The 230686-nt window shown below is 62.5% G+C and carries 202 protein-coding genes, 1 tRNA gene, 1 rRNA gene, 3 pseudogenes, 1 riboswitch and 1 other annotated feature (1 of these 209 cut by a window edge); of the genes and pseudogenes, 122 read left to right on the top strand and 85 right to left on the bottom strand.

Annotation, left to right across the window (positions count from 1 at the left end; all coding sequences use genetic code 11):
* Nucleotides 1-994 (top strand) — a sequence feature (23S ribosomal RNA rRNA prediction is too short).
* Between the two features lie 78 nt (nt 995-1072).
* Both rrf and WDB91_RS17090 read left to right on the top strand, forming a co-directional pair.
* A 5S ribosomal RNA gene (gene rrf, locus WDB91_RS17085) occupies nt 1073-1187 on the top strand.
* Between the two features lie 58 nt (nt 1188-1245).
* Nucleotides 1246-1322: transfer RNA gene (locus tag WDB91_RS17090), tRNA-Met, on the top strand.
* Nucleotides 1323-1393: 71 nt separating this feature from the next.
* On the opposite strand, the pseudogene lpxK reads toward WDB91_RS17090, so the two are convergent.
* Nucleotides 1394-2116, bottom strand: a pseudogene (gene lpxK, locus WDB91_RS17095) (tetraacyldisaccharide 4'-kinase); the annotation flags it as partial.
* Nucleotides 2117-2135: 19 nt separating this feature from the next.
* Here lpxK and WDB91_RS17100 point away from each other — a divergent pair.
* The 9 genes and pseudogenes from WDB91_RS17100 to WDB91_RS17140 all read left to right on the top strand — a co-directional run bounded on the left by WDB91_RS17100 (nt 2136) and on the right by WDB91_RS17140 (nt 14317).
* Nucleotides 2136-2799, top strand: a pseudogene (locus WDB91_RS17100) (ATP-binding protein).
* Between the two features lie 325 nt (nt 2800-3124).
* The gene (locus tag WDB91_RS17105; RefSeq protein WP_339115356.1) at nt 3125-5560 is read left to right on the top strand and encodes a heavy metal translocating P-type ATPase; all 2436 of its coding nucleotides are present in this window, start codon (nt 3125-3127) and stop codon (nt 5558-5560) included.
* A gap of 50 nt (nt 5561-5610) precedes the next feature.
* The gene (locus WDB91_RS17110) at nt 5611-5934 is read left to right on the top strand and encodes a hypothetical protein (protein WP_339115357.1); all 324 of its coding nucleotides are present in this window, start codon (nt 5611-5613) and stop codon (nt 5932-5934) included.
* A 44-nt stretch (nt 5935-5978) separates the two neighbouring features.
* Nucleotides 5979-7475 carry a multicopper oxidase domain-containing protein gene (locus WDB91_RS17115; protein ID WP_339115358.1) on the top strand — a complete coding sequence of 499 codons (1497 nt, stop codon included), beginning with the start codon at nt 5979-5981 and terminating at the stop codon, nt 7473-7475.
* Between the two features lie 358 nt (nt 7476-7833).
* Complete coding sequence (locus WDB91_RS17120) at nt 7834-9165, top strand: LLM class flavin-dependent oxidoreductase (protein WP_339115359.1); 1332 nt, start codon at nt 7834-7836, stop codon at nt 9163-9165.
* A 70-nt stretch (nt 9166-9235) separates the two neighbouring features.
* The gene (locus WDB91_RS17125; protein WP_339115360.1) at nt 9236-10792 is read left to right on the top strand and encodes an ABC transporter substrate-binding protein; all 1557 of its coding nucleotides are present in this window, start codon (nt 9236-9238) and stop codon (nt 10790-10792) included.
* A gap of 4 nt (nt 10793-10796) precedes the next feature.
* Complete coding sequence (locus WDB91_RS17130) at nt 10797-11810, top strand: ABC transporter permease (RefSeq protein WP_339115361.1); 1014 nt, start codon at nt 10797-10799, stop codon at nt 11808-11810.
* 20 nt (nt 11811-11830) lie between these two features.
* Entirely contained in the window at nt 11831-12664 is an 834-nt protein-coding gene (locus WDB91_RS17135) for an ABC transporter permease (RefSeq protein ID WP_339115362.1), read from the top strand.
* A gap of 3 nt (nt 12665-12667) precedes the next feature.
* Nucleotides 12668-14317 (top strand): ABC transporter ATP-binding protein, encoded by a 1650-nt coding sequence (locus tag WDB91_RS17140; protein ID WP_339115363.1) that lies wholly within the window; start codon nt 12668-12670, stop codon nt 14315-14317.
* A gap of 9 nt (nt 14318-14326) precedes the next feature.
* Here the strand turns inward: WDB91_RS17140 and WDB91_RS17145 are convergent, their stop codons facing one another.
* The gene (locus WDB91_RS17145) at nt 14327-15649 is read right to left on the bottom strand and encodes a lyase family protein (protein WP_339115364.1); all 1323 of its coding nucleotides are present in this window, start codon (nt 15647-15649) and stop codon (nt 14327-14329) included.
* 186 nt (nt 15650-15835) lie between these two features.
* Between WDB91_RS17145 and WDB91_RS17150 the strand changes: the two genes are divergently transcribed.
* Nucleotides 15836-16495, top strand: coding sequence for a GntR family transcriptional regulator (locus WDB91_RS17150; protein ID WP_339115365.1), 660 nt, complete (start codon nt 15836-15838; stop codon nt 16493-16495).
* Here WDB91_RS17150 and WDB91_RS17155 read toward each other — a convergent pair.
* The 3 genes from WDB91_RS17155 to WDB91_RS17165 are packed head-to-tail and all read right to left on the bottom strand — an operon-like array spanning nt 16477 to nt 19789.
* Nucleotides 16477-17667: an MFS transporter gene (locus WDB91_RS17155; RefSeq protein ID WP_339115366.1), complete on the bottom strand. Its 1191-nt coding sequence runs from the start codon at nt 17665-17667 to the stop codon at nt 16477-16479. The genes WDB91_RS17150 and WDB91_RS17155 overlap by 19 nt on opposite strands.
* 53 nt (nt 17668-17720) lie before the next feature.
* Nucleotides 17721-18911, bottom strand: coding sequence for an FAD-dependent oxidoreductase (locus tag WDB91_RS17160; protein WP_339115367.1), 1191 nt, complete (start codon nt 18909-18911; stop codon nt 17721-17723).
* On the bottom strand, nt 18908-19789 hold the full coding sequence (locus WDB91_RS17165) for a fumarylacetoacetate hydrolase family protein (RefSeq protein ID WP_339115368.1): 882 nt from the start codon (nt 19787-19789) through the stop codon (nt 18908-18910). Before WDB91_RS17165 ends, WDB91_RS17160 begins: the two co-directional genes overlap by 4 nt.
* A 207-nt stretch (nt 19790-19996) precedes the next feature.
* On the opposite strand from WDB91_RS17165, the gene WDB91_RS17170 reads away from it, so the two are divergent.
* The 10 genes from WDB91_RS17170 to WDB91_RS17215 all read left to right on the top strand — a co-directional run bounded on the left by WDB91_RS17170 (nt 19997) and on the right by WDB91_RS17215 (nt 27503).
* On the top strand, nt 19997-21268 hold the full coding sequence (locus tag WDB91_RS17170; protein WP_339115369.1) for a Rieske 2Fe-2S domain-containing protein: 1272 nt from the start codon (nt 19997-19999) through the stop codon (nt 21266-21268).
* Nucleotides 21265-21780 (top strand): hypothetical protein, encoded by a 516-nt coding sequence (locus WDB91_RS17175; RefSeq protein WP_339115370.1) that lies wholly within the window; start codon nt 21265-21267, stop codon nt 21778-21780. The genes WDB91_RS17170 and WDB91_RS17175 overlap by 4 nt, the downstream gene beginning before the upstream one ends.
* A gap of 15 nt (nt 21781-21795) precedes the next feature.
* Nucleotides 21796-22458: an RraA family protein gene (locus WDB91_RS17180; protein WP_339115371.1), complete on the top strand. Its 663-nt coding sequence runs from the start codon at nt 21796-21798 to the stop codon at nt 22456-22458.
* Nucleotides 22459-22473: 15 nt separating this feature from the next.
* The gene (locus tag WDB91_RS17185) at nt 22474-22878 is read left to right on the top strand and encodes a RidA family protein (protein WP_339115372.1); all 405 of its coding nucleotides are present in this window, start codon (nt 22474-22476) and stop codon (nt 22876-22878) included.
* A gap of 26 nt (nt 22879-22904) precedes the next feature.
* The gene (locus WDB91_RS17190; protein WP_339115373.1) at nt 22905-23552 is read left to right on the top strand and encodes a GntR family transcriptional regulator; all 648 of its coding nucleotides are present in this window, start codon (nt 22905-22907) and stop codon (nt 23550-23552) included.
* Between the two features lie 24 nt (nt 23553-23576).
* Entirely contained in the window at nt 23577-23897 is a 321-nt protein-coding gene (locus WDB91_RS17195; protein ID WP_339115374.1) for a non-heme iron oxygenase ferredoxin subunit, read from the top strand.
* A gap of 98 nt (nt 23898-23995) precedes the next feature.
* On the top strand, nt 23996-25060 hold the full coding sequence (locus WDB91_RS17200; RefSeq protein WP_339115375.1) for an ABC transporter substrate-binding protein: 1065 nt from the start codon (nt 23996-23998) through the stop codon (nt 25058-25060).
* A complete protein-coding gene (locus tag WDB91_RS17205) occupies nt 25057-25869 on the top strand; it encodes an ABC transporter ATP-binding protein (protein WP_339115376.1) in 813 nt (270 codons plus the stop codon). Before WDB91_RS17200 ends, WDB91_RS17205 begins: the two co-directional genes overlap by 4 nt.
* Nucleotides 25869-26684, top strand: a complete 816-nt coding sequence (locus WDB91_RS17210; RefSeq protein WP_339115377.1) for an ABC transporter permease — start codon at nt 25869-25871, stop codon at nt 26682-26684. Before WDB91_RS17205 ends, WDB91_RS17210 begins: the two co-directional genes overlap by 1 nt.
* 24 nt (nt 26685-26708) lie before the next feature.
* Complete coding sequence (locus WDB91_RS17215) at nt 26709-27503, top strand: aldolase/citrate lyase family protein (protein WP_339115378.1); 795 nt, start codon at nt 26709-26711, stop codon at nt 27501-27503.
* A gap of 50 nt (nt 27504-27553) precedes the next feature.
* Here the strand turns inward: WDB91_RS17215 and WDB91_RS17220 are convergent, their stop codons facing one another.
* From WDB91_RS17220 to WDB91_RS17245, 6 genes are read right to left on the bottom strand one after another with little or no spacing between them, the layout of a single operon-like run.
* Complete coding sequence (locus WDB91_RS17220) at nt 27554-28474, bottom strand: FAD-binding protein (RefSeq protein ID WP_339115379.1); 921 nt, start codon at nt 28472-28474, stop codon at nt 27554-27556.
* Nucleotides 28474-29232, bottom strand: coding sequence for an electron transfer flavoprotein subunit beta/FixA family protein (locus tag WDB91_RS17225; RefSeq protein WP_339115380.1), 759 nt, complete (start codon nt 29230-29232; stop codon nt 28474-28476). The genes WDB91_RS17220 and WDB91_RS17225 overlap by 1 nt, the downstream gene beginning before the upstream one ends.
* 10 nt (nt 29233-29242) lie before the next feature.
* Nucleotides 29243-29587, bottom strand: coding sequence for a tRNA-binding protein (locus tag WDB91_RS17230; protein ID WP_339115381.1), 345 nt, complete (start codon nt 29585-29587; stop codon nt 29243-29245).
* Entirely contained in the window at nt 29584-30786 is a 1203-nt protein-coding gene (locus tag WDB91_RS17235; protein ID WP_339115382.1) for an MFS transporter, read from the bottom strand. The genes WDB91_RS17230 and WDB91_RS17235 overlap by 4 nt, the downstream gene beginning before the upstream one ends.
* Complete coding sequence (locus WDB91_RS17240) at nt 30783-32297, bottom strand: lyase family protein (RefSeq protein WP_339115383.1); 1515 nt, start codon at nt 32295-32297, stop codon at nt 30783-30785. Before WDB91_RS17240 ends, WDB91_RS17235 begins: the two co-directional genes overlap by 4 nt.
* Nucleotides 32284-33708 (bottom strand): aldehyde dehydrogenase family protein, encoded by a 1425-nt coding sequence (locus tag WDB91_RS17245; protein WP_339115384.1) that lies wholly within the window; start codon nt 33706-33708, stop codon nt 32284-32286. The genes WDB91_RS17240 and WDB91_RS17245 overlap by 14 nt, the downstream gene beginning before the upstream one ends.
* A 255-nt stretch (nt 33709-33963) precedes the next feature.
* Here WDB91_RS17245 and WDB91_RS17250 point away from each other — a divergent pair, with 255 nt between their 5' ends.
* The 15 genes from WDB91_RS17250 to WDB91_RS17320 all read left to right on the top strand — a co-directional run bounded on the left by WDB91_RS17250 (nt 33964) and on the right by WDB91_RS17320 (nt 49442).
* On the top strand, nt 33964-35577 hold the full coding sequence (locus WDB91_RS17250; protein WP_339115385.1) for an ABC transporter substrate-binding protein: 1614 nt from the start codon (nt 33964-33966) through the stop codon (nt 35575-35577).
* On the top strand, nt 35574-36518 hold the full coding sequence (locus tag WDB91_RS17255) for an ABC transporter permease (protein WP_339115386.1): 945 nt from the start codon (nt 35574-35576) through the stop codon (nt 36516-36518). Before WDB91_RS17250 ends, WDB91_RS17255 begins: the two co-directional genes overlap by 4 nt.
* Nucleotides 36515-37375: an ABC transporter permease gene (locus WDB91_RS17260; protein WP_339115387.1), complete on the top strand. Its 861-nt coding sequence runs from the start codon at nt 36515-36517 to the stop codon at nt 37373-37375. Before WDB91_RS17255 ends, WDB91_RS17260 begins: the two co-directional genes overlap by 4 nt.
* Before the next feature lies 1 nt (nt 37376).
* A complete protein-coding gene (locus tag WDB91_RS17265) occupies nt 37377-38999 on the top strand; it encodes an ABC transporter ATP-binding protein (RefSeq protein ID WP_339115388.1) in 1623 nt (540 codons plus the stop codon).
* Between the two features lie 67 nt (nt 39000-39066).
* The gene (locus tag WDB91_RS17270; RefSeq protein ID WP_339115389.1) at nt 39067-41121 is read left to right on the top strand and encodes an NADH:flavin oxidoreductase; all 2055 of its coding nucleotides are present in this window, start codon (nt 39067-39069) and stop codon (nt 41119-41121) included.
* 239 nt (nt 41122-41360) lie between these two features.
* Nucleotides 41361-42089, top strand: a complete 729-nt coding sequence (locus WDB91_RS17275) for a haloacid dehalogenase type II (RefSeq protein WP_339115390.1) — start codon at nt 41361-41363, stop codon at nt 42087-42089.
* A 26-nt stretch (nt 42090-42115) separates the two neighbouring features.
* Complete coding sequence (locus WDB91_RS17280; protein ID WP_339115391.1) at nt 42116-42592, top strand: Lrp/AsnC family transcriptional regulator; 477 nt, start codon at nt 42116-42118, stop codon at nt 42590-42592.
* A gap of 262 nt (nt 42593-42854) precedes the next feature.
* Nucleotides 42855-43826: a LysR family transcriptional regulator gene (locus WDB91_RS17285; RefSeq protein ID WP_339115392.1), complete on the top strand. Its 972-nt coding sequence runs from the start codon at nt 42855-42857 to the stop codon at nt 43824-43826.
* Nucleotides 43826-45292, top strand: coding sequence for an NAD(P)/FAD-dependent oxidoreductase (locus WDB91_RS17290; RefSeq protein WP_339115604.1), 1467 nt, complete (start codon nt 43826-43828; stop codon nt 45290-45292). Before WDB91_RS17285 ends, WDB91_RS17290 begins: the two co-directional genes overlap by 1 nt.
* Complete coding sequence (locus WDB91_RS17295; RefSeq protein WP_339115393.1) at nt 45289-45768, top strand: esterase; 480 nt, start codon at nt 45289-45291, stop codon at nt 45766-45768. Before WDB91_RS17290 ends, WDB91_RS17295 begins: the two co-directional genes overlap by 4 nt.
* Nucleotides 45768-46334 (top strand): peroxidase-related enzyme, encoded by a 567-nt coding sequence (locus WDB91_RS17300; RefSeq protein ID WP_339115394.1) that lies wholly within the window; start codon nt 45768-45770, stop codon nt 46332-46334. Before WDB91_RS17295 ends, WDB91_RS17300 begins: the two co-directional genes overlap by 1 nt.
* Before the next feature lie 16 nt (nt 46335-46350).
* Nucleotides 46351-47091, top strand: coding sequence for an amino acid ABC transporter ATP-binding protein (locus WDB91_RS17305; protein ID WP_339115395.1), 741 nt, complete (start codon nt 46351-46353; stop codon nt 47089-47091).
* A gap of 26 nt (nt 47092-47117) precedes the next feature.
* Nucleotides 47118-47954 carry a transporter substrate-binding domain-containing protein gene (locus tag WDB91_RS17310; protein WP_339115396.1) on the top strand — a complete coding sequence of 279 codons (837 nt, stop codon included), beginning with the start codon at nt 47118-47120 and terminating at the stop codon, nt 47952-47954.
* A 69-nt stretch (nt 47955-48023) separates the two neighbouring features.
* Entirely contained in the window at nt 48024-48728 is a 705-nt protein-coding gene (locus tag WDB91_RS17315) for an amino acid ABC transporter permease (protein ID WP_339115397.1), read from the top strand.
* A 21-nt stretch (nt 48729-48749) separates the two neighbouring features.
* Nucleotides 48750-49442, top strand: coding sequence for an amino acid ABC transporter permease (locus WDB91_RS17320; RefSeq protein ID WP_339115398.1), 693 nt, complete (start codon nt 48750-48752; stop codon nt 49440-49442).
* A 66-nt stretch (nt 49443-49508) separates the two neighbouring features.
* On the opposite strand, the gene yghU is transcribed toward WDB91_RS17320, so the two are convergent.
* Complete coding sequence (yghU, locus tag WDB91_RS17325) at nt 49509-50342, bottom strand: glutathione-dependent disulfide-bond oxidoreductase (protein WP_339115605.1); 834 nt, start codon at nt 50340-50342, stop codon at nt 49509-49511.
* Nucleotides 50343-50573: 231 nt separating this feature from the next.
* On the opposite strand from yghU, the gene WDB91_RS17330 reads away from it, so the two are divergent.
* The 3 genes from WDB91_RS17330 (at nt 50574) to rimK (ending at nt 55158) form a co-directional block, all read left to right on the top strand.
* The gene (locus tag WDB91_RS17330) at nt 50574-51056 is read left to right on the top strand and encodes a molybdopterin-dependent oxidoreductase (protein WP_339115399.1); all 483 of its coding nucleotides are present in this window, start codon (nt 50574-50576) and stop codon (nt 51054-51056) included.
* Between the two features lie 13 nt (nt 51057-51069).
* Nucleotides 51070-53616, top strand: coding sequence for an ATP-binding protein (locus tag WDB91_RS17335; RefSeq protein WP_339115400.1), 2547 nt, complete (start codon nt 51070-51072; stop codon nt 53614-53616).
* Between the two features lie 171 nt (nt 53617-53787).
* Entirely contained in the window at nt 53788-55158 is a 1371-nt protein-coding gene (gene rimK / locus WDB91_RS17340) for a 30S ribosomal protein S6--L-glutamate ligase (protein ID WP_339115401.1), read from the top strand.
* Here the strand turns inward: rimK and WDB91_RS17345 are convergent, their stop codons facing one another.
* The 5 genes from WDB91_RS17345 to WDB91_RS17365 form a co-directional block, all read right to left on the bottom strand.
* Nucleotides 55159-55623, bottom strand: coding sequence for a cell wall hydrolase (locus WDB91_RS17345; protein WP_339115606.1), 465 nt, complete (start codon nt 55621-55623; stop codon nt 55159-55161).
* 74 nt (nt 55624-55697) lie between these two features.
* Nucleotides 55698-57686 carry an FUSC family protein gene (locus tag WDB91_RS17350; protein WP_339115402.1) on the bottom strand — a complete coding sequence of 663 codons (1989 nt, stop codon included), beginning with the start codon at nt 57684-57686 and terminating at the stop codon, nt 55698-55700.
* 170 nt (nt 57687-57856) lie between these two features.
* Nucleotides 57857-59260, bottom strand: a complete 1404-nt coding sequence (locus WDB91_RS17355) for a c-type cytochrome (RefSeq protein ID WP_339115403.1) — start codon at nt 59258-59260, stop codon at nt 57857-57859.
* A 3-nt stretch (nt 59261-59263) separates the two neighbouring features.
* The gene (locus WDB91_RS17360) at nt 59264-60853 is read right to left on the bottom strand and encodes a GMC family oxidoreductase (RefSeq protein ID WP_339115404.1); all 1590 of its coding nucleotides are present in this window, start codon (nt 60851-60853) and stop codon (nt 59264-59266) included.
* A gap of 38 nt (nt 60854-60891) precedes the next feature.
* Nucleotides 60892-61473, bottom strand: a complete 582-nt coding sequence (locus tag WDB91_RS17365; protein ID WP_339115405.1) for a sugar dehydrogenase complex small subunit — start codon at nt 61471-61473, stop codon at nt 60892-60894.
* 350 nt (nt 61474-61823) lie between these two features.
* A riboswitch (cobalamin riboswitch) is annotated at nt 61824-62013 on the top strand.
* 86 nt (nt 62014-62099) lie between these two features.
* Between WDB91_RS17365 and WDB91_RS17370 the strand changes: the two genes are divergently transcribed.
* From WDB91_RS17370 to WDB91_RS17400, 7 genes are all read left to right on the top strand, one after another.
* Entirely contained in the window at nt 62100-63104 is a 1005-nt protein-coding gene (locus WDB91_RS17370) for an ABC transporter substrate-binding protein (protein ID WP_339115406.1), read from the top strand.
* On the top strand, nt 63101-64123 hold the full coding sequence (locus WDB91_RS17375) for an iron chelate uptake ABC transporter family permease subunit (protein ID WP_339115407.1): 1023 nt from the start codon (nt 63101-63103) through the stop codon (nt 64121-64123). The genes WDB91_RS17370 and WDB91_RS17375 overlap by 4 nt, the downstream gene beginning before the upstream one ends.
* Entirely contained in the window at nt 64123-64896 is a 774-nt protein-coding gene (locus tag WDB91_RS17380; RefSeq protein ID WP_339115408.1) for an ABC transporter ATP-binding protein, read from the top strand. The genes WDB91_RS17375 and WDB91_RS17380 overlap by 1 nt, the downstream gene beginning before the upstream one ends.
* A gap of 78 nt (nt 64897-64974) precedes the next feature.
* Nucleotides 64975-66057, top strand: coding sequence for a GTP-binding protein (locus WDB91_RS17385; protein WP_339115409.1), 1083 nt, complete (start codon nt 64975-64977; stop codon nt 66055-66057).
* 165 nt (nt 66058-66222) lie between these two features.
* Complete coding sequence (gene efeU / locus WDB91_RS17390; RefSeq protein WP_339115410.1) at nt 66223-67812, top strand: iron uptake transporter permease EfeU; 1590 nt, start codon at nt 66223-66225, stop codon at nt 67810-67812.
* Nucleotides 67812-69011 (top strand): iron uptake system protein EfeO, encoded by a 1200-nt coding sequence (gene efeO / locus WDB91_RS17395; RefSeq protein ID WP_339115411.1) that lies wholly within the window; start codon nt 67812-67814, stop codon nt 69009-69011. Before efeU ends, efeO begins: the two co-directional genes overlap by 1 nt.
* 69 nt (nt 69012-69080) lie before the next feature.
* A complete protein-coding gene (locus WDB91_RS17400) occupies nt 69081-70304 on the top strand; it encodes a Dyp-type peroxidase (RefSeq protein WP_339115412.1) in 1224 nt (407 codons plus the stop codon).
* Between the two features lie 29 nt (nt 70305-70333).
* On the opposite strand, the gene WDB91_RS17405 is transcribed toward WDB91_RS17400, so the two are convergent.
* Entirely contained in the window at nt 70334-71362 is a 1029-nt protein-coding gene (locus WDB91_RS17405; protein ID WP_339115413.1) for a sodium:calcium antiporter, read from the bottom strand.
* A gap of 185 nt (nt 71363-71547) precedes the next feature.
* Between WDB91_RS17405 and WDB91_RS17410 the strand changes: the two genes are divergently transcribed.
* Entirely contained in the window at nt 71548-72384 is an 837-nt protein-coding gene (locus WDB91_RS17410) for a DUF1206 domain-containing protein (protein ID WP_339115414.1), read from the top strand.
* Nucleotides 72385-72544: 160 nt separating this feature from the next.
* Here the strand turns inward: WDB91_RS17410 and WDB91_RS17415 are convergent, their stop codons facing one another.
* Both WDB91_RS17415 and WDB91_RS17420 read right to left on the bottom strand, forming a co-directional pair.
* Nucleotides 72545-75319: a calcium-binding protein gene (locus tag WDB91_RS17415; RefSeq protein ID WP_339115415.1), complete on the bottom strand. Its 2775-nt coding sequence runs from the start codon at nt 75317-75319 to the stop codon at nt 72545-72547.
* A gap of 179 nt (nt 75320-75498) precedes the next feature.
* Nucleotides 75499-77583, bottom strand: coding sequence for a PAS domain-containing methyl-accepting chemotaxis protein (locus tag WDB91_RS17420; protein WP_339115416.1), 2085 nt, complete (start codon nt 77581-77583; stop codon nt 75499-75501).
* A gap of 400 nt (nt 77584-77983) precedes the next feature.
* Between WDB91_RS17420 and WDB91_RS17425 the strand changes: the two genes are divergently transcribed.
* The 3 genes from WDB91_RS17425 to WDB91_RS17435 are packed head-to-tail and all read left to right on the top strand — an operon-like array spanning nt 77984 to nt 80131.
* Nucleotides 77984-78733, top strand: a complete 750-nt coding sequence (locus WDB91_RS17425) for an ABC transporter substrate-binding protein (RefSeq protein WP_339115417.1) — start codon at nt 77984-77986, stop codon at nt 78731-78733.
* 19 nt (nt 78734-78752) lie between these two features.
* The gene (locus WDB91_RS17430; protein ID WP_339115418.1) at nt 78753-79406 is read left to right on the top strand and encodes an amino acid ABC transporter permease; all 654 of its coding nucleotides are present in this window, start codon (nt 78753-78755) and stop codon (nt 79404-79406) included.
* Nucleotides 79403-80131 (top strand): amino acid ABC transporter ATP-binding protein, encoded by a 729-nt coding sequence (locus WDB91_RS17435; protein ID WP_339115419.1) that lies wholly within the window; start codon nt 79403-79405, stop codon nt 80129-80131. Before WDB91_RS17430 ends, WDB91_RS17435 begins: the two co-directional genes overlap by 4 nt.
* Before the next feature lie 60 nt (nt 80132-80191).
* On the opposite strand, the gene WDB91_RS17440 is transcribed toward WDB91_RS17435, so the two are convergent.
* Both WDB91_RS17440 and WDB91_RS17445 read right to left on the bottom strand, forming a co-directional pair.
* Entirely contained in the window at nt 80192-81286 is a 1095-nt protein-coding gene (locus WDB91_RS17440) for a quercetin 2,3-dioxygenase (RefSeq protein WP_339115420.1), read from the bottom strand.
* 39 nt (nt 81287-81325) lie between these two features.
* Nucleotides 81326-82816: a carboxylesterase family protein gene (locus tag WDB91_RS17445; RefSeq protein WP_339115421.1), complete on the bottom strand. Its 1491-nt coding sequence runs from the start codon at nt 82814-82816 to the stop codon at nt 81326-81328.
* Nucleotides 82817-82918: 102 nt separating this feature from the next.
* Here WDB91_RS17445 and WDB91_RS17450 point away from each other — a divergent pair, with 102 nt between their 5' ends.
* From WDB91_RS17450 to WDB91_RS17495, 10 genes are all read left to right on the top strand, one after another.
* Nucleotides 82919-83827: a LysR substrate-binding domain-containing protein gene (locus tag WDB91_RS17450; protein WP_339115422.1), complete on the top strand. Its 909-nt coding sequence runs from the start codon at nt 82919-82921 to the stop codon at nt 83825-83827.
* Nucleotides 83828-83999: 172 nt separating this feature from the next.
* A complete protein-coding gene (locus WDB91_RS17455) occupies nt 84000-85625 on the top strand; it encodes an ABC transporter ATP-binding protein (RefSeq protein ID WP_339115423.1) in 1626 nt (541 codons plus the stop codon).
* Nucleotides 85626-85832: 207 nt separating this feature from the next.
* Nucleotides 85833-86339, top strand: a complete 507-nt coding sequence (locus WDB91_RS17460; protein WP_339115424.1) for a MarR family transcriptional regulator — start codon at nt 85833-85835, stop codon at nt 86337-86339.
* On the top strand, nt 86332-87030 hold the full coding sequence (locus WDB91_RS17465) for an SDR family NAD(P)-dependent oxidoreductase (protein WP_339115425.1): 699 nt from the start codon (nt 86332-86334) through the stop codon (nt 87028-87030). Before WDB91_RS17460 ends, WDB91_RS17465 begins: the two co-directional genes overlap by 8 nt.
* A complete protein-coding gene (locus WDB91_RS17470; RefSeq protein WP_339115426.1) occupies nt 87030-88361 on the top strand; it encodes an FAD-binding oxidoreductase in 1332 nt (443 codons plus the stop codon). The genes WDB91_RS17465 and WDB91_RS17470 overlap by 1 nt, the downstream gene beginning before the upstream one ends.
* 144 nt (nt 88362-88505) lie before the next feature.
* Nucleotides 88506-90164: a peptide ABC transporter substrate-binding protein gene (locus tag WDB91_RS17475; protein WP_339115427.1), complete on the top strand. Its 1659-nt coding sequence runs from the start codon at nt 88506-88508 to the stop codon at nt 90162-90164.
* Between the two features lie 102 nt (nt 90165-90266).
* Nucleotides 90267-91217 (top strand): ABC transporter permease, encoded by a 951-nt coding sequence (locus WDB91_RS17480; RefSeq protein ID WP_339115428.1) that lies wholly within the window; start codon nt 90267-90269, stop codon nt 91215-91217.
* Nucleotides 91218-91229: 12 nt separating this feature from the next.
* Nucleotides 91230-92108 (top strand): ABC transporter permease, encoded by an 879-nt coding sequence (locus tag WDB91_RS17485; protein WP_339115429.1) that lies wholly within the window; start codon nt 91230-91232, stop codon nt 92106-92108.
* Nucleotides 92109-92118: 10 nt separating this feature from the next.
* Nucleotides 92119-93444, top strand: a complete 1326-nt coding sequence (locus tag WDB91_RS17490) for an FAD-binding oxidoreductase (RefSeq protein ID WP_339115430.1) — start codon at nt 92119-92121, stop codon at nt 93442-93444.
* 34 nt (nt 93445-93478) lie between these two features.
* Entirely contained in the window at nt 93479-94831 is a 1353-nt protein-coding gene (locus tag WDB91_RS17495; protein WP_339115431.1) for an FAD-binding oxidoreductase, read from the top strand.
* Between the two features lie 43 nt (nt 94832-94874).
* On the opposite strand, the gene WDB91_RS17500 is transcribed toward WDB91_RS17495, so the two are convergent.
* Nucleotides 94875-96347, bottom strand: a complete 1473-nt coding sequence (locus tag WDB91_RS17500; RefSeq protein ID WP_339115432.1) for a sodium:alanine symporter family protein — start codon at nt 96345-96347, stop codon at nt 94875-94877.
* 509 nt (nt 96348-96856) lie between these two features.
* Here WDB91_RS17500 and WDB91_RS17505 point away from each other — a divergent pair.
* Together WDB91_RS17505 and WDB91_RS17510 are read left to right on the top strand one after the other, a co-directional pair.
* Nucleotides 96857-97660: a hypothetical protein gene (locus WDB91_RS17505; protein WP_339115433.1), complete on the top strand. Its 804-nt coding sequence runs from the start codon at nt 96857-96859 to the stop codon at nt 97658-97660.
* A gap of 53 nt (nt 97661-97713) precedes the next feature.
* Complete coding sequence (locus tag WDB91_RS17510; protein ID WP_339115434.1) at nt 97714-98625, top strand: endonuclease/exonuclease/phosphatase family protein; 912 nt, start codon at nt 97714-97716, stop codon at nt 98623-98625.
* Here the strand turns inward: WDB91_RS17510 and WDB91_RS17515 are convergent.
* On the bottom strand, nt 98568-99512 hold the full coding sequence (locus tag WDB91_RS17515; RefSeq protein WP_339115435.1) for a hypothetical protein: 945 nt from the start codon (nt 99510-99512) through the stop codon (nt 98568-98570). The two genes, WDB91_RS17510 and WDB91_RS17515, sit on opposite strands and share 58 nt — an antisense overlap.
* A gap of 271 nt (nt 99513-99783) precedes the next feature.
* Here WDB91_RS17515 and leuB point away from each other — a divergent pair, with 271 nt between their 5' ends.
* The gene (leuB, locus tag WDB91_RS17520) at nt 99784-100890 is read left to right on the top strand and encodes a 3-isopropylmalate dehydrogenase (RefSeq protein WP_339115436.1); all 1107 of its coding nucleotides are present in this window, start codon (nt 99784-99786) and stop codon (nt 100888-100890) included.
* 151 nt (nt 100891-101041) lie between these two features.
* On the opposite strand, the gene WDB91_RS17525 is transcribed toward leuB, so the two are convergent.
* The gene (locus WDB91_RS17525; protein ID WP_339115437.1) at nt 101042-103174 is read right to left on the bottom strand and encodes a TonB-dependent siderophore receptor; all 2133 of its coding nucleotides are present in this window, start codon (nt 103172-103174) and stop codon (nt 101042-101044) included.
* Nucleotides 103175-103300: 126 nt separating this feature from the next.
* On the opposite strand from WDB91_RS17525, the gene WDB91_RS17530 reads away from it, so the two are divergent.
* On the top strand, nt 103301-104221 hold the full coding sequence (locus tag WDB91_RS17530; protein WP_339115438.1) for a helix-turn-helix transcriptional regulator: 921 nt from the start codon (nt 103301-103303) through the stop codon (nt 104219-104221).
* Between the two features lie 5 nt (nt 104222-104226).
* On the opposite strand, the gene WDB91_RS17535 is transcribed toward WDB91_RS17530, so the two are convergent.
* Both WDB91_RS17535 and WDB91_RS17540 read right to left on the bottom strand, forming a co-directional pair.
* A complete protein-coding gene (locus tag WDB91_RS17535; RefSeq protein ID WP_339115439.1) occupies nt 104227-105810 on the bottom strand; it encodes a sodium/solute symporter in 1584 nt (527 codons plus the stop codon).
* Between the two features lie 405 nt (nt 105811-106215).
* On the bottom strand, nt 106216-106656 hold the full coding sequence (locus tag WDB91_RS17540) for an Lrp/AsnC family transcriptional regulator (RefSeq protein ID WP_339115440.1): 441 nt from the start codon (nt 106654-106656) through the stop codon (nt 106216-106218).
* 133 nt (nt 106657-106789) lie between these two features.
* Between WDB91_RS17540 and WDB91_RS17545 the strand changes: the two genes are divergently transcribed.
* The 4 genes from WDB91_RS17545 to pdxY all read left to right on the top strand — a co-directional run bounded on the left by WDB91_RS17545 (nt 106790) and on the right by pdxY (nt 110233).
* Entirely contained in the window at nt 106790-107530 is a 741-nt protein-coding gene (locus WDB91_RS17545) for a YqcI/YcgG family protein (protein WP_339115441.1), read from the top strand.
* A 4-nt stretch (nt 107531-107534) separates the two neighbouring features.
* Entirely contained in the window at nt 107535-107894 is a 360-nt protein-coding gene (locus WDB91_RS17550; RefSeq protein WP_339115442.1) for a cupin domain-containing protein, read from the top strand.
* Nucleotides 107887-109149: an amino acid permease gene (locus tag WDB91_RS17555; RefSeq protein WP_339115443.1), complete on the top strand. Its 1263-nt coding sequence runs from the start codon at nt 107887-107889 to the stop codon at nt 109147-109149. The genes WDB91_RS17550 and WDB91_RS17555 overlap by 8 nt, the downstream gene beginning before the upstream one ends.
* A gap of 238 nt (nt 109150-109387) precedes the next feature.
* Entirely contained in the window at nt 109388-110233 is an 846-nt protein-coding gene (gene pdxY / locus WDB91_RS17560; RefSeq protein ID WP_339115444.1) for a pyridoxal kinase, read from the top strand.
* Nucleotides 110234-110238: 5 nt separating this feature from the next.
* On the opposite strand, the gene WDB91_RS17565 is transcribed toward pdxY, so the two are convergent.
* From WDB91_RS17565 to WDB91_RS17590, 6 genes are all read right to left on the bottom strand, one after another.
* Entirely contained in the window at nt 110239-112524 is a 2286-nt protein-coding gene (locus WDB91_RS17565; RefSeq protein ID WP_339115445.1) for a molybdopterin-dependent oxidoreductase, read from the bottom strand.
* Nucleotides 112525-112655: 131 nt separating this feature from the next.
* Entirely contained in the window at nt 112656-114122 is a 1467-nt protein-coding gene (locus WDB91_RS17570; protein ID WP_339115446.1) for an aldehyde dehydrogenase, read from the bottom strand.
* Nucleotides 114097-115170 carry an LLM class flavin-dependent oxidoreductase gene (locus tag WDB91_RS17575; RefSeq protein ID WP_339115447.1) on the bottom strand — a complete coding sequence of 358 codons (1074 nt, stop codon included), beginning with the start codon at nt 115168-115170 and terminating at the stop codon, nt 114097-114099. The genes WDB91_RS17570 and WDB91_RS17575 overlap by 26 nt, the downstream gene beginning before the upstream one ends.
* Nucleotides 115171-115174: 4 nt before the next feature.
* Entirely contained in the window at nt 115175-116101 is a 927-nt protein-coding gene (locus tag WDB91_RS17580; RefSeq protein WP_339115448.1) for a flavin reductase, read from the bottom strand.
* Nucleotides 116098-116919 (bottom strand): alpha/beta hydrolase, encoded by an 822-nt coding sequence (locus WDB91_RS17585; RefSeq protein WP_339115449.1) that lies wholly within the window; start codon nt 116917-116919, stop codon nt 116098-116100. Before WDB91_RS17585 ends, WDB91_RS17580 begins: the two co-directional genes overlap by 4 nt.
* On the bottom strand, nt 116894-117496 hold the full coding sequence (locus WDB91_RS17590; protein WP_339115450.1) for an amino acid synthesis family protein: 603 nt from the start codon (nt 117494-117496) through the stop codon (nt 116894-116896). Before WDB91_RS17590 ends, WDB91_RS17585 begins: the two co-directional genes overlap by 26 nt.
* Nucleotides 117497-117606: 110 nt before the next feature.
* Between WDB91_RS17590 and WDB91_RS17595 the strand changes: the two genes are divergently transcribed.
* Together WDB91_RS17595 and WDB91_RS17600 are read left to right on the top strand one after the other, a co-directional pair.
* Complete coding sequence (locus WDB91_RS17595) at nt 117607-118287, top strand: GntR family transcriptional regulator (RefSeq protein WP_339115451.1); 681 nt, start codon at nt 117607-117609, stop codon at nt 118285-118287.
* Nucleotide 118288: 1 nt separating this feature from the next.
* Nucleotides 118289-118576 carry a DUF1330 domain-containing protein gene (locus tag WDB91_RS17600; RefSeq protein WP_339115452.1) on the top strand — a complete coding sequence of 96 codons (288 nt, stop codon included), beginning with the start codon at nt 118289-118291 and terminating at the stop codon, nt 118574-118576.
* A gap of 22 nt (nt 118577-118598) precedes the next feature.
* On the opposite strand, the gene WDB91_RS17605 is transcribed toward WDB91_RS17600, so the two are convergent.
* On the bottom strand, nt 118599-120341 hold the full coding sequence (locus WDB91_RS17605; protein ID WP_339115607.1) for an NAD(P)/FAD-dependent oxidoreductase: 1743 nt from the start codon (nt 120339-120341) through the stop codon (nt 118599-118601).
* Between the two features lie 140 nt (nt 120342-120481).
* On the bottom strand, nt 120482-121555 hold the full coding sequence (locus tag WDB91_RS17610) for a 2,3-butanediol dehydrogenase (RefSeq protein ID WP_339115453.1): 1074 nt from the start codon (nt 121553-121555) through the stop codon (nt 120482-120484).
* Between the two features lie 261 nt (nt 121556-121816).
* Between WDB91_RS17610 and WDB91_RS17615 the strand changes: the two genes are divergently transcribed.
* From WDB91_RS17615 to WDB91_RS17640, 6 genes are all read left to right on the top strand, one after another.
* Nucleotides 121817-123682 carry a sigma-54-dependent Fis family transcriptional regulator gene (locus tag WDB91_RS17615; protein WP_339115454.1) on the top strand — a complete coding sequence of 622 codons (1866 nt, stop codon included), beginning with the start codon at nt 121817-121819 and terminating at the stop codon, nt 123680-123682.
* Between the two features lie 64 nt (nt 123683-123746).
* Entirely contained in the window at nt 123747-124604 is an 858-nt protein-coding gene (locus tag WDB91_RS17620) for an asparaginase domain-containing protein (RefSeq protein ID WP_339115455.1), read from the top strand.
* 340 nt (nt 124605-124944) lie between these two features.
* Nucleotides 124945-125490 carry a sugar dehydrogenase complex small subunit gene (locus WDB91_RS17625; protein ID WP_339115456.1) on the top strand — a complete coding sequence of 182 codons (546 nt, stop codon included), beginning with the start codon at nt 124945-124947 and terminating at the stop codon, nt 125488-125490.
* A gap of 45 nt (nt 125491-125535) precedes the next feature.
* Nucleotides 125536-127125 carry a GMC family oxidoreductase gene (locus WDB91_RS17630; protein WP_339115457.1) on the top strand — a complete coding sequence of 530 codons (1590 nt, stop codon included), beginning with the start codon at nt 125536-125538 and terminating at the stop codon, nt 127123-127125.
* Nucleotide 127126: 1 nt separating this feature from the next.
* Nucleotides 127127-128560 (top strand): c-type cytochrome, encoded by a 1434-nt coding sequence (locus WDB91_RS17635; RefSeq protein ID WP_339115458.1) that lies wholly within the window; start codon nt 127127-127129, stop codon nt 128558-128560.
* 143 nt (nt 128561-128703) lie between these two features.
* Nucleotides 128704-129186, top strand: a complete 483-nt coding sequence (locus tag WDB91_RS17640; protein WP_339115459.1) for a heme-binding protein — start codon at nt 128704-128706, stop codon at nt 129184-129186.
* Between the two features lie 53 nt (nt 129187-129239).
* Here the strand turns inward: WDB91_RS17640 and WDB91_RS17645 are convergent, their stop codons facing one another.
* From WDB91_RS17645 to WDB91_RS17655, 3 genes are all read right to left on the bottom strand, one after another.
* Nucleotides 129240-130532: an HlyD family type I secretion periplasmic adaptor subunit gene (locus tag WDB91_RS17645; protein WP_339115460.1), complete on the bottom strand. Its 1293-nt coding sequence runs from the start codon at nt 130530-130532 to the stop codon at nt 129240-129242.
* A 1-nt stretch (nt 130533) separates the two neighbouring features.
* Nucleotides 130534-132267, bottom strand: a complete 1734-nt coding sequence (locus tag WDB91_RS17650) for a type I secretion system permease/ATPase (RefSeq protein WP_339115461.1) — start codon at nt 132265-132267, stop codon at nt 130534-130536.
* A 130-nt stretch (nt 132268-132397) separates the two neighbouring features.
* The gene (locus WDB91_RS17655; RefSeq protein ID WP_339115462.1) at nt 132398-133264 is read right to left on the bottom strand and encodes a MurR/RpiR family transcriptional regulator; all 867 of its coding nucleotides are present in this window, start codon (nt 133262-133264) and stop codon (nt 132398-132400) included.
* Between the two features lie 110 nt (nt 133265-133374).
* On the opposite strand from WDB91_RS17655, the gene WDB91_RS17660 reads away from it, so the two are divergent.
* The 5 genes from WDB91_RS17660 (at nt 133375) to WDB91_RS17680 (ending at nt 138383) form a co-directional block, all read left to right on the top strand.
* Nucleotides 133375-134394 (top strand): spermidine/putrescine ABC transporter substrate-binding protein, encoded by a 1020-nt coding sequence (locus tag WDB91_RS17660; protein ID WP_339115608.1) that lies wholly within the window; start codon nt 133375-133377, stop codon nt 134392-134394.
* 91 nt (nt 134395-134485) lie between these two features.
* A complete protein-coding gene (locus WDB91_RS17665) occupies nt 134486-135547 on the top strand; it encodes an ABC transporter ATP-binding protein (protein WP_339115463.1) in 1062 nt (353 codons plus the stop codon).
* Complete coding sequence (locus WDB91_RS17670; RefSeq protein WP_339115464.1) at nt 135544-136428, top strand: ABC transporter permease; 885 nt, start codon at nt 135544-135546, stop codon at nt 136426-136428. The genes WDB91_RS17665 and WDB91_RS17670 overlap by 4 nt, the downstream gene beginning before the upstream one ends.
* Nucleotides 136425-137237 carry an ABC transporter permease gene (locus WDB91_RS17675; protein WP_339115465.1) on the top strand — a complete coding sequence of 271 codons (813 nt, stop codon included), beginning with the start codon at nt 136425-136427 and terminating at the stop codon, nt 137235-137237. Before WDB91_RS17670 ends, WDB91_RS17675 begins: the two co-directional genes overlap by 4 nt.
* Before the next feature lie 3 nt (nt 137238-137240).
* On the top strand, nt 137241-138383 hold the full coding sequence (locus WDB91_RS17680; protein WP_339115466.1) for a P1 family peptidase: 1143 nt from the start codon (nt 137241-137243) through the stop codon (nt 138381-138383).
* Between the two features lie 325 nt (nt 138384-138708).
* Here WDB91_RS17680 and WDB91_RS17685 read toward each other — a convergent pair whose 3' ends face one another.
* A complete protein-coding gene (locus tag WDB91_RS17685) occupies nt 138709-139443 on the bottom strand; it encodes a gamma-glutamylcyclotransferase (RefSeq protein ID WP_339115467.1) in 735 nt (244 codons plus the stop codon).
* A gap of 49 nt (nt 139444-139492) precedes the next feature.
* Between WDB91_RS17685 and WDB91_RS17690 the strand changes: the two genes are divergently transcribed.
* Complete coding sequence (locus WDB91_RS17690; protein ID WP_339115468.1) at nt 139493-140737, top strand: NAD(P)-binding domain-containing protein; 1245 nt, start codon at nt 139493-139495, stop codon at nt 140735-140737.
* Nucleotides 140738-140768: 31 nt separating this feature from the next.
* Here the strand turns inward: WDB91_RS17690 and WDB91_RS17695 are convergent, their stop codons facing one another.
* Entirely contained in the window at nt 140769-141689 is a 921-nt protein-coding gene (locus tag WDB91_RS17695; RefSeq protein WP_339115469.1) for a LysR substrate-binding domain-containing protein, read from the bottom strand.
* Between the two features lie 175 nt (nt 141690-141864).
* Between WDB91_RS17695 and WDB91_RS17700 the strand changes: the two genes are divergently transcribed.
* Entirely contained in the window at nt 141865-143385 is a 1521-nt protein-coding gene (locus tag WDB91_RS17700) for an aldehyde dehydrogenase family protein (RefSeq protein ID WP_339115470.1), read from the top strand.
* Between the two features lie 23 nt (nt 143386-143408).
* Here WDB91_RS17700 and WDB91_RS17705 read toward each other — a convergent pair whose 3' ends face one another.
* Entirely contained in the window at nt 143409-143870 is a 462-nt protein-coding gene (locus WDB91_RS17705; protein ID WP_339115471.1) for an Lrp/AsnC family transcriptional regulator, read from the bottom strand.
* Nucleotides 143871-143975: 105 nt separating this feature from the next.
* Here WDB91_RS17705 and WDB91_RS17710 point away from each other — a divergent pair, with 105 nt between their 5' ends.
* The gene (locus tag WDB91_RS17710; RefSeq protein WP_339115472.1) at nt 143976-145421 is read left to right on the top strand and encodes an aminotransferase class V-fold PLP-dependent enzyme; all 1446 of its coding nucleotides are present in this window, start codon (nt 143976-143978) and stop codon (nt 145419-145421) included.
* A 57-nt stretch (nt 145422-145478) separates the two neighbouring features.
* Here the strand turns inward: WDB91_RS17710 and WDB91_RS17715 are convergent, their stop codons facing one another.
* From WDB91_RS17715 to WDB91_RS17725, 3 genes are read right to left on the bottom strand one after another with little or no spacing between them, the layout of a single operon-like run.
* The gene (locus WDB91_RS17715; protein WP_339115473.1) at nt 145479-146468 is read right to left on the bottom strand and encodes a membrane dipeptidase; all 990 of its coding nucleotides are present in this window, start codon (nt 146466-146468) and stop codon (nt 145479-145481) included.
* A gap of 12 nt (nt 146469-146480) precedes the next feature.
* Entirely contained in the window at nt 146481-147896 is a 1416-nt protein-coding gene (locus WDB91_RS17720; RefSeq protein WP_339115474.1) for an NAD(P)/FAD-dependent oxidoreductase, read from the bottom strand.
* Nucleotides 147893-148849 (bottom strand): LysR family transcriptional regulator, encoded by a 957-nt coding sequence (locus WDB91_RS17725; RefSeq protein ID WP_339115475.1) that lies wholly within the window; start codon nt 148847-148849, stop codon nt 147893-147895. Before WDB91_RS17725 ends, WDB91_RS17720 begins: the two co-directional genes overlap by 4 nt.
* Before the next feature lie 132 nt (nt 148850-148981).
* Between WDB91_RS17725 and WDB91_RS17730 the strand changes: the two genes are divergently transcribed.
* The 3 genes from WDB91_RS17730 to WDB91_RS17740 are packed head-to-tail and all read left to right on the top strand — an operon-like array spanning nt 148982 to nt 151829.
* On the top strand, nt 148982-149977 hold the full coding sequence (locus tag WDB91_RS17730; protein ID WP_339115476.1) for a TRAP transporter substrate-binding protein: 996 nt from the start codon (nt 148982-148984) through the stop codon (nt 149975-149977).
* Between the two features lie 2 nt (nt 149978-149979).
* Complete coding sequence (locus WDB91_RS17735; protein WP_339115477.1) at nt 149980-150543, top strand: TRAP transporter small permease subunit; 564 nt, start codon at nt 149980-149982, stop codon at nt 150541-150543.
* A complete protein-coding gene (locus WDB91_RS17740) occupies nt 150540-151829 on the top strand; it encodes a TRAP transporter large permease (protein WP_339115478.1) in 1290 nt (429 codons plus the stop codon). The genes WDB91_RS17735 and WDB91_RS17740 overlap by 4 nt, the downstream gene beginning before the upstream one ends.
* Nucleotides 151830-152010: 181 nt before the next feature.
* On the opposite strand, the gene WDB91_RS17745 is transcribed toward WDB91_RS17740, so the two are convergent.
* The 9 genes from WDB91_RS17745 to WDB91_RS17785 form a co-directional block, all read right to left on the bottom strand.
* Nucleotides 152011-152727 carry an amino acid ABC transporter ATP-binding protein gene (locus WDB91_RS17745; protein WP_339115609.1) on the bottom strand — a complete coding sequence of 239 codons (717 nt, stop codon included), beginning with the start codon at nt 152725-152727 and terminating at the stop codon, nt 152011-152013.
* Between the two features lie 69 nt (nt 152728-152796).
* On the bottom strand, nt 152797-153501 hold the full coding sequence (locus WDB91_RS17750; RefSeq protein WP_339115479.1) for an amino acid ABC transporter permease: 705 nt from the start codon (nt 153499-153501) through the stop codon (nt 152797-152799).
* 44 nt (nt 153502-153545) lie between these two features.
* Entirely contained in the window at nt 153546-154382 is an 837-nt protein-coding gene (locus WDB91_RS17755) for an ABC transporter substrate-binding protein (RefSeq protein WP_339115480.1), read from the bottom strand.
* Between the two features lie 86 nt (nt 154383-154468).
* Nucleotides 154469-154771: a hypothetical protein gene (locus tag WDB91_RS17760; RefSeq protein ID WP_339115481.1), complete on the bottom strand. Its 303-nt coding sequence runs from the start codon at nt 154769-154771 to the stop codon at nt 154469-154471.
* A 7-nt stretch (nt 154772-154778) separates the two neighbouring features.
* The gene (locus WDB91_RS17765) at nt 154779-155723 is read right to left on the bottom strand and encodes a dihydrodipicolinate synthase family protein (RefSeq protein WP_339115482.1); all 945 of its coding nucleotides are present in this window, start codon (nt 155721-155723) and stop codon (nt 154779-154781) included.
* 10 nt (nt 155724-155733) lie between these two features.
* The gene (locus tag WDB91_RS17770) at nt 155734-156168 is read right to left on the bottom strand and encodes a MaoC/PaaZ C-terminal domain-containing protein (protein ID WP_339115483.1); all 435 of its coding nucleotides are present in this window, start codon (nt 156166-156168) and stop codon (nt 155734-155736) included.
* 12 nt (nt 156169-156180) lie between these two features.
* Entirely contained in the window at nt 156181-156579 is a 399-nt protein-coding gene (locus WDB91_RS17775; RefSeq protein WP_339115484.1) for a hypothetical protein, read from the bottom strand.
* A 2-nt stretch (nt 156580-156581) separates the two neighbouring features.
* Complete coding sequence (locus WDB91_RS17780; protein ID WP_339115485.1) at nt 156582-157754, bottom strand: acyl-CoA dehydrogenase family protein; 1173 nt, start codon at nt 157752-157754, stop codon at nt 156582-156584.
* 40 nt (nt 157755-157794) lie between these two features.
* Nucleotides 157795-158982, bottom strand: coding sequence for a CaiB/BaiF CoA-transferase family protein (locus WDB91_RS17785; RefSeq protein ID WP_339115486.1), 1188 nt, complete (start codon nt 158980-158982; stop codon nt 157795-157797).
* 224 nt (nt 158983-159206) lie between these two features.
* Here WDB91_RS17785 and WDB91_RS17790 point away from each other — a divergent pair, with 224 nt between their 5' ends.
* A complete protein-coding gene (locus WDB91_RS17790; protein WP_339115487.1) occupies nt 159207-160106 on the top strand; it encodes a LysR substrate-binding domain-containing protein in 900 nt (299 codons plus the stop codon).
* Here WDB91_RS17790 and WDB91_RS17795 read toward each other — a convergent pair.
* The 3 genes from WDB91_RS17795 to WDB91_RS17805 form a co-directional block, all read right to left on the bottom strand.
* On the bottom strand, nt 160093-161595 hold the full coding sequence (locus WDB91_RS17795; protein ID WP_339115488.1) for an AMP-binding protein: 1503 nt from the start codon (nt 161593-161595) through the stop codon (nt 160093-160095). The genes WDB91_RS17790 and WDB91_RS17795 overlap by 14 nt on opposite strands.
* 111 nt (nt 161596-161706) lie before the next feature.
* Nucleotides 161707-163032 carry an FAD-binding oxidoreductase gene (locus WDB91_RS17800; protein WP_339115489.1) on the bottom strand — a complete coding sequence of 442 codons (1326 nt, stop codon included), beginning with the start codon at nt 163030-163032 and terminating at the stop codon, nt 161707-161709.
* A gap of 18 nt (nt 163033-163050) precedes the next feature.
* The gene (locus tag WDB91_RS17805; RefSeq protein WP_339115490.1) at nt 163051-163722 is read right to left on the bottom strand and encodes a GntR family transcriptional regulator; all 672 of its coding nucleotides are present in this window, start codon (nt 163720-163722) and stop codon (nt 163051-163053) included.
* 525 nt (nt 163723-164247) lie between these two features.
* Here WDB91_RS17805 and WDB91_RS17810 point away from each other — a divergent pair.
* Entirely contained in the window at nt 164248-165141 is an 894-nt protein-coding gene (locus WDB91_RS17810; RefSeq protein WP_339115491.1) for a nucleoside hydrolase, read from the top strand.
* A gap of 51 nt (nt 165142-165192) precedes the next feature.
* On the opposite strand, the gene WDB91_RS17815 is transcribed toward WDB91_RS17810, so the two are convergent.
* Nucleotides 165193-165753, bottom strand: a complete 561-nt coding sequence (locus tag WDB91_RS17815; protein ID WP_339115492.1) for a CGNR zinc finger domain-containing protein — start codon at nt 165751-165753, stop codon at nt 165193-165195.
* 355 nt (nt 165754-166108) lie between these two features.
* Between WDB91_RS17815 and WDB91_RS17820 the strand changes: the two genes are divergently transcribed.
* The 9 genes from WDB91_RS17820 (at nt 166109) to WDB91_RS17860 (ending at nt 174581) form a co-directional block, all read left to right on the top strand.
* Nucleotides 166109-167302, top strand: a complete 1194-nt coding sequence (locus tag WDB91_RS17820; RefSeq protein WP_339115493.1) for an ABC transporter substrate-binding protein — start codon at nt 166109-166111, stop codon at nt 167300-167302.
* Between the two features lie 117 nt (nt 167303-167419).
* A complete protein-coding gene (locus tag WDB91_RS17825; protein ID WP_339115494.1) occupies nt 167420-168292 on the top strand; it encodes a branched-chain amino acid ABC transporter permease in 873 nt (290 codons plus the stop codon).
* Nucleotides 168293-168302: 10 nt separating this feature from the next.
* Nucleotides 168303-169307 (top strand): branched-chain amino acid ABC transporter permease, encoded by a 1005-nt coding sequence (locus WDB91_RS17830; RefSeq protein ID WP_339115495.1) that lies wholly within the window; start codon nt 168303-168305, stop codon nt 169305-169307.
* Nucleotides 169308-169314: 7 nt separating this feature from the next.
* Complete coding sequence (locus WDB91_RS17835; RefSeq protein ID WP_339115496.1) at nt 169315-170103, top strand: ABC transporter ATP-binding protein; 789 nt, start codon at nt 169315-169317, stop codon at nt 170101-170103.
* On the top strand, nt 170096-170848 hold the full coding sequence (locus WDB91_RS17840; RefSeq protein WP_339115497.1) for an ABC transporter ATP-binding protein: 753 nt from the start codon (nt 170096-170098) through the stop codon (nt 170846-170848). The genes WDB91_RS17835 and WDB91_RS17840 overlap by 8 nt, the downstream gene beginning before the upstream one ends.
* A 4-nt stretch (nt 170849-170852) precedes the next feature.
* Complete coding sequence (locus tag WDB91_RS17845) at nt 170853-171572, top strand: SDR family oxidoreductase (protein WP_339115498.1); 720 nt, start codon at nt 170853-170855, stop codon at nt 171570-171572.
* Nucleotides 171573-171604: 32 nt separating this feature from the next.
* Nucleotides 171605-172897, top strand: a complete 1293-nt coding sequence (locus tag WDB91_RS17850; RefSeq protein WP_339115499.1) for an NAD(P)/FAD-dependent oxidoreductase — start codon at nt 171605-171607, stop codon at nt 172895-172897.
* A gap of 125 nt (nt 172898-173022) precedes the next feature.
* Entirely contained in the window at nt 173023-173280 is a 258-nt protein-coding gene (locus WDB91_RS17855) for a helix-turn-helix transcriptional regulator (protein ID WP_339115500.1), read from the top strand.
* Nucleotides 173280-174581, top strand: coding sequence for a type II toxin-antitoxin system HipA family toxin (locus WDB91_RS17860; RefSeq protein ID WP_339115501.1), 1302 nt, complete (start codon nt 173280-173282; stop codon nt 174579-174581). Before WDB91_RS17855 ends, WDB91_RS17860 begins: the two co-directional genes overlap by 1 nt.
* A 34-nt stretch (nt 174582-174615) precedes the next feature.
* Here WDB91_RS17860 and WDB91_RS17865 read toward each other — a convergent pair whose 3' ends face one another.
* Nucleotides 174616-175287, bottom strand: a complete 672-nt coding sequence (locus tag WDB91_RS17865) for a metalloregulator ArsR/SmtB family transcription factor (protein WP_339115502.1) — start codon at nt 175285-175287, stop codon at nt 174616-174618.
* 199 nt (nt 175288-175486) lie between these two features.
* On the opposite strand from WDB91_RS17865, the gene mmsB reads away from it, so the two are divergent.
* The 5 genes from mmsB to WDB91_RS17890 all read left to right on the top strand — a co-directional run bounded on the left by mmsB (nt 175487) and on the right by WDB91_RS17890 (nt 179948).
* The gene (gene mmsB / locus WDB91_RS17870; protein WP_339115503.1) at nt 175487-176365 is read left to right on the top strand and encodes a 3-hydroxyisobutyrate dehydrogenase; all 879 of its coding nucleotides are present in this window, start codon (nt 175487-175489) and stop codon (nt 176363-176365) included.
* A 25-nt stretch (nt 176366-176390) separates the two neighbouring features.
* On the top strand, nt 176391-177248 hold the full coding sequence (locus tag WDB91_RS17875) for a rhodanese-like domain-containing protein (protein WP_339115504.1): 858 nt from the start codon (nt 176391-176393) through the stop codon (nt 177246-177248).
* On the top strand, nt 177245-178078 hold the full coding sequence (locus tag WDB91_RS17880) for a sulfurtransferase (protein WP_339115505.1): 834 nt from the start codon (nt 177245-177247) through the stop codon (nt 178076-178078). The genes WDB91_RS17875 and WDB91_RS17880 overlap by 4 nt, the downstream gene beginning before the upstream one ends.
* A 22-nt stretch (nt 178079-178100) precedes the next feature.
* Nucleotides 178101-178433: a carboxymuconolactone decarboxylase family protein gene (locus WDB91_RS17885; RefSeq protein WP_339115506.1), complete on the top strand. Its 333-nt coding sequence runs from the start codon at nt 178101-178103 to the stop codon at nt 178431-178433.
* 123 nt (nt 178434-178556) lie between these two features.
* Nucleotides 178557-179948, top strand: a complete 1392-nt coding sequence (locus WDB91_RS17890; protein ID WP_339115507.1) for a GntP family permease — start codon at nt 178557-178559, stop codon at nt 179946-179948.
* 44 nt (nt 179949-179992) lie between these two features.
* Here the strand turns inward: WDB91_RS17890 and WDB91_RS17895 are convergent, their stop codons facing one another.
* The 5 genes from WDB91_RS17895 to WDB91_RS17915 all read right to left on the bottom strand — a co-directional run bounded on the left by WDB91_RS17895 (nt 179993) and on the right by WDB91_RS17915 (nt 186425).
* Entirely contained in the window at nt 179993-181840 is a 1848-nt protein-coding gene (locus tag WDB91_RS17895; protein WP_339115508.1) for an ABC transporter ATP-binding protein, read from the bottom strand.
* Complete coding sequence (locus tag WDB91_RS17900; protein ID WP_339115509.1) at nt 181840-182754, bottom strand: ABC transporter permease; 915 nt, start codon at nt 182752-182754, stop codon at nt 181840-181842. Before WDB91_RS17900 ends, WDB91_RS17895 begins: the two co-directional genes overlap by 1 nt.
* Nucleotides 182754-183731, bottom strand: a complete 978-nt coding sequence (locus WDB91_RS17905; RefSeq protein ID WP_339115510.1) for an ABC transporter permease — start codon at nt 183729-183731, stop codon at nt 182754-182756. Before WDB91_RS17905 ends, WDB91_RS17900 begins: the two co-directional genes overlap by 1 nt.
* Before the next feature lie 67 nt (nt 183732-183798).
* Nucleotides 183799-185334, bottom strand: a complete 1536-nt coding sequence (locus tag WDB91_RS17910) for an ABC transporter substrate-binding protein (protein ID WP_339115511.1) — start codon at nt 185332-185334, stop codon at nt 183799-183801.
* A gap of 335 nt (nt 185335-185669) precedes the next feature.
* Nucleotides 185670-186425 carry a DeoR/GlpR family DNA-binding transcription regulator gene (locus WDB91_RS17915; protein WP_339115512.1) on the bottom strand — a complete coding sequence of 252 codons (756 nt, stop codon included), beginning with the start codon at nt 186423-186425 and terminating at the stop codon, nt 185670-185672.
* A gap of 255 nt (nt 186426-186680) precedes the next feature.
* On the opposite strand from WDB91_RS17915, the gene WDB91_RS17920 reads away from it, so the two are divergent.
* The 5 genes from WDB91_RS17920 (at nt 186681) to WDB91_RS17940 (ending at nt 191359) form a co-directional block, all read left to right on the top strand.
* Nucleotides 186681-187466: an inositol monophosphatase family protein gene (locus WDB91_RS17920; RefSeq protein WP_339115513.1), complete on the top strand. Its 786-nt coding sequence runs from the start codon at nt 186681-186683 to the stop codon at nt 187464-187466.
* Nucleotides 187467-187588: 122 nt separating this feature from the next.
* Entirely contained in the window at nt 187589-188962 is a 1374-nt protein-coding gene (locus tag WDB91_RS17925) for an amidase family protein (RefSeq protein ID WP_339115514.1), read from the top strand.
* Between the two features lie 6 nt (nt 188963-188968).
* On the top strand, nt 188969-189949 hold the full coding sequence (locus WDB91_RS17930) for a phosphotransferase (protein WP_339115515.1): 981 nt from the start codon (nt 188969-188971) through the stop codon (nt 189947-189949).
* Entirely contained in the window at nt 189946-190863 is a 918-nt protein-coding gene (locus tag WDB91_RS17935) for a choline/ethanolamine kinase family protein (protein ID WP_339115516.1), read from the top strand. Before WDB91_RS17930 ends, WDB91_RS17935 begins: the two co-directional genes overlap by 4 nt.
* Before the next feature lie 22 nt (nt 190864-190885).
* Nucleotides 190886-191359, top strand: coding sequence for a DUF2938 family protein (locus WDB91_RS17940; RefSeq protein WP_339115517.1), 474 nt, complete (start codon nt 190886-190888; stop codon nt 191357-191359).
* Between the two features lie 12 nt (nt 191360-191371).
* On the opposite strand, the gene WDB91_RS17945 is transcribed toward WDB91_RS17940, so the two are convergent.
* The 3 genes from WDB91_RS17945 to WDB91_RS17955 all read right to left on the bottom strand — a co-directional run bounded on the left by WDB91_RS17945 (nt 191372) and on the right by WDB91_RS17955 (nt 194822).
* On the bottom strand, nt 191372-192349 hold the full coding sequence (locus WDB91_RS17945; protein WP_339115518.1) for an MBL fold metallo-hydrolase: 978 nt from the start codon (nt 192347-192349) through the stop codon (nt 191372-191374).
* A gap of 97 nt (nt 192350-192446) precedes the next feature.
* On the bottom strand, nt 192447-193703 hold the full coding sequence (locus tag WDB91_RS17950; protein WP_339115519.1) for a YbfB/YjiJ family MFS transporter: 1257 nt from the start codon (nt 193701-193703) through the stop codon (nt 192447-192449).
* Nucleotides 193704-193916: 213 nt separating this feature from the next.
* Entirely contained in the window at nt 193917-194822 is a 906-nt protein-coding gene (locus WDB91_RS17955) for a LysR substrate-binding domain-containing protein (protein ID WP_339115610.1), read from the bottom strand.
* Between the two features lie 223 nt (nt 194823-195045).
* Here WDB91_RS17955 and WDB91_RS17960 point away from each other — a divergent pair, with 223 nt between their 5' ends.
* The 4 genes from WDB91_RS17960 to WDB91_RS17975 all read left to right on the top strand — a co-directional run bounded on the left by WDB91_RS17960 (nt 195046) and on the right by WDB91_RS17975 (nt 199222).
* Nucleotides 195046-196011 (top strand): tripartite tricarboxylate transporter substrate binding protein, encoded by a 966-nt coding sequence (locus tag WDB91_RS17960; protein ID WP_339115520.1) that lies wholly within the window; start codon nt 195046-195048, stop codon nt 196009-196011.
* A 99-nt stretch (nt 196012-196110) separates the two neighbouring features.
* The gene (locus tag WDB91_RS17965; protein ID WP_339115521.1) at nt 196111-196614 is read left to right on the top strand and encodes a tripartite tricarboxylate transporter TctB family protein; all 504 of its coding nucleotides are present in this window, start codon (nt 196111-196113) and stop codon (nt 196612-196614) included.
* Nucleotides 196615-196632: 18 nt separating this feature from the next.
* Nucleotides 196633-198159, top strand: coding sequence for a tripartite tricarboxylate transporter permease (locus WDB91_RS17970; RefSeq protein WP_339115522.1), 1527 nt, complete (start codon nt 196633-196635; stop codon nt 198157-198159).
* A gap of 85 nt (nt 198160-198244) precedes the next feature.
* A complete protein-coding gene (locus WDB91_RS17975) occupies nt 198245-199222 on the top strand; it encodes a 2-hydroxyacid dehydrogenase (RefSeq protein ID WP_339115523.1) in 978 nt (325 codons plus the stop codon).
* A gap of 405 nt (nt 199223-199627) precedes the next feature.
* On the opposite strand, the gene WDB91_RS17980 is transcribed toward WDB91_RS17975, so the two are convergent.
* The 9 genes from WDB91_RS17980 to WDB91_RS18020 all read right to left on the bottom strand — a co-directional run bounded on the left by WDB91_RS17980 (nt 199628) and on the right by WDB91_RS18020 (nt 210066).
* The gene (locus WDB91_RS17980) at nt 199628-200842 is read right to left on the bottom strand and encodes a cytochrome c (protein ID WP_339115524.1); all 1215 of its coding nucleotides are present in this window, start codon (nt 200840-200842) and stop codon (nt 199628-199630) included.
* Nucleotides 200843-200853: 11 nt separating this feature from the next.
* The gene (locus WDB91_RS17985) at nt 200854-202629 is read right to left on the bottom strand and encodes a GMC family oxidoreductase (protein ID WP_339115525.1); all 1776 of its coding nucleotides are present in this window, start codon (nt 202627-202629) and stop codon (nt 200854-200856) included.
* Complete coding sequence (locus WDB91_RS17990; RefSeq protein ID WP_339115526.1) at nt 202626-203375, bottom strand: gluconate 2-dehydrogenase subunit 3 family protein; 750 nt, start codon at nt 203373-203375, stop codon at nt 202626-202628. The genes WDB91_RS17985 and WDB91_RS17990 overlap by 4 nt, the downstream gene beginning before the upstream one ends.
* 291 nt (nt 203376-203666) lie before the next feature.
* Nucleotides 203667-204863 carry an L-dopachrome tautomerase-related protein gene (locus WDB91_RS17995; RefSeq protein WP_339115527.1) on the bottom strand — a complete coding sequence of 399 codons (1197 nt, stop codon included), beginning with the start codon at nt 204861-204863 and terminating at the stop codon, nt 203667-203669.
* A 300-nt stretch (nt 204864-205163) separates the two neighbouring features.
* Nucleotides 205164-206639, bottom strand: coding sequence for an aldo/keto reductase (locus WDB91_RS18000; protein WP_339115528.1), 1476 nt, complete (start codon nt 206637-206639; stop codon nt 205164-205166).
* Nucleotides 206632-207636, bottom strand: a complete 1005-nt coding sequence (locus WDB91_RS18005) for a branched-chain amino acid ABC transporter permease (RefSeq protein WP_339115529.1) — start codon at nt 207634-207636, stop codon at nt 206632-206634. Before WDB91_RS18005 ends, WDB91_RS18000 begins: the two co-directional genes overlap by 8 nt.
* Nucleotides 207636-208550: a branched-chain amino acid ABC transporter permease gene (locus WDB91_RS18010; RefSeq protein WP_339115530.1), complete on the bottom strand. Its 915-nt coding sequence runs from the start codon at nt 208548-208550 to the stop codon at nt 207636-207638. The genes WDB91_RS18005 and WDB91_RS18010 overlap by 1 nt, the downstream gene beginning before the upstream one ends.
* The gene (locus WDB91_RS18015) at nt 208547-209293 is read right to left on the bottom strand and encodes an ABC transporter ATP-binding protein (RefSeq protein WP_339115531.1); all 747 of its coding nucleotides are present in this window, start codon (nt 209291-209293) and stop codon (nt 208547-208549) included. Before WDB91_RS18015 ends, WDB91_RS18010 begins: the two co-directional genes overlap by 4 nt.
* Nucleotides 209290-210066, bottom strand: coding sequence for an ABC transporter ATP-binding protein (locus WDB91_RS18020; RefSeq protein ID WP_339115532.1), 777 nt, complete (start codon nt 210064-210066; stop codon nt 209290-209292). The genes WDB91_RS18015 and WDB91_RS18020 overlap by 4 nt, the downstream gene beginning before the upstream one ends.
* A 146-nt stretch (nt 210067-210212) precedes the next feature.
* Here WDB91_RS18020 and WDB91_RS18025 point away from each other — a divergent pair, with 146 nt between their 5' ends.
* The 7 genes from WDB91_RS18025 (at nt 210213) to WDB91_RS18055 (ending at nt 215288) form a co-directional block, all read left to right on the top strand.
* On the top strand, nt 210213-210944 hold the full coding sequence (locus WDB91_RS18025) for a GntR family transcriptional regulator (RefSeq protein ID WP_339115533.1): 732 nt from the start codon (nt 210213-210215) through the stop codon (nt 210942-210944).
* Nucleotides 210937-211278 (top strand): TIGR04076 family protein, encoded by a 342-nt coding sequence (locus WDB91_RS18030; protein WP_339115534.1) that lies wholly within the window; start codon nt 210937-210939, stop codon nt 211276-211278. Before WDB91_RS18025 ends, WDB91_RS18030 begins: the two co-directional genes overlap by 8 nt.
* Nucleotide 211279: 1 nt before the next feature.
* A complete protein-coding gene (locus WDB91_RS18035) occupies nt 211280-212335 on the top strand; it encodes an aldo/keto reductase (RefSeq protein ID WP_339115535.1) in 1056 nt (351 codons plus the stop codon).
* Between the two features lie 50 nt (nt 212336-212385).
* Nucleotides 212386-213642 carry an ABC transporter substrate-binding protein gene (locus WDB91_RS18040; RefSeq protein ID WP_339115536.1) on the top strand — a complete coding sequence of 419 codons (1257 nt, stop codon included), beginning with the start codon at nt 212386-212388 and terminating at the stop codon, nt 213640-213642.
* Between the two features lie 314 nt (nt 213643-213956).
* Entirely contained in the window at nt 213957-214310 is a 354-nt protein-coding gene (locus WDB91_RS18045) for a Rid family hydrolase (protein WP_339115537.1), read from the top strand.
* On the top strand, nt 214310-214588 hold the full coding sequence (locus WDB91_RS18050; RefSeq protein WP_339115538.1) for a hypothetical protein: 279 nt from the start codon (nt 214310-214312) through the stop codon (nt 214586-214588). Before WDB91_RS18045 ends, WDB91_RS18050 begins: the two co-directional genes overlap by 1 nt.
* Nucleotides 214589-214697: 109 nt before the next feature.
* The gene (locus WDB91_RS18055) at nt 214698-215288 is read left to right on the top strand and encodes an NAD(P)-dependent oxidoreductase (protein WP_339115539.1); all 591 of its coding nucleotides are present in this window, start codon (nt 214698-214700) and stop codon (nt 215286-215288) included.
* Nucleotides 215289-215550: 262 nt separating this feature from the next.
* Here WDB91_RS18055 and WDB91_RS18060 read toward each other — a convergent pair.
* From WDB91_RS18060 to WDB91_RS18105, 10 genes and pseudogenes are all read right to left on the bottom strand, one after another.
* Nucleotides 215551-216294: pseudogene (locus WDB91_RS18060) on the bottom strand (IS5 family transposase); the annotation flags it as partial.
* Between the two features lie 834 nt (nt 216295-217128).
* Nucleotides 217129-218055 carry a glutaminase gene (locus WDB91_RS18065; RefSeq protein WP_339115540.1) on the bottom strand — a complete coding sequence of 309 codons (927 nt, stop codon included), beginning with the start codon at nt 218053-218055 and terminating at the stop codon, nt 217129-217131.
* Nucleotides 218045-218953, bottom strand: a complete 909-nt coding sequence (locus WDB91_RS18070; protein WP_339115541.1) for a LysR family transcriptional regulator — start codon at nt 218951-218953, stop codon at nt 218045-218047. Before WDB91_RS18070 ends, WDB91_RS18065 begins: the two co-directional genes overlap by 11 nt.
* Before the next feature lie 25 nt (nt 218954-218978).
* Complete coding sequence (locus tag WDB91_RS18075; RefSeq protein ID WP_339115542.1) at nt 218979-220379, bottom strand: Glu/Leu/Phe/Val dehydrogenase; 1401 nt, start codon at nt 220377-220379, stop codon at nt 218979-218981.
* A 153-nt stretch (nt 220380-220532) separates the two neighbouring features.
* Nucleotides 220533-220946: a RidA family protein gene (locus WDB91_RS18080; RefSeq protein WP_339115543.1), complete on the bottom strand. Its 414-nt coding sequence runs from the start codon at nt 220944-220946 to the stop codon at nt 220533-220535.
* A 56-nt stretch (nt 220947-221002) separates the two neighbouring features.
* A complete protein-coding gene (locus WDB91_RS18085; protein WP_339115544.1) occupies nt 221003-221389 on the bottom strand; it encodes an ester cyclase in 387 nt (128 codons plus the stop codon).
* 222 nt (nt 221390-221611) lie between these two features.
* The gene (locus tag WDB91_RS18090; RefSeq protein WP_339115545.1) at nt 221612-223756 is read right to left on the bottom strand and encodes a methyl-accepting chemotaxis protein; all 2145 of its coding nucleotides are present in this window, start codon (nt 223754-223756) and stop codon (nt 221612-221614) included.
* Between the two features lie 306 nt (nt 223757-224062).
* Nucleotides 224063-225241: a CaiB/BaiF CoA-transferase family protein gene (locus WDB91_RS18095; protein ID WP_339115546.1), complete on the bottom strand. Its 1179-nt coding sequence runs from the start codon at nt 225239-225241 to the stop codon at nt 224063-224065.
* A gap of 9 nt (nt 225242-225250) precedes the next feature.
* The gene (locus WDB91_RS18100; RefSeq protein ID WP_339115547.1) at nt 225251-226447 is read right to left on the bottom strand and encodes an acyl-CoA dehydrogenase; all 1197 of its coding nucleotides are present in this window, start codon (nt 226445-226447) and stop codon (nt 225251-225253) included.
* A 96-nt stretch (nt 226448-226543) separates the two neighbouring features.
* Nucleotides 226544-227443 carry a LysR family transcriptional regulator gene (locus WDB91_RS18105; RefSeq protein ID WP_339115548.1) on the bottom strand — a complete coding sequence of 300 codons (900 nt, stop codon included), beginning with the start codon at nt 227441-227443 and terminating at the stop codon, nt 226544-226546.
* 252 nt (nt 227444-227695) lie between these two features.
* Here WDB91_RS18105 and WDB91_RS18110 point away from each other — a divergent pair, with 252 nt between their 5' ends.
* Both WDB91_RS18110 and WDB91_RS18115 read left to right on the top strand, forming a co-directional pair.
* Nucleotides 227696-228643 (top strand): TAXI family TRAP transporter solute-binding subunit, encoded by a 948-nt coding sequence (locus WDB91_RS18110; protein WP_339115549.1) that lies wholly within the window; start codon nt 227696-227698, stop codon nt 228641-228643.
* A gap of 99 nt (nt 228644-228742) precedes the next feature.
* Nucleotides 228743-230686, top strand: partial view of a TRAP transporter permease gene (locus tag WDB91_RS18115; RefSeq protein ID WP_339115611.1) — the 5' portion only. It continues 111 nt past the right edge of the window; only the first 1944 of its 2055 coding nucleotides appear in the window; the start codon lies at nt 228743-228745; the stop codon falls past the right edge of the window.

Genomic DNA, 230686 nt, shown 5'->3' on the forward strand with positions numbered 1-230686 from the left:
CCGGTAAACGGCGGCCGTAACTATAACGGTCCTAAGGTAGCGAAATTCCTTGTCGGGTAAGTTCCGACCTGCACGAATGGCGTAACGATCTCCCCGCTGTCTCAAACGTGGACTCAGCGAAATTGAACTGTGTGTCAAGATGCACACTACCCGCGGTTAGACGGAAAGACCCCATGAACCTTTACTACAGCTTCACACTGGCATCAGGATTGTGATGTGCAGGATAGGTGGTAGCCTTTGAAGCCGGAACGCTAGTTCCGGTGGAGGCATCCTTGAGATACCACCCTTCGCACTCTTGATGTCTAACCGCGGTCCGTTATCCGGATCCGGGACCCTGTGTGGCGGGTAGTTTGACTGGGGCGGTCGCCTCCCAAAGAGTAACGGAGGCGCGCGAAGGTGGGCTCAGACCGGTCGGAAATCGGTCGTTGAGTGCAATGGCAAAAGCCTGCCTGACTGCGAGACTGACAAGTCGAGCAGAGACGAAAGTCGGCCATAGTGATCCGGTGGTCCCAAGTGGGAGGGCCATCGCTCAACGGATAAAAGGTACTCTGGGGATAACAGGCTGATGGTGCCCAAGAGTCCATATCGACGGCACCGTTTGGCACCTCGATGTCGGCTCATCTCATCCTGGGGCTGGAGCAGGTCCCAAGGGTACGGCTGTTCGCCGTTTAAAGAGGTACGTGAGCTGGGTTTAGAACGTCGTGAGACAGTTCGGTCCCTATCTGCCGTGGGTGTAGGATACTTGAGAAGAGTTGCCCCTAGTACGAGAGGACCGGGGTGAACGGACCACTGGTGGACCAGTTATCGTGCCAACGGTAGTGCTGGGTAGCTATGTCCGGACAGGATAACCGCTGAAAGCATCTAAGCGGGAAGCCCCCTTCAAAACTAGGTATCCCTTGAGGGCCGTGGAAGACCACCACGTCGATAGGCTGGAGATGTAAGTGCAGTAATGCATTCAGTTGACCAGTACTAATTGCCCGATTGGCTTGATTTGATCCAGTAGTAGACAGACACTCCTACAGATCAAAATCATGCATACGAACACAACTTGACTTGGACGCTCTTTATTCGGTTTGGTGGTCATAGCGCTGGCTATACACCCGGTCCCATTCCGAACCCGGCCGTTAAGGGCCAACACGCCAATGGTACTGCGTCTCAAGACGTGGGAGAGTAGGTCACCGCCAAACCTAATAAAGAGCGTCAATCATCTCTATAACGATACCCCCCCAATCAGACACATCCTTACGCGGGATGGAGCAGCCCGGTAGCTCGTCAGGCTCATAACCTGAAGGTCGTAGGTTCAAATCCTACTCCCGCAACCAAATAAAAAGCCGTCTCATCAGAGGCGGCTTCGCGCATTCTTGACACAGCAAAAATAGACCGGAAAATCCGCTCAGAAGAGCGAATGAAGACGGGCATCAAGAGCCTCCGCCTGCAAAATCTCCAGACGCACAGGCAATGTCAGCACCTCACCACGCAAGGATGAAGGCAAACGCGCAGCGTCCTTCTCCGTCGTCACAAGCTGTAAACCATCCGCCTGCGCATCATGCAAAAGACGCGACAACAGCGCAGCCGTGAAAGGCTGGTGGTCACCAAGTGACTCCGTCCGAACAACCGACGCACCCAAGCCTCGTAGCGTATCGAAAAACTTCTCTGGATAACCAATCCCCGCAAACGCCAAACACCGCAATCCACGCCAGTCCATACCCGTCGGCAACGGGGCCAGGTGGCCAGTAAAATGAGGGCAGGGAAGATAAGCGCCCCAGCGCGACGCAAAACGCTCTTGCGCCGCAGCCTCCCCGATCGAAACAACAAGATCAGCCCGCGAAAGACCCGCAGATACAGGCTCCCGCAACGGACCCGCTGGAAGGCAAAGCCCGTTCCCAAAACCTCGACCCGCATCCACAACCACAATGCTCAGATCCTTCACAAGCGCAGGGTTCTGGTGACCGTCATCAAGCACAATCACATCCGCCCCCGCAGCACAGGCCGCAACACCGCCCGCCGCACGGTCCTTCGACACCCAGACAGGCGCGAAGGACGACAACAAAAGGGGCTCATCCCCGACAGCCGAGGCATCATGCACACGCGCATCAACCCGCACAGGACCAATCAACCGGCTGAAGCTGTACGGAATGAAGGCAGCATATGATGAACTGATCACCACGGCAGCGAAGCGATAGCACGTGCTTCAGAAGATCGTGATGAGTTTCTGAATGCGGAGATGATCGAAAAGCTGGCGCGATCAAACAAGTACCAGATAACCATCGCGGAGCTCTCCTTGGCCAAAGAGGTCGATGAGCTCACCTTCGAGGGAAAGCCAGTAAATGCGTTTCTGGTACGGGCCCTCGCCCCCGGTGACGCCTCGATCAGCGGCACCGGAATTGGCGAGCCACACGGTGCCTTCGGCATCATGCGATCCTGTATCAGGCGCTCTAAACGCGGCCGGTTTTTCAATGTGGTCGCACTCGTTAAAAATTGGTTGCCGAGGCCCTGCTGACCGCCAATGCCACACCGCTGATCTGCTCTGCCGCTTTGTCTTTCTGATCCTGCATGAACTGGGTTATCTGCCGCTCGCGTAAGCCGTTATACAGCGCTCGTCCGACCTTACCAGCCGCCTTTACGAGCGGCCTTCGAGGATCTTAATGACCGATCTCGACTTCGAAGAGTGGTTCGGTCTTCTGCGATCTCAAGAGGATGACAGCTTTCCCCGATCGCCTCAGGCATCATTGTGACATGGGCGAAATCAGCAACGAGAGTTGCCTCTTCAAGGCTCGCGCAGAACTAGAGGCACGCTGACCCGACGCAGCTGCGCTGTGTGATGGTTACGCCGCGTTGCGCTACTTGCCGCAGAGCCGGAAGCGTCAAGGTAAGACGTCGATTGAGGGTCAATATTCGGTGCCGTTTGACGGCCTTACAAGCAATCCGGTGGCTTTGGACACCTCGCCGATGGTCATTCTGTCCCTCCATCTGCAGCGGATCACGATAGCGCAGCAAGGTGTTTGGAACAGGGCGGGGACCGGCACGTTGGGTCTGAAGCCGATCTTTTCGTCCTTCATGCTTGACCCTCCAGTGAGTGGAGGCCCTATCTGGAGAGGCGGACCAGCCAAAAGGACCCGCGATCATGAAAGACCACGCCCATTCCTCTACTGTTACCCGCGATCCGGTCTGCGGCATGACGGTCGATCCGCATGCCGGAAAGCCCCGTGCCACGCATGATGGCCATAGCTACCATTTCTGCTCTCAGGGCTGTCACGACAAATTCGTGGCCGCGCCCGAAGACTATATCGAGGCCAAGGATCCGGTCTGTGGTATGACGGTCAATCGCGGGACGGCGGCGCATTTCCACAAGCTGGAGGGCGAGAAATTCTATTTTTGCTCCGAAAACTGCGAGAGAAAATTCAAGGCGGATCCCGAGGCCTATCTGGGCGATCGACCCGCGCCGAAGGCAATGCCCGAGGGCACGCAATATACCTGTCCTATGCATCCCGAGATTGTCGAGGACCAGCCGGGAGATTGCCCGAAATGCGGGATGGCGCTGGAACCCATGACACCTTCTGCCGATCAGGGACCGAACCCCGAGCTTGTCGATTTCCGCAAGCGGCTGTGGATCGCGGGGCCGCTGGCGGCGGCGGTGTTCATCCTCGAGATGGGAGCACATATCGGGGTGCCGTTCGAGGACTGGATCGGGGCGCGGCCCTTCCTGTGGCTGCAATTCGCCTTGGCGACGCAGGTTCTGTGGCTGTGTCGTCCGTTCTTTGTGCGGGGCTGGAAATCTGTCACCAACCGCTCGCCCAATATGTGGACGCTGATCGCGCTGGGGACGGCGGCGGCCTACGGGTTCTCGCTGGTCTCGCTGCTGGCCCCCGACATTTTTCCCGAGGCGCTGCGGGATATGCACGGCCAGCCGCCGGTCTATTTCGAGGCGGCGGCCGTCATTCTGGTGCTGGTGCTTCTGGGCCAGATCATGGAGCTGACCGCCCGCGAGAAGACGGGCGATGCGATCCGCGCGCTGATGGATCTCGCGCCCAAAACCGCGCGGCGGGTGAATGACGCGGGCGAGGAGGACGTGCCGCTTGATCGGGTGCAGGCCGGGGACCGGCTACGGGTGCGCCCGGGCGAGACGGTGCCGGTGGATGGGGCCATCATCGAAGGCGGTTCGACCATCGACGAGAGCATGCTGACGGGCGAGCCCGTTCCGGTGGAAAAGGCTGAAGGCGATACGGTGACCGGCGGCACACTCAATAAAACCGGCAGCTTTGTGATGGAGGCGCAATCGGTAGGGGCCGAAACGACACTTTCGCGCATCGTGTCGATGGTGGGGCAGGCACAGCGGTCGCGCGCGCCCATTCAGGGGCTGGCCGACCGTGTGGCGCTCATTTTCGTGCCGGCGGTGGTGGCCTGTGCGCTGCTGGCCTTCATTGCGTGGATGGTCTTCGGCCCGTCTCCGGCGCTTGGCTATGCGGTGGTGGCCGCCGTTTCTGTGCTGATCATCGCCTGTCCCTGTGCGCTGGGGCTGGCCACACCGATGTCGGTGATGGTGGGCACGGGTCGCGGGGCGTCCGAAGGGGTGCTGGTGCGCGATGCAGAGGCGCTCGAACGCTTTGCCAAGGTAGATGTGCTGGTGGTCGACAAGACCGGCACCCTGACCGAAGGCCGCCCGACCCTGACCGATGTGGTCGTGCTGGAAGGCGAGGAGGAGCACATCCTGTCGCTGGTGGCAGCTCTTGAGCGGGGATCGGAACATCCGTTGGCAGAAGCCATTCTGGCAGAGGCGAAAGACGCGCCGAGGCTCGAGGCAGAAGGGTTCGAGGCGATCACCGGTAAGGGCGTGAAAGCGCGGATTGACGGCCATCAGGTAGCCTTTGGCAATGCTGCCCTCATGCGCGATTGTGGCGCCGATCCGGAGAAGGTGACAGACCGGATCGAGGCGCTCCAGGACGAAGGCAAGACGGCAATGATGCTGGCCCAAGCAGACCGGATCATCGGCGTGATTGCGGTGGCCGACCGCATCAAGGACACAACCCCCGAGGCGATCCGCGCGCTACATGAGGCGGGGCTGCGCATCGTGATGGCGACCGGCGATAGCGCGCGCACCGCGGCGGCGGTGGCCCGCAAGCTGGGGATTGACGAGATCCGCGCCGGTGTCTCGCCCGAGGGTAAGGCCAAGCTGGTGGAGGAGCTGCGCAAGGGAGGTGCTTCTGTTGCCATGGCGGGCGACGGGGTCAATGACGCACCCGCGCTGGCGGCTGCCGATGTCGGCATCGCGATGGGCACGGGGGCCGATGTCGCCGTGGAAAGTGCGGGGCTGACGCTGGTGAAGGGCGATCTACGCGGCATCGTCAAGGCGCGCAGGCTGGCGCAGGCGGTGATGCGCAACATCCGCCAGAACCTCTTCTTTGCTTTTGCCTATAACACGGCTGGCGTGCCGATTGCGGCGGGGATCCTTTATCCGGTCTTCGGGGTGCTTCTGTCGCCGGTCATCGCGGCACTGGCCATGAGCCTGTCCTCGGTCTCGGTGATCGGCAATGCGCTGCGGTTGCGGGGGCAGAAACTCTGATCTCGGGAATGTGACCTGACGCCGGATGGGGCAGAGGATATGTTGCGGGCATGGGAACGATGCTCCGCTTTCTGCGTCCCGTTCTGGTGATGACGCTCGTGCTCTGGTCCGTCTTCGGGCCGGGGGCCAGCTTTGCATCCATGATTCAGCCTGCCGATCGCTGCTGCACCGTAACGGCGCAGCATGGCCACCACCACGACAGCCACACCCATAGCGCGTCCTGTATGATGGATTGCCTTCTGTCGCAGGCCGCACAGGACGAGAGCGCACCGCTCGCGTTCCGCCCGCTTGCCCGCGAGATGAACATGTCGGGCTTCCGGCTTGATCTGGCCTCCCGGAACGTGGCGCCGCCCCTTCGTCCCCCACGTTCCTGATCTTCGCCAAAACCTCTTCCCCAACGGTTTTACGGAGATTTCCAATGACCACACTGACCCGTCGCGGCTTTCTGGCCGCAAGTGTTGCCACATCTGCTGGCCTGTTTCTTCCTGCCCGTGTGAAGGCGCAAAGCACAGCGCAGGGCCTCAAGGCGACCACCCGCGTCCTAGAGGTGAACGGACGCGCGGCCAGTGTCATGGGCCTTGTGAATGCACAGGGCAGCCAAGGGCTGAGCCTCGCGCCCGGCGAGCGCTTCCACGTCGATCTGACCAACGATCTCGATGTCGAGACGATCATCCACTGGCACGGGCAAATCCCGCCCAATGCGCAGGATGGCGCGCCCAATACCAACCCGATGCTGAAGGTGGGCGAGACCCTCGCCTATGATTTCACGCCCCGCGCGGGCACGTTCTGGATGCATTCGCATTTGCCCCAGCACGAGTTGGGCCTGCTGGCGGCCCCGCTTATCGTCCATAGTTCGGATGAGCTGGCCGAGGACCGGCAGGAGGTCGTGATGTTCCTGCATGATTTCAGCTTCCTCGCGCCGGAGGAGGTGCTCGACACGCTGGCCGGTGGTCACATGGAGGGTCATCAGATGGCGGGACACCAGATGGGCTCCGCGCCCATGTCGCATGGGAATATGGCGGGCATGGATATGTCCGGCATGACAATGGACCACTCCAGCGGAGCGAAGATGAACCATATGTCCGGTATGGCGATGGATCTGAACGATTTCGAGTTCGACGCCTATCTCGCCAATGACCGCACACTCGACGATCCGGAGGTTGTGACGGTGGAGAGGGGCGGGCGCGTCCGTCTCCGTGTCATCAACGGTTCCTCGATGACCGCCTACTGGCTCGATCTTGGCGCGCTCGAGGGGGCGTTGGTCGCGGTGGATGGCGAGCAGCTCCAGCCCGTGACAGGCAGCCGTTTCCCGATCTCTCCGGCGCAGCGGATGGATATCGTGCTCGATCTACCTGCGCAAAGCGGGGCTTATCCGGCTCTTGCCAAGCGTGAGGGCAGCATGAAACAGACGGGGCTCGTTCTGGCCAGCGCAGGGGCTACGGTCGCAAAACTGTCCGGCGATGCGCAAGTCGAGACACCGGCCGCGACGCAGGATCTTGATCTGGAATACCGGCTGCGGGCAGTGCAGAGCCTTCCCGTGCGCGAGGTCAGTCGTCATCACGATGTCATGCTGAGCGGCAGCATGGACCCCTATCGCTGGACGATCAACGGTCAGGTCTGGGCCGATCACGAGCCGATCCCGGTGATCCATGGCGAGCGGGTCGAGATGACCTTCCACAACATGTCGATGATGGCGCATCCGATGCATCTGCATGGCCATGTGTTCCAGGTCGTGGCGATCAATGGCCGCCGTTTTGCGGGCGCCAGACGCGATACGGTCGTGGTGCCGCCGATGAATATGGTCACCATCGCCTTCGATGCGGGCGAGGCCGCGCGCTGGATGCTGCATTGCCACCATATGGGCCATCTCGCGACAGGGATGATGACCGAGTTGCAGGTCGCGGCAAGCGCCTGACGGGGTCGGTCTAGGCTTCCTCACGATAAGGTCCTTACGACGCTTCCCCATGGGCAATTCCGGTTGCCCCACTGGCGCAGGAGACCTCTCCTGCGCCAGTTTCGTCTGACGCATGAACGCCAGAGCACGTATTTTCAGTATACCAGTAAGAAAGGTTTAGGATCTCGTTAGGCCGGAATGTTTTGGTAGGTATGGAGTCTCTGCGTGTCAATTAGGACATAATGGTAGAAAATAGTATAAATAATCGGCATATATAAAAGCATGAGCTAAAAACATTCGGAAGTCCGGATTTGTGCGTGATCCGTAGCTAAAGGCGAGTCTTAATTTCAGTATACAAAAACTGGATGGGTGTCTCGCGATGAAACAGATGAGCCTCGGGCTTTCGATGCGGTATCACGGTTATCATGTGGCAGCCTGGCGCCATCCGGAGTACCGGCCGGGATGTAATCTCGATTTCTCCAGTTACCGTGCGATTGCGCAGGCCGCCGAGGCCGAGAAGCTGGATATGATCTTTTTCGCCGATGGTCTGGCGGTGCGTGGGGTCGACCGGCCCGAAGGCGCGATGTCGCATGACATGCGCAATGCCGAGCTGGAACCGCTCACGCTGCTGGCCGCGATCGCCGGGGCGACGCGCCATATCGGCCTCGTGGCGACCGCCTCCACCACCTATAACGAACCCTATCATATCGCGCGTAAATTCGCCTCGATCGACCATATCTCGGGCGGTCGTGCGGGCTGGAATGTGGTGACTTCATGGTCCGATCAGGAGGCACAGAATTTCAACAAGACCGCCAATCTCCCGCGTGAGGAACGCTACGCGCGCGCTGCGGAATTCGTCGATGTGACCAAGGGGCTCTGGGCCTCCTGGGAGGAGGACGCGTTTGTCCGCAACAAGGAAACAGGCGAGTTTTACGACCCCGAGAAGGTGCATGTCCTCGATCACGAAGGCGCTTTTTTCAAGGTGCGCGGGCCGTTGAATTCGGCACCCACCCCGCAAGGGCATCCGGTGATCGTGCAGGCGGGGGCCTCGGCGCAGGGGCGGGACATTGCCGCGCGCCATGCCGATATCGTCTATACCGTCGCGCAGACGGTCGAGGAGGCGCGGGACTTCTATGCCGATCTGAAATCGCGTGCGGCAGAGCTGGGCCGCGAGGAGCCGCCGCTCATCATGCCGGGGATCACGCTCTATGTGGGGGCGACGCAGGCCGAGGCGCAGGCGAAATTCGACGAACTGCAGGCGCTCATCGACCCGCTGGCGGGGCTCAATATCCTCTATAATTTCGTAGGCGATCTGTCGGGTTATCCGTTGGATGGTCCGGTGCCGCAGGATTTGCCGCATAGCAATATCTCGATTGCCAAGGGCCTCTTGCAAAAGGCCAAGGACGAGGATCTGACCATCCGCCAGCTCTACGAGACTGTCGCGGCGGGCTTTACGGGGCGCTACATGATCGGCACGCCCGAGAGCATCGTCGATGACATGCAGCTGTGGTTCGAGACGGGGGCCTGTGACGGGTTCAATATCTGTCCGCCGCTCCTGCCGCAGGGGATGGAGGATCTCTCGCGCTTCATCCTGCCCGAGCTGCGCAGCCGCGGGTTGTTCCGCACCGACTATCCGGGCACGACGCTGCGCGAGACGCTGGGCCGCAAGCGCCCCGTTTTCGGCGCAGCCAGGACGCTGGCCGAGGCGTAAGCGCCTCTCTCTAATTCCGTCTTCGTCAAACGATCCGCATCAACGCGGGCAGCAACAGGGAAAGACTGCAATGACCTCCTCGATTTCCAGACGTCTTGTTTTGCAAAGCATGGGCGCGGCCAGCCTGCTGGGCGGGCTTGGCCTGTCAACCCGTGCCGCGATGGCGCAATCCACCAGCCTGCGCGCCGCGATCACCGGCTATAGCGTGATCAATACGCTCGATCCGGCGCAGGCGACCTTGATCCCCGAATATTATGTGATGTGGAGCACCTTCAACGGGTTGATGAAATTCGACGCCGATATGAAGCTCGTGCCCGATCTGGCCGAGAGCTATAGCCCGATCGAGACCGGTGGGTTCGAGTTCAAGCTGCGCCCCGGCGTCAAATTCCACAATGGCGAGGTGCTCAGCTCGGAAGATGTGAAATTCTCCTTCGAGCGGGTGATGTCGCCCGATCTGGCCTCGCCCAATGCCTCCAAGCTCTCCGAGGTCAGCAAGATCGAGACGCCCGATCCCCTCACTGTGCGTATCCATACCAAAGCGCCCTATGCGCCGCTGCTGACCTTCCTGTCCAATAGCCGGACTGGTACGCAGATCATCAACAAGAAAGCCTTCGAGGAGATGGGCGCCGATGCCTTCTCGCGCGCGCCCGTTGGGACCGGTGCTTATAAGGTCAAGGAATGGAATGCGGGCGAGGGGCTGACGCTCGAGGCCCATCCCGAGTATTTCGAGGGCGCGCCGTCCTTTGCCAAGATCGAGGTGCCGCTGATTGCCGAGGAAGCCTCGGGTGTGACCGCACTCAAGGGCGGGCAGATCGATATGACCTCGACCGTTCCCGCCGCCGATGTGGCGCAACTCATGAAGGATGACAGCGTCACGCTCCTGCGCCAGCCGGGGCTCAACACGCGCTTCATCTCGATCAACCTCACCAAGGCGCCCTTCGACGATATCCATTTCCGCCGCGCCATCTCGATGGCCTTCCAGCGCGAGGCGATCGTGCAGGCTGTGCTCTTTGGCGAGGGCGTGGCCGCGGACGGGATCATCCCGCCGCAGCTGGCCGAGTATCAATCCGGCACCACCCGCAAATACATGACCTATAATCCCGAGGCCGCCAAAGCCGAGCTTGCCAAGTCCAAATACAAGCCCGACGAGATGGAGGTGCCGGTGATCACATGGGGTGGCGGCTGGTGGAAGCGTTTTGCCGAGATCTTCGTGGCGCAGGTCAATCAGGTGCTGGGCACCAAGCTGACCGTCGAGGTCACCGATGCCAATGCCGCCTATGCGCGCCAGAAATCGGGAGATTTCGTGGCCGGTGTCTGGGGCTGGCTCGGAATGGTCGACCCCGATGAATATGTGGGCGGTTTGCTGACCAGCACCGGCTGGCGCAATTTCCAGGGCTATTCCAATGCGCAGGTCGATGAACTGGCGGCCAAGGGCGCAGCCGAGACCGACCCCGCCAAACGTCCCGAATTCTACAAGCAGGCCGAGGATATCGCGATGGACGAGGTGGCGCTGATCCCGTGTTTCTTCTCCAATATCTCGAACTTGCTGCGTCCCGGCATCGAGGGCTTCGACCAGAAAGCCTATTCGAATTACGGCGACCAGTTCTACAAGATGAAGGAGGCCTGATCCCATGTCGGATCTGATCGGGGCCGAGGCGCCGCCCGGACTGTCCTTCGCCGAAAGATGGGGGCCGCTTGCCGCCTATCTGGCAAAGCGGATACTGGGTGGGCTCGTGGTGCTGCTGGCGGGCACTCTGGTGGTGTTCCTGACCATGCAGGCGGCGCCGGGCGATCCTGCTCTGGCCGCATTGGGCGAGAATGCGACGCCGGATGCCATCGCGGCCTTCCGTGCCGAATACGGCCTCGATCAACCGGTCTGGATGCAGTATCTCGGCTGGCTCGGCGGGTTCGTCACCGGCGATTTCGGCCAGTCTCTGGCGGTCGCACGGGGGCTGCCGGTGGCGGGGCTTATCGCGCAGAAGCTGCCTGCCACGATCTTCGTGGGGACGCTTGCGCTGGTGCTGGCGGTAGTGATCTCGCTCGTGCTGGGCACAGCGGCGGCGCTGCGCCGTGGCAGGGCCACCGACACCATCGCCACCTCGATCGCGGTTTTCGGCATCTCGATGCCCGATTTCTGGATGAGCTATGTGCTGATCTTCGGGCTGTCGCTGGGGCTCGGGTTGTTTCCGGCCTTCGGCTATGTCGCGCCCTCCGAGAGCCTCACGGGCGCGTTCCATGCCGCCTTTCTGCCGGCGCTGGCCATTGCAGCCCCGATGGCTGCGGTCTTTGCCCGCACCTTGCGGGCCGTGTTGATCGAGACGATCTCGCGGGCACATGTGACGGCGGCCACGTCCTTCGGCTTGCGAAGGAGCTTCATCTTCCTTCACTATGTGCTGCGCAACTCGCTCGTGCCCTATCTCACGGTGGTCGGGCTGCAGATCCGCTACATCCTTGGCGGGGTCGTCGTGGTCGAGCGGATCTTCGGCATTCCGGGCATCGGCTCGCTGATGGTCGATGGCGCTTTCGCGCGTGATTATGCCGTGCTGCAGGCCTGCACGGTGGTGTTTCTGGTCATCGTGCTGGCGGTCAATCTGGCGGTCGATTGCCTCTGTGCGGCGCTCGATCCGCGCCAGACGGTCAAATAAGGCCGGATAAGGGGTATCCTATGTCATCGTTCAAACGTCTTCTACACCATCCGACGGGGCTTGTGGGCTTTCTCATCGTGGTCGTGATGGTCGCTGTGGTGGTGATCGGGCCGCATGTTATCGGCTATGGTCCCGAAGATATGGATTTCATGGCGATGCTGGCCCCGCCGAGCCTCGCGCATCCGTTCGGCACCGACAGTTTCGGGCGCGATGTCCTGTCACGCGTGCTGCAGGGGGCGCAGGTCTCGCTGGTAATCTCTGCGGGCTCGATCCTGCTGGCAGCGGCTCTGGGCTCGGCCATCGGGATCATGTCGGGCTATTGGGGAGGGTGGGTCGATAGCGTGCTGATGCGTCTCATGGATCTGCTCTTTGCCTTCCCCAGCTTTATTCTGGCGATGCTCCTGATGGTGCTTTTCGGCTTTTCCACCGCCAATCTCGTGGCCGCGATCGCGCTCGTCTATCTGCCGATCTTTGCCCGTATCACCCGCAACAATACCGGCCTGATCCGCGAGGAACCCTTCGTGCAGGCCGCCCGCCTGATGGGGCGGCATCCGCTGGCGATCATGGTCTCCGATATCCTGCCCAATATCCTCGCGCCGATCCTCGTGCAGGCGTCGGTGGGGGTGGCCTTTGCCATCATCCTCGAGGCGGGGCTGAGCTTCATTGGTCTCGGCGTGCAGCCGCCTACGCCGAGCCTTGGTGGCATCATGGCCGATGGGCGCGAATATTTTTCCCGTGCGCCTTGGGTGCTGACGATGAGCGGCGTGGCCATCTCGATCGCGCTTCTGGGGATTAATCTTCTGGGCGATGGGCTGCGTGATCTGACCGACCCCAAACTGCGCGAAAGGGCCTGAGCCATGAAGCAACCTCTGGTAACGATCCGCAATCTGAAGGTCGCATTCGGCAAGGGGGCCTCGCGCAAAGAGGTGCTGCACGGGGTCGATCTCGATCTTTACCGTGGCGAGATCTTGGGGATAATTGGCGAGTCCGGCTCTGGCAAGACCATGACCGGCATGGCTTTGCTGCGGCTTCTGCCCGGAAATGCGCATGTGACCCAGGACGAGCTACGCTTTGATGGCGCGGCGCTTCCCGCGCTGAGCGAGGCCGAGTTTGACGGGCTGCGCGGTGTGCGCATGGCGATGATCTTTCAGGATCCCGTGGGCTCGTTCAACCCCGTCAAGCGTATCGGCTGGCATTTCGAGCAGATCTTTGCCCGTGTCGAACGTCGCGGGATGAAGGCCCGCAGCGAGACGGCGCCACGCGCGCGGGCGATCGCGCTGATGCAGGAGGTGGGTATCCGCCGCGCCGAGGAAAGTATCGACCTCTATCCCCACCAGTTGTCGGGCGGCATGTTGCAGCGGGCGTTGATCGCGCTGGTGCTGGCGCTCGAGCCCGATCTGATCGTGGCGGACGAGCCTACGACCAATCTCGACAAGGTGGTCGAGCACCAGATCCTCACGCTTTTCCGCGCGCTGCAGCAACGTCTTGATGCGGCGATGATCTTTGTCACCCATGATATGGCGGTCGCGGCCTCGCTATGTGACCGGATTGCGGTGATGCGCGCGGGCGAGGTGCTCGAGGTGGCCCCTGCCACACAGCTCTTCGAGGCGCCGCAACATGAATACACGAAACTCCTGATCGATACGGCCCGCGCGCTCTCGCGCCCTGCAACGGCTGCGCCGAGCATTGTCAAGGAGCCGCTTTTCGAGGTCGAGAACCTTTCGCTCACCTTCCCGCCGGTGGGCCCCCGCGCGGCCTTCAAGGCGTTGAAGGATATCTCGCTCGAAATCCGCAAGGGCGAGGTGATCGGCCTTGTGGGAGAATCCGGTTCGGGCAAGACCACGCTCGGGCGCTGTCTGCTGCGGCTTTATGATCCCACCGGCAAGATCACCTATAAGGGCCGCGACATCACCCGCATGGGCGAGACGGGCCTGCGCAAGATCCGGCGCGAATTGCAGATGGTATTCCAGGATCCGGGTGGCTCGTTCAATCCGCGCAAGACGATGGGCCAGTCGCTCGGCGAGGCGCTGCGGCTCACCGGCCTGCGCGACAAGGCGCAGCTTGCAGCACAGGTGCGCGCACTTCTGGAGCGCGTGCGGCTTACGCCCGAGCATGCCGGGCGCTATCCGCACGAACTGTCGGGCGGGCAGCTGCAGCGTGTGGCAATCGCGCGTGCGGTCTGCCTGCAGCCCTCGCTGATCGTCGCCGACGAGGCCGTGTCGAAGCTCGATGTCTCGGTGCGGGCGGGGGTTCTGGACCTCTTCCGCGAGATCCAGCGCGAGCAGGGTCTCTCGATGGTCTTCATCACCCATGATCTGGAGGTGGCGCGCTATATGTGCGACCGCATCGCGGTGCTCTATCATGGCGAGCTGCTGGAGATCGGGCCGACCGAGGAGATTTTCGCCAACCCTCGCCACGCCTATACGCAGACGCTGCTGAAGACGCTCGATCATAGCCTTGGCGGGCGCGATTTCGGGCGTGCGGGCTACGGCCCGAAGGTCGCCTGAGGCGCCCGTTCAGATCGCCTTCATCGCGGCGCGCAGGCGGGCCCCTGCGGCATCGACCTGGCGCCTCCGTTCGTCCAGCCGGTTGAGGCCGAGCCGGATGCGTGCCTGTGCCGAGATGATGCCGCTTGCCATCGAATCCGCCCCCGGGCCACCGATCGTATTACGGTGGGCGATAAAATGTTCTGGCGCCAGCAGGCTCCGCAGCTCGTCTGTCGAAAGGTCGAAAGCGGGGAAGCCCTCGGCCTGTGCAGCCCGCGCGATATCCTCGGGCGCCAGCGCCGAAAGCGGGCGGGCCGTGGCGTCCAGATCCCGCAGGGCGGCGTCGATGAGGAGCGTGGCATCCGTCCATGAGAGGCCCGAGCGGTCCTGCAGGAGGCGGGTCAGTTCTGGCGGCGGCGAGCGGTAGCCGGTTGCGCCCCCCATGCCCTGATCGGGGACCAGTTCCAGATCCTCGAACAGCCGCGCCATCATCTCCAGCCGCGCGGCAAGTTCACTGGCAAGCTCGCCCAGCTGGCGCTGGTTGGCCAGGCGCTCGACCGGTCCAGCCGCAGTGCTCTCGCTGGTGAAGAGGCCGCTCATGAACCCGATTGCGCGCGTCGAGAAATGGCGCAATTCGAGCAATTGCTCAGGCGCGCGCTCCGATTTCAGAAGGCTCGGGCGCAGGGCCCAGAGTGGCAGCACCATCCGCCGTTCGCAGGGGGACGCATGGCTGAGGATCTCGGTTACGATACCCGCCAGCGTCTGCGCCCAGATCGCCAGAACGCCGGCGCATTCGAGCACCAGATCGCGGCTCTGTGCGGCATCGAGCGTGTTCTCGACCAACCCGTCAAAGCCTAGCAGATCGGCCAGCATCAAGCGGTTGAGCCCGAATTCGGCCCCATTGCCGCTTGCGGCCCCGGCGGGCGAGCGGTTGATCCGGTTATAAAGTGCCACCATCCTCTCGGAATCGCGCGCAAGCGCGCTGTCGGCCATCAGCGCCCAATGTCCGAAATTACGCGGCTCGGCGGGTTCGCCATAGGCGCAATGCAGATAGATCGCCTGTCGATGGGTTTCCGCAAAACCGATGACCGCCTCGCGTAAACGGTAATTGGCCTGCATCAGGCCCAGCAGGGTCTCGCGGCTGCCAATACGGAAATGCAGCGCCAGTCGCTCGGCCTGTGGCAACGGGCCGCCCAGTGGATCATGGAGCGCGCCCTGCCGGTTTCCCTCGATCCCTGCGGCGAGATGTGCGAGGCAGGTGCGCGCCGATCTCGCGTCCAGCCGTCCGGCCTCGACTGCGGCGATCACACGGGCGCGGTCGATCATATCCTCGATTTCGCGGCCCTCGGACAATGAGGGAGCTGCTGGGGATGGGATTGGCGGCATATGGACCTCGTCTCGTCGGGTTTGGGATATAGAAGCGATGTCTTCACGTCAAATGCTCTCCCGCTGGCGGTGCCCGGGACGGGGGGCTGTTTTTGTATTCACTTCCGTCGCGGGGCGGACTATCTGGGGGCAAGTAGCGTGAAGGGGCGCGAGATGGGACTGGCAGATGGCGAGCTGATTGCGCACCGGATCTATGCGGCTGTGCGCGAGCGGATCCTGTCGGGCGCATACCCGCCCGGTTCTGTCTTGCGGCAGGAAGATATCGCGCGCCAGCTGGAGGTCAGCCGCGTGCCGCTGCGTGAGGTGTTTTCGAAGCTCGAGGCCGAAGGGTTCTTGCTGTCGCGCCCGCGGCGGGGCTATGCGGTGGTCTCGCTCGAGGCAGAGGAGATGGCCGAGATTTTCGATCTGCGCAGCGTGCTCGAGCGTCAGGCAGGGCAGATCGCGGCCCGCAAACGCAGTGATGGGGACCTTGCGGCGCTGACGGAGCTGCATCAAGAGATGGTGGCGGCCGATGCCTCGACCCCCGAGGGTCGGCAGATCTGGGCGCAGGCCAATCGGTCTTTCCACGAGCGGATCCTTGCGATTGGCGGACGCGCGCGCCTGCAGCGGATCGCATTGCTGCTGCGCGATCAGGTCGAGCCCTATGTCCGTATGGAGGTCGCCCTCAGCGTGGATGTGGCCGAAGCGATGCAGGACCATCTGGAGATTATCGGGGCATTGCAGGCCGGTGATGCCGAGTTGGCCGGAGATCTGTGTTCGGCCCATTGCCGTCGGACCGAGCGCCGTCTGCTGGATCATCTGGGCAGGGAATGACCGGCGGTTTCGGAGCTGGGCGCGGCTTCACGGCCCAGAAGGCAGGCCAGTGAGAGCGCCGCCAGCAGCGGAAAAAGCGCGACCCCGAGCCCCTGATCGACAAGTGGTCCCGCGACCAGCGGGGCGATCACCTGACCGACGCCCAGACCGGCTGTCACAAAGCCGAAGATCGCCGCCTGATCCGGGCCCTCCGCCAGACCGGCGAGAAGCGTGTCGCGCGAGGGAAGCGCCAGGCCGTTGGCAAGACCTGCCACGCAGATGAGCGCGAAGAGTAGCGGTTGTGGCAGGAGGGTGAGGCTTGCCAATGCCCAGCACAGCGCCGAGCCTCCCATTCCGAACATCAGGCTGCGGGCGGGGAGTAGCCGTCGGGCAGTCATGCCGCCCAGAGCCACACCGAGCGTAATGGCGAGGAGATAGGCACTCAGAAATGTCGTAGCGGCGCCGACTTTCATGCCGCTATAGGCCAGAAGCGCGGGGATCATGAACCCCTGCGAGGCAGCCGAGATCGCTCCGAAGGCCGCAAACAGCCCGAACTGGCGCCGGAAGACGGGGATTTTCCATGCGGGAACGCGTCGGGAGAATCCGGTGTCGTTGGGGATATGCTTTCCGAGCGGTAGCGTATTCAACACAAGCAGGGCGATCAGACCAAGGCAGGACAATGTGGCGGTCAACATCAAGCCCGCGCGCCAGCCTGCAATGAGCCCCCATGCACCGATCAACAGGGGGGCTGCGGCAAAGCCCGCGATACCTGCCAGCGAATGGGTGGCAAAGGCTTCGGCACGGCGCGTGTGGCTGACATGACGGCTCAGCAGTGCCATATCGGCAGGGTGGTAGACCGCATTGGCGATGCCGGCCAGTGCCACACAGATCGCCAGTCCGGTCAGGGACTGGGCCATGGAGGCGGCCAGAAAGGCCAGCGCCGCGCCGATTTGAGCCAGCACCAGAAGAGCCCGCCCGCCGAAGCGGTCGGTGATCCGCCCCATTGGTGTCTGCAAGAGCGCCGTGACGAGGTTGTAGCCGATCATGATCAGACCGAGCGCCGTATATCCGCAGCCGAACTCCTTCTGGAGCAAGGGAAAGAGCGGCGCCAGGGCGAGGATATGGATATGGCTGACAAAATGCACGGTCGAGACAGAAGCGATCACCGTCCAGTCATGGCGGGTCTGGGTCATGGGACGTCCGGAACTAGGGGAGCCGCGCGCCGGAAGTGGCGCGCGCAAGGCGGTCAGGCGGCAGAGCGCGCGGGGATCAGATTGCGCAGCGGGGTGGCAGGGTCTGCCAGCGCGACCGGATCGGGGCTGGCCCCGCTCTCTATGAGCGCAGTCAGCGGGCGCGTGTCGCGGCCCTGGTCGATCATCACCGCTCCGGCGATCTGACCATCCCGCAGATAGATGCGGGTCGAAGGGCCCTCGGGCGCGCCGCGCAGGACGCAGTGATCGGCCCGGAGCGGGCTGCCAAGAACCTGCAGGTTGATCCCCTGCTGGTCGGTCCAGAACCATGGCAGGGGCATGTAGTCGCTGCTCTGTCCCGCCATCGCCCTGGCAACATGGGAACCATGACGCTGCGCATGCTGCCATGTCTGCCAGCGGCTGGGGCTCTGCTGACTATCGGGGAACACGCTCACGTCACCCGCAGCAAAGATATCGGGGGCCGAGGTCCGGCCCGCGCCATCCACGACAATCCCGTGATCACAGGCAATCCCCGCGGCTTCGGCCAGTCCGGTATCGGGAGTGAATCCCACACCAGCCAAGGTCTGATCGACCTCCAGATCGCTGCCATCGCCCAGATGCAGGATCTGCCGCCCGTCGCGGGTGCGCAGGTGATCGAGCCCCGTGCCCATATGGAACTGCACGCCTGAGGCGCGATGGCGCGCCATCAGCAGATCGGAGATCTCGGGCGGCAGCGACCGCGCCATTACCCGATCTCCCAGTTCGATCACATGCACACCAAGCCCCAGCTTGCGCGCGGTCGATGCAACTTCGAGCCCGATCACGCCCGCCCCGATGATCGCGATGTCGAGCGCCTCGCGCAACAGCCCGTGTAGCTTGCGCGCATCCCCGAGATCCCGCAGGCCAAGGATCATTTCCGCCCCCGCAACCGGCAGGGCACGCGCGGTGCCGCCCGTGGTCAGCAGGAGCCGGTCGTAGCCCAGAACCCTTCCGTCCTCGAGCCGGATCTCGTGCGCGTCAGGCCGGATCTCGGCCACGCGCGTTCCGCCCACAAAGGTGATCGCGCCCCAGTCATGCGACTGGGGATCGGGAAAGCTGTCGGCCAGCAGGAACTCTTTCGAGAGCGCAGGGCGTTCATAGGGCAGATACGGGTCGGCATCGATGACCGTCACCTGCCCGTGCTTGGCCAGCTCGCGGGCGGCCGCCATGCCAGCATGGCCCGCGCCGATGATGATGTGATGGGTCATGCCACAGTGTTCTCCAGTAGGCCGATACCCGAGATTTCGACGCTGACCACATCGCCCTTGGCCAGATAGACGGGAGGGGTCATGCCGATGCCCACACCCTCGGGTGTGCCGGTCAGGATGATATCGCCCGGCTCGAGTGTCAGGCGTTTCGACAGTGTCTCTATCAGGGTGGGGATGTCGAAGATCAGATCGGCGATCACCGCATCCTGTCGTTTCTCTCCGTTCACATGGGTGGTCAGCCGCATTGTATTCAGGTCGGCGATTTCGGAGACGGTGCTGATGCAGGGGCCCATCGGGCAGAAGGCATCGATGGATTTTCCGATGAACCACTGGCGGTGGTCCTTTTGCAGGGTCCGCGCGGTGACGTCATTGGCGACTGTATAGCCCCAGACATGGTCCATCGCGTTCTCCTTGCTGATGCCGCGCCCGCCTTTGCCGATGATCACGGCCAGCTCGCCCTCGTAATCGGTGCTCTGGCTGTCATCGAGCCAGGATGGGATCTCGCAGCCCGGACCGGTGACGGTATTGGAGGCTTTGGTGAAGATGATGGGGAAATCGGGCGTGGCCGATTGGCCGGCCGAGGCATCAAAGCCCGAGCGGTGGAATTCGGCGGCGTGGGCGTGATAGTTTTTTCCGACACAGAAGATATTGCGGGCGGGGCGCGGGATCGGTGCCAGCAGCGTGGCATCGGCGGCGGCAATCGGGGTGACGGTGGCGGCCAGCGCCTCGGCCTCGGCCTCGCGCCCGATCAGATCGAGCAGATCGCCTGACCGGCACAGCGCATCCAAGGGTAGAATCTGGCTGCTGTCTTTGGACAGGGCTCCAATGCGGGCCTGATCGATGTTGCCGGATTTCAGAGCGAAGCGAACGAATCTCATGAATTCTCTCCTTTTTCGATTCTGAATACATAATGCGGGTAATTTCCGCCTTTTGAATGCATAAAATGTAAGCACACCCAAGAAATTTGGGGTTACGCTTAAATAAACACCATTGACTCAGATTTACTTTATCCTTTTGAATACAAAAGAGGCCCGAATACGAAAGCCAACTGGCATAGCTGCCGTAACCCCAAAGGATTCAGACCGATGAAGGATTTTGCCGGAGTGCAAGTGAACTGGCCGCGCAACGACTACTCGCGCGTGCCTTACTCGATTTATCACGACCCCGAGATCTATGCGCTCGAGCAGGAAAAGATCTTCCGTGGCCGCTGCTGGAATGTGCTCTGCCTCGAAGCCGAAATTCCCAATCCGGGTGATTTCCGCGTCTGCCATGTGGGAGATACGCCGGTCGTTGTGAACCGTGACGATGACGGGGAGCTTTATGCCTTCGTGAACCGCTGTGCCCACCGTGGCGCCGAGATTGTGCGCGAGCCCTGGGGCACCGCGAAAGAGCATACCTGCATCTATCACGCATGGCTCTATAACCGTAAGGGCGACCTCAAGGGTGTGCCTTTCCGCCGTGGTGCCAATGGCAAGGGCGGCATGCCCGAATGTTTTGATATGAAGAACCACAATCTGGTGAAAGTGCGGGTGACGTCGTTCAACGGGGTGATCTTCGGCACGTTCCACCATGATATGGAGCCGATCGAGGACTATCTCGGCCCGCTCTTCACCAAGCATGTGGGCGAGATGTTCAACCGTCCGATCAAGATCCTCGGCTATCAGCGCCAGCGGATCGCGGCGAACTGGAAGCTCTATCCCGAGAATATCAAGGACGCCTATCACGGCTCGCTCCTGCACGAGTTCAACCGCACCTTCGGCCTGTCGCGCCTGACGCAGGTCGCGGGCGGCTATATGGACGAGAAGCACCGCCATTCGATCCTGTTCCAATACAAGGGCTCGGATAGCGATGAAGAGGCGCTCAAAGCCTATATCGAGAACGGCGTGAAGAAGGGCGAGATCGCGGGTCTCAACGATTATTCGATGGTCAATATCATCGACGAAAACCCCTTCGGCATGTCGACCCGCGTGATGAATGTCTTCCCGAACTGCTTCTTCCACCAGATCGGCAACACGCTGGCCATGCGAAAGATCCGCACGCTGGGTGTGGACGGGTTCGAACTGACATGGGTGCTCTATACCTATGCCGATGACAGCGAGGAGATGGTCCAGCACCGGTTGAACCAGGCCAATATGGTGGGTCCGGCGGGGCTGATCTCCATGGAAGACGGCGAGGCGCTCGAGATGGTGCACCGCACCACCAAATCGGCGGCTGAGGACGAGATGGCGGTGATCGAGATGGGCGGTATCGGCTCCATCGGCGACCGCGACACCCGTGTGAACGAAGTCACCATCCGTGGCTTCTGGGCCTATTACGCGCAGCTCATGGGCTTTGCGCCGGAAGGAGCAGAACAATGAAAGACATGAAAGACGTGGTGGTTGCGCGTTCCAACCCCACCATTCCCGCAGAGATCCGCCAGCAGGCCTCCGAGCTGATCCTCGACAGTGTGCTGCATCTGGACCGGATGGAACTGGAGGCATGGATCGACTGTTTCGACCAGACCTCGTGCTATCATGTGATCCCGCGCGAGAATATCGACTGCGGCTACCCGTCGGCGATCATCCGTTGCGATAGCCTCGATATCATCAAGGACCGGCTGATGGTTCTGGATGTGTCCTCCAAATACAACCCGCATTGGGACCGCCATTTCCTGAACGGCACACAGTTCCAGAGCTACGAGAACGGTATCCTGATTGCGCATACCAATTTCATGATCGTGCAATCCACGCTCGAGGGCTTCTCCAAGCTCTTCGTGGCCGGCCATTACGAAGACAAGATCGTCTTCACCGCCGATGGCGCGAAGTTGCGCGAACGGATCGTGGTGCTCGATACCTTCTCGGTGCCGAACCTGATCGCCGTGCCGCTTTAAGCGAAAGGAAAGACAATGGCTTACAACATATATAAATCCCAGTTCCGCCAGCTTAGCCCCGAACGGCTTGAAGCATGGAGCAAGGTCAACACCGCCTCGGCCTCCGATATGATGAACCGTGGTCAGGCGATGGGCCATGACATCAAGCCTCTCGACCGTTCCATGCGGATCTGCGGGCAGGCACGCACCGTGCGCGCGATCCATGCCGATAACTCGATCATCCATTACGCCAATTCCTATGCCCGCCCGGGCGAGGTGGTGGTGGCCGAAGCCGGCGGCAATTGCGAGGTCGCGATGTTTGGCGGCGTTACCGCGCTCGAAGGGATCAAGCGGGGCCTGGGTGGTCTGGTGATCGACGGCGCCGTGCGTGACATCAAGGAAGCCATCGACCTTGGCTATCCGATCTTCTGCAAAGGCGTCACGCCCAAGGGCCCGCACAAGGCCTTTGGCGGCGAGATGGACATCCCGATCGCCTGTGGTGGTCTGGCCGTCAAACCGGGCGATCTGATCCTGGGCGATATGGACGGGATCACCGTCGTGCCGCTCGAATGGGAGGAAGAGATCTTCGCCAAGGTGCAGGAGTTCCGCAAGACCGAGGATTACTGGCTGACCATCTTCGAGGGACCGAAGTCGCTTTACGAAGTGCTGAATATCCCCGAGCCGACCTTTATCGACTAACTCAAGGACATAGTTATGAAAATCGATTATATCGATCCGCCGGGCTCGGTTCCGGCGCAGGGCCTTTATACCTCGGTGGGCCATGTCGCGGGCGACCAGTACCGCTTTGTTGCGGGCCAGCTTTCGGTGAATGCCGCAGGCGATATCGTGGGCGCTGGCGATTTCAACGCCCAGTTCGATCAGGTCTTCGGCAATCTCAAAGGGGTAATCGAGGGTCTGGGTGGCACCATGGCGTCGGTTGTGAAGTTCACCACCTTCACCACCTCGCGCGACTATATCCAGCCTTTCATGGACAAGCGCGCGGCCCACTTCCCCGAATGGTATCCGTCGGGGATCTTCCCGCCGAACACCCTGCTGATCGTGCAGGGCCTCGTGAAGCCCGAGTTCATCCTCGAAGTCGAAGCGGTCGTCGCCATCTGACGCGGGTAAGGGGGCAGGAGGAAGCCATGAGTGTCACACCTGTCGCCGTAACGCTTTACACCGATATCCGGCAGAAGATCCTGTCGGGTATCTGGGCGCCCGGGGTGGTGCTGCGCCAGGAGGATCTGGCGCGCCGATATGCCACCAGCCGTGTGCCGCTGCGCGAGGCGTTCTCGCGGCTCGAGGCCGAAGGGTTCCTTGTGCTGCGCCCGCGGCGCGGATTTGCCGTAGTGTCCCTGCGCGAGGACGAGATCCGCGAGATCTTCGATCTTCGTATGGTGCTCGAAAGCCATGCGGGCCAGATCGCCACCAAGGCGCAGAAACCCGGCGATATGCTGGTGCTCGAGGACCTTCTGGACCGGATGGAGGCAACCGATACGGCCCATGCGACCGGTCTGGCCGAATGGTGCCTGCTTAACCGCCGCTTCCATGACTACATCCTCGATTGCTGCAACCGCCCGAGGCTGCGGCGTCTTCTGTTGCAACTGCGCGATCAGGTGGAACCCTATATGCGCATCGAACTGTCGGTCACCGGTGACGTGACCGAGGCCAGCCGCGACCACCGCGAGATCCTGTCGGCCATGCGCTCCGGCGATAGCGAGCTTGTGGGCGAGCTATGCGCCATCCATTGCAGCCGCACCGCGCGGCGCCTTGTTGCCAACCTGAAACCCTAGCCCCCACCTAGCCAAGGAAATCCCATGACCCAGAATGTGCAAGACATGGTCCGCGTGCTCGATAGTGACGCGCTCGGCGAAGGCCAGATGACCTCTGTCAATGTAGGCGAGGAAGAGATCGCCCTCTACCGCGTCGAGGGCGTGATCTATGCCACCTCCAATATCTGCAGCCATGCCTATGCGATCATGACAGAGGGCTATCTCGACGGGGATTGCATCGAATGCCCGCTGCATCAGGCGCTGTTCTCCATCAAGACCGGCGAGCCGATCGACGCGCCAACCGACAAGGCGCTGCCGATCTTTGCGACCGCCGAATATGACGGCGGCATCTATGTCCGCGTCTGAGGCTCCCGCAGCCTGACCCGTCTTCTCGCGCATCAGCCGCCGGCAAGAGCAGCGATGCGGTTCTCCAGCCATAGCAACCACAACAGGGAAGCAAGATTATGAACCATAGTTTCACGAGAACCCTTCAGGCCGGTGCCCTTCTGGTAGCCAGCCTCGCCGCCAGCATGGGTCAGGCCGCAGAGCTTGATGATGTCTCCATCGCTCTGCCCAGCTCGACCGTTCTGCCCTATCACGGCTTCGTTTTTCTAGGCGTTCCCGCGGGGTTTTATGAAAAACTTGGTCTCGATGCCGATGTGATGACCATCCAGGGCTCGGCCGCAGCCCTCCAGCTGGTCGCGTCGGGCGATGCCGATATGGGCTATATGGGTCTTTCGGCGCTCATCAATGCCAAGCTCAAGCAGCCCGACCTTCCGGTCGAGGCCGTGTTCTTGCAAGATATCGCGCCGGTCTATTCCGTGGCCATCCCCAAAGGCACCGGCATTTCGGGTCCCGAGGGGCTGAAAGGCAAGCGTATCGGCGTGCTCAGCATGTCGTCGGGCGCGGTCACCTGGGTGAAGGCCTATATGTCCAAGCTGGGCGTCGCGCCGGATCAATACGAGATCGTGGCCATCGGCTCGGGGGCACAGGCCTATTCGCTGCTGAAATCGGGCGATGTGGATGCGATCAGCTTCTCGCGCGGGCTGTCGGCGGCGCTGGAGATCCTTGGCGCGTCCTTCGATTATTACGCTCCGCCCGAGCCGTCGGGGGTGATTGTGGCCAATACCAAATTCCTCAAGGAGCATCCCGATGTTGCGGCCCGCACGCTTGAAGGGGTGGTGCTGAACCAGACCTTCATGGAGATCAACCCCGAGAAAGCCACCCGCTATTTCTGGGATTTCACCAGCAAGCCTGCCGGTATCTCCGAAGAGGAAGCGCTCAAACAGGGCGAGATCTATATCAATCGCACCGCCGAGATCTGGAAGGACTACAAGGATAGCTCCACCAAATGGGGCGAGATGTCCGACAGCACATGGACTGGCCTGATGGAATTTGCCTCTGTCGCCGAGCAGTTCTCCGATAAGGCCAAACTGGATGCTTTCGTCAAATCGCTCTATACCGACGAGCTGATCGATCAGGTCAACACGGTCGATCTGTCCATTGCGACCAAGGCGGCTGCGCAATGACCCCGCTGGATAGCGCCATGGCCTCCGAAACGCGCGCGGATACGACAATCCGCCTTGACGATATCACCCTTGCCTACGGGCAGGGGGACGCCAAGGTGGTCGCCATCGAGGAGTTTTCCTGCGAGATCAAACAGGGCGAATTTGTCACCATCGTCGGCCCTTCCGGCTGCGGCAAATCCAGCCTTTTGCGGGTATTGATGGGGCTGCAACGCCCCACCAAGGGCCGTGTCAGTCATGGGGCGACCCAGATCACCCATCCCACGCGCGAGTTCGGCATGGTGTTTCAGGCGCCCGTTCTGCTGCCATGGCGCAATATCCGCGAGAATGTCGCCATGCCCGCCCGTGTCGCGCGCGAGAATATGGTGCAGGCCCGCAAGCGTGCCGACGAATTGCTGGCGATGGTCGGGCTTGAAGGCTTTGGCGACCGCCATCCGTGGGAACTTTCGGGCGGGATGCAGCAGCGTGCGGGCATTGCGCGGTCGCTTTTGCATGACCCCGATGTGTTGCTTATGGACGAGCCCTTTGCGGCGCTTGATGCGCTGACCCGCGAGAAGATGATGTTCGAGCTGCAGAAGATCTGGATGAAGCAGCAGAAAACCGTGGTCTTCGTGACGCATGGCATCTCGGAGGCGGTTTTCCTCTCGTCCAAGATTATCGTGATGACGGGCCGTCCGGGCCGGGTGCTGAAAGTTATTGAGAACCCGCTGCCGCGCCCGCGCCAGCTGTCCCATATGGCCAGCGACACCTTTGCCGAGATCTCGGTCGAATTGCGCCGCCTGCTTGGCGCCTCCGATATGGGAGATAACTGATGCCTGCCGAAACAACTGCTGCCCCCGCGCAATTCCGCACGGTCCGCCCTGTTCTTCTGCGCGGGGTCTACGAGCGCGCGCAATACCTGATCCCGGCGGCGCTTATCATCGTGGTCTGGTGGCTTTGTGTGGATATTTTCGATGTGCCGGGCTATGTGCTCCCCCATCCCATGGCTGTCGTCCACTCGCTGATCAATGGCCTCGCCAGCGGTGCCTATGTAGAGGCGGCGGCGGCCACCACCAGCTCGATCGTGGCAGGCTTTGTTGCGGGCACTCTGATCGGCATGTCGATTGCCGTGGTCATGGTGCTTTGGCCCGCGCTCGACCGGCTGGTCTTCCCCTATATCGTGGCGCTGCAATCCATGCCCAAGATCGCCATTGCACCGCTGATGATCGTGTGGTTTGGCTTCGGATTTGGCGCCAAGATCGCCATCGTCGCGATGGTCGCGGCCTTCCCTGTGCTGGTGAATATGCTCGCGGGTCTGCATGCGACCGAACATGACCGTATAGAGCTGATGCGGGCACTTGCGGCCTCGCGTCTGCAGATCCTCACACAGGTGCTGATCCCCTCGGCATTGCCTTACCTCTTTGCGGGGCTGTCGGCGGCGCTGGTGCTGTCGGTCACGGGCGCCATCGTGGGCGAGTTTGTGGGCGCGCGCAAAGGCATCGGTGTGTTGATCCTGCAGGCCAACTTCTCGCTGGATCTCGCCTCGGTCTTCGCTCTCCTGCTGCTCTTGGGCGCAATCTCGGCGGTGTTGAACCTCTGCCTGCGCCTGATCGGAAAACGCGTCGTCTTCTGGACCAAACGCAAATAATGTCTCGCTGAAAGATTGATTGAAATGCCCTTACCAGACTTTAGTAATCCGCTCCGCCCCAAACTGAAGGGCGATGCGCCCTGCAAGGGGCTCTGGGTCACCATGGAATCCGCAACCGTCACCGAACTGGCCGCTGAACTCGGCCTTGATTGGGTGACGCTCGATATGGAGCATGGCTGCCTCGACTATAAGGACGTGGCCCAGCATCTGCGGGCGGCGCGCGGCAGTGATCTGGCGGTGCTGGTGCGCGTGCCGGCGATTACCGTGGATACGATCAAACGCGCGCTCGACCTGGGCGCGGACGGCGTGCTTTTGCCATTGGTGCGCACGGCGGAGGATCTGGAGCTGGGCATGCAGTTCGGGCGTTATCCGCCTCGCGGACAACGCGGCATCGGTGGCGAACGTTCGCTGCGTTGGGGTCTGAAGCTGCAGGAATATCTGGCGATGGCAAATGAGGAATGCATGGTCATTCCCTTGATCGAATTGGGCGATGCGGTTGATAATATTGACAGCATCCTCGAGGTCGAGGGACTGGAGACGATCTTTCTAGGCCCTGCCGATCTGTCCTCCTCGCGCGGCTTTCTGGGCGAATGGGAAGGGCCGGGTGTTGCCGAAGAGATCCTGACGGTGCTCGAGAAGGCGGGCCGGAAAGGGATCGCATCGGGGATCATGGCGATGGATAATGCGGATCTCGTGACGCGGCTGGAGCAGGGCTTCCGGATGGTGGGGCTCGGCTCCGATGTCGGTATGATGTCGCGCCAGCTGCGGCCCATGCTCTCCGAACTGGGCGGGCGCAGTTTCGAAAAGCGCTGGTTCTGAAGCACTGACCAGCGCAGTCAAAAGGGGGCCTTTCGGCCCCCTTTCTTGTCTCAGACCTTGGAGGTCAATTCTGGCACGGCGGCGAAGAGATCTGCCACGAGGCCGTAATCGGCGATCTGGAAGATCGGGGCTTCCTCATCCTTGTTGATCGCGACGATCACCTTGGAATCCTTCATGCCGGCAAGGTGCTGGATCGCGCCCGAGATGCCGCAGGCGATGTAGAGATCGGGGGCCACGACCTTGCCGGTCTGGCCCACCTGCCAGTCGTTGGGGGCAAAGCCCGAGTCGACGGCCGCGCGCGAGGCGCCAACAGCCGCCCCCAGCTTGTCCGCCAGCGTCGAGATGATGGCGAAGTCCTCTTCCGAGCCCACACCACGGCCGCCCGAGACGACGATCTTGGCGCTTGTCAGTTCGGGGCGGTCCGAGGCCGCCACACGGTCCTCGACCCAAGACGACAGGCCCTTGTCGCCCGCCGCAGCCCCGGCCTCGACCGGCGCCGCGCCACCGGCTGCGACTGCGTCAAACGAGGCCGTGCGCACGGTCAGCACCTTGGTCGCGTCTTTCGATTTCACCGTCTGGATGGCATTGCCCGCATAGACGGGGCGTTCGAAGGTGTCGGCATCAACCACAGCCGTCACATCCGAGATCACCATCACATCCAGAAGGGCGGCCACACGCGGCAGCACGTTCTTGGCCGAGGCGGTCGAGGGCGCCACGATATGGCTGAACCCGCCCGCCATTGCCACGACCAGATCGGCCAGCGGCTCGGCCAGACCATGGGCATAGGCCGCATCATCGACATTGAGCACTTTCGCCACGCCCGACAGGCCCGCCACAGGGGCCGCGTCCACGCCGGAACCCGCCACGAGAACAGTCACTTCGCCCAGAGCCGCAGAGGCCGTCAGCGCTTTGGCGGTCGCGTCGAGCGCAACCTCTTTACCCGCGATTTCCGCGATCAGAAGAACAGCCATCACAGAGCTCCCGCTTCTTTGAGTTTCGCCACCAGCTCGTCAACCGACCCGACCTTGACGCCCGCCGCACGGCCCGCAGGCTCGGCGGTCTTCACGATCTCCAGACGCGGGGCAACATCGACGCCGTAATCGGCGGCAGTCTTTGCCTCGAGCGGTTTTTTCTTGGCTTTCATGATGTTGGGCAGCGAGGCATAGCGCGGCTCGTTCAGGCGCAGATCGGCAGTGATGATCGCCGGCAGCTTGACCTTGATGGTCTGCAACCCGCCATCGACCTCGCGCGTGACCTGTGCTTCGTCACCGGTGATCTCCACCGACGACGCAAAGGTCGCCTGAGACCAGCCCAGCAGGGCCGAGAGCATCTGGCCCGTCGCGTTCATGTCGTTATCGATGGCCTGCTTGCCGGCGATCACCAGACCCGGGGCCTCTTCGGCCACCACCTTGGCAAGGATCTTGGCTACGGCCAGCGGCTCGATATCGGTATGCACGTCATCGGCGGCTTCCACGAGGATCGCGCGATCCGCCCCCATCGCCAGCGCCGTGCGCAGCGTGTCCTGCGCCTGCTTCACGCCCACGGAGACCACCACGATCTCCGAGACCGCGCCCTTCTCCTTCAGACGGATCGCCTCTTCCACGGCAATCTCGTCGAACGGGTTCATCGACATTTTCACATTCGCAAGATCGACACCGCTCCCATCCGCCTTCACGCGGACTTTCACGTTATAATCAATCACGCGCTTGACGGGTACGAGGACCTTCATTCGCTTCTCCTCAGTAGATCGCGCCGCCGATCGTGGCGTCGCTTTCGGGGGTCAGGATAACGGTTTCACCGGCGGCATTGGCAGCGCCCATGATCAGCACCTCGGACTGGAAACCGGCGATGTTGCGGGGCGCGAAATTCACGATGCAGACGACCGATTTTCCCAGAAGCTCCTCTTCGGAATAGCGGGTGATCTGGGCCGAGGACCATTTGACGCCGATTTCCTCGCCAAAATCCACCGCGACCTTATAAGAAGGGTTACGCGCACGCGGGAAAGGTTTGACTTCGGTGATGCGACCGATGCGCAGGTCGAGAGCCTCGAAATTGCTGTAATCGGCAACGGGTTTGGCAGTCATGAGAGGATCCTTTTGTTCGAGGGGGCAGAATTACGGCTTAGAAGGCCGATGACAAGAGCCAGAGTCAGGACTTCGAGAAGCAGCAGGTAGAAGAAATTTGTCATTCCGTGCTGGATGAGTGGGGCGATGATCGCCGGGGCCAGAAACTGGCCGATATTGATGCCGGTGGTGACGAAGCCGTAGGTCCGCCCCTGCAGGTGCACGGGGGTGGCACGCGCCACCAGCAGATCGCGCGCAGGCAGGATCACCCCCATGGCAAAGCCCAGAAGCAGCATGCCCGCGCCATAGCCGATCACGCCACCCGTGCCAGACCAAGCGATACACCAGCCTACCATCCCCAGAAAGATACCCATGGCGAAGGTAAGGATCTCGCTACCGCCGCGTTGGAGCCATTGGCCCCCCGCCAGAATGCCAGCGGTGCCGATCAGCAGATAGAGGGACAGGATCGTGTTCAGCTCGTGCATTCCATAGCCAAAATGCTGTATTCCCGCGAGGACCGAGTAGCCCTGCACCCCGCCGGACACGATAGAGAAGAGCGCAAAGACCAGCAGTTGCATCACGGTGCGGCTGTTCATGACGTCATGCAGCCTGTGTCTGGAACGGTAACTTCCGCGCGCCTCCGCTGCATCGGGGTCCAGCATGGCCAGGGCGATCAATCCTGGGATCGCGACAAGCGCGGCAAAAAGGAAGGCTGCACGCCATCCGAAGGCAAAGCCCAAGGGGGCAAGGAGCGCAGGGGCCAGTGCAAAGCCCAGATTGCCGCTGAAACTATGGATCGAAAAGCCGAAGGCGCGCCTCTCCTTGGCGACGCAGCGGTTCAACAGACGGAAATCCGCAGGGTGGTAGATGGCATTGGCCAGCCCCGCCAGCCAATAGGCCAGCCCGAAGGTCCAGATATCGGGTGCAAGTGCGGCACCGAGCATGCCGAGAGCCGAAAGCGCCAGCCCCAGCCTCAGGCAGCGCAGCCCGCCAAAACGATCGACCAGAATGCCGGCCAGATATTGCGTGGCCGCGGTAATCAGGTTGAACCCTGCCAGCACGATGGCCAACTGGCCCAGTGTGACATCCAGCCCTTTGCCCAGAAGCGGGAAAAGCGGCGGTAAGGCCAGCATATAGAGATGGCTGAGCCCGTGGACATAGCCCACGGACCAGATGGCTTTCTTCGAGCCCTTGACGGGCGCGGCCGTAGAAGAGGTCATACGAAGCGCTGTCCCTTCACGGCAGTGTCGACCGTTGCCAGAAGGTTTTCCTGTGCTTTGGCCAAGGTCGTCTCGAGCGCCTGCAGAGCCTGTCGTTCATGGGCGAGCGCGCTGGTGGCCTGCGAGATCGCGTGATCCATTGCCTCGGGGCCGGGCCCGCCGAATGTATCGCGGCGGCTGACAAAGGCGCGCGCATCGAGCGCGCGGGTGAAGACGGCCTCGTCGAGAGTGATCTTCAGCGCGCCGGAACGGCTTGCATAGGCGTTGAAATCATCGGCGGACATCTCGTAGGGCGGTTGGCCCTTGGCGATGCAGTCCCGCACAAATCCCGCAACCAGACCATGCGCCCTGCGCCAGTCGATACGGTTCTGCCGCACGAGTGCACCGGCCAGATCGGTGACGCTGGCCCAGTAGAGATTGGCATGGCTTTCAGCGCGCGCTGATTTGACCTCCATATCGTGCAACAGGTCCGGCAGGATCGCGAGCCTTTCGCCCAAGGCACGGGCCAGCTGACGCAGGGAGCGGTCGGAATTGCGTCGCTCGATGATCGGGAAGCCGGTCGGGCCGCGTTCGGTGCCCATGACCATGGTCAGCGTGGCCTGCGCCTGTGTCGAGAGATGGCGCAGATCCTGCAACCCGTCGGGGTTGCGCTTTTGCGGCATCATCGAGGAGATCCCGATGAACCAGTCGGGCAGGGTGATCAGGTCATATTCGGTGGTGTTCCACAGGAACAGATCCTCGGCCATGCGCGAGAGCGTGTAGCACAGCATGTTCAGCGTGGAGGCAAACTCCATCTCCAGATCATGGCTGAGGGCGGCATCAAGCGTGTTGGTCAGCACCGAGTCAAAACCCAGAAGCTGTGCGATGCGGCTACGGTCTATGGGAAATTCTGTCCCCGACATGATCCCGGCTCCGGCGGGGCTGTGATTGGCGCGGGCGATGGTCTCGCCCAAGCGGGCACAATCGCGGGCCAGTGCGTCATTATACATCATCGCCCAAAGCGCGAATGTGATGGGCTGGGCATGCTGGCCATGGGTGTTGCCCGGCAGGACGTGATCCACATGGCGGCTGGCAAATTCCACCAGCGCGGCGCGCAGCTCCACGAGCCCCTTGCGCAGTTCCAGCAGGGTGTGGCGGGCATACATACGGAAGGAAATCGCCGACAGATCCCCCGAGGAGCGCGCGAGCCCGATGGCCCCGCCAATGGCCGCGCCCTTATGTTCGGTCAGCCATGCCTCGCCTGCATGGTTGCCGCCGCCCGCCTTGCGACGGCAGTCGGCCATGCCGAGGCGGTCCATCTCGCGCAGGCCCGCCAGCACGCCAAGCGCTGTCTCGGCAGGCAGGATACCCCGCTCGCCCAGCATCAGCACATGCGCCATATCGTAGGAGTGGATATAGCCTGCGGTATCCTCGACAAAGCCTTCCTTGTAGCTCTCCATATATGCGGGGCGCAATGTGCGCGCGGGCGGGTCCGGCCGTAGATTGTCGCGCATCATCTTACTCCGTTCCATGGCCGATCAGGGCGCTATATTCCAGAAATTCTTCGAGCCCGTAGCGGCCCTGCTCGCGCCCGTTGCCCGATTGCTTGAAGCCCCCAAAGGGCGCGGTGCGATCGAGTGCGGGATAGTTCAGCAGCACCCGACCCGCCCGCAAACGGCGACCGATGGCCCGCACGCGGGCCAGATCCTTGCCCTGCACATAGGCGGCCAGACCATAGGCGGTGTCATTGGCGATGCGGATCGCCTCGTCATCGTCTCCGTAGCCGATCAGCACCAGAACCGGACCGAAGATTTCCTGCTGCGCCAGCGTCATTTCGGGGGTGATATGGGAAAACACGGTGGGGCGGACATAGGCCCCGCAATTGAGCCCCTCGGGCAGGCCCGGACCGCCCGCGACAAGACGGCCGCCCTCGGAGAGGCCCGTCTCGATGAAGGACTGGATGCGTGCCCATTGCGCGGCACTTGCCACGGGACCCAGATCGGTTCCCTCGGCGCGCGGCGGGCCCACGGTCAGCGAATTGGCGGTGCGAGCGGCGATCCCGGCGGCTTGATCCATCAGCGCATGCGGCACCAGCAGCCGTGTCGGCGCCGAACAGGCCTGCCCCGAATTCATGAAGCACGCGCGCACACCTTTGGTTACGGCGTCTTCCAGATCCACATCATCAAGAAGGATATTGGCCGATTTACCGCCAAGCTCGAGGCCCACGCGTTTGACGGTAGGCGCGGCGCTCTGGCTGACGGCCACGCCCGCGCGGGTCGAACCGGTAAAGGAGATCATGTCTATCTCGGGATGCGAGGACAGGGCCGTCCCCACCTCCGGCCCATCCCCATGGATCAGGTTGAAGAGCCCCGCCGGCACGCCCGCGGCCTCCATGATCTCGGCGATGATCGTGGCATTTCCCGGCGCGATCTCCGAAGGTTTGAGGATCGTGGCACAGCCTGCAGCCAGCGCGGGGGCGACCTTGATGATGATCTGGTTGATCGGCACATTCCACGGCGTGATCAGTGCCGCAATCCCGATCGGCACGCGGGTGACGAGCGTATCGCCCTGCATCCATTCGAACGCAAATGTCTCGAGCTCTTTGCACAGGATGCGGATATGGGCGGGGCCTGCCGCGGCATGGCCCTTGCGCGCATACCAGAGCGGCACGCCGATCTCGTCGGTGATTACCTGCGCGAGATCCTCCTCGCGTTTCTCCATCTCCTCCGCGATGCGGTAGAGGAGCGCAATACGCTCTGACAGGGACAGAGGCGGGCGGGCGAGGGCAGCTTTGGCCGCATCCACCGCACGATCCACATCGGCCGCCGATCCTGCGGCGACCTTGCCGCACACCGTTTCATCCGCGGGATTCAGAATGTCGATATAGCGCGGGAACTCCGGGCTAACCCATTGTCCGTTAATATAGAATTTTGTCTGATCCATGGCGTGTCCTGTCGTGTCGATTGGCCAGGAGAGTATGGCCCTGGACCCAAACCTAACCCGCCTGCCAGCCATAATTCCGCAGAAAATGCCCCGATAAAAAACAGATCCCACGGTTGAAGCCGCCATTTCATACAGATTCTGCGCCAAGGTCTGCCGCAGTCTTGATGACATCGAACGGGCATAGGGGATCTGCAACGGACCCGAGCACGGGCAGATGGCCCGAACCAGAATAGCCCGCCAACAAGGAGACCCAGAATGCGTGATTTCGAGACTCCCTACCTGTCCGCCCGCGCGCGACACGAGTTGCACCATCGCATGCGTCGTGGCGCATCGCGCCGAGATGTCATGAAGATGCTGGTGGCATCGGGGATGACCATCGCCTCTGCCGGACTGGTTGCAGGCTCTGCCACATCCGCCTTTGCCGCGACGCCCAAGCGCGGGGGAGATCTGAAGGTGGCTGGCTCGTCCTCCTCGACCGCCGAGACCCTCGATCCGGCATGGTTCCGCTCCGGCACCGATTATGCGCGCGGCTTCATGATCTATAACGGTCTGACGCGGCTTGACGGGCAATTGACCCCGCAACCGGAACTGGCGACCGAATGGGCGAGCGATGATGGCAAGACCTGGGTCTTCAAACTGCGTCAGGGCGTGACCTTCCATGACGGCCGCTCCTTCACCGCCGATGACGTGGTGTTTTCTCTCCTGCGCCATAATGACCCCGCAACCGCCTCGCGCGCGACGAGCTATACCAAGGATATCACCGGCGTGACGGCGAACAGCCCGTCGGAAGTGACCATTACCCTTGCCAGCGCCAATTTCGATCTGCCGGTGGCTCTGGGCACCTTCAACCTGATGATCGTGCCCGCAGGCACGACGGATTTCGCCAAGGGCATCGGCACCGGCCCCTACAAGCTCGACAGTTTCGAGCCGGGCGTGCGCTCGCTGGTCAGCCGCTATGACGGGTATTTCAAGGACGGTCTGCAATTCGTCGATACGATCGAGTATTTCGGTCTTCCCGAGGAAAGTTCGCGGCTCAACGCGCTGCGTGCGGGCGAGGTGAATCTGACCACCGGTATCAATCCGCGTTCCTCGCGTCTGATCCAGACGACGAAGGGGGTCGAGCTGTTCGTGACCAAGTCCGGCACCTATTCGGATCTGATCATGCAAAAGACCGATGCGACCGTCGGCAGCGATGATTTCGCGCTGGGAATGAAATACCTGCTGGACCGTCAGACGATCCAGAACTCGATCTACCGCGATTTCGCCACTGTTGCCAATGACCAGCCCATCGCGCCGACGATGAAATATTTCAACGAAAGCCTCGCACGGCGCGAATTCGACCCCGAAAAGGCCAAATTCCATCTGCAAAAGGCGGGTGTCATGGGCCAGAGCATTCCTCTGGTGGCTTCGGCAGGCGTCGGCAATACGCTGGATATGGCGCTGATCCTGCAGCAATCGGCCAAGGAGATCGGGCTTACCATCGACGTGCAGCGTGTGCCGGTTGACGGCTATTGGTCGAATGTCTGGATGAAAGTGCCCTTCGGTTTCGGGACCATTACCCAGCGCCCGACTGCCGATATGATCTTCTCGCTCTGCTATGCGTCGGACGGGGCTTATAATTCCTCGAAATGGAAGAGCGACAAATTCGATCAGGCGCTCCTGGCCGCGCGTGTCGAGACCAACGAGGACAAACGCGCCTCGCTCTATGCCGATATGCAGGAGATGGTCTCCAACGAAGCGGGCTCGGGCATTCCGGTCTTCTTCAGCAATATCGATGCGCATAGCTCCTCGCTCAAAGGGCTCGAGCCGATCCCGACCGGCAATATGATGGGCTATGCCTTCGCCGAAAACGTTTGGCTTGACGCATGATTGCGCTGATCCTCAAACGTATCGTTCTGGGGCTGCTGACGCTCTGGCTGGTTGCGACGCTGGTGTTTCTGGTGTCGGGCAGCCTGCCGGGCGATGCGGCGGCGAGCCTTCTGGGACAGGATGCGACGCCCGAGACGCTGGCCGCACTGCGCGCCAAGATGGGGCTCGATCAGTCGGAACTCATGCGTTACCTTCACTGGCTTGGCGGGATCGCCCATGGGGATTTCGGCGTTTCGCTGGTGGACGGGCGTCCGGTGACCGAGGTGATCTCAACCCGTCTGGGCAATTCGCTTCTGTTGGCGGGTCTGTCGACGCTGGTGGCCATTCCGGTGTCGCTGGTGCTGGGTATTGCTTCGGCCATGCGGCCCAATTCGGTCTTCGACCGGCTCACCACCTTCCTGTCGATTATCGCGCTTTCGACACCGTCCTTCCTGATTGCCACCGTCATCGTTCTGGTGCTGTCGGTCTGGACGGGCTGGTTTCCGGCGCTCTCCTCTATCGACCGTGTGACCTCTTTCGGCGGGCTGCTCCATACGATGGCCCTGCCGGTGATCGCGCTGTCTTTGTCGGTGATCGGACAGATGGCGCGGATGACGCGGGCGATCTTGCTGCAGCAGATGAACGAACCCTATGTGGAGACAGCCGTTCTCAAGGGCTCGACCAGCCTGCGTGCCACCGTCTTCCATGCGCTGCCCAATGTGGCGGGGCCGATCGTCAATGCCTCGGCGCTGTCGCTGAACGCGTTGATTTCAGGTGTGGTCTTCGTCGAGGTGATCTTCGCCTATCCGGGACTGACCAAGCTGATGGTCGATAGCGTCTCGAACCGCGATCTGCCGCTCATGCAGGCCTGCGCGCTGATCTTTTGTGCCGGTTTCCTTGTGCTGGTGCTGATCGCCGATGTGATCGCCATTCTTGCCAACCCCAAACTGAGGAGCGCATGATGATGGACAGTTCCGTATCGCGCCCCGCGCGCGGCCTGCGCCGCCCCGTCCTGCCAAACTGGCCGATCCTGTCGGTGATGGGTGCTATTGTCTTCCTGTTCTGGGCCTTCATCGCCATTTTCGGCGACTGGCTGACGCCCCATGATCCGGGCGAATTCATCGACAGCTGGAATGTGCTGGGCCCGCCTACCGCGCAGACATGGCTTGGCACCGACTATCTGGGCCGCGATGTGCTGTCGCGGATCATGACGGGGGCCAAATATACCGTGGGCCTGCCGTTCCTGACTGCGGGGCTTGCACTGTTTTTCGGGCTGATCCTCGGGGTGGGGGTTACACTGGTGCGTGGACCTCTGGATACGGCGCTCTCGTGGCTGATGGATACCGTCAACTCGCTGCCTTCCACCATTTTCGCACTGGTGGCCGTGGCGGGGTTCGGCACCTCGATCCCCGTTCTGGTGATTGTGATCACCGCGCTCTATATCCCCTCGGCCTACCGCAATGTGCGGGCGGCGGCGATGAATGTGTCGCGGCTTGAATTCATCGATGCGGCGCATGTGCGCGGCGAGGGGCCGCTCTATATCATCTTCCGCGAGATCCTGCCCAATATCCTGCCCAATCTCGTTACCCATTTCGGGATCATGTTCATCTATATCGCGCTTCTTTTGTCGGGCCTGTCCTTCCTCGGGCTGGGTGTGCAGCCGCCCGAAGCCGATTGGGGTGCGCTGATTGCCGAGAATATGATGGGGCTGAGCTATGGGGCGCTTGCGATCTTCGCACCTGCCCTGGCGCTCTTGTCGCTGACCATGTCGATGACGCTGATGGTCGATGCCATCTCCGCACAGAAGAAGGAGCGCTGAGATGACCGATCAGAGTTTCATCGAGGTTCAGGGCCTGACCATCGAGGCCGCGGGGCGCGAGATTGTCCGCGATGTCTCCTTCTCGGCCAAAAAGGGTGAGGTGGTGGCACTGATCGGCGAGTCCGGCTCGGGCAAATCTACCATCGCGCTTTCGCTCATGGGCTATGCGCGTCCGGGCTGCACGATCTCCAAGGGGCAGATCCGTGTGGGCCAGCGCGATGTGCGCGCCCTGTCCAAGGCGCAGCTGCGGGACTATCGGGGGCGCGACATTTCCTATGTCGCACAATCGGCGGCAGCCGCGTTCAACCCCGTCAAACGTATCCGCTCGCAGGTGGTCGAGGCCGCGAAGCTGCATAACACCATGTCCAAGGACGCAGCACTGGCCCGCCAGAAAGAGCTGATGGCCACGATGGCGCTGCCCGATCCCGAGACGATCGGCGAGTGTTACGTCCATCAGGTCTCGGGCGGCCAGTTGCAACGGATGATGGCGGCGATGGCGATGATGAATACCCCCGAGGTGATGATCTTCGACGAGCCGACCACCGCGCTGGATGTGACCACGCAGGTCGAGGTGCTGAAGGCCTTCAAGGATATGATCCGCCAGCAGGGCGTGACCGCCATCTATGTCAGCCATGATCTGGGTGTGGTCGCGCAGATTGCCGACCGGATCATCGTGTTGAAAGACGGGCAGGTGATGGAGAATAACGAGGCCGGTGCCGTGCTGGAACGCCCGCAATCGGGCTTTACCTCGGCGCTCCTGAAAGCCTCGGAGCCGCGCCGGCTGGAGCTGGACACCACCACTGATCCCGATACGGTGCTGGAGGTCGCGATGCTGACCGCAGGTTACGGCCCGATCCGCAACAATATGCCCCGACATCCGGTGCTACGCGATATCTCCTTCAAGATCGGCAAGGGCCAGACACTGGGGCTGATCGGGGAATCCGGCTCGGGGAAATCGACCATGGGGCGGGTGCTGGCGGGGCTATTGCCTGCCGCGCATGGTTATGGGCTCCTGAACGGGCGCGAACTGAATATCACCAATGCACGCAAGCGGTCGAAACAGGACCGGCGCGAGTTGCAGATCGCCTTCCAGATGGCCGATACCGCGCTCAATCCGCGCTTGAGCAATGCCGATATCCTTGGCCGCCCGTTGAAATTCTACCATGGGCTGGGGCGCGAGGCGCGGCGCAAGCGGGTGCTGGAGCTGCTGGATATGGTGCGGCTTCCAGCGCATCTGGCGGATCTGTCGCCGCGCGAGCTGTCGGGCGGGCAGAAGCAGCGGATCAATCTGGCGCGTGCGCTGGCCGCCGAGCCGTCACTGGTGATCTGCGACGAGGTGACGTCGGCGCTTGATACGGTGGTGGCCAATGCGGTGATCGAGTTGCTCGTCGAGCTCCAGCGCGAGCTGGGCCTGTCCTATCTCTTCATCAGTCACGATCTCGGGAAGGTCGAGGCGATGTGTAACGAGGTGATGGTCCTCTACAAAGGCCGCGAGGTCGAACGTGCCCCTCGTGACCGCCTGAGCGCCGACCCCCAGCATTCCTATACCCGCGATCTCGTCCGCGCCGTGCCGCAACTGCGCCGCGGCTGGCTGGAAGAGGTGACGGGGCAAGGTCATTATTGAGGCCCCAGATCATTGGAACGGGCCGCATAACGAGGGCCCGCTGCGCAAAAATCCAACGGAGAGCAAGATGAATACCCACGCAAAACCGGCACAGCTGCGCACCCGCGATCCGCTGTTGACCGAGTTCAAGCTGAAACATCTGACGATGCGCAACCGCATCATTTCGACCTCGCATGCGGCGACCGCAGGCGGTGGCGGCTATCCGCGTGAACAGTATCAGGCCTATCACGAGGAAAAGGCCAAGGGCGGTCTGGCGATGACCATGATCGGCGGCTCCTCGCAGGTCAGCCCTGACAGCAACTGGGGCGGCAACCAGATGGATGTCAGCCATGATGACGCTATCCCCTATCTGCAACAGATGTCCGCGCGTGTGCACAAACATGGTGCCCATATCATGTGCCAGATCTCGCATCTGGGGCGCCGTGCCGATGCGACGGTGCGCGACTGGTTGCCCGCGCTGGGGCCGTCGCGCCTGCGCGAGATGCGTCACCGTGCGATTGCCCACGAGATGGACGAGCACGACATCCGCCGCGTGATCCGCGATTACACCGCGGCTGCGCGCCGATTGAAAGAGGGCGGTTTTGACGGGCTGGAGACGTTGGCAGGCGGCCACCTGATCGGCCAGTTCTTCTCGCCGCTGACCAACTTCCGGACCGATAAATGGGGCGGCTCGGTGCAGAACCGTGTGCGTTTCGCACTGGAGTTGCATGACTCCATCCGCCGCGAAGTGGGCGACGATTTCGTCGTCGGCATGCGCTATGTGGTTGATGAAGGCGAGAATATCGGTCTGAATTTCGATGAATGTCTCGAGATTGCGGGTATCCTGCAGCAGGAGACCTCGATTGATTTCTTCAACTGCATCTTTGGCAAGATGGATACGGGGCTGGCGCTGGTCGAGCACAACATCCCCAATATGGCCCGCCCCTCGGCGCCTTTCCTGAAAACCGTGGGCGAGTTCAAGAAACAGGTGAAGCTGCCGGTCTTTCATGCCGCGCGCATTCCCGATCTGGAAACCGCACGTTACGCGATTTCCGAAGGGCTGCTCGATCTGGTAGGCATGACCCGCGCCCACATCGCCGACCCCTATATCGTGCGCAAGCTCGAACAGGGCGAGGCCGACCGCATCCGCCCCTGTATCGGCACCTCGCATTGCCTCTACCGGTTAGGCAACTGCATCCATAATGCGTCATCGAACCGCGAATATAAACTTCCCCATATCGTGCCGAAGGCGGAGGTGCAGAAGAAGGCCGTGGTAGTGGGCGGCGGTCCTGCGGGGCTTGAGGCCGCGCGTGTTCTGGCCGAGCGTGGCCATCAGGTGACGCTGTTCGAGGCGGGCCCGAAGCTGGGCGGTCAGGTGCTGATCGCGGCACTTGCGGGCTGGCGTCGGGATCTGATCGCGATCGTCGACTGGCGTGTGGTCGAGTTTGAGCATCTGGGCGTGAAGGTCGTGACCGATTGCTTTGCCGGCGAGGAAGAGATTGCGGCAGAGGCCCCCGATGTGGTGATTATGGCAACCGGCGGTCTGCCGGATACCACCGTCCCGGAGGGCGGCGAGGAGCTGGTGAAATCCACATGGGATGCGCTCAACGAGCCGCAGACTATCGGCCAGAAAGTGTTGGTCGTGGATGGCACCGGCCGCCATCAGGCACCGTCCACCGCGCTGACGCTGGCCGAGATGGGCCGCGATGTCAGCCTGACGACAATGGATGAATTCATGGCGCAGGAGATGGAATACCAATCGCGCATCACCTATCGCAAGAAGCTTGCGGCGCTCCATACGAAGGTCGATATCGACCTCGAGATCCGCAAGGTCGAGCGCTCGGGCAACGGGCTGAAGGTGACCATGGTCCATATGCTGACGGGCGAGCGGATTGCCTATGAGGTGGATGATGTGGTCGTCGATCACGGCTCGCTGCCCTATGACGAGCTGTATCAGGAGATGCGGAGCGCTTCGGCCAATAATGGCGAGACACAACTCGACGAGTTGCTGGCGCTCAAGCCGCAACCCGGCACGCCTGCCAAAGGCGAGGGCTATGCGCTCTTTGCCATCGGCGATGCGGTTGCCTCGCGCTCGATCCATGCCGCGATCTATGACGCCTTCCGCCTCTGCCTCGTGATCTGAGGGGAGGCAGAAGCTGTCCGTACTTATCCATATGGGCAGCATAAAAATTCGGCGCAGCCACGTTGCTGCGCCTAAAATCCGCTCATATGGCCGGATCTGGCGCAGAGCCTGCGAGGATATGACGGCCTTGCGGGAAATCCTCTTGCCTTGATCCGGCGCACAACTAGCAATGGGACGACATCAGTGAACATCCCGTTGAGATCTGCCTCTATGGCGTGAAACCCTGAAGGAAAACCTCAATGAACCTGAATGATTACAAGATCCTGACCTTCGATGTCTATGGCACGCTCATCGATTGGGAAAGCGGCATGGTCGAGGGGCTGAAGCCGCTGACGGCGCGGCTGGCATCGCCCCTGTCGCGCGATCAGATCCTCGAGGCGCATGCCTATCATGAAAGCACCCAGCAGCGCTGGACCCCCGCGATGCCCTATTCCCGCCTGCTGGCAACCGTCTATCGCCGCCTCGCCGAGGAATGGGATATTCCGGTCACTTGGGAGGAATGCGAGACCTATGGCCAGTCGGTGAAGAACTGGCCCGCGTTCGAGGATTCGGCGGGCGCCCTGCAATATCTGCAGAAATACTTCAAACTCTGTGTGCTGACCAATGTCGATGCGGCCTCGTTCAAACATTCCAATGACAAGCTGGGTGTGACCTTCGATCACGTCTATACCGCCGAGGATGTGGGCAGCTACAAGCCGTCCGACAGGAACTTCGATTATATGATCGAACATCTGGCGCGTGTCGGGATCGAGAAACACGAGATTCTGCACACCGCCGAAAGCATGTTCCACGATCACAAGCCCGCCAACCGTCACGGCCTGACCTCCGCGTGGATCTACCGCCGCCATGACAAAAAAGGCTTCGGTGCCACGATGAACCCGGGCGAGATGCCGAATTACGATTTCCGCTTCAATTCGATGGCGGATCTGGTTGCGGCCCACCAGGCCGCGCTGCGCAAAGCCTCCTGAAGACCTAACAGACGGATCCCCTCGACGTGACGATCAAACTCGACCGTATCGACATCAGTATTCTCAACGAGCTGATGAAAAATGGCCGTATCTCCAATGTACGGCTATCGGAGCATGTGGGTTTGTCGGCCTCTCCCTGCCTCCAGCGGATCAAGCGGATGGAGGCGGCGGGGGTGATCGCGGGCTACGGGGCGCAGGTCGATATGACCAAGGTCTCGCAGCCCGTTACCGTCTTCACGGAATTTACCCTGTCCGATCACCGGCGCGAGCTGTTCTCGCGCTTCGAGCAGGAAGTCGGGCGGTTGCGTCAGGTATCGGAATGCCATCTGATTTCAGGCGGCTATGACTATCTGGTAAAATTCACCTCCCGCAACGTGTCCGAATATCACGAGACTATCGAGGCGCTACTGGAGCGCAATCTCGGGATCTCGCAATATTTCAGCTATATCGTGATCAAATCCCCGATCCAGAAAAGCATCGTGCCGCTCGAAGATCTGCTCTGAGCACTCGGCCACGCGGGGTGGTATTGCGCCCCGTCTTTCCGACAAAAGAGGCCTTGGCGTGGCGCATATGCCGCCACGTTCGTCGCGCCGTTCAGGTTGGCCTGAATGGCGCGTAAACACGCATAATCTGCGGTGTTTTATGGGTGTATGCCTAATTTCTCGCCTTTTATCCGACTTGGCGAGGCTGGTTTCCAAAAAGCTTTGACTCATACGTAATATGAATGAAGATGACTTAGTAATTCATATTTTGTATTTGTGAGCGATGGACACCAGAGACCTCCAGATATTCCTGAGCGTGATCGAAGAGGGAAGCATCACCAAAGCGGCGGCCAAGATCGGCACATCGCAGCCTTCCGTCTCGCGCACGGTGCAGGATCTCGAAGCCGAACTGGGCTTTGCGCTGTTGCATCGTGTGGGGCGGGGGATCCAGATCACCGAGGAGGGGCTCGCCTTTGGCGATGAGGCCCGGCGTCTTCTGATGTCCTTTGGCGAGCTGGCCGCACGGGCCAAGATGATTGCCGCGGGCAGGGGGCGTATCCTGCAAGTTGCCAGTATCTCGGCGATCGGCACGAGTCTGATCCCTGCCGCGCTGGCGGATCTCGGAACGGCGGGTCTGCCGCAGGAGACCCATGTGGGCCAGTTCCTACCTTCGGTCGTCGTGCAGGAAGTGCGCAGCGGACGGGCGGAGCTGGGTTATTGCAGCTTGCCGCTTGATACGTCGGGCGTCGAGGTCTTGCGGCTTTATAGCGCCCCTGATGCCATCGCCCTGCGTGAGGATGATCCGCTGGCAGCCCAAGAGGTGGTGCCTGTGGATAGCCTCGCCAACCGGCTGATGGTCACCATGCTCAATCCACTCAGGTTCCAGATGCATGTGGCGCGGGTATTGGCCGCGCGCGGCGTGCAGGTGGGGCAGGTAATCCGCACCAATATTTCCTATGCGGCGCTACAGATTGTCAGCCGCACAGGGGCTGCGGCGATTATCGATCCGGTCTCCGCGTGGGGCATGAATGTGCCAGGCGTCGTGATCCGCCCGATCGATGCGGAGGTGCCCTTCTACTGGGGGGTGCTGACGGCAAAGGGTCGGCCCCTGAGTGCGACGGCCATGCGGCTTGCCGATCAGGTCGAGGCCAATGCCGAACGTCTCATCCCGGGTTTTGCGCGGCTTGACCCGGCGCTTGCCGGCGGGCTCACGCCTCCGGCGCCCGAATTCTCGAACTATGGAACGGAAACATGATGGATAACACTCTCCCGTCACAGAATGCGGGATTGGCCGCGCTGGAAGCGCAACTGGCCGAGGATCTCTCGCTTCTGGAACTGCCGGCGAAATCATGGGTCCCGCAGCGTCAGCACAAGGGCGAGGAGGTCCGCGATGTCGTGGTGATCGGCGCGGGTATGTGCGGTCTGACAGCCACTGCCAAGCTGGTCTTCAGCGGGATCGACAATATCGTGACCTATGATGCGGCCCCCGAAGGTCAGGAAGGCCCATGGGTCACCTTCGCGCGGATGGAAACGCTGCGCTCGCCCAAGATCCTGACCGGCCCCGCGCTGGGACTTCCGCGCCTGACCTTCCGCGCGTGGTTTGTTGCGCAATGGGGACAGGCGGCATGGGACGCGCTCGACAAGATCCCGAAGAACCAGTGGATGGACTATCTGGTCTGGTATCGTAAGGCGCTGGACCTGCCGGTGAAAAACGATGTGCGCATGACCTCTCTCGAACAGGAGGGTGATCTGATCGCCGTCACCGTCGAGGGGGCCGAAACGGGGCGCATCCTGACCCGCAGGCTGGTTCTGGCAACGGGCCGCTCGGGGCTCGGCGGCACCTATGTGCCCGAAATGATCCGCGCCATCGATCCGCGCTTCTGGGCGCACTCTGCCGATGATATCGATTTTGACGCCCTCAAGGGCAAACGGATTGCGGTGATCGGCGCCGGGGCCTCGGCGATGGATAATGCGGCGACGGCGCTCGAGGCGGGCGCGGGGTCGGTCGATATGCTGATCCGGCGCAAGGAGATGCCGCGGATCAACAAGATGACTGGGATCGGAAGCTATGGCGTGGTGCAGGGCATGCACCGTCTGCCCGATCTGTGGAAATGGAAGTTCTTCGATTATACCGCCCGGACCCAGACGCCGCCGCCGCGCAATTCGACGCTGCGTGTGAGCCGTCACGAGAATGCGCGCTTCTTCCTCGATTGCGGGCTGGAGAGCATGGCTGTCGAGCAGAACGAACTGGTCATCGAGACGACACAAGGCGAGATGCGCTTCGATTTCCTGATCGCGGCGACAGGGTTCGTGAACGATTTCGACGGGCGGGCCGAGTTCGCGAATTTCGCGCCTTTCATCCGGCGCTGGAAGGACGGGCGCGAGACCCCCGAGATGGGCCGCCCGCGCGCAGGCCTGTCGGATGCGCCGGATCTGGGGCCGGATTTCGAGTTCCGCGAACGCGAGCCGGGCAGCTGTCCGATGCTGGCCCATATCCATTGTTTCAATGACGCTGCCATGCTGACCCATGGTAAGGTTTCGGGCGATATTCCGGCAGTCAGTGCCGGTGCCGAGCGGTTGGTGCAGGGGATTGCCGCCTCGCTCTTTGCCGAAGATGTCGAGACCCATTTCAAGAACCTGCAAGCCTATGACACCCCCGAACTTCAAGGGGACGAATGGGTCGATGCGACCCTCAGCCTTCATGAAGGAGCTTCCGTATGAGTGATGCCCTAGACCTCGCGGCGGGCCTGAAGCCGCAAGACCCGGTCTACCGTGCCCGCAGGGCCCGTCCCGAATTTGTGGAAGGGGCCGAGATCTGCCGTGCATCCGTGCTCGCACCCGAACACGGGCTGGGTCTCGATGGCGATCTGCGCCACGCGCTGGCCTTGCGGATGGCGCGCCTGAACGAGGACGAGGCGCTGGTGGCGCAATATTCCGAAGCGCTGGCCCATCTTGATCCGCTCGATCCGCTGGTCGCGCTCGGGAATGGCGCGACAGGGCTCGAGGCGCCGCATGCCGCGATCGCGCGCCATGTTGACATGGTCACGCTGACACCGTGGCAGGCAGGCCCCGAGCATATCCGCGCGCTCGAGGCGGCAGGGCTCAGCTCGCCGCAGATCATCGCGCTGTCCGAACTGATCGCTTTCGTGAATTTCCAGACCCGTGTTGCCGCCGGTCTGCGCCTGTTGAGGTCCTGATGATCCCTACCGTCCGTATCAAACCGCTCGAATGGTATCCCTATATCGAACCGGTCAAACTGTCCGAGGCCACCCCCGAGCAACTCGACGCGATGAAGGTCACGCCCTCGGCCACCAAGGTCTCGGACTATGTGCGCACGCTGGCCCATGACCCCGAAAGCTATGTGGCGCGCACCGTTCTGTTCAATGCGATCATGTATGCCGAGGGCGGGCTCAACCGTGCCGATCGCGAACTTGGGGCCTTGGGTGCCTCCATGGTGAATGGCTGCAAATATTGCGCCGTGGTCCATGCCCGCCGTCAGGCGCAGCTGGCCAAGAGCGATACCGCCGTCAGCGCGCTATTCGTGGGCCAGCCCGAGGCACTGGGTGCGCGCGATGCCGCCATCTATGCCTTTGCCCGCAAGCTCTCGGTGACACCGAGCGAGGCCCGAGCGGAGGATGTGGCGGCCCTTCGGGCGCAGGGCATGTCGGATGAGGAGATCATCGACCTTATCCATTCTATCGCGATCTTCGGCTGGGCGAACCGGCTGATGCATGTTCTGGGGCACGCGGCACCCGCTGCCTGACAACAGGAGACGAACCATGCTTTCTATCAAAGACCTGAAGCTCGCCTATGGCAGCAACCAGATCCTCAACGGCGTCAATCTCGATGTCGCGAAGGGCGATGTCGTCTCGATCATCGGGCCGAGCGGCACCGGCAAGACGACGCTTCTGAAATGTATCAACTATCTGGCAAAGCCCCAATCGGGGACCATTTCGCTCGATGGGGTGCAGATGGATTATGCCCGCGCCGACAAGAAGGCGATCCGCGATATCCGCCTGCGCACGGCGATGGTGTTCCAGCAGTTCAACGTCTTCCGCAACATGACCGTGATCCAGAACATCATGGACCCGCTGGTGGTGGTGCAGAAGAAATCGCGCGAGGAAGCCCGCGAGATCGCCCTGCGCGAGCTGGACCGCGTCGGCATGACCGAGCGTCAGGATCACTACCCCTCGCAGCTTTCGGGCGGTCAGTTGCAGCGCACGGGTATCGCCCGCGCGCTGGCGGTGCGCCCTGATGTCATCCTCTTCGACGAGCCGACCTCCTCGCTCGACCCCGAGCTGGTGAACGAGGTGCTGAAAGTCATCAAGGATGTGACGGGCTCGGGCATCACCTCGCTGCTGGTGACCCACGAGATGCAGTTCGCCCGTTCGGTCTCGAACCGGATCGTCTTCATGGAAGGTGGTGTGGTTGCCGCCGAAGGCAGTCCCGACGAGATTTTCGAAGCCCCCGCCACCCCGCGTCTCGCGCAATTCCTGCGCGCGGAACTCGAATTCGCTTAAGACCAACTGATAAAGGATAACAGGGAATGCTGACACTGACTTCTATGCTTGGCCGCAGATTTGCGCTGACACTCCTTGGCGCGGCGGGCCTTGCCATGGCCACCTCTGGTCTCGCGCTGGCCGAAGATGCTCCGCGCGTCATCAAGATCGCGACGGCGGCGGAATCCAAACCGCTCTCCTGGGGCGCCATCGGCCACGAGCCGCAGGGCTACGAGCCCGATGTGCTCAAGGCGATCAATGCCAAGCTGCCGCAATACAAGTTCGAGATGGAGGGTGCGGCCGATATCGCGCAGGAGACCGGTCTGGCCACTGGTAAATATGACATGATCACCGGCGGTTACTACTCCAACCCCACCCGTGCCAAGCAGTTCCTGATCCCCGAGAACCCGATCGGTGCAAGCATGATGAAGATCTATTCGCGCAAAAGCGATGAGATCAAGGATATGACCGGTCTGGCCGGTAAGAAAATTGTGCCCGTAACGGCAGGCGGCGGCGTGTATAAATTCGTGACCGGCTGGCAGGAAGAGCATCCGGATGTGAAGTTCAAGCTTACCGCCTCGAGCGCAGGCGTGCCCTATCCGACCCGCCTCAACGAGCTGAACCAAGGCAAATATGACGCCCTGATCCTGCCCTCCAATCTGGGCGAGGCCACCGTGATCGAACAGCAGAAACTGGATATCGTGGCCTCCGAGCCGGTCGTCGTGCACAACACCTATGTGCTGATCCATCGCGACGCCGAGAACGAGCAGCTGGCTGCAGATGTGAGCAAGGCGCTTGGCGAGCTGCGCGAGGATGGCACGCTCGATCAGATCTCCGAGAAGTGGTTCGGCGAGAAAGTCGGCGCCTATATGACGCTCAACTGAGCCTAGTCCCCAAACCGGATCGGGCTGTCATGGCCCGATCCCGTCCCTAAGCCCACAGGAGTATTCCCCTTGGATCTTGCCGTTCTCGTTCCGGAACTGATCTCGGCCCTGCCGCTTACGCTGTTCATCATGTTCGTCGCGATGGCTGCGGGGTTCGTTCTGGCATTCATCACCACCTTCTTCCGTATCTGCCGTGTGCCGGTCATCAGCCAGCTCGCCGATCTCTATGTGTCCTATGCGCGCAGCGTTCCGGTCGTGTTGCAGCTTTTCGTCGTCTATTATGGCCTGCCGGTCTTTGTGGCCCAGTTCGGCCTGCCCGATATTTTCGATGCCAATCTGGCGGCAATGGTGGGGCTGAGCCTCTATCACGGCGGCTATCTCTCCGAGGTCATGCGCCCGGCCTATCTGGCGGTCGAGCGCGGTCAGCACGAGGCGGCGGATTCACTGGGCTACGGGTTCTTCCGCAAGCTCACCCGTGTGGCCGGCCCGCAGGCCGCCCATATCGCCTTGCCCGGCTATGGCAATTCGATCATCTATCTCATCCATAACGTGGCCCTCGTGATGTATATCGGCGCGGCCGATGTGATGGCCACTGCCCACCTTGTGATGGAGCGCGATTACAACCAGTACCAGTTCGAGACCTATCTCGTGCTCGCGGTGCTCTATTCGGCGCTCTGCCTTGTCGCATGGGCTATCATCCGCCTGCTCGAGCGCCGCTCGGGGCGCTACACCCAGCAGGGCGCGCGCCGCCTCAAACTCGCCCCCTCCGTGTAAAGCCGGAAAAGGATACGACCCATGTTCGATTTATCTCTCCTCATTCCGGATTTTCTGTCGATCCTTCCGGTAGTGCCGTGGACCCTGGCGATGGCCGTAGCGGTTTTCGTCCTCTCGACATTGCTGGGCAGCCTGTTTGCGCTATGCGAATACCGCCGTATTCCGGTTCTGCGCGAGCTGGTCGTGGCCTATAAGGTGGTCTTCAAGGGCGTGCCGATGGTGGTGGTGATCTTCCTCACCTATTTCGGCCTGCCTGCGGCGCTGGAGTTCGTCACCGGGCTGGTGGGGCTCAAGGTGAACGGCCATATGACGCCCAACTGGGTGACGCTGATCGTGGCGCTGACTTCCTGTGTGGCCGCCTTCCAGACCGAGGTCATCAAGGGCGCGCTCAACTCCTTCGACAAAGGGCAGGCCGAGGCTGCGCATTCGCTCGGCTATACCGGCTGGCAACTCTTCCGCAGGGTGCTCCTGCCGCAGGTCACAGTGGCCGCCATCCCCGATCTGGCCAATTCGGTCATGGTCATCATGAAGGCATTGTCGCTCGGTTTTGCCATCGAGGTGGTGGATATCTTCGCGCAGGCCCAACTGACGGCGGCGCTCAACTTCTACTATCTCGAAGCGTTCCTCGTGGCCGTGGTGATCTATATGGTCATCGCCTATCTGGTGACCCAGCTCGCCGATTTCAGCGAGCGTCGTCTGCGTCTACGCAGCTGAGATCTGCTCTTGCGCCTATGCGGCCTGTCCCTTGCACAAAGGGGCAGGCCGTTTCCATGGGCCGCTTCAGTCCAGATCGGCGGCGCTGTGGCGGTTGGGCACGCCATTCTCGCCGGTCGCATTCACACGGCGGCCGCGCTGGACGGCCGGCCGCGCCGAGATCTCGCTCACCCAGCGGCCCAGATGCTCGTAGTCCTGCACCTGCAGGAAGGTCGCCGCATCACCGTATTGGCGCCCCTCGACCAGCCCGCCATACCAAGGATAGATCGCCATATCCGCGATCGAATACATGTCCCCCGCGATATAGGGGCGCTCAGCCAGTGTGCGGTCCAGAACATCGAGCTGGCGCTTGGTTTCCATCGCGTAGCGGTTGATCGGATATTCGAGCTTTTCGGGCGCATAGGCGTAGAAATGCCCGAAGCCGCCGCCCAGGAAGGGCGCCGAGCCCATCTGCCAGAAGAGCCAGTTCATCACCTCGGCGCGCGCGGGCCCCGAGGCCGGCAGGAAGGCCCCGAATTTCTCGGCCAGATATATCAGGATGGAGCCGGATTCGAAAACCCTGACCGGTTCGGCTCCGCTATGGTCCACCAATGCGGGGATCTTCGAGTTGGGATTGATCTCCACGAAACCCGAGCCGAACTGGTCGAGCTTCATGATCTCGATGAGCCATGCGTCATATTCGGCATCGATCCCCGCCGCGAGCAGCTCCTCGAGCAGGATCGTCACCTTCTGACCGTTCGGCGTGGCCAGCGAGTAGAGTTGCAGCGGGTGCGCGCCTTTGGGCAGCTCCTTGTCGAATCGCGGGCCGGCGGTGGGCTGGTTGATGGCACCGAACCGGCCACCCGTCTCTTCGGGGGCGGTCCAGATCTTGGGCGGGGTATAGGTTTGAGCCACGGAAATGATCCTATGTCGGAGTGAAAGTCCTGTCTGTGCAAGCTAGGGCGCACAATTGGCAAGAAAAACCCCGTATCCGCCAATGCCGGAGCGCAGAGGACCCTTGGTCACCGCACAGGCAAGCAGAAACGGCACCAAGAGATGCGCATTACCAATGAATTAAGGGTTGCCGCTTATGTGTAGGGAGAATGCCCGCGCCGCAAACCGTGCGCAGATTCTTGTCAACGGAGTAGGTCCTTGCGCTATCTGAAATCCTCTCTCGCCATTCTCGCCGTTTTTCTCGCCTCGATGATGCCGGCTCTGGCCCAGTCGCCGGTCCTGACGATTATCGGTGCCCCGGGCCATACCGCGCCTGTCGAACTCGATCGCGCAGCCCTCGAGGCGCTGCCGTCGGGAAGCTTCACGACCACCACCACCTGGACCAAGGGGCCGCAGGAGTTCAAAGGGGTCTATCTTGCCGATCTTCTCGCCGAATATGGTGTTAGCGAGGGCAATCTGAAACTGACGGCGGTCAATGATTACTCGGTCACTGTGCCGGTGTCCGAGCTGCATCCCAACGAGGCGCTTCTGGCCTATTCACGCAATGGAGAGACGATGTCGGTGCGGGATAAGGGACCGCTCTGGGTGGTCTATCCCTATGATTCCGACGAGGCGCTGCGCAACGAGGTCGTCTATGCGCGCAGTATCTGGCAGGTCGTCAAGATCGAGATCCTGAACTGAGATCCGCCGCGCCATGAGTCACCAGTTCCTTCGTGATGCCAGAAAGCGTAACCGCTTCATCGCGGCCCTCGGGCTGGTGCTCATCATTGGCGTGGCGCTTTACGGGATCTTCCAGAACGCGCGGGACGTCGGGCGCGAAATTGATACTCTGGCCAGCGCCAATACCGACAGCCCGCAATGGACCCTCTCGCAGATCGAGGTGGAGTTCGACCGGATGCGGCTGGCGCTACTTGGCGTCAAACCCGAAGTGTCCGAAACGGTGGAGGATTTCCGCCAGCGCTTCGACATATTCTACAGTCGTATCCAGACGGTGACCGAAGGCTCTGGCTTCCGCGAGATCCTGCGCGATCAGGGCGGCGCCAAGCCTTTGGCTTCGGTCTGGCATTTTCTCGACCATACTGCCGAGCGGCTTGATGGCAATCTGCCTTTCAACGAAGCGATGAAAGCGCGTGTGGTTGCCGAGGCGCGCGCCGCCGAAGGCGACCTGCGCGCGCTCGCACTGATGGGGCTTTCGATCTTTTCCGAACAGATCAAGGACCAGCGCGAGCTGGTCTTCAAGGCGCTGGTCAAGCTGGCGTTGATGACCTTGATCCTGTTTTCCATCCTTGCGATGGGGGCGGTGGCGCTCTGGCGCCTGTGGCGGTTCGGCCAGCAGAAGGCGCTGTCCTTGCGCGATGCGATGACGCGGATCACGGCGGTGGTCAACGCGTCGGTCGATGCGGTGGTCGTGGTGGATGCCGAAGGGACCATCGTCGAGTTCAATGGTGCGGCAGAGACCATCTTTGCGTGTCCGAAGGCCGAGGCGATCGGGCGCGAGATGGCGGACTTCGTGACGCTCCCCACTACGGCGGCCAGCCGTCGCGGTCTGAACGAGCTTGAAGCCAAGCGCGCCAATGGCGAGGTGTTCCCCGCAGAACTGTCCATCCGCGAGGCCGAGCTGCGTTCCGGGCGCCTGCATGTCATCTATCTGCGCGACATTTCGCGCCGTGTCGCGGATAAGGCCGAGCTGATTGCGGCGCGTGACAGGGCACTGGCTGGCGAGCGCGAGAAATCGCGCTTTGTCTCGGTCATGAGCCACGAGTTGCGCACGCCGCTCAACGGTCTGCTCGGCTCTTTGGAGCTGATCCGCGATACCGATCTCGATCAGCGCCAGACCTCCTTGGTCGAGGCGATGGAATTTGCAGGCCAGTCGCTCTTGCAACATGTCAATGACGTGCTTGATGTCGAGCGGTTGGATGCAGGTAAGCTCGATATCGCAAAGGTCGACTTCGATCCGCGCGGGCTGGTGGAAGAGATTGCCAAGGCGTTGCGCCCTGCTGCGTCCGGGCGCGGTAATTCGCTGACAGTGGAGCCCATGACGTCGATCCCCAAAGCGGTGATCGGCGATCCGGCGCGCCTGCGGCAAGTCATGATGAACATCGTCGGCAATGCGGTCAAATTCACCCGCAACGGGCTTGTCCAGATCGAGATGGAATATGCGATGGCGGGGCAATCGCTCGAGATCAGGGTCATCGATAGCGGCATTGGGATCTCGCGGGCTGATCAGGAACGGATCTTCGAGGATTTCGTGTCGATCCTGCCTACCGGCGCGCAAGACATATCGGGGACGGGTCTGGGGCTGGGTATCGTGCGCCGTCTTCTCGAGGCGATGGGCGGAAAGCTCGGCGTGGAGAGCGAGCCGGGCGAGGGCACGGTGTTCTGGTTCTCGTTACCTGCGCCTACGGCGCTGGTGCGGCGTCAGGCCGAGCCGCAGCCTAAGGCTGCGGCCGTCATTCCACCTTGCGATATCCTGATCGTCGAGGATAACGCCCTCAACCGCGAGGTTCTGCGCCAGATGCTCCTGCAGGGGCAGCACCGGGTGGTGATGGCCATTGACGGGCAGGACGGGGTAGATGCGGCGCGCAAGCAGAAATTCGACTTGATTCTCATGGATCTGAACATGCCGGTCCTCGACGGGCGGCAGGCCACTCGGGTCATTCGTGCCAGCGACGGGCCGAACCGCGACACGGTGATCGTGGCGGTCACCGCCAATATCTCGCCCGAGGCGGCGGCGGAGCTGAAGACGGCGGGCTGCGACGATGTCGTGTGCAAGCCGATCAACCGTGCCGCGCTGAACCGTCTGCTTCTGGCCCAGCATCAGCAGCAGTCGCAGCTGGATGCAGAGGCGGATGGCTTTGCCGATCCGCTGATCCGCGATGATCTGCGCGAGATGTATGGCGCGGAGGAATTTAGTGCCCTCGAGCAGGCCTTTCTTGCCGAGGGGCGCAAACGGTTATCGACCCTCCAACAGAACCTCATGTATGACGATCTGGAAAGCTTCGCCTCGATCGCGCATCAGTTCGCGGGATCTGCGGGAATATTGGGGTACAAGAAGCTGCATTCCATGCTCAAATGTTACGAGAACAGCGCAAGGGACGGCGATAAGGACGAGTTGTCGCGCAAGATGGAAGAGCTTCTTGATCTCTGGGTCCGTGTGGAGGAGATGATCCACGGGTCGTCCGCTGGACCGTTTTTGACGCCGGCATCTGCCGCGCCTGCACCGCGTAAGATCCTTCCCTGAGAGTGGCGCATACGCTCGGGAATGACAGGCCGTATTATCCATCTTGTCAGCCGTCCGCATGAAGGCTAGAGGCGGGGCCGCGCGCGTGCCGAGAGCTAACCGGCTCCGCATGTCACGCATCTGTCTTTATCGTCATGCCATGTTCGTCCCGAACACAGAGAGGGTCCGCCTATGACACAGGTTCCGTTGCAGATGGGGTGGGAGGAATGGCTGGCATTGCCCGGGCTCGGGGTGCCTGCGATATTGGCCAAGGTGGACACAGGCGCGCGGACATCGGCGCTGCATGCGTCTGGCATCGAGATTACCGGCACGGCCGAGGCGCCGATGGTGCGTTTCACCCTGCAGCCCGTGCCGGAAAATGACGCGATTGCAGTGCAGTGTGAATGCCCGCTTCTGGACCGGCGCGATGTGACCTCGTCGAATGGCGAGACCGAGCAGCGCTATGTGATCGGCACAGATGTCGAGGTGGGCGGCGCCCGCTGGCCGATCGAGATTACGCTGACCGACCGCTCGACCATGGCCAGCCGAATGCTGCTGGGCCGGCAGGCTCTGGGAGATCATGTAACGGTGCTGCCTGCCGAGCGGCGGTTGCAGGCCGAGCTGGATTATACGGGCTACACCGTGCCCGCGCCTGATGATCAGGCCCGTCCGAGCCTGCGGATAGCCATCCTTACACGCGAGGATAACTTCACCACCCAGCGTCTGGTCGAGGAGGGCCGCGCGCGGGGCCACAAGGTCGATGCGATCGACACAACGCGCTGCTATATGGCGATCAACACGCTCGCGCCCGAGATCTATTATGACGGGCGCAAACTGCCGCGCTATGATGCGGTGATCCCGCGGATCGGCGCATCCATCACCCCTTACGGGGCGGCGGTGCTGCGCCAGTTCGAAACGCTGGGCACCTATTGCGTGAACGGCTCGCACGGGATTATGGCCTCGCGTGACAAGCTCTGGGCGCATCAGATCCTTGTGGGCGCAGGGATCGGGATGCCCGACACCGCCTTTGCGGCCTCGCCCAAGGATACCACCAACCTGATCGAACTGGTGGGCAATGCACCGCTGATCGTGAAGCTTCTGGCCTCGACGCAGGGCAAGGGTGTGGTGCTGGCCGAAACGCGCAAGGCCGCAGAAAGCGTGATCTCGGCGTTCCGCGGGCTGAAGGCCAATTTCCTCGTGCAGCATTTCGTGCGAGAGGCGGCGGGCGAGGATATCCGCTGTCTGGTGATCGGCGGCAAAGTCGTGGCCGCGATGAAGCGCAAGGGGGCGGAGGGCGAGTTCCGCTCGAACCTGCATCAGGGTGGCACGGGCGAGGTGGTGAAGATCACCCAGCAGGAGCGCCGCATGGCGGTGAAGGCCGCGCGCAGTTTCGGGCTCGGCGTGGCAGGGGTAGACCTTCTGCGCGCCTATGACGGTCCGAAGGTGCTGGAGGTCAACTCCTCCCCCGGTTTTCAGGGGATCGAGGCGGTGGCGGGCAAGAATATCGCAGCCCTTCTCTATCGTGAGATCGAGCAGCGCAAAGCCGTTCCCCGCAAGGCCTGATCAGTAGCCGGTGACGCCTTCAAGGGCGGGGAGCGGCACGGGAGCCGTCACGTCTTCGGGGCGGCGCTTCTCGTAGAAGGCGTTACCGCCTGTGGTCAGCACATAATTGATATTGTTGTAGCGCGCGCGATAGGTTGCGGTGTGGAAATACAACGAGTTGCCGATATAGGGGTGACGCTCGCCGCGCAGCACCGAGCGCGCTGCCGCGCGGATATAGGGCGCGCTGTCGAGATTCATCTTGCGGCTCATGATGCCGCGGGCGAACTGGTTTTTCTGCATCACGACACCGCAGACCGTATTCGGGAAATCGGGCGAGCGGACGCGGTTCATCACCACCGAACCGACGGCGATCATCCCGTCGCGGCTGGAGCGGTTGGATTCGAAATACATCGCCCGTTCCATGCATTCCTGCGGGGTGGCACGCGGACCTATGCCGCAGCCTGCCAGAAATGCGCTCAGCACCAGTCCGGCAAGGAGAGCGAGGCGGGAAGAGAGAAGATGGGGCACGATTGGATCCGCGATCGAAAGTTTGGCTGTGGTTAACGTGTCAGATATTCGTCGAGCTGGCTATGCAAAAGCTCCAGCGCCTTGCGCAGATCGGTCTCGGTGGTCTGCGGCGGCAGGGGAGGCAAAGCCGCCCCTACATCATGGCGAATGGCTTGCGCGAAGCTTCTGGCCGTTTCTTCGAGCGCACGGGCTTTCTCCGGATCGGGTTCGGGGGCCAGCAGGGCATGGCCGGTTACGGCGCCTGCCAGCACCCTGAGCGCGCCCAGAACGCGGGCGGCCTTGTCCAGCTGATCGGCCGAACGCCGCCCCTCCATCATCTTGCGCTGGCGCACGGTCTCGGCATGGGTGCTTTCGAGCCCCGCCTGCCGGCGCAGCCGGTCAACGGGTTCGGGCAGGCCGGTGCTGCCGACCGAGGCCGCCGCATAGTCCATATTGGCCTGCACGGCACGCGCCAGAATATCGCGGAAATAGGGTTCGGCACGGCCCGGCCAGAGGGTGGCGCCCACGACGAACGCGATGGCCGAGCCCAGGATATTATCGAGCGCGCGCGACAGGGCAATGCCGTGATCGGGCATCAGCAACTCTGTCACCAGAACGAAAAGCGCGCTGACCCCTATGGTGAAGATGGTGTAATTCACCCGTTTGAAAGCGATGGTGAGCGCCGAGGTCGGGATAATCACGGCCAGCAGCGTCAGCTGCCCCGGACCGAGCGCCAGCAGGCCCGCGGCCAGAAGGCCGCCCGCGATCGAGCCCAGAACCCGTTCCAGCATACGCGGCCATGTGGTCGAGAGCGCGGGCTGCAGCACGACGATAGTCGCCATCGTGGCCCAGTAGAAATACTGCATCTCGAGTGTCACGCAGATCAGGTAGGTCGCCACCACTGCAACCGTCAGCCGCAGGGCGTGGCGCAGGATCGGGTCAGGAATGTTGCGCCAGCTGGGGCGGGGCGTGCGGTCCGATTGCGGCGCTTGGGTCTCGGGGGGCTCGCCGCGCAGATGCTCGGCCAGACGCAGGAAGGCCTCTGCAACCGCGCTGACCACGGCCTGCGATTGTGCGCCGCCGCGTTCTGCCGCACGGCGCAGGTCTTCGGCCTCCCAGACCAGCCGGTCGGGATTGGGGTGGCGGGTCATCGCCTGCATCTGCGCCTCCGACAGCAGCGCCCCGATCCGCGCAAGCTGTTCGCGCAGCGGTGCTTCTTCGGTGGGTGCAAGCGGCTCGCTCAGCATGTGGTCGAGCGCGATCATCGCGGCAAAGATCCGGTCGGCGGTACCCAGTTCGGCCATGAACTGGGTCTGGCCATTGCCCACGCCCAGGATGGTGCTGCGCGCCCGTTCGATGGCTGCGCGCAGGGCGCGGCGGTATTCGGGTTCGGCGGCGCCCAGGATCTCCTGCTGGCCCAGCCGCGCGGCCATGGCTGCGTTCATCTCGGAAAGCCGGGCAAAGACCGAGGCGATCGCGCGCCGAGCCGGACTTTGCGAGCGCAGCCGCCAGATCCAGAAGCTGAAGACCAGCGCCCAGATGCCGCCTATGAGAAATGCGCCGGCCAGATGCAGGGAGGCGATTGGCGAGCTGGGAAAGCCCACGGCCACGCCGCCCACCACGCAGATCAGCGTGCCCGACTGCGCGCCTGCGGGGCCGAATGTGCCGCCAAGGGCGGGCAGGAAGATGATCGGGATCAGCGTCAGGCAGGCATAGATCGGCCCGAGGCCTGCGCTTGCCGCGCCAAGGAAAGCCGCCAATGTGCCTGCCGCCACAAAGGCTCCCATCGCGCGGAAACGGGTGCGGTCGCGCCCGCCCGGGTCGCATAGGCAGACCCAGAAGGCGGCAAAGGCGGCCCAGAGGAGCTTCGGCTCGCCACTGGCCACCGCCGTCAGCACCATTGCGGCAAAGGCCAGCGAGGCGCGCAAGCCCTCGGCGACGCCTATGAATTCGGGGACCATGCCGATCGAATATCCCTCGAGCCGCCGCGCGAGGCGGTAGATCAACGAGCCTGGGGCGGCAGGGATGGAGGGCTGGGGCATGGGCTATGTCTTTCGCTCGGATGGACCTGATCTAGGACCATGAGCCGCGTTTGGGAATGCCGCAATCTGTCGCAAGCGGCCGGAACCCTGCGGCTTTGGCCGCGATGCAACAGCGCATGACAAAGGCCGCATCCCTGATGGAATGCGGCCTTCGTGCAGCAGGAGCGCGATCAGACCTGTCTGCGGCGCGCGCGGCGGAAAACACCGATCAATCCAAGGATCACGATCACCGCGATGATGATGCCCGCCCATGTCATCCATGCGGCGTTCTTCACGATCCACGGCACCTCGCCGCCCGAGCGGATGGTGTCCACGGCGGCCTTGTCCAGCTTCGGATCGGTGCCGCCGAAATTCGTCTGGACATACTTGGCAAGGGCCGCGATCTGGCCGTCATCAAGATCGTTCCTGAAGTTCGGCATGACCGAATAGCCCGTCGCATCGTGACGGCTGATGCCTTCGGCAATGGTCATCACGAGGTTCGAGGGATCTTTCGAGGTCACAGGGGCCGATTTCGACAGGCTCGGGAAACGTCCGTCGGGTGCGCCCTGACCATCGACACCGTGACAGGCGGCACAGGCCGAATTGTAGAGCTTCGCCCCATCGGTCGTGCTGTGATCGGCCAGTGCATCGGCATGGTCGGGATTGCCCTGCCAATCGGCGGTCTCGTAGCTCGTGATCGGCACTTCCTGCACGGCGGGGGAGGCCGCCACATCAATGGCCGATTGCACCGCAGGCACTTTCTTGAGATAGGCCGCGATCGCTTCCAGATCGTCATCCTTCAGCTTGCTGAGCGAGTGCTCGACCGCTTCGGCCATCGGACCTGCGGCCGATCCATGCCCTTTGGCAAAGCCGTTTCTCAGATAGGCGACGATATCCTCGTTCGACCAGTCGCCAATCCCGGTGGCCTTGTCGGGCGTGATATTGGGGGCACGCCAGCTTCCCAGCGAGCCACCGCCCAGATATTCGGACTGTTTCTCGTTCATCATCAGCCCGCGCGGGGTGTGGCAGGTGCTGCAATGTTCGAGCGCATCCACCAGATAGGCGCCGCGTGCTTCCTGATCCGACAGGCCGTCCGGTGCCGTCCAGCCAGGCTTGGGCGAGAAGAGCATGTTCCAGCCGATCATCAGCGCGCGCTGGTTGAAGGGGAAGGGCAGGTCGGTTTTCTCGGCAGGGGCTGCATCTACCGGATCAACGCCCTGCATCAGGTAGGTATAGAGCGCCTTCACATCCGCATCCGTCATCTTGGCATAGGACGGGTAGGGCATGGCCGGATAGAGATGGGTGCCATCGGGCGTCACACCCTGACGGATGGCCTTGGCGAATTCGTCCTCGGACCAGGTGCCGATGCCATAGTCCTTGGAAGGCGTGATATTGGTGGCGATGATCGGCCCCATCGGCGAGGAGATCTTGTAGCCGCCCGAGAAGGGTTTGCCATCGACGGGCGCCGTGTGACAGGCGGTGCAGTCGGCGGCGCGGGCGATATATTCGCCCTGTTTCACCAGATCGGCATCCGATTGCGCGAAGGCGCTGGTGGCCAGAGCCGTAAACACCGTTGCAAGAGTAAGCAGACGCATGGCTCAGACCTCCTTCGCGATGGTGTCGGCGGCGCGGATTGCCAGCGCCACGGCGGTCAGCGTCGGGTTGACCACCGACGAGGAGGGCAGGTTACCGGTGCTGACCACGAAGAGGTTCTCGTGATCCCAGCTGCGGCAGTCCTTGTCCACGACCGAGTCCGTTGCCTTGTCGCCCATGATGACCGTGCCCATGATATGGTCATGGTTGGCCAGATCGCGTGACATGTTGAGCACCTCGCCATTCATCGCGCTGACAAACTGCTGATAGTCGTTGATACAGGGGTCGATCGCGCCACGGGCGTAGTCGTCCACCGCATAGGTGATGCGCAAATTGGGTTGGCCGAGCGCGTCCTTATGCGGCCCCGGTTGCACGCGGTTGGCCGGATCAGGCAGCGTCTCGAACATCGAATAGAGGCTCATATAGCGGGCGCTGTCATGTTTGATACGCGCGTCCAGCTCGGAGCCCAGAACGCCTTTTTTCAGCAGGCGTTTGGTCATCGCCTCGTTCGGGACGAAGTTGTTGACCGCGTGTTTCATGCCCGAATGCTGCGAACGTGTCGGGCCGTCGCGATAGCTGAAGATCGCGCCTTGCTGGATCGGGCCACGGCCCGGCCAGACCGGATCTTCCGAGAAGAAGTCAAAGCCCAGGCCAAGGTGTGGCATCAGGTTGCGCCCGACCATATCGCTGGAATTGCCGACCTCGGAGGTGATCATCAGCTTGGCGCTTTCATAGCCATGGGCGGCCAGCACGAAGACCTTCGCGGTCAGGCGGCCTTCGTCCCCTTTGGACGATTTCCATTTGACGGCGGCAATCTTGCCATCTGGACCTTTCTCGATCTGGGTCACGGTGGTGTTGGTCATCAGCTTGACGCCCGCCTCGACGGCGAGATCGGCGTGGAAGACGCCGGAATAATTCGCGCCGATCGGGCAGACAGGGGCGCAGTTGTTGTTGCCTACACAGCCCGGACGGCCACGGTAATTACCGCTCATCATGGCCGAGGGCTCGGCCACCACATCAAAGCCCAGAGGCTCGATCCGGCTTTTGAAGGTGTCCAGCATGTAGCTGTTTTTCTGCGCGGGCATCGGGAAATCTTTGGAGCGCGGAGGCCATGTCTCTCCCTTGCGCACGCCAGACTGGTCTTCCTTCATATTGCCTGCGACGCCAATCTCGTACTCGGCCTTCACATACCACGGCTCGAGATCGCTATATTCGATAGGCCAGTCGCGGCCCACACCATAGGTGGATTGCATCTTGAAGTCATCGGGGATGAAGCGCCATGTCGCGCCGCCCCAGTGCCAAGTCGAGCCGCCCACCAGTTTGAGGAAGTTGGCGATCATCGGGAAGTCGCCATCATTCTCGACATAGTCATGCGAGGCCGAGGTATGCGCCCAGGGCTCGTCCGGATAGGGGCCGTTATAATCGGTGCGGCGGGGAGAATTGCGGAAGGCCTCGATCAGGCGCCAGCGCGGAATGCGCACGCCCGCCTCGAGCATCAGAACGGATTTGCCTTGCTTGGCCAGCTCGTAGGCGGCATTCGCCCCTACCGTGCCGGAACCGATGACAATCACATCGGCATCATAGTCATTAGCCATTGGGTATAGTCCAGATTTCTAAAATAGTTACAGCGCGATCACTTGATGTCGTCAGCGGTGGGCGGCTCGGCCCAGTAATTCTGCTTGTGCTGCGAGTAGGTCGGGATCGGAGTGGTATTGCCGGTGGGCTTCCACATCAGCGCATCGCGATAGGTGACGAATTTCGCGTCATCCTTTTCCTGCGACGGATCGGGCGTGCCGGTATAGCCCAGATACCAGACGGCGGTGATCGTGGTCATGGTCTCGCGCAGATCCTGATCGGGACTGGTTGCAAGGAAGGCGTCGATATCCTCGATATCGGCGGATTTGATCGCATCCGACAGGGTAACGACCTTGGTGTCGAAGCTCGGATCCAGCTCGACCAGCTGGTCATAGGCGCGCTCGACCAGCTTGGGGTCGAAGCCCTTCTGCCGGGTCACGAAAGCGCTGATCGTGCCAAAACCCGCCGCCCCGTCCGCGGTGGCCGCCATTGCACGGCTCAGGCCCAGTCCGGTGCCCGATGCCGCCACAAATCCCGCGACCGCAGAGGTGATCAAGAAGTTGCGTCGGTCCATGCCGGAAAGCTCTTTCGATGCAGCCGGAGCCTCGGCTTTATCGGTGCGACATTTGGTCTTGTTCAAAACGTGACACTCCTCACTAATATTTCAGATAGGCCGCGTCGCGAAATGGCTGGACCGTGAAACAGTGCGGCTTCGGGCAAGCAAATTTCGAGTCGGGCGTTTGTATGCGTTTGTATGCAAACCATTGGCGTTGATCATGTGCGTGCTTATGAATGGTGTATTCCGGAAACAGCTATAATGGCGCATTATCTCCCGCTGGCGTGAAAATCCTTGAAAACGGTCGATTATGCTCGGTCTTGAATGGCGCTCAATGCGCCTTCGGGTAACCTGCCGAGGCACAGGTAACGCTACGTCGCGCTCTGGCTGCCAGAAATTCGTCGCGTGGCATCGCTTGACCCCGGCGGGGGAGGATGCAAAACCACCTCACCGGTATCCGCGAGGATATAATAGGGAATCCGCACCGCTCCGGCGGCAACCGGAACTGCCCCCGCAACTGTAGGCGAAGAGCGCCTTTGCAACACCACTGGGCCATCGGTCCGGGAAGGGCAAAGACGCGTTGAGGCGCCAGTCAGGAGACCTGCCGGCCTGAAGATGTTAACCGGACGGGGTGTGTCGGTAGGGCAGGCGGGGTCTCCGGCCCCTGTCCTTTATGGCGCTTTCCGCTCCTTTCGATAAGGACGGAACTGATGAAATGCATGATACTGGCCGTGGCCTCATTGCTGGGTGCGGTCTCGGCCTCCGCGCAGACGCATTATCCGCTGCAGATAGAAAATTGTGGTCGTAAGGTCCGCTTCGAGGCGGCCCCCGAGCGCGCGGTGACGATCGGTCAGTCGGCCACCGAGATCCTCTATTCTCTGGGGCTTGCGGATCGGGTGAAGGGCACCTCGGTCTGGTTCAACAAGGTGCTGCCGCGCTATGCCGAGGTCAATGCACAGATCCCGCGTCTGGCCGATAATGATCCGAGCTTCGAGAGCGTCGTGGCCCGTAAACCCGATCTGGTTGCCGTGCAATATGAATGGCATGTCGGTCCCAATGGTGTGGTGGGCACCCGTGAGCAGTTCGCAGATCTGGGGATCAATACCTATATCCTTCCCGCCGATTGTGACACCAAGGACAACAGCACCGGCGGCGATGGCACGCGGGTAGGCGCCTTTGATCCCGTGCAGGTCTATAAGGGCATCCGCCAGCTGGCCGAGATCTTCGATGTCGCCGACAGGGGCGAGACGCTGGTCGACGATCTGCAGGCGACCGAGGCGCGCGCCGTGGCACGGGCCAAGGCGCTGGATCTGCCGAAGGGCTTGAAAGCGGCCTTCTGGTTCTCCTCCGCCGATATCGCGCTCGATCCCTACATGGCGGGCCAGCTTGGTGCGCCGGGCTATATGATGCGCGCGCTCGGCCTTACCAACGTGGTGCAATCCGACGAGGAATGGCCCACGGTCGGCTGGGAGAGTATCGCCAAGGCCGACCCCGATGTGCTGGTGATCGCCAAGATGGACCGCCGCCGTTTCCCCGCCGATGATGTCGAGGAAAAGCTGAAATTCCTGCGCAGCGATCCGGTGACACGGCAGATGAAAGCGGTGCGCGAAGGGCATATCGTGGTGATGGACGCCCATGCCATGAGCGCGACCCTGCGCACGATCTACGGGCTCGACAGCCTGTCCGATGCACTGGCGGGTATGACTTTCCAATGAGCCGGAAGGCGCTTTTATGGGGTGCGGGGCTGATCGTTCTCGCGCTGACCCTGCTGGCCGGGGCGGCCATTGGCGAGACGCGGCTGCCGCTGGCTTCGGTTGCGAGGGTGCTCGCCAACCATCTTTGGCAGGCGGGCTATCCGGTGGACCGGATCGATGCGGGTATCATCTGGTCCTACCGGCTGCCCCGCGCGATTGTGGCGGCCAGCTGCGGGGCGGGGCTGGCGCTGACGGGGGTCGTGCTTCAGGCGCTGTTGCGTAATCCGCTGGCCGATCCCTATCTGATGGGGCTCTCGGCGGGCGCTTCCACCGGCGCGGTGCTGGTAAGTATCGCGGGGTTCGGGGCGGGGGCGCTCAGCATGTCGGCAGGCGCGCTGATCGGGGCGCTTGCGGCCTTTGCTGCCGTGGTTGCGCTGGCTCATGCCATCCCCGGCACGGCGCGCGGCACCAGCGGGGCGGCCGCGATCATCCTTGCCGGGATTGCAGGCAGCCAGATGTTCAATGCGCTCACCGCTTTCATCATCGCGCGCTCGGCAAATGCCGAACAGGCGCGCGGTATCATGTTCTGGCTGATGGGCAACCTCTCGGGTGTGCGCTGGGAGGATGTGCTCCCCGCCGTTGTGGTGACCTGCCTCGGCGCGCTCGTCTGCCTCTGGCACCGACATGCGCTCGATGCCTTCACCTTCGGGGCCGAGAGTGCGGCATCGTTGGGGATCAATGTGCCCAAAACGCGCGGGATCCTGATCACCGCGACCGCAGTGATGATAGGGGTTTTGGTGTCGAAAGTGGGTGCCATCGGTTTTGTCGGGTTGGTGGTGCCCCATGCGATGCGCTTTCTGGTGGGCACCCGCCACCAGCGCCTTGTGCCGGCCTCGGCGCTGGCGGGGGCGGTGTTTCTGGTTCTCGCCGATATTGTCTCGCGCATCATCGTGCCGGGGCAGGTTCTGCCCATCGGGGTGGTGACCGCGTTGATCGGGGCGCCCGCTTTCGCGCTGATCCTGATGCGGGGGGCGCGCTGATGGTGCTGCGCGTGGAAAACCTGCAGGCTAAGGCGCATCGGGTCGAGATCCTGCACGGGATCTCGCTGACGGTCGGGGAGGGTGAATATCTGGGGCTGATCGGGCCGAACGGCTCGGGAAAGTCTACGTTGATGCGGATGATGGCGGGTTTGGGAAAGCCTTCTGGGGGCAGGGTGCTTTGGCAGGACAGGCCGCTGGTGGAACTGGGCGCGCAGGTGCGGGCCCGCCAGATCGCGCTGGTCGAACAACAGGCCGAGACCACCGACCGGCTGCGGGTGCGTGAGGCGGTCGAGCTGGGGCGTATCCCCTTCCTGTCACCCTTGCGGGGCTGGAGCATGCGCGATAGCGAGGCGGTGACCCGCGCTCTCTCGGCGGTCGATATGGCAGGGCGCGAGGACCGGTTGTGGCACACGCTTTCGGGAGGCGAGCGCCAGCGGGTCCACATCGCCCGCGCATTGGCCCAGTCGCCTGCGCTTTTGCTGCTTGACGAGCCCACCAACCATCTTGATATCCGCCACCAGCTGGCACTTCTGGCCCTTGTGCGGAGCCTGCCCGTCAGCCGGGTGATCGCGCTCCATGATCTCAACCATGCGTTCTCCTGTGATCGGGTGGCGCTCTTGGAGGGCGGGCGGCTCAAGGCGATAGGTCCCCCTGCCGAGGTGCTCTCGCCCGACAATTTGCGCGAGAGTTTCGGGGTCGAGGCGCGGCAGGTGCGCGATCCGGACGGACATCTGGCGCTGCATTTCACAGCGAGCCTGCCGCGGGCCGGTTGATCGCGCGGCAGGCCGATCCCATCTTGCGGGATGGGCCTGCCGGACATATCCCTGCACCCGCCGGAAAAGGAGCATCCCATGGCCATACCCGATACCCAGATCCCCGTCTTCGTGCTGACCGGTTTTCTGGGGGCTGGCAAGACGACGCTTCTCAACCGGCTTCTGGAAGATCCCGCCTATGCCGATACCGCGCTGGTGATCAACGAGTTCGGTCTGGTGGCGGTCGATCATGATCTGGTGCGCAAGGGCCGCGAGGCGCGGGCCAGCGTCACCACGACGGGCTGTATCTGCTGCACGCGGGGCAGCGATCTGCGCGCCTCGCTTGACGAGCTGCTTGTGCTGCGGCGCAACGGGACGCTGCCGCCTTTCTCGCGGGTTATCGTGGAGACAACAGGGCTGGCCGATCTGGCCCCCATCGTGAACAGCCTTATTCCCGGCGGGCTGGCGGCGGTCGCTCTGGCCGATCATGCGGTGGCGCGGGCGTTCCGGCTGTCGGGTGTGATCACGGTGGTGGATGTCGAGGGGATCGGGGCGGTGCTCGAGGCCCATCCCGAAAGCCTTCGCCAGATTGCCTTCGCCGATCATGTGGTCCTAAGCAAGACAGACCTCCACCCTGCGGGAGATCTGGGTGAGGCGCTGCGCGGCCTCAATCCGGGGGTGATCGTGCATGACGCGGCTGCCGATGGATTCTCGCCCGCCAGTCTGATCGGAGCTGGAAGCTACAGCGCCTTCGGCAAGGGCGAGCAGGTCGGCAAATGGCTGGCTGCTGAGGCGCAGCAGCCGCCCCTGACGGGCGGTCATTTCCATGATCTCAACCGGCATGGAGGGGTGCAGGCAGTGCCCTTGACCTCGGATACACCGGTTGATGAAACCGCGCTGCGCCAGTTCCTGACGCGGCTGACAGCCACGCCCTCGAACGGGCTTTTGCGGATCAAGGGGCTGATGGCGCTGCGCGATGACCCGTCGCGCCCGCTGGTGGTGCATGCGGTAGGCCACAGGCTCTATCCCGGTCTTCGGCTCGAGGGCTGGCCCGACGGGCAGGCCGGCAACCGGCTTGTGATCATCGGCACTGCGCTCGATGAAATGGCTCTGCGCCAGCAATTCGACCGTCTGGGCGGTCTGCCCTTTGCGGATTTTCCCATCGTGCAGGGCATCCGTTGAGCATATCGTGGTCCGGCGGCACCCCTCGGTTCACCCCTCGGTTCACGCTGCCCGTTCACGCCAGCGTGCGTTGACAGCCGCGTTCTGCGGGCGCAGAAGCCATAGCTGAGTTGTTTGGTCGGGAATAAACGCCCACCATCCAGAGCTAGGCGAAAGAGGCAGGTCATGCTGGCAACTTTGGTGATCGCGCTCCGTGAAGGGCTTGAGGCGACGCTGATCGTAGGGATCATCGCGGCCTTCCTGCGTCGCAACGGGGCGGGGCTCGGCCCGATGTGGGCCGGTGTCGGGCTGGCGGTTCTTCTGTCGCTGGGTGTGGGGCTTGGCCTCAACCATCTCGAACAGAGCCTGCCGCAGGCCCGTCAGGAAGCGCTCGAGACACTGATCGGCGTGGTGGCCATCGTCTTTGTTACCGGCATGATCTGGTGGATGGACCGCCACGGGCGTGATCTTAGATCGAGCCTCGAAAAGGATGCGGCGGCCGCGCTCTCGGGGCGTGGGGCCACGGCACTGGCCGCAATGGCCTTTCTGGCGGTGCTGAAGGAAGGCTTCGAGACGGCGGTGTTCTTTCTGGCAACCTTCTCGGCGGCGCAATCGGCCCTTTGGGCAGGGATCGGCGCGCTGATCGGACTGGCGCTGGCGATCGGCATCGGCTGGGGTATTTATCAGGGCGGGGTGCGGCTGAACCTGTCGCGCTTTTTCCGCATTACCGGCGGTTTCCTCGTTCTGGTCGCGGCGGGGCTTTGTGTGAGCGCGCTGCGCACAGGCCATGAGGCGGGTTGGATCAATGGCGGTCAGCAGATGGTCATGGATCTGGGCTGGCTCGTGGCGCCCGGCACGGTTCAGGCCGCGCTGATTACCGGTGTGCTGGGCATCCCCTCCGATCCGCGGCTGATCGAGGTTCTGGGATGGGTGAGCTATCTCGCGATTGTCGGGGCGCTTGTCTACTGGCCCACAGCCTATCGCCCGAGCCCGCGCAATGCGGGGCGGCTGAAACTGGGCGCGGCGCTGATGCTGGCCGTTGCGGCACTGGGTCTGTTTCTTGTGCCGCAGCCGCGGGCGAGGCTGCGCCCGCAGGCGCCGGTCGCGGCGCTGCGTGGCGATGGGGCGGGGCAGGTGCAGCTGCGCGGGGACGCGCTGGCCCTCGATTTTGGGGGCGTCCCCCTGAACCTGCCGCATTCTTCGGCGCAGAGTTCGGACCATAACGGGCTCGCGCTGAGCGAGGCCGATTACGGTGCGACGGTGGCTTTGAATGACGCTCCACAGACGGTGAGTTTTGCCGAACTGGTGGCGCTGAATGGCGGGCGGCGTCCGATCGGGTTGAACCCCACCCGCTATCCCGGCCCTTACACCGCGCAATGGCAGGCCGATCTGGACGCCCATGCCCGTCTGGCGCAGGGCGCGGTTGTGCAGGTGCGAGGCGGGGCACAGGTTCTGGTGACCCTGTCGGGCGGCGGTCTGCAGACCCCGCGCAGCCTGCGCGTGCGCAAGCTGCCCCAAGCCGTTGCGGCGCAAACCGGCCCTCTCGCATGGGCCACCTCCGATACGTTTTCAGCCAAAGCCATGGCCGCCTATCGCGCCTATGGCTCAGCCTTGCAGGAATGGCAGTTCTGGGCCCGCCAGCTGTCTGTTGTCCTTCTTCTGGCGGCCCTTGCGATTGCCCTGCGCGCGGCGCGGCAATTGCGCTCTCTCGCACCCGAACGGGTCTCTCCCTCACATGGCGCAGGGGTAGAACCTGCGCCCAAAGGATCTCACTGATGTCTGTCTCCCGCTCCTATCCGATCATCCTCCCGCTTCTGGCAGCGCTTGCCACAAGCACCTCCGCCTCGGCCCAGACCGCCGAAAGCAACGCCTCTGGCGCCGCTCAGGTCGCGATCACGATGACCTCCGATAATGGCGGCAGCTGCAAGCTGAGCGCGACCGAAGCCGCCGCAGGCCCCGTGACCTTTACTGTCACCAACCAGACCGCCACCGCCCTGACCGAGGTCGAACTCCTCTCGGGTAATCGCATCATCGGCGAGAAGGAAAACCTTGCGCCCGGTCTGCCATCGGTCACCTTTACTGTCACGCTGGGCGGCGGCAGCTACGACATCTACTGCCCCGGTGCCGATCCGCAAAAGACCGCCTTCACCGTCACCGGCGCTGCCGCCAAACGTGCCGAGGGCAGCGTCTCGGAGTTGCTCGACAAGGGCACCGCCGATTACAGCGCCTATGTGAACAAGACCGTCGATGCGATGGTCGTGGCCGTGACCAAGCTCGATGCCGATATTACCGCGGGAGATCTGGAGGCTGCCAAGACCGATTACGCCCATGCCCGCCCCTTCTACGAGCGGATCGAAGCCGATGTGGACGGTTTCGTGATGGACGGGTTCGATGCGACCGACAATCACGGCAATCTCGATTATCTTATCGATATGCGGGCCTCGAACGAGGATCCGGCGGTAGGCTGGTCGGGCTATCATGCGATCGAGCGCGATCTCTTCGAGCGGGGCGCGATCACCGACGACACCAAGACCACGGCGCATGAGCTGCTGAAGAACGTGAAGCTGCTTGACCAGCTGGCCCCAAGCCTCGAATTCTGGCCCGAGGATCTGGCCAATGGCGCGGCGGATCTGCTCGAAGAAGTCCAGAGCACCAAGATCAGCGGCGAGGAAGAGGCCTATAGCCATATCGATCTGGCCGATTTCGCGGGCAATGTCGAAGGCGCCGAGCAGGCCTTTGCCTATCTGGAGCCGGGGATGGCGCAGATCGATCCCGATCTGACCAAACGCGTGAGCGACGAGTTCGACAAGGTGCGCGCGCTGCTCGATGGCTACCGCGACAATACGGTGCCCGGTGGCTATGTGCTCTATACCGATGCGCTGAAAGCCTCCGACAAGGTGACGCTCAGCCGGGCCATCCAGTCGCTGCAGGAACCGCTGTCGCGCGTGGCCGAAAAGGTCGCGACTGCTGGCTGATGCGCTGGCCGGAGCCCCACCGGGCTCCGGCATCCCTCTTTCCTCGCCCGTCTTGCCATGGAGAGCCCCATGACCCCCGATCCCAAACGCCGCAGCCTGCTTTTTGGCGCTGCCCTCTCGCCTCTGGCGACCCCGATGTTGATGGGCGCGGCGACGGCCGACACAGAGGCTGGGCCGTCCAACGCCATCGACCTGAGCCACGCCTATCCGTTCTACGGGCCGGGCCCGCAGGCGGGGATCGCCACTGCGCCGCAGCGCCATGTGGTTTATATGACCTTTGACCTGACGTCGGAAAATCCGCGCGATCTGCAGGTGCTGTTGGCGCGCTGGTCCGCCTCGATCGCGCAGATGATGAAGGGCGAGCCGATCAGCAAGGTCGATCCGGACCGTCCCGATGCGGGCGCACTCGATACGGGCGAGGCGCTCGATCTGGGGCCCGCCTCGCTGACGGTGACGGTCGGGTTGGGGCCGGATCTGTTCGAGAAGACCGGTCTTCAGGCGCATCGGCCCGCCGGCTTGCGCCCGCTCAAACATCTGCCCGGAGATGCGCTGACCCCCGAGATCTCGGGGGGCGATCTCTCGCTGCAGGCCTGCGCCGATGATCCGCAGGTGGCCTATCACGCGATCCGCGTGCTGGCGCGGCTGGCTAAATCCACGGGCACCGCCTCCACCCGCTATGCGGTGATGGGCTTCGGGCGGGCCTCGGCAGGCAAGGGGCAGGCGACGCCGCGCAACCTTCTGGGCTTCCGCGATGGCACCCGCAACATCACGAGCGATGCCGATCGCGAGGCCTTTGTCTGGACCGACGAGCCGGGCTGGGGCAAGGGCGGCAGCTATCAGGTCATGCGCAAGATCAGCATGTTCATCGAAAGCTGGGATACCGATCAGATCGATGACCAGAATGCGGTCTTCGGGCGGTTCAAGGTCTCGGGCGCACCGCTGACCGGCACGCAGGAATTCGATACGCCCGATTTCACGGCGCAGGGCCCGCATGGTCCGGTCATTCCTGCCAATTCCCATATCAGCCTTGCTGCCCACGAGCATAATGACGGGCTGAAAATCCTGCGCCGCAGCTACAACTATACCGACGGGATCAACGCGCTCGGGATGCTGGATGCGGGACTGTTGTTCCTGTCCTACCAGAATACGCCCGAGGCTTTCGAGCGGCTGCAGACGCGGCTCGGGGCGGCGGACCGGCTGAACGACTATATCTCGCATGTGGCCTCGGGGGTCTTCTACATCCCGCCCGCGCCCGCAGAGGGCAGCTATATCGGGGCGCAGATGTTCGGATGAGGTCGGGCTGAGCGCGGTCCGGTGAGGCGTCAGCCGAAGATCTCGACACCGACCGCGCAGCCATAGACGCCGATCAGCAGCACGGATTCGATCCCGATCCGCGCCGGTCCCTCGCGCTGGCGCAGGATCAGCCCGCCCAGCAGGATCGCGGTCATCAGAAGGCCGGTTGCCAGCCAGTAGAGGTCGGTTTGGCTCATGGCCTGATAGATCGCTCCCTCGCGATAGGCGGCATCGGAGAAAACCAGAAACAGCGTGTCGAAAGTGTTGCCGCCGATGATCCCACCCACCGCCAGCTGCAAGGCGCCGCGCCGCACGGCCACGATCGTCGTGACCAGCTCGGGCAGGGAGGTGACGACTGCGGTCATCAGCGCACCCACAAGGCTCGAAGACAGCTGGTAGCGGGTGATGAACTCCCCCGCGATCTGGGCGATGATCCAGCCTGCGCCACCCATGAGAGCGACCAGCGCCGCAAAGGCAAGGGCCGGTCCGGTCACCGAGGCCTGCGGGTCGTGATCCTCGTCGGGCGCATCCTCGCGGGTGTCGGCGGTCTTGACGGGCTGCCACATCGGGTTCTCGCCCACGGCGGACGACAGTCGGACGCCCCAGAGATAAGCCAGAAACATCATAACCGAGACCGGCGAGACGCCGAAATAGGCGATGTCGGGGCCGGAGGCCGCCGCAACGGGCAGGCTGAGCAGAACCAGCAGCATCACCGCCTGAAAAAGGTTTGTGGGTTCGGCTGCGGCATGTTCGAGATTGACCCTGCGATAGGCCAGATCGGCAATAGCCAGAAACAGCGTCTGCGCGGCAATCCCGCCCACCGCATTCGAGACGGCAAAGCTTGCATCGCCCCCGTAGGCCGCCGAGACGGACACCACCACGCCCGAGAGCGAGGTCGCGCCGCCCAGAAGCACCCCGCCCGCCAGCGCCTCGCCCAGACGGGTCCGGTCGGCAATGAGATCAGCCAGCGCGGTTGCCCTGATCGAGACCAGAACAACCACCGCACCTGCAATGGCGAATATGGTCAGCAGCAGAGGCAGCGTAAGACTGGCGAACATGGGAAACCTCTCCGGATCGGGCTTTGCCACCCAACCATGCGCATCGCCATTCGTTCCCTCGTAGTCCGCAGCCAGCGCCGTTGAATGCCACGCTCGGTGCCTGCCGCGGATTGCACCCACGGAACATCCGCCGCCGTATCCGCATTGTCCCACCAGCTATCCTGATTGTGAACGCGAGGAACCCGATGTCACGCCACTCCCATGACCCCGATGATTTTGCCTGGTCCGTGCCCGTAATGCGCGCCGGTTATGCAGGCCGCGGGCTTGTCTATCTGGCGGTAGGGGCGACCTCGCTCTGGTCGATCCTGCACGGGGGCGAGGCCGAGGGCACCAAAGAGACGATGCAGCATCTCTCGGGGATGCTGGGCAATGCGGTTCTGGTGCTGATCGCGCTCGGCATGCTGGCCTATGCGATCTGGAGGGTGACGGATGCGGTCTGGGATCTGGAGGATTACGGCACCAAGCTGAAAGGGCTGGCGGCGCGAGTAGGGCTTGCCGTGAGCGGACTGATCCATCTGGGTATCGGCGGGGTGGCCGTTCTGGCCCTGCTTGCGCGCTCGGGGAGTGGTTCGGGCCAGATGGTCTCCACAGTGATGGGTATGCCGATGGGGCGGCTGGCCGTGGGGCTTGTGGGGGTCGCGGTCATCGGCGCCGCAGTCTATTACCTGATGAAGGGCATCAGGGCGAGCTATCGCGGGCGGCTCAGGGCGAATGCGGTGACCACCCATGCCAATCTGCTTCTAAAACTCGGGCTGGTGGCGCAGGGTGTGGTGCTGATGATTGCCGGTGGGCTGATCGTCTATGCCGCTTATGCCTATGCGCCGGAGGCGGCGGGTGGAATGGACCGTGCCTTCGAATGGTTGCGCGCGCATCCCTTCGGCCAGTGGCTCTGCGGTGCGATCAGTGCCGGTCTGCTGGCCTTCGCGCTGTTCTGCTTTGTGAATGCGCTCTACCGCATCGTGCCGCGTGCCAGCGAAAAGGACGTGGAAACCCTCGCAAGGAAGCTGAAATCGATGGCTTGACCAAGGCCGGGGGCGGGCGGTTGGTGCCGTATCCGATGCGTTCTTACCGCTCCGGTGGATCTTGCTGTGGGATGCCGCCTCGGATCTGAAGGCTGGTTGGTCCGGTCACAGATCAGCAGGCCGCCGGACCGAAGCCCGCCGCCTCCCGGCAGGAAACGCCTCAGAACAGAAAATCGGTGGCTGTCCAGCTCTGGTCATCTATGGTCAGCGCCTCGAACCCTGCGACCTTGACCAGAAGCGCCTCCGATGTCTCGCCGGTTGTGGTGATCAGGAGATGGTCGAGCGCGGCGCTGGTGCCCTTGGTTTGCCATGTGACCGAGAGATCCCCGAGGCCGCTCAGCCCCCATTCGCGCAGATCGAGGATATCCTTGCCGATCTCGAAATCCTTGATGTAATCGGTCGCACCGTCGCCTGCGGCCATGGAGAACATGTCGCTCTCCTCACCGCCGAAGAGAATATCCCGGCCCGCACCGTCATGGAGAATATCGCGCCCCGCACCGCCATAGACCTGATCGCGCCCGGCGCCGGCAAAGATCTCGTCATTGCCTGCAGTGCCGTAAAGCGCAGAGGCGTTCCTGTCATCGCCTGCGGTGCCAGTAATGACCGTATCGATGGTGATCGTGTCGGTGGCGCCGAAATCGATCAGGCCGCTTTCTGAAAAGATGAAGCTGCCTGCATCGAGCGGGCTGACGATGTCATATCCCGAACCGGATAGGCGCAGGATCACGGACTCCGCCGTGATCCCTTCGCCCGCGGTCAGCATATACTGCCCCTTGAGCCAGTCGCCTGCAGAATTGAACCTTTGTGTGATGGAGACCTCCTCCACCGACCGAACGCCCCAGGCCGAGAGATCAATCAGGTCGAGACCGACACAGAAATCCTGGATCTTGTCTGTCGCATGATCGCCCGCCGCCATGCAGAAGATATCCGCGCCATCGCCGCCCCATAGGATATCGCGTCCGAGCCCGTCCTCGAGAATATCGTCCCCCGCCCCACCCGACAGGACATCGTTGCCTCCAAGCCCCAACAGATGGTCATCCCCGTCGGTGCCCGTCAGCGTGGCCTCGGCCCTGTCATCGCCCGCGGTGCCCTCGATCAGGGTCCGGCCATCAGGTTCGGTCGGTACAGCGGCTGCTTCGAGCGCTGTGCGGGCGTTCAGCATCAGGAGCTGGCTGTCATTGCCCAGCTGCACCAGCACGTCGTTGAGGCCACCCCGCCCATCGGCATCCTCGAAACTTGCCAGAGCCAGAATCCCGGAGGCGGAATAGAGCTGGTCTGCGATGCGCAGGCTGTCCCCCGATGCGAAATCGAAATCGGCAATCACCACATCGCCGGTGCCGGGGGCATCAATGACAAATAGATCTGCCCCCGCGCCGCCCGAAAGATAGTCATTGCCCTGGCCCGCAACCAGCAGGTCATCGCCGTCATTGCCCAGAAGATGGTCATCTCCCGCGCCGCCATCGAGCGTATCATTACCGTCCTGGCCGAAGAGATAGTCATTGCCATTGAGCCCTGTCAGGCTGTCATTGCCGGTGCCGCCATAAAGGAAATCCCAGGCATCGTCATAGCCGCCGATCGTGTCATTGCCGCCATAGCCGAAGCCCGTGGCCACATCCATGCTGCTGACATAGCTGCCGTCATATCCGTCATCGAGAATGCCGTCGCCATCTGTATCGGTGGTATAGCCCTCGTTGCGGATGGAATGGGTGTCGATGCGCAGTGACTGGAGCAGTTCGTCGCCCGCATGGTCTTCGGGCGCCTCATCCATCGAATAGAGATGCTGGCCGATGGCGAAACTGTCGGGATGGCGGAATTGGGCCGAGCCGTCATTGCGGATGATCGCGAAATTCGATGCGCCTGTCTGGATCCCCGGAAACCAGCCGATGCCGATCCCGTTTTCCGAGAAATACTCCAGCGCCTGCGCGAAATCATACTGATAATTGGTCGGATCGGACCAGTCGAACGCGTCCGCACCGGGGATATTCAACTCGGTGATGATCAGATCATCGGAGCCTATCGCGGCGAAGGTCTCGGCAAAGCTGGTCTCGTATTGCGCAATGCTCGTGCCGCTGCCGGTGCCATGCCAGTTGCCATAGTAATGCCCCGACCAGACGAGATCCTCGCCCACCGCCGCCCGGATCAGGTCCAGCGCGCTGGTGCCATCGATCTGGGTCGTGGCGAGGATGTCGAAATTCGCCGAATAATCCCAGCCGCCCACGAGGATCTTGCCGTCCTGCTGGGCCGAGATCAGGGCCGAAAGCGTGCTGACATGCTGGGCGTAGAGCCCGACAAAGGTCTCCTCCCCCGCCTGTCCACCCATCGCATTGGCGCCTTTGTCATAAGCGTCGGGCTCGTTCATCAGCTCGTAGCCATAGACGCCCGCCGCGACATCGGGATGGGCGGACATCCAAGCCATCATCTCGGTCCAGGCCCCTTCCATATTGGAATAGGCGGTCGTCGAGAGATAGTCATACCACGCCGCACCCGTGGTCAGCGTCTCCGACAGCCCGTAACCCTGAATATCGCCCGAGCCATAGGTGATCACCAGCTCGAAGCCATTGGCAACGGCGGCCTCCAGAAAGGCCTCGTATCGGGGGTCGAGCGCGCCGGTTTCGGTAAAATTATTCTCATTAAAAAACAGGCGCAGAGTGTTAACTTCGGGAAGGGACTCGGCCATTGTGGCGACGAATCCCGCGATCCGTGCCTCGTAATTTCCATCCAGATCGCCAAGGCCGATCGGCAACGCTTCCTGATCGCCGGACCAGAAGTAATATTTGGAATCTGAATAGAGGTTCTCGTCATATAAGCTATTGAAAAAGCGACCATCATCATAGCGCGGATCGACAGTGGCTGAGGCCGTCGCCTTATCGATGGCCATCTGGTCATCGGCGCGGACCTGCACGTTGATCATGTTGATAGTGGCGGTGCTCGACATCAGAACTTCTCCCTTGGGCCCCGTTCCACGATAGCGCAATCCGGTTAATCGCTTGCTGCTCCGGCTCGTAAATCATGGTAAACAAAACAGGCCCGCCGCGCCAGTTTTCCGGCGCGGCGTGAGAACAGATAGGGGGCGGCAAAGGGCCATGCCGCCCGTTTCAGGCTGGCAATGCCTGTCTATCCCGCATGGCGATACGCGGTCTGGCCTGTCTGTAAAGGCGCGTCGAGAGAGAAGAAGGCGATCTCGCTGCGGATATCCTCGCATTTCTGGGCGACGATAGCCACGGCGGCATTGGTTTCCTCCGACATGGCGGCGTTCTGCTGGGTCGTGCGGTCCAGATCCGAGACGGCATTGTTCATTTCGGTGATGCCGCTGGCCTGCTCCCCCGCAGAGGAGGCGATCGTGGCGATGATCTGGTTGACCTCTTGCACACTCGTCAGGATGCCGCGCAGGGCTCCCCCGGCCTTGTCGACCAGCGCGCTTCCATTGGCGACGGTGGTCTCCGATTCCACCAGAAGGGAAGAGATTTCCTTTGCCGCATCGGCCGAGCGCTGTGCAAGCGCCCGCACTTCCGAGGCCACCACCGCAAAGCCGCGCCCCGCCTCGCCTGCACGGGCGGCCTCGACGCCGGCATTGAGCGCCAAGAGGTTGGTCTGGAAAGCGATATCGTCGATGACCGAAGTGATGGAGGAGATCTTGCGCGAGGCCTCCGAGATTGCCTTCATCGCGTCGATCGCCTCCTGCACGACTTGCGAGGAGGCCTCCGCCTGCTTGGCGGTGGACTGGACGCGGGCCGTGGCCGTCTGGGTCAGTTCGGAGGCTCCCTTGACCGAACCCGTCAACTCTTCCAGCGCGGCGGCCGTTTCCTCCAACGTTGCGGCCTGCGTCTCCGAACGTCGCGCCAGTTCGTTGCTGCCCACGCGGATCGACTGGGCATCATGCACCAGATCCTCGGTGCTGGCCGCGACGGCCGCGATGATCTCGCGCAAGCGCCCGACCGTGCCGTTGAAGGAGGCGCGCAGCCTGTCGAGCTGGCCCAGATCAGTGTCGATGGAAGCGTTCAGATCGCCTGCTGCCAATGTATCGAGCGCTTTGCCCAGTTCGACGACGGTGACTTCCATTGCCGTCACATTGATCGCGAATTTCACCACTTTGACGATCGTCCCCGACGCATCACGGATCGGGTTGTAGCTGGCCTCGATATAGATCGCCTGACCGTCCTTGCCAAACCGCTGATATTTCCCGACAGAGGAGCTTCCCGCCTGCAGATCCTTCCAGAACTTCGCGTAATCGGGGCTATTGGCATAATCCGGCGCGACAAAAATGCGGTGATGCTTGCCGATTAGGTCTTCCTCGCGGTAGCCGGTCGCCTGACAGAATAGGGGATTTGCGTGCAGGATGGTGCCTGACGGGTCGAACTCGATCACCGCCTGCGCCGCGCCCACGGCCTCGAGCTTGGCATTGCATTCAAGCTCCTTTTCCTTCACCGCCGTGATGTCGAACGCGTATTTCACGACCTTGAACGGACGGCCTTCAGGGTCGACGAGGGTTTCGTAGGTGGCCTGAAGCCAGCAGGTCTTACCAGATTTGCGACGACGACGGATCGCATCGCTATAGGACATACCCTTGGCCAGCTTATGCCAGAAGTCCTGATAGGCAGGCGTGTCCGCCTCTCCGTCAAGCATGAACATCCGGTGATGCCGTCCCTCAAGCTCGTCCAGCCCATAACCCATCGCATCCAGAAAATGCTGGTTCGCCGTCAGGATGTTGCCCTGTAGATCGAATTCGATCACCGCCATGCTGCGCGAGAGCGCATCGACCTTTGAGCGGTTGTCACGCCGACGGAAATGCATATCGGTGATATCATGTGCCAGAATGAGCACCTCTTCATAACCTGTGCCATCGGCGCTGACGACGGGGATATAGGAAACATCGAACCATCGCTCCTCGCCGGCCTTGTTCAGGCGAGGGCGGATGAACTGGGTCGGGTGGCCTTGCCGCAGATCGTCCCAGACCTTGCGGTAATCCATATCGGCGCGATCCTTCTCGCGCAGGAGGCGTGCATAATCCGTGCCGATCAGTTCGTCGCGTGTGAACCCTACGGCACGGGCGAACCGATCATTGACATCTATGATGATCTGGTCGAAGCCGAGCCGGCACACCATATAGCAGGATGAAACTGCGTCGAAATAGGACAGTCCCCGCTTCCTCTGCTGTGCCGCCGTTTTCGCCGCAGCCGTCTTTCTACCCAGAAACCTCATATGCAACATACCCTCAGGAACATGATTCCCAAAGAGTTTAGCCACATGAGGTATAAAATGGGGTTAATCAATTATATTAAAGGCTTAGCAACAGGCATTGATCAATTGTCGGGCCTGCAAGTTAGGTCTGTATCGGAGAAAGATCCCAGCGGATCGTGCCGGAAGCGAAGAGGGCCCCCCATCTAAGTCTTCTTATTCCGGTATACCGAAACTGCATAGCGATCGGGCAGTTCGCATCAAGATCATGTTATTTTTTGAAAGATTGAAGTTTTTCATCAGAAAATTGCCCTTAATTTCTTACCATATACCCGAGATACCATAGAGGTGGGGATGAGGATCTCTTCTGAAACAGGCCCGACGCTGGCTCCTCGACCGTCTGGCTAATCTCCAGGTATACCGAATGCAGTTTCCCCGTATTGCCGCCACCGCTATTGCCCTCGCTCTTGGCGCCTTGCCGGCCATGGCCGAAACGCTGAAGGTCGGCTCGACGCCGACCGGCGTTCCTTTCACCTATCTCGATGTTAAATCGGGCGAGATCACCGGCATGATGGTCGATGTCGTCAAAGCCATCGCGGCCAAGGAGGATTTCGAGGCGGATGTGCAATCGACCGACTGGGTCTCGTTGCTGCCCGCGCTGCAGGCCGGCCGGATCGACATGATCTCGGCGGCGATGTCGATCACCGACGAGCGCAAGAAGGTTGTCGATTTCTCCGATCCGATCTTCCCCTATGGCGAGGGTCTTATCGTGCCGAAAACCGACGATACCCAATATTCCGAGGATCTGCACGAGACCAAGGGCAAGACCATCGGCGTGCAGCAGGGCACCAGCTATCAGGCCAAGCTCGCACAGATGGGCGATATCGGCGAGGTCAAGACCTATGAAAACCTTGCCGATCTTCTGAAGGATGTCGAACTGGGCCGGATCGATATGGCCTTTGGTGACAAACCGATCATCGCCTACCAGATGGGGCAGGGCAAGTTTGCCGATCTCAAGATGGCCGAAGGCTACACCTCGCAATTCGTGCTGCCGCTGGGCATCGCTGTGTCGAAAGACCATCCCGAGATCCTCGCCAAGGTCAATGCGGGTCTGGCCAAGATCAAGGCCGATGGCGAGCTGGACGAGCTGATCAAGAAATGGAACCTGAACTGAGACCGGATCCGAGAAGCTAATGTCTCCCTTCTTCCAAGATGCGCAGGATTACCTGCCCATCCTGATGCGCGGTGCCGCCACAACGGTTGGCATCGCGTTCTCCGCCCTCGTGATCGCGACGGTCTTCGGTCTGGTTCTGGCGTTGATGCGCTATTCCGGTATCAAGTTCCTCGCATGGCCGGCGCGCGCCTTCATCAATGTGGTGCGCGGCATCCCGATCCTTGTGCAACTGTTCTATATCTATTTCGTCCTTCCCGGTTGGGGGATCGACCTGACCGCCTTCCAGGCAGGCTCTATCGGTCTGGGCGTCGCCTATTCCTGCTATATGGCGGAAAACTTCCGTGCGGGGCTCGAGGCCGTGGACAAGGGCCAGATCGAGGCCGCGCAATCCATTGGCATGGGCTGGACCAAAACCATGTGGCGGGTGATCCTGCCGCAAGCCGTGCGCACCGTTCTGCCGCCCTATGGCAACACAATGATCATGCTGTTGAAGGATACCTCGCAGGCCTCGGTGATCACGGTTGCCGAAATGACCTTCCAGGCGAAGATGCTGGCCGCTTCGACCTTCGAAAACCTGACCGTCTATACGCTGGTCGCGGGCCTCTATCTGGCGCTTTCTGTGCCGCTCTTCATCCTCGCATCCTGGCTTGAACGGAGGTTTGGCAAGAAATGATCGATATCAACGCACTCCATAAGAGCTATGGCGATTTCGAGGTCCTCAAGGGGATCGACCTCAAGGTGGCCCGCGGTGAGGTCGTCTGTCTGATCGGGGCATCGGGCTCCGGCAAGTCGACATTGCTGCGCTGTGTGAACGGGCTCGAGGTCTACCAGTCGGGCGCGATCCATGTGAACGGCCAGCTGGTCGAGGCCGAGCGCAAATCCATCCGCGATATCCGCACCAAGGTCACCATGGTGTTCCAGCGCTTCAATCTCTTCCCCCATCGCACCGCGCTGGAGAATGTCACCGAAGGACCGATCCATGTGAAGGGCGAGAACCGCCGCGAGGCCGAAGCCTATGCGATGGAGTTGCTCGAGCGCATGAATCTCGCCGACAAGGCGGGGGCCTATCCCGACCGTCTGTCGGGCGGCCAGCAGCAGCGGGTGGCGATTGCGCGCGCCCTCGCAATGCGGCCCGAGGCGATCCTCTTCGACGAGCCGACCTCGGCGCTCGACCCCGAACTGGTGGGCGAGGTGCTCAGCGCGATGCGCGATCTGGCGGCGGAAGGAATGACGATGCTGGTGGTGACCCACGAGATGGGTTTTGCCCGCGAGGTGGCCGACCGTGTGCTCTTCATGCATGGCGGGCGGATCATCGAACAGGGCCCCGCCCGCGAGCTGCTATCGAACCCGCAGCACGAGCGCACCCGCGATTTTCTGGGGCGGATTCTCGAGCACTGAACCCGATATCCGATCTCCGTCGGAAAAGGGCGGCACCTTGCGGGTGCCGCCCTTCTGTCGTCAGGCCGAGGCCGGATTGCGAACGGTCAGCACCTGCAGATCCAGCTCGTCAAGATGCGCCAGCACGCGGTCGAAACGGAAGGGCGGCGGCTCGACGGGGAAGGTGGTCATCTCGGTCGGGTCACCCACATAGCGGAAGAAGGGTTCAAAGACCGGCGGCACCAGCCAGCCCAAGAAGCGCGTATAGGGCGTGTCGAGACGGTAGGAATGCACCGTGCCTGCCGGCACCTGCATGTAGTCGCCCGGATTGAGATGGATCTCCTCGCCATTCACCCACATTGTCATCTGGCCGTCGACGCAGAAGAAATTCTCGGCGTGATGTTCGTGATAGTGCCACGGGATGGCGGGGCCTGTCGGGCCTTCGGTCATCACGGTGATGAAGCGCTCCTGACTGGTGGCTCGGGTCTGCAGGAAGGTAAACAGCTGGTCTGCGGCGACCAGATGCTCGCCTTCGCCCGCGCGCAGCACATAGGGGCTATAGCCCTCGGGGATCTCTGTCGCCTCGACCAGAACCGGAGTTTGCGCAGGGACGGGGCCGCGGAAGCTGACATCAGCGGCGTTCGAGGCCGCGTCCATCTGTGCCTCGCCGAGGGGGGCGCAGGGTGTCTCGGGGTGGACAGGGCGCGGGAACACGGTGCCGAGCGCCTCCCACATGCCACCGAGCTTCGCCCCGATCGCCCATGTCAGAATGCGCGCACGGTGGCTTTTCATCCGGTGACCATGCAGGGTGCCTGCGGGCACGAACGCGTAATCGCCCGCCGTCATCAGATGCAGCCTGTCATCCAGCCACAATTCTACACGGCCATCGAGGATATAGATCGCCTCATCGGTCTCGGCATGGGTATGCAGCGGCAGTTCGGCATCCATCCCGCCGCTGAGGATCGTGGCGCTATAGGCCTGCGCGGTATCTTCCGGGCGCGCGATCAGCGTGGCTACCAGCCCGCCCATCAGGTAATGTGGCCCCTGACCATCGCGCATCGCATAAAGCACCGGCGCACCGGGGAGGGTGCCATCGGCACGAAGACGGGGCAACTGGCCCAGAGGCGTGCGTGGCCCGCCCTGTTTCGCCGCCGGAGGGGAATTCTTGTCAAGCATATGAAGTCCTTTCAGTCTATGTGGTCTGGTCTGGTCTGGTCAGGGCTTGGGCGCCAGGTTCATCGCTGTCAGCACATCCAGAAGTTCGGTGGCCGGATCAGTTCCGATGGTGGTCTGCGCATCGATCAGCTGCATCTGCGGATGGTCGGTTTTATAGGCAGGCCAGCGGCTGGCCGGAGATCCGTCCCGTGCGAACGCCACCCAGTCATCGGCCATCTCGGCCGAGATCCGACCCGAGGGGCCATCCTGCCTGATATGGCCGAACGCATAGGGGATCTCGGCGGTATGGATTGCGCCCGGGGTCTCCTTGCGCGCCTCTGGCGGCACCCAGCCGAAGCGATAGGCATATACCTCGGCACGCGCCGCCTGCGTCCGTGCGATCTGACGGCTGCCGATGCCCGCAAACCATTCGCTGGCAATCTGCTCGCGCGCGGCATCTTCGGACTGCGTGCCATAGCCGTAACAGGCGGCTTTGGCCGCTTCATAACGGTCCTGTCCCAACTCCTGCGGGAGATCTTGCCAGTAACGCGGTCCGAAAAAGCCTGCTTCCGCCGTGTTCCAGCCGATCAGGAGCGGCACGGGGGCAGCATGGGCGAACCCGTCCGTCAGGGAGTGCTCTACCGTAATCCCGTCGGCAAAGGGCATGGTATGGGCGGGCGGCAGCTGCACCTTCAGCAGATCGGCCACAGGGAGCGCGCGCAGATCATCGGCGCTACAGTCGCGATCAAGCCCGCAATCTTGCGCGAAATCCTGCCCGATATCTTCCGCCTCATCGCGCATGACGGTCGGCACGGCCAGGCCGCCCGATTGCATGATCGCGCGGTGGATGAGCCCTTTGGTCTTTGCGCTCGCCAGCAGATAACCTACCGAGACGGCGCCTGCGGATTCCCCGAACAGCGTCACATTATCCGGATTGCCCCCGAAGGCCGCGATATTGTCGCGCACCCATTCGAGCGCCGCGATCTGGTCCATCAGCCCGAAATTGCCGCCACTGCCGGTGCCTTCGCCCAAAGCCGGATGCGCGAATGTCCCCAAGATCCCCAGCCGGTAATTGATGGTCACCACAACGGCGCCGCGCGGTGCGAGATCCTGCCCGTGGTATAGTGCCAGCGAGCCCGCGCCGAAGCGGAAGCTGCCGCCATGCAGCCAGACCATCACCGGCAGATCCTTCGCGCCTTCCGGCGCCCAGATGTTGAGCGTCAGGCAGTCCTCGTCCTGTGTGACCTTTGCCAGTGATTTCTCGGGCTCTTTGCGGGCTTCCTGCTGGGGGCAGACCGCGCCGAAACGGGTCGCATCGCGCAGGCCGTCCCAGGCGATCACCGGCTGCGGCGCGTGCCAACGACGCTCGCCCGAGGGCGGCGCGGCATAGGGGATGCCACGGAAAATGTTCAGTCCGTTCTTCCGCTCGCCCCTGATCTGGCCGCCGGTGACCGCGGCCATAGGGGGGGCATTGGCCGGAGCCGCGCTGGCGGCACCTGCCGCGGCGAAGGTGGCGGCGGTGCCGCTCCAGAGAAATGTGCGACGATGCATGGGGCCTCTCTACGATACTTCCGTTGGCAGTTGATCTAGGAGGCTTCTCTTGATAAATAAAATAGATGTATTTGATGGATAAGATCATCCAACATGATAAACATGCTCGAACCCCGCCAGCTGCGGTATTTTGTGACCCTTGCAGAGGAGCTGCATTACGGTCGCGCGGCGGATAAGCTGAACATCGTCCAGCCCGCGCTGAGCATGCAGATCAAGGCATTGGAGGAGGATCTGGGGCATGCGCTCTTCGACCGCTCCGGCAGGCCAATTGCCCTCACACAGGCCGGACAGGCCTTGTTGCCCGAAGCGCGCGCGATCCTGAGCCAGTGCGAGACCGCGCGCGAAGTTGTGCGCCGTGCGGGCGACGGGCTGACGGGCACGATCCGGTTGGGGGTTTCGGCCTCGGCGATCATTTCGGGGTTGATGGCGCGGGCCATCCTGCATCACCGCAAGGCGTGGCCGGGGGTGCAGGTCAAACCGGTAGAGCTGCATCCGGCGGGACAGGTCGTGGCGCTTGCCGAGGGGCAGGTAGAGGCCTGCCTTGGCCCTGCGACATTGGGCTTGGGACAGGATCGCGCCTTCCAGAGCGATCTTTTGGTGAGCTTTCCCTATCAGGTGGCACTGGCGGCGGACCATCCGCTGGCGGACCGGCCGGCGATCGGAACCGAGGACCTGCGGATGGAGACCTTTATCGGCCTGTCGGGCGCGGAGGATCAGGGGGGGATGGAAGCCACCCGCGCGGCGCTCGCATTCGAGCCCTATCACGGTATGAAGGCAGCAAGCCCGCTGTCGATGCTGGCGCTGGTCGAGGCGGGGCTGGGGATCGCGATCGTCTCGGGGGCGCTGCGCCCGATAATCGGGGCGGGGCTCCGTCTGTTGCCGCTCAGCGATGCGCGTCACCGGATGGATGTCTCGTTCATTCGTCGTGCCTCCCGCACCGATCCGCTGCTCGAAGCTTTTGCCGCAAGCGCGCGGCATGCCGCAGACGAGATCGGCCAGAGCCTGTTCTGAAGGTCTGGGGCTTTCCCAAGGCGGAGAATTTCCGCGCAGGGCCCGTATGGACCTGCCCGTTATTCGGGCAATACTCGCCTCCCCCATGTGTTTGTCCGGACAGGCCTTGCCTCGGGCCGAGCTTCGCCCTGAGGCTGGAGGTCTATAATAATGACAAACGACTGGAAAACTCATGACCTCCCAAACGTCGCCCGTGCTCTCGGTGCGCGGGCTTTCGGTGGCCTTGCCCAAGGCGCTTGATCGCCGCTTTGCCGTGGAAAATATCAGTTTCGATCTCCAGCAGGGCGAGATCCTGTGCATCATCGGCGAGTCCGGCTCGGGCAAATCGGTGACAGCCAGCACCGTGATGGGGCTTTTGCCCGATGTGATGAAGGTTGCGGCAGGCGAGATCACCTTCCGTGGCAAGAACCTGCTGGCCCAGCCCGAATCCGAGTTCCGCAAGCTGCGCGGGCGCGCCGTCTCGATGATCTTCCAGGATCCGCTCTCGGCGCTCAATCCGCTGATGACCATCGGCGACCAGATCCGCGAAGTCCTTGATACCCACCGGATCGGCGATAAGGCGAGCCGTGCGAAAAAGGTGGTCGAGATGCTGACCGAAGTCGGTCTGCCCGACCCCGAACTGATCCAGCATCAATACCCGTTCCGGCTTTCGGGCGGGCAGCGCCAGCGGGTGATGATCGCCATGGCCCTGGCGCTCGATCCCGATATCCTGATTGCGGACGAGCCCACCACCGCGCTGGATGTGACCACACAGGCGCAGATCCTTGATCTGATACGCAAGGTGCAGCGGCGCAAGAATATGTCCGTGATGTTCATTACCCATGATTTCGGCGTGGTGGCCGATATCGCGGACCGTGTGATTGTGATGGAAAAGGGCCATCTGGTGGAACAGGGCGATGCGAAGGCGGTGCTGGAGACGCCCGCCCATCCCTATACCAAGAAGCTGATCGCCGCCGTTCCGACCCTGCGCGAGGCCGACCGCGACCGCGACACCACCCGCTCCGTGGTGATGGAAGTGAAGAACCTGCAAAAGACATATCGCACACGCTCGGGGTTCCTGGGCAAGATGCGCGAGGTCCATGCGGTCAATGACATCAGCTTCACCCTGCGCAAGGGCGAGACGCTGGGGATCGTGGGCGAGAGCGGGTCGGGGAAATCCTCGATGGGCAAGGTGCTGATGAAGCTGATCGGGGCCGATGGTGGCCAGATCCGGTTCCGCGGCGAGGATACGCTCGCCCTGAGCGAGGAAGCCTTCCGACCGCTGCGCGCCCGTATCCAGATGATTTTCCAGGATCCTTATGCCTCGCTTAACCCGCGCTTCACCGTGGGCCAGGCGATGTGTGTGGGGCCGGTGGCGCACCGGTTGCTGACGCAGGCCGATGCGCGCAAGAAGGCCGAGCGTCTTCTGCATACGGTCGGGCTCGATGCGCAGGCCTTTGACCGCTATCCGCACGAGTTCTCGGGCGGTCAGCGTCAGCGGGTCGGTATCGCGCGGGCGCTGATGTTCGATCCCGATGTGATCGTGGCAGACGAGGCGGTCTCGGCGCTGGATGTGTCCATTCAGGCGCAGGTGCTCGAACTGCTGAACCGGCTACAGCAGGAAAGCAAGCTGGCGATGGTCTTCATCACCCATGACCTGCGTGTGGCCAGCCAGATCTGCGACGATATTCTGGTGATGCATCGCGGAAAAATGGTGGAATATGGCCCGCCCTCGCAGATCTTCCGCAATCCGAGCCATGACTATACCCGTAATCTGGTCTCGGCGATTCCGGGGCTTGCGGCGTCGGAGGCGGCTTGAGGGAAGGCGGTGCACTGCACCGCCTTTTCCATTCCGGTTCGCCGGATGCATCGGATCCATGCATCATTCATGGCTGTCGCGGGTCGGGATGCATGAAATCCGTGCAGTAGTTGTAAAGTGCAACCATTATTGTTGTGTTTTACAACTTTCCCCTTGCCGGATGGTCCTTATGACGGAACCATGATGGAAGACCCCGAAAGGAACGACATGGCGGATTTCCTTCCACAGCATGACGATGATGATCCGCCGATGGTGATCGGTGGCCACCGGATCGATATCCTCGAGGGAACCCTAAGCTGGTATATCCGCTCGATCGATTCCCTTGTGTCACGCGATCTCGATAGACGCATGGCGCATCTGGAGATCGCCAAAGGCAAGGGCAAGATCACGGCGCTTTTGCTGGTTGACGATTATCCGGGCATCCGCCCCTCCGAGATTGCCGAGGTGCTGATGCGCGACCGTCCGGCAACAGGGCGCATCCTCGACCGGATGGTGGAACAGGGCGTGATCCGGCGCGAGCCTTCGCCTGATGACCAGCGCGCGCAGTCGCTCTTTATCACCGAAAAGGGCCATGCGCTGTCTCTGGAGGTGCGCGAGATCATCCGCAAACAGGAGGCCGAGTTCTTCCAGATGATCCCCGCGCCCGAACGCGATGCCTTCAAGCGCATGCTGAAAAGTGCCTATATCAATCTGAGGAAAGCCGCCCATGAGTGACCCGCGCTGTGTAATGATTTCAGGGGCCAATCGCGGTATCGGGGCAGTGCTGGCCAAGCGTCTCTTTGATGCGGGCTGGTGCCTGAGCCTCGGGATGCGCAGCCCTGCCATGCCCGATTGGGCCGATGCGGCGCGCGTTCAGGTCTGCGCCTATGATGCAACCGATCCGGCCTCGGCACAGGTTTGGGCGGATGCGGTGATGGCGCGCTTTGGCCGGATCGACGCGGTGGTGGCCAATGCGGGCATCGCCAATCCGCAGGATGTGGTGAACATTTCCGATGACGAGATGAACGCGCTCCTGCAGGTCAATGTGATGGGCCCGCAACGTTTGGCGAAGGCCGCGTGGGACGGGCTGAAGGTCTCGGGGCAGGGACGGGTGATCCTGCTGGGGTCGCTGTCGGGCAAGCGGGTGAAATCGGCGCGCTCCGGCCCCTATTCGGTATCGAAATTCGCCGCTGTGGGGCTTGCGCATGCGCTGCGTCACGCAGGGTTCGACGAGGGCATCCGCGCCACGGCCGTCTGTCCCGGATTTGTGGCAACCGATATGGCGCAAAGCCTGACCGATCGGGACACAGCCACCATGACCCAGCCCGAGGATCTTGCGCAGGTCATTGAAATGCTGATCAACCTTCCCAATACGGCGAGTGTCGCCGAATTCCATGTGAATTGTCAGCTCGAGGAGAGCTTCTGATGCCCGGTCCCTTTGTCGTTCCCGTTCATGGTGATGTGGATCTGCCCGAGAAGGTGGATGTGGTGGTGATCGGGGGCGGCATCATCGGCACCTCGACGGCGCTGGAGCTGGTCGAGCGGGGCCTGAAGGTTGCGCTCTGCGAGAAGGGCGGCATTGGGCACGAGCAATCGAGCCGCAACTGGGGCTGGGTGCGGATTACGCGACGCGACCCGCGTGAGGTTCCGCTGATGGCCGAGGCGCTGCGCATCTGGGACGGGATGGCCGAACGCACAGGCCGCGATATGGGGTTCAAGCGGTCGGGCATCGCCTTTGCTTGCGCCGATGACAAAGCCTATGCCGAGCACGAGAAATGGCTTGAAAACCTTCGCGATTACCAGATCGACAGCCGGATGATCTCGGCGGATGAATTCGCCCAGCTCAATCCGGGGTGCAAGATGAAGGTGACGGGCGCGTTATTCACCGCAGCCGATGCCCGCGCCGAACCGCAAAAGGCCGCCCCCGCCATTGCCGAGGCCGCCCGCGATAAGGGCGCATATATCCTGACCGAATGCGCCGTGCGCGGGATCGAGACCTCGGGCGGCTATGTCTCGGGGGTGGTGACCGAGCGCGGCCCCATCGCCTGCGAGCAGGTAGTGCTGGCCGGTGGCGCATGGTCGAGCCTGTTTGCCCGCAATAACGGGCTGCGCCTGCCGCAGCTCAAGGTGAAGAACTCGGTCATCCGCACCAAGCCCCTCGAAAGTGGCCCCGAAATGGCGATTTGGTCGGAAGGCTTCTCGATCCGCAAGCGTCAAGATGGCGGCTATACGATTGCCGACGGCTTCCGCAATATCGTGGATATCGTGCCCGACAGCTTCCGCTATATGAAGGATTTCCTGCCCGCGCTTGGTGCCGAGTGGAAGGCGCTGATGCTGCGCTTTGGCGGGCGCTTCTATGACGAGGCCCGCATCCCCAATCGCTGGCGGCTGGATGAGGCAAGCCCATTTGAGTATAACCGCGTCCTCGACCCCAAGCCCGCCTTCAATCTGCAAGATCAGGCCCTTGCCAATCTGCGCGAGGCGTTTCCGGTGTTCAATGACGCCCAGATCGCCCAGCGATGGGCAGGCGCCATCGACGTGACGCCCGACGCCATTCCGGTGATCTCGCCCATCGACCAGATCCCCGGTTTCCATATCGCCACCGGTTTTTCCGGCCATGGCTTCGGCATCGGCCCCGGTGCGGGCCGACTGATGGCCGATCTGGTCACTGGCCGCACGCCGGTGGTCGACCCCAAAGCCTTCCGTTTCAACCGCTTTAGTGATGGCACCAAGATAGAGATTATCAGCGGTTTCTGACCCGTCAGGGGGCGGCCCATCGCCCCCTGACCTCCACCCCAAGCGGGAACAACCCGCACTCTCGACAGACAGACCTCTCCCCGCAAGCTCCCCGTTTTGCGGACCTGAGAAGATTTGCCTGACACCAACAACAGGGAATGTAAGATGACACAAGATCACAAGACCACATTCACCCGCCGCCAGAGCCTGATGATGATGGGGGCGGCCGGATCGCTGGGCCTGATGGGGCCGAGCCTTCTGCGCAAGGACGCCGCTTTTGCGGCCGGTGCGTCGCCCGAGGGGCAGCTGGTGCTAGCGTTTTCGCAAGAGCCCACCGTGTTCAACCCGTTGATGCCGCATATCGAGGTGGATGAGGGTGTCTATTACGCCATTTTCGACACGCTCTTCGATTTCGACCCCGAGGGGCAGTTGTTCCCGATCCTTGCCGCCGAAGTGCCCACCGTGGCCAATGGCGGTATCTCGGAAGACGGTCTGAGCTGGAAGGTCAAACTCAAGGACGGGGTCAAATGGCATGATGGCACGCCCTTCACCGCCGAGGACGTGAAATTCAGCCTCGAACTGACCGTGAACCCCGATTTCCGGTCCTTCCGCTCGACCGGCTATAAGTTCATGCGCGACATCACCGTGGTCTCGCCCACCGAGATCACCTGGACCATGTCCGAACCCTTCGCGCCGCTCGCGGGTGTTCTGGCCTCGACCTATATGATCCCCAAAGCCGCCTTTGACGGTCAGGCCGATCTCAACAATACCCCCTTCATGAACAGCCCTATCGGCACCGGCCCCTATAAGTGGAAGACCCGTATGGCGGGCGACCATATCGAACTGGCGGCCAATACCGATTACCATATGGATGGCCCGCATCTCGAGACGCTGATCATCAAATATGTGCCTGATCTCAATGTGATGTATACCCAGTTCAAATCGGGCGACATTGATGTGGTGGGGCTGCAATATATCTCGCCCGATCATCTGGCCGAGGCCGAGAAGCTGCCGGGCAAAGTGGTCAAGGTGGCAGGCACCGCGACCTTCGAGAGCTTCGCGTTGAACATGCAGCGCCCGCAATTCAAGGATCTGGCCGTGCGTCAGGCGCTTTATGCGGCCATCGACAAGAGCTCGATCATCGACGCGCTCTATTACGGTGTGCCGACGCCCACCGAGACCTATATGCCGCAGCAGAGCTTCTACTACAACCCCGATCTGCCCAAGCACGAGTTCTCTATCGAGGCGGCCAACAAGCTGCTGGATGATGCGGGCTGGACCAAGAATGGCGACGGTATCCGCGAGAAGGATGGCGTGACGCTGTCCTTCACCAACTCGACCACGGCCGGCAACCACCTGCGCGAGCAGGCACAGCAGTTCATCCAGCAGACCTTCAAGGAAATCGGCGTGGATATGCAGATCAAGAACCTGCCGCCTGCGGTGATGTGGGGCGATTACTGGATGAATTCCGAGTTCGACTCCGTGGTGGTTGGGCTCAACTGCCTGGCCGGTGCCGATCCCGATACCTCGGATTACTTCATGTCCACGATGTCGCCCGCTTTGGGGGGCTCGGGGCAGAACACCTTCGCTTATCAGAGCGAGAAGGTGGACGAGCTGTTGAAGGCCGGTGCGCAGAGCTTTGTGCCCGAGGACCGCAAGAAGATCTATCAGGAACAGCAGGCCGTCATGCGCCATGATCTGCCCTTCCTGCCAATGTTCCAATATGCCGTTGTCAAAGGCTGGAAAGACGATGTGGCGGGCCCCACGCCCAATGTGAACAACCGCATCGATACTTGGAATGTCCGCGACTGGTCGCGCACCTGATCCCCCTGACCGGAGGCGCCTGCCTCCGGCACCTGTCCCATCGCCCGAGGGCGGTGGGGCCTTTTCCGAGTTTTTCCCAAAGCCCCAACCGAAAGGCACGACATGCTGCGCTACATCCTGTCCCGCCTCGGACAAAGCCTGATCCTTCTCGTGATCGTCTCCTGTATCGGGTTCTGCGTGCTGTCGCTGGCACCCGGAGGGCCGCTCTCGCAATTCGCCCTCAGTCCCGGCATGACGCAGGAACAGCTTGCCAAGATCGCCGAGCAGATGGGGCTGAACCGCCCGCTGCCGGTGCAATATATCGACTGGCTGAGCCATCTGTTTGTAGGCGACTGGGGCCAGAGCTACCGCGATGGCCAGCCCGTTCTGGCCGTCATCGGCAGCCATCTTTTCGCGACGCTTTTGCTGATGGGCACCTCGACCGTTCTGTCCGTCACCATCGGCTCGGCCATCGGGATATTCTCCGCGCTCAAACGCGGTAGCGGTTTTGACTACACGATGACGGTCTTTGCCATGGTCGCGCTCTCGATCCCGACCTTCTGGTTCGGCTTGGTGGCGATCTATGTGTTCTCGCTGCATCTGGGCTGGCTGCCTGCGGGCAATATGTATTCGGTGGGTGACGGGTCGGTGCTCGATTACCTGCGCCATCTGATCCTTCCTGCCATGGTGCTGGCGCTGGTCGATGTGGCGATCTGGTCGCGTTATATGCGAACCTCGACGCTGAATGTCATCAAACAGGATTTCGTGCGCACCGCCCGTGCCAAAGGGCTGACCTCGCGCCGTGTGCTCTTCAAACATATCGTGGGTAATTCGCTGGTGCCGATGATCACTTTAGCGGGTCTACAGCTACCCATGGTGCTGGGTGGTGCGCTGGTGACCGAGACTGTCTTCACTTGGCCCGGCATGGGGCGTCTGTTCCTCGATAGCTTGGGCTATAACGACTATCCCGTGGTGATGGGGCTCTTGATGGCCTCGGCCATTCTGGTTCTGGTGGGCAATCTGGCCGCCGATCTCATCGTTGCGCTGATCGACCCGCGCATCCGTCTGGACTGAGGAGACCTGCCCATGACCACCACCACAACCGATCTCGCGCCGCGTGCCAAGTTTTTCCAGTCGCGTGCCCTGCGCCGCTTCGCCTCGCATAAACTGGCCCTTCTGGGCCTCTTCATGGTGCTGGCGCTGACGGCGGCCTGTTTCATCGGGCCGCATCTTCTGCCCTATGACGAGCTGTATATCGACCTGCGCGCGCGCTTTGCGCCCCCCGGCACCGGCGCGCATATCTTCGGGACGGACCCGCTGGGCCGCGATATTGCCGCACGGCTCTTCCATGCGGGGCAGGTGTCCATGGCCATCGGCTTTGCGGTGATGATCATCGCCACCGCCATCGGCTCGGTCATCGGCGTGCTTTCGGGCTATTATGGCGGAAAGGTTTCCGCCGTGCTGATGCGGATCGTTGATGCGTTCCTGTCCTTCCCCTCCGTCTTCCTGCTGCTGGCGCTGGCGGCCTTCATCCAGCCCGGCCCCGTGATGATCGCGCTGATCATTGCCGCGACCAGCTGGATGGAAGTGGCCCGTATCGTCGAGGCCGAGGTAAAATCGCTGAAAGGGCAGGATTTCGTGCAGGCTGCCCAGATGCTGGGGCTCTCGGGGCGCTGGATCATGTTCCGCGAGCTTCTCCCCAATGCCATCGGCCCGATCATCGTGGCCGCGACGCTCACTGTCGCCCGCGCGATCCTGCTTGAGGCCTATATCTCCTTCCTTGGCTACGGCATCCAGCCGCCGCTTCCCAGCTGGGGCAATATGCTCAACGGGGCGCAGCAATATCTCGATAGCGCGCCTTGGCTTGCCATTGTGCCAGGCGTGGCGATCACCATCGCCGTGGCGGGGTTCAACTTCATAGGTGACGGTCTGCGCGACGCATTTGATAGCCGCACCGATCTGTAAGGAGTTTCCGATGACCCGCCGCTTTTCCCCCTTCGAGGATACGCTCTGGTATGCCACGGCCACGCCCGCACCGCAGACGCGGCCTTTGCAAGGCGATGTGCAGGCCGATGTCTGTGTCATAGGGGCGGGCTATTCCGGCCTGACCACCGCGCTGGAACTGGCCAAGCAGGGCGTCAAGGTTGCCGTGATCGAGCGCGCCCAGATTGGCTTTGGCGGCTCGGGGCGCAATGCGGGCCATTGCACCCCGACCTTCACCCATTATGCGCTGCCTGATCTGCGGCGCGTTCTGGGCGCGCCTTGGGCCGAGCGGCTGATCCACCGCCAGACCCGCGCCAATGATCGCGTGGGCGCGATGATCCGTGATTACGGGATCGAGTGCGAATGGGAGCAGAACGGCTATGTACAGGGCGCGCTATTCCCCAGTCATATCAAGGTGATGGAAAAACGCGCCGCCGAGTATAACGCGGTGGGTGCGCGCACGCGGATGCTGGACCGCACGGAAGTTGCGGCCATCACCGGATCGCCGCGTTTCATGGGCGGGTGGTATCATGAGGAGGCGGGCGGGCTGAACGCGCTTGGCTATGCGCGGGGGCTGGCGCGGGCCGTGCTGCAGGAAGGCGGGCAGATTTTTACCGAGAGCCTCGTGACGGGAGCGGCCCGCGAGGGCGGCAAATGGGCTGTAACCACGCCGCAAGGTAAGGTGCTGGCCGAGAAGGTGATCTATACCACCGGCGCCTATACGGTGGCAGGCTGGCCGCAGCTCGACCAGACCTTCCGCATCCTGCGGGTGTTTGTAGCGGCGACCCAACCCCTGTCGCCCGAGACGCAGGCGCATCTTTTGCCCAAGCGCACCACCATTCAGGACGGGCGCGGCGATATCTATGTCTATAAATACAATGCCCAGAACCGCATCGTCGCCTCGATGTTCCCGATGCTCCGGCGCGGCTATGACCGCAGTTTGACGGCCAAGATCATGACCGACCGCCTCAAATGGTTGCATCCCGAAATCCGCGAGGAGATCCGTTGGGATTTCCTCTGGACGGGCGAATTGGACATGCAGCGCCACACCGTGCCGCGGCTCTACCAGTTGGCCCCCGGAGTGGTGGCGATGACGGGCCTTTCGGGGCGCGGCGTGCCCACCGGCTCGATGCTGGGCGGTATCCTGTCCGATTGGGCGATGGGCGTGGCGGATGCCGATCTAGACCTCAAACTCGAACCGCTCTCCGCGCAGCCGCGCTATATGGACGTAGCGCCGAAAATGGCGCTTCTTGGCTACCGGCTGCGCGATAATTTCAAGGCTTTGCGGCAGGGTGCGCCCCTGCCGCCTCACGCATAAGGCGGGACAGTCCCGCCGATTTAGGAGAAGACCCATGCCAGGACCGAAGCTAGACCCGGTCGAAAGCGATGCCGCCCTGCCTCGGGCGGTGGATGTAGTGATTATCGGCGGCGGGATCGCAGGCACCTGCGCGGCGCTGGAACTGGTGGATCGCGGGCTGAAGGTCGCGATCTGCGAGAAGGGCCAGATCGGGGCCGAGCAATCGAGCCGTAACTGGGGCTGGGTGCGCCTGACCCATCGCGACCCGCGCGAGATGCCGCTGATGGTGGAAGCCGTGCGCATGTGGGAAGGCCTCAACGAGCGCGTGGAAGCCGAGACCGGCTACCGGCAATCGGGCGTGACCTATACCTGCACCAGCGACGACATGATGGAGGAGGAGCGGCAATGGGTCGATCTGCTGCAAAGCTACCAGATCCCCGCCAAGATGCTGAACCGCGACGAGGCGCTGGCCCATTATCCGGGGATTGATCTGCCGATCAAGGGCGCGATCCATAACCCGATGGACGGGCGCGCCGAACCGCAGAAAGCCGCGCCTGCCGTGGCCCGTGCGGTGCAGGCACGCGGCGGCACGGTGCATCAGAATACCGCTGTGCGGATGATCGATGTGGAGGGTGGCAAGGTCACCGGCGTCATCACCGAACATGGGCGCATCGCCTGTTCGCAGGTGCTCTTGGCGGGAGGTATCTGGTCGCGGCTCATGCTCGATAATATGGGCATCTACCTGCCGCAGCTGCGCACCAAGAACACCGTGTTGCGGACCTCGGCGCTGGAGGGCGGGCCGGAAGGCACGATCAAGTTCAAGGAATTCGCCATGCGCAAGCGGCTGGATGGCGGCTACACGATCGCCTCCTCGGCCAATAGCCGCTACGAGATCACACCCGACAGTTTCCGCCTGTTTGGTGCCTTTCTTCCCGCACTGAAAAACGAATGGAGGGGCCTGCGCTTCGGCTTCGGTTCGGCCTTTGTGGACGGGCTGAAGACCAAGCGTAAATGGTCTGCCAATGATGTGACGCCTTTCGAGGAGACCCGCATCATGGACCCGCAGCCCGAGACGAGCTTTATCGAGAAGGTCTATCATCAGGTCGCAGCCCGCTGGCCCGCGATGAAGGGGCTGAAGATCGAGCAACGCTGGGCAGGGATCATCGATGTGCTGCCCGATGTGATCCCCGTGATTTCCGATACCGAGAGCGTGAAGAACGGAGTGAAGGGGCTCTATGTCTCGACCGGTTTCTCGGGGCACGGGTTCGGGCTGGGTCCGGGGGCGGGGCGGCTGGCCGCAGATCTGATGACGGGCCATGCGCCGATCGTGGACCCAACCCCTTTCCGGCTCTCGCGCTTCTCGGATGGATCGAAGATCGCCCCCATGAGCGGTATTACCCGGAGATGAAAAAGGGGGCCTTTGGCCCCCTTTTTCCTTGGTGATGCGCGTTTCAGCGATGCACCGTATGGTCGGAGGCTTTCCAGTCGTCCCAGCCGGGCTGGCCGTCCATGAAGGCCTCGATCTCGCGCGCATTCGCCTCGAGTTTCGGGTCGTGGAGCAGATAGTGGCGCGTCTCGCGGGCGATCAGCCCCGACAAGATCAGGAGGCCGATCAGGTTCGGGATCGCCATCAGACCGTTCATCACATCCGAGAAGTTCCACACCACGCCCAGCTGCATCGTGCAGCCGATATAGACGATGGCGGCAAAGAACACGCGGAACGGCATCACGAGACCGCGCCCGAAGAGCCGCTCGATGTTGCGCTCGCCATAATAGGCCCAGCCGAGGATCGTCGAATAGGCAAAGAGCACGAGACCAATGGTCACGATCCAGTCACCCCAGGCGCCCGGCAGACCATAGGAGAAGGCGCGCGCCGTCATGATGGCGGCCGAAATCTGGCTGCCCGTTTCGGGATCGATCTGGTTCCAGACGCCGGTCGTGACGATCACGAGGCCGGTGCAGGTGACCACGATGATCGTGTCGATGAAGGTCTGGGTCATCGAGACCAGCCCCTGACGGACAGGGTGGCTGGTCTTGGCCGAGGCTGCGGCAATGGCTGCAGAGCCCATGCCGGATTCGTTCGAGAAGATCCCGCGCGCCACACCGAACTGAACCGCGATCATGATGGTCGAGCCCAAAAATCCGCCCGAGGCCGCCGTGCCGGTGAAGGCATCCGAGAAGATCTCGCCCAGTGCCGCAGGAATGGCGGTGAGATTGGCCAGCAGGATATAGAGCGCGCCCAGCACATAGAACACGATCATAGCCGGCACCAAGCCTGCGGTGACCCGCCCGATGGATTTGATCCCGCCCACCAGCACGATCAGCGTCAGGATCGCCAGAATGCCGCCCGAGACGGCAGCCGGCACATGGAAGCTCTGTTCAAGATTGGAGGCGATCGAATTGCCCTGCGTCATGTTGCCGATGCCGAAGCTTGCGCAGATGGCGAAGATCGAGAAGGCGATGGCGAGGAATTTGCCGAACCCGTTCGGGATGCCGCGCTCGAGATAGTATTGCGGCCCGCCCGATTTCTCGCCCGCCGCGTCGGTCACACGGAAGCGCACCCCGCAGAAGGCCTCGGAATATTTCGACGCCATCCCCAGAAGCGCCGTCACCCACATCCAGAACAGCGCGCCCGGCCCGCCGACGCTGATGGCGGTGGCCACCCCCACGATATTGCCGGTGCCGACGGTCGCGGCCATCGCGGTGGTCAGCGCCTGGAATTGCGAGATATCGCCCTCGGCCCCGTCATCATGGCGCCGCCACAGGCCAAGGCGCAGGGCAGCCCCCAGACGCAGGAATTGCAGCGCACCCAAACGCAGGGTCAGGTAGATACCGGTGCCCAGCAGAAGGGGGATCAGTAGGTAGGGGCCCCAGACGATCCCCCCCACGGTTCCGAGGAAACTTTCAAATGTGTCCGCTGTCATGACCTGTCTCTTTTCAATACTCTTTGCCGCAAATCGGAGGGGGATAACGGGAATGTCAAGCAAGGCGCGTAGGGATATTTTGATCGGGTGATCGAAAAACACCCGCAATTCGGGGCTATTGCGTAAAATATTTGCGTAAAATGCATGGCGGATATGCGCATAAACCCTAGCCAAGGGGAGCGTCATGTATCGCGGAAGGGCCGCACCAGCGGGGTCATTCTTTCCTTTCTGCCGTTCAGTTGTGCGATGTGACTACATATTGAGCGGATTTCTTCTAGACTAAAGACCTTCCTCAGCCGGTCACCTGTGATAGAAATGGCCCCCTTGCTGCCAAATGCGCCGGTCCATCCCGCGCCGGATTGCCAAAGATGGCGAAACTGGGCAAAATCGTGGCAAGATTAAGGCAGACATCTTAGATCCGGTATAAGGGCGCGGCATGTATCGCGCCCGGCGGACCAGAGGGCAGGGCAGTGGTTTTACGGTTCATAAACGCCATATTACGGGCGCTCATGTTGGCAGCAATCATCTGTAGTCCGGCGGTCTTCCTGCCCGGAACAGGGGCCGACACGATGCAGATAGTCGGCCTCGTCGCGCTGGCCTGTGCCGCGCTGACCGTGTTCGAATACAGCTCCGTCTATCCCTCCCTTGTCGAATTCCGGGATGCCGCGCCCTATAACCGTATCCGGTTTCTGTTGCTGGCCACGCTGGTGCTGAGCCTCTCGCTTGCCGCGATCGCCCCCTTCGAGCCGACGGTTCTCAATCGGCTGCTGGTCGCGCTGGGACAGGCCATCGCAGGGGAGCTCGACTTCTCCTATAGCCCGCTCCATCTGATGATGCAGTCGCTTCCGGCCCATGCCGCGCCGGAGACACAGCGGCTTGTGGGCGCGCTTGCCGGTCTGGCATTGGGGATCAGCCTGATCGGTGTGGCCATTTTCCTGCTCGTTTTTCGGGTTATGGGCTGGCCGGGCGGACAGGAACGTTTCAATATATGGATCAATCTGCCGACCTTCGATCCGACGATGGGCGGTGACGTTGTGGAGCGCCTACGCCGCGATGCGTGGGTGAATACGAGTCTCGGTCTGGTTTGTCCTTTCCTCATGCCGGTTGCGCTGAAACTCGTCTCGATCGCCTTCCCGTCGATGATGCCCGCGAGCCAGCATGCCCTGATCTGGGTCGTTACAGCATGGGCTTTCCTGCCTGCACTTCTTGTCATGCGCGGTGTCGCTCTGGGCCGCGTCTCCGCTCTGATCGCACAGCGCCGCCGGTCGGCGCGCGCGGCAGGCGAAGAGGACGGGCAGTATCAAACAGCCTGATCCTGTTTCTGGCATGGCTGCTATGTGCTGCGGGGGCTGCGGGCGCGCAAGACTTGCGGCTGGCGATCTGGGGGCCGGAACTGGGCGGCGAAGGGCCGGGGCTACTCTATCGTGATGTTCTGTCGGGCAAGGATGCCCGGATCGACGCGAGCCTTGCGCAGATAGTCCAGCTCGCGCCCGATGTCCTGTTGCTCATCGGCGTGGATTGGGACGGGCAGCAGGCTGCGGCACATGCCCTGCGCGAGGCGCTGGCCGCGCGTGATGCGCACTATCCCTATCTCGTCCACCGGCAGCCCAATAGCGGCCTGCCCTCCGGCGAGGATCTGGACGGGAACGGGGTGTATGGCGAGGCCCGCGATGCGCAGGGCTATGGCCGGTTTACGGGTGCGGGCGGGGTGCTCCTGCTCTCCAAGCTGCCGGTGATCGCGGTCGAGGATCTGTCGGCGATGCTCTGGCGCGATCTGGCCGGAGGGCTGGCAGATGGCGCGGAGCTCTCGCCCGGGGCGCTGGCCGTCCAGCGTCTGTCCTCGAGCGTGCACTGGATCGTCCGGCTGGAGGGGCTCGAGCTGTTGATCTGGTCGGCCACGCCGCCGATCTTTGACGGCCCCGAGGACCGTAACGGTCGGCGCAACCATGACGAGACCGCATTCTGGCTGCCCTATCTCGCAACCCTTCCCGCAGATCCGCCACTGGTTATGCTGGGCCGTGCCAATCTTGATCCGGCGCAGAAAGAGGGGCGCAAGGCCGCACTCGAGACGCTTCTGTCCTCACCGCGGCTGCAGGACCCATTGCCCGATCTCCCCACAGCCGATCTCGGCGGAAAACACCTGCGGCTGGATTATATCCTGCCGGACCATCTGCTGGAGGTCACCGGCGCGGGCGTGCTGCCCGCAACCGAAGGCGCGCGTTACAGGATGGTCTGGGTCGACATCGCCTGGCCATGTGCCTGCAGCCGTGGCGACTGAGCGGCGGCGCGCCCCTCTGGCTTGACCTTCATGCCGCGCATATAGAGATGCTCGAAGGCGATCCGCTCCAGCGATTTCGTCTCGTAATCGGGGAAAAGCATGCGGAAGGGACCTTCGTCGATGATCTGGTCGGCCTGATACATGTAGCGTGTCGGGGCGATCCGGCGGCCTGCAGTGCCAAAGCCCTTGCGCCACCACGGATAGGCGGTCAGCCGCACCTTGCGATCCAGCTGCGCCGACAAGCTCTCGGCCAGCTGGCGCGGCGAGAAGCGCGTGCCGGGGAAGGGGATATCGAGAAAGCCGCCGCCCATATCTGCGGTCTCGGCCAGCGCCACCGTGACGCGGGTCAGATCCTCCAGATCGGCGTGGATGTGCATTTTCTCGGCGGGACCGAGGGCTGCAATCTCGTGTTTGGCCAGCCGGTTGAGGATCACGGAATTCATCACCGTAGACTGTGCGCCCGGCATGATGAAATCGCCGGCCCGCAGCATCACCATGCTGTGGCTGCTATCGGCAGCCTCCCGATAGCGCTTCTCGGCCTCCGAGCGTGCCTTGGCGCGGCGGGTCACCGGCGCATGTGGGCAATCGGGACCCCATGCGCTGCCGCTTCGCCCATAGACCTGGAAATTACCGGGGACCATCACCGCAGCGCCTGAATTCTGCGCCGCCGCAATCACTTTCTTGGTCAGCTCGGGCAGCTCGCGCTCCAGATCTGTGGTCTGGTCCGGGTTCGCTGCATTCAGGATCCAGCGCGCGCCACGCGCTGCAATCGAGATGTCCGAGCCGCGTTGGTAACGGTCGACATCCCATCCGGCGGCGCGAAAGGCACGGGCGGCAGCAGCTCCGAAAAGCCCCTCCATCCCGAGAATCAGGATTCTTCGAGTCATGCGTTATGTCCGTTCTGCTCTTTTGCGCTATCATGCAGAAACGGGCGGGATTCCGCGAGGCGCGGATTCTCACGACTGCGAAACATTGCCTATGACGCTGCGTCAATGGGCGGGTCGCCGAAAGTTTCAACAGCAGTCTGCGCAATTTTTAGAAAGCCTGCTTGCATCTTCTTTTGCGTTCAGAACTTGACCCCGCCACGGGCATTGGCTACGCCCTCGCGCAACCTTGTCTTATTGGCCAGTTGGGCCGTTACATGCGGGAGGAATTACCATGGCAAACCCTTCGATCCTCATTCTTGCGGGCGACGGTATCGGCCCCGAGGTCATGACCGAGGTCAAGAAAGTCATCAATTGGTTCGGCGCCAAGCGCGATGTGGCCTTCGATGTCTCCGAGGATCTCGTCGGCGGCGCGGCCTATGACGTGCATGGCGTGCCGCTGTCGGATGCGACGATGGCCAAGGCGCAAGAGGTGGACGCGGTCTTGCTGGGCGCCGTGGGTGGCCCGAAATACGACGTGCTCGATTTCTCGGTCAAGCCGGAGCGTGGTCTTCTGCGCCTGCGTAAGGAAATGGACCTTTATTCCAATCTGCGTCCGGCCCAGTGCTTCGACGCGCTGGCCGATTTCTCGTCACTGAAAAAAGACGTGGTTGCGGGCCTCGATATCATGATCGTGCGCGAGCTGACCTCGGGCATCTATTTCGGCGAGCCGCGCGGCATTATCACCGAGAACAACGAGCGGGTGGGCATCAACACCCAGCGTTACACCGAGAGCGAGATCGAGCGCGTGGCCCGTTCGGCCTTCGAGCTGGCCCGCCGCCGTGGCAACAAGGTCTGCTCGATGGAGAAGGCCAATGTGATGGAATCGGGCATCCTGTGGCGCGAAGTCGTGCAGCGCGTGCATGACGAAGACTATGCCGATGTCGAGCTGAGCCACATGTATGCCGATGCCGGCGCCATGCAGCTCTGCCGTTGGCCCAAGCAGTTCGACGTGATCGTGACCGATAACCTCTTCGGCGATCTGTTGTCGGATGCGGCCGCGATGCTGACCGGCTCGCTTGGCATGCTGCCTTCGGCCTCGCTCGGTGCGCCGATGGCGAATGGCCGCCCGAAAGCGATGTACGAGCCCGTGCATGGCTCGGCCCCCGATATCGCGGGTCAGGGCAAGGCGAACCCGATCGCCTGTATCCTCAGCTTCTCGATGGCGCTGCGTTACAGCTTCGATCTGGGCGCGGAAGCCGACCGTCTGGAAGCCGCTGTGGAAAAAGTCCTTGCCGATGGCGTGCGCACCGCAGACCTTCTGGGCCCCGAAGGCGGCTCGCCGGTCTCGACCGCCGAAATGGGCGACGCGATCATCGCAGCCCTCGACGCGGCGCTCTGAGCGCAGAGTGCGGGGGCGATACGCGCCCGCACCGGTATCCGAAAGGCCGGGACTTTATGTCCCGGCCTTTTTCATGGCCAGTGCAGAAGACACGCATGGGAAAGGGGCCGGTCCAGTGGACCGACCCCTTTGGTCTTTCCCGTCCCGCCTGTCAGAAGCGTTTGGTCAGCGAGACATTGAAGGTCCGCGGTGCGCCACGGAAATTGAACACCGTTGTGCTGCCCACGCGCGAATAATAGTCCTTGTCGAAGACGTTATCGACGCCCATGCGCAGGGTCAGGTCATTGTCGAACCGTTTCACCGCCATCAGATCGACCACGCCATAGCCCGGTGCCTCGATACCCTTGGAGGAGAATCCCGACATCATGGTCAGCCGCCCGCCAAGGCTCCAGTCCCGCAGCGCGCCTTCGGTGATGTCATACATCGCCTGCAGCTTGAGCATGTTCTTGGGCGTATAGGTGGAAAATGCCTCGCCCTCGGAGCTGCCATTGAGATATTCGGTATAGGTGTAGGTGTAACCGGCCGAGAGATGCAGGTTCTCCCGCAGCTCGCCCGCAACGGTCAGTTCGATCCCTTGCGATTGCACCTCTTCCTGCGCAACGTAGTAATCGGTCCCCGTCACGGCCACGGGGCGGTTGTCCTCGCGCAGGTTGAAATAGGCCGCCGTCACATCCAGCGTGCCGGCCACGCGGGCTTTTACACCCAGCTCGTATTGCCGGCCCTCGACCGGGTCCAGAAGATCGCCCGAACTGTCCAGATCGGATTGAGGGATGAAGATCTCGGAATAGCTGGCGTAGAGCGCTGCATCGGGCGTGATGTCGTAGGTGGCACCGGCAAAGGGCGTGACATGGGCATCCACGTCATAATCCTCATGGGCCACGGCACCGCTCGAAAGGGTCGTCGTATCGACCGTGCCCTCATACCAGCTGAGCCGCGCGCCGCCGATCAGGGTCAGCCGGTCAACGGGTTTCAGGCGGAGTTGCGAATAGATCCCCGTCGAGGTCGTATCGCTGTCCTCGCGGGTCGAATAGGCCGCATCGGGTCTGGCCACGGATGACGCGTCGAAATCATTCAGGTTCCAGCTGCCCGCGATCTTGCCGCGCGCGGTATAGGTGGTCGAGGTCACCTTCTGCCAGTCGGCCCCGATGATCGCATTGCCCTCCATCTGGCCCAGCGTGAAGGGCAAATCGGCATGGAGATCGAGCGCTGTGCTGTCCTGACTGAAATCGCGGCCCAGATAGGCGATGGAAGAGATATTGTTCTCGGCATCGGCGGTCGATCCGGCATAGCCATAGAGGAAATCCGCATCCTGCCACGATTTGCGCAGCGAGAATTTCACCCGCCCGCCATTATCGAATGTATGGGTGGCCGCGAGCACCGCATCGGTGGTGGTATTATCGAAATCGTTCCAGTCAGGCACAACGCCCGCGCCTGCATCGGTCCAGATCAGCGATCCGTCCTCATAGGTGGGCAGGCCGTTGAAGGGCGCGATATCGCGCTCCATATGGCTGAGCGAGAAGGTCAGCTGTGTGTCGGGGTCCACATCCCATGCCAGCGTGCCATAATAGCTCTGCACTCCGTTCGAGCCATTGTCGATGAACGTGTCGCCATCGCCATAGGCCGCCACGAACCGTCCGCGCAGCGTGCCGTCGGCATTGAGCTTGTTGGAAACATCCAGCTCGCCACGATACTGGCCATTGCTATCGGTCGATCCCTCCACATAGCCGGTAAACTCGGTGGCGGTGGCCTGTTTGAGGCGCATATTGACCGAGCCCGCCGGTTCGCCCGTCGAGATGAACAGGCCCGCGGGGCCCTTGAGCACCTCCACATGGTCCACGATCGAAAGATCGGGCTGTGTGCCATAGATCGAGCTGACGGGGGCAGGCAGACCGTCAAAATAGAGATAGTCGAACTCGTAGCCCCGCGAATAGATCGACGAGCGTCCCGCATCATTGTTGAGCACCATGATGCCCGGCACATCGGCCATCGCCTCGTCGAGCGTGTTATACCCGCCGTCCTCGATCTGTTTATGGGTCACGACAGAGGTCGATTGCGGCACCTCGCGCGGGCTGATCGCGGCTTTCTCGCCGACCGAGATGAGGTCGGTAGCATAGCTCTGTGCGCCTTCCGTCTCGTAGCTCGAGCCCTCGACGGTGATCGGGTCGAGGTCGACCACATCCTGCGCCATGACAGGCAGCGCGGTCATGGCAGCAAGGGCCGTGGAGGCGAGAAGGCCGGATCTGAGAGGGGCGGGTCTGACAAAGGCGGGGCGGGGCGCGGACATCGGGCAATCCTTGAATAACCGAGTATTTCACTCGACTAATAGAGCGCAATGACGCACAAAGACAGCAGGCGGGCTTTGCGATACCGCCAATCGGCTCTTCCAGAGCGTCAAAATCGGGAGACTTCCATGACCGAGATCACATTGGATGACATTGCTGCGGGTCTACGCAGCGACCGTGAGGGCTTTGGCGCGAATCTGCCCGCTACGCAGGTGGTTCTGCGGGGCGGGCGCGGGCGGCGCGATCTGCCTTCGGGGATACAGCTGCAGCTGCAGGATACCGTGATCGCGCGGGATCTTGTGACCTATGTTACCCGCCAACCCGGCGTGATGGTGCATCTCGTGCTCGAAGGACGGGTCGAGGGCATGTTGGGGCAGGAGGCGTTGAGCATCGGTCCACAGGACGGGCAGGGCGCCGAGCTGCATCTGAGCGCTCTGGGTGTCCCGATGGCCTTCCGGCGCAAGGTGAGGGCGGGTCAGGTGGTGCGTAAGCTGGCGCTTCTGGTGTCATGGGAGTGGCTCGCGGCGCGCGGCTTTGCGCAGCTCTTGATCCTCAACGGTCAGCCTCATCGTCAGGCCGTGCGGCCCGCTCTGGCCGAGGATATCCTTGCTGTCCGCGCCCTTCTGGCCTGTCCGCCACAGGATCTGCAGGGGCCTGCGCTCCTGGAGGCCGAGAGGCTGGCCCATAGCCTTTTGGTGCAGGGCCTCGCGGGGGTGCGGGATGCAGTTGCGAGGCTCAGCCCTGTCGAGGAGGCGCGTCTTGCGCGGGTCGAGCGGATGGCGCAGGCGGCCGGACCGCTGCCCGCGCTCGGGGCATTGGCCGAAGAGGGAGGTGTGAGCGTCTCGACCCTGCGCAGGCTGTTCCGCCGTCGCTATGGCCTCACCGTCCATGACCGTCTGCGCCAGATCCGGCTGGAGGCTGCGGCACAGGCGTTGCGGCAGGGGCACTCTGTCGCGCAGGCGGCAGGGCGTGCGGGCTATGCCAGCCCCACGGCCTTTGCTACGGCCTTCCGCAGGCAGTTCGGGCAGAGCCCCTCGGACTATCGTTGAGGCCCCTACCAGAATGCGATCAGGATCGCGGCCATACAGAGCACCAGAGCAACGGCCCAGAGCCGCACATCCATCAGCCCAATTCGGCTGCCGCGGAATTCGGTAACAAGGTCGGAGGGTGTCCAGATCAGATGGTCGTCGGGAGCCGCATGCCGTGGCAGGATAGTGGCCGAGAGCCCCAGATGCAGCAGGCAGGAGGCAATCGTCATCAGCGCCACCGTGATCGTGTAGTGCAGCGGCCAGAGCCCGACCTGCCCGAGCACGAAGAGGATGATCCCAAGGAGATGCATCGAGACCAGCGTGACAAGCGCTGATGTCTTGCCCACCCGCGAGGACACCGCCCCGAGGAAGAATACGGCCACCACTGGCGGCACGAGGATGGAGAACGCCTGCTGGAGATAGGACCAGATCCCGTCCGCATACTGGATCAGCGGCGCCACCAGCACGGCGATCAGCATGAAGAGCACCGTGCACAGGCTGCCATATCTGCGCGCGGCCTCGGGCGCGACCGCGCGATCGGGGCGGGTGAGGAAATCATGCACGACAAGCGTGGAGGAGCTGTTGAGCGTGGAATCCACCGTCGACATGATCGCGGCCACCAGCCCCGCCAGCACCAGCCCCGTCAGTCCGGGTGGTAGGATCTGGGTGATCATCGTCGGGAAGACCATATCCTGCGTCGGCAGATCGGGCAGAAGCGGCACCGCCATCGCCCCCGGCAGGACCATGATGAAGAGCGGTACGCATTTGAGGATGCCGCCGAAAAGCGCACCGCGCTGCGCATCGGGCAGGCTGCGCGCGCCCAGCACCCGCTGAACCACATACTGGTTGGTCACCCAGTACCAGAAGCCCAGCATCCACACCCCCAGAAACAGCCCCGGCCATGGCAGTCCGGGATCGTCGATCGGCTTGACGATATCGAGATGTCCTTCGGGCAACGCCTCGCGCACGCGGTCCCACGAGAAATCGAGCGATTGGAACATCAGGAAGGCGACGATCGAACATCCCACCAGCAGGATCACCGCCTGGATCACATCGGTATAGACCACCGCCTTCAGCCCGCCTGTGGCGGCATAGCCGCCCGCGAAGGCCCCGATGGCGATACAGCTGAGCCAGAGCGGCAGATCGGGGAAGAAGGTGGTCAGCACCACGCCCCCCGCATAGAGCCCGCCCGCTGTCTCGACCACCACGGTGAAGAAAATGGTCAGCGCCGAGAAATAGAGCCGCACCTTGCGCGAATAGCGCTGATCCAGCCATTCGGGCGTCGTCGTGACCTTTGCCTTGAGATAAAGCGGCGCGAAAATGAGCGCGAGAAAGATCAACGGGATCCCCGACATCCACTCGAAGGCCGAGCTGGCGATGCCGGTCGCATAGGCCGAGCCCGTCAGCCCGATGATCGTTGTGGTCGAGATATTGGAAGCGAAAAGCGACAGGCCGATTGCCCCCCATGCCAGCGACCGCCCGCCCAGAAAGAGGTCATCGCCGGTCTTGGTTCGCATCGAGACCCATATCCCGATCGCCAGCACCACGACGAGATAGGCGATGATCACGGCAATATCCAATGTGGTGATATGGGTCTGGACGGATTCCATGTGACGGGTTCCTTTTTGCTGGATGCGGCGGGCGGATCGCCCGTCGCGGGCCTTGCGCAGCGGCTGGATGCGGCAGGCCCCTTACCCTTTCGCAAGATGGCAACAGGGCAGTGCGGGAAACGGGTTCCGGAGGCGCAAATATGGATGGCTGCCGCCCCCGAAATTATCGAGCGGGTGTCCTGCCGGTCATCGGGGCGATCTCGGGGCCGAGTCCCGGGCAGGGATCTCACTGGTGATCAATAAACTGTGTCACGTCTGACAGGCAGGTAGCCCGCAGGGCGGGTTCGTAAAGCGTCAAGCGCGCCGCGGGTGCAAGGTGACATCCTCCGGAACGGAGAAAATACCGGCAAAGGGGGAGGGGCGGCGGTCTGGCAGAGGGGCCTGAGATGGCGGCCCGATTGGTCGTTAGGCCTTCTCGCGCCACGATTTCAGCACGATGGAGGTGGTCACATCGATCACCTCCGGATGGCGCGAAAGCCGGTCGCGCAGCTCCTCGAGCACATCGAGATTGGCCGCCTCCAGCAGGATACGCATGTCGATATCGCCGGTCAGCGACCAGCATGATACCACTTCGCTCCAGCGTTGGATCGAAGCATAGACCACCGAGCAGGTATTGCGCTTGAGCCGCAGATCGAACATCGCGCGCGTTGTGGTGACCGAGGCCGCATGGGTCTGGTCCATCTCGATGGTGAAGCGGCTGATCACTTTCGTCTCGATCAGCTTGTCGACATGATACTTCACCGTAGGCCGCGACAGCCCGATGATATCCGCAATCTCGGTCAGCGAGCGACGACTGTTTTCGCGCAAGAGTTCCAGGATCAGATTATCGGTCGGGCTCAATTGCATGGCGATTCCTTAATTCCTGACAAGGATAGGGGATTTTTCTCCGAATCGAAGAGAGAATTGCATTTTGCACTGTATGCGGCGCGACGTCAGCGCGGCCAAACTCACTTAAACACTCAGTCAAGGATCATGATTCATGGATTTAGTCCTCACGCGGAACGATGTGGCCGGAAGGTATGGCGGCCAGGATTGGCAGCGGGTCGTGTTTTCCGAATTCGATGCGGCACTCACCAGCAAAAGCCGCCCCTTCCCCTGTGTCTTCGGCGTGGCGGGGTTCAAGACGGACCGGCTGCGCTTTGCCTTCCCCGAGCCGTTGACCCCCGAGACGCTGGCGCCGATCCTGCGCAACTATCTGGCGCAGGCCCGCGGGATCGGGGCAATGACCTCGCTGGTGATCTTCGCGCGCCCCACGCCGGTCGACACGCTCGAAGCCTATCGCGACCAGTTCTGGGATCTGCTCGACGGTCTGGTGGCCCTTGATGACAGCCCGCAGCCCGAAGGTGTCTCGCGCAATCTCGACGATCCGACATGGGAATTCTCCTTTGGCGGGGAGCCGATCTTTGTCGTGTGCAATACCCCCGCCCATGTGCTGCGCCAGAGCCGCCGCTCGAGCAGCTTCATGATCACCTTCCAGCCGCGTTGGGTGTTCAACGGCATCACCGATAGCAAGGCCCCCAGCATCACCCGTTCGCTCGACCGTGTGCGCGAGCTTCTGTCCGAATATGACATGCTCGCCCCCTCGCCGACGCTCGGCCATTACGGCGATCCCGCCAATCGCGAATACCAGCAGTATTTTATCGACGACACCAACGAGACCCCCGCCTGTCCCTACCACCAGCTGGGCAAGCCGCCTCTCAAACTCGTCAAGGAAGGATGATCCCATGAAAGACCTGAACCTGAGCCTCAAATCCCCGAGCGTGCGCCAGATCTCCGCAACCAGAGCCGATTACTGGTCGATCGTCGAGGCGCTCATGCCCGTGCAGGGCTGTATCGAGGTGCAGCAGGACCAGCCCGGCAAGGAGCATGCCTGGCATGTGCATGACAATGACGAGACCCTGGTGGTGCTGGAGGGGCATGCGAAATTCTACTGGGAGGGCGGCGCGCAGATTTGCGGTGCAGGCTCGGTGATCTCGCTGCCTGCGGGCGTGCGCCACGGCTCCATCGCGATGGAAGATGGCGTGCGCTATCTCATCGCCTTCCAGGCGGTCGATCTGTCCCAGTTTGGAGCGGATAATGGCTGAGCTGAAAAAATCCCTCGGCGTCACCCGTGGCACGGCGATGATGCTCAATATCGTCCTCGGCGCCGGTCTTCTGACGCTGCCGGGTCTGGCGCTGCAGGAAGTGGGCGCGAGCGCCACGCTGATCTGGATCGCCTGTGCCGTGGCCGCAGCCCCACTCCTGTGGGTCTTCGGCATTCTCGGCAGACGCTATCCCGACGCGGGCGGGATCGCGGCGATCATGGGCCATGCGTTCGGGCGGCATGGGCGCATCTGCGCGACGCTGCTGTTTCTGGGTGCTGTCTCGGTGGGGCTTCCGGCCATCGCACTGACCGGCGGGCATTATGTAGCGGCCACATTCGGCGGGCCCGCGGCGCTCTATGCCGCCATTATCCTGCTGGCCGCACTGGGCGTGAATTTCCTCTCGGCGGAAACCGCCGGACGGGTCAATACCTTTATCGCCTCGCTGGTGCTGGTGTTTATCCTCGGGTTGGCAATCGTGGGCTATCTCGCGGTCGCGCCTGCGCCTGCTCCGGTAACCGTGCCCCTGCAGGAGGTGCCGAGCCTGAGCCATATGGGCATGGCCTTCATGATGGTCTTCTTCGCCTTTACCGGCTGGGAGGTCAGCGCCAATCTGGGCGGCGAGTTCCGCAATCCCAAGCGCGATCTGCCGCGGGCCATGGCGCTGTCTTTCGCGGTGGCCGTCGTGCTCTATCTCGTGCTCTCGCAGGTCGTGGCCAAGGCCGGTGTGCTGGGGGCGGGGCCTGCGCCCTTCGCGCAGATCTTCGGCCAGTCCTTCGGGATCGGCGGGAGCGTCGCAATCTCGGCGCTGGCGGTCCTGCTGATCTTCGCCAATCTCTCGGCGGCGGTCTGGGCGGTCTCGCGCATGGTCTATTCGGCAGCCCGTGACGGGCTTCTGCCTGCGCCCATCGCCCGTATCCGCAATGACGTGCCGCTCAATGCGGTGATGCTGACGGTGGCGGTGCTTCTGGGCGTGGTGACGCTGGTGGGCAGCGGTCTCCTCGATATGGCGCAGCTTCTGGCGGCGGCGGGGCAGAATTTCCTCCTGCTCTATACCGGTGCGGCGGCAAGCCTTCTGCGCCTCGAGCGCAAGGCGCTTTACCGTGCGCTGTCGCTCCTGTGTCTGGCGCTGGTCGCCGCGCTCTTTATCGGGCGCGGGGGCGAGGGGCTCGCCTATCCCGCGCTCCTCATCGCGCTGGGACTGGTGATCGCCAAGGCGCAGGGCAAGGATCGCCCGATTGCCAGCCCCGCCGAATGAGGCGGGACCGATATCCTTTGGGCATAACCTGTCTCTCTTAAACTGCCTCTCCCCCAGACTGGGCCGATCTCCGGATCGGCCCTTTTTTCCTATGCGCGGTTTGGCCGGACGAGGGGGCCAGAACTGCTGCCGGGAACTGGATGCCGGAACCGGATGCCCGAATTGGAGGCCCGAAATATTGACCCGCCCCCGATCGGGGCGTATCGCCTATGATCGTCACCCATCGCCGGAGCCCGCCATGACCCGACCGCCCTTCGTGATCTCGATCCAGAGTCAGGTCGTCTTCGGCCATGTCGGAAATTCGGCGGCTGCTTTCCCGATGCAGGCAGCGGGGCTGGAGGTGGCGGTGATCCCGACGGTGATCTTCTCCAATACCCCTGATTATCCGACGCTCCGGGGCCAGGCGCTGCCGCCCGGTTTCTTTGCCGATCTTCTCCTTGGGGCGCAGGAACGCGATCTGCCACGGCGGGCCGATTACATCGTGACGGGCTATATCGGCTCGCTCGAGGTGGCCAAGCAAACCGCTGATTTTATCGCTGATGCCAAGGCGCAGAACCCCGATCTGATCTACCTATGCGATCCGGTGATGGGCGATCAGGGGCCGGGTCTCTATGTGCCCGAAGCCATTGCCGATGTAATGCGCGAGCGTCTTTTGCCGATGGCCGATCTGGCCACGCCCAACCCTTTCGAGCTGGGATGGCTGACGGGGCGCAAGATCGACACGCTGGCCGGTCTGGAGGACGCGAGGGCCGATCTGCGTCTGGCGCCCGGGGCGCGGCTCGTGGTGACGGGATGTGCGTTGAACGATACGCCTGCGGGCAAGATCGAGAGCATCATCTTGGGCGAGGGCGTGCCCAGCCGCCATCCGGTCACCCATCTACCGATTGCTCTGCCCGGGACCGGCGATCTTTTCGCGGGGCTGATCGTGGCCTGCCTCGGGCGCGGAATGACCTTACAGCAAGCGGTGGCCCGTGCGCAGGATCTGGTCTCTGTCGCCTTGGCCCACGCCCGTGATCTGGGCGCGGGCGAGGTGGTGCTGAGCGAACCCGGCTTCCGCAAGGCGCTGCTGACCTTGGGCGATTGAACGGCCTATGCCAGCTCGGGCGGCGTGAAGGGGGCGGGCGCTGAGGCCTGTGTGGCTTTCACGATGCGGACCAGACAGCTATGGGCCGCACATCCCTGCGAGAGCTGGGAGGCGGGGCGGTCCTGTGTCAGCACGTTGGGGTTGCCATGGCGCTCGAGCCCCGTCTCGGGACAGGGGTCGAACCAAGCGCCCGTCGAGAGCCTTAGCACATTGGGCGCCACACCCGCATCGGGCACCGCAGAGGCCAGACAGCGCCCGCGCGCATTATGGATCTCGACCAGATCGCCATAGGCCAGACCCAGACGCGCGGCGTCGCGGTCGTTGAGATGGGCCGGCTCGCGCCCGTGGATCTTGCCCGCCAGACTATGCGGCGAGGCATCGAGCTGGCTGTGGAGCTTGCGGGCGGGCTGGTCCGAGATCAGGTGGAACTGGTCGGGGGCGGCCTCTCCCGCCCATTCGCCGGGCGGCAGCCAGGTGGGATGGCCGAAACAATCTGGGAGCCCCATCGCATGGATTGCCTCGCTGAAGATCTCGATCCGGCCCGAGGGCGTCTCGAGCGGTGCGCCTTCGGGATCTGCGCGGAAGGCACTCAGCATCACGCGTTGCTCGGGCGGATCATGGGGCTGCAGATCGATCACGCCGGCCTCGCTGAAGGCGGCATAATCGGGCAGGTCGACCCCCTCGCGCGCCCACATCTTGCGCATACGGCCGTAGAGGCTCTCGATCCATTCGGCCTCGCTGCGGTTCTCGGTGAATTTCTCCTCAACGCCCATCACCCGGGCGATGCGGGTGAAGATGGCATAATCGCTCTCGGCCAGTCCGGGGGGCTCGGCCGCCTTATGGGTATGCATCACCACCCCCTCCATCGTGGCATAGCCCAGATCCTCGCGCTCATGCGCCATCGAGACCGGTAGCACGATATCGGCGCGCCGCGCGGTGGCGGTCCATGCCTGCTCATGCACGATGATCGTATCGGGCTTCTGCCAGGCCCGCTCCAGCCGGTTGAGGTCCTGATGGTGGTGATAGGGGTTGCCGCCGGCCCAGTAGACCAGCCGGATATCGGGGTAGCTATAGGTTTCCCCATCATAGGTGAAAGGCGCGCCCGGAGTGAGAAGCATATCCGCGATCCGCGCTACGGGGATGAACTCCTTCACCGGATTGATCCCCTGCGGCAGCGAGGCCCCGCGCAGCTCGGCATGCGGGCTACCCATCAGGTTCTCGGCGCCATAGCCCACGCCGAAGCCGCCACCGGGCAGTCCGATCTGACCCAGCATCGCGGCCAGTGTAACTACCATCCAGAAAGGCTGCTCGCCATGTTCGGCCCGTTGCAGCGCCCATGCGATATTGATCATCACCCGCTTGCCGGCCATCTTGCGCGCAAGGGCGCGGGTCGTGGGGGCCTCGATCCCGCACAAGGGGGCGGCCCAGTCGGCATCTTTGGGCTGACCGTCTCTGGCCCCCGTCAGATAGGGCTCGAATTTTTCCCAACCGGTGCAATAGCGGTCAAGGAAGGCGCGGTCATGCGCGCCCATCGCGCGGATTTCATGGGCCAGTGCCAGAAGGAAGGCGGTGTCACTTCCGGGGCGGATTGGCAGCCACTCGACAGGCGCGCCGGTCTCCATATTGTCGCGCAGCGGTGAGACATTGATACATTCGACCCCCGCACCGGCCATCTGGCGCAGCCCCTCGCGCACGCGGTGACGCGCGACACCCGCCTGCGAGATCTGTGCGTTTTTCAGCGGCACCCCGCCAAGGGTCAGGAAGAGATCGCAATGCGCGGCCAGATCGTCCCATGTGTTGTGGTTGTTCATCAGCCAAGCCATCGGTGCCACTACATGCGGCAGAACCACCCGTGCGGCGGCGAGGGAATAGCTGTCGCGATGGGCGACATAGCCGCCGATCGTGTTAAGGAAACGGTGCACCTGCGATTGCGCGTGATGGAAGCGCCCCGCCGAAGCCCAGCCGTAGGAGCCGCCGAAAATCGCTTTGTTTCCATAGGTCTGGCGGATGCGGTCCAGCTCGGCCCCTGCCAGTTCGGCGGCCTTGTCCCAGCTGACCTCGACAAAAGCTTCGCGTCCGCGCAGATCGGGTCGCGCACCCGGACCCTGTTCGAGCCAGCTCTTGCGGATGGCGGGCCGCAAGACCCGTGTGCGTGCCACCTCGGGCGAAAGCTGGTGCAGCCCGATCGGGTTAGGGTCGGGATCGAGCGCATTGCTCTTCAGCCGCACCCCTTTGGGGCCTTCGACAATATCATAGGTGCCCCAATGGGAAAGCGTCTGGCGGGAAGTCATGGCGGGCCTCATGCACGGATTACACGTGCAGACCATGCCACTGGAAAAGTGGCTTAGCCATAGGCAGGCTCAGGTTTTTTCGGGCTGGTGGCGCAGGATTACTCCCGCGCCACCCGATTGGGCAGTTGTCCTTACCGCATCACGAATGGATCGGGAATGGGATCGTCGCTGGTGCGCAGCCAGACCGTTTTGACGGTGGTGTAATCGAGTGCGGCGGCCAGCCCGCCCTCGCGCCCATGCCCCGACATCCCGTGCCCGCCGAAAGGCGCCATCGGGCTGACCGCGCGATAGGTGTTCACCCAAACAATGCCCGCGCGGATCGCGCGGATCATCCGGTGCGCGCGGGTGAGGCTTTGGGTAAACACCCCCGAGGCCAGCCCGAAGGCCGTGTCATTGGCCAGAGCGATGGCCTCGTCCTCGGTGTCGAACCCCACGACCGACAGCACGGGCCCGAAGAATTCCTGCGTGATGCAATCGGCCTCGCGGGCATCGGTGCAATCGAGGATGGTGGGCGGGAAGTAGTAGCCCGCACGGTCCGGCACTGTGCCGCCCGTGACCAGCGTCGCGCCCTGATCCAGCGAGCGGGCGATCAGCTCCTGTGCATGCGCGCGCTGGCGGGCGGTGCAAAGGGGGCCGATCTCGGTGCCCATATCATCGGGCGGGCCGATGATGCAGGCTTCGGCCTTGGCCTTCAGCCTTGCCAGAAAAGCGTCCTTCACCCCGTTCTGGACCAGTAGCCGCGAGCCCGCCACACAGCTCTGGCCGGTGGCGGCAAAGATCCCCGAGACCTGCGCATTGGCCGCGCTGTCCAGATCGGCATCGTCAAAGACGATGAAGGGCGATTTGCCCCCCAGTTCCAGCGAGGTCGAGGCGAGGTTCTCGGCCGAATTGCGGATGATCTGGCGCGCGGTCTCCGGCCCGCCGGTAAAGGCCACATGCGCCACTTTGGGATGGCGGGTCAGCACCGCGCCACACTCCGCCCCGAAGCCTGTCACGATATTGAGCACCCCTTTGGGAAAACCTGCTTGATCAAAGATCTTGGCGAATTCCAGCATCGGCGCGGGGCCGTCCTCTGACGCTTTGAGCACGACCGTGCAGCCCGCCGCCAGTGCCGGCCCGATCTTGACCGCCGAAAGAAACAGCTGCGAGTTCCACGGCACGATGGCGGCCACCACGCCAATCGGCTCGCGCCGGAGCCAGACCTCCATATCGGGCTTGTCGATGGGCAGATGCGCCCCCTCGATCTTGTCGGCAAGCCCCGCATAATAGCGGTAATACTCGGCCACATAGGCGATCTGGGCGCGGGTCTCGCGAATGATCTTGCCGGTGTCGCGGGTCTCGATCTCGGCCAGCGCCTGCGCGTTCTCGGCAATCAGGTCGGCAAGCCGGTAGAGCAGTTTGCCCCGTGCGCTCGCGGTCATTCCCGCCCATTCGGGCGAGAGGAAGGCACGATGGGCGGCCTCCACCGCGCGGTCCACATCGGCGGATTTCGCCTCGGGCATCAGTGCCCAGGGCGCCCCCGTTGCGGGGTCGAGGCTTTCGAACTGCGCCGATCCAGCGTCAAAAGTGCCGTCAATATACTGCTGAAAGCTCTGCATCGGCATCCTCCTTCTTGAAGGCGGGCATCACCTCGTTGATGAACCGCAAGAGCGACGCCTTCTTGCGCTCGAAGCTCTGGCTGGAATCGATCCAGAAGGAATATTCGTCATAGCCCTGCGCCTCATAGGTGCGGAGGCGGGCGATGACTTCCTCGGGCGTGCCGATCACCAGATCGCGCTGCATGGCCTCGGGCGTGTAGAACGGATGGGCCGCGATCTCCTCGTCCGAGAGAGGAGCTATCAGACCTTGGGTGATCTCGCGCTTGTTCATGAACCACGCGCCGAAATAGTTGTAGAAGCGGTTGAACTCGCGGGCCGCTTCCTTGGCATCCGCCGCGTCCTCGGCCACATAGCTATGCATCAGAAGCATGATCTTGGGGCGCGGGATTTCGGGGTGTCTGGCGCAGGCATCGTTGAACGTGTCAATCAGATGCTGCACCTCTGGCTCGCCCTTCCACAGCGGCGCGACCTGCACGTTGCAGCCATTGGCCACGGCAAATTCATGGCTGTTGGGGTCGCGGGCGGCGACCCAGATCGGCGGGCCGTTCTCTTGCAGCGGTAGCGGTGCCGAAGTGGTTTTGGGGAACTGGTAGAATTCGCCCTCATGGGCGTAATCCCCCTTCCAGAGCGCCTTTACCGCAGGGACCAGCTCGCGCAGGCGCTGGCCCGCGCCCCATGCGTCGAGCCCCGGCATCATCCGGTCATATTCGAACGTATAGGCCCCGCGGGCAATGCCGAGATCAAGGCGCCCGTCGGTGATGATATCGGCCATCGCCGCCTCGCCCGCCAGCCGGATCGGATGCCAGAAGGGCGCGATCACCGTGCCGGTGCCAAGGCGCACATGTTTGGTGTGACGCGCGACATCCACGAGGCTGAGAAGCGGATTGGGCGCGATGGTGAAATTCATCCCGTGATGCTCGCCCGTCCAGACGGCGTGCATGCCGCCTTCATCGGCGATCTTACACAATTCGATGAATTCGTCGTAAAGCTGTTTTTGATTATCTTCGGAAGAGATGCGCTCCATATGCGCGAAAAGCGAGAATTTCATACCGTTAGCTCCCGGCAGAGACCGTGCGGACCTCGCCGCTGGTCTGCGTTCCGTAATAAACCCCGAAGCTGCCGATGCGCGTTTCCTCCATGAAACGCTTCAGCATCTGGCAGGTGGCTGGATCGGCAAGATCCATCAATGTCGACGGGACGAGTTCGGTGAAAGCGCCGGTTTGCGGCACCCCACCTGCGGCATCACAGTGAAAGGTAATATGCTGACAGTTGCGGCGCGTATCTTCATAGACGGCATAGAGAAACCCCTTGCGGGCATCGAGCCCCGTGGCCTCCAGAAGCCGGTCGAGTGCGGCCGAGACCCCGTCACGCCCGACCTTCGTCTCGGGCAGGGCAAGGCCCCCGTTGCGGTCGCTCACCAGAAGGACGCGGTCCTCGTGGCGGATCAGGGCCGAGACCCTGACCTCCACGCCTGAATCGATCCGGTCAAGCGCACGGGCCTCGGTTGCGGGGCGCAGATAGGCCCCGCGTGCATAGCCCAGACCTGCGGTAGGGCTGGTGCCGAACGCCTCCACGCGCCCGATCAGGATCACATGGTCACCCGCCTCGACGATCTGGTGGGGAACGCAGTCGAACCATGCCGAGACATCACCGATCACCGGTGCGCCATTGGGACCCGGCCACCAATGCAGGTCGCGGAAGCGGTCCTCTGAGGGCCGCGCGAAGGTATTGGAGATGTCTTTCTGGTCTTCGGAGAGGATATTCACCGCAAAGCCGCGGCTCTCGGTAAAGGCGCGGTAATTGCGCGAGCCATTGGCGAGGCAGACAAGAAGAAGCGGCGGATCAAGGGAAACGGACGTAAAGGAATTTGCTGTAAAGCCTACGGGCTTGCCAGTCTCGTCATGGGTGGTGACCACGGTCACACCGGTCAGGAATGACCCGAACGCATCGCGGAGCGCGCGTGGATCGAGCTGGGTCATGGGGCACCTCCTCCCGTAACCGGTGCAAGCGCCGGTATCGCAAGCCATTCCTCCAGCGCGGCATTCACCCGCGCGGGGGCCGTCAGATTCACCATGTGGCGCTGGTCTTCGATTATGAGCGTGCGGCCGCGAGGAGCGGCTCGTGCCATAGCTTCGGCCATTGCGGGGGTCGAGTTGGGGTCACCCGATCCTGTCAGTGCCAGAAGCGGGCAGGTGATCTGGGCAAACCTGTCAGCATAGGTGGCATCCCCTTCGGCAAAGGCCCGATAGGCGGTGGCATAGCCATTCGGGTCCACCGCCTTCAGCCACCCGGCCACTTTCTCGCGCGCGGATTGCTCCCCGGGGGTCTCTGCAAACCAGCGCGTGAGCGGTGTGGTCAGATCGAACACGCCTTGCGCGATGAGGGCCGCGCGGGCAATCACCGCCTCGCGGGCGGCGGGATCGCGGCGGAACACTCCGTTCAGCAGCGCCACGCGAGTGACCTGATCGGGATGCTCGACCGCCATACCACCGGCCACCAGCGCCCCCATCGAATGGCCCGCCAGACTGACCGGCCCCAGATCGAGCGCCTCGAGCACCTGATGCAGCCATCCGACATAATCGGGCAGGCGAGCGGTGTCGGGCAGGGGGGCGCTTTGCCCATGACCGGGCATATCGAGGGCGATTACCTGATAGCGGTCCGAGAGCGCCTCGATCTGCGGTCCCCATGCGGCGGAGTTCATCCCCACCCCATGGATCAGCACCAGTGGCGCACCCTTGCCTGCGTCAATCCCCCCGAGCGTCCCCAGACGCTCAGACAGATGCAGGGTTGTCGACATCGCCACCCATCTCCTTCAGATCCTGATAGCGGTCACCGATGCGGTGATGCGGGCGCCCACCGATCGAGGCCCCGAGCGCGATGACAATTTCATCTGCGGCGGGGGCATCGGCCACCGATAGCTGCATGGTCAGATAATGACTGCGACGGCCGCCATCATTCTTGTCCATCAGCGGGATATAAAGGGGGGCATTGGCCGGACCGCGGGTGTTGCAGAAGGCCAGATAGGATTTGGCACCGACCGCTTCGCGGTAATGGTTGCCAAAGCGCAGGGTGTGGATAAGGGCCGAGGCATGTTCGACCTCGCCATTGAGGCCCACAATCGCAGATTTGCCATAGCCCTCGACCTTGTCGCCGCCCCCTGCGGCATCAAGGATCATCTTGGTCAGCAGCGCGCCAAGGCCCGGTGCGCAATCAAGGATCTCGGGACGGAGGTCTTCTACAAAGCCCTTTCCGGCCCAAGGGTTACGGATAACGGCGATGGCCGCGATCATGCGCAAAGGGGTCTCGGCCACTTTGCCGCCTTCGATCAGCGTGTCTTCGATATGCAGCAATGTCTTGCGAATCTCAGCAGGCATTGAACGCTCCCGGTTGGTTCTATTTTTTAGTATTATGGACTCATGGAATACCGTAATACAATCCTACAATCAAGCTTGTCGTATGAGGGCGGATCTGATAGGAAAATGCCATGACAACTCTTGGCCTCAATAAGATCGACCAGCAGCCGATCACCCTGCGCGAGGTGGTGCTTGACCGCCTGCGTGATGCGATCATCAATGACGTGTTCAAGCCCGGCGAGCGGCTGATCGAGCGGGTTCTGTGCGAACAGCTGGGCGTCAGCCGCACGGTCGTGCGCGAGAGCCTGCGCTATCTCGATGCCGAGGGGCTGGTGGAGCATGTGCCCAATCGCGGGCCGATTGTCGCACGGATGACATGGGCCGATGCCCGCCAGATTTACGAGATCCGGCGCAAGCTGGAAAGTGATGCGGCGGAGGCCTGCGCGCGCAGCCTGACGCCCGCGCAGGAGCGCCGCCTGCGCAAGGCGCTGAGCGAGCTGGAATCGGCGGCGCTGCAGCATGAAAGCTCGGCGCTCTTCAAGGCCACGACACGGTTCTACGAGGTGATCTTCGAGGGCGCGGGCCACAATATCGCGTGGGAAATCGTGAGCCGGTTGAACAGCCGGATTTCGCGGCTCCGGATCATGACGCTGACCAGCGCCGACCGGGATGTGTCCGGCCCGGGCCATATGCGCGCGATCTGCGAGGCGATTGCCGCCCATGATGCGCAGGCCGCCCGTCTGGCGGTCGAGGCGCATCTGAAAGACGCCTCCGCGATTGCCGAAACGCTTCTGAAACGCGAGGAGAGCTGACATGCCCAAAGCCTACTGGATCGCGCGGGTGACGGTGACCGACCCCGACGCCTATAGCGGCTATCAGGCGCTGGCACCTGCGGCCTTCCAGAAATACGGCGCGGTGTTTCTGGCGCGTGGCGGCGTGACCGAGGCGATGGAAGGGCCCGGATGGGAGCGCCATGTGGTGATCGAATTTGCCGATCTGGCCACAGCCAAAGCCTGTTACACCTCGCCTGAATATCGCGCGGCCCGAGAGGCCCGCGCAGGCGCTTGCCGCGCCGAGATCTTCCTCACCGAAGGGATGTAAGGGGCGCGTAGCGCCCCATTTGTCAGCTCAGGTGATGGGGCGGCGCGAGGCCGTAAACGGGCGTGTCGATCCCCGCATGACGTGCCTTCAGCTGCAGCGCCAGATAGCGCGAATAATGGCGTGACTGGTGCAGGTTACCGCCGTGGAACCATAGGCCGTCCTGCATGGTGGGTTTCCACATATTGCGCTGCTCGCCCTCCCATGGACCGGGGTCTTTGGTGGTGTCGGAGCCCAGGCCCCAGCATTTACCGACCTTGTCGGCGACTTCCTGGGAGATGAGATCGGCGGCCCAACCGTTCATCGAGCCGTAACCCGTCGCATAGACCACCAGATCGGCGGGGAGGTCCGTGCCATCATCGAGCACCACGGAAGTTTCGGTCAGATGGCTGATCCCCTTGCCCGATTGCAGCTTTATCGAGCCATCGATCACCAGATCACAAGCGCCCACATCGATATAGTAGCCCGAGCCACGGCGCAGATATTTCATGAACAGACCCGACTCATCATCGCCGAAATCGAGCATGAATCCCGCCTTTTCCAGTGCTGAATAGAAGTCTGCATCGCGGGCCTTGATCTCGGCATATTGCGGGACATGCCACTCATGCATGATCTTGTAGGGCAATGAGGCAAAAATCATATCGGCCTTATCGGTGGTGATGCCGTTTGCCACCGCCTCTTCGGAATAGAGCGCGCCCAGACAGACCTCGCGCAGGCTGTCGGATTTGACGATATGGGTCGAGGACCGCTGCACCATCGTCACATCCGCCCCATTCTCCCAAAGGGCGGCGCAGATATCATGGGCCGAGTTATTCGCCCCGATCACCACCACCTTTTTGCCGCGATAGGCATCGGGGCCGGGATGCTGGCTGGAATGTTGCTGCTCGCCCTTGAAGACATCCTGCCCCTTGATCTGCGGGACATTCGCCTTGCCCGACATGCCGGTGGCCATCACCAATTGCTTGGGGTGCAGGGTGATCTCTTCGCCCGCGCGGTCGAGCACCACGGTCCATTCGCCCTTGGCCGCGTCATATTGCGCCGATGTCGCGCGGGTGGAGGACCAGTAATTCAGCTCCATCACGCGGGTATACATCTCGAGCCAGTCCCCGATCTTGTCTTTGGGCGCAAAGACCGGCCAGTTATCGGGGAAGGGGATATAGGGCAGGTGGTCATACCAGACCGGATCATGCAGGCAGAGCGATTTATAGCGCTGCCGCCATTGGTCACCGGGCCGCTCATGCGCATCCACCACGATGGTCGGCACATCCAGCTGCCGCAGCCGCGCACCCAAGGCGATGCCACCCTGACCGCCGCCGATAATCAGCACATAGGGCTGGGTCTCGATGCCAAGGCTTGCTGCCTCCTGCTCGCGCTGTTCCTTCCACGAGAGGCGGTTCGGGTCATGGCCGTGCTCGGCCCCCATCGGACGGCGCAGTTTGCGCGGCTCCTCATGGCCTTTCAGCTCATGAAGTGTCGTCAGCAGGGTCCAGATCTTGCCCTCTTTCATCCGGATATACCCCACGCCGCGCCCCAGCGAGGTCTCGAGCCGGAGCCAGCCTTCGGTCACGCCATCGGCCTCTGTCACCGCCTCCGACGGGTCCAGATGTAGCGCTTGTGCGCGGATCACCGGCAGCTGTGCGGCCGCCATATCGGCAATTGCCGGACGCCCCTCAAGCGTCTTCAGGTTCCATGTGAAGGCTGCCAGATCGCGCCAATAGCTGTCTTCCAGAAACAGATCGGCCACCGCCTGCGCATCGCAGGCAATCATCGCGCGTTCGAGATCGTTCACGAGCGCCTGCAAAGCGCCGTGTTGGGACGTATCGAGCATAGGTTTCTCCTCCCTTGGCTCTGGTGAAGCATCGGCGCGCGGGGCCTCCTCAAACCCCTGATGCGCGCCGATGCGGGATTTTATGCCTCCAGATCGATCAGGATCTTGAGGTGGTTGCCCGCCGGATCAAGCAGCGCGTCAAAGCCTTCCTTGACCGCATCGTCGAGCTTGATCTTCTTGGTGACAATCTTGGCCGCAGGGACCGCGCCGGTGGCGATCAGGTCGATGACCTTGGGCCAGTAATAGGTGGGATAGGCCCATGCGCCGCGCACATCGACATCCTTGAAGGTCACGTCATGCCAATGCAGCTTGCTGTCCTTGGTATGGAGCCCCACCTGAACGATGGTGCCTTGCTTGCGCACCGCCTGCAGGCCGGTGTTGAGAGCGGCCTCGTTACCAGAGGCCTCAATCACCTTGTCGCAGCCCACGCCACCCTCGGTCGCCTCGCGGATGCGGGCCACGACATCATCCTTCATCGGGTTCAGCGTGATCACCTCGGGCAGGATATCGCGGGCCATTTTCAGGCGCGTCTCGTTGACATCCGACAGGAAAACCTTGGTTGCGCCGTAAGCTTTGGCGGCCAGAAGCGCCAGCATCCCGATCGGGCCTGCGCCGGTAATCAGCACGCTATCGCCTGCAGTGATCTCGCCACGCTCTGCGGCATAGACGGCCACGGCGGTGGGTTCCACAAGGGCTGCTTCCTCATCCGACATGCTGTCGGGGATCTTGACCGCATTATAGTCGTTGATCACGCAGCCTTCGGCAAAGCCGCCGCCATTCCAGCTCAGGCCGACAAGCGCCAGATCTTCGGACAGGTGGAACAGCCCGCGATCCGAGAAGTAATCGCCCGAGCGCGGCATGACCAGCGGCTGGCACGAGATCCGGTCGCCCACTTTCACATGGGTCACGCCTTCGCCCACAGCCGTGACCGTGCCGCCGAACTCGTGGCCCAGAACCTGCGGCAGAACCGCCTTGGTGAAGGGATGGGGCTCGGAGGGCACAAAGATCGGGCCGGCAACATATTCATGCAGGTCGGTGCCGCAGATACCGGCGAAACGATTCTTCACCGCCACTTGGCCGGGGCCGGGTTTGGCGATCTCTTCGATATTCTCTACACGCAGGTCTTTGGCCGCGTGAAACCGTAGCGCTTTCATTGACGCTTCTCCTTAACTTTTACGTCTCCCATGATGCGCCACTGGCTGCGACAAAATAGCTCAGCTTATGTTAAGCTGTCTTTTCAGGGGGTTATTGCGGCAACCTGTTGCAGGCCCCGCGGCAGCTGTTGCATCTCTGCGCAACAGTTACGCTGCATTGCCGCACAAATGCTGCGCCATGCAGACGACCCCGTTCCCTGATAGGCAGATGTGGACTAGGCTTTGCTCTGCCACAGGGCGCGGCAGGGGGATGGGGGACGTATGCACAGGATCAGGGAGCATATCCGCGAAATCGAGGCCGTCTCGCACGGGGCCGCCATCGGACGCGATCCGGCGATTGCCGCCAGCTGGCGCCGCTGCCTGAGCGAGCACAAGCTCGACCCCGCCCGCCGCTCCGAGGCCTATATCGTGCCAAACCGCGTGCTGCGCCAGCATCGCGAGCGCTCGGGCGATCTGATCTCCATCGCGCGCTCGGGGATCGAAGATCTCTACAAGCTGGTGGCGGGTCAGGACTATGTTCTGCTTCTGGCCGATGCGGCCGGTGTCACGGTCGAGTTTCTGGGGCAGGAGAACCGCCGCGCGGACCTGCAGCAATCGGGGCTCTATCTGGGCGCCGAATGGTCCGAGGCACGGGCGGGGACCTGTGCGCTCGGGGCCTGTATCATGGGCGGCGAGCCGATCATCGTGCATCAGAGCGACCATTTCGATAGCACCCATACCGGTCTCAGCTGCACGGCTGCGCCGATCCATGATCTCTCGGGGCGGCTGAGCGCGGTGCTCGACATCTCGCTGCTGTCCTCACCGCGGGCGCGGGTCAGCCAGTCGCTGGCGCTCAATCTGGTCAAACAGACGGCGCGGCGGATAGAGATGGCCAATATCATGGCCGAGAGCCGCCGCGATTGGGTCTTGCGGCTGGGCACCAGCGCCGAGTTTCTGGATACCGATCCCGAGGCGGCGCTGCGTCTGGATGCGGCGGGCCGTGTGACCGGCATGACGCATGGCGCGGCGCGGATGATCGCGCAGGCTCTCGGGCAGGACTGGCGCAGGCCGGATCTGCTGCTGGGACGTCCGATCTCGGAGATCCTGCATCTGGACCCCACGCGGATCGAGGAGCTGACCCGCCACACCCCCGCCCGCGAGCGGATCGTCGAAACCCGCGACGGCCACCGCCTCTTTGCCCATGCGATCGAGCCGCGCCGCGAGCCTGCCCGACATTCCCGCCCCGCGCGGCCCATGCCGCAATCGCTCAGAGCCCTTGTGCGCGACGATCCGGCGATGACCCGCGTGATCGCGCGGGCCAGCGAGCTGGCCTTCGCGCAGGGGCCTGTCCTGCTAACGGGGCCGCAGGGGGCGGGCAAACGCCATCTGGCGCGGGCGATCTGCGAGGCGGGACAGGTGGCGAAATTCATTCCTCTGCGCTGTGGCGAGTTTCTGGCCGAGGAGGAGCCCGCGATTTTCGGGCGCGAGACGCGGCAGGGTTTTGAGCCAGGGCTGATCGAGGAGGCGCAAGGGGGCGCGCTCTATCTCGACCGGCTGGAGGAATTGCCGCCCAAAGCGCAGGCGCGGCTGGTATCGCTGGTGGCGGAGGGGCAATGGCGTCCGGTCGGGGCGGTGAGGCCCCGCAAGGCGCGGATGCGGATTTTCGCCTCGCTTGGGATGCCCACAGAGGAGGCCTTCACCAAGGGGCTGTTGCGCCGCGATCTATATTTTTCCTTGCACCAGAATACATTGGCGCTCCCTGCGGTGAGGGACCGGCGCGATCTGGTCTGGTTGGCGGAAATGGCGCTCTCCGAGGCAATGCGCCAGCCCGTCACGCTGGCTCCCGATGCTGCACGATGGGTCACGCAGCAGCCATGGTCGGGCAATATGTCGGAACTGCGCGATTTTGCCCGCCAGACAACGGTGGATCTGTCGCGGCGCGGGCTGGAGCAGAGGCTCTGTCTTGACTGTGCCGATCTGGCGCTGCCCCTCCCCGAAGCCGCTCCGCCGGAGGAAAGCCACGCCGCCTTGCTGGCCCATATCTTGCGCCAGACGGGAGGTAATATCTCCGAGGCGGCCCGCAGGCTCGGGGTGAACCGCTCCACGATCCACCGCCAGATGCACCGATACGGGCTGGTGCGACGTTAAACATGGTTGTCAAAAGCCGGTCCATTTGCCAGATGCACCGGAGGCCACGCGAACGGAGACCCACATGACTAACCTGCGTCTGATCGACACCGGCGGCACGATCGGTATGGTGCCCTCAGAGCAGGGGCTCGTGCCGGGTGAGGGGGTGGTCGAGGCCTATCTGCGCGCGAACCTGCCCGAAGGCGTGACGCTGGATGTGGTGACCTTCGACCCGCTGATCGACAGCGCCAATATCATGCCCTCCGACTGGAACCGGCTGGCCGATCTGGTCGAGGCCTATGACGGGCCGGTGCTGATCACCCATGGCACCGATACGCTGGGCTATACGGCGGCGGCGCTTTCGCAGGTGATTGCGCCCGAGCGCTCGGTCGTGCTCTGCGCCGCGATGCAGCCTCTGGGTCAGAAGGCGGATGCCGAGGACAGCCTGCGGGTCGCGATGGGGCATCTGGTCACCGGCGCCGCTGGCGTGACGGTGGCGGTGAATGGCGCCATCCTTGCGGGCGCAGGCGTGACAAAGACTGACAGCCATGCGCCCCAAGCTTTCATTTCGGTCCCGCAGGCGGCCGCGCGCGTGGGCGATCAGGGTAAGCGGTTCCGCGAGGATGTGGATATCGGCGTTCTCACGCTCGCCCCCGGTCTATCGGCAAAGGCGCTTGCGGCGCAGCTGGGATGTTTCGACGCGGTTGTCTTGCGGATCTATGGTGCGGGAACCTTCCCCGAGCGCGCGGATCTGGTGCAGGCCGTGGCCGATGCCACGGCGCGAGGCATGCCCATCCGTGTGGTCAGCCAATGCCTGACGGGCGGTCTGGCTCCGGGACTCTATGCCGCCGGAGCGCAGTTCTGGCAAAGCGGCTGCACCAGCGGCGGGACCGAGACGGTCGAGCTGGCGCTTGTGCGGCTGTCTCTGGATCTCGCCCACTGACTTTCCAGTGAAATCATTGTGATTTCGACTCTCGAGAGGCGCATCAGATGGCGTATATGCTGCTGAGGCGAAAGCATCATCCTGATGCGATATACACGCCAAAGATGTATTCCCGATTTTGATGATCACGAAGCGGTAGCAGCTTTGCTCAAATCGTTGCCGAACTTGTGATACATCAGTAATTTCGAGTAATTAACTCGGTTATAATAGCCATGCTTAGATGTATTGCGGATTTATATTCGCAGGCTAAGTGTCGCGCATAATCGGCTCGGTATACGGCGGTATTCCGCCGCTCGATCCGAAGGGATTCGTCCCACGCAACATTTTTGGAGCCCTAGTCATGGATTATTTCATCAAAGCGGGAGGCGCCGCGACGCGCCCGACTGCTGGCGTGATGTCTCGGCGCAAGTTTCTTGGTACGACCGCAGCGCTTCTGGCTGTGACCCCCGTTGCCAGCCGCGCCTTTGCAAAGACCGCACCCGCGCAGACCGATGTCGCCAATCTGGCCAGCCTGCTGACCGGCAAGGACGTAAATGCCGCACTTGCCATGCGCGCGCAGGCAGCACTCACCGAGAACAACCCCGACTTCCCCGCGAATATGGACGCGTTGCAGGAATTCGTGGCGCAAAGCGGTGCGACCGATATCGAAGCGTTGAAAGATATGCCCGGTTTCGAGGGTAGCATCCGCCAGACCGCACAGGACATGATCTCGGCGCTCTATCTCGGCTATGTCGGCACGCCCAAGGGGCAGAGCGCCGTGGATGACGTGAAATTCGTGACCTTTACCGAGGCCCTCACATTCCAGCTGACCCATGATTACACGCCGATCCCGAGCTATTCGCGCTGGGGCACGGATTATTGGGTCGAGCTTCCGAAGACCAACTGAGCCACCGCTCACCCACGTCTTCAAATCTAATAAGGAATACCCATTTTGGCTCAAGAATACGATGCAGATGTGATCGTGGTCGGCTCGGGGGCGGTTGGTTCCAACGTCGCCAACGAGCTCGTCGATCAAGGCAAATCGGTGATCATCCTCGAGGCGGGCCCGTCGGTGCCGCGCTGGAAAATCCTCATGAATTTCCGCAATTCGGGGCGTCATTACGACCATAACGACCCCTATCCGAACAACCCTTGGGCGCCGACGAGCTACCAGCCGGGTTATCTGGAAAACTCGGGCAGTTTCAACATGATGCCCGGTATGCTCAAGCTGGTGGGCGGCACCACTTGGCACTGGGGCGGTGCGACATGGCGCTATGTTCCCAATGATTTCAAGCTGAACTCGCTTTATGGCAAGGGCCGCGACTGGCCGATCAGCTATGACGATCTCGAACCCTATTACACCCGCGCCGAATACCAGCTGGGGATTGCGGGCTCGGATACCGAGGACCAGTCGGGCAACCATGCAGGCGAGGCCTTCCCGCCGCGCTCCAAGCCCTATCCGATCGATAACGAGAAATATTCCTATAACGCGCAGGTCCTGAACGACCGTCTGGTGGAGGCTGGCTACAAGACCTGCCACGAGCCGACCGTGCGGATCCACAAGCCCTGGGATGGCCGTCCGGCCTGTCAGGGCAATAATAACTGCGATCAGGTCTGCCCGATCGGCACGCTTTATAACGGCTCGATCCATGCCGACCGCGCCACCAAGAAGGGCGCGAAACTGATCACCGAAGCGGTGGTCCACAAGATCGAGACCGGCGAGGGCGGCAAGATCACCGCCGTGCGCTACCTGACCCCCGAGGGTGAGGAGCACCGCCTGACCGCAAAGGCCTTCGTGCTGGCCGCCCATAGTTTCGAGACCGCCAAGCTGATGATGATGAACGATATCGGCAACTCTTCCGATATGGTGGGTCGTAACCTGATGGACCATATCGGGATCTCGATGGAATTCCTTGCCAAGGATACCATGTGGTCGGGCCGTGGTCCGGTGCAGCAGGCCACCATCATGAACTGGCGCGACGGCGATTTCCGCTCCGAGCATTCGGCGAACAAATCCGCGCTCGCCAACGGCAACCCGCAGATCGGTCTGGCCGATGCCGCCATCAAGGCGGGCCTGATGGGCAAGGAACTGGACGAGCGCATCATGGATCAGTCCTCGCGCTATATGTATGTCTATTCCTTCTTCGAGATGCTGCCCGATCCGGCCAACCGCATCCAGCCGAACCCGAACTGGAAAGACAGCATCGGCCTGCCGGGGATCAAGATCCATTTCGACGTTGATGATTATGTGAAAGCGGGGGCCGTGAAGGCGCGCGAGATGTATCACGACATCAATAACAAGATGGGCGGAGAAATCCTGCGTATCAACGGCTTCGAGAACCACGACCACCTGATGGGCACGATGATCATGGGGGATGATGCGAAAAACTCGGTCGTCAACCATGAGGGCCGCAGCCACGATCACGAGAACCTCTTTATTGCCTCCGTCGGGATCATTCCGGCTGCAGGCGTTGTCAACCCGACCCTGACCGCGGTGGCCCTTGGCATCCGTTCGGCCGATATCATCGCGAAGGAGGTCTGAGATGTTGCATGCTCGCTTGAAAGCCGGCCTTGCAGGAGCGCTGCTGCTGGGGGCTTTTGCCGCCCCCGCGCTTGCGCAGGACGATCTGGTGGCACGGGGCGAATATCTGGCGAAGGCTGGCGACTGCACGGCCTGCCACACCACCAAAGGCGGTGAGGCCATGGCCGGTGGCTATGTCTTCAAAATGCCGATGGGGACGATCATCTCCTCCAATATCACGCCCTCCAAGACCAACGGTATCGGCAACTGGACCGAGGAACAGTTCGCGCGTGCCTTGCGTGAAGGGGTCAGCGCCGATGGTCGTAGGCTTTATCCGGCGATGCCCTACACGTCCTATTCGAATATCACCGATGACGACATGAAGGCGCTTTATGCCTATTTCCAACAGGCTGTGAAGCCGGTGGACGCCGATCCTGTCCGCAAGACGGAGCTGGATTTCCCCTTCAACCTGCCGGGCGAGATGGCGGCATGGGATCTGCTTTATGCCAATGGCAAACCCTTCACCCCCGATCCGAAGCTGAATGACCAGCAGAACCGCGGGAAATATCTGGTGGATGGTCTGGCGCATTGCTCGACCTGCCACACGCCGCGCAACTCGATGATGGCCGAAGAGAGCGACAAGTTCCTTTCGGGCGCCGTGGTCGATGGCTGGATGGCCTCAAATATCACGCCCGACAAGAATAGCGGTATTGGTGGCTGGTCCGAGGACGAGATCGCGACCTATCTGAAAACCGGTCATGTCGAAGGCAAGGCGCAGGCCGGTGGCCCGATGGCGGATGCGGTGGAACACAGCTTCCAGCATCTGACCGATGAGGATACCCATGCGATCGCAGCCTATCTGAAAACGATCCCTGCAATTGCGACCTCGAAAACGGCGCAGCCCGCCTATTCCTATGGCAAGGTCTCGCCGGTTGACTGGACGCAATACGAGCCGGGCGAGGGGGCGTCCGATACCAACGATTACACCGATACCAGCACCACCAATGGTCCGCTTCTGTATAACGTGAACTGCGCGGCCTGCCACGGCATCAATGGCGAAGGCAGCGATGACGGGCATTTCCCTTCGCTGACCCAGAACACCGCCGTCGGTGCCGAGACGCCGGACAACCTCGTGATGGCGATTGTCGACGGGATCCACCGCGAGAGTGCTGATGGCAATGCCGTCATGCCCGCCTTCGCGCCCGAAACGCAGGTGATCCATACGGGTCTCGATAACGACCAGATCGCCGCGGTCAGCAACTTTGTTACGGCGCAGTTCGGCCGTGGCGATGCGGGCCTGACGGGTTCCAAGGTTGCATCGATCCGTGCCGGTGCACCGTTGCCCTTCCTGCTGAAGAATGCGGCGGCTCTGGCGATTATCGGCTTTGTCATTGGAGCACTGGTGATCATCGCGCTGATTTTCTGGGTGGTCAAACGCAGCCGTAAAACGGCCTGACCGCAAAGTCCGGTGTCCGCCTCCAACGGCATCCTGCCGCGCGCATGGTTTTGCGCGCGGCGTTCACGACCGTCACAGACAGCTGCCTGTGACGGTCAAACCTCCCCACGGGTCTGCCCGTGACAAGAAGTAGGATTTTGATTATGAAGATGTTCGCACTCAGCCTGGCCTTTGCCGCCGCCGCTGCCACTCAGGCAGGCGCGGTCACCATGCAGCCGGTTCTCGAAGACGCAGATGTTGCGAAAATCGTGGCCGCGGCCAAGAAAGGCATGGAAGATCGCGATGTCAAAGGCTGCATCGCAATCTCCAATGCCGAGGGCTCGTTGATCTATTTCGAACGTGAGCAGGGCGCCTATACCAACTGCAATTCTTCCGCGCTGGTCAAAGCCCATACGGCATCGATGTTCCAGACCGATACCGATACGTTCATGAATATGCTCAATAAGGACGGCGTGACCAACCTTCTGGCCGTGCCGGATCTGGCACCGATGCCGGGTGGCTCACCCATCAAAGTCGATGGTGTCGTGGTTGGTGGCGTTGGGGTCAGCACGCCTGATGGCAATCTGGATATCCCGATTGCGAAAGCGGCTGCGGGGGCTCTGGAAGAGACCAAAGCGGCGAATTAAGTCGGTCCTCGGCCGACCGGAAGTCCGGGCTGTAAGGCCCGGACTTCTATATTTCAGTCCTCGCGCAGAGCATAGGCCATATAATCGGCGAGGGGCTTTACCAGAACCGATGCGGGCGAGCGCGCGCCGGTGCGGATAAAGGCCTCGAGCGGCATGCCGGGTTGCAAAGGCAGATCCCCTAACTCCGTTTGCGCCTCCTCCGTCAGTTCCAGTTCGGCCGTATAATAAGTCGCCTGCGTGGCCGGATCGGTGATCGTATCGGGCGAGACCGTGCGCAGCGTCGCGGCAAAGCTTGGCGTGGTGCGACTGTTGAAATTGGGGAAGCGGACCATCGCCAGCTGCCCGGCATGAATGCGGTCGATCTGGACCGGATCGATACGCACGGTAAAGATCAGTGGCACGTCTTGTGGCACGATGGAAACGACTTCTTGGCCGGGGGTGATGACGCCCCCGACGGTATGTATTTTCAGCCCCAGAACGCGACCCGACATCGGCGCGCGTAGAACGAGACGGCTCAGCCGGGTCTCGACCACGCCCAGTTGTTCCCGGATCTCCAGTTCGCGCGGCTGTTCGGCGCGCAGCGCATCCTGACTTTCCTCGCGACGCGAGGCTTGCGTGCGCAATCCCTCGATCTCGAACCCTGCAATAGAGCTGCGGGCTTCGGCAATCGAGGCCTCCAGCTGACCGATATTGCCCTGCAATTCCGCCTCCTGCCGGTAGAGCGCCGAGACACGGCTGGCCTGCGTCAGCCCCCGATCGAGCAGGCTCGCCTGATCGGCCAGTTCCTGCCGGATCAGATTCAGCTGACGCTCGCCCGCCTGCACCTGCCGCTGATAGCCACCGATGAGGGCCTGGGTCTGTTTCTTGCGCTCGACGAGTTGTTCAAGGGTGCGGGCCTGTGTGTCGCGCCGCGATTCGAAGAGTGCGATCTCCGAGCGCAACAGCCGGTCGGTCTGCGGATCGCGTGCGGCCTCCTCCAGGAGAACCGGATCGAAGCTGATCTGGGCGAAATCGGCGACCTCCGCCTGCAACCGGTTGATGCGGGCGAGCGTTTCGGTGAGGTTGGCCTGAAGCAGGCTGCGTTGGGCCAGCAATTCGGCCTCATCCAGACGCAAAAGCGGCGCATTGGCCTCGACCGTCTGGCCGTCGCGCACCAGGATTTCGGACACGAGGCCGCCATCGGGATGTTGCAGGGTCTGGCGCCGTGCCTCGACCTCGACGCGACCCTGTGTAACCACGGCCCCATCGATCTCGGTCGCAACCGCCCAGGCCATGAAGCCGCCACAGCCGAGGGCGAGCACCGTCAGACCGGCGATGACAGGCATGCGGGTGGAATAGCGGCTCATCTCAATTCTCTCCTACGGCACGGGGGCGGGTGAAATTGCCCGCATTCTTCACATGTGTCCGCAGAACCTCGTCGCGTGGGCCGAAGGCGCGGATCTGGCCCTTGTCGAGCAGCATCACCTTGTTGCAATGCGCCAGTGCCGAGGGGCGGTGCGACATGACCAGCGTGATCTGTCCCAGTTTGCGGGCCATGGCGATGGACTGGTTGAGCGCCTTGGTGCCCGCGTCATCAAGGCTGGAATTGGGCTCGTCGAGCACCAGAAGGATCGGATCGCCAAAGAGCGCACGCGCCAGCCCGATACGCTGGCGCTGACCGCCCGAGAGTTCGGGGGCGCCATCGCTCAGTTGCGTGTCATAGCCTTGGGGCAGGGACAGGATCAGCTCATGGGCGGCAGCCGTCTGCGCCGCACGGACCACGTCTTCCGGATCCGCCCCTTCGGTAAACCGCGCGATATTCTCCGACACAGTGCCCGCAAACAGCATCACTTCCTGCGGCAGGTAACCGAGGAGCCGTCCGAGCCCCTCGCGGTCGAACTGTCCGAGTGTTGCCCCGCCAAGCCGGATCTCGCCATGAAGTGGGGGCCAGAGCCCGACAAGCGCCCGCGCCAATGTCGATTTTCCGGAGGCAGACACACCGATCACTGCAATCGCATCGCCCGCACTGGCCTCGAAGCTCAGCTGGTGCAGGGTGGGGGTGCGGGTGCCCGGCGGCGCGACGAGGATCTCGCTCACGCTCAAGGCCACGGCAGGGCGCGGCAGCGCCATCGGTGCCGGTTTCTCGGGGGTCTCTTCGAGCAGTTTTGTCAGGGATTTCCGCGCCATCCACGCATTCTGGATAGCCGACCACTGACCCACCGTCTGTTCGACCGGCGCCAGCGCGCGGCCCAGCAGCACGGAGCCCGCGATCATTGCGCCCGCCGTCAGCATACCTTGCAGCACCAGCCATGCGCCCAGTGCCAGTATGGCCGATTGTATGAACATCCGGAAGGCTTTGGTGGCTTGTGTGAAGCCGCCGCTGCGGTCGGCGGCTTGCATGGCGTGATGCAGTGCACGCGCGCGCGCGTCTTGCCAGCGGGCCATCAGCTCGTTGCTCATTCCCAATCCGCGCAGGGTTTCGATGCCGGTCCGCATGGTAGTGCTGCGCATTTCGGCTTCGGCTGCGGCGCGATTGGCCTCGCCATGGGCGGCATGGGTCAGGCGCTGATTGAGCACCGCGAGCGTAAAGACGACGAGCGAAGAGGCGATCGCGAACCATCCCATCAGGGGATGGAAGAGGAAGAGCAGCGCCACGAAAAGCGGCGTGAACGGCAGATCGAACACCGCACCAAGCGCGGAGGAGCCGAAGAGCGCGTTGATCCGGCTGAGCTCGGCCGCGCCGGTCGCCGGTGTGCCGCGCAAGCCACCCGCCGCGGTGCGGTCCATGGTGGCGCGCATGATCCGGCTGTCGAGCCGTTCCACAAGTTGCGCGCCGATCCGGGACAGAATGCGACCGCGGAAATAATCGAGGAGCCCCATCATCGTGAACAGGAAGCCCACGATCAGGAACAGCACCAGCAATGTCGAGGTAGAGCGCGACCCGATCACCCTGTCATAGACTTGCAGCATGAAGAGTGGTCCGGTCAGCAAAAGCAGGTTGATGGCCACCGAGAATATCCCGACGACCCATAAGGCGGAGCGCGCCGGACCGAAGATGTCGTGCAGCTCGTTCGAATGCCGCCCAGAGGATGGTTTTGCCATAACAGCGCCCTTGCCTACCCATGTATTTATCGGGACCGATGCTAGGGAGCGTCTGTTAAGGATCTCTTCTGTCGCGTGGATAATCAGCCTGATCGGTAAAATGCGCTGTATTTTAACCCTGAACGCGGCGCTAGAACAGCTTCAGCCGGTGCGACATCCGCTTCCATGCCTGCATCCGTCCGGCGACATCCGCCCCTCCCGCCTCGGCGGTGGCATGGACCAGAAGGCTCGCCGCCGCATGCAGCCCGAGCGTGGATTCCAGAAACAGCCCCGTTTTCGAGGGCGCATTGATCACCGCATCGGCTAGTCCCTGTGCCCAATGGCAGTATTCATCGGTGATCAGAACCACGCCCGCCCCCCGATCCTTGGCAATCCGCGCGATCATTTCGGCCTCGGCGGCATAGGGGATTACATCGAACATCATCAGACAGCTTCCGGCCTCCGGAACCGACGCGATCCATTCCGACAGCATCGAGTCATGTCCCGAGAGAAACCGGACATTGTCGCGCGCCAGAGCCAGCCTGCGGGCGCAATCCTCGGCCAGACCGCGGATGGTCTGGAAACCGGTCACATAGACCTCTCCCGATCCCGCAAGAAGATCGCGCGCCTGCGTGAAAGCGGGGGTCTCCATCTGGTCATAGACCATCTGCACCCCGTGCATCTCGACGGTCAGCTGCTCCTGCCAGTCGCGCGAGAGTTCTGTCTTCTTGCGGCCCATCACCTCGCCGCTGACCGAATAGCGCTGGCGCAACAGCGCCTTGAACTCTTTCATCCCCGCGCAATCGAACCGGCGCAGCATCCGCCCCACGGTAATTTCGGAAACGCCGGCCTTGGAGGCGATGGATTGCCCCGTCTCGAGGGGAATCGAGGCGAGGTTTAGGAGGATATATTGTGCAACTTTTGCTTCCTGTTTGGGCAGATCGGCCATGCCTGCTTCAATTTTGCGCGCCAACTCGTCGAGAGGGGCATCGGAAAAGGAGGAAAACCCGATTGGCATGGAGAACCTCTGCATGACAGAAAACTAACGTTTGACGAAAATGACAGTAAACAACCACCCTGAGAGCACAAGAAAAACACGTCATGCCTGACGGGGAGAAATGAATGACGATGAAATATCTTGCGCTCGGGGCCGTGCTTGCCCTGACCCCGCTGGGCGCGCAGGCCGAAGGGAAACTCGCGCTCTATAACTGGGGCGATTACATTAATCCGGCGGTTCTGGAGAAATTCACCGAAGAGACGGGGATCGAGGTCAGCCTCAATACCTATGGCTCGAACGAGGAGATGCTGGCCAAAATCCAGGCGGGGGCTACGGGCTATGACATCGTCTTCCCCTCGGTCCATATGCAGGACATCATGTCCCACCTGGATCTTCTGGCCGAGACCGATATCAACGAGGATCCCGCCTTCGCCAATATCGATCCGCAATTCCTGCGCGCCAAGACCGACCCCGAGGGCAAATTCTGCCTGCCCTATGCCTTTGGCAATGTGGGCATCGTATATAACAAGGCGCTGGCAGGCGATATCACCGGCTGGAAGGATTTCTTAGCGCTCGGCGATGCGGGCAAGAAGATCATTATGCTCGACGATCTGCGTGAGGTGATCGGTGTCGGTCACATCATGAACGGCACCTCGGTCAACTCCACCGACGAGGCCGAGGTCGAGAAAGCCGCCGATTATATTATCGCGCATAAGAAGGGCATCTCGGCCTTCTCCTATGACTCGATCCCGCTGGTCACCTCGGGCGATGTGGCGGCAGCCCAATGGTATGTGGGGGCGAATATCTTCGTGAACGAGCATCCCGACACGCTGGGCTATATCATCCCCGAAGAAGGCGCGACCATGTATCAGGAAGATATCTGCGTGCTGAAAACGGCGCCCAATTTCGACAATGCCGTGAAATTCCTGAAATTCTACCTCAAGCCCGAGATTGCCGCGCTCAATGTCGAGCAGCAGATGAACGGCACGCCCAACACATCGGCACAGGCGCTGATCCCCAAGGAGATCGCCGATAACAAGACCATCTACCCGCCGCAGGACGTCCTGGACAAACTCCAGATCTTCGAGGATCTGGGGCGCGACCTGCAGCTGTATAATAGTGAGTGGACGCGGATCAAAACCGCACAGTAACGAGTGACGGGAGAGGCCCTTCGGGGCCTCTCCCACCCCCTAATACCTGACAGCCCCTTGTGTTTTCGTGGGCCGGAAAGACTGGACGACCATGGCTGCACCTCTGGAAATCTTCAACGCCAGCAAGAGCTTCCGCACACCCGAAGGCGGCACGCTGATCGCGCTTGACAAGGTGTCTCTCAAACTCGGCTCGGCCGAATTTGTCACGCTTCTGGGTCCCTCGGGCTGTGGCAAGACCACGCTTTTGCGGATGGTCTCGGGGTTCGAGAGCCTTGATGCGGGCGATATCCTGATCGATGGCACCGCGATGACGGACTGGCCCGCCCATAAGCGCCCCGTCAATACCGTGTTCCAGAAATACGCGCTGTTCGAGCATATGTCGGTAGGCCGAAATGTTGGCTATGCGCTGGAAATCGCGGGTGAAAACCGCGCCACGATCAAGAGGCGTGTGGGCGAGATGCTTGATCTGGTAGGCCTTTCGGGGCTGGAGAAACGGTCGATCTCGCAGCTGTCGGGCGGCCAACAGCAGCGGGTGGCTCTGGCGCGGGCCTTGGCGGGCAAGCCCAAGCTGCTTTTGCTCGACGAGCCGCTCTCGGCGCTTGACAAGAACTTGCGCCAGAAGATGCAGCAGGAGCTGAAATCGATCCAGCGCGAGCTGGGGATCGGGTTCATCTTTGTCACCCATGATCAGGAAGAGGCGCTGACCATGTCCGACCGGATCGCCGTTCTGGCAGGCGGGCAGATCCAGCAGCTGGGCACGCCTGCCGCACTCTACCGCCGCCCCGAGAACCTCTTCACCGCGCGCTTCCTTGGCGAGAGCAACCTGATGCCCGTGCGTATCGCGGGCGGGCAAGCGGAGCTGGCGGATGGCCAGCGCTTTGCCAGCCCGCATAAAGGGGCCGAGGCAACCGCCATGCTGCGCCCCGAGGCGCTGCATCTGACCTCGCCCGAGGGCCCGCATCTGACCTTCGATGGCATTGTGACCGCGGAGGCCTATACCGGCAAGGATCGTCAGATCACGCTGGAGACCGCGTCTTTCGGCCCGCTGCACGCGCTCCTGCGCGCGGGCGGTTGGGTGCCCGAACAGGGCGCCACAATCCGGCTTTATGCTTCTCTGGGCGATCTGCATCTGATCGATGAGGTGACGCGATGAAACTGGCCCTGCGCAAGCGTGTCCAGCTTTTCGGGCTCCTGTCGGTGCCCACCGCCTTCCTGCTGTTTTTCTTCTTCTGTCCGCTCGTCATCATGCTCGTCTACAGTTTCCTGATGCCCGGTCTTTATGGCGGGGTGGAATGGAGCTTCTTCCATCTCAATTACGGGCGCATCCTCGGCTGGGCCGATACGAAATACGAGAAATTCGACCCCGTCTATCTGCAGATCTTCGCCCGCTCGCTGGAACTGGCGGCGCTGACGGTGCTCTCGACACTGGTTGTCAGTTATCCGGCGGCGTTCTGGATCTCGCGAATGCGCCCCACCACGCGCAATCTGGCGATGTTTCTGGTCACGCTGCCGTTTTTCGTCAGCCTGATCGTGCGACTCTTTGCATGGGTGCTGATCCTGCGACCTACCGGATTTCTCAATCAGGGCATGATGGCACTGGGGCTGATCGATGCGCCCCTCGAGCTGCTCTATACCGATTTCGCGGTGATCCTTGGCATGACCTATGTGTTCATCCCCTTCATGTTTCTGCCGCTTTACGGCGCGCTTGAACGGCTGGACCCCGCCCAGATCGAGGCTTCTGCCGATCTGGGGGCCACGCGCCTGCAAACCTTCCGCAAGGTGATCCTGCCTGCCACATTCCCCGGGATATTGGGCGGGGCGATCCTTGTCTTCATCCCTGCCATGGGCAATTTCATCGTGCCCTCGGTTCTGGGCGGCGCGAAGGTCGTGATGATCGGCAACCTGATCGAGCAGCAGTTCCTGTCGGCGCGCAACTGGCCTTTCGGCTCGGCGCTGGCAATGCTGGTGATGGCCGCCGTGCTGGTGCTTCTGGTCGTGCAGTTACGGCTTGGCCGCAGGGAGGGCCGCGCATGAAACGCCCCTATCTGACGCTTTACGGCATCGCCTTCTTCGTCTTCATCTATGCGCCGATCCTGCTGGTCGTGGTGTTTTCCTTCAACGCCAATCCGGTCAATATGATGATCTGGAGCGGCTTCACGCTTGACTGGTATCGCGAGCTCTTCGGCATCAAGACCGCGCTCTCGGACAGCTCCACCTATATCGACAGCACCGACCAGCTCTATGCCTCGATTCGCACCTCGCTGATCGTCGCCTTCTCGACCTCCGTGATCTCGACCGCCTTCGGCACGGCACTTGCGCTGGCGGTGGCGCGCTACCGGTTCCGGCTGGCGGGGTTCTACCGGATGCTGATGATGGTGCCGATGGTTATGCCCGATATCGTGCTGGGGATCGCGCTTCTGATTTTCTTCATCACTATCGGGATCAATCTCTCGGTCGTGACGATCATCCTTGGCCAGTGCACCTTCCTGATCTCCTATGTTTTTGTGACCGTCTCGGCACGGCTTGCGCAATATGATCCGGCCATCGAGGAGGCCTCGGCCGATCTGGGGGCTACCCCCGCTCAGACCTTCCGCAAGGTGACCTTGCCGGCTATCGCGCCCGGTGTAATGGGCGGCGGGCTTCTGGCCTTCATCATCTCGATGGATGATCTGGTGATCACCTATTTCATCGCCGGCACCGGTAATACCACCCTGCCGATCCATATCTGGGGCATGCTGCGGCGCGGGATCAAACCCGAGATCAACGCCATCGCGACCCTGATGCTCCTGTTCACGGTGATCGTGGCGGGCATCGGCCTCTATATCCGCTCCCGAAAGACCTGACCCATGACTGACAAGAAACGCGCCCGCGATCTCGGGATCGCCCTTGGGGGAGAGACCGGCCCGCTAAATGCTATTACCGATGTGGCAGGGGTCGAGGTGGGGACGATGGAGCTCCTTTCGTCACGAGATCCGTCGCTGGCCACGCGCGGCATTCCGGTGCAGACCGGCGTTACCGCGATCCTGCCCCGCGGGCGGGATGCGCAGCCGAAACCGGTCTGGGCGGGGCAGTTCAGCCTCAATGGCAATGGCGAGATGACGGGCGCGCATTGGGTGCGCGATGGCGGCTGGCTTTGCGGGCCGATCCTGATCACCAATTCCCATGCGGTGGGTGCGGCCCATCAGGCCGCGACCCGCTGGATGATCGAGACCTATGCCGATATTTGGGAACACAACCACCTCTGGGCGCTGCCGGTGGTGGGCGAGACCTATGACGGTGTTCTCAACGATATCAACGGGATGCACGTCACCGAAGCGCATGCCCGTCAGGCAATCGATGCCGCCCGCACGGGCCCTGTGGCCGAGGGCAATACCGGCGGCGGGGCAGGGATGATCTGCTACGAATTCAAGGGCGGCACCGGCACCTCGTCGCGGCGGATCATGCTGGACGGGCAGAGCTTTACATTGGGCGCATTGGTGCAGGCCAATCACGGGTTACGCCCGTGGCTGACGGTCGCGGGCCAGAAGGTGGGGGGACAGTTCTCCGAACACCGTATCCCCGGAATGACTGCGGAGCGGGGCTCCATCATCGTGGTGCTGGCCACCGATATTCCGCTGCAATCGGGGCAGCTTGAGCGCATCGCGCGGCGGGCGTCGATTGGCATCGGGCGCGGCGGCACCCCGGGGGGTAACAATTCCGGCGATATTTTCCTTGCCTTCTCGACCGCTAACGAGATGGATCTGCCGCAGCTCTCGGGCCCGTGGCGGCAGATGGTGAGCCTCAATGACGAGCTCCTCGATCCGGTCTATCTGGCCGCGGTAGAGGCGGTGGAGGAGGCGGTGCTCAACGCGATGCTGGCCGCCGAGGATGTGGCGATTGCCCGCCCTGAAGGCGGCGGCACCTGCAAGGCCATCGATCCCGAGGCTCTTATGGCGGCGTTACGGGCGAGCGATCTATGCCCGGACGCGCCTGAGCGGGTTGCCATGTGACTGATCCTGCGGTCTTTTCGACGGATTTCTGTTTGCGGGGGGCGCGACCGATGATCTGGCGCCGAGATTTTGGAACGAGAGAGAGACCGGATGCGGGAGGGCCTGTTCATCGGGCTTGATGTCACAAGGCAATGTTTAGTCGGCGTTTTCTACGGGCTCTTGTGGGGAGCGGGCGCCACCTGCACGCAGCCTTTCCGTTCCGCGCATCGGGTGCCGCAGATCGTCTTTCAGGATTAGGTTGATACTGGCATCGATGCGGAGGCGCAGGGGGTGTGGCCGACAGGGCAAATCACGGTGCTACTGCCGGATTGGGATCTGCCGCCCGTTAGGGCCGCATCTCGCGCAGCCCGTCCACCTCGCGCAGGAGGGCCTCGAGGGCCGGATCGGCAATGCCCAGCTCGTGACATCCCGCCAGCACATTGGCCAAATACTCGCGGCTGCTACCGAGCCGCCCCGTGCCGGTTACCAGATAGCGCAGCTGGTCGTGATGCGAGATGCCGGTCTCGATCATGGCGGCCTCGGGATCGGCCACAAAACAAAGCGCCTCCACCTGACCCTGCGCGGTCTCCACAGGGGCAAAAACAGCCTTGTAGCATGGCGCCATCATTTCGCGCCGCCAGATGATCTCGGATTCGCGATCCGCCGTCTCGGCGGCCAGACGGAACACCAAACCGTCGCAATAGGGCCCGTGATCCAGCGCGGCCATCAGACCCGGTGCCTCCGCCGTGCCGCGCGCGCCCGAGCGGTCCACCAGACAGAAGCTGCGCCGGTATCCCTCGAGCCGCGCTCGCCGGACCTCGGCAAAATAGACCGCCGGATCCCACATCAACGAGCCATAGGCAAAGACCCACAGATCCTTGCCGCGATAGGGCGCCAGTGCCTCGTGGCGCATCGCCTCGCGGGTCGCATCGTCATAGCGCGGGTTGGATTGCTCTCCTGCTTCGGCCCAGATCCGGTCGATCTCGGCCATATCGAGATCGCGGAAGAAACTCACCGCCGGATCGCGGATCTTGTCGGCCAATCCCGGATGGTGGCGGAAGGCATCGGGGGCAAAACTCATGACGGGGCTCCTGATCAGACAGTCGCGACGCTAGAGAAAACCGCAGCGGATGGCCACCGGCTTTGGCAAGACAGGGGCATGTTCGCGTCCGCAGAATGTCTGGCGCCTGTGCGTTTGGGCCAAGCACGCTCTGTTTGCCTGCCGGATTGGTGCGGCGGCGGATCCGGCCCATAGTCCGGATATGGAAAGCATACGCCCAACCCAGCCGCGCGCCATTCCCAGACTCGACGTCGTCGTGATCGGCGGCGGGCAGGCGGGGCTGTCGGCGGGCTATTATCTGCGCGAGGCGGGGCTCCGGCCCGATCGCGATTTCACGATCCTCGATCATGCACCGGAAGCGGGCGGGGCGTGGCAGTTCCGCTGGCCCTCGCTGACACTCAGCACGGTCAACGGGGTGCATGACTTGCCGGGCGGGTTCGGTCTGGCCGAGAGCCTCGGGCTGGAGAACAGCCCCGAAATCAAGGCGGCGCATGCCGTGCCGCAGTATTTCCACCAGTATGAGGTGCGGTTCGGCCTGCCGGTGCATCGGCCCGTCTCTGTCCGGCAGGTCAGCTTGCGAGGCGGGCGCTATCTCGTGGAGACGGATCGGGGGCGGATTTCAGCGCGGGCGGTGTTGAATGCGACAGGCACATGGGACGCGCCCTACAGGCCCGCGATCACGGGGGCGGAGCGGTTTACGGGTCTGCAGATCCATGCGCAGGGCTATCGCGACGCGGCGCCGTTTCGCGGGATGGAGGTGGTGGTGGTCGGGGCCGGGATCTCGGCGATCCAGATCCTTGAGGAGGTCTCGCAGGTGGCACATTGCTACTGGGCGACCCGAAGCGCGCCGCGCTACCATGAGGGCCCGTTCCTGCCCGAACATGGCCGCGCGGCGGTGGCCCGGGTCGAGGCACGGGTGCGGGCAGGGCTGCCGCCCGGATCGCTGGTCTCGGCCACCGACCTGCCGCCCTCGGAGGTGCTCGAACGCGCGCGGAGCCGCGGGGTGCTGGACCCGAAGCCCATGTTCACCGAGATGACGGAAGAGGCGGTGATCCTGCCCGATGGAACGGCCCATAGGGCGGATGCGGTGATCTGGTCGACGGGGTTCGGCAACGCGCTCGGGCATCTGGCAGGGCTCGGGCTGTTCAACGCGCGAGGCGGCATTACCATGACGGGACGGCTGGCGACGCAGGTGGAGGGACATCCGCGCCTGCATCTTCTGGGCTATGGTCCGAGTGCCTCGACCGTGGGCGCGACCCGGGCGGGACGGGCCGCGGTGAGAGAGGTTCTGGCCGATCTGAGGCGGGAAGGTTAGTGCATAATGCCGGAGGGATATCGGGCGTAGTTCATCCTATGATTGAAGATTGACCATCGCGGGCCAGCGGCCGGAAGCTGACCTGTGACAGAAGCCAGTCGCGGAAGGTCTCCACCGCTTGGCTGCGGCCCTCGGGTGTCACGATATAATAGCCCTGGTCGGTCGAATGTGGAGCCTCGAGCACCACTGTCAATTCGCCCGAGGCAAGCTCGGCCTCGATCAGGTAGCGCGGCAGGAGCGCGTAGCCCAGACCGGCTTTTGCCGCCTCGATTGTCAGCGAGAACTGGTCGAACCAGTGCCCGTTCTGCGGTTTTTCGTCCGAGCCCATCGTGGCAAACCAGTCCGCCCAAAGGCTCGGTCGCTCGCTGACATGCAGCTTGGGCGCGGAGGCCAGATCGCCGACTGTGACGTGGCCGCCCTTGCGCAGCGCCCCGCCCGCGACAGGCAGAACGATCTCGCTACACAGATAGGTGCAGACCGCCCCAGGCCAGAGCGGCTGGCCGTAATGGATGGCCAGATCGCATTGCGTGGTTGTGAAATCGAAAATGCCGCGGCGGGTCGTGATGTCGAAACGGGTCTGCGGATGGGTTCCCAGATAGCCGTCGAGCCGCGGTAGGAGCCAGCGTTCGGCAAAGGTGGGCAGTGCATTGATGGCAAGGATCTGGTGGTCGGGAAGGCCCGCGCGCGCGTGGCGCATGGTGGTCTCCGCCATGGCCAGAAGCCGCTCCACATCATGGAGGAAACGGCGTCCCTCTTGTGTGGTCACCACCCGTCCGGGCACCCGCTCGAAGAGCCCGAACCCGATCTGCGCCTCCAGCTCGCGGATCTGCCGGCTGACCGCGCTCTGGGTCAGGGCAAGCTCCTCGGCGGCACGGGTGAAATTGCCGTGGCGGGCGGCGGCCTCGAAGGTCTGAAGCATCTTCATATCCGGCAGGTTGCGGCGCTCGATCATAGGGGATTCCTCCGGTCTCGGGCCAGATCTAGCAGCTCTGCGGGCGAAGGTCTTCCCTCAAGGCGCCATGCGCGGGCGGAATGGGGGTAGTCCGATTGTTTGCTGGGCAGGGCTGGGGCAAGCCGCTAGGGTTCTGGCAAATCGGGCTTTCGGAGCCAACGCGAAGGACATGACCATGCTGAGCAAACCCCTTTCGACCATCACCCGCGAGACCATGGAGGCCTGCGGCGCGCAGGTCGCGCTCGATGCCGCAGGAATGGATGTGATCTCGCCAGTGACGGGTGAGGTGGTGGCCACCCTGAATGCCCATACGTTGGACGAGGCGCAGGCGATGGTGGCCGGAGCGCAGGCAGCCTTCCGCAAATGGCGCATGGTGCCCGCTCCGCGCCGTGGCGAGCTGATCCGGCTCTACGGCGAGGAACTGCGCAAGGCCAAGGCCGATCTCGGGCGCATGGTCTCGATCGAGGCGGGCAAATCGCCTTCCGAAGGCTTGGGCGAAGTGCGGGAGATGATCGATATCTGCGATTTCGCCGTGGGTCTCTCGCGCCAGCTTTACGGTCTGACCATCGCCACCGAACGTCCCGGCCACCGGATGATGGAGACATGGCATCCGCTGGGCGTGGTGGGTGTGATTACCGCTTTCAACTTCCCCTGTGCGCCGTGGTGCTGGAACACCGCGCTGGCGATTGTCTGCGGCGATCCCGTCATCTGGAAACCCTCCGAGAAGACGCCGCTGACGGCCCTTGCCTGTCAGGCCGTATTCGAGCGTGCATTGGCCCGCTTCGGCGCCGATGCGCCCGAGGGGCTGTCGCAGGTGCTGGTGGGCGGACCGGAACTGGGCGAGGTGATCGTGGATCACGAGAAGGTCGCGCTGATCTCGGCCACCGGATCGACCCGCATGGGGCGGATCGTGGGGCCGAAAGTGGCGGCGCGCTTTGGCAAATGTATCCTCGAACTTGGCGGGAATAACGCGGGCATCGTCTGCCCCTCGGCGGATCTGGACATGGCGCTGCGCGCGATTGCTTTTGGTGCGATGGGCACGGCAGGCCAGCGCTGCACCACGATGCGCCGTCTTTTCGTGCATGAGAGCATCTATGACCAGCTCGTGCCCGCGCTTAAAAAGGCCTATGCCTCGGTCACCGTGGGTAACCCGCTGGAGACGGCCGCCCTTGTCGGGCCGCTGATCGACAAGGCCGCCTATGACGGTATGGTTGCCGCTCTGGAGGAAGCCCGCCAGATGGGCGGCGTGGTACATGGCGGCGCGCGTGAACAGGTGGGGCCGGATGCGGCCTATTATGTGAAACCCGCGCTGGTCGAGATGCCCGAGCAGGCGGGTCCGGTCAAACGCGAGACCTTCGCGCCGATCCTCTATGTCATGAAATACAGCGATTTCGACGAGGTGCTCGAGACGCATAACGATGTGGGGGGCGGGCTGTCCTCGTCGATCTTCACCACCGATCTGCGCGAGATGGAGATGTTCCTCTCGGCACGGGGCTCGGATTGTGGCATCGCCAATGTGAATATCGGCACCTCGGGGGCCGAAATCGGGGGCGCTTTCGGGGGCGAGAAGGAAACCGGCGGCGGGCGCGAGAGCGGCTCGGATGCGTGGCGCGCCTATATGCGCCGCGCGACCAATACGATCAACTACTCCAAGGAGCTGCCTCTGGCGCAGGGCGTCGTCTTCGATATCGACTGATTTTTTCCCGACATAACGGGCCCTTACAGCGGTAGGGGCCCGTCATCTATGATTGCCTCCATCGAGAAATAGGAGGTGACGGTATCGAGCTCGATTTTCTCGGTGATGCGCTGGTAGACGGCGTCGAACGCGCGGATATCCTCGCTCACGATCTTCAGCATATAGTCGTAATCGCCGCTAATGCGGTAGAAGCCCACGACCTCGGGGATGGTGTGCAGATGCTGGCGGAAGCGTTTGAGCCAGTCCCCCGAATGGTGCCGTGTGCGGATCATCGAGAATGTCACCAGCCCCATGCCCACCGCCGCGCGGTCGATGCGGGCCGTGTATCCGGTGATGACCTCGGCCTCTTCCAGCAGCTTCAGCCGCCGCCAGAGCGCGTTTTGCGACAGACCGACCTCATCGGCCAGCTCGCGCTGCGAACGGTTCGAGTTACGCTGGAGCGCGGCAAGGATGCGACGGTCGATATGATCGAGATTCTTTTCCATTTTTCGATCATATGACCCAAACTATATACTGCCAAGCAATCAATTTGGTGAAAATCCGCGAAAGTCGCGGCGTAGGGTTAGGGAAATCAACAACGGATCCTCCCCATGACTGCTCTTACCGCGCTCCAGCGTTTCCAGGCCTCACTCGACCGTCCCGATATCATCGAATGGCTCCGTGAGGGGCTGATCGGGCGGGGCATGGCGTTCGAGACCGCCTTTGGCACGCAATCGATGCTCTATGCCGATCATATCGCGTCCGGTCGCGCGTTGCGTCAGGTGGAGGCGTTCGTGATGACCGAGATCCTGCCGATCTATTCCAACTCCCATACCGAGGCCTCGCATTGCGGTCGCGTGATCACACGGATGCGGGCCGAGGCGCGCGAGATCATCGCGCAAACCTGTGGCTGTGGCCCCGATTGTCATGTGCTCTTTGCCGGATCGGGGGCTACGGGGGCAATCACCCGTGTGATCGGGCTGTTGGATATCCCTGCACGGCGCGCGGCAGGCGAGAAAGTGACGGTGCTGATCGGGCCTTACGAGCATCACTCGAATATCCTGCCCTGGCGCGAAAGCGGGGCGGAGGTGATCGAGATCGGGGAGGCCGTCTGTGGCGGGGTCGATATGGACGATCTGGAGGCGCGTCTTGTGGCGGCCAAAGGGACCGATCTGATCGTTGGCAGTTTCTCGGCGGCGTCGAATGTGACAGGCCAGCTCACCGATGTGACGGCGGTGACCAAACTCCTCAAGGCGCATGGTGCGCTGTCGATCTGGGATTATGCCTGTGGTGCGCCGCATCTGGCGATGCGGATGGATCTGGAAGGCGCGCCGATCGATGCGATCATCTTCTCGCCGCATAAATTCGCCGGCGGTCCGGGCGGCACCGGCGTCGCGCTGATCCGCGACACCATCGTGGCACGTCAGGTGCCTGCCGCGCCGGGGGGTGGCACGGTATCTTTCGTTTCGCCCTGGACGCAGGTCTATTCGGGGCGCGTCGAGGCGCGTGAGGAAGCGGGCACGCCCAATGTGATCGGCGATATCCGCGCGGCCCTCGCGCTGATGGTGAAAACGGCCATCGGCACCGAGCGGCTGCATGACCGCGAGGTGGTCCTGCGCGCCCGTGCACTGGAGGCATGGCGCGACCTGAAGGGACTTAAAATCCTTGGCAAACCGGAGGCGGCTGCGCTGCCGATCTTCTCTTTCCAGATGTTCGATGAGGCTGGCAAGCAGATCCACCCGCAGCTGATCACGCGGATGCTGTCGGACCGGTTCGGCATTCAGGCGCGGGGCGGCTGTGCCTGCGCGGGCCCCTATGCGCACCGTCTGCTGGAGATTGATCGTGCGGCCTCCGAGGCGCTGCTGGCACGGCTGCAGGCGGGCGAGGAACTGGCCAAGCCCGGCTGGACGCGGCTCGATCTGAGCTGGTGCCATGACGAGGAGGATCTGACCCGCATCATCGATGCGGTGACGCAGCTGTCAAAGGACGCGGCTTCGATGGTCGCGCGATATAGCGCCGATCCGGCGACCGCTAGGTTCGTGCCGCTCGAGGGGTGAGCAGAGGTGGAATGACAAACGGCGGGAGATATCTCCCGCCGTTTTTGTCTCAGGGTCTCAGCCCCAGGTCTGGGCGAACATCCGCAGCCAGTTGGCCCCGAGGATCTTGGTGATGCGCTCTTCCGACCAGCCGCGCGATTGCATCTCGGCGGTGAGGTTCGGGAATTCGTCATTGCGGCGGATGCCCTCGGGCTTGGTGATCTTGGCCGAGCCGAATTCGGTCAGTGTGCGCCCTGTGCCCTTGTCCTTGTTGGCCCAGAGAAGCCACGGGCCGGGACGGGCGCGGTTATGGTTGAAATCGGTGCCGATGGCGACATGGTCCTCGCCCACCAGATCCATCGTATATTCCATCGCGTCGATCACATCCTTGACACTTGCATCATTGCCCGCCGCCAGACCCGGCGCAAAGAGCGAGGTGCCGATGACACCGCCCTTATCGGCGCAGGCCTTGAAGACCTCGTCGGGCTTGTTGCGCGGCACATCACGCAGGCCGCGCGGCAGGCAATGGGTCACCGCGACCGGCTTTTTGGAATAGGCGATGGTATCAAGCGACGTCTGGATGCCCACATGGCTGAGATCGATCATGATCCCTGCCTCGTTCATCGCATCCACCGCCTCGCGGCCAAAGCCGGTCAGCCCGCTGTCTTTCTCTTCCAGATAGCCCGCGCCGAAAAAGTTCTGCGTGTTATAGGTCAGCTGCATGATATTGACGCCGAGATCTTTGAAGATCCCGAAATAGTCCAGCCTGTCTTCCACCGGAGAGGTGTTCTGCCAGCCAAAGATGATGCCGACCTTGCCTTCGGCCTTGGCACGTTCGATATCGGCCAGTGTCTTGATGGGCATGGCGATATCGGCATTCTCTGCCAGTTTCTGCTTCCACATGATGATATAGTCCATGCCGCCGCGGAAATCTTCCCACAAAACGGAAGAGGCCGAGATTGCGGTCACGCCCCCCTTTTGCGCCTCGAGCAGGATCTCGCGGTTGAAATCGGAGCATTGCAGGGCGTCGATGACGATGGAACGGGAATGGAGGGACGTATCGGTCACTTGGGTATCCTCTCAGGCAGTCGGTGTAAGATCGGCGGGCAGCCATTCTTCGCCCGTCATGTCGGGCGTGTCGTAATCGCGGAAACGGTCGAGATGGATCTGGGCATCCTCGGCAAAGAGCGATTGCACGAGCCCCGAGGCCAGACGCCGCGCGCCCTCGGAGGCCGAGGGCACGCCCGAGGTGACCTTGCCGTGGCTGGGCACCGCCGGATAGGCAAAGCAGGTCAGGCGCTTGAGCGAGGGGCAGCTGCCCCCAGCCTTCTCGATAAAGGAGAAATCACGCGCCAGATAGGGATGCGAGGCAAGGCCCTGATTGGTAGCGGCGCGCTCGGGCCCCACCACATCGCCCCATGTCCTATACCGGCCGGCGAAGGCCGCCAGCTCGGGACGGGCGTCGAGATCGATGGTGAAGCCTGTGGCAAAGATCGCGACATCCGCCTCGATCGCACCATTGGGGGTGGTGACACGGATGCCCTCTGCGGTCTCCTCCACAGCCAGCACGGCCGCGCCCACATGCAGATGCGCGTTCGGATGGCGCGCGACCCGCTCGACCGAATGTTTGGGCGGCGGCACAGGGAAGCGGTCTCCCTCGTCCATGATCTGCCATTTCACATCATCGGGCAGGCCGACATAGCCTGCGGTCATGCCACGCGATCCGGTGCCGGTAAATTTGTCGATCACCGGAATGGCGGGGCGGCGGACCAGAAGGTCCATCCTTGCACAGCCTTCCTCGAGAGCGGTTGCGGCATTATCCATGGCCGAGGCACCAGCGCCGACCACGATCACCCGCTTGCCCTTCAGGCTCCTGGTGTCGAACACATCCGCAGAGTGATAGACCTTGCCGTTGGGGAGCCCCTGCGCGACGGCAGGCAGACGGGGCGCGCCAAGCGCATCGAGCCCTGTTGCCAGCACCACGCGGCGTGCCATGAATGTGCCCTGCGAGGTGGTCAGACGGAACAGATCGCCCTCGGGGGTGATCGCCGTGACATCGCAGTCATTGAGCACATCCGCGCCGGTCATCTTGCGATACCAGATCAGGTAATCCATCCACATCCCGCGCGGGGCAAGATGCATGGCCTCCCACGCGTCGAAGCCCCATTGTGCCTCGAACCACGCGCGAAATGTCAGCGCCGGAATGCCCATCGCGGGGCCTGCAGCCTCCTTGACGGTGCGCAGGGTTTCCATGCGGGCATAGGTTATCCACGGCCCTTCGAGATGTGCGGGCGCGCGGTCGAACAGGCGCACATTGGAAATACCCTCCATCGAGAGCGCCAGATTGGCCACCAGCCCGCAAAGCCCCGCCCCGATAATCGCCACATCCAGAACGCCATCCGTCCGCGGCATCCATGCCCTGGGCGGAAGGTTCAGCAGCGTCTTCTGGCGGGCAAGATCGGCTTCGAGGGCAGGCAGCCCGATGGGGGAGGTCATGGCAACATCCTAGAGGTCTGGGCGATGGCGTCGTTTTCGGAAGGGTTGGGAAAGCGGCAATCGGGGATGAGATCGGCGCATACCTGCCGGAACATCTCGGCAAAGCGCGTCTGGGCGGGGGTGGTCACGCGATGGCTGTCGCTGAACAGGCCCCAGAGATAGGGAATCGGTGTGTCGAGCGGCAGGATCGTCGTGCCCTTGACCGGAATGCCGTAGGCGGTGACCGGATCGATGATGGCCACGCCCAGTTCGGCCCGCGCGGCCATGATCGCATTGAGCGAGGAATTGGAGGTGATCGAGCCCGAGGGGCGGATGCGGGCAGCCTGCATCGCGGCGTCGATATGGGGGCGTAGCCGGTAGCGGTTTCCGGCGGATATCAACCGCTTGCCTGCAAGATCGCGTAGCGGGAACCGGCCATCGGGATAGGCGCGGGCTGCCCTGTCGGACAGGGCCACCACAAGCGTGCTCTCGCACAGCACATGGGCCACGAGGCCCGTGGCATCGAGCGGAAAGCCCGCGATGCCCAGATCGGCGGTGCGGTTGCGAAGCGCCTCGACCACATGATCGGCAGTCATGGTCTGCAGATCGACATCCTGCGGCAGGTCTTCGGCCAGAAGCTGCAGCGCAGGCGCCACCAGACCGCCCGCCATCGTGGGCGTGGCGGCAATGTCCAGAGCTTCCTGCCGTTCGCTGCGGATCGCTTCGGCGCGGTCGCGGATCAGTTTGAGGCCGCCCAGCACGCGGCGGGCTTCTTCGTGAAATTTCAGTCCTTTATCGGTAGGCGTGATCCGCGGGCCATTACGGTGGAACAGATCGAACCCGACCTCGGCCTCGAGCTCTTTTACCAGACGGGTCACCGTCGGTTGCGCGATATTCAGCTGCTTTGCGGCGGCCGTCATCGAGCCGCAGGACATGGCCGCCTCGAAGGCCTCGAGGGCCCGAACATCCATCATTTTATCAATCGCGCTTGACATCATTGCCCTACTATCATCCGAATTATATATAGTGACAAGTCAAGAATGCTTGCAAATTATAATCAGCCGTGAGACCAGTTCATGAGCTGTCTGATCAACAGGAGTTACACGATGTCGATGATGTTCCGTATCGCTGGTGCGCTGATGGCCGCCGGTCTTGCTCTGCCCGCCCATGCCGAAACATGGCGGCTGTCGTCGATGATGACGCCGGACAGTTTCGAGGGGCAGACCTATCAGAAATTCGCGGATCTGGTCGACGAGTATTCGAATGGTGATCTGACGATCAAGATCTATCCCAACGAGCAGATCGGCTCGATGGACTCGGTGGTCGAACAGCTTTCGGCGGGTGTGATCCAGCTGGCGCCTTCGGCTGTGGGCTTCATGTCGCGCTGGGAGCCGGGTATCAAATTCGCGGCCTCCCCCTTCCTGTTCGACGATTATGACCATTGGGCGCGCTTCATCGATGGCGATCTGTTCCAGGGCTGGCTGAACGAGGTCAAGGACGAGGCGGGCATCTCCGTGCTGGGCGATATTCCGGCGATGCCGCGCGGGTCGTTCCGCACGCTGCTGACCACCAAGCCGGTGAAGACCGCCGATGATTTCAAGGGGCTGAAGGTCCGCCAGTATCAGAGCGATCTGATGATCGATGCCTGGACCTATCTGGGTGCCGAAGTGCGCGTATTGCCGTGGGGCGAGGTCTATGACGGCATCAATCGCGGGATCGTCGACGCGGTGACCGCACCTGCGGAATCGATTGAATCGATGCGCTTTTACGAGGTCGCGCCGAATATCATCCGCACCGATGAATATCCGCAGGCAGTGGCATTCATGATGAGCGAGAAGGCATGGGAAAAGCTCCCCGAGGCCGATCAGCAGGCGCTTTTGCGCGCACATAAGGAAGCTGCGGCCTTCGGTCGTGACCTTCTGGCCAAACAGTCGGCCACGCTCAAGGCCGATCTCGAGGCGCATGACGGCGTGAATGTGAATTTCGAGTTCGACACCGCACCGCTGGTGGCCAAGATGAAAGATTTCTACGCCGAATATGACAAGGAGGGCAAACTGCCCGAAGGTCTTCTGGACGCGGTCGACGCCGCGCGTGACAAGTAATCATGGCGGTCTCCGGCGGAAATTCCCCAGCCACCAGCCCGAAGGGGCTGGTGCGCGCCTGCGACAGCGTGCTGGATGCCATTGCGATGGTGTTTGGCGTGATCTGTGCCGTAATCCTTGCGGTAATGGTCGGGCTCAACCTCTATAACGTGCTCTCCCGCTCGTTCCTCGGGGTGGCCTATGGCTGGATCTTCAACTGGACGATGCTTCTGTTCGTCTGGATGCTGCTTTTGGGGCTTTTCGTCTATATCCGGCTGCGTCATGACGTGGTCGTGGATATCGTCATGACGCGATTGCCGCGCCCCGTGCGCAAGCTGGGCGGGCTTCTGGTCTGTGTGATCGGGATGCTGACGATGGCCGCAATCCTGCGCGGGGCGCCCGAACTCCTGAAGCTGCAATCCAAGCCGATGGAGGCCATCGCCCTGCCGATCTATGTCCGCTCGGGGCCGCTGTTTATCTCGTCCATTCTGGTTTTTGCGCATTTCGCGCTGGATTTCCTGCGTATCCTGACGGGGCAAGGCGAGGCCTTCGCCCGCAATGACACAGTCGAGGGAGCGCCCGAATGACCCTTGGTTTCATCGTCATCGGCGGGTTTATCCTGCTTATGCTACTGGGTGTTCCGGTCACCATCGCCATCGGTGCCAGCTCGATTGCGGGGCTCTATTTTGCCGGTTTCGGCGATATGGCTCTGGTTGTGCCGCAGCAGATCCTCGATGGGGCGGCCAAACCCGCGCTCTTGTCGATCCCCTTCTTCATTCTGGCCGGTAACCTGATGAATGCGGTCGGGCTGACCGACCGGATCTTCAATTTCTGCCTCGCGCTGGTGGGGCATTTCCGTGCGGGTCTGGCCTATGTCAACGTCATCGCCTCGCTCCTTTTTGCGGGTGTGTCGGGGGCGGCAACGGCCGATATCGCGGGGCTCGGACAGCTCGAGGTCCGCGCCATGCGCGAGCGCGGCTACTCGCCGGAATTCTCGGCAGCACTGACCGTGGCCACCTCGCTGGTGGGGCCGATCGTGCCGCCTTCGATCTCGCTCATTGTGTATGCGTGGCTTGCCAATGAATCGGTCGCGCGGCTCTTCCTTGCAGGGATCGTGCCGGGCATTCTGGTGGCGCTGTCTTTCATTCTCTATATCCGCGTGGTCTCGACATGGACCCCGATGCCGCGTGAAAACCGCGCCACCCTGCGGCAGGTGGGCACCAGCGCCATGGAAGGGATTCCCGCGCTGATTGCACCGGGGATCATCCTTGGCGCCATCGTCTTCGGCTTTGCCACCGCGACCGAAGCCGGCGTCATTGCCTGCGGCTATTCGATCCTGATCGGCCTGTTCTACCGCTCGCTCACCGCGCGCGGCATCTGGGACGCGCTGGCCTCCTCGGCACGGCTCTCGGCGCTGATCATGATGATCATCGGCTTCTCGCAGATCATGGGCTGGCTCTTCGCCTTCGAGCAGGTGCCGCAGGCCTTCGCCTCGGGGCTTCTCGAGGCGATCAACCAGCGTTGGGTCTTCATGGTGTTCACCATCGTGCTTCTGGTGATCATCGGCTGTTTCATGGAAGCCTCGCCCGCCAAGATCATTCTGTTGCCGCTCCTGCTGCCTGCCGCTGATGCCTTCGGGATCGACCGCGTGCAATTCGGGATGGTGATCACGTTGGCCCTGCTGCTGGGTATCGCCACGCCACCGCTGGGCGTCGGCCTCTATCTGATGTCGGCGGTCTCGGGCGTGAAATTCGAGCGCCTTTCGGTCGCCATCCTCCCTTTGATGATCCCTCCGATCATCGTCCTGATCCTGATCGCAAGCTTCCCGCAGATCACTCTGTGGTTGCCCGATCTGGTTATGGGCCCGAAATAGGGTCCAGCCTATGTATGTAACGAGTGTGTTGGTTGCATAACGAGTAGCGTGTGTGGATGGCGGGCCCCGTGTGTTGGGGCCCGCCATTTTCCTATCTGCCTGTATGGCACCGAACCGCAGGAGCCATAAAAGAAGGCCGCATCCGGAAGGATACGGCCAGTCGGGGATAATCGGGTCCGGCTCAATGCAGGATCTGGGCCAGGAACTCCTTGGCGCGCGCGCTTTGCGGCCTGTCGAAAAACTCCGCGGGCGGGGCTTCCTCGATGATCTCGCCACGATCCATGAACACCACGCGGTCCGCGACCTGACGCGCAAAGCCCATCTCGTGGGTCACGCAGATCATGGTCATGCCGTCTTTCGCGAGCACCTCCATCGTCTCCAGCACCTCCTTGACCATCTCGGGGTCAAGCGCCGAGGTCGGTTCGTCAAAGAGCATGATCTCGGGTTCCATGCAGAGCGAGCGGGCAATGGCCACGCGCTGCTGCTGGCCGCCCGACAGCTGGATGGGATATTTATGTGCCTGTTCGGCGATGCGGACCTTCGCCAGATAGGCCATGGCACGGGCCTCCGCCTCCGGTCGCCCGAGCCCGAGCGAAGACATCGGTGCCAGCACGCAGTTCTCGAGAATGGTCATATGGGGGAAGAGGTTGAACCCCTGGAACACCATCCCCGTGAGCGAGCGCACCTTGGCGATATTGGCGCGGGTGCCGTTGAGATCGGTGCCATTGACCGAGATCATGCCATCATCATGTTTCTCGATATGGTTGATGCAGCGGATCAGGGTGGATTTGCCGGATCCCGAGGGGCCGCAGACCACCACCCGCTCGCCGGGACTGACCACCATATTCACATTGGTCAGCGCGCGGAACTCGCCATAATATTTGTAGACAGCGGCCATGCGGACGGCGGGGATCGGGGTGCCATGGGTCTTGGCTGGGGTGAAATCGGGCATAGCGTTTCCCTCGGTTCAGGCGGCTTTGGGATTGGGCTTTCTGGCCGCAGTCGGGGTGAAGGAGCGGGCGAAATGCGCCTCGATCCGGCGTTGGGCAAGATCCCAGAGCGTGGTCAGCAAGAGGTAATAGCAGGCGGCCGCGGCATAGACCTCGAGCGTCTGGAAATCCTGCTGCATCAGCTCGTCGGAACGGCGCATGATCTCTTCGACCGAGATGACCGAGGCCAGCGAGGTGGCCTTGAGGAGGCTGTTGATCGAGTTGCCCAGAGGCGGCACCATCAGGCGGAACGCCTGCGGTAGGGTCACCCGCCAGAAGATGGTAAAGGGCGAGAGGTTGAGCGACCAGCCTGCCTCGGTCTGGCCTTTGGGCACCGACATGAAGCCCGAGCGCACGATTTCGGCCATATACGCGGCCTCGTGCAGGATCAGCCCGACAAGGGCACAGGTGATCACATCGAGCTTCAGCCCCAATTGCGGCAGGCCGGTATAGATGACGACCAGCTGGATCAGCAAAGGCGTGCCGCGGAAGAACCAGATATAGGCGCGGGCGGGCAGGCTGATCAGGCGTTGCGGGGACATACGCGCCATCGCGATGGCTGTCCCAAGGATGAGGCCCCCGATCACGGAGGCCACGGTCAGGGCGATGGTCACGCCAACGCCGCCGATCAGGAAGCTGTTGACCAGATAGCCGAAAAAGGCTTCGGGATCGAATACGGTCATTGGCGTGATCCTTTTTTATGCACTCAGTGGCTCAGCTTACGCCCTCAGTTCGAGGGGCCGGGGCCTGCGATGGACACTTTCTCGCCCTCGGGCAGCGGCGAGAGCTTCCATTTGTCGAAGAGCGCCTGATAGGTGCCGTCATCCTGCATCTCGTCCATCGCCTTCACGACAGCATCGGCCACGTTCTTGTTGGCGAATGCCATCGTGGTGCGGGTCTTGCCAAGGCCCGTCAGCACCTCTTTCGCCTTCTCGCGCTTGACCAGATCCGCGCCAACGCTGTCGACGACCAGCGCGTTATCGACCTGACCGGCCTGCAGCGCGGCCACAACGGCGCTGGCGGTGGCAAAGCCGCGGATCTCGATCTCTTTCTTGCCCGCCGCGACATTGGTCTCGTTGAGCTTCTTCAGCCAGTTCTGCTGGTAGCTGTTGGTCTCGACGCCCACGGTCTTGCCCTCGAGATCGGTCTCCGAGGACAGTTTCTCGTCGCTGCCCGGCTTGGCGATAACGGCGATCGACTGCTCGGAATAGGGAACGGTCCACATCATCTTGGAGCGCTCCTCGGTCCAGAACATGCCGGTATTCATCCCGTCGATCCGGCCGCCCTTCATGGCGGGGATCATCGCGGGAAAGTCCATGCGCACGAGCTCCACATCGACACAGACGCGTTTGGAGATCTCGTCGGCCAGATCCACATTCAGACCCTGCAGCTTGCCGTCCTTGTCGACGAATTGCTGCGGCGGGTTGGTGGGGTTGATCGAGAGTTGCAGCTTGCCCGCATCGATCAGGTCGGCATCGGCAATGGCGGGCGTGCACTGGGCATGGGCGGCCAGCGGCGCCACGAGTGCGACACTCAATGCGGCAATCTTGGGGAGTTTGAACATCTGGGAGTTCCCTTGTTGGTCGACGCGGCGTCTTCATGGCCGCTATCAGAAACCGGGCAGGCACCATGCCTCCCCGGCCGGTCTTATCAGAATTTCTCGGTGATCGCGCGGATCTGGACGCGGGCGAAATTTCTGACATGGGGGGTGAAGGGACCAAAGCCTTTCACCTTATGGAATTCCGGCGTGTCGAAGGCCCATTTGCCTGCGACCTCGTAGACGGCGGCATATTTCTGGCCCTCGCCCACAGTGATATAGCGTTGGGCGCTCAACCAGCCGGGGCAGGCGAGCAGATCGGGGAAATGCTGGCTGACATACCATTCGGCAAAGGCGTCCTCGTGTTCGGGGTCGATATCCACGCGCACGATATGGGTGAAGGGGGCGTCGTCCATGGGGTCCTCAGACATGTTCGGCCAACTGTCCGGTCGCGCGCAGGGCGGCGACGATCTTGGCCCTTTGCTCGGGCAGCACCGGCATCAGGGGCGCACGGGGCGCGTCATTGGCGATGATGCCCATCTCTTTCAGTCCGGTCTTCATTCGCGTGTGCATATCCATAACCGGCTGCTCATGGTAGATGGCACGGATCACAGGATAGAGACGGTCATTGGCTGCGCGTAAGACCGCGAGATCATTCGTATTTGCGGCGGCCCACAGATCGATGAACAGATCCGGCACAAGGCTGATGAGCCCCGACAGGATCCCGTCGCACCCGATGGCCAGCTGCGGCAGGAACCAGTTGAAATTCGAGGCGAGCACCGCCACATCGGGGGCCGATGCGCGCAGGGCGCGCAGGTTCTCGTCATAGGCGAGGATGCTGTCACAGCCTTCCTTCACCGCGATCACACCCGGCACAGAGGCGATCTCGGCCAGCACCTTTGGCGCATAGCCCATGCCCGACCCGAGCGGATACTGGAAGATCGACACTGGTAGCGAGACGGCCCGCGCGATGGCCTCGACATAGGCTCCGGGGGCGCGGGCGGTCAGCGAGGCGCCCCCTCCCAGCGGAATGGCGGGAAAGACCACGATACAATCGGCGCCTGCGGCCTCGGCCTGACGCGCCTGATCGATGGCCACATCGGTCGCATGGGCGATCACGCCTGCCAGAAGCGGTTTGGTGCCGATCTTGGCGCGGGTGCGGTGGATTACCTCGACGCGCTCGGCATCGCTGAGCGCGCCGCCCTCGCCCGCATGGCCATTGACCAGCACCGCCGTGATCCCCGCAGGGCAGGCGCAATGGTCCAGCACGCGGTCATAGCCCGCCCAGTCGATGGACATATCCTCAAGGAACGGCAGAACGGTCGCGACCGTGAGGCCATGCAGATCCTTGCCTGTCAGTTTGCTCATGATGTGCTCCTCAGGCGGCAGGTTTGCGGCGGGGGAATTTCAGCGTGGCGCGGGCCTTGAGAACCTCGAGTCCGGTCTCGTTAGTGGCGCTGGCTTCCCAGATGATGGTCCGGTTCTCCTCGACCTTCTCGGCAATCCAGACCGAGAACGAGATCGTATCGCCATAGAAAACGGGGCCGGTGAACCAGAAACGGTCCTCGATGGAGACGCCAATGGTCCCGACAAGCTCGGCGGTCAGCACCGAGGTGCACAGCCCCGCCACCATGATGCCGGGGGCAAGGCGCTGGCCGAAACGGGTGTCGGCGGCATAGGCCTCGTCGATATGGACAGGGCCGAAATCGCCGGTTGCGGCAATATAGAGCGCGCCATCGGCTTCGGTGACGGTCTTGTTCAGGGTGACCTTGTCGCCAACCTCCAGATCGTCGAAGGATTTGGGATCATACATGGCGATCTCCGCTCAGGCTGCGTAGGGCACGAGCTGTGCGCGGCCGGTGGCCACAATGGTGCCTTCGGGGTTCAGGGTGCAGGTGATCGCGCAGGTGATCTCGGTCCCGCTCAGGGCGGTGACCTCGGCGCGGGCCTCGATGGAATTGCCGATATGGACGGGCACGGGGAACTCGAAGCTCACGCCCCTGAGGCGCCACTCGGGGCCGGTGAGGCGATTGAGCGCCGTGGACGCCATGGCGCCAGCGATCAATTCGAAGGCCACCTGCGCGGGGGCCCCCAGAGCGCGGGCGCGGGTGGCATCGACGTAAAGACCGCCAAGGTTACCGCTGATGCCGGTGAACATCGCCTGTTCGGCCACGGTAATGGTTTTGCGGAAGGCGAAGCTGTCGCCGGTTTTCAGAGTGCTCATGCTCATACCCCCAGAATATCGAAACCTTTTTTGATCACGCCGCGGGCGATCAGCATGCGGTGGATCTCGGAGGTGCCGTCATAGATGCGGGTGACGCGGGCATCGCGATACATCCGTTCGAGCGGCATCTCCTTGGTGAAGCCCATCCCGCCGAAGACCTGGATGGCGCGGTCCACCACGCGGCCCTGCATCTCGGAGGCAGCAACCTTGACCGCCGAAACCTTGGTGCGCACATCGCGGCCCTGATCGATGTCCCAAGCGGTGTTCAGCACCATCATCTTCACGCCGAAGATCTCGGTCGCGCTATCTGCGATCAGTTTCTGGACCATCTGGAACTCGCCGATGGGCTGGCCGAACTGTTTGCGGTCGGCGGCATAGTCGCGCATCAGATCGAGCGCGCGCGTGGCCATGCCCACGGCGCGCGCGCCGATATGGGCCAACCGGATTTCCTCGACCGAGGTCATGATCAGCTTGAAGCCCTGACCGACCTCGCCCAGCACCGCGTCTTTGGGGATGCGCACATTGTCGAATACCAGTTCCGCATGGCCATAGCCGCGATGGCCCATCATCGGCTGGGTGCGCGAGACCTTGAAGCCCGCGGTGCCCTTGTCCACAAGGAACAGCGTGATGCCGCCACGGGCGCGCTTGTCCTTATCGGTCAGGGCCATGACGATGACGTAATCGGCGATATCGCCATCCGAGATGAAATGCTTGGTGCCGTTGATCACCCATTCGTCGCCCTCGAGCACCGCATTGGTCGAGATCGAGGCCGCATCCGAGCCCGCGCCCGGTTCGGTGATCGCCATGGCGCAGATCTTCTCGCCACGCACGGTGGGCAGGAGATATTTCTCGCGCTGCTCGCCCTTGCACTCGAGAAGCATCGGATAGACCTGACCGAAGACGCGGCGGATCAGCGCATCCGAGGTCTTGCCCAGCTCTTCCTCGACAAAGCAGTGGTCCACACAGCTCAGGCCGCCGCCGCCCACATCCTCGGGCATATTCATGGCATATAGGCGCAGCTCTTGTGCTTTGGCCTTGATGACCGCGAGCTTGTCGGCGGGCACGCGGGCGGTTTCCTCGACCTCGGCCTCGAGCGGCTGCACTTCGGTCTCGACGAAGCGGCGCACGGTGTCGACCAGCATACGGGTTTCTTCGGGGATGGAGAAATCGATCATGTTCTTCTTCCGGAGGGGCCGCGAGAGGCGGCGCGTCAAGTCAGGCAGCGCGGACGGCGCCGGTTTCGATCAGGGCCTCGATCTCGTCGGGGCTCAGCCCCAGCTCGGCCAGAACCTCGCGGGTCTGGGCGCCGAGCGGTTGCGGGATCAGGCGGGTTTTGGGGGATTGGCCATTATAGCGGGCCGGATGCATCACCATGGTGATCTCCTCGCCCGAGGCATTCGTGGTGGTTTCAAAAGCGCCCAGATGGGAGAGCTGCGGATCGTCCATCAGGTCGGGATAATCCTGCACCGGTGCGTGCCAGACCTTTGCGGCCTCTAGCATTGGCAGCCAATGCGCGGTGGGATGCTGCGCCAGACGCGCACTCACCGCGCGGGTGATCTCCTCGCGCTTTGTGAAGCTCTCCTCATCGCCGAATTGTGCGAGCTCGGGCGCCTCGAGCCCTTTGGCCAGTGCCGAGGGGGCCGCCATCGAGATGGCAAGGAAACCATCGGCGGTTGCGTGGATGCCATAGGGGCCGGGGCTGAACCACGAGGCAATCCCCGAGGGGCCGCGCGGGCTGTCCGATTGCGCGCCATTGAGGAAGGCGGTGAGCGATTCACCCTGCAGGTCGATGGCGGCCTGATAGAGGTTCACCTCGACCAGACGGCCATTGCCGGTTTGTGTGCGGGCATAGAGCGCCGCCAGAATGGACATGGCATAGAGCGAGGCGGCATGTTGATCGACGAGCACGGTGCCCACGGCGGTGGGAGCCCCGTCGGCCTGACCCGTGCGGGCGGCAAGGCCCGAAAGCGCCTGCAACAGCAGATCCTGTCCGGGACGGTCCTTCCACGGGCCGGTGGTGCCGAAGCCCGACGAAACCGCATAGATCAGGCGCGGATTGATCTCGCGCAGGGTCTCGTAGCCGATGCCGAGCTTTTCCATCGTGCCGGGGCGGAAATTCTCCATCACCACATCGGCGGTGGCGGCCAGTTTCTTCACGGCCTCCACACCCGCGGGCGATTTCAGATCGACCACGATCGAGCGTTTGTTCCGCCCTGTCGCCAGATGGTTGACGCTATCGGAGCCCACGAATTTATTGGCCACCGCCCAGTTGCGCTGGAAGGCGCCGCCCGGAGGTTCGATGCAGATCACGTCAGCGCCAAGATCGCCCAGCGTCTGGGCTGCAAGCGGCCCTGCTAGATAGTGATTGAAGCTGAGGACGCGAACGCCTGCCAACAAATCCATACTCTTAATCCTTGATACTCTTGCCCTTTTGTCGGGCCCGATCCACGTCACCGGAGTGCTGAAGGGGGTTGGTGACCATTGGACCACTATCCGGCAGCATCGGGGTTCCGGCAATATCACTATGGATTATTTATTGATGCTCATGGATATCTTAAAATTATTGATGATTCGGAATTTTATGGATAAACTTCGGTCATCTAACCGGTTCCTCCTGAAAGGCTTACATGAACCTCCGTCAGCTCGAGATTCTGCGTGCCGTGGTGCGCACCCGTTCGACCGTCTCCGCCGCCGAGACATTGGGCATGTCGCAACCCGCCGTCAGTAACGCGGTGAAGGCGATGGAAGGAACGTTGGGCTTTGCGCTGTTCGAGCGCTCGCAGAAGCGGATGAACCCCACGCAGGAGGCGCTGATCCTGCTGGGCGAGGCGGAGCCGCTATTCCGCATGGCCGAGGCGATCAACCAGACGGCGGCGCATCTGAAATCGGGCAAGAAAGGGCGGCTGAGGATCGTGGCGACTTCCGAGCTGTCGGAAACACTCCTGCCGCGGGTGCTCGCGCGGTTCTGGGCCGAGCATCGCGGTGTGGAGATCTCGCTCGAGACGCAGCGGCTCGATGTGATCATGGAAGAGGTCGAGCAGGGCGTTGTCGATATCGGGCTGGCGATGGAGCCGCATCCGCGCAGCACGCTCGATTTCGAGCCGCTGGCCGAAATGGAGATGGTCGTGGCGGTGCACGAGGCCAATCCGCTGGCGCGGCGGATCACGGTCAACCCGCGCGATCTGGAGGATCAGGTGATGATCAATGCGCGCACCTCCAGCCGGATCGCCTCGCTGATCGAGGCGGCCTTCCGCAAGGAGGGTGCGCGGCTGGTGCCCGATATGGATGTGCGCTTCATGAATGTGGCGGGGCATATGGTCGAGGAAGGCTTGGGCATTACGATCATGGATGCGCTGACGGCCACATCCTCGCGCTTCCGGCATCTGCGCGCGGTGGCGCTAGAGCCGCGGGTCAACATTACGCTCTCTGCGATCACCCAGCATAACCGATTGAATTACATAATGATCCAGTCATTCCTGCGCCATGCCAAGGCCGAGATCGCCTCGCGCGGGATCAGGGTTCCATAAGCGCGCGGGCAGCGTTTTCCTGCGCCTGCAGCGCCTTGCGGCGAATCTTGCCGAACCCGTCGCGGGGCAGCGCCGCTTCCTGACGCAGCGTTTTCGGAATATCGCCCGGCTCCAGATGCGCGCGCAGGAAGGTGCGCACCTCGTCAAGATCCAGCGCATCGGGGCCCGAGACGAGCGCCATCACCGATTGTCCCCAGTCGCGATCCTCCACCCCGAAACAGACGGCGTCGTTGATCTGCGGATGGCGCAGGAGGGCTGCTTCGACCCGCTCGGGATGGACCTTATGGCCGCCGGTATTGATCACGTCATCGCGCCGTCCGGACAGGTAGAGGTAGCCATCCTTGTCGAGCCATCCGGCATCGCCCACCGAATAGAACCCGTCCTCATCCGCACGCGGTTGCGGCGCATCCTTGCCCAGATAGCGCGAGCGGCCCGAAAGATCATCGGGGCGCATGAAGACCTCGCCCACCTCGTCGGGTCCAAGGAGCGCGCCTTGGGCATCGCGGATACGGATCTGGGTCTCGAAGCCCCGCCCGACAGATCCCACATGCTCCAGCCATTCGGGGCCGGTAATGACGGTCTGTCCGGTATTCTCGCCCGAGCCATACATCTCGTAGACACGCTCGGGGCCAAGAATATCCATCCATGCCTTCTTCAGCCATACAGGGCAGGGGGCCGCCGTGTGGTAGAGCGCATGGAGCGAGGCGAAGCTGGCATTGGCGGTGGGCCAGAGATCGAGCATCCTGACCAGCATGGTGGGCACTGTCAGCAGGAAGCCTACCTTGAACCGGTCGACGGCCGCGATCACCTTTGCCGCGTCGAACCGCTCCATCAGGATGGTGGTGTTGCCCTCGAAGATGCCGTTCTGGGTCCATGTCAGGGGCGCGTTATGCGACATCGCCGCACAGGTCAGCTGCACCTGATCGGTGCGGAACCCGAGCGCCGGCGCCACATCGCCCCAGGTCTTGCCGGGCGCGCGCAGATAGGGCTGGTCATCGGCCATCAGTTTGGGCAGGCCGGTCGAGCCGCCCGACATCAGGATCTTGCCCGGATGCGAGGTGACATTGGGCACGGGATCGGCGCTCTGGGCGGCAGCCCGTGTCTCGAGTGTCGCGCGGTCCAGACAATCGGGATCGGGCGTTTCCTGAATGCACAGCTTGCCCTCGACCCGCGACAGAAGCGCGTCACGCGTCTCGGGGGGCAGGTTCGGGTCGAACCCCATCGTCGTCGCGCCGAGGCGCCAGATCGCCAGCGTCGTGAACAGATGGGCGGGCGAGTTGCGCAGCCCGAAGGCCACCACATCGCGCGGCGTCACGCCCTCTTCCATCAGCACGCGGGCATAGCGGTTGACCTGCGCATCCATCTCGGCCCAGGAGAACCGCGTCTCGCGATCATCGGCCGCGATATAGACCAGTGCCAGCGCCTCGCCCCGTGCGGCGGCAAGTTCTGCAAGGCGTTCACCGAAGCTGCGGAGGCTGTCTGTCGTCATGGCGATGGTCCTGGAAATGCAGGGCCCCGAGCGCGCAGGCACATCAGGGGCCGGATGTATAATCGCGGCTAGATGTACCTGCCATCATGGGCTTGTCAAGGAAGGCCGCCCTCAGGCGACCATATCCATCATCCGGTAGAGCTGGGTGACCGAGACGATTCCCATCCGGCGTAGCGGCAATGCGGGCAGCTTCGGTGCGGGACCGTTGGGAACCTCGATCTGCGCCAGATTTCCTTTTTCGGCCATGACCTTGCCCACGAGGGTGCCATAGGAGCTGGCCATCGCCACGCCGCGGCCGCAATAGCCATAGGCCGTCCAGATGTTGGGGCGGGGCTGGTCGATACGGGGCATGAAGTCGCGCGTCATCCCGACCCGTCCGGCCCAGCGATGGCTGATGCCGATGTTTTTCAGCTCGGGATAGATGCGGTGCAGGGAGGCGATGACATGGGCGAAATCGCCATTCTTGCGCGGCCCGTCCAGCAAGCCGCGGGTGCCGAACAGCATCCGCCGGTCGCTTTCCATGTGCCAGTAATGCAGGATGCGGCGGCTGTCGGAGGCCGACTGGCCGTGACGCATGATCCGTGCCGCGATCTCCTCGGGGATCGGGTCGGTGGCGACCATATGGGTGTGGATGGTGGCCAGCTGCGCGCCGCTTTCACGGTCGAGCCCGTTGCCATAGGCATTGGTGGTGATCAGCACCTGTCCGGCCCGGACCACGCCCTGTGCGGTCCGCACCCTTGTGCCGTCCGGACCATGCTCGAGGCCGGTGACAGGGCTGTTTTCATGGAGGATGACGCCAAGGCCCTGCGCCGCACGGGCAAGGCCGCGCGCATAGGCCAGCGGGTTGAGCGCACCACATTCGTGGTCGATCATCGCCCCCATATAGGTCTCGGTGCCCAGATGCTCCGCCGTCTGGGCGCGGTCGAGCATCGCGAGGCCCTTCGTGCCATCGGCCGTCCAGCTCTCGCAACGTTCCCTAGTGCGCGCAAGCCCCGCCGCATTATGGGCGGGCAGGATCCAGCCGTTCTTGCGCAGATCGCATCTGATATCGAAGCGCGCGACCAGATCGAAGACCTGCTGCACGGTCCCGTCGCCGAATGCTGCCATCGCGCCACCGCGCTCACGTCCATATTGAGCGATCAACCCCGTGCGGCTGGTCTTGAAGCCGCGGATGACAGAGCCGGAATTGCGCCCCGATCCGCCCCAGCCGACATGGCCCGCCTCGAGAAGGCGCACATCGAGCCCGCGCTCGGCCAGCGCGATCGCAGCCGTCAGCCCGCTATAGCCCGCACCGATCACCGCCACATCGCAATTGACCTCGCCCGCGAGAGGGGCCGCGCCCAGTGCGGGTTCCTGCGCGACATCGCCCCAATAGGCTGGAAACTTGACGCTGCAATCCTGCCGGTTTGCGGGCTGCGGGGTGGAAGGGGAAGACATTCGATACCTCGGTGCCGGTCAGGCCTTGGGAGTTGGGGTGATTTCGTGCAACCTCAGCGTGGTTGCATAATGGAAGTCGAGCTCGGCCTTGGCGGTGGCGCCATCGCGGCGGGCGAGTGCTGCAAAGATCCGCTGGTGGTCGGCAAGGGCTGCAGCCGGACCGTTATCGCGTTCGAGCTCGTTCGAACGGATCAGACGGACCCTGTCGAGCACGCGGCGGGTCTCGGCGACGAGCATGCTATTTTGCGAAAGCTCCGCAATCAGCATGTGGAAATCGGCATCGAGTACACTGAATTCGGCGCGCGAACTGCTGGCGAGGGCTCCCGATTGCCGGTCCAGAACATGGGCGATCCGGTCAAGGTCCTCGTCGCGCGCGGATTTCACCAGCCGGTCGACTGCCAGATGTTCGAGCGCCGCCCTGATCCGGTAGGTCACCTCGACCTCGTCATAGCTGTAGTTGCGCACGGCATATTTGCGCCCCACGCGCTCGACCAGCCCTTCGCTCTCGAGCCGTTTGAGCGCATCCCGTGCCGGAACCCGGCTCGCGCCGAACCATGTTGCGACATCCTCCTCGCGCAGGGGATCGCCCATCCGGAACTCATGGCTGATGAGCCGCGCCTTCAGCCCTTCATAGATTTCCGATCCGCGCGTCTGTGGTTGATGTTTTTCGGGCTGGGTCTGGGGAGTCATGAAAACCTCTTTTGGTTTCAGTATACCTAGTTGGAAAAGGCGTTCCATATCCGATTTTCACGAATATGAAAATTTACATAGTATTTGCAATGTTATCCGAATTTTAAGCGTTATATTTGTGCTGTGCCTGTCTTTTGCGCGTGTTGTGCGGGGTTGGTTATGTGCTGTGCTGGTCATTTCGGTATACATTGTTATAACTATAACCCGTGTCCGAGCGGGAGCGAAGCCGCAGGGTTGTCTCCGAATGCCTCGTGATGCCGTGCGGCCAGTCGACGACCCGCGGCGGATGCGCAGGCCTGTTGCTCCTGTCGATACGGGGGCGAACAGATGGGCGCTTGCCGGTAACGTGCTGCAGAACACCGTAGACTCCGGTGCGTGGCGGGCCTGCGCTCCCGCTCACCGGTCTCCAGAGGACCCGTTTTTCGCGCCGCGATTTCCAAGGGCCGCGGTATCGCCTAGACTATGCGCTGGATGATGACAGCGGGCTTCGGCCCGACATGCTGGATGTGGATTGAAGACATGAAGATGATTATCGATACGGACCCGGGCGTTGATGACGCGATGGCGATCCTTTACGCCGCTGCGCACCCCGGGATCGAGTTGCTGGGGCTGACAACGGTCTTTGGCAATGTGACGGTCGAGCAGGCCACCCGCAACGCGCTGCATCTGGTCGAGCGGGCGGGCCTCGAGATACCGGTGGCGCAGGGGGCCTCCAAGCCGTTGGTGAACGGGCCGATCGAGCCCAGTCACCATGTGCACGGGCCGGAAGGGTTTGGCGATATTACCGATATCACCGTGTCGCGCAAAGCGATCTCCGAGAGCGCGCCGGAGTTTCTGGTCAGGATGGCGCGCGAATATCGTGGCGAGCTGGTCCTGTGCCCTGTCGGGCCGATCACCAATATCGCCCATGCGATCGCGCTCGATCCCGGTTTTGCCGGCAATCTGGCGGAGATCGTATTCATGGGCGGGGCGCTCGATGTGCCGGGCAATGTCTCGCCCGTGGCCGAGGCCAATACCTATCACGATCCCCATGCGCTGGATGTCGTGGTGCAGAGCGGCGCGAGGATCCGCATGGTCGGGCTGGATGTGACCAATAAGGTGCTGCTCGATGCCGCTGATTTCGCGGCGCTCGAAGGGATCAACACCACCCACGGGGCCTTCCTGCGCGAGATGAGCCATTTCTATCTGGAGTTCTACAAATCCCGTGGCCAGATCGGATGCGGGCTTCATGATCCGTTGACAGTGATGTCGGCGGTGATGCCGGATCTTCTGGGGCTGACAGTGACACCTCTGGCGGTGACGCTGGAGGGGCCCGAGGCAGGCGCTACGCGGCGTGGGGCAGGGCGTCCTCCGATCGAGGTGGCCACCAGTTGTAATCCCGATCAGGTCAAGGATCTGTTCTTCGCGCCCTTCCGCTAGGACGTGTCGCGCCACCTTCCGGGGTGGCGCGCTTATTCGCTGGCGGCCTTGTCAGGAGGCCGCACGGTTGCGATAGCGGGCCGAATGGATACGGTTGCCGCAGGTCTTGCTGTTGCAATAGAGCCGCTTGCCATTGCGGGTCGTATCCAGAAACAGCCGGTTGCAATCATGGCCTTCGCAGGTGCGCAGCCGTCCCCATTCCCCTATGATGATGAGGCGCGACAGTGCGTAGGTGGTGATCGCCTTGATGTGGTCGATATAGCTCGCATCCTCCAGCGTATAATGGAAATGCGGGGTCGGATCCTCGGGGTGGGTCACGATCTGCGGGATCGCCGAGGCCGAGAAGAACAGTTCGTTGAGCATATCCATGCGCGGTTGCAGCTCTGGGGTGCGGATAATTTCATTGAGCCGCTGGCGCAGATTGCGCATGGCCAGTAGCTCGGCCTGTGAGCCATCGGGCTGATAGAAGATTTGTAGCGCGCGCCCCATTCTCAGCAGCGACTCGCTATCGGGCAGCCCTTCCTGTCCGCCGCGTTCGGGCAACGAATTGACCAGCGCGACGGCCATTTCTGCCGATGGCTGGGTGTCAGTACCAAAAAGCATCTTGCTCATTTTGCGGGCTTCCCTCTCTGGAGCGGGGTGGTATCGCCCCATAAATCAGCAAAAGATATTTAGTCAATGAATAAAACACTTCTGATCAATCCGGCGCAAGCTGGAAAATTTCCTTGTTTTAAAGACCAAAAATCGCACGAGAAATAGATATTGTCGGATTTTCTCCAGTAATTCGTCAGTTTCAAAACTATTGACAGGCCTGTTTATGCTTCTGCTTACTTGTCCTGCATCGTGCTTTATTCGCCTGATGTTACCCATAAAATTATGAAGCGGATGACAATTTACTGATCCAAAAATCAATTTGCACATGGTTGTCATAATCCCGCCCATATCCCAACAGGAGCAAGCAAACAAGATGTCCCACATTTCTTTGCCGATACTCACGCGACACAGTTCCGCAGCTTCGACCCGCGCGGCGCTTGGCGCTGTCATGGTGGTCTGGGCAACGGGTCAGGCGTTCGCCGCCGATACCGACACGATCCATATCGCCTCGAGCGCCCCCCTGACCGGACCGGCCGCGGCCTACGGGATCGAAACGATGAACGGGCTGCATCTGGCCATCGACGAGATCAACAAGGCGGGCGGGATCGGTGGCAAGCAGATCGAGCTGACCGAGCTGGATGACCAATGCGATCCCACACAGGCGGCCACGGCGGCCAATCGTATCATCTCGGACCGCTCCATCGTGGCGGTGGTAGGCAATGTCTGCAGCTCGGCGACGCTGGCACAGATGCCGATCTTCGGACGGGTCAAGCTACCGGTCATTGCCGCGACCGCCAGCTCACCTGCCCTGTCGAAAAAGGGCTTCGCCAATTTCGCGCGCATCATTCCCAATGACGATCTGCAAGGCGCGGGCAGTGTCCAGCTCGGCACCGATGTGCTGGGATACAAGAAGCTCGCCGTGCTCTATCCCAGCGATGATTACGGACAGGTCTTGCTTGATATCGCCAAGGATACGGCGGCCAAAACGGGCGGCGAGATCGTGGCCTCCGAGACCTATGTCTCGGGCTCGACCAATGACTTCTCCTCGCTGCTGGCCAATGTCGCGGCCGCCAAACCCGATGCCCTGTTTCTTGCGGGCTATTATGCCGATATGGGTGCTGCGGTCAGCCAGTCTGTGCGGGCCTTTGGCGGCGAGAAGATCCCGCTTCTGGCCAATGCCCAGACACAGGTGCCCGAATATGTCGATCTGGCAGGCAAGGCCGCAGAGGGCACCTGGGTGACCAATGTCTATGATGTCCACAATCCCAGCCCGCAGAACCAAGCCTTTGTGAGCGCCTATGAAGCGACTTTCGATGCTACGCCCGGTGTTCAGGCGGCGGCCGGTTATGACAATATCTATGTGCTCAAACAGGCGATCGAGGATAATGGTGGCGAGACCTCCGATCTGATGCCGGCAATTCTCGCCTCGAAATATGACGGTGCGATGGGCCCGATCCGTTTCGACGAGACGGGCGACAATACCGGTGGCGCGCTCGTTGTGCTGCAGCTCAAGAACGGGTCGTGGGATTTCGATGAGACCCGCACCGAAGAGCTTCACGCCGACTGACGCCCGATATGCGCGGGTGCCGTCCCGCGCATCTTCTCCAGTTTCCCCAATCGGGCCGCTTCCGGCCAGCGGCTTTGCCATGCGCGATGGACGCGCATCCCAGAGAGGTGTTTTCCGATGCAATTCCTTGCAACCCAGATGCTGAACGGTCTGACCGCCGGTGTCGTCTATGCGATGCTCGCGGTGGGCTATTCGCTGGTCTACGGCATTCTGCAGCAGATCAATTTCGCCCATGGCTATGTCTATATGTTCGGCACCTTCGTGACCGCCTCGCTGATTGCGGGGGGCGCGCCCTTGTGGCTGGCAATCGTGGCTGGGCTCCTGACGGGGGCGGTAATGGCCATTGCCATCGAGCGCTTCGCCTACCGGCCCGTGCGCGGCAACCGCATGGCGCCCACGGTTACGGCCGTGGGGATCGGGCTCATCATCGAGAATGTCGCCCAGTTGATCTGGTCCTCGCGCATCCGCCCGATGCCCTTCCCGATGCAGGATGACATCTTCCATCTCGGTCCCGTGGTGCTGAGCCCGCTGCAGCTGGTCGTCGCAGTGGTCGGGCTGGCCATGGCCGGGCTCTTGTGGTTCCTCACGACCAAAACCGATCTGGGTCGCGCCATGCGCGCGGTGAAGGATGATCTGGCGACCGCCGAGCTGATGGGGGTGCCGGTCGATCGGGTGGTGGTCACCGTCTATGTGGTGGGCGCGATCTTCGGCGTGGTGGGCGGTATTCTCTATGGCGCCTATTACAACACCCTCTCCATCACGATGGGCTTTACCGGCACACTCAATGCCTTCACCGCCACGGTGATCGGCGGCATCGGGAGCGTCTGGGGGGCCTTTGCGGGCGGGCTGTTGCTGGGCGTCGTGCAGGCGATGGTCACGGGCTATGTCAGCTCGGCGCTCCTCAATACTGTCACCTTTTCGCTGCTGATCCTGTTCCTGCTCCTGCGTCCCACGGGGATCGCGGGTGTGCAGATCGCGCAACGTCCCTGAGGAGGCCATCATGAGCAATGTGTCGAATATGGAAAATACGGGAGCAATCGGGCAGGGGAGGAGTCTGCCCTGGCCCAGGGGCCGCATCGCGCTGGTCGCGGGCTGGGTGATCGGGCTTGCCATCGTGCTGGCGATCCCGCTGCTCGGGCTCTCGCCCATCTGGCAGGCGGCCGCGCTTCTGACGGTGATCTATGTGCCCGCAGCGGTGGGCCAGAACCTGATCATCGGCAATGCGGGGCTTCTGGCGATGGGTCAGGCGGCCTTTGTGGGCGTGGGCGCCTACGCTTCCTCGGTGCTGGCGGTGCGTTATAACCTTGATGCCTCGATCACCATTCTGGCGGCGATCGTCATTTCGGGCGGGGTCGGTGCGCTGGTGGGCTTTCCGGCGCTACGGATCAGCGGTGACTATCTCTTCATTGTCTCGCTGGGTTTCAACCTGATCGTCATCGACGTGATCTTGCAATGGGGCAGCGTCACGGGCGGGGCCACGGGGCTGACCGGCGTGCCGACCATGCGCCTCTTCGGCTATGATCTGGGGATCGGCCCGGCCTTCTATTTCGGGACGGTGGGGATCGTGCTTCTGAGCCTGCTGGCCACGCAGCGGATCGTCTCGAGCCGTTTCGGCCTGACGATGGAGGCGATCCGCGATGACGAGCTGGCCGCCGCCTCGGTGGGCATCAACACTGCTGCGCCCAAGATCTGTTTCTTCGCCATAGGCTCGGCACTTGCGGGGCTCTCGGGGGCGCTTCTGGGCTATAATCTGGGCTATGTCGGCTTCAAGAGCTTTGACGTTTCGGCAAGTCTGCTGATCTTCCAGATGGCGGTGATCGGCGGGCTCGGGCGCATCAGCGGCTCGATCCTGGGGGTGTGCATCATCATCCTTGTGCCCGAAGTGCTGCGTCCCTTGCAGGAATATCGCCAGCTTCTGGCGGGGCTCTTCATCGTGATCCTCATGGCCACCCGCCCCGAAGGGTTGCTGGGCAAGACCAAGATCACCAACCTGATCAAGAAATGAGGCAGTGATGTTTGACACTACTCCCACAGACACTCCTGCGCTGAGCGTCTCCGGCCTCTCGCTGTCCTATGGCGGGGTGAAGGCGCTCGAGGATGTGAGCGTGACGGTGCCCGAAGGCCGCATCATCGGGTTGATCGGACCGAACGGCTCGGGGAAATCGTCTTTTATCAACGTGATTTCAGGGGCCTATCAGGGCGCCTATGAGGGTGAGGTGCGGATCGGCGGGCGCGAGATGCGCGGCATCCCCGCCAATCGCCGCGCCAAGGCGGGGCTGGGGCGCATCTTTCAGGGGATCCGGCTCTTCGATACACTGACGATCGAGCAGAATATCCTGCTGGGCGGCCATATCCATTACGGTTCGGGCTTTGCCGGCAGCATCCTGCGCACCCCGCAGGCACGGCGCGAACTGGCCCGCCAGCGCGAGCGCGCCTACGAGATCATGGCGCTTTTCGGGGACCGGCTCTTGCCACGCGCGGGCCAGCAGGTTCTGTCACTCTCCTACGCCAATCGCCGGCGGGTCGAGATCGCGCGCGCGCTGATGTCGGCGCCCGAACTTCTCCTGCTCGATGAGCCGATGGCGGGGATGAATCCGCATGAGACCGAGGAGCTGACCGACCAGCTGCGTGCGCTCAATGACACCCGAAAAATCTCGATGCTCCTCGTCGAGCACAAGATGCAGGTGATCAGCGAGCTCTGCGACAGCACCTATGTGCTCAGCAGCGGCAAGATCATCACCCATGGGCCGGTGGCCCGGATCCAAGCAGATGAACGCGTGGTGGAGGCATTCCTTGGCTAATTTCCAGACTGCAGAGGCCGTCTCGGACGTGCCGCTACTCGAGCTTGACAATGTCAGCGTGAATTATGGCCGCTTCCGCGCGCTGAGCAATGTCGGCTACCGCATCTATCCCGGTCAGATCGTGGCGCTTCTGGGGGGCAATGCCTCCGGAAAATCCACCTCCATGAAAACTATCTCGGGCACCACCGATGTGACCGAGGGGCGCATCCTGTGGAAGGGCGAGGCGGTGACCGCCGACAAGACCCCAAAACGTATGTCACGCGGGATCGGCGTTGTGCCCGAGGGCCGGCGGATGTTCGCCTCGCTCACCGTGCTGGAAAACCTCCAGTTGGGTGCATGGGCGGGCGCAAAACGCGGCGCCTCGACCCGCGATATCGAGAAGGTGGTCGAGCTGTTTCCGCCGCTTGCCAAGCTCCTGCACCGCCCATCGGGAGTGCTCTCGGGCGGCGAGCAGCAGATGGTGGCCTTCGGGCGCGCGCTGATCCGCAACCCCGAGCTGGTGATCATGGACGAGCCCTCCATGGGGCTGGCGCCCGCGCTGGTCAAACGTGTCTTCGAGATTATCGAGGAGATCCGTGCCCGCGGGGTAGCGGTCTTTATCGTCGAACAGAATGCCCGCGCGGCGCTGAAGGTCGCCGATTACGCCTATGTGCTGGCCGCAGGAAATGTCGTGCTGGAAGGCGCCCCTTCGGTCGTGGCGGATGCCCCGATGATGACCGAAGCCTATCTTGGAAAACGGAGTTAAGCCTATGGGTAAGAAGTGGACTATCGTCACAGGCGCGGGCAGTGGCATGGGGCAGGCCTTTGCGCGGCGCTTTATCGCGGCGGGTTGGGGGGTTCTGGCGATGGACCTCTCATCAGAGGGTCTGGCCGCGCTCTCCCCGCAGGACGGTCTGATCACCGCCGTCGTCGATGTGGCCGATCGTGCCGCAGTGGCGCGGGCGATCAAGGAGGCAGGCATCGGGCCCGATCTGCATGCCGCCGTGACCGCCGCCGGGATCTTCCCGCCCACCACGCTGGCGGATTACACCGAAGAGAAATTCACAAAGATCATGAGTGTCAATGTATTGGGGACATTGAACGTGGCGGCCGAAGCGATTTCGGTAATGCAGTCCCATGGCACGAAAGGGGCGATCGTCACCATCAGTTCGGCGGATGCGTTTACCGCCTCGACCGGGCAGCTGGTCTATAGCGCCTCCAAGGCCGCGGTAGTGTCGCTGACGCGGGTTCTGGCGGCAACTGTGGCGGCCTCGGATATCACCGTCAACGGGATCGCGCCGGGTTGGGTCAATACCCCCGGCAATGCCGCGACCGGTCGGATGGTGGGGGCGGAGAAACATATCCCGCTCGGGCGCGTGGCCCAGCCCGACGAGATCGGCCAATGGGTCTGGACTCTGGCCAGCCGCGAGGGCGCTCCCTTCGTCACGGGCGAAACGATCAAGGTCACCGGCGGCGAGCTGATGAGCTGAGCCTTGGTGCAACATTTTACGGATTGGAGAAGATGATGGACAAGAAACCGCAACGTATCTGTGTGATCGGCTCTGGCGTGACCGGTCTCGTGGCGATCCGCGAGCTGCTGGCCGAGGGCTACGAGGTGCAGGCGTTCGAGAAATCGGGTGATGTGATCGGGGTCTGGGCGAATGTCTACGACTCTGTGCAGTTGCTGACCTCGCGCAAGGCCACCGCCTTCAAGGGCTATCCGATGCCCGAGGACACGGCGCAATTCCCTACAGGCCAGCAATATCGCGACTATATCCGCTCGGTCGCCAAGAAGGCCGGCCTGCTGCCGCATATCCGCTTCAATTGCGAGGTCGTCTCGGCCGAGCCGGTCGAGAAGGGCGCTAAAGGCTGGCAGATCACGCTGGGCGATGGCACACGCCAGCATTTCGATGCGGTGGTGGCGGCGCATGGCCATCTGTGGTCGCCGCGCATCCCGCAGGTGGAGGGCCGCTTTACCGGCAAGATGATGCATACCTCGCAGTATCGCAGCCCGCAGGATATGGAGGGCGAGAGCGTGCTGGTGGTGGGCTCGGGCAATTCGGCCTGTGATATGGTCACCGATGCCATCGCCTCGGGGCGGCAGGCCTATATGTCGCTCAACCGGCCCACATGGTTCGTGCCGCAATCCTTCTTCGGCACGCCGCGCGCCGATCTGACATTCCCCGCGCATTTCCCCGGTGCCTCGGGCGACGAGATGAACCATCTGATGGTGAAAATGTCGGTGGGCGAGCCGCAATCCTATGGCTTCCCGCAGCCCGCCGACGAGGACTGGAGCGCGCGGCCCCCGACCTTCTCCACGCTGGTTCCCTATTGGGCGCAGCGCGGGCGGGTGAAGCCTGTGCCCAAGATCGCGCGGTTCGAGGGCAGGCAGGTGACCTTCGTCGATGGTAGCACGCTGCAGGTCGACACGCTGATCTGGGCGACCGGCTATCTGGCCCCCGTGCCCTTCCTGCCCGAAGGGCTTCTGGACTATATCGGCGATTTCCCGGCCCGTAAGGTGGGCGGGCTTCTGGCGGCCAATCTGGACAATCTCTATTTCTCCGGCATGTGCAGCCCGCGCGGCGGTGCGCCCAACAATTACGGGCGCGGAGCCGAGACGTTGGCCAAGCTCGTGACCGCACGGTTCCGGCTCGGGGCCTCGCTCTGCGAGACGGTCTTTGCCGATGAGGCGCCGACGGGGCGGATGGACTGGATGCTGGCGCATTGGGTGGCGGAACTCGAGGCCGCCGAGGCCCGCCTTGTGCAGGCCTGCGCCGCGGCCCCCGCCCCTGTCGAAGAGGCGCTTGTCGACTGAGGGGGGACAAGCGGGCCAATGGACTCCAAAATATGTCCTCTGGTATATATTTCTATTTTATACGCTAGAGGACATATTGAAATTTTATATCTTTTGGGGCATATTCTCGACTAAAGGAGAGCCTGATGCCCCATCCCGGTCCCTTATTGGCCCGCACGCCCGCCGATATCGGTCATGCGATCCGCGCTGCCCGCAAGGCGCGCGGCCTGACACAAACCCAGCTCGCAACTCTGAGCAATGTCGGACAGGCCACGATCTCCAAGCTGGAAAGCGGGGCGGTGGTGCCGACGCTGGAGACGGTTTTCGATATTCTGGCGGTGCTGGATCTGGAGCTGCATGTCACCCCCCGTAGCCGCTCGGGCGATCTCGAGGACCTGTTCTGATGGGGCGCAAACGCCATTTCGTGCCGCTCGATGTCTATCTCAACGGGCGTCAGGTGGGCCAGCTTGCCCGCGCCGCAAGCGGAGCGGTGTATTTTGCTTATGGCCATGACTGGCTCGATTGGGAGCATAGCTTTCCGGTCTCGCTCTCGCTGCCGCTCCGCGAGGGCCGCTATAGTGGTGCGGTGGTGCTGGCGGTGTTCGACAACCTGCTGCCCGATTACGAGCCGATCCGTCGCCGTGTGGCCGAGCGGGTGGGGGCGCAGGGCGCCGATACCTACGGGCTTTTGTCGGCCATCGGGCGCGATTGCGTAGGGGCGTTGCAGTTTCTGCCCGAGGGCGAGGCGCCGCAGGCGCTCGACCGGCTCAGCGGCACCGTGCTGGACGAGGCGCAGATCGCCGCCCGTCTGCGCGATCTGGATCTCGCCCCACTGGGGCTGCGCGCTGAAAGCGGCTTCCGCATCTCGATTGCGGGTGCGCAGGAAAAGACGGCGCTCCTGTACCAGAACGGGCAATGGATCGAGCCCGATGGCACCACGCCCACGACCCATATCCTCAAGCCCCAGATCGGACGCCTGCCCAACGGAATGGACCTGTCGGACAGCGTCGAGAACGAGCATCTGTGCCTGACCCTTCTGGAGGCTTTCGGGCTGTCGGTGGCCCAGACGCGGATCGCGCGGTTCGAGGACCAGAAGGTGCTGGTGGTCGAGCGTTTCGACAGGCGTTGGGCGCGGGACGGGCGGCTGTTGCGGCTGCCGCAGGAGGATATGTGCCAGGCGCTGTCCATCCCGCCCTCGCGCAAATACCAGAACGAGGGCGGGCCGGGCATCGCCGAGATCATGGCGCTTTTGCGCGGCAGCGACCAGCCGCTACAGGACCGGCTGGATTTCTTCAGGGCCAATGTGCTCTTCTGGCTGATGGGCGCGACCGATGGGCATGCCAAGAATTTCAGCCTCGCGCTGGCACCGGGCGGGCGCTTCCGGATGACCCCGCTCTATGATGTGCTGAGCGTGCAGCCGGGTGTGGACAGCCGCCAGATCGAGCGCAAGGAGTTCCGGCTGGCCATGCGCTGGGGCGGGTCCAACAATTATCGCGTCCAGGATATTGTCGGACGCCATATCATCGAGACGGGACTGGCCTCGGGCCTCTCGCGCGAGATGATCGCAAGCCTGTGCGAAGAGCTGCGGGACAGGGCCGAAGGCGCCATCGCACGCAGCTACGACGCGCTGCCCGAGGAGGTGCCAGAACGCATTCTCGACAGTATCGCTTCGGCGATGACCGCGCGGCTGAAGGGGCTGGTCTGAATGGCTGCCCTGTCGCCGCTGCGGCGGAGCGGGCCTAGGACGTGGCGTGGCGCTCCACATCGAAGCCTGCGGCCTGCCATTCGGCAAAGCCTTCCTCGAGACGGCGAATGTTGTACCCCATCGCCCTGAGCTTTGCCACCAGCCGGAATGACGACACGCAATAGGTGCCGCGGCAATAGGCGACGATTTCCTGATCGCGGGGCAGCTTTGCCAGTATTGCCTCGATTGTCTCGTCGGGCACGCTCAGCGCGCCGGGCAGATGACCGAGGGCGTATTCGTCTTCCGGACGGGCATCGAGCACCGTCACCGCCCCGTCCTGCAGCCGCATCTGCAATTCATCGCGCGAGACGGGTTCCAGCGCATCCAGATTGCGGAAGTAATCCGACAAAACTTCGCGCAGGGTCGCGCTGCTTTGCTCGGCCAGCACCGAGAGCGATTGCAGCACGCTCAGGATCTGGTCGCTGGCCAGGCGGTAATGCACATGCTTGCCCTTGCGCTGCCCAACGACCAGAGCGTTACGCTTGAGCGATTGCAGATGCTGGGAGGTATTGGCGATAGACAGGCCCGTCAGTTCGGCCAGCCTTTCCACGCTGCGCTCTCCTTGCGAGACCAGTTGCAACAGCACCAGCCGGTGCGGATTGCCCAAGGCACGGGAAATCTCCGCCATGCGGTGGAACACCATATTCCGCGGATGGACCTTCGTCATGACGATCTCCTACTCTCCGAGCCAAACACGGGAGCATTTTCTTAATTTGTCCGGTCGAGGTCAAGTCGAGCCCCGATTACATTGACCATGCTTCATTCAATACTTTACTTGAATGGGAGAACGGCACAGCGCGCGAGGCCACGCAAGGGTGGTTCGGGCAGCTTAGGCCCGCATTTAAAAGGTTACGACCGGAGGCATCATGGAAGATCAAACTATCGCATTCATCGGTCTGGGGAATATGGGCGGCGCGATGTCATCCAATCTGGTGAAGGCCGGCTACAAGGTAACGGGCTACGATCCCGCACAAGGCGCGCGGGCACAGGCCGAAGCGAATGGCGTGGCTCTGGCTGACAGCGCAGTCGAGGCGGTGGCTGGTGCCGACATCATCCTGACCATGTTGCCCGATGCCTCTTTCGTGCGCGACGTCTGGGCCGAGATCCTGCCCCATGCCAAGAAGGGTGCGCTGATCGCCGATAGCTCGACTATCGACGTGATGAGCGCACGCGAGATCCACCAGATGGCGGCTCAGGCGGGTCTGCAAAGCGTCGATGCGCCGGTCTCGGGCGGTGTTGCCGGTGCACAGGCGGCCAAGCTGACCTTCATGCTGGGCGGCTCCGAGGAGGCGCTCGCGCGGATCGAGCCGGTGCTGGCCGTTATGGGCCAGAAATCGGTGCGCTGCGGCGAGGCGGGCTCGGGGCAGGCGGCCAAGATCTGCAACAACATGATCTTGGGTGTGAATATCGTCGCCGTCTCCGAAGCCTTCGCGCTGGCCGAGAAGCTGGGTCTTTCGGCACAGGCGATGTTCGATGTGGCTTCGGGATCGACGGGCCAGTGCTGGGCGCTGACGAGCTATTGCCCCGTGCCGGGCATCGTGCCGACCGCGCCGTCGAACAACGATTACAAACCTGGGGCTGCGGCGACCATGTTGCTCAAGGATCTGCGTCTGGCCCAGGAGGCGGCAGGGTCGGTCTCGGCCAACACCCCGCTGGGGACGCATGTGACCGAAATCTACGAGAAATTCGTCGAAGCCGGATTTGGTGGCGAGGATTTCTCGGCCATCATCAAATCCCTGCGCTAAGCGCCACGGAAGGAGAGGTTTGACAATGACATATCCCGGCCCCGTGGTCAGTGCGGACTGGCTGAAAGACCATCTTGCCGATCCGAATGTGGTGATCGTCGATGGCACCGTGCATCTGGCCGATACCGGTCGCAACGCCAAGGAGGAATATGCCGCCGCGCATATTCCCGGTGCGCTGTTCTTCGATCTCGATATCATTGCCGATCCCGATAATCCGCGCCCGCGCAAGATCCCGAGCCGTGCGCGCTTCATCGACGAGGTCGGCAAGCTGGGCATAGCCGCGGGCCAGCATATCGTCGTCTACGATGTGCCCGGGCTCTATAGCGCAGCGCGTGTGTGGTGGCTGTTCCGCCAGTTCGGCTATGACAATGTCTCGGTGCTCGATGGCGGCATGGTGGCATGGAAGGCCGCAGGTGGCGCGCTCGAGACGGGCGTGATCGAACGCTCCGCGACGGTCTTCGCACCGGGGGAGAGCCGCGACCTTCTGGCACTGGCGCCCGATGTTCTTGAGCGGTCCAACGCGGGCCAGCAGATCATCGATGCCCGCACCGCAGGGCGATGGGCCGGCACCGAGACCGACCGCTATCCGGGCGCACGGGCGGGCCATATCCCCAATAGCCTCAATCTCTACTGGGCCAATCTTCTGGACCCGCAGGCGCGCACTTTCCTGCCTGACGCAGAGATTGACGCGAAGTTCCGCGAGGCGGGGCTGGATCTGGATCAGCCGGTCACGATTTCCTGCGGCTCGGGGTTGACCGCCTGCATTCTGGCGCTCGCTCTGCACCGTCTGGGCCGCGATGACTGGCAGGTCTATGACGGCAGCTGGGACGAATGGGGCCGCAACCATGATCTGCCGGTTGCCGTGAAGGGAGAGGTGCAATGAGCAATACGATTGTATCGGTGGAGGAGCTTGCCGCCCATCCCGAATGGCGCGTCTTCGATTGCACCCATTCGATGAGCGACCCGCAAGCCGGCCACGCCGCCTATCTCGAGAGCCACATCCCCAATGCGCTGCATGCGCAGATGGAGACCGTTCTGTCGGGGCCGCGGAGCGGGAGCAATGGCCGCAACCCTTTGCCCGACCCGCATGTTTTTGCGGATTGGCTGGGGCAGGCGGGGCTGCGCAGCGATGATCAGGTGGTCTGCTATGACCGTGGCGGCAATGCCGCCGCCGCCCGCATGTGGTGGATGCTGCGCTGGATCGGCTTCGAGAGGGTTGCCGTGCTGGATGGCGGGATGCAGGCATGGCAGGCGGCGGGGCTCCCTCTGACCTCCGAGGTGCCGGAATTCGCGCCGACCACGGTAAGCGCGCAACCCGATAACACCCGCATTGTCGATCTTGAGGCGGTGAAAGCCAGCCTCGAAAGCGGTGATTTTGTCACCGTTGATGCGCGCGGGGCCGAGAAATATCACGGGATCAATGAGACCACCGATCCGCGTGGCGGGCATATTCCGGGGGCGCTGAACCGGCCGTTCTCGCAAAATACCGATGCTTCGGGGCTTTTCAAATCGCCCGAGGCGCTGCGGGAGGAATGGCAGGCCGTGTTGGGCGATCGCCCGATGGCGCAGGTGGTTGCGAGCTGCGGTTCGGGGGTGAGTGCGGCGCATAACCTCCTGTCGTTGGAACTTGCGGGCCTGAAGGGCGTGCGGCTTTACCCTGGCTCGTGGAGCGAGTGGAGCAGTCATCCCGATCTTCCGGCCGAAACCGAATAACCTATAGAAAAGAGAGCAAGACATGTCGCAATGGACCGATATGCTCAAGGGCATCCAGAAAGACTCGGCGCTTCTGAAGGACGCCAATCCGACAATCATCGAGGCCTTCAACGCCGTGCGCGAGGCAGGCCACAAGAATGACGCGATCGACGCCAAGACCCGCGAACTGATCGCGATCGGCGTGGCGGTGGCGCTGCATTGCGAGGGCTGCATCGCCTCGCATGTCTATCAGGCCAAGCGCGCGGGTGCGACAGCCGAGGAGGTTGCGGCAGCTGCCGGCACCGCCATGCTGATCGGGATCGGCTCCGCCTATACCAAGAGCATCGACGTGATGCGCGCCTACGAGGAATTCTGATCTTCTACGCGGCCGCAGGCCAAACCTTGCCCTGACCCTCCGCCGCCTCCGGGCGGAGGGAATATTTTTACGCGCCATTTCCGGGCGCCTCTCCTGTAAAGCCATCCTATAAGGGATCCCCTCATGAGCGTCCTGATCGTATTGGCGGCCCTGGCCGGACTGATCATCACGGCCTATCGCGGCCATAGCGTCATCCTGTTTGCACCTATCTTCGCGATGGCGGCGGTTGTTCTGACCCTGCCTGCCGCCGTGGCCCCCGCCTATTCGAGCCTCTTCATGGCAAAGATGGCGGGCTTCGTGCAGAGCTATTTTCCGGTCTTCCTGCTCGGCGCGATCTTCGGCAAACTCATGGAAGTATCGGGCTTCGCACACTCCATCGTGCAGGCAATGATCCGGTTTTTCGGCGCGCAGCGTTCGATTGCGGTGATCGCGCTGACGGCGACACTGCTGACCTATGGCGGTGTATCGGTCTTTGTGGTGGTCTTCGCGATCTACCCGTTCGGCGCGGCGGCCTTCCGTGCGGCGGGCATCCCCAAGCGGCTTTTGCCCGCAACCATCGCGCTTGGCGCAATGACCTATCCCATCGATGCACTCCCCGGCTCGCCGCAGATCCAGAACATCATCCCCACCACCTTTTTCGGCACTACCAGCTGGGCGGCACCGGTGCTGGGGTTCTCGGGAGCTGCGTTCATCTTCCTGCTGGGCTGGCAATATCTGGAACATCTCCGCCGCAAGGCGCAGGCGGCGGGCGAGGGCTACGGCGCACATGACGATGCCGATCCGGCTGCGTCTCACGATACGGCATTGTTCCATCCGTTGATCGCAATCGCGCCTCTGGTGCTGGTGGGTGTCGTGAATTTCGTCCTGACGCGCTGGCTACCGGTGATTTACGGCGAGAACTTCAGTCTCCAGCTTCCGGGTATGGCGAAGGCCACAGAGGTCGCGGTCAAGTCAAACCTCGGCATCTGGTCGGTGATGGCAGGAATGATCGTGGCGATCCTCTTCGTGCTGGTGGTCGCACGCCGCCCGCTTGCGGGGCGTTTCACCGAAACAAGCAAACCGGCCATCGCGGGCGCGCTTCTGGCAACGATGAACACGGCGTCCGAATTCGGCTTCGGAGCGATCATCGCAGCGCTTCCGGGCTTTGTGGTGGTGGCCAACGCACTTGGCGCGATTCCCAATCCGCTTCTGAACGAGGCGGTGACGATCAATATCCTGTCGGGGATCACGGGCTCTGCAGCGGCGGGTCTGAGCATTGCACTCGGATCGATGGCCGACCAGTTCGTGGCGGCGGCCAATGCCTCGGGCATCCCGATGGAGGTTCTGCACCGGGTCGCCGCGATGGCTGCGGGGGGTATGGATACCCTTCCGCATAACGGAGCGATCATTACATTGCTGGCGGTCACGGGGATGACCCACCGCGAGGCTTATGGTCCGATCTTCGTGATGACAGTTCTGAAGACGTTGGCCTCCTTCCTTGTTATCGCGCTCTTCTACGCCACCGGTTGGGTATAATCCTCCGGGGTCAGGACGCCGCCCGCGGGCGGCGTCCTGTGGTATTATTCTGCCGGTATAGCCTCGGATTTGACGACCTTATCGGGCGCGAGCGGGAAATGGCACGCCACGCGGATGCGCTCTCCGGCCGTATGCAGGTGCGGGTCGCTCTCGCGGCATTTCGCCTGTGCGGCCGGGCAGCGTTCGGCAAAGGCGCATCCGGGGGGCAGGCGGATCGGCGAGGGCGGTTCGCCATCGACCAGACATTCCGCAGGATCGTAGGGCGAGGCCTCAAGCGTGGGTGCCGCCGACAGAAGCGCGCGCGTGTAGGGGTGGCGCGGATTCAGGAACAGCTCGTCATTGGGGCCCGCTTCCACGATCCGCCCCAGATACATCACCGCCACCCGTGAAGCCACGCGCCGCACCAGTGCCAGATCGTGGCTGATGAAGATGCAGGTGATCGCGCGGTCGCGTTGCAGCTGGCGGAAGAGCTCGATGAGGGGCGTTTGTTCCATCGGGTCGAGCGCCGAGAAGGTCTCGTCGAGAAGCAGCACCTTGGGTTCTAGAACGATGGCACGGGCCACGTTGATCCGCTGGCGCTGACCTGCCGACAACCCGCTGGGCAGTTTGTCATGCAGTGACGGGTCCAGCCCGACCTCGGCCATCGTGGCCTCGACCTTGGCGCGGCGCTCTTTACCCCCGAGCTTTGAGTGGAGCCTGAGCGATTCAGAAATCGTGCGGCCAATGGTCCAATGCGCGGGGATCGAGCCATAGGGGTCTTGCAGCACCAGCTGCAACTGTGCGCGCAGATCGAACCGTTCCTTGGTGGTAAAGGCTCCGACATTGCGCCCCTCGAAGGAGACCGAACCCTCGTCAGGGGCCTCAAGCCAGGTCAGAAGCCGCATAAGTGTGGATTTTCCGCAACCGGATTCCCCCACGATCGCAAGGCTTTCGCCCGGATAGACATCGAAATCGGCGCCGCGCACGGCCTGCACCTCGACCTTGCCAAAGAGCCTATCCTTGCGGCGGACCTTATAGCTGCGCTTGAGGCCGGTAATGGCCAGCGCGGGCGGGCGGTTCATCACATCGGCCGCCGACAGGCTCTCGGGCGCCTGTGCTCCCCAGATACGCGGGCTCTGCGCGATCATGGTTTCTGCCTGCTGGGTCTTGGGCGCATCGATCAGCTGTTGGGTCGGGCCTTCCTCGACCACGCGGCCTTCATCCATGACGATGATCCGGTCGGCGAAATCCTTGATGACCGGCACAGAGGAGGTGATGAACACAAAGGCCGTGCCAAGACGTTCTCGCAGATCCTGGAAGAGCCGGATGATCTGGGCGGCCACCGTCACATCGAGCGGCTGGGTGACGTTGTCGGCCACCACGACCTTGGTCTCGCCGATGATCGCATCCACGATCGCCGCGCGCTGGATCATGCCGCCCGAATATTTCGAGGGGAGTTCGTCCATCCGGTGGCGCGCCTCCGGGATCCGTACCAGATCGAAGAGTTCATGCACACGTTCGAGCGCCTCCTTCATCGAGACCTCGGGCCGCAGCATACGGTATTTCTCGGCGATCTGGGTGCCGACGCTCAGCGTCGGGTCGAACACACGGGTCGGGTCCGCCCCGACATAGCCGATGCCGGTGCCGCGCAGACGCTGCAGATCACCGCCGCGGGCGGCAAGGATGTCCTCGCCCGCGATCTCGATACGGCCCGATTGCAGGCCCAGAGGGCGCTCGATCCAGCCGACCAAAGCGCGGCCCAGCACGCTTTTGCCCGCGCCCGAGCGACCGACGATGGCCACGGCCTCACCTCTGGAGACTTCGAGCGAGAGGTTGTCAAGGATCGGCGGTAGGGCAGGGTTGGCGGTGTTGGTAATGCTCAGACCGGAGACTTTGAGAAGGGGATCGGACATTATTTCTCTCCTTCGAAGACGGCGTTACGGGCGCGTTCAAGCGCGACACCCATCATGTTGAGCGACAGCAGGAGCAGCATCAGGAACAGGCCCGGCAGGACGGTGACCCACCATGCGTTCATCAGGTATTTGCGGCCATCGGCGATGATCGAGCCAAGCGTCGGGATTGGCGGCTGCAGGCCGATGCCGAGGAAATCGAGCACGCATTCGAAAATCATAATGCGGGCAAGGTCGAACACGGCGGCAAAGGCCATGGGCGGCAGCGCGACAGGGGCGACCATCAGCAGGATGATGCGGATATCGCCTGCGCCCAGCACACGGGCGGCACGGACATATTCCTGCGAGCGCTCGGCCAGCGCGCTGGCACGGGTCAGGCGGGCATAGTTAGGCCATGTCGCCAGCACCAGAACCGAGATGATCAGCGCGGGTGTGGCCCGAGCCAGACCCAGGATGGTGATCGCCAGGATGATCGGCGGGATCGAGAGCTGGATATCGACGACGCGCATCAGGAGCTGGTCGATCTTGCCGCCCACAAAGCCGGCATAGAGCCCTACGGCCGAACCGATGACGAAGGACAGGAAGGTCGCGGCCACGCCGATCACGAAGGTGATCTGCAGGCCCACTAGGGCACGCGAGAGCATGTCACGTCCCAGCTGGTCGGTGCCGAGCGGGAAGTCGGGGTTTGAGCCCTCGAAGCCCCAAGGCGCGCTGAATTTCGCCACGAAATTCATCTTGGTCGGGTCGACATTGAAGACGAAGACCGAAACGAAGGCGAGAACCAGCAGGGCAGCGAAGAGGATTGCACCGCCCAGGAACCACGGCGAGGACCGTGTGGCCAGCCAGATACGGCGACCCATGGCGAGTTCTTTGGTCTTGGGCTTGGCGGGGGTCATATTGGTGGTTTCGAGTGTCATCAGTATTCAAGCCTCGGGTCGAACAGGCCGCTTACGAAATCGACGGCAATATTGACCGCCACGAAGAAGGCGCTGATGATGATGGCGATGGCCTGCACCAGCGGGAAGTCGCGCTGCAGCACAGCCTCGACGGTCAGTTTGCCCAGTCCGGGGAAGTCGAAGACGAATTCGATCACCAGAAGGCTGCCGATCAGGCCGGTCAGCATTACGCCGAGCGTGTTGATGAAAGGCACGGCCGCGCCGCGGAGGATATGGCGGGTGAAGATGGTGCGACGGTCGAGACCGCGGGCAGGCGCTACCTGAATGAAATCGCGACGCGTCATCGACGAGATGGCGGAGGACCATGTGCGGATGAAGATGGGGGCCATTTCGATGGCCAGCACAATGGCCGGAAGGATCATATAGCTGAAGCCGTTATAGCCCACTGGTGGAAGCCATTGCAGCTTGATCGAGACAAGGAGAACCAGAAGCCCCGCGATCCAGAAGCTGGGCATCGAGACGAGGATCGAGGAGCCCATCAGGGTCAGTGCTTCGGGCATGCGGCCCGCGTTGAGCCCTGCCCAGATCCCGATTGGAGCCGAGATCACCAGCGCAAGCCCCATGCCGAGCGCGGCAAGCTCGAGGCTCAGCGGAAGGCGTGCCGCGATCAGACCGATCACATCGGCCTTACCGGCGGTCGGATTGTCGCCGCCACTTCCTGCCAGACCGGATTCCGAGCGGACATAGGATTTTCCGAAATCGCCATGCAGGACAATGCCACCGACATATTTTCCGAACTGCACGAGGAAGGGGTCATCAAGCCCCATTTCCTTGGCAAGCGCGTCGACGCTGGCCTGATCGGAGAGGCCGCCCGCCAGCATCCGTGCGGGATCGCCCGGACCGATGCGCAGGAGCGTGAAAACGATCAGTGCTGCGAGGAGGATGATGGCAACACCTTGTGAAAGGCGTCGGGTGAGAAACGAGACGATAGCTATCATGGAACTCCTCGCAGTCGCTGTCAGAGTGGCCACCCTCGCGGGAGGATGGCCTTGGGGAAAAAGGACCTCAGGCGAGGGTCGCTTGCGTCATATCCAGATCGCCTGCCGCGGTCATCCGCACGCCTTTGAGCGCGGCCGAAGTGGCGATCATCATGTTGGAGTTGTAGAGCACCAGATTGGGCATCTTCTCCGCGACCATCGGCAGCACTTCGTCGCTGATGATCTTGGCGCGCTTGTCCATATCGGTCTCGGACACTTGCTTGAGCAGGACCGCATCGAGCTCGGGCTCGTTCACGCCCGTGACCAGACCGATCTTGGAGTAGTATTGCAGCATGATCTGGATATTCGGCTCGGGGCTGTCGGGCGCCCAGCCACCGTCGATCATGTTGCCGGCATTGACGTTGTAATATTTATCATTCCATGCGGCGACTTCCATCACGGTCAGCGTGACGGGGAAGCCCTGCGCCTGCAACATCGCGGCAATCGCCTCGGAGACTTCCTTGCTCTTGGGGTAGAAGCCGGTGGAGGTGATATATTCGATCGGCGGCAGGCCCTGACCGTTCGGATAGCCCGCCTCGGCCAGCAGCTTCTGGGTCAGCTCGGGGTCGAACTTGCCGTAATCTTCCTGATGGGTATAGCCCAGCTTCATCGGCGGCAGAACGCTATCTGCGGCATAGCCCGCATCTCCCACAAGCGACAGCAGACCCTCGCGGTCGATGGCCGCAGCGGCGGCACGACGCACGCGATAATCATCGAAGGGCGGCTTGTTGCAGCGGAAATGCAGGTAGCGGTTCTCGACCGAGTTCACTTTCTGGGTGGCGACATTGGATTCCGCCGAGAGGCTCGCGAATTGTTCGGGCTCCAGACGTTCGATGATCTCCGCCTCGCCCGACATCAGGGCGAGCATGCGGGCGTTGCCATCGGGCACGTAGCGCACGGTGATCTTCTGGACGTCCTCGTTCAGCGGCCCCCAGTAATCGGCGAAGCGCTCGAAGCTGTGGCCATCGGCAGAGCTGCCGATATAGCGGTAGGCACCGGTGCCGTTCATGCCCGATTGCAGTTTGGCGGGCTCGGCGATGTCGGCGGCGCGCAGGATCGGCGAATATACCTGCAGGAAGAGGAAGGAGTGGGCAGGGAAATCGGGAACCGAGACGGTGAAGGTGTAATCATCCTTAACGGTGACGCCTACGGGTCCCGGATAGAAGGCCCGCGCGATACCCGGGCGGCTGTAATATTCGAGCGAGGCCTTCACGTCATTGGCGGTCAGCTCGGAGCCGTCGTGGAACTTAACGCCTTTCTTGAGGACGAAATCGACGGTGTGCCCGTCGGTCATGTCATAGCTCTCGACCAGAAGCAGTTCGGGCTTGAGGACATCATCGCCCGGCACCATCGGATAGCGCAGCAGCGAGTCATAGGTCAGGAATTCGCAACGGATATTGGCCTGGGTCGTGTTGCCCGAGGGATCCCAGTTACCGGTGGTGTTTTCGGGGCTGAGCCAGCGCACATGGCCGGGTTCGGCCGCAAATGCCGCGGTGCCCGGAATGGCATAAACCAGCGGCAAGGCCGCGGTGGACTTCAGAAAGGTTCTGCGATTGAGAGCCATAAGATCCGTTCCCTGTTCATGCCGGAGATGGGTGTGCGCGGGTAGATCGGACCGCGGTCGTCTCCGGTTTTTTATGATGTGCTGGATTGTGGCAATTTGCTAATCCACACTCCAGATGCCTTTCATTTCCACATTGATCCACAAAACGGTCAAGAGATTCTCGGGCGTAGTGCGAGAATTGCCAGACCGATTGCCCTGTGTGTTGGAAAATTAGGCGATTGCGAGGCTTCTGTCTAATATTCAATCAAGAAGTTTATTGAATGAGGATGTCTGGCATGAAAAAGGCGCGGAGTTCATAACAGAATTCCGCGCCAAATGTGCAAATCGGGATAATTTCAGCCGAGTTCGGCGTAATGGGTCTCGCCGCGAGGGAGTTTGAACGGTGCGGCATGGCTGTCGGTCACCAGATGCTCGACCTCGTCGAGGCGGCAGATTCCCACACGGCTTTCGGTGTTCAGCTTGGCTGAGTGGCTCAGCACGATGCAGCTATGCGCGTTGCGGATCATCTTGCGGGCGACCTCAGCTTCATGAAGCTCATAGCTGGTCAATCCGCGAAGCTGGTCGATGGCCACCGGCGAGATGATCGCGAAATCGGCACGGAAGCGGTCGATCTCTGAAAGTGTCAACTCGCCATAGGTGGCGGGCACATCCACATGAGGCGTGCCGCCCAGCAGAAGCGTGTCGCAATTGCGCCCCTTCGTCATTTGCCGCGCTATGTCGAAGGAGTTGGTTATGACCCTATAATCGCCTTTTCTGGCAAGGGTTTGAGCGAATGCGGTGGTCGTGCTGCCGGCGTCGATGAAACAGGTGGACCCTTGCGGGATCAAAGACGCCGCCAGCTCGCCGATGGCCTGTTTCTGGTCGGTGAATTGCGAGACGCGCGATTCGAAGGCGGGCTCGGGTTCGACCTGTTCCTGGGTGACGGCCCCGCCATGGACCCGTTTCAGAACACCGCTGCGTTCCATTTCCAGAAGGTCGCGCCGCACCGTCTCGCGCGAGACATCGAAGCGGTCCGCCAGAAGATTGGTGGCAACCTTACCCTCCTGCTCAAGCAGTTGCAGGATTTTCGAGTGTCTTTCATGGGACCACATTTGGCATCTCCTTACTTAACCGACTCATAAGGGCGTTTGCCGCAGGAAGTCCACAAATTGCAGGTGGCAGGAGCGTCTTCTGGCGACATTCTCACCTAAATTGCGTCACCGCAGCCCATAAAACAGTGTCTGGCACAGTATAAACTGCCTGTAATTTTAGCAGATGAGGAAAATCGCCATTTTTTCCAAGTCTGTTCTTGCGATTCCACAAATAATCCTAAAAACTCCACATGAACGCAACGAAAGACACTTACCATGACCTCCTCGCCCGAACTCTCCTTTGCCGCCTCTGTCGCAGATGCCGTGCGCGAGCAGGCGCTGCATTACTTCCGTAGTGACCTCAAGGTCGATGACAAGGCCGACAGCTCGCCCGTGACCGTCGCCGATCGCGAGATCGAGGCCTTCATGCGCCAAGAGATCGCCAAGCGCTTCCCCGAAGACGGTATCTTCGGTGAAGAACAGGCGGCAACGCAGCTCGATGCCCGCGATATCTGGGTTGTCGATCCGATCGACGGCACCAAATCCTTCGTCTCCGGTCACCCGCTCTTCGGCAACCTGATTGCCCGCCTGCGCGACGGCGCGCCCTATCTGGGCCAGATCGACATGCCGGCCCTCGGTGATCGCTGGCAGGGGCAGAAAGGTCAGCCCAGCACGTTCAACGGCCAGGTCTGTAAGACCAGCGGCTGCACCGATTTGGCCGAGGCGCGTGCCTACACGACCGATCCCGAGCTGTTCTTCGGCGAGACCCGTCCGGTCTACGAGGCGCTGCGCGAGGCGGTCCATCTCCTACGCTTCGGTGGTGATTGCTACAACTACGGCCTGCTTGCCTCGGGCTATTGCGATATGGTTCTCGAGATTGGCCTGCAGCCCTATGATTATCTGCCCACGGTGCAGATCATCGAGGGCGCGGGCGGTGTGATCACCGATTGGAGCGGCGCGCCGCTGGGCCTTACCTCCAAGGGCGATGTGCTGGCTTCGGCCACGCCCGAGCTGCACGCGGCCATGCTCGCGCGCATCGCGGCTTGTCGCCAGCCCGCCTAAGGGCGTCCTATGGGGCCTGCCCGTCCCCGTGGCAGGCCCCGCCAAATTCCACCGGCCCCCAGTGGGCCGTTTGCCGACCGCCACAGAGGCCGGTCCGGAGCGTATAAGAAAGGCCAATCTCTATGTGGGATTTCTCCGCCACCAAACTTATCGAGCAGTATAAAAGCGGCGTGCTTTCGCCCGTGGAGGTCATGACGGCGCTTCTGACGCGCATTGATGAGGTCAATCCGAAGATCAACGCGCTCTATGAGGTCGATGCGGCAGGCGCGATGGCACAGGCCGAAGCATCGGGCGCGCGTTGGAAAGCGGGCGCACCGATGGGACCGCTCGACGGCGTGCCCTGCGTGATCAAAGACAGTTTTGCCGTGAAAGGTATGGTCATGCTGCGCGGGTTGAAGGCGCGCCGCGATGTGGCTCCCGACACCAAGGACTGCCCGCCCGTGGCCCGCTTGCGCGAAGCCGGTGCGATCATCTTCGCCAAGGGCACGATGCCCGATATGGGCTTCCTCGGTGCGGGTGTGAATTCTGCAAATGGGGTGACCCGTAACCCATGGGATCTGTCGCTCAATACCGGCGGGTCCTCGGCGGGTCCGGCCGCAGCCGTGGCCGCAGGGCTTGCCCCGATTTCAGTAGGTTCGGATGTCGGCGGTTCGGTCCGTCTTCCCGCGACCCATTGCGGCCTGTTTGCGCTCAAACCCACGGCTGGTGCGATCCCGCATCTGCCCTATAGCCGTGACCGTGCCGCGGGTCCGATCACCCGCGATGTCAGTGACGCGATCCTGATGATGTCGGTTCTGGCTCTACCCGATGCCGAAGCCTACGAGCCGGGTATGGACATTCCCGCGACGCTGACGCCTGCCGATCTCAAGGGCAAGCGTATCGGCCTTATGCTCTCTCTCGGCGATAGCGATGCCCCCGCACCGGAGGTGGAGGCGCTGATCCGCAAGGCGGCGGAGGTCTTCAAAGGGCTGGGCGCCGATGTGACGGAGATGGACAACCCCGTGCCTTTCCCGTTCCTCGAGGCATTGACGAGCTATTTCGCGGTCAAGGCGGCGTCCGAGCGCGCTGGCCTGCCCGAAGACCGTCGCGGCGATATGCTGCCGATCCTGACGCGCTGCTGCGACAAGGGGGATGCGATGAGCGCGCGGGACTTCGCCAAGGCGCTGTCGACAGTGGAAAAGGCCGCGCTCGCGGTCAATCGGGCAACCGATGCCTATGATCTGGTGCTGGCACCCACAATGCCTGTCGCCAATTATCCCGCCGAATTTACATCGGCCGATCCCGAGTTTCCGCATCGGGGCGTTGGCTTCACCGCGCTTTTCAACCAGACGGGCCAGCCTGCGGCGACGGTCGCCTGCGGCTTTGCCGGCACCTCGCCCGTCGGGCTTCAGGTGATCGGGGCGAAAGGCGAGGATGCGGCGATCCTGAGCGCCTGCCTCGCCTATGAGGCAGCCCGCGGTCCGCTCAAGCCGTTTCCGCAAACCGTCGGGGAGTGATCGTGCATGACGCAAGCCAGTCTTACGCAAAACGGCGCCCCCCTGCCTCCCTTGTCAGACAGGGAAACCGCGGGGCTTGCGGCACTGCGTGCCGAACCTGCGGGTGACAGCCTGCCAGCCATTGCCAATCCGATGCATCAGGGGCTCGACGGGCTGACCCGTCCTGCCATCATCGGGGGGCAGGCTGCACTAGTGAAGAGCTTCTATCAGGGGATCTTCCTGCCGCACGGGTTTGCAGGCGCGGTGGAGGCCACTCGGGCCGCGGCGGCCCTCGGGGTGACGCCGGACCTTCTGGGCGCGGATGACGTCTCGCAGACGATGGGCTTTGTCCGCTTGGGCGAAGACTGGCGCCCAGCGGGTCTGATCGATATGCTCGATCCCGAAATCTTCTCGGCAGTGCTGGCCGCCAAGAAACGGTTCCATGAGGGGGCGACGCTGTCCGGTGCGATCCGGCTGCGCGAGGAGTTCGCGCGGCTTCTTGAGGAGATCCGCCGTCATCCGGTTCTTGTCCCGCCGGTGACCATCCGTATGGGATGGGACCAGATTACCGATTGGGTCGAGCGGATCATTGAAGCCTGCGAAACGCCCATGCAGCCGGGCGCCTGCCATGGGGAGAACGCGCTTTCGAATATCATGATCGGGCCGGAGAAATCGGTGCAGTTGATCGATTTCGACCGGGCGACAATGGGCGATATCTGGCGCGATCTTGGGGCGATGGCGCAGGAGATCTGCGCCGATGACGAGGACCGCGAGGCCTTTATCGCGGCCTATACCGGCGCGCCTGACACCGCCCCGCAGATGGCGCGGCTGAAGCTTTACGGCATGCTCGATGATGCGCTTTGGGCCATGCAGCTGATGCTGGGCGAGGTTTTCCCCGAACGTCAGGGCCCCGAGCTTTACAAATATGCCGCCAACCGGCTGGTCCGGCTGCGCACCCAGATCTCTGCCAATGACATGGCCCGATTGCTGCGGGAGGCCCAAGCATGATCGACATCACTCAGGCGCTTGCCAAGGTTCCCCATTTCGAGGGCCGTGATCTCACGCCCTTCCGCATCAATGGCGGCATCACCAATATCAACTGGCGCGTGCGCGATGACACCTCGGGCGAGATGTTCTTCGTCAAGCAGCACGGTCCGGGCACGAGTGCCTATATCGACCGTCATACCGCGCTGAGTGCGGCCAAGATCGCCGCCGCCAAAGGGGTAGGGCCGCAGGTCATCTATCATGATGATGACGAGGGGCTGGAGGTCCACGAGTTCCTTCAGGGCTTCCGCAGCTGCTCGGTGCTCGATGCGCAGGATGCCGAGATCCGCGCCAAGATCATGACGGCCTATAAGGACATCCATGACGATCTGATGCTCGAGAAGGCCAATACCGGCCTCGAGCAGTTCGAGAGTTTTGCCCGCACCGTGACCCGCGAGAGCACGAATGACTCGCCCCTCCTGCCACGCGATCTGGAGCAGATGCTCTGGCAGGCGCGGCGTGCGGGCGCGGCGATCAAGGCGTCAGGGATCGATCTCGTGGGTTGCCTCAACGATGCCTATATCTCGAACTACATGCGCAACGAGGCTGGCGAGATCCGCCTGATCGATCTGGAATATGCCGCCGCCAACGACCCTTACTGGGATGTGGCGATGTTCAGCTTCGAGATCTTCTTCGATGATCTGCACGGGATTTCCTCCATTCTCGAGATGTATGAGGGGAAGGTCCGTCCCGAGGCTCTGGCACGCACCTATCTCTATATCGGGATCGCTATCACCCGCTGGGGGCTGTGGGCCGTGCATCAGAGCCTGAACTCCCCCATCGCCTTCGATTTCGCCAAATACTCGCGCACGCTTCTGATGCGCGCACGGCGGCAGATGCTGTCACCCGATTGGGAATGGGCACTGGCGCATGTGTGAGCACCTGCGCTAGAGAGAGCGGATGATGATTGTGACCACCCTGTTGATCGGCCTTGTTGCCACAGCCCTTGCGGATCTGTGGCAATACGGATTCCTGCGCTATTTCGATGGCTCCCGTCCGCATTGGGGCAAGGTGGGCCGCTGGGTCGTGGGCATCGCCCGCGAGGGCCGCGTGATCGATGCGGCTATCGGCAAACGTCCGGCGGTGCGGCACGAGAACGCGCTTGGCTGGGCTTTCCACTATGTGATCGGCATCGCCTATGCGGTGATTTATCTGGCCATTCTGGCGCTGGCTGGTCTGCCCAATTCGGCGCTTGCGGGGGCGATTTACGGTATCCTTACACTGGCGGCACCGCTTCTGTTCATGAAGCCCGCAATGGGTGGAGGGATCTGCGGGCGCAATGCGCCCGACCCTTGGGCGAGTTTCGCAAAGACCCTCTCGGCGCATCTGTCCTTCGGCCTGTGCCTATGGATTGCCACTGCCGTGCTGGGCTGAGCTTTGCCGCGTTCAAGGCCTGATGAATACATCTGCAGGCGCGAAGGCACGGAACCGCTCCTGCGCTATGCCCGCGGCATCCATATGCTGCGCCAATAGGGTGACGGGCTCCTCACGGGGCTCGTCGGTGAGCTGGAAAGTCCCCCAGTGGATGCCCAGACCATGGGCCGAGCCCACATCCTGAAAGATCCGCACAGCCTCTTCGGGGCCCACATGCTGTTCCGCCATGAACCAGCGCGGCGCATAGGCTCCGATCGGGATCAGCGCGATGTCGGGGGCGCCGTGATCGGTATGGATCTGGCGGAAGATTGCCCCGTCGCCATAGCCCGTATCTCCGGCAAACCAGATCCGGCCCGCTGCCGTCTCGATCCAGAACCCGCACCAGAGCGCCATACGCCGGTCGCCCAGACCACGGGCCGACCAGTGATGGGCGGGGGTCAGGATGATGCGGCATTCCGGCGTTGCCTCGATCCGGTTATGCCAGTCGCCACTGCGCAGGCGTGCGCGCGGCACCACAGGCGCAAGTGTTGCATCGGTCCCCAGAGGCAGGATGAAAAGAGGTTGATGGACCGCCTCGATACGGCGCAGCGTGGCAATATCGAGATGGTCGTAATGGTTATGGCTGATCAGGACGATGTCGATCTCCGGCAGATCCTCGAAACGGATGCCGGGCTGGATGACGCGTTTGGGGCCGGCAAAGCGCACCGGGCTCGCACGATGCGACCAGACCGGATCGGTGAGGATATTGAGGCCTGCGATCTGGATCAGGGTCGAGGAGTGGCCGACCATGGTGATCCGCGCCTGATTGCTGCGCGCGGGAGGCTGCACCGGGGTGACGGGCACATGAGCTGGCCATTGTGCGCGCTGGCCGTTGCGCTTCCATCGAAGGATCTCGCGCAGGCTCCGGTCGGTGCGCAGGCCCGCGGAGTGGAAGCGCAGCCCGTCGAAATGGGCGGAGGTCGGGCCATTGTAATACCGGTTGCGGGGCATGGACGGTCCTTCCACTCGAACATCTCGGATCAAGCCGATGCTCGGTGCCCGCGCGCCAAAACGCAAGGGCGCGGGTGGGGATTTCCCTCAGATCGGCTCAATTACGGGTGAGCGTAGCGTTAACGGGGCCATAGACGCGGCGCAGCACACCCAGAGCCACAAAGCCCAGAGCCCCTGCCAGCAGCGCCCCACCCGCGATATGCAGCGACAGGTTGAACCCCGATTGCAGATCGCTGACATGGTGCAGCACCAGCTGCACCGTTGCGGGGCCGAGGATCTGCCCGATCGCATAGGCCGCCGTCAACAGTCCGATCAGTTGGGAGACGCGGTTGGGATAGAGGCGCTGTGCCACATCCATCGCGAAGAAATTGATTGCCGTGAAGGGCAGGCCCGCCAGAAGCGCGCCCACCGCCAGCCCCGTCGCATCGGGGCGGAATGTGGTCCACATCACGCCCGCGCTCTGCATCAGGTAGCACAGGATCAGGATGTTCTGTGGCGGCAGCCTGTCATGCAGGCGTGTAGCCAGGAACGAGCCGAGGGCTGCGGCAAAACCGAAGAGCGGCCAGAAGAAATCGACAAGCGCCGATCCGGGCAGTTCGATCCGGGCGATCAGCGGTAGATAGGTGGCGGTGATGATATAGCCAAAGCCTGCAAGCCCGTAGGCCAACACGAAGAGCGCAAGTCTTGCACGGCTGGCCTGCGGGCGCGGCGCGGTAGCCTGTGCGGCGGGCTGTGCACGGGCCGAGGCGGGTGTGCACAGGGCCTCGCGCGCGGGCGTGGCGACAGACCATACAAACCCCGCCATCAGACAGCCGATCAGCGCGAAGCTGACCCAGAGGCTCTGCCAGTCGAGATCGGCTGCGATCATCGCCATACAGATCAGCCCCGAGATCCCGATGCCGAGCCCCACGCCGGTGAACATCGCACTGCCGAGTTTCGCATGCTGCAGATGGGCAAGCGACAGGAAGCACCAGCGCGCCGTCTGCACCATGGTTACCGCGCTGATCACCCCTGCCGCAAAGCGCAGGGCGATCCATAATGTGGGGGAGGGGATGATCATGGCCAGCGATGCCAGCACGGTCGCCAGCAGCCCCAGCCGCAGGATACGCGCGCTGGACTGGCGGGAGGGGATGGCCATACATCCCAAGGCTCCCACGAGATAGCCCAGATAATTGGCGGAGGCGAGGGTGCTGCCCAGCTTCAGATCAAGCGCGTTCTGCGCGATCATCACCGGCAGGATCGCGGTAAAAGCAAAGCGCCCGATCCCCATGGCCAGTGCCAGCGACATGGCCGCGGCGCAGACGATCAGGATAGGTGAGGGGAGTGCGGATCTGGGCGGGGAGGGCTGGGTCATGGCGGGTGTCTCCGGCGCGAGCGGTGGGGATAAGCGGTCCTGCTGCCCGCCTTCATTGCAATATTTCTCCACACATTTCCACGCATATACAGACCAATTCAGGAAAATTAGGTGTAAGTATTCAGATATGCCTCGAAAAAGGGCAAATATCTCGTCTTTTTCCAACTATTATCACACAAGCTGGACATGCGGCGCGCGCCTGTCGCGAGCTGCTCACTCAGGTGGATCACTCCAGAGATGTCCATTCGGGTGGGTCAGGGCCCGCATCATGACCTCGACCACCCTTGCCAGCAGAACAGAGGGGGTTTTCGGGCCGCTGCACAGGTAGATCTTGGAGCGGAACCTGTCTCCGATGGCGATCGGGCGGTAGCGCAGCCCGTCGAGGGACAACTGCATCGAACTGCGCGGGACCAGTGCAATCCCGAGGCCACGATTGACGAAATGCAGGATCGAATGGGTCTGGCTCAACTCGAAGCGGATCCTCGGGCTGATCCCTTCATTGGCGAAGAGCGCATCCTGTATCTTGCGCAGCGCGCCACCGCGCTCGGAGGAATAGGCGATGAAATCGGTACTATCCAGATCGAACAGCGTGATCTCGTCACGCGCCAGAAGGCGGTGTCCTGCAGGCAGGGCAAGGACAAAAGGTTCGCTGACGGCGAGCTGCGCATTCAGTTCGCCGCGACGCCCGGGGCTTCGGGTCAGCCCCAGATCGAGCTGGCCGCTGATCAGTGCCTCGACGATCTCGTAACTCATCATCTCGGCGGGCCGGAACCGCACATCGGGCATCTCGCGGGTGAGCGCCGCGGCGATGTCGGGCACGAATCCCACCCCCGCCGAAGGCACAAAGCCCATCGTTACCGCGCCCAACTCGCCCCGCTCGGCCTGTCGCGCCGAGAGCAGCGCGAACTCGGCGCGCTGCAGGATCTCGGTGGCGCTGACCAGAAGATTGGCACCAGCAGGGGTCAGCATCACCTGCCGTTTGCTGCGGTCGAACAGCGTCACCCCCATCGCATGTTCCAAAAGCCGGATCTGGCGCGACAAAGGCGGCTGGGTCATGTTCAGCCGCTCCGCCGCTCGCCGGAAATTCAGCTCCTCCGCCACCGCCACGAAGCAGCGCAGCTGGAAGAATTAGAATTTTTCCGAGGCCATTGTTCCCTCCATGAATTCGATACAAAAAATGTATCACGTCGATCCATTCTTGGAAGGTAAAATCTCCGCGACGCTGGTAGTCTTGCGGGTAGCGCCGTATCGCCCGACGGAGATTACCGTCGCGCGGGCCCATGCCGACAGAGGGAGGAAACTGTCGGCGAGGGTTGGTCCGGCGCGTTAGAGGAGGAAAAACATGTCTTTGAAAACATTCGCTGCCAAGCTGGTGATCGGCTTGGCGGGCAGCTTTGCCCTGTCTTCGGCCTCCTACGCGGAAGGCTATCCGTCCAAACCCGTCCAAGTCATCGTGCCGGTCGGCGCGGGCGGCGATACCGATCTCAATGCGCGGCTCTTCAGCCGGTATATGGAGAAGGAGCTGGGTCAGTCCTTCGTTATCGTCAATGTGAAGGGCGCAGGCGGCACGATCGGCATGAAACGCGTGCGCGATGCCGATCCGGATGGCCAGACGGTTCTGTTTTACCACAATGAATCGATGATCCCCGAGCTGATGGGCATGTCCGACATCACGCTCTCGGATTTCGAGATGGCGGGGATCGGTGTGCTGGACAATACGACAGTTCTGGCCGTCAGTAACGACGCGCCCTACAAAAGTCTTGCCGATTTCTCCACCTATGCCAAAGCCCATCCGGGCGAGGTCGAATTCGCGATCCTGACGGGCGGTTATCCGCATCTGGTGGGGCTTGCGCTGGAAGAGGCGATGGGGATCAAGCTGAATATGGTCGATGTTGGCGGCAACTCGGCAAAGATGGTCGCGCTCAAGGGCAAGAAGACCGATATGATCAACATCCAGTATGGTCTTGCGCGCGATTATTTTGCCTCGGGTGATTTCGTGAGCCTCGGCCTGCTCTCGCCCGAGCGCAATCCGCTGATCCCCGATGTGGTCACCACCGCGGAGGAGGGTTATCCGCTCGCCTTCAACAAGTTCTTCTTCTACGCGATGCCCGAAGGCACGCCCGAGGAGACCGTCGAGATCTTCTCTGCCGCGATGAAACGTGTCGTGGAAAACCCAGACTACCAGGCCGAGGCGGAAAAGATCTTCGTGACGCCCACATGGATGAGCCCCGCAGACAGCGCGGCCTATGCCGCAGGCCAGCGCGAGATCTACGCGAAATACGCTGACCTTCTCAAGCAGGGCAACTGAGCGCCCCCGATAGCCCCACCGGCCGGAGCCTCTGCGTCCGGCCGGTGCCTGCTGTGACATAGCCGCGAGCGCATGTTCACGGATCGGGAGAGATCCACCATGTTCCGTTACCATAACGCGCTGACAGGCGGCGCTATGATCCTGCTCGGGATCGGCCTGTATCTTTCGAGCCTCGATATCATGGAATTCGGTCGCTCCGCCGTGGGCGCTGACTTCATGCCCAAGCTCTGTGCGGTGCTTCTCGTGGCCTTGGGCGCGCTTTTGCTGCTGGGCGATGTCCGCAGGCCGAAAGCAGCGCCATTCCGCCCCCGCCCGATTGAGGGCGATGCGCCTACCCCCAAAGAGGACCGCCCGCTCATCGGTGGCGGCCTTGCGGTGATCGTGTCGCTGGTGCTGATGCTGGCCTATGTCGCGGCGCTGCCGGTGCTTGGCTATATCCTGTGCTCGGCCCTCTATATCTTCGTCCAGATCCTGATCATCTCGCCCTTCCGACGCGCGCGTCTGCCGCTCTATCTGGGGATTTCCGTGGCGGTGGCTGCGGGCAGCTATGCGCTGTTCGTGCTTGTCTTTCAGGTCACCATCCCCGCCGGATTGCTCGGCTGAGCCGAAAGGAACCCAACGATGATACTTACCGGTATTCTTTCCGTCCTGACGTTGAAAACCCTTCTGATGATCCTTGGCGGCACGATCGTCGGCATTATCGTGGGCTCCGTTCCGGGGCTGACGGTGACGATGGGCGTGGCGCTGTTCTTGCCGATCACCTTCGGAATGAGCCCCGTCGAGGGGCTGTCCCTGCTCATGGCGCTCTATATCGGCGGCACCTCGGGGGGGCTGATCTCGGCGATCCTGCTCAAGATCCCCGGCACGCCCGCCTCGATCGCCACCACTTTCGACGGGGCGCCGATGGCGGCGCGCGGCGAGGCGGGGCGGGCGCTCGGCATCGGGATCGTGTTCTCCTTCATCGGGGGCATGCTGAGCCTTGTGGTGCTCTTTACCCTCTCGCCCTTCCTTGCGGATGTGGCGCTGCAATTCGGGCCTTTCGAGTATTTCTCCATCGCGCTCTTCTCGCTCACGCTGGTGGCGGGGCTGTCGGGCAATTCGCTCCTGCGTGGCACGATTGCCGCCGTGCTCGGGGTCTCGGTCGCGCTGGTGGGCATGGCGCCGATCACCGGTTTCCCGCGCCTGACCTTCGGGATCAGCGAGCTGGATGCGGGGATCTCGCTCCTGCCGGCGCTGATCGGGCTGTTCGCGATCTCGCAGGTGCTCGATTATGCCGAGGGCGATACCGATGGCGCGGTCAGTGCCGAGGATCTCAAACGCCATCCGATCAGGGGTTTCGGGCTGTCGCTGCAGGAAACACTGGGCCAGACACGGAACGCGCTGCGCTCCTCGGCCATCGGGGTGGCCATTGGCATCCTGCCGGGTCTGGGCGCCGCAGTCTGCAATATCATCGCCTATGGTGCGGCGCGTAAAGCTTCGAAAACGCCCGAGAAATTCGGCACCGGCATTATCGACGGCATCGTGGCCTCGGAAAGCTCGAACAATGCCTCGACGGGCGGGGCGATGGTGCCGCTGATGACGCTGGGCATACCGGGCGACAATACCACCGCGATCCTTCTGGCGGGGTTCATGATCCATGGCATTACCCCCGGACCGCTTCTGTTCGATAATGATGCGGTGCTGGTCTATGGCATCTTCACCGCGCTGGTGGTGGCCAATGTGGCGATGCTGGGGGCGCTGTTCTTCGGGCTGCCCTTCTTCGTGAAGGTGCTGGCGGTGCCGCGCAATATTCTGTTGCCGGTGATCGTCTCGCTCTGTGTGATCGGCGCCTATGCGATCAACAACCGCATGCTCGATGTCTGGACCATGCTGGCCTTCGGTCTGGTGGGCTATGCGATGAAAAAGGCGCGGCTGCCCACGACCCCGTTGCTTCTGGGCTTCATTCTGGCCCCGATCATCGAGACCAACCTGCGTCGTGGCCTGCAGAAAAGCCAGGACAGTTTCCTGCCCTTCCTCACCGAGCCGATCTCGGGCACGATCCTTGTTATGACGCTTATCGTGGTGATCTACACGCTCTGGGCACAGCTGGGTCTGCGCCGACACAAGCGTGCGCAGGCGGCAGCCGAGGCGCGCCGCCGCGAGGCGTGAGTGCCTGGGCCTGCCCGCATCCATGCGCTGGATGCGGGCAGGCTTTCCGACCATCCCCTTTTACTTCACAGACGGAACAGCCGCTATGAAACCCAGAATTTTGCAGACCGGTGCGCTGTCGCCGGGTCTTGATGCCCAACTGGCCGAAGAGTTCGATGTGCTCAGACTATGGGAATGCGATACACCGCTTGCCGCGCTTGCGGACTCCGGCGCTCCGGTCCGCGGGATCGCGACCTCGGCGCCGGTGGGCGTCCCCGATGACCTACTGGCGGCTTTGCCCGATCTGGAGGTGATCTCGTGCCGCGGGGTCGGGCTTGACCGGATCGATCTTGCCAGCTGCCGTGCACGCGGCATTCAGGTGGCGGGCACCTTCGGTGTGCTCAGCGATTGCGTGGCCGATCTGGCCCTCGGGCTGATGATCGACGCCGCGCGCCGGATCAGCGAGGCGGAGCGCTTCGTGCGGGCCGGACGCTGGAGCCGCGAGAAATTCCCGCTCGCCACGCGGATCAGCGGACAGCGGCTGGGGATCGTGGGGCTCGGGCAGATCGGGCAGGCGGTGGCCCGCCGCGCGGCCGCATTCGACATGGAGATCCGCTATACCGGACGGATGGAGAAGATCGGCCAACCATGGGCTTATGAGGACTCTCTGGTCGAGTTGGCGGCATGGGCGGATATGCTGGTGCTTACGGTCTCGGGCGGGGCTTCGACCGAAGGGATGGTCTCGGCCGAGGTGCTCGAGGCGCTGGGGCCGCGGGGGTATCTGATCAATGTGGCGCGCGGTTCGGTGGTGGACGAGGCGGCCCTTCTCGGGGCGCTGGCCGGAGGCGGGATCGCGGGAGCGGCGCTCGATGTTTTCGCCGACGAGCCGCATGTGCCCGAGGCATTCCTTGCGCTCGAGAATGTGGTGCTCCTGCCGCATATCGGGTCAGGCACCAAAGAGACACGGCGTGATATGGAGGCGCTGGTGCTGCGCAATTTGCAGAGCTACTTCCGCACAGGCGCGGTAGTGACCCCCGCCCCGGATCTGGGGGCAGGGCGCGTCCCGCAGAGCCTGCCGGTCTAGCCATCTGACAAGGGGATCATGGGGGCCGAGGGCTGCCATGTGGATTGGTCCATCGCGAAAGCCGGCTCTCGGCAGAGCCCGTCTCTGACCGATGATGCCATCGAAATGCTGAACGAGGATAATTCCTTAGCGGTTTCATAGGCGTCCCGACGGGGGCGGGATCAACGGCAAGGGGGCCATTGGCGTTGCGCCGGGGCTGGCCCATAGCGCGGCACAGACCCCGAACACCGGCAGGGGCGGCAGGTCGGGTCCGATGGCGACCGAAGGCACTGCGCTGCCGACCGGCACGGGGCTGTCCATGCTGGTGGATTTCCACCTGCATGACGCCTCGCTGACCGGGCGTGTCGCGCTGCTCACCCCTGTGCGCCCCATCCTCGCACTGCAGACCGGCCACGCCCTCCGGTGCTACTGCGTTTGCAGATCCTTACGCAGGCTGGCCATGTCGCCCGTATCCACTGCAGGCGCGGCATTGCCCCACGAGTTGCGGATATAATCCAGCACGGCGGCCACCTGGGCATTATCGAGCGTTGCACCGAAGCTGGGCATCACGGGGCCTGTAGGCGCCGCAGCCGTCGCCCCCGCCTGCGACCCCGCGAGCACGACACGACCCAGACTGGTCGGATCATCGGCCATCACCAGAGGCGCGCCTGAAAGCTTCGGGTAGAGCCCCGCCACACCTTCGCCATCCGCCGCATGGCAGGCCGAGCACCGGTCACCATAGATCGCGGCCCCCGCCTGCATACTGGCGCTTTGCGCATCGAGCGGGTCGGGCGCTTTGGCAGAGGCGGGCGCGTCCACCTCGCCTTCCTTGAGATAGGCCGCCACCGAGGCAAGATCGCCATCGCTCCATTTCGACGAAGACAGCGCTACTTCCTCGGCCATCGGTCCCGACGCGGTATCATAGGCGTTATGGCCGGTCTTGAGATAGGCAATGATCTCGTCTTCCGACCATCCGCCCACGCCCAGACGCGGATCGGCAGTGATATCGGGCGCATGCCAGTTCTCGAGCGTCGCGCCGGTCAGGAAATCATCGCCCGTCTTCTCGCCGCCCGTCAGATTGCGCGGGCTGTGGCAGGCAGCACAATGGCCCGGCCCCATGACGATATAGCGCCCCTTGTTCCACTCCTCAGATTTGTCGGGGTTTGTCTCGTAGGTCGCATCGGTCTGGTTGACGAGGTTCCAGCCATAGAGCGCCACCCGCATATTGAGCGGGAAGGGCAGCTGGTTCTCCTCGACCTCGTTATGGACCGCAGGCACCGTCTGCAGATAATCGAAGATCGCATCGACATCGGCATCGGTCATATTGGCGTAATCGGTATAGGGCATGGCCGGATAGAGGAGATGTCCGTCGGCGGCCTTGCCCGATTTCACCGCGCGGCGGAACTCTTCCTTGGTCCAGCGCCCGATGCCCGTGGCCTGATCGGGGGTGATGTTCGAGCCCACAAGCGTTCCGAAGGGCGTCTCGAGCGGCACACCACCTGCGAATTCTCCCGCATCTCCCGTATGGCAGGCGGCGCAATCGGCAGTGATCGCCAGTTTGCGACCTTTCTCGACGGCGTTGAAATCCTGCGCGTGGGCGGCGGTGCCTGCCAGAAGCGCGGCGATCAGAACGGGTTTCATCAGCGCGCTCCTCATGCCTGCACCAGCGGTTGATGGGGCGCTTTGAGATAGTCGCGGGTGATGGCCCATGCGGCTTTCACCGCCAGCGCGCCTACCGTGCCCGTGGGATTGTAGCCCGGGTTTTGCGGGAAGGCATTGGCGCCGACCACAAAGAGATTGGGCACCTGCCAGCTCTGGAGGTATTTATTGGTCCCCGAGGTTTCGGGATCGGCCCCCATCACGAAGCCGCCCACCACATGCGAGGACTGGTAGGGCACGGTGTTCCAATGGCCCGTCATCGCGTTGCGCTCGATCGAGCGCGGGTTCATCGCGCGCCCGATCTCTTCGATCTTGTCGGTGACATATTGCGACATTCTCAGATCGTTCTCGGGGAAGTCGAAAGTGACGCGCAGCAACGGTCTGCCCAGCCGGTCCTTGTAATTGGGATCGAGCGAAAGGTAATTGCCGCGCTGCGCATAGGAGGAACTCTCGCAGCCGATCGACATGGAGCGGTTATAGTTCTCGGTCGTGGCCTGTTTCCATTTGCTGCCCCATTTCGGTGTGCCCTCGGGGACGGGACGCGATCCGATGGGCGGCGCGCCGATCGGCCCCACGCGGGTCGAGCCGCCGCCCACGAAGCCCAAGCCCGAATGGTCGAAATTGTCATTATTCGTCTCGTCGATGGCCATGCCGATGGCGCCGCCGCCGATGAAACTGTTGAATTCCTTGTCGTCGAAAAAGAGCCGCACATTATTGGCGGTCTGGTAACAGTAGTTGCGCCCTGTCTGGCCTTTGCCCGTGGCCGGATCATAGGGCGTGCCGATCCCCGACAGGAGCATCAGCCGGACGTTCTCGAAGGTGAAAGCTGCGGAGACCACGATATCGGCGGGCTGGAACCATTCCTGCCCGTCGGAGTCGACGAAAGTCACGCCAGTGGCTTTGCTGCCGTTGCTATCGGTCTCGATTTTCAGCACTTCCGAGCGGGTGCGGGCGGTGAAGCCCTGCTGGCGCACAAGCGCAGGCAGCACGCAGGTAATGGCCGAGGCTTTGGACAGGTTCGCGCAGCCGTAATTGGTGCAGAAGCCGCAATAAGTGCAGGGGCCCATCTGCATGCCGTAGATATTGGTATAGGCTTCCGAGAGGATAGAGGAGGGCGTGTGGAAAGGCTTGTAACCCAGATCCTCGGCCACCTGCGCGAAGAGCTTGGGCGCATAGGTGGGGATCGTCGGTCCGGTGGGATAATCGCGGGTGCGCGCGCCCTCGAACGGGTTGCCGCCCGCGAGGATCTCGCCATTGATATTGCCGGCCTTGCCCGAGACGCCTGCGATACGCTCGAAATAGTCATAGGCCGGTTCCATCTCCGACCAGTCCGTGCCCCAGTCCTGTAACGTCAGGTTCGGGTCGACCTCATCGCCATATTTCTCGCTCAGATACGAGGCGAGGCGGAACTCCTCGGGCTGGAAGCGCCATGTGATGCCTGCCCAGTGCAGACCCGCGCCGCCCGTGCCATTGCCGGGATGGAAGGAGCCCCATTTGCGCATCGGCAGCGCCTCCTGCGCACTGTTGTTGCGCGCGGTCACGGTGTTTTGCACAGTCTGCAGCATCAGCTCCTGACGGCGGGCATAGCGCAGCTCGTCGGGCGCGGTGTTGATGTTGAAATCCACCCCCGTCTCGATCCACCCGCCGCGTTCGAGCCCCACGACCTCGAGCCCCGCATCCACCATTTCCTTGGCGATAATCGATCCGGCCCAGCCAAGGCCAATGACAACAGCATCCGTATGAGGAAGTCTTTTTGCTGGTCCGGTCATTGGGTCGCCTCCGTTTGCCATGCTGCGCGGCCTGCCATGGAGACCGGCTCTAGGTCGAGTTTCTCGTTGTATTTCATAAGGTAGGGGCGGTAATCATAGCGCGCGCCCGGAAAGCCAAGCATCTTCCAAGAGGCCATATCGCGATTGCCGCCATAAAGCGGATCGGCAAAGAAGCCCTCCATCACATTGTTCAGGATATCGGAGAACAGAGTCTTGGACGGGATCGGGCTGAGGGCGATATCGCCCGTCTCGAGCCCGCTCAGCACCTCGTCCTGCGTCTCTCCGTCCAGATCGGCGAACTCGTTGGAATAGGTCTTGCGGCAATATTCCGAGAGCGAGGCGAGCCCCATCCGGTAGCGCTCGGCCATGGTCCAGGGGAGCTGGTCGCCCTGTTCGGGCGTGCCTTCCTTGAACGGGCCCTGCATATAGAGCTTCTCGCCCGTGCCATAGCTTCCGGCCAGCTGGCCATCGATGAACTCGGCGCAGCCCGCCTCGCGCCCCGAGACCGACAGATCGTCGGCCGGGATCATCCTATCGGCCATCGCGCCAATGGTGCGGGCCTCGGCCTCGTTGAAAAACCGCCATGTGCCGGTCCAACCCTGTTCGGGCGGATTGGCTGCAAAGGGCTGCCACGGTGCGGTCCCATCAAGAACACGCGCATAGGCGCCGGTAGATATCAGGCTGAGGCCCGCGGCGGCGCTGGCAAGCAGCCGTCTGCGGGTCAATAAGGGGGGCTTCAGGCTCATGGGCTCGCTTTCCATTGCTGGCTGCGTGCTTGGCCCGTTCCGAAATGGGAACGTTAACTAAGCAAGCTAATGAAGATCCAGCTATGCCCACATCTCCGTCGCGCAACTCACAGGGGCGTGAGGATAGGAACGGATTTCTTCAAGTTGTTGTTCTCACGTCAGAAAAAATACGTCATTTTGATGTGTGATTTGGCGTTGTTCCGGGTGTCGCACGGATTTCCCCTAGGGAAGGAGTGGCCGCCCCTATGCCCTGTATAAGCGGCGGAGGGACGGGCTCGGTTCTAGCCGCGTTTACCTGAAAACCGGCGGCACGCGCTCGCGGTCGCCGGCCCAGTCGGGCAGGGCCATCCTGAACAGGTGGAAGGGCGGCTCGATCATGTTCTTGCCGTCGGGCCCGCGATTGGCGGCCAGTCGTCCGGTCTGCGGGATCGGAACATAAAGCGCGCGGTCATCGCTGATTACCATCGCATCCGGACCCCAGAGCCGGTCATCCTGTGCCAGAACGCGCAAGGTTCCGTCGGGCGAGAGCACCGTGATCCGGGGGCGGTCCATCTCGGCCATATAGAGATTGCCCTTGCTATCCATCGCGGTGCCCACGAGCGGTGGCGTGTCATAGACAAATTCCACCTGTTTCTCGAGATCTGCCTCGGACAGGGTCTCATCGCGCAGCGCCTTGGTGGGCACACGGTAGAGCGGGCCGCTCAGCGGTTGGTAATAGAGCCATTGCCCGTCCGGGGAGATCTCGATCGGATCGGAATGGACCTGTATCTGCGCGCCCTGCGGATTGGTCAGGATCTGGCCTTTCTCGCCGATGGGCGGGCGCTGGGGATTTGCGGTGACCGAGACATGCGCGTCGAGCCTGCGCAGCGCCTTGCCGGTCTCGAGGTTGACGATCACGATCCCGCCCAGACCGGAATCGGTGAAATAGGCGTTTTCCGCATCAAGGCGCAGATCATTGAGCGAGCCGCCCTCCGGCAGGATATCGGGGCCGAGCACGATCTTGCGCAGGAGCTTGCCGGCCTTGGTGTCGAATTGTAGCACCTTGGCCGCGGCCTCATCGACCTTCGGCCCGAAGAACGGTGTCCCCTGATCAACCGCCCAGAGCGTGTCGTCATCGAAAATATGGATCGTGTTGACATTTACCAGCGCCTCGCCGGTGGGCGCGTCGGGGGTCCAGGTGTTCCACGCGCCTCCCGGAAAGGCGCGTAGCGTATCGGACTGCGGGTCGAGAACCGCGATACCGGGTGTCGCCTCGTAGCCGGTCCAGCGCGGCAGACCGAGAAAGATCGTGCCGTCACTGGTGAGCGCCGCGGCATTGGCGAGCCACGGATAGGTCCCGACCTCGGTCAGGGGCGCACCGGCCTTTGCGCCATAATCGATCGGGGCGGGGCTCACGCTCTGGGCGATGGTCTGGGTTGGTAGGAAGGACGCCATGAGCAGGCTCATGATCGTGAGCGGACGGGTCCAGTGTGAGAGCGGATTTTGCATCGGGTTCCTCCTGAAAATGACATGGCCCGATCGCCGTGTAGGGGCATGATCTGGCGTGGCCTGTCGGGGGGACCCGTAAAAATGCTTCTTGCGCAAGGGGATGGTCCCCCGCGCGATAAAGATGGTTTGTCCGGCGCTTATGTCGGATGCCGAAATCTGAAAGCGAAACAGGGTCCTCCCCGAACCTGTTCCTGCACCCCCTCCCAAGGGCACAACGTGAAGCTGTATCCTGCATCGCCCTTTGTCAACGCCAAAACGCGCCCCGTTCGGGGGCGCGCGTCTGGGCATCTCGTTGGGAGGTCAGGCGGACAGCATGGCCTCGGCTTCGATCTCCACGCGGTAGGGCCCGATGAGTCTGGCGACCTGCAACAGGGTGTTGGCGGGAGGGTGTTGGGCAAAGAAGCGGCCATGGGCGCGCGAGACCGCCTCGCAATCTTCCGCATCGGTCAGATAGATGCGCGTGCGCACTACATGTTCGGGACCTGCGCCATGCGCGCGCAGCGCCGCGACGATCTTGTCGAGGATATAGGTCGTCTGTGCGCCCGCATTGTCGGGCGCGATCGCATGATCGGCGCCATGCGTGGCCGTAGTGCCCGACACCAGAATACGCTCGCCGACCCTCACCGCGCGGCAATAGCCCGCGATAGGCTCCCATCTGGACCCCGAGAAGACCCGCGCACGGTCGGGCAGATTAGGGTCGGGCAGCGCCGGATGGAGGGGGGCGATGGAATTGAGATGATGGGAAAGATCGCCGGACGCGGTCAGGAACGGCGGCTTACGGTATTCGTCGCCGCAATCGCCGGGCACCATCTTCATCCGCGCAAACACCGCTTCGAGGCGGGCGCGATCTTCGTCATCGAGGGCAAAGCCGAAGATCTGCAGGTTATCCGCGCGATGCTCGGCCTCTGTAATGCGGGCGCCGATGATGGTCGCGGCAACCGAAGGCGTTTCCAGCACCCAGGCAGAGGCGACATTCGAAAGAGAGACCCCGTGTTTGCGCCCGATCTCGTGGGCCGCCGCCAGAAGGTCCTGAAATGTCGCCCATCCTCCCGCCGCATCGATGAAACGCTTGTATTTCATCCGGCTCCAGTCGGTGATCTCGGTGGGTTCGGGCTGGCCCAGCCATTTCTCCGAGATAAACCCGCCGCAAAGCGTGCCATAGGCCAGAAGCTTCACATCATAGCGGGCGCAAAGATCGGTCAGCGCCCCTGCCGCACGGCGGTCGACGAGCGAGAAACTCACCTGATTGGAGACGATCTCGATCCCCTCGGCCAGCGCCAGCTCCAGATGGGCCGCATCGAAATTGGTCACACCGATCGCGCCGATCAGCCCCTCCTGCCGCAGCGCCTCGATCTCGCGCAGCGCATCGAGCCAGCGCGGGTCCTCGAAGCTCCACCAGTGGAATTGCAGGAGGTCGATACGCGAGGTCCGCATCCGCTCGAGCCGTTCGACAATCCCCGCCCGCACGATCTCGGGCGTCATCGGGCCCGGTTCGGGGCACCATTTGGTGAAGGCACGCACGCCGCCCATGCCGGCCCGATTGGTTAATTCGCCCGTGATGATCTCGGCGCTACCATAATGGTCGGCCATATCGAATGTGTCGAACCCCGCTTTGGCATAGGCCTCAAGCTGGTTGGCCGCCAGCACCGGGTCAAGCGTCGTGCCGTCCTTTTCCAGATCGGCCACCTGCCATAAGCCGCAGACAAGCCGCGCAATATTCAATCCCGGCGCCAGATCGATGCGTGGCAGGGGGGTGGAGAAAGAGCTGTCAGGCATTGGTTTTGGATCCTTTGGAGTGAGTGCCTTTGGAGAGCGAGGCTTTGGAAAACAGGGCAGGACGACGCGCGCGCAAAGTCCCCGCCTCGCCCAGGAGCCCGCGCGGACGCAGCAGGAGCACGGCACAGAGCGCCACCCCGATCATGACGATCTGCAGCGAGGCGGCACGGGCCTGCGCCTCGGGCGGGAAAAGCGCACTGACGGCAGATCCCGAGAGCGCCCAGATCGCCCAGACGAGCACTGCGCCCAGAATGGCGCCGCGCATATTGCCGGAGCCACCTACGATGAGCATGGTCCAGACCTGGAAGGTCAGGATGGGCAGATAGTTGTCCGGCGCGATGAAGCCGATGAAATGGGCCTGTGCCGCACCGCCTAGCCCCATGAAGAAGCCGCCGATGGCAAAGGCCTGCAGGCGGTAGGTCACGGGGTTCTTGCCAAGCGCACGCGCGGCGGTCTCGTCCTCGCGCAGCGCCCGCAGCACGCGGCCCCAGGGCGAGCGCACCAGATGCTCGAGCACCAGATAGCTCAGGAGCACCGTCGCTAGCATTACGCCAAGATTGGCCAGTGTGAAAAGGTTGGCGTGACTTTGCAGGATGCCGAAGGGACGGGGGATGAAGCCGATGCCGAAGGGCCCGCCGGTGACCCCCTCCAGATTGAGAAGCGCCAGCTGGATGACAACGGCGGCACCGAATGTGGCAATCGCCAGATAGTCGGCCCGCAGACGCAGTGTCAGCGCTCCGAGAAGGAAGCATAAAACACCCGCCGCCAGCCCGCCGCCCAGCCAGCCGATCAGGATCGGCAGGCCGAAGCCGCCGAGCCGTCCGTCGATGGCGGGGGTGGTCAGCAGCGCCGAGACATAAGCACCCACGGCCACAAAGCCCGCGATCCCCACGTTGAACAGCCCCGTCTGCCCCCATTGCAGGTTCAGCCCCAGACAGATGACGGCATAGGTCAGCGCCATGGTCAGGAAGAAGGCGGCGTATATCAGAAGATCCATCAGGCCATTGCCTTTCCGAAAATACCCTGCGGGCGCAGGAGAAGCACCGCAACAAGGATGACAAAGGAGACCGCCGCCCGCCATTCGGCACCGATGATCTGCACGGTGAAGGCCTCGGCCAGCCCGACCATGAGGCCTGCCAGCATGGCGCCTGGCACAGAGCCTATCCCGCCCAGAATGGCGGCGGCAAAGAGCGGCAGCAGCAGGTCATGGCCCATGGTGGGCCGGATCTGCACGACGACCCCCGACATGATCCCCCCGATGGCGGCAAGCCCCGCACCGAGGATCCAGACCATGCGGATGACCCCGCGCGCATCAATGCCGACAAGAGCGGCCAGCTGCGGATTTTCCGACACGGCGCGCATGGCGCGCCCTGCGGCGCTGCGCGTGAGCACCAGGTGCACCGCGATCACCAGCACAACGCCCAGCCCCACCACAAGCATCTGGTCGGGCGTGGCCCTGAGGCCCGGCAGGATCTCGCGGCTGATCTGCAGCGCATTGGTGAAATATTGCGGGCTCGAGGTATAGGCGAATTCGATGAGGTTGCGCAGGGCGAGCGCCGCACCGAAAGAGGCCATGACCAGAATGATCGTGGCCGCTCCCGAGCGCCGGAGCCGCTCGAACAGCAGCCAGTCGGTGGCCAATGTCAGCGCGGCGGTGGCGAGGATCGATCCGGCCATGGCAATAGGCACCGACCAGCCGAAGCTGAACGGCCCGATAGGCGTGCCGAGTGCGGGCAGCATCGCGCCAAGCGCCGCGCTGATGGTGAGCGCCAGATAGGCACCCCAGCTGAGGAGTTCGCCATGGGCGAAATTGGCAAAGCGCAGGATGGAATAGGTGAGTGTGACGCCGATCGCGCCAAGGCCGATGATTGCCCCGTTCACGAGGCCGTCCATGACAGGTTGCAATATCATAGCGCGCCCTCCCTCGCGGGGGCGGCGGCATGGCCACCCAGATAAAGATCGGCCACCACCGGATCATTGGCCAGAAGGTCCGAGGGCGCATCATGGGCCACACGACCCTCGACCAGAATGACCCCGCGGCTGGCAATTCCCAGCCCCGCGCGGACATTCTGCTCGACCAGCAGGATGGTGATGCCGGTCTCGTTGATGGCGCGCAGGCGGTCGAACACATCCGCCACCATCAGGGGCGAGAGCCCTGCCGAGGGCTCGTCGAGGATCAGCACCTGCGGGTCCACGATCATCGCGCGCGCCACGGCCAGCATCTGGCGTTGCCCGCCCGAGAGGCTACCCGCGCGGGTGGCGGGGCGACGGGCCAGATCGGGGAAGGTCTCCATCATCGCGGCCATCCGTTCCGCCCGCTCTGCCTTTGGAAGGATCTGCGCGGCAAGCTGCAGGTTCTCGCGTATGCTCATCTGGGCGAAGATGTTCTCGGTCTGCGGCACGAAGGCCAGCCTGTGGCGCAGCCGCAGATGGGCGGGCAGTCTGGAGATCTCCTCGCCGTAGAGCTTGATCGCCCCCTCATGGACGGGCACCAGACCCGCGATAGTCTTGACCAGCGTCGATTTTCCCGCCCCGTTGGGGCCAAGCAGCACCACGAACTCGCCTTCGCCCACAACCAGATCCACGCCTTTGAGGATCGGCAGATCGGGCTGGTAGCCGGCGTGCAGGCCACGGATACGCAACACATCTTTCATGCGGCATCTCCCAGATAGGCGCGGATGACCTGTGGCTCGCGGATCACCGCGTCGGGGGCGCCCTTTGCCAGCTCGGCACCCTGCGCCATCACCACTACGCGCGAGCATAGCCGCGCCACCATATCCATATTGTGCTCGATCAGCAGGATCGAGACGCCCTGCGCATTCAGCGCGACGATCCGGCCCATGATCTCCTCGAGAAGGCTCGGGTTCACTCCGGCGGCGGGCTCGTCGAGCAGGAGCACCTTGGGATCGGCCATCAGCAGGCGCGCGAGTTCCAGCAGCTTGCGCTGCCCGCCCGAAAGCACCCGCGCGGGCTGATCCACCAGATGGCCTAGCAGCAGGAACTCGATGATCTGGCGGGCTTTCTCCAGCGCGCGGGCCTCGTCACGGCGCGCGGCCCCCAGCCGGAAGGCCGCCCCCCAGACGCTTTCGCCACTCTGTCTTTGCGCCCCGCACAGAACATTTTCCAGCACTGTCATCTCGGGGAAGGGGCGCGGGATCTGGAAGCTGCGGCCCAGGCCGCGGCCCAGCCGCTTCTCGGCCCCTTCGCGGGTCACGTCATGTCCCGCAAGCTCGATCCGCCCCGAAGAGGGCGGCAGCGCGCCCGCCAGCATATTGAACATCGTGGTCTTTCCGGCCCCGTTAGGGCCGATCAGGCCGAGCAACTCGCCGGGATGGAGCGACAGGGACATATTGTCCACGGCGCGCACCCCCTGAAAGCTCCGGCTGAGACCATGGGCGGCAAGCACCGCCTCTCGGGTCTGGTCCATTCCATCTTCCCTGTTGCTGCCGGAATCGCCGCGCATTTAGGCAGGGGTTCCGGTTTCATTATATCTTTGATCAAAGATCATTGACAGATTTCGCCATGGCAAGTCAAAAAGGTGAAATATCCTTGGTTGATGATGCGGGAGATTAAATGGACAGCACTTCGCCCATTGCGGGGCCACCCGAGACCGCCGTGCCGGGCCTTGCGCGGGTCGGCCGCGCCTCGTTGCAGACCCGCGTCTATGACGAGCTGACCCGATCGCTGACCCATGGTGCTTTTGCGGCGGGGCAGGTGCTCAGGATGCAGGCGCTGGCCGACACGATGGGTGTCTCGATCATGCCGGTGCGCGAGGCGTTGGGGCGGCTGGCCACCGAGCGCGCACTCGAGATCATGCCCAACCGCTCGGCGCGTGTGCCGCTGATCACCGAGGAGCGGTTGACCGATCTGGCGCGGGCGCGCTGTCTGGTGGAGGGCGAACTGGTGCGGATGGCCGTCCCTAGGCTGACCCCCGAGGACTGGGCCGTGCTGCGCGCCCAGACTGCCGAATGCGAGACCGCCTTCAACCGTCTCGACGAGGAACATGCCAGCCAGACTTCGCAGCTCAATCACCAGTTCCATTTCACCATTTACGGGGCGGCGGGCTCCGATGTGTTGCTGCCGATCGTGCGCAGCCTGTGGATGCAGTCGGGCCCCTGTGTGCGCGCCTCGGCCATCATTTACGGGCGCAACCCCTCGCTGACGGCGGTGCATCACCATTGGGCGCTGATCGAGGCGCTGGAGGCACGCGATGCCGAGGCGGCGGTGCGTGCGCTCCATGCCGATATCACCCAGTCCTTCGCGCTGATCCGCGAGGATATGCGAAAGGCGGCAGGCGATGGATGATACATTCGAGCTCTGGGACCTGCGGGTCGAGGTGACGGCTCCCGAGGGCGGCGCGATCTATTGCAACGCCAAGCGCGGCGATTATTTCGAGCTGCGCGGCGAGATGCTCCATCTGCCGCCCGGACAGGGGTTCTCGATCTACTCGCTGTCTGCCGTGCTGCCGCTGCTGGCGGCCAAACAGCGCCAGACCCACCCCAATGACTGGATGAGCACCGATGCCGAGGTGGCCTGTCCCGACCCGAACTGTTCCACCCGTTTCCGGATTACCCGTTTGGGCAAACGGCGCTTCAGCCATGCCCAGACCACCGCCGTATCTCTGATAAAGGATGACTGACATGACCCTCCCCCGCGCCACACTCGGCCCAGGCTACGAGATTTCCCGCGTGATCCGTGGCGGCTGGCAGCTGGCGGGCGGACATGGCGCGATCGATCAGGCAGAGGCGGTGGAGGATCTGGTCGCCACCGCGCAGGCCGGCATCACCACCTTCGATTGCGCCGATATCTATACCGGCGTCGAGGAGATCATCGGCGCCTTCCGCCGCTCCTATGCCAGCCGGTTCGGGGCAGAGTCGCTCGGCCAGATCCGCGTCCATACCAAATGCGTGCCCGATCTCGACAAGCTGGCCCGCCTCACGCGCCCGATGCTGCGGGAAACCGTGGCGCGTTCGGCGCAGCGGCTCGGGGTCGAGCGACTCGATCTGGTGCAGTTCCATTGGTGGGATTACGCACAGGGCGACTGGCTCGAAGCGGCATCTTGGCTCAGGGAGTTTCAGGACGAGGGGCTGATCCATCTTCTATCGGGGACCAATTTCGGCACCGATCAGGTGGCAGCGATGTTCGGGGCGGGGATCCGTCTGGCCACGCTCCAGACCCAGTATTCGCTCCTCGACCTGCGCCCCGAAAAGCGGATGGCCGCTCTGGCCGCGCGCGAGGGGATGCAGTTTTTGTGCTATGGCACCGTGGCGGGCGGATTCCTGTCGGACCGCTGGCTGGGCCGGCCCGATCCCAAGGGCGAGATGGAGAACCGCTCGCTCACGAAATACCATCTGATCATCGAGGATTTCGGCGGCTGGGATCTGTTCCAGAGCCTGCTCGGATGTCTGCGCACCGTTGCCGACCGTCACCGGAGCGATATCGCGACCGTGGCCTCGGCGGTGATGCTGACCCGCCCGCAGGTGGCAGGGGTCATCGTGGGCGCGCGCAACCGTGCGCATCTGGCGGCCAATCTGCGGATCGGGACGCTGGCGCTCTCGCCCGAGGATCTGGCCGCGATCGAGGCGGTGCTGGCGCAATCCGTCCCGCTCGAGGGCGATGTCTACGAACTCGAGCGGGACCGTCACGGCCGCCACGGCGCCATCATGAAATACAATCTCAATAAAGAAGAGGCCTGAGCCTCCGATCCCCGCCCGACAAAGGGCATTTCCAACAGGAGTTGACTGATATGAAGGAATTACTGCTTGCCGCAGCGGCCAGCGCCGCCTTTGGCTCCGCCGCGATGGCCCAAGATTGCAGGATCGACGTAGGGATGGTCATGGAATTGACTGGTCCCGCCGGTGTCTATGGTCAGGCCGGTGCCAAGGCTGTGGATATGGCGTTTCGCGATTTCAACGAGGCAGGTGGCGCGGGGGGCTGCCAGATCGCGTCGGAGATTCGCGACAGCCAGAGCCAGGGCAATGTGGCCGTCGATCAGGCCACACAGCTCGTCAATATCAAGAAGGTGCCGGTCGTGATCGGCGGGATCATCTCCTCGGTAACGCTGCCGATCCTCACCTCGGTGACCGCGCCCGCCAAGGTCGTGCAGGTCTCGCCCGCTTCCTCCTCGCCCACACTCACCCAGCTGGGGCAGGAGGGCAAGACGGGCGGCTATTTCTTCCGCACCATTACCTCGGATGCGCTGCAAGGGACGGCTGCGGCCAAATATGCCATCGATCAGGGCATGAAAAAGCTTGCCATCATTCATGTGAACAATGATTTCGGCGTCAATATGATGCGCGAGTTCACGACCGCCTATACCGCGCTCGGCGGCGAGATCACCTCCGTCACCCCCTATAACGAGAAACAGGCCAATTATTCCTCCGAGGCGACCGCCGCGCTGAAAGGGGATCCCGAGGGGCTTTACTTGATCTCCTATCCGGTCGATGGCGCGACCATCGCGCGGGCATGGATTTCCTCGGGCGGGCCGCAGAAATTCCTTCTCAATGACGGAATGAACTCCTCCGATTTCATCAAAGCTGTCGGGGCGCAATATCTCGAGGCGGCCTATGGCACCTCCTCGGGCACGTCCGAGAGCCCCTCGACCAAATATTTCTACGATAATTTCGAAACTTTCTCGGGCGGGATCGCCCCTGATGCGCCCGCCGCCGACCGCTCCTATGATGCGGGGGCGATCGTGGCGCTGGCGATTGCCGAGGCAGGCGAACCAACGCCCGACAAGATCCGCGCCGCCATCCCCGAGGTGACCGGCACCGAGGGCGAACCGATCTATGCAGGTCCTGCCGAGTTCAAGAAGGCGCTGGCGCTGATCAAGGAAGGTAAGAAAATCCGTTACGAGGGGGTGATCGGCCCTGTCGCCTTCGATCAGTACGGCGATATCACCGGCCCGTTCCGCTTGTGGAAGATCACCGATGGAACTGTCGAGACGACCGGCACGATGTCGCCCGAAGAGGTGGCGCAGGTAAAGGCTGAAACCACCCCGTAAGCACCCGGGGCGTTCGTGCCGTCCATCCCGCCCGTGCCAGCGCTGGGGCGGGAGTTTTCATACGCGCCGCTGTGCGTATTGGCCTCCGGTTCCGCGTGGGCTGCATTTGAACGCTGGGTTCCTTTGCGGCTTTCTTGATCTACATCACATTATAAGCAGGCTATTCGTTCTGGCGGCCATAATCTATATGCGCTTCGCCTGAAGGACACTGCCAGCGGCAATGTCCCCCTGAAAACCTGCGGCAAATTTAAAACTGTTCCTGACCGTAAACGATCGTAATCGCTCATCCCGGTCTCACCCAATCCGATCGCCCGATGGGGCCCGCGCCGCTCTCTGCCGCGCGGCGCAACGGACCTATGCTGTTTGTTTCGGGGCAGGTCGGGATCGATCCTTTGAGCGGGGCACTTGCGGGGTCCGACATCACCAGCCAGACGCGGCAAGTTCTCGAGAATATGAAATCGCTCGTCGAGGCGGGCGGGCTGAGCATGGCCGATGTGATGAAGGTCGGGATCTTTCCGGTGAATGGCGATGATTTCGCCGCGATGAACGCTGTCTATGCCGAGTATTTCGATGCGCCATTCTCGGCGCGCGCCACGGTGGGCATCCGCCTCAACGATCCGCGCCTTCTGGTCGAGATGGATGCGATCGCGATGGAGCGTCAGGCGTGATGCATATCCATATTGAAACTGATGGCGGTCCCCTGTCGCTCTGCGCCGACCGTCTGCGCGCGGCTTTGGATCAGGCGGGGATCACCGGGATGGAGATCTCCAAAAACGCCGATTCTGCGGCGTTTGAGACCGCCGTGGCACAGGCCGATATCCTCTTTGCCTGCTGCAAACCCGACCTGCGCGAGCTGCGTGTTAAGGCGCCGAAGCTCGACTGGATCCAGGTGATCTCGGCGGGCATCGAGACCCTGACCCCTATCTGCCCGAGGGTGTGGCGCTGACCAATGCCTCGGGTGTGCATGGCGCGAAAGGTGGCGTGTTCCTCCTGACGGCGGCCTTGATGCCCAACTATGCCACCCCGCAATTCGCCAGCTACAAGACGGCGTGAACATGGGCATCCGTCTTTGGACACTTCTGTGCGTGGGCGGGATCGGCTCGGCTGCGGTGCCGCTCTTGCGCGGATTGGGCGCGGTGGTCACCGGCGTGACCCGCAGTAGCCGCTCCACCGCCGCTCTCGATGCCTGCCTGCCCGTCGGCACGCTCGACGATGTGCTGCCCCGCACGGATATCCTCTTCTCCAGCCTGCCGCTGACCCCCGAGACCAAGAACCTCGTCTCGGCCTCCCGTCTGGGCCTTCTGCCACGCGGGGCAGGGGTGGTCAGCGTGGGGCGCGCGAGGGTAATCGATCATATGGCCCTCGTGGCCGCCCTGCGTGAGGGCGCATTCGGGGGCGCGGTGCTCGATGTCTTCCCCGTGGAGCCCCTCGCCATGAGGCCCACCTACCAGAACGGTTCGTTCAACGTGCCGCCGACCTCGATCGGCAGCGGTCGCGTGCATAGCTGCCCCATTCTTTATGTCACTGACGAGCGTGGGCTGTTGCGCGAGGCTGTAACTGATCTGGAGACACAGGCTCGCGCGGGCGAGGTCTTCTCACGCGGCGGCCTGCCCGCGCTTGCCCGAAATCGAAGCCCGCCCCGATAGCTCGCAGAATGCGCGGATCGTAAAGATCTCCATCGATGCGGGCATCACCGCGACATTGCGACATCAAGGGCAAAGTGCTCTGCGGGGCCTATTGTGACCGGATGCGGGCCTATTCGTCAAATATGTTCCAGTATTCCGTCGAGTAGACGGTAGCGCATGCCGATGTAGCGGTCGATGCCGGTCGTATGGGCCTGCCATTCGGCTGGGAGCCCTGCGGGCAGGATATGCGGAAAGATCTAGGGTCAGCGCTCATTTCCATCCAGAGCCAGAACAAGCTGGTAGCAGCGAGTGCGATCGCCAAGAGATAGGTGATTGGGCATCGGTCATATCGAGTAGCCACCCGCCGCCAGTGCTTCAGTCGTCCGAACATGATCTCGATGCGATTGCGTCGCTTGTAACGGCGCTTGTCATATCCGATGAGTGCCTTGCGGGACTTCCGACTCGGGATTCACACTTTCATCCCCTTGTCTTTCAACGCTTCTCTGAGCCAATCTACATCATATCCCCGATCGCCCAGCATCCATTTCGCCTGTGGCAGGCTGTCGAGCAACGCCTGCGCACCGGTGAAGTCGCTGAGCTGAGCTGCTGTCATGAACAGTCGGATCGGGCGGCCTTTCATGTCGGCGATGGCGTGGAGCTTCGTGTTCATCCCGCCCTTCGTGCGGCCGATCAGGCGTCCACGCCCCCTTTTTGACCCGCAGGCTGGATGCCGTGCAATGCGCTTTCAGATACGTCGCATCGATCATCACGGTTCGAGTGTCGGAATTTTCGGAGGCCAGGCCTTCCAGGATCCGAGCGAAGACACCCATTCGGCTCCAACGATTGTAGAGCGTTTTGGGCGGGCCGTATTCCTTGGGCGCATCACGCCACCTCCACCCATTGCGATTAATGAAGATAACCCGCCCAACACACGCAGATCATCGACGCGAGGCCGCCCACGGCTTTTCGGAAAATAGGGGCCAATGCGTTTCATCTGCGCCTCGGTCAGCCAGAACAAGTTACTCATCACCTCAAACTCCAGATCGTTCAGATCCAGATTCGACACTGTCCGAGTTTCGCGGGCCACATCATTTTTACCAATTGGGTCTATGTCTTTTAAGCCCGATCAACGTCATAATCAACATTATGTAACCATTGCTATAATGGAATATGTGTTCTGTAACGCCCATTTTACAAAACTACGTACATTAATCTAAGCGGCGTTGCGATCTGGACGCCTGTACAAGAACCTGCAGTCTACCCGGTCAGGATACAAAGCATAGTTTGCAATGCGGGTAGACTGTCCTTGTGGGCAGTTTGGTGCAGTTGCAAATTATCAAGGGCTGTATCCGATCTTCCAGCGCCGCTTGGATCCTTTGTCGCTGATCGCGCAGATGCGCGGGCTTTCCTTGGGCCAATTTGCTTGGCGAACAAGCCTTTGATGGCCTAGAGAGGTTATAGCCTGTATGACGTTTTTCAGAGCGCGGACGCGGATCTGCGACCCTTCAGCACATTACTCTGCGTCCGCTTGCTGCCGAGTTGGCCTTGGCAGCTGCGGCCCATACAGCCTTCGTCACTTAAAATGTCGCGGGTGCCGAGGCATCGGTGAGATGGTCCGCGGGAAAACGCTGGGCCGGTGCGGCATCCCGGCAATGGGCAGGTCGTTTCAGCTTTCCGCTAGAAACCGTGATCGCTGTGAACATCACAGCGTTCGGGTGATATCCAGACATCGTAGCGCCCCCCAGTATCATTCCCGCTAGCGTGAGTTACGACACGGCGGCGGATGGCATCGACATTTAGAAACTGCCCTGCATTAGGCCATGCAGGCCGCTCACCCCTGCTTCATTCCATCGTCGACCTCTTATCCGAAAACCGACCAGCCGGTGAAACGGGCGATCTGTTCGGCGGCGAATGTTCCCATATGGGAGTTGCCATAGAGGTTCAGCCCAGGCGACCAGACCGCGATCGAGGCCACTCCTGGCGCGATGACCAGAATGCCGCCGCCCACGCCGCTCTTGCCCGGCAGCCCTACGCGGAAGGCGAAATCGCCCGAGCCGTCATAATGGCCACAGGTCATCATCAAGGCATTGAGACGACGCGCTTTCTCGGGGGCAAGGATCGCGGGCGCCCGTGGCAGCTGCGCAATCATTCGCCCGGCCCGTGCAAGCTGCGTTGCCGTCATCTCGATGGCGCATTGGTGAAAGTAGGTGCCCAAGGTCATCTCGGGCGGGTTGGTCATATTATTGAAGGACTTCAGATAATTGGCGAGCGCGATGTTGCGAAAACCGGTGCGCTCCTCCGAAAGCGCCACAGCGCGGTCGATATGGATATCCTCATCCCCCGCGGCCAGACGCAAGAAGGCCAGCACCTCGCTCAGCGCCTCGCGCGGGGCACGCCCTGCCAGAAGCGCATCGGTGGTCACCAGCGCGCCCGCATTGATGAACGGGTTGCGCGGGCGGCCCTTTTCCTGCTCGAGAAGCAGGATCGAGTCGAACCGCGTCCCCGAGGGCTCGCGCCCAACCCGTGTCCAGATTTGCTCGCCGCTGCGCCCGAGCACGCAAGCGAGCGTGAAGACCTTCGAGACGCTCTGGATCGAGAAGCGCGTATCGGCGGCTCCTGCTTGCAGCACCTGCCCGTCGGCCAGCGCGATGGCCACGCCGAATTGCGCAGGGTCCACCTTGGCCAGCTCGGGGATATAATCGGCCACCTCGCCCCAATCGGCGCGAGCACGGATATCTGCATCCAGATCGGTCAGAAAGGACTGAAGCTCTGCCGCATCAATGTCCATTACGGATTTCCTCCTTGAGGGCCGCCCAGAGCGCCTCGACCTCGGGAGCCAGCTTCCGGATCGGGCGATAGGCGCAGATCTCGACATCGAGCGCCCATTCCGGCCCGCCGATCGGGCCGATGACCCCCGCCGCCGCATCATCGACCGCGCTGACCGGCAGCCAGCCGACCCCGTGGCCCTCCATGATGATCTCCTTGAGGACGTCCGACATATCGCATTGCACGCTGATCCTGTAGGCCGGATCGACGGGCGCGCGTTCGAGCACATGCTCGAAGAGCCGCATGAAATAGGCCTTGTGCGAATAGGCGATCAGCGGGAACGGCGCTTTCTCGGTGCCCGGAAAGCCGAAGGCCTCGCGTTTGTGCCGGTTGAGGACGGCATAGGGCAGGAAGCGGTCGCGCCGCACCACCAGCCGCTCTTGCGCATCGGTATGGATGGGGCTCGGAAGCGCGGGATTGTCATGGCACAGCAGGATATCGGCATCCCCCGCCATATAGCGCGCGGTGACATCCTGCGTATTGCCGACGATGACCGAGAAGGACGATTTGACCCGCCCCTTGAGCATCTTCAGCACCCGCTTGAAATCCGATCGCGCAAGGCAGTTGGGCGTGGCGATACGCACCTGCGACATCAGCGCGAACTGGCTCGAGCGGATCTTGGCGCGCGCCCCCAGAAGCCGCTCGACCGAAGCCGCGGCCTCGGCGCGGAAATCCTCGCCCGCATCGGTCAGCCGGACCGGCACCGCCCCCTTGACGATAAGGGCAGTGCCGACCCAATGTTCGAGCGACTGGATCCGCCGGCTGAAAGCGGCCTGCGAGACATTGCGGAACTCCGCCGCGCGGGTGAAATTGCGCATCTCGACGAGGGCAAGGAAGTCCTCGAGCCAGCGTATATCCATTCACGTCATCCGTTCCAGCGGCCCGTCACAGGCCAATCGCGCGATAGTAATCCGCAATCCGCGCAATGGAAACGGCATAGGCGGCGGTGCGCAGATTGACTTGGGGCATACGGGCATGCTGCGCCGCGATCTCGCCGAAGGCCCGCGTCATGATCTCCTCGAGGCCCGAGCGCACGAGGTCGATCTCTTGCGTGTCACGCGCGATGGAGGCACGCAGATCATCGGTCATCGACCGCCCCGACATCTGCTCGAGCGCGCTCACCATCGACATGCCGGTGGCGATCTGCTGGCGGCGTTCCATCAGGCCGAAGGGGATATGGGTGATGTTCTTGACCCATTCGAAATAGCTCACCACAACCCCGCCCGCATTGACGAAGAGATCGGGCAGGATGCGGATGCCGCGCGCACCCAGCACCTCTTCGGCGGCGGCGGTCACAGGCCCATTGGCCGCCTCGACGATCAGCTGGTAGTCGATTTCGTTGCAATTGCCTTCGGTGATCGCGGCCTCCTTGGCGGCGGGGATCAGGATATCGGCGGCCATATGGGTCAGGCCCTCGGCGCTCGGCACCGTATCGGCGCCCGCAAACCCGCCAATCGAGCCTGTCGCGCGGCGATGGGCGGCCACCGCCTCGATATCGAGGCCCTTCGGATCGAAGATCGCCACGTCATGCTCGACGATCCCCACGATCCGCGCGCCATCCTCGGCGAGAAATTTGGCGCTGTGATAGCCCACATTGCCAAAACCCTGCACCACCACCGAGAGCCCCCTGATCTGTTTTTGCCCAGAAACCGCCGGCATGTCGGGATGGGCAAGATAGGCGCGCACGGCATATTGCACCCCGCGGCCCGTGGCCTCCACCCGTCCCTCGATCCCGCCGCGCGCGACCGGCTTGCCGGTCACGCAGGCGCTGACATTGATCGCATCGGCGCGGCCGGTCTTGCGGTATTCATCGGCGATCCATGCCATCTCGCGCTCGCCCGTGCCCATATCGGGTGCAGGCACGTTACGACCCGGATGGATCAGGTCTCGGCGGGCGAGCTCTTGCGTGAAGCGGCGGGTGATACGCTCGAGTTCATCCTCGGTCCAGTCCGACGGGTTGATCCGCAGCGCGCCCTTGGAGCCGCCGAAAGGCACATTGACCAGCGCGCATTTCAGGCTCATCAGCGCCGCCAACGCCTCGACCTCGTCCATCGTTGCATCAGGCGCATAGCGGATACCGCCCTTGGCCGGCTCGATATGCTCGCTATGCACCGAACGCCAGCCCTCGAAGCTGTAGATCCGCCCGCGCAGCTTGACCCCGAAACGCACGGCGTAGGTCGAGTTGCACTGGGTGATGCGCTCGGCCAGACCGTCGGTCAGGTCCAGATGCGGCGTGGTATTACCGATGAAACGTTCGATATTGGCAAAGAATTTTTGATCCGACATGGGTGTATCCGGTGTCCTGTGACTGGCCTCTCCGCCCCTCGCGGGCGGTCGATGACGCCACCAAGCTCCGCCTCGTGCCGGATGTCTAATGCGTATCCTGCATGGCCTATGCGCGAAGAGCATCGGTCATAACATTTCCGTTCCCGAAGCGGCTCATTCACGCAAAGCGGCAACGGCCTTGATCTCGATCTTCAGCTCGGGTCGGCTCAGGCCGGAGATGCCGATGATCGACCAAGCGGGGAACGGGCTTTTGATGAAGCGCTGTTTGACCTCGATGAACGCCGGCAATGTGTCCGCGATATCCACATGATAACTGGTAACATCGACGAGGTCGGCAAACCCGAGGCCCGCGATCCGTAACAGCTCGCCGATCCTTTGCAGGGCGCATTCGGTCTGGCCCGCGATGTCCGCGGGGACGCTGCCATCGGGCCGGACACCTACCTGTCCCGAGATGAACAGGAACCCGCCGGATCTGACCACAGGCGAAAACCCGTATGTCTCGAAAGCCGCGCGATAGTTTGCGAACATCTCGTTGTCTTCGGGAATGTGTAGAACGTCTGTCGTCATGGCGGTGTCCTCGATCTGTCAGGGATGGTGCGCGCGGGAGGCCCTCCCGCGCTGTGTCATATCTGTGCGGCGATGGCGGCCTTGTCGATCAGCGACCAGACCTTCTGGATCCGGCCATCGTGAAATTCGTAAAAGACATGCTCGTCGAAGCGCACCTGCTTTCCATTCACTGCCAGCCCGAAGAGATCCCCCACCGGAGAGCAGTCAAAGGCGAGCCGGACAGCGATCACGGGTGGGTCGCAGACGAGCGCGGCGATCGTGAACTGAAGGTCGGGGATCGCGCGAACATCCGCAGCGAGCATCCCTGCATAGCCCTCCAGCCCGATGCGGGTTCCGTTATAGATCACGTCCTTGCCAACAAACTGGTGGAGATCCTGCCAGTCCCGCCCGTTCAGGCACGCGATATAGGCCCGATAGGCCACCATGATCTCTTCTCGTGTCATCTCCCCCCGCATGCGTCGTTTGTCGGCAGCTAGCCCGTGGGCCTGTGAGGGCAAGCAGAAGCTGGGGCGGGCTTTTGCCTGCCCCCCTTCCGATAGCCAGATCCCCTCGGACAGCATCATGCACGAGCACCGCATGAACAAGGCGATCCGGTCCCCGAAGCGGAAAGCGCGGCGATAATGGCGCGGCCGTCGCAACAGCCGCGCCCCTGTGCCCCTGCACCGTCAGGCGACGCGGCGGTGCTCCTCGGACAGGCGGAACTGGCCGACCAGCCCTGCCAGATCATGAGCCTGCCGGTTCAGCGCGGTGCAGGCGGCGGTGGTTTCCTCGAAGGCTGCGGCATTGCGCTGCTGGGCGCGATCGAGCTGGTTGACTGCGGTATTGATCTCGCCAATGGTCGAGGACTGCTCATCTGCCGACGCCGCGATATCTCCGACATTGACCGAGACGACCTTGATGCTCTCGAGTATGTCACGCAGGGCTTCGCCGGTCTGGCTGACAAGCGTCACGCCGTTGGTCACCTGATCGCCTGATTTCATGATCAGATCGTTTATCTCGCGGGCCGCATTGGCCGAGCGCTGCGCCAGTTCGCGCACCTCGGAGGCCACCACCGCAAAGCCCCGTCCGGCATCGCCCGCACGGGCGGCTTCCACACCGGCATTCAGGGCCAGAAGGTTGGTCTGGAACGCGATGTCGTCGATAACATCGATGATTTTGGACACCTGCGAGGACGAGGCGCTGATCTGTTCCATCGCGAGGACCGTATTCTCGACCACCGACATCGAGGCGCTGGCCTTTTGCGAGACATCGCGCACCAATCCGTCGGCATGATGCGAGCTCTCGGCCGCCGAGCGCACGGACACCGTCAGTTCGTTGAGCGCTGCAGCGGTCTGCTCCAGCGTGGCGGCGCTCGTCTCGGTCTGTTGGGACAGATCGCTCGTCGCGCGGGCGATCTCGTGCGATCCGCCATTGATCTCCTGTGTCGCATGGCTGATCGAGGAGACCAGCTCGGTCAGATGCCGGACCGTGTCATTGAAATCGATCCGCAGCGGGTCGTAGATCTCGGCAAAGCGCTCCTGAAGGGTGACATCGAGATTGCCCTTGGAGAGGGCACGCAGCCCGCCGGCCAGACTATCCACGACCTGCGACAATTCCCGTGCACGGGCGGATTTCTCCGCTTCGGCGCGCTCACGCGCTTCGCGGGCTTCCGCCTCGGCACGGGCTTCGGCTTCGGCCTGCGCAAGACGAAGGGCCTCGGCCTCGTCCCGCTGGCGCGCCTCTTCCGCGAGCCGCGCCTGTTGGGCCGCCTCGGCCTCCTCGCGCATGCGGGCCTGCTCGGCCTCCAGCTCCGTTTTCTCGATCAGACCCAGTCGCAGGGTCTCGACCGAACGTGCCATCGCGCCGATCTCGTCACGCCCGCGCGTGCCCGGAACCGGTGCGCTATAGTGCCCCGCCGCCAGATCATCGACCGAGGCCAGCATCCCGGCAAGCGGCCGGCGCACCAGACGCGATGCGGCCGCGCCGATCACTCCCAACGCCAGAAGCAAGATAAGCGCCCCACCCAATGCGGCAGACAGCAGCTGGCTGATCACCGGCGCCGCGAAGACGGCCTTGGGCACATCGAGGATGGTCGCCCAAGTCCGGTTCATACCCGGGGCGGTAAAAGGCATGACAAGGCGGGTGCGCCCGTCCTCGAACCCCGTGATGACACGCGGCTGGCCATCCGAGAGTGCATCGCGGACAAGGTCACTGCCCGGCGCGTCATAGACCGACATCAGCTGGCTCTCGTCCTCGCCAACCACCCATTTGGCACCGGCATCGACCAGCATCATCCGGCCGCCCTCGAAGGTCTTCATCTGGCGTAGAAGCGCATCCAGCTTGCCCAAGGTGATATCTACACCCGCCACCCCGATCGTCCGGCCATCATGATGGACCGGCACGGCAATCGACGTCATCAGAGTTCCATCCACAGCCCTGTAGGGTTCTGTTGCAATGGGGCGGTTCTCCTCGACCGGCGCCTTGAACCATTCCGCATCCGTATCGACGGGGAAGGTGATCAGATCGACCGTGCCCTGTTCGTTTTTCGTCCAGTAGGGGGTGAAGATCCCCGCCTCGTTTCGGCCTTCGCCGCCTGTCACGAACGCATCTGTCGACCCGTCCGGCATCCCCGACATCCAAGAGGAATAGAGGTTTTCATATTGTAGCGAGACGTCCTGCAGCATGTCGATCACCTGCGTCGTCTCGCCCCCGCCATGGTCGAAATAGCCCTCGAGCAGCCCCGAGAGGGCTGTCGCTGCGGAGGTCGCCTGCGTGAGGGAGCCTCCGACCTGCTCTGCCGCCCATGCGGCTTTATGGATTGCAAGATCCATCACCTGACTTTTGACGCGTGCGGAGGTCTGCCAGCCATTGAAGGCGGTATATGCCAACAAAATAGCGGAGATAGCAGCCCCCGCTGCCAACAGGAGCTTACCAGATACGGTCCGGAACTTATCTCTCATTTCACTCTCAAATACATAGTCGCCTTGCTCACGATTAAGGGCGCAAAGTCGAATAAAGTATGAAGATCAGGCACACGGACGGCAGTCTTCATCTAAAGTTTGAGATATATGAGCCCTTGTCTCCTGTCAGAATGAGACAGGGCGGTGGAGCGGCTACCGGTTAGGGCGAGGCGGATCTTATTTGCTGTCTTCCGAAACCTCCGTCAGCCCACACCCGAACGCCCCGTCGCCCGACCCGAGCTTCGGGGCCGCATGGCTCAATGAGAGCGTGCTGCGCGAGAAGCAGATGGGCGTGCGCAGGCCCGCTATGCCCTCGGGCGCAATCCGCATCCCCCGCTGGAGGATCTGCGGCTCATCAAGCGCCTCCGGCACGCTGTTGATCGGGCCAGCAGGCACGCCGGCCCCTTCGAGAGCCGAGATCCAGTGCGCTTTCTCCGCCTGTGCCGTTCGATCCGCGATCAGCGCACAGAGCGTCTCGCGATGCGCCACCCTCTGGGCATTGCTGCCATAGCGCGGGTCGGTCCCGAGCGGCCCGAGATCGAGCGCTCGGCAGAGCGCGGCGAATTGCCGGTCATTGCCACAGGCAATGATCAGATGCCCGTCGGATGCGGGAAAGACCTGATAGGGCACGATATTGGGATGGGCATTGCCAAGCCGTGTGGGCGTGACGCCTCCAAGGAGAAAATTCGTCGCCTGATTGGCCAGAACCCCTACGCCGCAATCTAGAAGCGACAGATCGACATGCTGGCCAAGCCCCGAGCGCGCGCGCTCGGCCAGCGCCGCCTGAATGCCGATCACGCCATAAAGGCCTGTAAAGATATCGATCCAAGCCACCCCTACCTTTTGCGGCTCGCCCTCGGGCGCGCCGGTCAGGTCCATGATCCCGCACATTCCCTGAACGAGAAAATCATATCCGGGCTGCGCCGCGCGTGGTCCGGTCTGGCCAAACCCCGTTATCGAGGCATAAACGAGGCGCGGGTTCATCGCGCTCAGGCTGGGATAATCAAGCCCGAATTTCGCAAGCCCGCCAACCTTGAAGTTCTCGATCACGACGTCGGCTCCGGCAATCAGCGCCTTGAGCCGCGCCAGATCCCCCGCATCGGTAAAATCGCAGGTGACCGAGCGCTTGCCACGGTTGGCGGCATGGAAATAGGCAGCCGTCACTTCGGTGCCCCCTGCCCCGTCGGGCCGCTCCACAAAGGGCGGGCCCCAGCGGCGGGTGTCATCGCCCTCGGGCGCCTCGACCTTGATCACCTCCGCGCCCAGATCGGCAAGCGTCTGGCCGATCCACGGACCGGCCAGAATCCGCGCCAGTTCGACGACCTTGAGCCCCTTGAGTGGCGCATCCTGTGGCATGACGCCCCCTCAGCTGAAGGCCTGAAGACCGGTGATCGCCCGCCCGAGGATGAGGGCATGCACGTCATGCGTTCCCTCATAGGTATTCACCGTCTCGAGATTCTGGGCGTGGCGCATCACATGATAGCCGATCTGGATACCGTTGCCGCCATGCATGTCGCGGGCCATACGGGCGATATCCAGCGCCTTGCCGCAATTATTGCGTTTGATCAGCGAGATCATCTCGGGGGCAAAACGGCCCTCGTCGAACAGCTGGCCTACACGCAGGCAAGACTGAAGCCCCAGTGTGATCTCGCTGTGCATATCGGCGAGTTTTTTCTGGTAGAGCTGGGTCGCGGCGAGCGGGCGGCCGAACTGGTGCCGGTCGAGCCCGTATTGGCGCGCGCGGATGAAACAGTCCTCGGCTGCGCCCATCACCCCCCATGCAATGCCGTAGCGCGCACGGTTGAGGCAGCCAAACGGCCCGCCCATCCCCTCGACCCCCGGAAGGAGTGCTTCCTCGCCCACCTCCACATTCTCCATCACGATCTCGCCGGTGATCGAGGCGCGCAGGCTCAGCTTGCCCGCGATCTTGGGGGCCGAGAGGCCCTTCATGCCTTTTTCGAGAATAAAGCCGCGCACCTTGCCGCCATGGGCCTCGGATTTGGCCCAGACCACGAAGATATCGGCGATCGGACTGTTCGAGATCCACATCTTGGATCCGGTGAGCCGGTAGCCGCCCTCGGTCCTGATGGCGCGGGTCTTCATGCCTGCCGGGTCCGATCCCGCATCGGGTTCGGTCAGGCCGAAACAGCCGATCATCGTGCCGGCGGCGAGGTGCGGCAGGTATTTGCGCTTTTGCGCTTCAGAACCATAGGCAAGGATCGGAAACATCACGAGCGAGGATTGCACCGACATCATCGAGCGATAGCCACTATCGATGCGCTCCACCTCGCGGGCCACAAGCCCGTAGGCCACATAGGAGGCCCCCACGCCGCCATATTCCTCAGGCACCGTGACCCCCAGAAGTCCGCTTTCGCCCATCTCGCGGAAGATCTCGGGATCGGTGTGCTCGTCCAGATAGGCCTGTTCCACGCGGGGCGCCAGACGGTCCTGACAGAAGGCCCGTGCGGCCGCGCTGATCATCCGTTCCTCCTCACCCAGCTGTTCGTCGAAGAGGAACGGATCGGACCAGTTATAGGGAATACCCTTGTGGGAAGCGGCCATGAGATGTCTCCGGATGGAAGCAAGAAGGAACGTCCAGAGGAGGCTAGCAGGCGGTCTGTTGCTGGCAAAACGAAATTTGCGCATATATCCATGCAGTCACTGCATGGAATAGTCCTCCCCCTGCGTCGCGAGCCATGAGCGGAACGCCGTGAGCGGCGGGGTCTCGTTACGGCTTTCGGGCCAGGCCAGCCAATAGGCGCCACGCACCGGAACCGCCGGTTGCAGGACCGCCTGTAGGCGACCGCTCGCGATCTCGGCCTGTGCCAGATAGTCCGGCAGGAGCGCGATCCCCAGCCCCGAGATCGCGGCCTGGATCATCATCGAGAACTGGTCCATCAGCATCCCCTCGCCCTCCTGTGGTGCCGCACCCTGCGCGGCAAACCAGTCCGCCCAGGCATGGGGGCGTGATTCCAGCTTGAGGAGCGGCAGGCGGCCCAGATCCTCGGCCCGCCCCATCGCATGCCGCGCCGCGAATGCGGGCGAGACACAGGCGGTCATTCTTTCGTCCAGAAGCTTCAGGCAGCGCGTGCCAGCCTCGTCCGGAAGACCGAAATAGATTGCTGCATCAAAGGCTTCCCCTGAAAAATCCACACGCCCTATCCGCGTCGAGAGATTGACCGAGATGCCCGGATGCGCCGTCAGAAACGCGCCCAGACGTGGCCCGAGCCAGCGGGTGGCAAAGGTTGGCAGCACCGCAAGCGAGAGCGTGCCGCCATGCGGATTGGCCACAACCGCCATACTTGCGCGTTCGAGGATATCGAGCACGCGCGCGATATCCTTGTGATAGGTCAGCGCCACGGCATTGGGGATCAGGCGGCGTCTTTCGCGGGTGAACAATTCCTTGCCGAGCTGCTCCTCGAGCGAGAAGACAAGCCGGCTGACCGAGCTTTGCGTCAGGTTCAGCTCTTCTGCGGCATGGGTTACGCTCCGGTGGCGTAGGACCGCATCAAAGGCGGTCAGGGTTTTCAGGGAGGGAAGAAACCGCCGCCGTCGCATATCATTCCACTCTTGCATGACTGTCGTGCAAAAGAGTGACGCCATTGACGCTGCGCTGTCAACTCCGCGCGCCACAGGCCACAGGCCGCCCTGCGGGCGCTCCGGCACAGATATGCCACAAGCCTGGACGAATTAGTTTGCCAAGGAACGGCCATAGCCACTTGCCCCGCGCGGATCGCTTGCCCATAGTTCCTTCATTCGCGACATCACGGGAGGGTGCTCTGTTGCGGATATGTCTTTGGGAGGACCATCATGATCAAGACCTTCGGGCTCGGCGCGCTGATCGCCGGGAGCCTCGCTATTTCCGCGCCTGCCGTTATGGCCACGGAATTCATCAATGTGCTGACGGGCGGCACCTCGGGTGTCTATTATCCGCTTGGCGTTGCCATGGCCGATATCTACGCCAAGAACATCCCCGATGCGCGCGCGCAGGTGCAATCGACCAAAGCCTCGGTCGAGAACCTGAACCTGCTGCAGCAGGGCCGCGGCGAGATCGGCTTCGCGCTCGGCGATTCCGTGAAGGATGCCTATGACGGCAATGCCGATGTCGGGTTCGACAAGCCGCTCGACAAGCTGCGCGCCATCGCGGCGATCTATCCCAACTATATCCAGATCGCCGCAGCGGCGGAGGCCGGCGCGATCACGGTCAAGGATCTGGCTGGCAAATCCGTGTCGGTGGGCGCGGCCAAATCGGGCACGGAGGTCAATGCCCGCAAGATCCTCGGCGCGCTTGGCATGAGCTATGACGATCTTGGCAAGGTAGAGTATCTGCCCTTCGCGGAATCGGTAGAACTGATGAAGAACCGCCAGCTCGACGCGACCCTGCAAAGCTCGGGTCTCGGCTCGGCGGCGCTCAAGGATCTGTCTTCGACGCAGGATGTGACCTATGTCTCGATCCCCGCCGAGGTGGCCGATACGCTGGGGGCGCCCTATGCGGCAGGTGTGATCCCCGCAGGCACCTATCCGGGTCAGGACGCGGATATTCCGACGCTGGCGATCACCAATATTCTCGTCACCAGCACCAATGTGTCGGACGAGTTGGCCTATCAGATGACCAAGCTGCTGTTCGAGAATCTCGACCAGCTCAAGGCCGCGCATGCCGCAGCCGGTGGCATCGACATCCAGAACGCCATCAAGAACTCCCCGATCCCGCTGCATCCGGGCGCCGAGAAATACTACAGGGAACAGGGCCTGCTCTAAGCGGACCCTTGCGGCGGTCCGGCACCTGTCGGGCTGTCCGCAGGACGGGAGGACAACATGACCGGACATATGACGGCCGAACAGGGCCGGGCCGAAGCTATGGCCGAATTGCATAACCCGCTGGCGTCTCGCTTTCCGCCGGGGCGGACGGGGCGTTTCCTTTTCTGGCTGGCGGTGGCCTTCTCGCTCTACCAGATCTCCATCGCGGCCCATATCATCGACCTGCCGAGCCAGGTGATGCGGGCGGTGCATGTGGGCTTCCTGATGGCGCTCGGATTTCCGCTTCTGGCGCTCGGGCGCGGCTGGGGTGCACCGCTGCGCGGGCTCTGCTGGCTTCTTGCCGCAGCCGGTGTTGCGGTCGCAGCCTATCAATGGGTCGAATATACGCCGCTCCTCATGCGCGCGGGCGATCCCCTGCCCGCCGATCTCGTCTTCGGCTGCATGGCGGTGCTTACCGTTTTCATTGCCGCATGGATGCTGATGGGACCGGCCCTGCCGGTCATCTGCGGGCTCTTTATGGCCTATGCGCTGTTCGGCCAGCATCTGCCTTCGCCCTTCAACCATCGCGGCTATGCCTTCGAGCAGGTGGTCGAGCAGATCGCCTATGGCACCGAAGGGATCTACGGCATCCCCACCTATATCTCTGCGACTTATATCTTCCTTTTCATCCTCTTTGGTTCGTTCCTTGAAAAAGCGGGCATGATCAAACTCTTCACCGATGTCTCTCTGGGGCTGGTTGGCCACAGGATGGGAGGCGCGGCCAAGGTCTCGGTGCTGTCCTCGGGGCTCATGGGCACGATCTCGGGCTCGGGCGTTGCCAATGTGGTGACCACTGGCCAGTTCACCATCCCGCTGATGAAGCGCTTCGGCTACCGTGCGGCCTTTGCCGGAGGCGTCGAGGCCACCGCTTCGATGGGCGGGCAGATCATGCCACCGGTCATGGGCGCTGTGGCCTTCATCATGGCCGAGACGCTCGGCGTGCAATATGTCGAGGTCGTCAAGGCCGCGCTGGTGCCTGCCATCCTCTATTTTGCAGGAGCATTCTGGATGGTCCATCTGGAGGCCGGAAAGCGCGACCTGCGCGGCCTCTCGCCCGAGGAGATGCCCTCGGCCCGCAAGGCGCTGAAAGAGGGCTGGTATCTGATCCTTCCGCTCGCCGTTCTGGTGTGGCTGCTCTTCTCGGGCTACACGCCGTTATTTGCGGGCACCATCGGGCTTGCGCTGACCGGTATGCTGATCCTCGGCGCGGCCATCGCCATGGGCATGGGGTCAACGGGGATCCGGGTGATTTTCTGGATCGTGCTCGGGCTTGCGGCCTCGGCCTTCTTCAGCTTCGGGATCCATGCGCTCCTGCTGGTTCTGGCGGTGCTGATCGCGGCCTGCGCGGCCTTCAAGGGCGGGCGCGAAACGCTGGCGGTCTGTCGCGACAGCCTCGCCGACGGGGCCAAGACCGCCCTGCCCGTTGGCATCGCCTGTGCGCTGGTCGGGGTTATCATCGGGGTGATGACCCTGACGGGGGCAGCCAATACCTTCGGCCAGTTCATCGTTTCGGTCGGCCAGAACAGCCTCTTCCTCAGCCTCGTGCTGACCATGATCACCTGTATCATCCTCGGGATGGGCATACCGACAATCCCCAATTATATCATCACCTCCTCGATCGCCGGCCCCGCGCTCCTCGATCTGGGCGTGCCGCTGATCGTGAGCCATATGTTCGTCTTCTATTTCGGCATTCTGGCCGATCTGACGCCGCCGGTCGCGCTGGCCTGTTTTGCCGCCTCGCCAATTGCCAAGGAAAGCGGGCTGAAGATCAGCTTCGAGGCGATCAAGGTGGCGGCTGCGGGCTTCGTGGTGCCGTTCATGGCCGTCTATACGCCCGCGCTGATGCTGCAGGATGGCGGTGCGCTGGCGGGAACCATCGGCTACTGGCCCGCGGTCGCCTATATCGTGCTCAAGGCGCTGATCGCGCTGGCGCTCTGGGGGGCCTGCGTTATCGGCTGGCTGGGGCGGCGGCTGGCGCTCTGGGAGCGGCTGATCGCGGTGGCT

It is taken from the genome of Thioclava sp. GXIMD2076 (assembly GCF_037949795.1).
Lineage (GTDB): Bacteria > Pseudomonadota > Alphaproteobacteria > Rhodobacterales > Rhodobacteraceae > Thioclava > Thioclava kandeliae.

Coding starts and splice junctions, on each gene's coding strand:
- WDB91_RS17105 (WP_339115356.1), top strand. CDS start 3,125: ATGAAAGACCACGCCCATTCCTCTACTGTTACCCGCGATCCGGTCTGC.
- WDB91_RS17110 (WP_339115357.1), top strand. CDS start 5,611: ATGGGAACGATGCTCCGCTTTCTGCGTCCCGTTCTGGTGATGACGCTC.
- WDB91_RS17115 (WP_339115358.1), top strand. CDS start 5,979: ATGACCACACTGACCCGTCGCGGCTTTCTGGCCGCAAGTGTTGCCACA.
- WDB91_RS17120 (WP_339115359.1), top strand. CDS start 7,834: ATGAAACAGATGAGCCTCGGGCTTTCGATGCGGTATCACGGTTATCAT.
- WDB91_RS17125 (WP_339115360.1), top strand. CDS start 9,236: ATGACCTCCTCGATTTCCAGACGTCTTGTTTTGCAAAGCATGGGCGCG.
- WDB91_RS17130 (WP_339115361.1), top strand. CDS start 10,797: ATGTCGGATCTGATCGGGGCCGAGGCGCCGCCCGGACTGTCCTTCGCC.
- WDB91_RS17135 (WP_339115362.1), top strand. CDS start 11,831: ATGTCATCGTTCAAACGTCTTCTACACCATCCGACGGGGCTTGTGGGC.
- WDB91_RS17140 (WP_339115363.1), top strand. CDS start 12,668: ATGAAGCAACCTCTGGTAACGATCCGCAATCTGAAGGTCGCATTCGGC.
- WDB91_RS17150 (WP_339115365.1), top strand. CDS start 15,836: ATGGGACTGGCAGATGGCGAGCTGATTGCGCACCGGATCTATGCGGCT.
- WDB91_RS17155 (WP_339115366.1), bottom strand. CDS start 17,667: ATGACCCAGACCCGCCATGACTGGACGGTGATCGCTTCTGTCTCGACC.
- WDB91_RS17160 (WP_339115367.1), bottom strand. CDS start 18,911: ATGACCCATCACATCATCATCGGCGCGGGCCATGCTGGCATGGCGGCC.
- WDB91_RS17165 (WP_339115368.1), bottom strand. CDS start 19,789: ATGAGATTCGTTCGCTTCGCTCTGAAATCCGGCAACATCGATCAGGCC.
- WDB91_RS17170 (WP_339115369.1), top strand. CDS start 19,997: ATGAAGGATTTTGCCGGAGTGCAAGTGAACTGGCCGCGCAACGACTAC.
- WDB91_RS17175 (WP_339115370.1), top strand. CDS start 21,265: ATGAAAGACATGAAAGACGTGGTGGTTGCGCGTTCCAACCCCACCATT.
- WDB91_RS17180 (WP_339115371.1), top strand. CDS start 21,796: ATGGCTTACAACATATATAAATCCCAGTTCCGCCAGCTTAGCCCCGAA.
- WDB91_RS17185 (WP_339115372.1), top strand. CDS start 22,474: ATGAAAATCGATTATATCGATCCGCCGGGCTCGGTTCCGGCGCAGGGC.
- WDB91_RS17190 (WP_339115373.1), top strand. CDS start 22,905: ATGAGTGTCACACCTGTCGCCGTAACGCTTTACACCGATATCCGGCAG.
- WDB91_RS17195 (WP_339115374.1), top strand. CDS start 23,577: ATGACCCAGAATGTGCAAGACATGGTCCGCGTGCTCGATAGTGACGCG.
- WDB91_RS17200 (WP_339115375.1), top strand. CDS start 23,996: ATGAACCATAGTTTCACGAGAACCCTTCAGGCCGGTGCCCTTCTGGTA.
- WDB91_RS17205 (WP_339115376.1), top strand. CDS start 25,057: ATGACCCCGCTGGATAGCGCCATGGCCTCCGAAACGCGCGCGGATACG.
- WDB91_RS17210 (WP_339115377.1), top strand. CDS start 25,869: ATGCCTGCCGAAACAACTGCTGCCCCCGCGCAATTCCGCACGGTCCGC.
- WDB91_RS17215 (WP_339115378.1), top strand. CDS start 26,709: ATGCCCTTACCAGACTTTAGTAATCCGCTCCGCCCCAAACTGAAGGGC.
- WDB91_RS17220 (WP_339115379.1), bottom strand. CDS start 28,474: ATGGCTGTTCTTCTGATCGCGGAAATCGCGGGTAAAGAGGTTGCGCTC.
- WDB91_RS17225 (WP_339115380.1), bottom strand. CDS start 29,232: ATGAAGGTCCTCGTACCCGTCAAGCGCGTGATTGATTATAACGTGAAA.
- WDB91_RS17230 (WP_339115381.1), bottom strand. CDS start 29,587: ATGACTGCCAAACCCGTTGCCGATTACAGCAATTTCGAGGCTCTCGAC.
- WDB91_RS17235 (WP_339115382.1), bottom strand. CDS start 30,786: ATGACCTCTTCTACGGCCGCGCCCGTCAAGGGCTCGAAGAAAGCCATC.
- WDB91_RS17240 (WP_339115383.1), bottom strand. CDS start 32,297: ATGGAACGGAGTAAGATGATGCGCGACAATCTACGGCCGGACCCGCCC.
- WDB91_RS17245 (WP_339115384.1), bottom strand. CDS start 33,708: ATGGATCAGACAAAATTCTATATTAACGGACAATGGGTTAGCCCGGAG.
- WDB91_RS17250 (WP_339115385.1), top strand. CDS start 33,964: ATGCGTGATTTCGAGACTCCCTACCTGTCCGCCCGCGCGCGACACGAG.
- WDB91_RS17255 (WP_339115386.1), top strand. CDS start 35,574: ATGATTGCGCTGATCCTCAAACGTATCGTTCTGGGGCTGCTGACGCTC.
- WDB91_RS17260 (WP_339115387.1), top strand. CDS start 36,515: ATGATGATGGACAGTTCCGTATCGCGCCCCGCGCGCGGCCTGCGCCGC.
- WDB91_RS17265 (WP_339115388.1), top strand. CDS start 37,377: ATGACCGATCAGAGTTTCATCGAGGTTCAGGGCCTGACCATCGAGGCC.
- WDB91_RS17270 (WP_339115389.1), top strand. CDS start 39,067: ATGAATACCCACGCAAAACCGGCACAGCTGCGCACCCGCGATCCGCTG.
- WDB91_RS17275 (WP_339115390.1), top strand. CDS start 41,361: ATGAACCTGAATGATTACAAGATCCTGACCTTCGATGTCTATGGCACG.
- WDB91_RS17285 (WP_339115392.1), top strand. CDS start 42,855: ATGGACACCAGAGACCTCCAGATATTCCTGAGCGTGATCGAAGAGGGA.
- WDB91_RS17290 (WP_339115604.1), top strand. CDS start 43,826: ATGGATAACACTCTCCCGTCACAGAATGCGGGATTGGCCGCGCTGGAA.
- WDB91_RS17295 (WP_339115393.1), top strand. CDS start 45,289: ATGAGTGATGCCCTAGACCTCGCGGCGGGCCTGAAGCCGCAAGACCCG.
- WDB91_RS17300 (WP_339115394.1), top strand. CDS start 45,768: ATGATCCCTACCGTCCGTATCAAACCGCTCGAATGGTATCCCTATATC.
- WDB91_RS17305 (WP_339115395.1), top strand. CDS start 46,351: ATGCTTTCTATCAAAGACCTGAAGCTCGCCTATGGCAGCAACCAGATC.
- WDB91_RS17310 (WP_339115396.1), top strand. CDS start 47,118: ATGCTGACACTGACTTCTATGCTTGGCCGCAGATTTGCGCTGACACTC.
- WDB91_RS17320 (WP_339115398.1), top strand. CDS start 48,750: ATGTTCGATTTATCTCTCCTCATTCCGGATTTTCTGTCGATCCTTCCG.
- WDB91_RS17335 (WP_339115400.1), top strand. CDS start 51,070: ATGAGTCACCAGTTCCTTCGTGATGCCAGAAAGCGTAACCGCTTCATC.
- rimK (WP_339115401.1), top strand. CDS start 53,788: ATGACACAGGTTCCGTTGCAGATGGGGTGGGAGGAATGGCTGGCATTG.
- WDB91_RS17350 (WP_339115402.1), bottom strand. CDS start 57,686: ATGCCCCAGCCCTCCATCCCTGCCGCCCCAGGCTCGTTGATCTACCGC.
- WDB91_RS17355 (WP_339115403.1), bottom strand. CDS start 59,260: ATGCGTCTGCTTACTCTTGCAACGGTGTTTACGGCTCTGGCCACCAGC.
- WDB91_RS17360 (WP_339115404.1), bottom strand. CDS start 60,853: ATGGCTAATGACTATGATGCCGATGTGATTGTCATCGGTTCCGGCACG.
- WDB91_RS17370 (WP_339115406.1), top strand. CDS start 62,100: ATGAAATGCATGATACTGGCCGTGGCCTCATTGCTGGGTGCGGTCTCG.
- WDB91_RS17375 (WP_339115407.1), top strand. CDS start 63,101: ATGAGCCGGAAGGCGCTTTTATGGGGTGCGGGGCTGATCGTTCTCGCG.
- WDB91_RS17380 (WP_339115408.1), top strand. CDS start 64,123: ATGGTGCTGCGCGTGGAAAACCTGCAGGCTAAGGCGCATCGGGTCGAG.
- WDB91_RS17385 (WP_339115409.1), top strand. CDS start 64,975: ATGGCCATACCCGATACCCAGATCCCCGTCTTCGTGCTGACCGGTTTT.
- efeU (WP_339115410.1), top strand. CDS start 66,223: ATGCTGGCAACTTTGGTGATCGCGCTCCGTGAAGGGCTTGAGGCGACG.
- efeO (WP_339115411.1), top strand. CDS start 67,812: ATGTCTGTCTCCCGCTCCTATCCGATCATCCTCCCGCTTCTGGCAGCG.
- WDB91_RS17400 (WP_339115412.1), top strand. CDS start 69,081: ATGACCCCCGATCCCAAACGCCGCAGCCTGCTTTTTGGCGCTGCCCTC.
- WDB91_RS17405 (WP_339115413.1), bottom strand. CDS start 71,362: ATGTTCGCCAGTCTTACGCTGCCTCTGCTGCTGACCATATTCGCCATT.
- WDB91_RS17410 (WP_339115414.1), top strand. CDS start 71,548: ATGTCACGCCACTCCCATGACCCCGATGATTTTGCCTGGTCCGTGCCC.
- WDB91_RS17415 (WP_339115415.1), bottom strand. CDS start 75,319: ATGTCGAGCACCGCCACTATCAACATGATCAACGTGCAGGTCCGCGCC.
- WDB91_RS17420 (WP_339115416.1), bottom strand. CDS start 77,583: ATGAGGTTTCTGGGTAGAAAGACGGCTGCGGCGAAAACGGCGGCACAG.
- WDB91_RS17425 (WP_339115417.1), top strand. CDS start 77,984: ATGCAGTTTCCCCGTATTGCCGCCACCGCTATTGCCCTCGCTCTTGGC.
- WDB91_RS17430 (WP_339115418.1), top strand. CDS start 78,753: ATGTCTCCCTTCTTCCAAGATGCGCAGGATTACCTGCCCATCCTGATG.
- WDB91_RS17435 (WP_339115419.1), top strand. CDS start 79,403: ATGATCGATATCAACGCACTCCATAAGAGCTATGGCGATTTCGAGGTC.
- WDB91_RS17440 (WP_339115420.1), bottom strand. CDS start 81,286: ATGCTTGACAAGAATTCCCCTCCGGCGGCGAAACAGGGCGGGCCACGC.
- WDB91_RS17445 (WP_339115421.1), bottom strand. CDS start 82,816: ATGCATCGTCGCACATTTCTCTGGAGCGGCACCGCCGCCACCTTCGCC.
- WDB91_RS17450 (WP_339115422.1), top strand. CDS start 82,919: ATGCTCGAACCCCGCCAGCTGCGGTATTTTGTGACCCTTGCAGAGGAG.
- WDB91_RS17455 (WP_339115423.1), top strand. CDS start 84,000: ATGACCTCCCAAACGTCGCCCGTGCTCTCGGTGCGCGGGCTTTCGGTG.
- WDB91_RS17460 (WP_339115424.1), top strand. CDS start 85,833: ATGGCGGATTTCCTTCCACAGCATGACGATGATGATCCGCCGATGGTG.
- WDB91_RS17465 (WP_339115425.1), top strand. CDS start 86,332: ATGAGTGACCCGCGCTGTGTAATGATTTCAGGGGCCAATCGCGGTATC.
- WDB91_RS17470 (WP_339115426.1), top strand. CDS start 87,030: ATGCCCGGTCCCTTTGTCGTTCCCGTTCATGGTGATGTGGATCTGCCC.
- WDB91_RS17475 (WP_339115427.1), top strand. CDS start 88,506: ATGACACAAGATCACAAGACCACATTCACCCGCCGCCAGAGCCTGATG.
- WDB91_RS17480 (WP_339115428.1), top strand. CDS start 90,267: ATGCTGCGCTACATCCTGTCCCGCCTCGGACAAAGCCTGATCCTTCTC.
- WDB91_RS17485 (WP_339115429.1), top strand. CDS start 91,230: ATGACCACCACCACAACCGATCTCGCGCCGCGTGCCAAGTTTTTCCAG.
- WDB91_RS17490 (WP_339115430.1), top strand. CDS start 92,119: ATGACCCGCCGCTTTTCCCCCTTCGAGGATACGCTCTGGTATGCCACG.
- WDB91_RS17495 (WP_339115431.1), top strand. CDS start 93,479: ATGCCAGGACCGAAGCTAGACCCGGTCGAAAGCGATGCCGCCCTGCCT.
- WDB91_RS17500 (WP_339115432.1), bottom strand. CDS start 96,347: ATGACAGCGGACACATTTGAAAGTTTCCTCGGAACCGTGGGGGGGATC.
- WDB91_RS17505 (WP_339115433.1), top strand. CDS start 96,857: ATGTTGGCAGCAATCATCTGTAGTCCGGCGGTCTTCCTGCCCGGAACA.
- WDB91_RS17515 (WP_339115435.1), bottom strand. CDS start 99,512: ATGACTCGAAGAATCCTGATTCTCGGGATGGAGGGGCTTTTCGGAGCT.
- leuB (WP_339115436.1), top strand. CDS start 99,784: ATGGCAAACCCTTCGATCCTCATTCTTGCGGGCGACGGTATCGGCCCC.
- WDB91_RS17525 (WP_339115437.1), bottom strand. CDS start 103,174: ATGTCCGCGCCCCGCCCCGCCTTTGTCAGACCCGCCCCTCTCAGATCC.
- WDB91_RS17530 (WP_339115438.1), top strand. CDS start 103,301: ATGACCGAGATCACATTGGATGACATTGCTGCGGGTCTACGCAGCGAC.
- WDB91_RS17535 (WP_339115439.1), bottom strand. CDS start 105,810: ATGGAATCCGTCCAGACCCATATCACCACATTGGATATTGCCGTGATC.
- WDB91_RS17540 (WP_339115440.1), bottom strand. CDS start 106,656: ATGCAATTGAGCCCGACCGATAATCTGATCCTGGAACTCTTGCGCGAA.
- WDB91_RS17545 (WP_339115441.1), top strand. CDS start 106,790: ATGGATTTAGTCCTCACGCGGAACGATGTGGCCGGAAGGTATGGCGGC.
- WDB91_RS17550 (WP_339115442.1), top strand. CDS start 107,535: ATGAAAGACCTGAACCTGAGCCTCAAATCCCCGAGCGTGCGCCAGATC.
- WDB91_RS17555 (WP_339115443.1), top strand. CDS start 107,887: ATGGCTGAGCTGAAAAAATCCCTCGGCGTCACCCGTGGCACGGCGATG.
- pdxY (WP_339115444.1), top strand. CDS start 109,388: ATGACCCGACCGCCCTTCGTGATCTCGATCCAGAGTCAGGTCGTCTTC.
- WDB91_RS17565 (WP_339115445.1), bottom strand. CDS start 112,524: ATGACTTCCCGCCAGACGCTTTCCCATTGGGGCACCTATGATATTGTC.
- WDB91_RS17570 (WP_339115446.1), bottom strand. CDS start 114,122: ATGCAGAGCTTTCAGCAGTATATTGACGGCACTTTTGACGCTGGATCG.
- WDB91_RS17575 (WP_339115447.1), bottom strand. CDS start 115,170: ATGAAATTCTCGCTTTTCGCGCATATGGAGCGCATCTCTTCCGAAGAT.
- WDB91_RS17580 (WP_339115448.1), bottom strand. CDS start 116,101: ATGACCCAGCTCGATCCACGCGCGCTCCGCGATGCGTTCGGGTCATTC.
- WDB91_RS17585 (WP_339115449.1), bottom strand. CDS start 116,919: ATGTCGACAACCCTGCATCTGTCTGAGCGTCTGGGGACGCTCGGGGGG.
- WDB91_RS17590 (WP_339115450.1), bottom strand. CDS start 117,496: ATGCCTGCTGAGATTCGCAAGACATTGCTGCATATCGAAGACACGCTG.
- WDB91_RS17595 (WP_339115451.1), top strand. CDS start 117,607: ATGACAACTCTTGGCCTCAATAAGATCGACCAGCAGCCGATCACCCTG.
- WDB91_RS17600 (WP_339115452.1), top strand. CDS start 118,289: ATGCCCAAAGCCTACTGGATCGCGCGGGTGACGGTGACCGACCCCGAC.
- WDB91_RS17605 (WP_339115607.1), bottom strand. CDS start 120,341: ATGATTGCCTGCGATGCGCAGGCGGTGGCCGATCTGTTTCTGGAAGAC.
- WDB91_RS17610 (WP_339115453.1), bottom strand. CDS start 121,555: ATGAAAGCGCTACGGTTTCACGCGGCCAAAGACCTGCGTGTAGAGAAT.
- WDB91_RS17615 (WP_339115454.1), top strand. CDS start 121,817: ATGCACAGGATCAGGGAGCATATCCGCGAAATCGAGGCCGTCTCGCAC.
- WDB91_RS17620 (WP_339115455.1), top strand. CDS start 123,747: ATGACTAACCTGCGTCTGATCGACACCGGCGGCACGATCGGTATGGTG.
- WDB91_RS17625 (WP_339115456.1), top strand. CDS start 124,945: ATGGATTATTTCATCAAAGCGGGAGGCGCCGCGACGCGCCCGACTGCT.
- WDB91_RS17635 (WP_339115458.1), top strand. CDS start 127,127: ATGTTGCATGCTCGCTTGAAAGCCGGCCTTGCAGGAGCGCTGCTGCTG.
- WDB91_RS17640 (WP_339115459.1), top strand. CDS start 128,704: ATGAAGATGTTCGCACTCAGCCTGGCCTTTGCCGCCGCCGCTGCCACT.
- WDB91_RS17645 (WP_339115460.1), bottom strand. CDS start 130,532: ATGAGCCGCTATTCCACCCGCATGCCTGTCATCGCCGGTCTGACGGTG.
- WDB91_RS17650 (WP_339115461.1), bottom strand. CDS start 132,267: ATGGCAAAACCATCCTCTGGGCGGCATTCGAACGAGCTGCACGACATC.
- WDB91_RS17655 (WP_339115462.1), bottom strand. CDS start 133,264: ATGCCAATCGGGTTTTCCTCCTTTTCCGATGCCCCTCTCGACGAGTTG.
- WDB91_RS17660 (WP_339115608.1), top strand. CDS start 133,375: ATGAAATATCTTGCGCTCGGGGCCGTGCTTGCCCTGACCCCGCTGGGC.
- WDB91_RS17665 (WP_339115463.1), top strand. CDS start 134,486: ATGGCTGCACCTCTGGAAATCTTCAACGCCAGCAAGAGCTTCCGCACA.
- WDB91_RS17670 (WP_339115464.1), top strand. CDS start 135,544: ATGAAACTGGCCCTGCGCAAGCGTGTCCAGCTTTTCGGGCTCCTGTCG.
- WDB91_RS17675 (WP_339115465.1), top strand. CDS start 136,425: ATGAAACGCCCCTATCTGACGCTTTACGGCATCGCCTTCTTCGTCTTC.
- WDB91_RS17680 (WP_339115466.1), top strand. CDS start 137,241: ATGACTGACAAGAAACGCGCCCGCGATCTCGGGATCGCCCTTGGGGGA.
- WDB91_RS17685 (WP_339115467.1), bottom strand. CDS start 139,443: ATGAGTTTTGCCCCCGATGCCTTCCGCCACCATCCGGGATTGGCCGAC.
- WDB91_RS17690 (WP_339115468.1), top strand. CDS start 139,493: ATGGCCACCGGCTTTGGCAAGACAGGGGCATGTTCGCGTCCGCAGAAT.
- WDB91_RS17695 (WP_339115469.1), bottom strand. CDS start 141,689: ATGATCGAGCGCCGCAACCTGCCGGATATGAAGATGCTTCAGACCTTC.
- WDB91_RS17700 (WP_339115470.1), top strand. CDS start 141,865: ATGCTGAGCAAACCCCTTTCGACCATCACCCGCGAGACCATGGAGGCC.
- WDB91_RS17705 (WP_339115471.1), bottom strand. CDS start 143,870: ATGGAAAAGAATCTCGATCATATCGACCGTCGCATCCTTGCCGCGCTC.
- WDB91_RS17710 (WP_339115472.1), top strand. CDS start 143,976: ATGACTGCTCTTACCGCGCTCCAGCGTTTCCAGGCCTCACTCGACCGT.
- WDB91_RS17720 (WP_339115474.1), bottom strand. CDS start 147,896: ATGACCTCCCCCATCGGGCTGCCTGCCCTCGAAGCCGATCTTGCCCGC.
- WDB91_RS17725 (WP_339115475.1), bottom strand. CDS start 148,849: ATGATGGATGTTCGGGCCCTCGAGGCCTTCGAGGCGGCCATGTCCTGC.
- WDB91_RS17730 (WP_339115476.1), top strand. CDS start 148,982: ATGTCGATGATGTTCCGTATCGCTGGTGCGCTGATGGCCGCCGGTCTT.
- WDB91_RS17735 (WP_339115477.1), top strand. CDS start 149,980: ATGGCGGTCTCCGGCGGAAATTCCCCAGCCACCAGCCCGAAGGGGCTG.
- WDB91_RS17740 (WP_339115478.1), top strand. CDS start 150,540: ATGACCCTTGGTTTCATCGTCATCGGCGGGTTTATCCTGCTTATGCTA.
- WDB91_RS17745 (WP_339115609.1), bottom strand. CDS start 152,727: ATGGCCGCTGTCTACAAATATTATGGCGAGTTCCGCGCGCTGACCAAT.
- WDB91_RS17750 (WP_339115479.1), bottom strand. CDS start 153,501: ATGACCGTATTCGATCCCGAAGCCTTTTTCGGCTATCTGGTCAACAGC.
- WDB91_RS17755 (WP_339115480.1), bottom strand. CDS start 154,382: ATGTTCAAACTCCCCAAGATTGCCGCATTGAGTGTCGCACTCGTGGCG.
- WDB91_RS17760 (WP_339115481.1), bottom strand. CDS start 154,771: ATGGACGACGCCCCCTTCACCCATATCGTGCGCGTGGATATCGACCCC.
- WDB91_RS17765 (WP_339115482.1), bottom strand. CDS start 155,723: ATGAGCAAACTGACAGGCAAGGATCTGCATGGCCTCACGGTCGCGACC.
- WDB91_RS17770 (WP_339115483.1), bottom strand. CDS start 156,168: ATGTATGATCCCAAATCCTTCGACGATCTGGAGGTTGGCGACAAGGTC.
- WDB91_RS17775 (WP_339115484.1), bottom strand. CDS start 156,579: ATGAGCACTCTGAAAACCGGCGACAGCTTCGCCTTCCGCAAAACCATT.
- WDB91_RS17780 (WP_339115485.1), bottom strand. CDS start 157,754: ATGATCGATTTCTCCATCCCCGAAGAAACCCGTATGCTGGTCGACACC.
- WDB91_RS17785 (WP_339115486.1), bottom strand. CDS start 158,982: ATGGATTTGTTGGCAGGCGTTCGCGTCCTCAGCTTCAATCACTATCTA.
- WDB91_RS17790 (WP_339115487.1), top strand. CDS start 159,207: ATGAACCTCCGTCAGCTCGAGATTCTGCGTGCCGTGGTGCGCACCCGT.
- WDB91_RS17795 (WP_339115488.1), bottom strand. CDS start 161,595: ATGACGACAGACAGCCTCCGCAGCTTCGGTGAACGCCTTGCAGAACTT.
- WDB91_RS17800 (WP_339115489.1), bottom strand. CDS start 163,032: ATGTCTTCCCCTTCCACCCCGCAGCCCGCAAACCGGCAGGATTGCAGC.
- WDB91_RS17805 (WP_339115490.1), bottom strand. CDS start 163,722: ATGACTCCCCAGACCCAGCCCGAAAAACATCAACCACAGACGCGCGGA.
- WDB91_RS17810 (WP_339115491.1), top strand. CDS start 164,248: ATGATTATCGATACGGACCCGGGCGTTGATGACGCGATGGCGATCCTT.
- WDB91_RS17815 (WP_339115492.1), bottom strand. CDS start 165,753: ATGAGCAAGATGCTTTTTGGTACTGACACCCAGCCATCGGCAGAAATG.
- WDB91_RS17820 (WP_339115493.1), top strand. CDS start 166,109: ATGTCCCACATTTCTTTGCCGATACTCACGCGACACAGTTCCGCAGCT.
- WDB91_RS17825 (WP_339115494.1), top strand. CDS start 167,420: ATGCAATTCCTTGCAACCCAGATGCTGAACGGTCTGACCGCCGGTGTC.
- WDB91_RS17830 (WP_339115495.1), top strand. CDS start 168,303: ATGAGCAATGTGTCGAATATGGAAAATACGGGAGCAATCGGGCAGGGG.
- WDB91_RS17835 (WP_339115496.1), top strand. CDS start 169,315: ATGTTTGACACTACTCCCACAGACACTCCTGCGCTGAGCGTCTCCGGC.
- WDB91_RS17845 (WP_339115498.1), top strand. CDS start 170,853: ATGGGTAAGAAGTGGACTATCGTCACAGGCGCGGGCAGTGGCATGGGG.
- WDB91_RS17850 (WP_339115499.1), top strand. CDS start 171,605: ATGATGGACAAGAAACCGCAACGTATCTGTGTGATCGGCTCTGGCGTG.
- WDB91_RS17855 (WP_339115500.1), top strand. CDS start 173,023: ATGCCCCATCCCGGTCCCTTATTGGCCCGCACGCCCGCCGATATCGGT.
- WDB91_RS17860 (WP_339115501.1), top strand. CDS start 173,280: ATGGGGCGCAAACGCCATTTCGTGCCGCTCGATGTCTATCTCAACGGG.
- WDB91_RS17865 (WP_339115502.1), bottom strand. CDS start 175,287: ATGACGAAGGTCCATCCGCGGAATATGGTGTTCCACCGCATGGCGGAG.
- mmsB (WP_339115503.1), top strand. CDS start 175,487: ATGGAAGATCAAACTATCGCATTCATCGGTCTGGGGAATATGGGCGGC.
- WDB91_RS17875 (WP_339115504.1), top strand. CDS start 176,391: ATGACATATCCCGGCCCCGTGGTCAGTGCGGACTGGCTGAAAGACCAT.
- WDB91_RS17880 (WP_339115505.1), top strand. CDS start 177,245: ATGAGCAATACGATTGTATCGGTGGAGGAGCTTGCCGCCCATCCCGAA.
- WDB91_RS17885 (WP_339115506.1), top strand. CDS start 178,101: ATGTCGCAATGGACCGATATGCTCAAGGGCATCCAGAAAGACTCGGCG.
- WDB91_RS17890 (WP_339115507.1), top strand. CDS start 178,557: ATGAGCGTCCTGATCGTATTGGCGGCCCTGGCCGGACTGATCATCACG.
- WDB91_RS17895 (WP_339115508.1), bottom strand. CDS start 181,840: ATGTCCGATCCCCTTCTCAAAGTCTCCGGTCTGAGCATTACCAACACC.
- WDB91_RS17900 (WP_339115509.1), bottom strand. CDS start 182,754: ATGACACTCGAAACCACCAATATGACCCCCGCCAAGCCCAAGACCAAA.
- WDB91_RS17905 (WP_339115510.1), bottom strand. CDS start 183,731: ATGATAGCTATCGTCTCGTTTCTCACCCGACGCCTTTCACAAGGTGTT.
- WDB91_RS17910 (WP_339115511.1), bottom strand. CDS start 185,334: ATGGCTCTCAATCGCAGAACCTTTCTGAAGTCCACCGCGGCCTTGCCG.
- WDB91_RS17915 (WP_339115512.1), bottom strand. CDS start 186,425: ATGTGGTCCCATGAAAGACACTCGAAAATCCTGCAACTGCTTGAGCAG.
- WDB91_RS17920 (WP_339115513.1), top strand. CDS start 186,681: ATGACCTCCTCGCCCGAACTCTCCTTTGCCGCCTCTGTCGCAGATGCC.
- WDB91_RS17925 (WP_339115514.1), top strand. CDS start 187,589: ATGTGGGATTTCTCCGCCACCAAACTTATCGAGCAGTATAAAAGCGGC.
- WDB91_RS17930 (WP_339115515.1), top strand. CDS start 188,969: ATGACGCAAGCCAGTCTTACGCAAAACGGCGCCCCCCTGCCTCCCTTG.
- WDB91_RS17935 (WP_339115516.1), top strand. CDS start 189,946: ATGATCGACATCACTCAGGCGCTTGCCAAGGTTCCCCATTTCGAGGGC.
- WDB91_RS17940 (WP_339115517.1), top strand. CDS start 190,886: ATGATGATTGTGACCACCCTGTTGATCGGCCTTGTTGCCACAGCCCTT.
- WDB91_RS17945 (WP_339115518.1), bottom strand. CDS start 192,349: ATGCCCCGCAACCGGTATTACAATGGCCCGACCTCCGCCCATTTCGAC.
- WDB91_RS17950 (WP_339115519.1), bottom strand. CDS start 193,703: ATGACCCAGCCCTCCCCGCCCAGATCCGCACTCCCCTCACCTATCCTG.
- WDB91_RS17960 (WP_339115520.1), top strand. CDS start 195,046: ATGTCTTTGAAAACATTCGCTGCCAAGCTGGTGATCGGCTTGGCGGGC.
- WDB91_RS17965 (WP_339115521.1), top strand. CDS start 196,111: ATGTTCCGTTACCATAACGCGCTGACAGGCGGCGCTATGATCCTGCTC.
- WDB91_RS17970 (WP_339115522.1), top strand. CDS start 196,633: ATGATACTTACCGGTATTCTTTCCGTCCTGACGTTGAAAACCCTTCTG.
- WDB91_RS17975 (WP_339115523.1), top strand. CDS start 198,245: ATGAAACCCAGAATTTTGCAGACCGGTGCGCTGTCGCCGGGTCTTGAT.
- WDB91_RS17980 (WP_339115524.1), bottom strand. CDS start 200,842: ATGAAACCCGTTCTGATCGCCGCGCTTCTGGCAGGCACCGCCGCCCAC.
- WDB91_RS17985 (WP_339115525.1), bottom strand. CDS start 202,629: ATGACCGGACCAGCAAAAAGACTTCCTCATACGGATGCTGTTGTCATT.
- WDB91_RS17990 (WP_339115526.1), bottom strand. CDS start 203,375: ATGAGCCTGAAGCCCCCCTTATTGACCCGCAGACGGCTGCTTGCCAGC.
- WDB91_RS17995 (WP_339115527.1), bottom strand. CDS start 204,863: ATGCAAAATCCGCTCTCACACTGGACCCGTCCGCTCACGATCATGAGC.
- WDB91_RS18000 (WP_339115528.1), bottom strand. CDS start 206,639: ATGCCTGACAGCTCTTTCTCCACCCCCCTGCCACGCATCGATCTGGCG.
- WDB91_RS18005 (WP_339115529.1), bottom strand. CDS start 207,636: ATGGATCTTCTGATATACGCCGCCTTCTTCCTGACCATGGCGCTGACC.
- WDB91_RS18010 (WP_339115530.1), bottom strand. CDS start 208,550: ATGATATTGCAACCTGTCATGGACGGCCTCGTGAACGGGGCAATCATC.
- WDB91_RS18015 (WP_339115531.1), bottom strand. CDS start 209,293: ATGAAAGATGTGTTGCGTATCCGTGGCCTGCACGCCGGCTACCAGCCC.
- WDB91_RS18020 (WP_339115532.1), bottom strand. CDS start 210,066: ATGGACCAGACCCGAGAGGCGGTGCTTGCCGCCCATGGTCTCAGCCGG.
- WDB91_RS18025 (WP_339115533.1), top strand. CDS start 210,213: ATGGACAGCACTTCGCCCATTGCGGGGCCACCCGAGACCGCCGTGCCG.
- WDB91_RS18030 (WP_339115534.1), top strand. CDS start 210,937: ATGGATGATACATTCGAGCTCTGGGACCTGCGGGTCGAGGTGACGGCT.
- WDB91_RS18035 (WP_339115535.1), top strand. CDS start 211,280: ATGACCCTCCCCCGCGCCACACTCGGCCCAGGCTACGAGATTTCCCGC.
- WDB91_RS18040 (WP_339115536.1), top strand. CDS start 212,386: ATGAAGGAATTACTGCTTGCCGCAGCGGCCAGCGCCGCCTTTGGCTCC.
- WDB91_RS18045 (WP_339115537.1), top strand. CDS start 213,957: ATGGGGCCCGCGCCGCTCTCTGCCGCGCGGCGCAACGGACCTATGCTG.
- WDB91_RS18050 (WP_339115538.1), top strand. CDS start 214,310: ATGCATATCCATATTGAAACTGATGGCGGTCCCCTGTCGCTCTGCGCC.
- WDB91_RS18055 (WP_339115539.1), top strand. CDS start 214,698: ATGGGCATCCGTCTTTGGACACTTCTGTGCGTGGGCGGGATCGGCTCG.
- WDB91_RS18065 (WP_339115540.1), bottom strand. CDS start 218,055: ATGGACATTGATGCGGCAGAGCTTCAGTCCTTTCTGACCGATCTGGAT.
- WDB91_RS18070 (WP_339115541.1), bottom strand. CDS start 218,953: ATGGATATACGCTGGCTCGAGGACTTCCTTGCCCTCGTCGAGATGCGC.
- WDB91_RS18075 (WP_339115542.1), bottom strand. CDS start 220,379: ATGTCGGATCAAAAATTCTTTGCCAATATCGAACGTTTCATCGGTAAT.
- WDB91_RS18080 (WP_339115543.1), bottom strand. CDS start 220,946: ATGACGACAGACGTTCTACACATTCCCGAAGACAACGAGATGTTCGCA.
- WDB91_RS18085 (WP_339115544.1), bottom strand. CDS start 221,389: ATGACACGAGAAGAGATCATGGTGGCCTATCGGGCCTATATCGCGTGC.
- WDB91_RS18090 (WP_339115545.1), bottom strand. CDS start 223,756: ATGGATCTTGCAATCCATAAAGCCGCATGGGCGGCAGAGCAGGTCGGA.
- WDB91_RS18095 (WP_339115546.1), bottom strand. CDS start 225,241: ATGCCACAGGATGCGCCACTCAAGGGGCTCAAGGTCGTCGAACTGGCG.
- WDB91_RS18100 (WP_339115547.1), bottom strand. CDS start 226,447: ATGGCCGCTTCCCACAAGGGTATTCCCTATAACTGGTCCGATCCGTTC.
- WDB91_RS18105 (WP_339115548.1), bottom strand. CDS start 227,443: ATGCGACGGCGGCGGTTTCTTCCCTCCCTGAAAACCCTGACCGCCTTT.
- WDB91_RS18110 (WP_339115549.1), top strand. CDS start 227,696: ATGATCAAGACCTTCGGGCTCGGCGCGCTGATCGCCGGGAGCCTCGCT.